This window comes from Caldimonas brevitalea (assembly GCF_001017435.1).
Classification (GTDB): Bacteria; Pseudomonadota; Gammaproteobacteria; order Burkholderiales; family Burkholderiaceae_C; genus Caldimonas; species Caldimonas brevitalea.
On record NZ_CP011371.1, the window covers coordinates 1,137,708 to 1,365,860 of the forward strand.

General features: G+C 68.2%; 200 protein-coding genes, 2 tRNA genes, 1 other RNA gene and 1 pseudogene (1 of these 204 cut by a window edge). 111 read left to right on the forward strand and 93 right to left on the reverse strand.

From position 1 onward, the window contains the following. The 3 genes in view from AAW51_RS05025 to AAW51_RS05035 are tightly spaced (at most 58 nt apart) and all read left to right on the forward strand, a layout consistent with a single transcriptional unit that may run on beyond the window. Positions 1-50, forward strand: partial view of a TRAP transporter substrate-binding protein gene (locus AAW51_RS05025; RefSeq protein ID WP_053013353.1) — the end only. Its footprint begins 994 nt before the window's first position; the window shows 50 of its 1,044 coding nt (coding positions 995-1,044); its start codon lies off the left edge, out of view; the stop codon is at positions 48-50. 37 nt (positions 51-87) lie between these two features. Further along, entirely contained in the window at positions 88-567 is a 480-nt protein-coding gene (locus AAW51_RS05030; RefSeq protein ID WP_238947764.1) for a TRAP transporter small permease, read from the forward strand. Positions 568-625: 58 nt separating this feature from the next. Continuing rightward, entirely contained in the window at positions 626-1,948 is a 1,323-nt protein-coding gene (locus tag AAW51_RS05035) for a TRAP transporter large permease (RefSeq protein WP_047193723.1), read from the forward strand. A gap of 39 nt (positions 1,949-1,987) precedes the next feature. Here the strand turns inward: AAW51_RS05035 and AAW51_RS05040 are convergent, their stop codons facing one another. Both AAW51_RS05040 and AAW51_RS05045 read right to left on the reverse strand, forming a co-directional pair. Then, complete coding sequence (locus tag AAW51_RS05040) at positions 1,988-2,185, reverse strand: heavy-metal-associated domain-containing protein (RefSeq protein WP_047193724.1); 198 nt, start codon at positions 2,183-2,185, stop codon at positions 1,988-1,990. An 84-nt stretch (positions 2,186-2,269) separates the two neighbouring features. Next, on the reverse strand, positions 2,270-2,743 hold the full coding sequence (locus AAW51_RS05045) for an Lrp/AsnC family transcriptional regulator (protein ID WP_083438088.1): 474 nt from the start codon (positions 2,741-2,743) through the stop codon (positions 2,270-2,272). A 127-nt stretch (positions 2,744-2,870) separates the two neighbouring features. On the opposite strand from AAW51_RS05045, the gene rocD reads away from it, so the two are divergent. Next, on the forward strand, positions 2,871-4,115 hold the full coding sequence (gene rocD / locus AAW51_RS05050) for an ornithine--oxo-acid transaminase (RefSeq protein WP_047193725.1): 1,245 nt from the start codon (positions 2,871-2,873) through the stop codon (positions 4,113-4,115). 51 nt (positions 4,116-4,166) lie between these two features. On the opposite strand, the gene AAW51_RS05055 is transcribed toward rocD, so the two are convergent. Continuing rightward, positions 4,167-5,876: a SulP family inorganic anion transporter gene (locus AAW51_RS05055; RefSeq protein ID WP_083438655.1), complete on the reverse strand. Its 1,710-nt coding sequence runs from the start codon at positions 5,874-5,876 to the stop codon at positions 4,167-4,169. 197 nt (positions 5,877-6,073) lie between these two features. Between AAW51_RS05055 and AAW51_RS05060 the strand changes: the two genes are divergently transcribed. From AAW51_RS05060 to AAW51_RS05075, 4 genes are all read left to right on the forward strand, one after another. Next, entirely contained in the window at positions 6,074-7,069 is a 996-nt protein-coding gene (locus AAW51_RS05060; RefSeq protein ID WP_238947765.1) for a 2-dehydropantoate 2-reductase, read from the forward strand. A gap of 26 nt (positions 7,070-7,095) precedes the next feature. Next, positions 7,096-7,764, forward strand: a complete 669-nt coding sequence (locus AAW51_RS05065) for a hypothetical protein (protein WP_157359621.1) — start codon at positions 7,096-7,098, stop codon at positions 7,762-7,764. Positions 7,765-8,094: 330 nt separating this feature from the next. Further along, positions 8,095-9,237, forward strand: coding sequence for an MFS transporter (locus tag AAW51_RS05070; protein WP_169787983.1), 1,143 nt, complete (start codon positions 8,095-8,097; stop codon positions 9,235-9,237). Further along, complete coding sequence (locus AAW51_RS05075) at positions 9,234-10,028, forward strand: DeoR/GlpR family DNA-binding transcription regulator (protein WP_047193728.1); 795 nt, start codon at positions 9,234-9,236, stop codon at positions 10,026-10,028. Before AAW51_RS05070 ends, AAW51_RS05075 begins: the two co-directional genes overlap by 4 nt. A gap of 68 nt (positions 10,029-10,096) precedes the next feature. Here AAW51_RS05075 and AAW51_RS05080 read toward each other — a convergent pair whose 3' ends face one another. Then, positions 10,097-14,218: a chemotaxis protein CheB gene (locus AAW51_RS05080; protein WP_047193729.1), complete on the reverse strand. Its 4,122-nt coding sequence runs from the start codon at positions 14,216-14,218 to the stop codon at positions 10,097-10,099. A 371-nt stretch (positions 14,219-14,589) separates the two neighbouring features. Between AAW51_RS05080 and AAW51_RS30395 the strand changes: the two genes are divergently transcribed. After that, the gene (locus AAW51_RS30395) at positions 14,590-15,054 is read left to right on the forward strand and encodes a response regulator (protein ID WP_053013355.1); all 465 of its coding nucleotides are present in this window, start codon (positions 14,590-14,592) and stop codon (positions 15,052-15,054) included. Between the two features lie 72 nt (positions 15,055-15,126). Here AAW51_RS30395 and AAW51_RS27860 read toward each other — a convergent pair whose 3' ends face one another. The 3 genes from AAW51_RS27860 to hrcA all read right to left on the reverse strand — a co-directional run bounded on the left by AAW51_RS27860 (position 15,127) and on the right by hrcA (position 17,841). Continuing rightward, positions 15,127-16,227, reverse strand: coding sequence for a CE1 family esterase (locus AAW51_RS27860; RefSeq protein WP_053013356.1), 1,101 nt, complete (start codon positions 16,225-16,227; stop codon positions 15,127-15,129). A gap of 438 nt (positions 16,228-16,665) precedes the next feature. After that, a tRNA-Ile gene (locus AAW51_RS05095) sits at positions 16,666-16,742 on the reverse strand. A gap of 76 nt (positions 16,743-16,818) precedes the next feature. Beyond that, positions 16,819-17,841 carry a heat-inducible transcriptional repressor HrcA gene (gene hrcA, locus AAW51_RS05100; RefSeq protein ID WP_047193730.1) on the reverse strand — a complete coding sequence of 341 codons (1,023 nt, stop codon included), beginning with the start codon at positions 17,839-17,841 and terminating at the stop codon, positions 16,819-16,821. A 150-nt stretch (positions 17,842-17,991) separates the two neighbouring features. On the opposite strand from hrcA, the gene AAW51_RS05105 reads away from it, so the two are divergent. The 4 genes from AAW51_RS05105 to AAW51_RS05120 are packed head-to-tail and all read left to right on the forward strand — an operon-like array spanning position 17,992 to position 22,106. Then, a complete protein-coding gene (locus AAW51_RS05105) occupies positions 17,992-18,870 on the forward strand; it encodes an NAD kinase (RefSeq protein WP_047193731.1) in 879 nt (292 codons plus the stop codon). Position 18,871: 1 nt separating this feature from the next. Beyond that, a complete protein-coding gene (gene recN, locus AAW51_RS05110; RefSeq protein WP_047193732.1) occupies positions 18,872-20,587 on the forward strand; it encodes a DNA repair protein RecN in 1,716 nt (571 codons plus the stop codon). After that, complete coding sequence (gene rapZ, locus AAW51_RS05115; RefSeq protein WP_047193733.1) at positions 20,584-21,486, forward strand: RNase adapter RapZ; 903 nt, start codon at positions 20,584-20,586, stop codon at positions 21,484-21,486. Before recN ends, rapZ begins: the two co-directional genes overlap by 4 nt. Beyond that, the gene (locus tag AAW51_RS05120; RefSeq protein WP_047193734.1) at positions 21,483-22,106 is read left to right on the forward strand and encodes an LON peptidase substrate-binding domain-containing protein; all 624 of its coding nucleotides are present in this window, start codon (positions 21,483-21,485) and stop codon (positions 22,104-22,106) included. The genes rapZ and AAW51_RS05120 overlap by 4 nt, the downstream gene beginning before the upstream one ends. 44 nt (positions 22,107-22,150) lie before the next feature. Here the strand turns inward: AAW51_RS05120 and mutY are convergent, their stop codons facing one another. From mutY to mutM, 3 genes are all read right to left on the reverse strand, one after another. After that, on the reverse strand, positions 22,151-23,215 hold the full coding sequence (mutY, locus tag AAW51_RS05125; RefSeq protein ID WP_047197441.1) for an A/G-specific adenine glycosylase: 1,065 nt from the start codon (positions 23,213-23,215) through the stop codon (positions 22,151-22,153). Positions 23,216-23,263: 48 nt separating this feature from the next. After that, positions 23,264-25,252: a dynamin family protein gene (locus AAW51_RS05130; RefSeq protein ID WP_047193735.1), complete on the reverse strand. Its 1,989-nt coding sequence runs from the start codon at positions 25,250-25,252 to the stop codon at positions 23,264-23,266. 178 nt (positions 25,253-25,430) lie between these two features. Then, a complete protein-coding gene (gene mutM / locus AAW51_RS05135; RefSeq protein WP_047193736.1) occupies positions 25,431-26,246 on the reverse strand; it encodes a bifunctional DNA-formamidopyrimidine glycosylase/DNA-(apurinic or apyrimidinic site) lyase in 816 nt (271 codons plus the stop codon). An 81-nt stretch (positions 26,247-26,327) separates the two neighbouring features. On the opposite strand from mutM, the gene AAW51_RS05140 reads away from it, so the two are divergent. From AAW51_RS05140 to AAW51_RS27865, 8 genes are all read left to right on the forward strand, one after another. Then, positions 26,328-28,172, forward strand: coding sequence for a tetratricopeptide repeat protein (locus tag AAW51_RS05140; RefSeq protein ID WP_047193737.1), 1,845 nt, complete (start codon positions 26,328-26,330; stop codon positions 28,170-28,172). A 116-nt stretch (positions 28,173-28,288) separates the two neighbouring features. After that, positions 28,289-28,744, forward strand: coding sequence for an outer membrane lipoprotein LolB (locus AAW51_RS05145; protein WP_083438656.1), 456 nt, complete (start codon positions 28,289-28,291; stop codon positions 28,742-28,744). A 15-nt stretch (positions 28,745-28,759) separates the two neighbouring features. Continuing rightward, complete coding sequence (gene ispE / locus AAW51_RS05150) at positions 28,760-29,761, forward strand: 4-(cytidine 5'-diphospho)-2-C-methyl-D-erythritol kinase (RefSeq protein ID WP_047197442.1); 1,002 nt, start codon at positions 28,760-28,762, stop codon at positions 29,759-29,761. 72 nt (positions 29,762-29,833) lie between these two features. Then, positions 29,834-29,910, forward strand: a tRNA-Gln gene (locus AAW51_RS05155). Between the two features lie 189 nt (positions 29,911-30,099). Then, a complete protein-coding gene (locus tag AAW51_RS05160) occupies positions 30,100-31,062 on the forward strand; it encodes a ribose-phosphate pyrophosphokinase (RefSeq protein WP_047193739.1) in 963 nt (320 codons plus the stop codon). A 118-nt stretch (positions 31,063-31,180) separates the two neighbouring features. After that, positions 31,181-31,807, forward strand: coding sequence for a 50S ribosomal protein L25/general stress protein Ctc (locus tag AAW51_RS05165; RefSeq protein ID WP_047193740.1), 627 nt, complete (start codon positions 31,181-31,183; stop codon positions 31,805-31,807). A 131-nt stretch (positions 31,808-31,938) separates the two neighbouring features. Beyond that, positions 31,939-32,565, forward strand: a complete 627-nt coding sequence (pth, locus tag AAW51_RS05170; RefSeq protein WP_047193741.1) for an aminoacyl-tRNA hydrolase — start codon at positions 31,939-31,941, stop codon at positions 32,563-32,565. Then, on the forward strand, positions 32,562-33,005 hold the full coding sequence (locus AAW51_RS27865) for a hypothetical protein (RefSeq protein WP_157359622.1): 444 nt from the start codon (positions 32,562-32,564) through the stop codon (positions 33,003-33,005). Before pth ends, AAW51_RS27865 begins: the two co-directional genes overlap by 4 nt. A gap of 45 nt (positions 33,006-33,050) precedes the next feature. Here the strand turns inward: AAW51_RS27865 and AAW51_RS05180 are convergent, their stop codons facing one another. From AAW51_RS05180 to rsmD, 4 genes are all read right to left on the reverse strand, one after another. Then, positions 33,051-34,346 (reverse strand): hypothetical protein, encoded by a 1,296-nt coding sequence (locus AAW51_RS05180; RefSeq protein WP_047193742.1) that lies wholly within the window; start codon positions 34,344-34,346, stop codon positions 33,051-33,053. A gap of 535 nt (positions 34,347-34,881) precedes the next feature. After that, complete coding sequence (locus AAW51_RS05185; RefSeq protein WP_047193743.1) at positions 34,882-35,211, reverse strand: YfhL family 4Fe-4S dicluster ferredoxin; 330 nt, start codon at positions 35,209-35,211, stop codon at positions 34,882-34,884. Positions 35,212-35,223: 12 nt separating this feature from the next. Continuing rightward, positions 35,224-35,733 (reverse strand): pantetheine-phosphate adenylyltransferase, encoded by a 510-nt coding sequence (gene coaD / locus AAW51_RS05190; protein ID WP_047193744.1) that lies wholly within the window; start codon positions 35,731-35,733, stop codon positions 35,224-35,226. Positions 35,734-35,770: 37 nt separating this feature from the next. Further along, on the reverse strand, positions 35,771-36,352 hold the full coding sequence (gene rsmD, locus AAW51_RS05195; RefSeq protein WP_047193745.1) for a 16S rRNA (guanine(966)-N(2))-methyltransferase RsmD: 582 nt from the start codon (positions 36,350-36,352) through the stop codon (positions 35,771-35,773). 115 nt (positions 36,353-36,467) lie between these two features. Here rsmD and ftsY point away from each other — a divergent pair, with 115 nt between their 5' ends. Next, complete coding sequence (gene ftsY / locus AAW51_RS05200) at positions 36,468-37,829, forward strand: signal recognition particle-docking protein FtsY (RefSeq protein ID WP_083438091.1); 1,362 nt, start codon at positions 36,468-36,470, stop codon at positions 37,827-37,829. Between the two features lie 180 nt (positions 37,830-38,009). Here the strand turns inward: ftsY and AAW51_RS05205 are convergent, their stop codons facing one another. Next, the gene (locus tag AAW51_RS05205) at positions 38,010-38,756 is read right to left on the reverse strand and encodes a DUF2726 domain-containing protein (RefSeq protein ID WP_083438092.1); all 747 of its coding nucleotides are present in this window, start codon (positions 38,754-38,756) and stop codon (positions 38,010-38,012) included. A 130-nt stretch (positions 38,757-38,886) separates the two neighbouring features. Next, positions 38,887-40,251 (reverse strand): signal recognition particle protein, encoded by a 1,365-nt coding sequence (gene ffh, locus AAW51_RS05210; protein ID WP_047193748.1) that lies wholly within the window; start codon positions 40,249-40,251, stop codon positions 38,887-38,889. A gap of 59 nt (positions 40,252-40,310) precedes the next feature. Here ffh and AAW51_RS05215 point away from each other — a divergent pair, with 59 nt between their 5' ends. The 9 genes from AAW51_RS05215 to AAW51_RS05255 all read left to right on the forward strand — a co-directional run bounded on the left by AAW51_RS05215 (position 40,311) and on the right by AAW51_RS05255 (position 51,682). Further along, positions 40,311-41,150 (forward strand): cytochrome C assembly family protein, encoded by an 840-nt coding sequence (locus tag AAW51_RS05215; RefSeq protein WP_047193749.1) that lies wholly within the window; start codon positions 40,311-40,313, stop codon positions 41,148-41,150. A 17-nt stretch (positions 41,151-41,167) separates the two neighbouring features. Then, positions 41,168-41,431, forward strand: a complete 264-nt coding sequence (locus AAW51_RS05220; protein ID WP_047193750.1) for a PP0621 family protein — start codon at positions 41,168-41,170, stop codon at positions 41,429-41,431. Positions 41,432-41,546: 115 nt separating this feature from the next. After that, positions 41,547-43,463, forward strand: a complete 1,917-nt coding sequence (locus AAW51_RS05225) for a two-component system sensor histidine kinase NtrB (protein ID WP_053013358.1) — start codon at positions 41,547-41,549, stop codon at positions 43,461-43,463. Then, complete coding sequence (locus AAW51_RS05230; protein ID WP_047193751.1) at positions 43,460-45,043, forward strand: sigma-54-dependent transcriptional regulator; 1,584 nt, start codon at positions 43,460-43,462, stop codon at positions 45,041-45,043. Before AAW51_RS05225 ends, AAW51_RS05230 begins: the two co-directional genes overlap by 4 nt. A 48-nt stretch (positions 45,044-45,091) precedes the next feature. Beyond that, the gene (ampD, locus tag AAW51_RS05235) at positions 45,092-45,718 is read left to right on the forward strand and encodes a 1,6-anhydro-N-acetylmuramyl-L-alanine amidase AmpD (RefSeq protein ID WP_047193752.1); all 627 of its coding nucleotides are present in this window, start codon (positions 45,092-45,094) and stop codon (positions 45,716-45,718) included. Positions 45,719-46,145: 427 nt separating this feature from the next. After that, positions 46,146-49,058, forward strand: coding sequence for a ribonucleoside-diphosphate reductase subunit alpha (locus AAW51_RS05240; RefSeq protein ID WP_047193753.1), 2,913 nt, complete (start codon positions 46,146-46,148; stop codon positions 49,056-49,058). Between the two features lie 253 nt (positions 49,059-49,311). Next, positions 49,312-50,547, forward strand: a complete 1,236-nt coding sequence (locus AAW51_RS05245) for a ribonucleotide-diphosphate reductase subunit beta (protein ID WP_047197445.1) — start codon at positions 49,312-49,314, stop codon at positions 50,545-50,547. Between the two features lie 240 nt (positions 50,548-50,787). Continuing rightward, complete coding sequence (locus AAW51_RS05250) at positions 50,788-51,285, forward strand: histone H1-like DNA-binding protein (protein ID WP_047193754.1); 498 nt, start codon at positions 50,788-50,790, stop codon at positions 51,283-51,285. 79 nt (positions 51,286-51,364) lie between these two features. Beyond that, positions 51,365-51,682, forward strand: coding sequence for a DUF167 domain-containing protein (locus AAW51_RS05255; protein WP_047193755.1), 318 nt, complete (start codon positions 51,365-51,367; stop codon positions 51,680-51,682). A 308-nt stretch (positions 51,683-51,990) separates the two neighbouring features. Here AAW51_RS05255 and AAW51_RS05260 read toward each other — a convergent pair whose 3' ends face one another. The 13 genes from AAW51_RS05260 to AAW51_RS05320 all read right to left on the reverse strand — a co-directional run bounded on the left by AAW51_RS05260 (position 51,991) and on the right by AAW51_RS05320 (position 64,124). Next, positions 51,991-52,899: a carbohydrate kinase family protein gene (locus AAW51_RS05260; protein ID WP_047193756.1), complete on the reverse strand. Its 909-nt coding sequence runs from the start codon at positions 52,897-52,899 to the stop codon at positions 51,991-51,993. Between the two features lie 35 nt (positions 52,900-52,934). Next, on the reverse strand, positions 52,935-54,137 hold the full coding sequence (locus tag AAW51_RS30620; protein WP_047193757.1) for a zinc-ribbon and DUF3426 domain-containing protein: 1,203 nt from the start codon (positions 54,135-54,137) through the stop codon (positions 52,935-52,937). 37 nt (positions 54,138-54,174) lie between these two features. After that, a complete protein-coding gene (gene prmA, locus AAW51_RS05270; RefSeq protein ID WP_047193758.1) occupies positions 54,175-55,080 on the reverse strand; it encodes a 50S ribosomal protein L11 methyltransferase in 906 nt (301 codons plus the stop codon). Positions 55,081-55,095: 15 nt separating this feature from the next. Further along, the gene (gene accC / locus AAW51_RS05275) at positions 55,096-56,445 is read right to left on the reverse strand and encodes an acetyl-CoA carboxylase biotin carboxylase subunit (protein WP_047193759.1); all 1,350 of its coding nucleotides are present in this window, start codon (positions 56,443-56,445) and stop codon (positions 55,096-55,098) included. Between the two features lie 138 nt (positions 56,446-56,583). Beyond that, entirely contained in the window at positions 56,584-57,054 is a 471-nt protein-coding gene (gene accB, locus AAW51_RS05280) for an acetyl-CoA carboxylase biotin carboxyl carrier protein (RefSeq protein ID WP_047193760.1), read from the reverse strand. 103 nt (positions 57,055-57,157) lie between these two features. Further along, entirely contained in the window at positions 57,158-57,607 is a 450-nt protein-coding gene (gene aroQ, locus AAW51_RS05285) for a type II 3-dehydroquinate dehydratase (RefSeq protein WP_047193761.1), read from the reverse strand. A 112-nt stretch (positions 57,608-57,719) separates the two neighbouring features. Further along, positions 57,720-58,232 carry a TlpA family protein disulfide reductase gene (locus AAW51_RS05290; protein ID WP_047193762.1) on the reverse strand — a complete coding sequence of 171 codons (513 nt, stop codon included), beginning with the start codon at positions 58,230-58,232 and terminating at the stop codon, positions 57,720-57,722. Further along, entirely contained in the window at positions 58,229-58,840 is a 612-nt protein-coding gene (locus tag AAW51_RS05295; RefSeq protein WP_047193763.1) for a hypothetical protein, read from the reverse strand. Before AAW51_RS05295 ends, AAW51_RS05290 begins: the two co-directional genes overlap by 4 nt. A gap of 107 nt (positions 58,841-58,947) precedes the next feature. Continuing rightward, the gene (locus AAW51_RS05300; RefSeq protein ID WP_047193764.1) at positions 58,948-59,724 is read right to left on the reverse strand and encodes a transglycosylase domain-containing protein; all 777 of its coding nucleotides are present in this window, start codon (positions 59,722-59,724) and stop codon (positions 58,948-58,950) included. Positions 59,725-59,734: 10 nt separating this feature from the next. Beyond that, positions 59,735-60,565 (reverse strand): shikimate dehydrogenase, encoded by an 831-nt coding sequence (gene aroE, locus AAW51_RS05305; protein ID WP_047193765.1) that lies wholly within the window; start codon positions 60,563-60,565, stop codon positions 59,735-59,737. Between the two features lie 5 nt (positions 60,566-60,570). Further along, positions 60,571-61,419 (reverse strand): energy transducer TonB, encoded by an 849-nt coding sequence (locus AAW51_RS05310; protein WP_047193766.1) that lies wholly within the window; start codon positions 61,417-61,419, stop codon positions 60,571-60,573. A 6-nt stretch (positions 61,420-61,425) separates the two neighbouring features. Continuing rightward, complete coding sequence (locus AAW51_RS05315; RefSeq protein ID WP_047193767.1) at positions 61,426-63,486, reverse strand: ribonuclease catalytic domain-containing protein; 2,061 nt, start codon at positions 63,484-63,486, stop codon at positions 61,426-61,428. Positions 63,487-63,533: 47 nt separating this feature from the next. Continuing rightward, entirely contained in the window at positions 63,534-64,124 is a 591-nt protein-coding gene (locus AAW51_RS05320; protein WP_047193768.1) for a YqiA/YcfP family alpha/beta fold hydrolase, read from the reverse strand. A gap of 242 nt (positions 64,125-64,366) precedes the next feature. Here AAW51_RS05320 and AAW51_RS05325 point away from each other — a divergent pair, with 242 nt between their 5' ends. After that, positions 64,367-67,042, forward strand: a complete 2,676-nt coding sequence (locus AAW51_RS05325; RefSeq protein ID WP_157359623.1) for a zinc-dependent metalloprotease — start codon at positions 64,367-64,369, stop codon at positions 67,040-67,042. An 87-nt stretch (positions 67,043-67,129) separates the two neighbouring features. Here the strand turns inward: AAW51_RS05325 and mpl are convergent, their stop codons facing one another. Next, positions 67,130-68,482: a UDP-N-acetylmuramate:L-alanyl-gamma-D-glutamyl-meso-diaminopimelate ligase gene (mpl, locus tag AAW51_RS05330; protein ID WP_047193770.1), complete on the reverse strand. Its 1,353-nt coding sequence runs from the start codon at positions 68,480-68,482 to the stop codon at positions 67,130-67,132. 273 nt (positions 68,483-68,755) lie between these two features. Between mpl and AAW51_RS05335 the strand changes: the two genes are divergently transcribed. Continuing rightward, positions 68,756-70,171, forward strand: coding sequence for a GH1 family beta-glucosidase (locus tag AAW51_RS05335; protein WP_047193771.1), 1,416 nt, complete (start codon positions 68,756-68,758; stop codon positions 70,169-70,171). Positions 70,172-70,265: 94 nt separating this feature from the next. Here AAW51_RS05335 and hemL read toward each other — a convergent pair whose 3' ends face one another. Continuing rightward, the gene (gene hemL / locus AAW51_RS05340; RefSeq protein ID WP_047193772.1) at positions 70,266-71,555 is read right to left on the reverse strand and encodes a glutamate-1-semialdehyde 2,1-aminomutase; all 1,290 of its coding nucleotides are present in this window, start codon (positions 71,553-71,555) and stop codon (positions 70,266-70,268) included. Beyond that, entirely contained in the window at positions 71,545-72,468 is a 924-nt protein-coding gene (gene thiD, locus AAW51_RS05345) for a bifunctional hydroxymethylpyrimidine kinase/phosphomethylpyrimidine kinase (RefSeq protein ID WP_047193773.1), read from the reverse strand. The genes hemL and thiD overlap by 11 nt, the downstream gene beginning before the upstream one ends. Positions 72,469-72,624: 156 nt before the next feature. Between thiD and AAW51_RS05350 the strand changes: the two genes are divergently transcribed. From AAW51_RS05350 to AAW51_RS05380, 7 genes are all read left to right on the forward strand, one after another. After that, positions 72,625-72,777, forward strand: a complete 153-nt coding sequence (locus AAW51_RS05350) for a rubredoxin (RefSeq protein ID WP_047193774.1) — start codon at positions 72,625-72,627, stop codon at positions 72,775-72,777. Between the two features lie 55 nt (positions 72,778-72,832). Further along, positions 72,833-73,216, forward strand: a complete 384-nt coding sequence (locus AAW51_RS05355) for a response regulator (RefSeq protein ID WP_047193775.1) — start codon at positions 72,833-72,835, stop codon at positions 73,214-73,216. A gap of 112 nt (positions 73,217-73,328) precedes the next feature. Continuing rightward, positions 73,329-73,694, forward strand: coding sequence for a response regulator (locus AAW51_RS05360; RefSeq protein ID WP_047193776.1), 366 nt, complete (start codon positions 73,329-73,331; stop codon positions 73,692-73,694). Positions 73,695-73,761: 67 nt separating this feature from the next. After that, complete coding sequence (locus AAW51_RS05365; RefSeq protein ID WP_047193777.1) at positions 73,762-74,301, forward strand: chemotaxis protein CheW; 540 nt, start codon at positions 73,762-73,764, stop codon at positions 74,299-74,301. A 29-nt stretch (positions 74,302-74,330) separates the two neighbouring features. Further along, entirely contained in the window at positions 74,331-76,652 is a 2,322-nt protein-coding gene (locus AAW51_RS05370; protein ID WP_047193778.1) for a methyl-accepting chemotaxis protein, read from the forward strand. Positions 76,653-76,750: 98 nt separating this feature from the next. Next, complete coding sequence (locus AAW51_RS05375; protein WP_047193779.1) at positions 76,751-83,146, forward strand: hybrid sensor histidine kinase/response regulator; 6,396 nt, start codon at positions 76,751-76,753, stop codon at positions 83,144-83,146. 198 nt (positions 83,147-83,344) lie between these two features. After that, positions 83,345-84,373 carry a GGDEF domain-containing protein gene (locus tag AAW51_RS05380; protein WP_047193780.1) on the forward strand — a complete coding sequence of 343 codons (1,029 nt, stop codon included), beginning with the start codon at positions 83,345-83,347 and terminating at the stop codon, positions 84,371-84,373. Positions 84,374-84,431: 58 nt separating this feature from the next. Here AAW51_RS05380 and AAW51_RS05385 read toward each other — a convergent pair whose 3' ends face one another. Further along, on the reverse strand, positions 84,432-85,904 hold the full coding sequence (locus tag AAW51_RS05385) for a cryptochrome/photolyase family protein (RefSeq protein ID WP_047197446.1): 1,473 nt from the start codon (positions 85,902-85,904) through the stop codon (positions 84,432-84,434). A 34-nt stretch (positions 85,905-85,938) separates the two neighbouring features. Here AAW51_RS05385 and AAW51_RS05390 point away from each other — a divergent pair, with 34 nt between their 5' ends. The 6 genes from AAW51_RS05390 to AAW51_RS05415 all read left to right on the forward strand — a co-directional run bounded on the left by AAW51_RS05390 (position 85,939) and on the right by AAW51_RS05415 (position 90,574). After that, entirely contained in the window at positions 85,939-86,514 is a 576-nt protein-coding gene (locus AAW51_RS05390; protein ID WP_047193781.1) for a YqgE/AlgH family protein, read from the forward strand. 73 nt (positions 86,515-86,587) lie between these two features. Continuing rightward, a complete protein-coding gene (gene ruvX, locus AAW51_RS05395) occupies positions 86,588-87,010 on the forward strand; it encodes a Holliday junction resolvase RuvX (protein WP_047193782.1) in 423 nt (140 codons plus the stop codon). After that, the gene (gene pyrR / locus AAW51_RS05400) at positions 87,007-87,513 is read left to right on the forward strand and encodes a bifunctional pyr operon transcriptional regulator/uracil phosphoribosyltransferase PyrR (RefSeq protein WP_047193783.1); all 507 of its coding nucleotides are present in this window, start codon (positions 87,007-87,009) and stop codon (positions 87,511-87,513) included. The genes ruvX and pyrR overlap by 4 nt, the downstream gene beginning before the upstream one ends. Positions 87,514-87,523: 10 nt before the next feature. Beyond that, on the forward strand, positions 87,524-88,486 hold the full coding sequence (locus AAW51_RS05405; protein ID WP_047193784.1) for an aspartate carbamoyltransferase catalytic subunit: 963 nt from the start codon (positions 87,524-87,526) through the stop codon (positions 88,484-88,486). Between the two features lie 25 nt (positions 88,487-88,511). Continuing rightward, positions 88,512-89,822, forward strand: a complete 1,311-nt coding sequence (locus AAW51_RS05410) for a dihydroorotase (protein ID WP_047193785.1) — start codon at positions 88,512-88,514, stop codon at positions 89,820-89,822. Then, the gene (locus AAW51_RS05415) at positions 89,819-90,574 is read left to right on the forward strand and encodes a lysophospholipid acyltransferase family protein (protein WP_083438093.1); all 756 of its coding nucleotides are present in this window, start codon (positions 89,819-89,821) and stop codon (positions 90,572-90,574) included. The genes AAW51_RS05410 and AAW51_RS05415 overlap by 4 nt, the downstream gene beginning before the upstream one ends. Positions 90,575-90,620: 46 nt before the next feature. Here the strand turns inward: AAW51_RS05415 and gpmA are convergent, their stop codons facing one another. Then, on the reverse strand, positions 90,621-91,364 hold the full coding sequence (gene gpmA, locus AAW51_RS05420; RefSeq protein ID WP_047193786.1) for a 2,3-diphosphoglycerate-dependent phosphoglycerate mutase: 744 nt from the start codon (positions 91,362-91,364) through the stop codon (positions 90,621-90,623). A gap of 119 nt (positions 91,365-91,483) precedes the next feature. Between gpmA and AAW51_RS05425 the strand changes: the two genes are divergently transcribed. The 5 genes from AAW51_RS05425 to AAW51_RS05445 all read left to right on the forward strand — a co-directional run bounded on the left by AAW51_RS05425 (position 91,484) and on the right by AAW51_RS05445 (position 94,813). Then, the gene (locus tag AAW51_RS05425) at positions 91,484-91,900 is read left to right on the forward strand and encodes a rhodanese-like domain-containing protein (RefSeq protein WP_047193787.1); all 417 of its coding nucleotides are present in this window, start codon (positions 91,484-91,486) and stop codon (positions 91,898-91,900) included. 52 nt (positions 91,901-91,952) lie between these two features. Then, positions 91,953-92,225, forward strand: a complete 273-nt coding sequence (grxC, locus tag AAW51_RS05430) for a glutaredoxin 3 (RefSeq protein WP_047193788.1) — start codon at positions 91,953-91,955, stop codon at positions 92,223-92,225. A 99-nt stretch (positions 92,226-92,324) separates the two neighbouring features. Next, complete coding sequence (gene secB / locus AAW51_RS05435; protein WP_047193789.1) at positions 92,325-92,801, forward strand: protein-export chaperone SecB; 477 nt, start codon at positions 92,325-92,327, stop codon at positions 92,799-92,801. A 17-nt stretch (positions 92,802-92,818) separates the two neighbouring features. Beyond that, positions 92,819-93,799: an NAD(P)H-dependent glycerol-3-phosphate dehydrogenase gene (locus AAW51_RS05440; protein WP_047193790.1), complete on the forward strand. Its 981-nt coding sequence runs from the start codon at positions 92,819-92,821 to the stop codon at positions 93,797-93,799. Positions 93,800-93,832: 33 nt separating this feature from the next. Beyond that, complete coding sequence (locus AAW51_RS05445; RefSeq protein ID WP_417903614.1) at positions 93,833-94,813, forward strand: Bug family tripartite tricarboxylate transporter substrate binding protein; 981 nt, start codon at positions 93,833-93,835, stop codon at positions 94,811-94,813. 16 nt (positions 94,814-94,829) lie between these two features. Here the strand turns inward: AAW51_RS05445 and trmL are convergent, their stop codons facing one another. Then, a complete protein-coding gene (gene trmL, locus AAW51_RS05450) occupies positions 94,830-95,300 on the reverse strand; it encodes a tRNA (uridine(34)/cytosine(34)/5-carboxymethylaminomethyluridine(34)-2'-O)-methyltransferase TrmL (RefSeq protein ID WP_047193792.1) in 471 nt (156 codons plus the stop codon). Next, positions 95,246-96,037: a ComF family protein gene (locus tag AAW51_RS05455; RefSeq protein WP_238947766.1), complete on the reverse strand. Its 792-nt coding sequence runs from the start codon at positions 96,035-96,037 to the stop codon at positions 95,246-95,248. The genes trmL and AAW51_RS05455 overlap by 55 nt, the downstream gene beginning before the upstream one ends. Before the next feature lie 23 nt (positions 96,038-96,060). Between AAW51_RS05455 and AAW51_RS05460 the strand changes: the two genes are divergently transcribed. From AAW51_RS05460 to AAW51_RS05490, 8 genes are all read left to right on the forward strand, one after another. Next, positions 96,061-96,963: a methyltransferase domain-containing protein gene (locus AAW51_RS05460; protein ID WP_047193793.1), complete on the forward strand. Its 903-nt coding sequence runs from the start codon at positions 96,061-96,063 to the stop codon at positions 96,961-96,963. Positions 96,964-97,455: 492 nt separating this feature from the next. After that, positions 97,456-97,956, forward strand: coding sequence for a DUF2244 domain-containing protein (locus AAW51_RS05465; RefSeq protein WP_047193794.1), 501 nt, complete (start codon positions 97,456-97,458; stop codon positions 97,954-97,956). A gap of 68 nt (positions 97,957-98,024) precedes the next feature. Further along, entirely contained in the window at positions 98,025-99,188 is a 1,164-nt protein-coding gene (gene coxB, locus AAW51_RS05470) for a cytochrome c oxidase subunit II (RefSeq protein WP_047197449.1), read from the forward strand. Positions 99,189-99,250: 62 nt separating this feature from the next. Further along, positions 99,251-100,918 (forward strand): cytochrome c oxidase subunit I, encoded by a 1,668-nt coding sequence (gene ctaD / locus AAW51_RS05475; RefSeq protein ID WP_047193795.1) that lies wholly within the window; start codon positions 99,251-99,253, stop codon positions 100,916-100,918. A gap of 4 nt (positions 100,919-100,922) precedes the next feature. Then, positions 100,923-101,036: a cytochrome oxidase small assembly protein gene (locus tag AAW51_RS30625; protein ID WP_238947767.1), complete on the forward strand. Its 114-nt coding sequence runs from the start codon at positions 100,923-100,925 to the stop codon at positions 101,034-101,036. Between the two features lie 34 nt (positions 101,037-101,070). Beyond that, a complete protein-coding gene (locus AAW51_RS05480) occupies positions 101,071-101,703 on the forward strand; it encodes a cytochrome c oxidase assembly protein (protein WP_238947768.1) in 633 nt (210 codons plus the stop codon). Beyond that, positions 101,700-101,951, forward strand: coding sequence for a DUF2970 domain-containing protein (locus AAW51_RS05485; protein ID WP_047193797.1), 252 nt, complete (start codon positions 101,700-101,702; stop codon positions 101,949-101,951). Before AAW51_RS05480 ends, AAW51_RS05485 begins: the two co-directional genes overlap by 4 nt. A gap of 91 nt (positions 101,952-102,042) precedes the next feature. Further along, positions 102,043-102,930, forward strand: a complete 888-nt coding sequence (locus AAW51_RS05490) for a cytochrome c oxidase subunit 3 (protein ID WP_047193798.1) — start codon at positions 102,043-102,045, stop codon at positions 102,928-102,930. A gap of 148 nt (positions 102,931-103,078) precedes the next feature. Here the strand turns inward: AAW51_RS05490 and AAW51_RS05495 are convergent, their stop codons facing one another. Beyond that, a complete protein-coding gene (locus tag AAW51_RS05495; protein WP_047193799.1) occupies positions 103,079-103,300 on the reverse strand; it encodes a twin transmembrane helix small protein in 222 nt (73 codons plus the stop codon). Between the two features lie 50 nt (positions 103,301-103,350). Between AAW51_RS05495 and AAW51_RS05500 the strand changes: the two genes are divergently transcribed. Genes AAW51_RS05500 through AAW51_RS05520 form a run of 5 tightly spaced genes read left to right on the forward strand, consistent with a single transcriptional unit; the run spans position 103,351 to position 107,488 of the window. Continuing rightward, a complete protein-coding gene (locus AAW51_RS05500; protein ID WP_047193800.1) occupies positions 103,351-104,097 on the forward strand; it encodes an SURF1 family protein in 747 nt (248 codons plus the stop codon). Then, positions 104,051-104,758 (forward strand): SCO family protein, encoded by a 708-nt coding sequence (locus AAW51_RS05505; protein ID WP_169787984.1) that lies wholly within the window; start codon positions 104,051-104,053, stop codon positions 104,756-104,758. Before AAW51_RS05500 ends, AAW51_RS05505 begins: the two co-directional genes overlap by 47 nt. An 11-nt stretch (positions 104,759-104,769) precedes the next feature. After that, on the forward strand, positions 104,770-105,921 hold the full coding sequence (locus tag AAW51_RS05510) for a COX15/CtaA family protein (RefSeq protein ID WP_047193801.1): 1,152 nt from the start codon (positions 104,770-104,772) through the stop codon (positions 105,919-105,921). 8 nt (positions 105,922-105,929) lie between these two features. Next, complete coding sequence (gene cyoE, locus AAW51_RS05515; RefSeq protein ID WP_047193802.1) at positions 105,930-106,835, forward strand: heme o synthase; 906 nt, start codon at positions 105,930-105,932, stop codon at positions 106,833-106,835. Continuing rightward, a complete protein-coding gene (locus AAW51_RS05520; protein WP_417903597.1) occupies positions 106,826-107,488 on the forward strand; it encodes an SCO family protein in 663 nt (220 codons plus the stop codon). Before cyoE ends, AAW51_RS05520 begins: the two co-directional genes overlap by 10 nt. Positions 107,489-107,646: 158 nt before the next feature. On the opposite strand, the gene rpoH is transcribed toward AAW51_RS05520, so the two are convergent. The 8 genes from rpoH to AAW51_RS05560 all read right to left on the reverse strand — a co-directional run bounded on the left by rpoH (position 107,647) and on the right by AAW51_RS05560 (position 117,047). Continuing rightward, on the reverse strand, positions 107,647-108,585 hold the full coding sequence (gene rpoH, locus AAW51_RS05525; protein ID WP_047193803.1) for an RNA polymerase sigma factor RpoH: 939 nt from the start codon (positions 108,583-108,585) through the stop codon (positions 107,647-107,649). Between the two features lie 269 nt (positions 108,586-108,854). Next, positions 108,855-109,502 carry a hypothetical protein gene (locus AAW51_RS05530; protein ID WP_047193804.1) on the reverse strand — a complete coding sequence of 216 codons (648 nt, stop codon included), beginning with the start codon at positions 109,500-109,502 and terminating at the stop codon, positions 108,855-108,857. 25 nt (positions 109,503-109,527) lie between these two features. Beyond that, positions 109,528-110,664, reverse strand: a complete 1,137-nt coding sequence (locus tag AAW51_RS05535; RefSeq protein WP_157359624.1) for a ParM/StbA family protein — start codon at positions 110,662-110,664, stop codon at positions 109,528-109,530. A gap of 294 nt (positions 110,665-110,958) precedes the next feature. Then, positions 110,959-112,017: a TAXI family TRAP transporter solute-binding subunit gene (locus AAW51_RS05540; RefSeq protein WP_047193806.1), complete on the reverse strand. Its 1,059-nt coding sequence runs from the start codon at positions 112,015-112,017 to the stop codon at positions 110,959-110,961. A gap of 21 nt (positions 112,018-112,038) precedes the next feature. Continuing rightward, entirely contained in the window at positions 112,039-112,827 is a 789-nt protein-coding gene (locus tag AAW51_RS05545; RefSeq protein ID WP_047193807.1) for a hypothetical protein, read from the reverse strand. Beyond that, positions 112,824-115,190: a SulP family inorganic anion transporter gene (locus tag AAW51_RS05550; protein ID WP_157359625.1), complete on the reverse strand. Its 2,367-nt coding sequence runs from the start codon at positions 115,188-115,190 to the stop codon at positions 112,824-112,826. Before AAW51_RS05550 ends, AAW51_RS05545 begins: the two co-directional genes overlap by 4 nt. A gap of 5 nt (positions 115,191-115,195) precedes the next feature. After that, positions 115,196-116,122, reverse strand: coding sequence for a Tll0287-like domain-containing protein (locus tag AAW51_RS05555; protein WP_047197452.1), 927 nt, complete (start codon positions 116,120-116,122; stop codon positions 115,196-115,198). Positions 116,123-116,213: 91 nt separating this feature from the next. Next, positions 116,214-117,047 carry a response regulator transcription factor gene (locus AAW51_RS05560; RefSeq protein ID WP_047193809.1) on the reverse strand — a complete coding sequence of 278 codons (834 nt, stop codon included), beginning with the start codon at positions 117,045-117,047 and terminating at the stop codon, positions 116,214-116,216. 527 nt (positions 117,048-117,574) lie between these two features. On the opposite strand from AAW51_RS05560, the gene fhuE reads away from it, so the two are divergent. Further along, on the forward strand, positions 117,575-119,758 hold the full coding sequence (fhuE, locus tag AAW51_RS05565) for a ferric-rhodotorulic acid/ferric-coprogen receptor FhuE (protein ID WP_047193810.1): 2,184 nt from the start codon (positions 117,575-117,577) through the stop codon (positions 119,756-119,758). Between the two features lie 8 nt (positions 119,759-119,766). Further along, on the forward strand, positions 119,767-120,915 hold the full coding sequence (locus AAW51_RS05570) for a PepSY-associated TM helix domain-containing protein (protein ID WP_047193811.1): 1,149 nt from the start codon (positions 119,767-119,769) through the stop codon (positions 120,913-120,915). A gap of 207 nt (positions 120,916-121,122) precedes the next feature. On the opposite strand, the gene AAW51_RS05575 is transcribed toward AAW51_RS05570, so the two are convergent. The 10 genes from AAW51_RS05575 to sctU form a co-directional block, all read right to left on the reverse strand. Further along, positions 121,123-122,553, reverse strand: a complete 1,431-nt coding sequence (locus tag AAW51_RS05575; protein ID WP_083438097.1) for a sigma-54-dependent transcriptional regulator — start codon at positions 122,551-122,553, stop codon at positions 121,123-121,125. Between the two features lie 308 nt (positions 122,554-122,861). Further along, on the reverse strand, positions 122,862-124,727 hold the full coding sequence (locus AAW51_RS27870) for an ATP-binding protein (protein ID WP_053013359.1): 1,866 nt from the start codon (positions 124,725-124,727) through the stop codon (positions 122,862-122,864). A gap of 160 nt (positions 124,728-124,887) precedes the next feature. Further along, positions 124,888-125,343 carry a CesT family type III secretion system chaperone gene (locus tag AAW51_RS05585; RefSeq protein ID WP_047193813.1) on the reverse strand — a complete coding sequence of 152 codons (456 nt, stop codon included), beginning with the start codon at positions 125,341-125,343 and terminating at the stop codon, positions 124,888-124,890. Positions 125,344-125,405: 62 nt separating this feature from the next. Further along, complete coding sequence (locus AAW51_RS05590) at positions 125,406-126,263, reverse strand: hypothetical protein (RefSeq protein ID WP_047193814.1); 858 nt, start codon at positions 126,261-126,263, stop codon at positions 125,406-125,408. A gap of 75 nt (positions 126,264-126,338) precedes the next feature. Further along, the gene (gene sctS / locus AAW51_RS05595) at positions 126,339-126,599 is read right to left on the reverse strand and encodes a type III secretion system export apparatus subunit SctS (RefSeq protein ID WP_047193815.1); all 261 of its coding nucleotides are present in this window, start codon (positions 126,597-126,599) and stop codon (positions 126,339-126,341) included. A gap of 13 nt (positions 126,600-126,612) precedes the next feature. Next, entirely contained in the window at positions 126,613-127,272 is a 660-nt protein-coding gene (gene sctR / locus AAW51_RS05600) for a type III secretion system export apparatus subunit SctR (protein WP_047193816.1), read from the reverse strand. Next, entirely contained in the window at positions 127,247-128,332 is a 1,086-nt protein-coding gene (sctQ, locus tag AAW51_RS05605; protein WP_047193817.1) for a type III secretion system cytoplasmic ring protein SctQ, read from the reverse strand. The genes sctR and sctQ overlap by 26 nt, the downstream gene beginning before the upstream one ends. 18 nt (positions 128,333-128,350) lie before the next feature. Then, positions 128,351-129,046 (reverse strand): type III secretion system protein SctP, encoded by a 696-nt coding sequence (sctP, locus tag AAW51_RS05610; protein WP_047193818.1) that lies wholly within the window; start codon positions 129,044-129,046, stop codon positions 128,351-128,353. A 29-nt stretch (positions 129,047-129,075) separates the two neighbouring features. Continuing rightward, the gene (gene sctV / locus AAW51_RS05615) at positions 129,076-131,115 is read right to left on the reverse strand and encodes a type III secretion system export apparatus subunit SctV (RefSeq protein WP_047193819.1); all 2,040 of its coding nucleotides are present in this window, start codon (positions 131,113-131,115) and stop codon (positions 129,076-129,078) included. A gap of 16 nt (positions 131,116-131,131) precedes the next feature. After that, positions 131,132-132,193, reverse strand: a complete 1,062-nt coding sequence (sctU, locus tag AAW51_RS05620; RefSeq protein ID WP_047193820.1) for a type III secretion system export apparatus subunit SctU — start codon at positions 132,191-132,193, stop codon at positions 131,132-131,134. A gap of 193 nt (positions 132,194-132,386) precedes the next feature. Here sctU and AAW51_RS05625 point away from each other — a divergent pair, with 193 nt between their 5' ends. Then, on the forward strand, positions 132,387-134,114 hold the full coding sequence (locus AAW51_RS05625; protein ID WP_047193821.1) for a sensor histidine kinase: 1,728 nt from the start codon (positions 132,387-132,389) through the stop codon (positions 134,112-134,114). A 16-nt stretch (positions 134,115-134,130) separates the two neighbouring features. On the opposite strand, the gene AAW51_RS30630 is transcribed toward AAW51_RS05625, so the two are convergent. The 16 genes from AAW51_RS30630 to sctC form a co-directional block, all read right to left on the reverse strand. Continuing rightward, a complete protein-coding gene (locus tag AAW51_RS30630) occupies positions 134,131-135,006 on the reverse strand; it encodes a lytic transglycosylase domain-containing protein (RefSeq protein WP_238947769.1) in 876 nt (291 codons plus the stop codon). Positions 135,007-135,090: 84 nt separating this feature from the next. Continuing rightward, positions 135,091-136,548, reverse strand: a complete 1,458-nt coding sequence (locus AAW51_RS05635) for a helix-turn-helix domain-containing protein (protein ID WP_047193822.1) — start codon at positions 136,546-136,548, stop codon at positions 135,091-135,093. Between the two features lie 327 nt (positions 136,549-136,875). Beyond that, positions 136,876-137,694, reverse strand: coding sequence for a type III secretion system export apparatus subunit SctT (gene sctT / locus AAW51_RS05640; RefSeq protein ID WP_047193823.1), 819 nt, complete (start codon positions 137,692-137,694; stop codon positions 136,876-136,878). 57 nt (positions 137,695-137,751) lie between these two features. Then, on the reverse strand, positions 137,752-138,264 hold the full coding sequence (locus AAW51_RS05645; protein WP_047193824.1) for a hypothetical protein: 513 nt from the start codon (positions 138,262-138,264) through the stop codon (positions 137,752-137,754). Positions 138,265-138,338: 74 nt separating this feature from the next. Further along, positions 138,339-139,664: a type III secretion system ATPase SctN gene (sctN, locus tag AAW51_RS05650; RefSeq protein WP_047193825.1), complete on the reverse strand. Its 1,326-nt coding sequence runs from the start codon at positions 139,662-139,664 to the stop codon at positions 138,339-138,341. Between the two features lie 45 nt (positions 139,665-139,709). Next, complete coding sequence (sctL, locus tag AAW51_RS05655; RefSeq protein WP_169787985.1) at positions 139,710-140,471, reverse strand: type III secretion system stator protein SctL; 762 nt, start codon at positions 140,469-140,471, stop codon at positions 139,710-139,712. A gap of 11 nt (positions 140,472-140,482) precedes the next feature. Further along, positions 140,483-141,169 (reverse strand): type III secretion protein HrpB4, encoded by a 687-nt coding sequence (locus AAW51_RS05660; protein ID WP_047193827.1) that lies wholly within the window; start codon positions 141,167-141,169, stop codon positions 140,483-140,485. Next, positions 141,166-141,957: a type III secretion system inner membrane ring lipoprotein SctJ gene (gene sctJ / locus AAW51_RS05665; RefSeq protein WP_047193828.1), complete on the reverse strand. Its 792-nt coding sequence runs from the start codon at positions 141,955-141,957 to the stop codon at positions 141,166-141,168. The genes AAW51_RS05660 and sctJ overlap by 4 nt, the downstream gene beginning before the upstream one ends. 16 nt (positions 141,958-141,973) lie before the next feature. Beyond that, positions 141,974-142,366 carry a hypothetical protein gene (locus AAW51_RS05670; RefSeq protein WP_047193829.1) on the reverse strand — a complete coding sequence of 131 codons (393 nt, stop codon included), beginning with the start codon at positions 142,364-142,366 and terminating at the stop codon, positions 141,974-141,976. A 31-nt stretch (positions 142,367-142,397) separates the two neighbouring features. Continuing rightward, positions 142,398-142,841: an HrpB1 family type III secretion system apparatus protein gene (locus AAW51_RS05675; protein WP_047193830.1), complete on the reverse strand. Its 444-nt coding sequence runs from the start codon at positions 142,839-142,841 to the stop codon at positions 142,398-142,400. A 109-nt stretch (positions 142,842-142,950) separates the two neighbouring features. After that, positions 142,951-143,298: a hypothetical protein gene (locus tag AAW51_RS05680; protein ID WP_157359628.1), complete on the reverse strand. Its 348-nt coding sequence runs from the start codon at positions 143,296-143,298 to the stop codon at positions 142,951-142,953. A 103-nt stretch (positions 143,299-143,401) separates the two neighbouring features. Next, complete coding sequence (locus AAW51_RS05685; RefSeq protein ID WP_047193832.1) at positions 143,402-143,608, reverse strand: hypothetical protein; 207 nt, start codon at positions 143,606-143,608, stop codon at positions 143,402-143,404. 96 nt (positions 143,609-143,704) lie between these two features. Continuing rightward, complete coding sequence (locus AAW51_RS05690; RefSeq protein ID WP_047193833.1) at positions 143,705-144,160, reverse strand: hypothetical protein; 456 nt, start codon at positions 144,158-144,160, stop codon at positions 143,705-143,707. A gap of 32 nt (positions 144,161-144,192) precedes the next feature. After that, positions 144,193-144,465, reverse strand: a complete 273-nt coding sequence (locus AAW51_RS05695; RefSeq protein ID WP_047193834.1) for a hypothetical protein — start codon at positions 144,463-144,465, stop codon at positions 144,193-144,195. Between the two features lie 32 nt (positions 144,466-144,497). Next, on the reverse strand, positions 144,498-145,553 hold the full coding sequence (locus tag AAW51_RS05700) for a hypothetical protein (protein WP_047193835.1): 1,056 nt from the start codon (positions 145,551-145,553) through the stop codon (positions 144,498-144,500). A gap of 21 nt (positions 145,554-145,574) precedes the next feature. Further along, positions 145,575-147,458 carry a type III secretion system outer membrane ring subunit SctC gene (gene sctC, locus AAW51_RS05705; RefSeq protein WP_053013361.1) on the reverse strand — a complete coding sequence of 628 codons (1,884 nt, stop codon included), beginning with the start codon at positions 147,456-147,458 and terminating at the stop codon, positions 145,575-145,577. Positions 147,459-147,878: 420 nt separating this feature from the next. On the opposite strand from sctC, the gene AAW51_RS05710 reads away from it, so the two are divergent. The 4 genes from AAW51_RS05710 (at position 147,879) to AAW51_RS05725 (ending at position 154,887) form a co-directional block, all read left to right on the forward strand. Next, positions 147,879-149,279: a serine/threonine-protein kinase gene (locus AAW51_RS05710; protein ID WP_047193836.1), complete on the forward strand. Its 1,401-nt coding sequence runs from the start codon at positions 147,879-147,881 to the stop codon at positions 149,277-149,279. A gap of 168 nt (positions 149,280-149,447) precedes the next feature. Beyond that, on the forward strand, positions 149,448-150,362 hold the full coding sequence (gene imuA, locus AAW51_RS05715) for a translesion DNA synthesis-associated protein ImuA (RefSeq protein ID WP_157359629.1): 915 nt from the start codon (positions 149,448-149,450) through the stop codon (positions 150,360-150,362). After that, on the forward strand, positions 150,313-151,692 hold the full coding sequence (locus tag AAW51_RS05720; protein WP_238947770.1) for a Y-family DNA polymerase: 1,380 nt from the start codon (positions 150,313-150,315) through the stop codon (positions 151,690-151,692). Before imuA ends, AAW51_RS05720 begins: the two co-directional genes overlap by 50 nt. Before the next feature lie 9 nt (positions 151,693-151,701). Then, a complete protein-coding gene (locus AAW51_RS05725; RefSeq protein WP_047193837.1) occupies positions 151,702-154,887 on the forward strand; it encodes an error-prone DNA polymerase in 3,186 nt (1,061 codons plus the stop codon). 29 nt (positions 154,888-154,916) lie between these two features. Here AAW51_RS05725 and AAW51_RS05730 read toward each other — a convergent pair whose 3' ends face one another. Next, on the reverse strand, positions 154,917-155,369 hold the full coding sequence (locus AAW51_RS05730; protein ID WP_047193838.1) for a VOC family protein: 453 nt from the start codon (positions 155,367-155,369) through the stop codon (positions 154,917-154,919). A 136-nt stretch (positions 155,370-155,505) separates the two neighbouring features. Here AAW51_RS05730 and pyrC point away from each other — a divergent pair, with 136 nt between their 5' ends. The 5 genes from pyrC to AAW51_RS05750 all read left to right on the forward strand — a co-directional run bounded on the left by pyrC (position 155,506) and on the right by AAW51_RS05750 (position 161,614). Further along, positions 155,506-156,555, forward strand: a complete 1,050-nt coding sequence (pyrC, locus tag AAW51_RS05735) for a dihydroorotase (protein WP_047193839.1) — start codon at positions 155,506-155,508, stop codon at positions 156,553-156,555. 22 nt (positions 156,556-156,577) lie between these two features. After that, positions 156,578-157,390, forward strand: coding sequence for a DUF3025 domain-containing protein (locus AAW51_RS05740; protein WP_047193840.1), 813 nt, complete (start codon positions 156,578-156,580; stop codon positions 157,388-157,390). Further along, positions 157,389-157,720, forward strand: an RNA gene (gene rnpB / locus AAW51_RS28680) — RNase P RNA component class A. The genes AAW51_RS05740 and rnpB overlap by 2 nt, the downstream gene beginning before the upstream one ends. Positions 157,721-157,777: 57 nt before the next feature. After that, positions 157,778-159,019, forward strand: a complete 1,242-nt coding sequence (locus AAW51_RS05745) for a multidrug effflux MFS transporter (RefSeq protein ID WP_047193841.1) — start codon at positions 157,778-157,780, stop codon at positions 159,017-159,019. 108 nt (positions 159,020-159,127) lie between these two features. Next, positions 159,128-161,614 carry a PAS domain S-box protein gene (locus AAW51_RS05750; protein ID WP_169787986.1) on the forward strand — a complete coding sequence of 829 codons (2,487 nt, stop codon included), beginning with the start codon at positions 159,128-159,130 and terminating at the stop codon, positions 161,612-161,614. A gap of 58 nt (positions 161,615-161,672) precedes the next feature. Here the strand turns inward: AAW51_RS05750 and AAW51_RS05755 are convergent, their stop codons facing one another. Together AAW51_RS05755 and AAW51_RS05760 are read right to left on the reverse strand one after the other, a co-directional pair. Next, entirely contained in the window at positions 161,673-162,137 is a 465-nt protein-coding gene (locus tag AAW51_RS05755) for a DUF2269 family protein (protein ID WP_047193843.1), read from the reverse strand. After that, positions 162,137-163,417: an SDR family oxidoreductase gene (locus tag AAW51_RS05760; RefSeq protein WP_047193844.1), complete on the reverse strand. Its 1,281-nt coding sequence runs from the start codon at positions 163,415-163,417 to the stop codon at positions 162,137-162,139. The genes AAW51_RS05755 and AAW51_RS05760 overlap by 1 nt, the downstream gene beginning before the upstream one ends. 119 nt (positions 163,418-163,536) lie before the next feature. Between AAW51_RS05760 and AAW51_RS05765 the strand changes: the two genes are divergently transcribed. From AAW51_RS05765 to AAW51_RS05815, 11 genes are all read left to right on the forward strand, one after another. Further along, positions 163,537-164,013, forward strand: a complete 477-nt coding sequence (locus AAW51_RS05765; RefSeq protein ID WP_047193845.1) for a hypothetical protein — start codon at positions 163,537-163,539, stop codon at positions 164,011-164,013. Between the two features lie 93 nt (positions 164,014-164,106). Beyond that, a complete protein-coding gene (locus AAW51_RS05770; RefSeq protein ID WP_083438103.1) occupies positions 164,107-166,041 on the forward strand; it encodes a TOL_0244 family TonB-dependent receptor in 1,935 nt (644 codons plus the stop codon). Next, on the forward strand, positions 166,029-166,649 hold the full coding sequence (locus tag AAW51_RS05775) for a TOL_0243 family YfiR-like periplasmic protein (RefSeq protein WP_047193846.1): 621 nt from the start codon (positions 166,029-166,031) through the stop codon (positions 166,647-166,649). Before AAW51_RS05770 ends, AAW51_RS05775 begins: the two co-directional genes overlap by 13 nt. Beyond that, positions 166,649-168,571, forward strand: a complete 1,923-nt coding sequence (locus tag AAW51_RS27880) for a sensor histidine kinase, YfiR-like protein-associated (RefSeq protein ID WP_053013366.1) — start codon at positions 166,649-166,651, stop codon at positions 168,569-168,571. The genes AAW51_RS05775 and AAW51_RS27880 overlap by 1 nt, the downstream gene beginning before the upstream one ends. A gap of 113 nt (positions 168,572-168,684) precedes the next feature. Then, on the forward strand, positions 168,685-169,209 hold the full coding sequence (locus tag AAW51_RS05785) for a hypothetical protein (protein ID WP_047193847.1): 525 nt from the start codon (positions 168,685-168,687) through the stop codon (positions 169,207-169,209). A gap of 16 nt (positions 169,210-169,225) precedes the next feature. Next, entirely contained in the window at positions 169,226-169,723 is a 498-nt protein-coding gene (locus AAW51_RS05790; RefSeq protein WP_047193848.1) for a DUF421 domain-containing protein, read from the forward strand. 50 nt (positions 169,724-169,773) lie between these two features. Further along, a complete protein-coding gene (locus AAW51_RS05795) occupies positions 169,774-170,790 on the forward strand; it encodes an SDR family oxidoreductase (protein WP_047193849.1) in 1,017 nt (338 codons plus the stop codon). Between the two features lie 67 nt (positions 170,791-170,857). Beyond that, the gene (locus tag AAW51_RS05800) at positions 170,858-171,778 is read left to right on the forward strand and encodes an isoaspartyl peptidase/L-asparaginase (RefSeq protein WP_047193850.1); all 921 of its coding nucleotides are present in this window, start codon (positions 170,858-170,860) and stop codon (positions 171,776-171,778) included. A 71-nt stretch (positions 171,779-171,849) separates the two neighbouring features. Further along, positions 171,850-172,773, forward strand: coding sequence for a cyanophycinase (locus AAW51_RS05805; RefSeq protein ID WP_083438105.1), 924 nt, complete (start codon positions 171,850-171,852; stop codon positions 172,771-172,773). After that, positions 172,770-175,466, forward strand: coding sequence for a cyanophycin synthetase (gene cphA, locus AAW51_RS05810; RefSeq protein WP_047193851.1), 2,697 nt, complete (start codon positions 172,770-172,772; stop codon positions 175,464-175,466). Before AAW51_RS05805 ends, cphA begins: the two co-directional genes overlap by 4 nt. A 10-nt stretch (positions 175,467-175,476) precedes the next feature. Continuing rightward, positions 175,477-176,280: an SIR2 family NAD-dependent protein deacylase gene (locus AAW51_RS05815; protein WP_047193852.1), complete on the forward strand. Its 804-nt coding sequence runs from the start codon at positions 175,477-175,479 to the stop codon at positions 176,278-176,280. 7 nt (positions 176,281-176,287) lie between these two features. Here the strand turns inward: AAW51_RS05815 and AAW51_RS05820 are convergent, their stop codons facing one another. The 3 genes from AAW51_RS05820 to AAW51_RS27885 all read right to left on the reverse strand — a co-directional run bounded on the left by AAW51_RS05820 (position 176,288) and on the right by AAW51_RS27885 (position 181,491). Beyond that, positions 176,288-178,051 carry a RecQ family ATP-dependent DNA helicase gene (locus tag AAW51_RS05820; RefSeq protein WP_047193853.1) on the reverse strand — a complete coding sequence of 588 codons (1,764 nt, stop codon included), beginning with the start codon at positions 178,049-178,051 and terminating at the stop codon, positions 176,288-176,290. Between the two features lie 73 nt (positions 178,052-178,124). Further along, entirely contained in the window at positions 178,125-179,219 is a 1,095-nt protein-coding gene (locus AAW51_RS05825; protein WP_047193854.1) for a patatin-like phospholipase family protein, read from the reverse strand. 133 nt (positions 179,220-179,352) lie between these two features. Next, entirely contained in the window at positions 179,353-181,491 is a 2,139-nt protein-coding gene (locus AAW51_RS27885; protein ID WP_083438106.1) for a hybrid sensor histidine kinase/response regulator, read from the reverse strand. A gap of 493 nt (positions 181,492-181,984) precedes the next feature. Here AAW51_RS27885 and mraZ point away from each other — a divergent pair, with 493 nt between their 5' ends. The 18 genes from mraZ (at position 181,985) to AAW51_RS05920 (ending at position 202,041) form a co-directional block, all read left to right on the forward strand. Continuing rightward, entirely contained in the window at positions 181,985-182,413 is a 429-nt protein-coding gene (mraZ, locus tag AAW51_RS05835; RefSeq protein WP_047197462.1) for a division/cell wall cluster transcriptional repressor MraZ, read from the forward strand. A 5-nt stretch (positions 182,414-182,418) separates the two neighbouring features. Beyond that, on the forward strand, positions 182,419-183,354 hold the full coding sequence (gene rsmH / locus AAW51_RS05840; RefSeq protein ID WP_047193855.1) for a 16S rRNA (cytosine(1402)-N(4))-methyltransferase RsmH: 936 nt from the start codon (positions 182,419-182,421) through the stop codon (positions 183,352-183,354). Further along, a complete protein-coding gene (ftsL, locus tag AAW51_RS05845; protein ID WP_047193856.1) occupies positions 183,354-183,692 on the forward strand; it encodes a cell division protein FtsL in 339 nt (112 codons plus the stop codon). Before rsmH ends, ftsL begins: the two co-directional genes overlap by 1 nt. Further along, entirely contained in the window at positions 183,689-185,500 is a 1,812-nt protein-coding gene (locus tag AAW51_RS05850) for a peptidoglycan D,D-transpeptidase FtsI family protein (RefSeq protein ID WP_083438107.1), read from the forward strand. Before ftsL ends, AAW51_RS05850 begins: the two co-directional genes overlap by 4 nt. Continuing rightward, the gene (locus AAW51_RS05855) at positions 185,500-187,014 is read left to right on the forward strand and encodes a UDP-N-acetylmuramoyl-L-alanyl-D-glutamate--2,6-diaminopimelate ligase (protein ID WP_047193857.1); all 1,515 of its coding nucleotides are present in this window, start codon (positions 185,500-185,502) and stop codon (positions 187,012-187,014) included. Before AAW51_RS05850 ends, AAW51_RS05855 begins: the two co-directional genes overlap by 1 nt. Further along, positions 187,011-188,426 (forward strand): UDP-N-acetylmuramoyl-tripeptide--D-alanyl-D-alanine ligase, encoded by a 1,416-nt coding sequence (locus AAW51_RS05860; protein WP_047193858.1) that lies wholly within the window; start codon positions 187,011-187,013, stop codon positions 188,424-188,426. The genes AAW51_RS05855 and AAW51_RS05860 overlap by 4 nt, the downstream gene beginning before the upstream one ends. Beyond that, complete coding sequence (mraY, locus tag AAW51_RS05865) at positions 188,420-189,598, forward strand: phospho-N-acetylmuramoyl-pentapeptide-transferase (protein WP_047193859.1); 1,179 nt, start codon at positions 188,420-188,422, stop codon at positions 189,596-189,598. Before AAW51_RS05860 ends, mraY begins: the two co-directional genes overlap by 7 nt. 25 nt (positions 189,599-189,623) lie before the next feature. Beyond that, on the forward strand, positions 189,624-191,660 hold the full coding sequence (locus AAW51_RS05870; RefSeq protein ID WP_047193860.1) for a Mur ligase family protein: 2,037 nt from the start codon (positions 189,624-189,626) through the stop codon (positions 191,658-191,660). After that, a complete protein-coding gene (gene ftsW / locus AAW51_RS05875; RefSeq protein WP_047193861.1) occupies positions 191,660-192,925 on the forward strand; it encodes a putative lipid II flippase FtsW in 1,266 nt (421 codons plus the stop codon). Before AAW51_RS05870 ends, ftsW begins: the two co-directional genes overlap by 1 nt. A 121-nt stretch (positions 192,926-193,046) precedes the next feature. Continuing rightward, entirely contained in the window at positions 193,047-194,150 is a 1,104-nt protein-coding gene (gene murG / locus AAW51_RS05880; RefSeq protein ID WP_047193862.1) for an undecaprenyldiphospho-muramoylpentapeptide beta-N-acetylglucosaminyltransferase, read from the forward strand. After that, positions 194,147-195,562 (forward strand): UDP-N-acetylmuramate--L-alanine ligase, encoded by a 1,416-nt coding sequence (gene murC, locus AAW51_RS05885; protein WP_047193863.1) that lies wholly within the window; start codon positions 194,147-194,149, stop codon positions 195,560-195,562. The genes murG and murC overlap by 4 nt, the downstream gene beginning before the upstream one ends. Continuing rightward, a complete protein-coding gene (locus AAW51_RS05890) occupies positions 195,559-196,515 on the forward strand; it encodes a D-alanine--D-alanine ligase (RefSeq protein WP_047193864.1) in 957 nt (318 codons plus the stop codon). Before murC ends, AAW51_RS05890 begins: the two co-directional genes overlap by 4 nt. Positions 196,516-196,541: 26 nt before the next feature. Beyond that, the gene (locus AAW51_RS05895; RefSeq protein WP_047193865.1) at positions 196,542-197,342 is read left to right on the forward strand and encodes a cell division protein FtsQ/DivIB; all 801 of its coding nucleotides are present in this window, start codon (positions 196,542-196,544) and stop codon (positions 197,340-197,342) included. A 7-nt stretch (positions 197,343-197,349) separates the two neighbouring features. Continuing rightward, positions 197,350-198,579 carry a cell division protein FtsA gene (ftsA, locus tag AAW51_RS05900; protein WP_047193866.1) on the forward strand — a complete coding sequence of 410 codons (1,230 nt, stop codon included), beginning with the start codon at positions 197,350-197,352 and terminating at the stop codon, positions 198,577-198,579. Between the two features lie 106 nt (positions 198,580-198,685). Further along, a complete protein-coding gene (gene ftsZ / locus AAW51_RS05905) occupies positions 198,686-199,903 on the forward strand; it encodes a cell division protein FtsZ (RefSeq protein ID WP_047193867.1) in 1,218 nt (405 codons plus the stop codon). 228 nt (positions 199,904-200,131) lie between these two features. Continuing rightward, complete coding sequence (lpxC, locus tag AAW51_RS05910) at positions 200,132-201,067, forward strand: UDP-3-O-acyl-N-acetylglucosamine deacetylase (RefSeq protein ID WP_047193868.1); 936 nt, start codon at positions 200,132-200,134, stop codon at positions 201,065-201,067. A gap of 19 nt (positions 201,068-201,086) precedes the next feature. Then, a complete protein-coding gene (locus AAW51_RS05915; RefSeq protein WP_047193869.1) occupies positions 201,087-201,275 on the forward strand; it encodes a hypothetical protein in 189 nt (62 codons plus the stop codon). Positions 201,276-201,459: 184 nt separating this feature from the next. Next, a complete protein-coding gene (locus AAW51_RS05920; RefSeq protein ID WP_047193870.1) occupies positions 201,460-202,041 on the forward strand; it encodes a Uma2 family endonuclease in 582 nt (193 codons plus the stop codon). A 111-nt stretch (positions 202,042-202,152) separates the two neighbouring features. On the opposite strand, the gene AAW51_RS05925 is transcribed toward AAW51_RS05920, so the two are convergent. The 3 genes from AAW51_RS05925 to AAW51_RS05935 all read right to left on the reverse strand — a co-directional run bounded on the left by AAW51_RS05925 (position 202,153) and on the right by AAW51_RS05935 (position 205,595). After that, positions 202,153-203,670, reverse strand: a complete 1,518-nt coding sequence (locus AAW51_RS05925; RefSeq protein ID WP_047193871.1) for a protein adenylyltransferase SelO — start codon at positions 203,668-203,670, stop codon at positions 202,153-202,155. Between the two features lie 209 nt (positions 203,671-203,879). Continuing rightward, entirely contained in the window at positions 203,880-204,197 is a 318-nt protein-coding gene (locus AAW51_RS05930; protein ID WP_169787987.1) for a DUF4148 domain-containing protein, read from the reverse strand. 312 nt (positions 204,198-204,509) lie between these two features. Further along, complete coding sequence (locus AAW51_RS05935; protein ID WP_047193873.1) at positions 204,510-205,595, reverse strand: AAA family ATPase; 1,086 nt, start codon at positions 205,593-205,595, stop codon at positions 204,510-204,512. Between the two features lie 516 nt (positions 205,596-206,111). Here AAW51_RS05935 and AAW51_RS30635 point away from each other — a divergent pair. Continuing rightward, positions 206,112-206,201, forward strand: a pseudogene (locus AAW51_RS30635) (HD domain-containing protein); the annotation flags it as partial. Positions 206,202-206,230: 29 nt separating this feature from the next. Further along, on the forward strand, positions 206,231-207,526 hold the full coding sequence (locus AAW51_RS05940) for a condensation domain-containing protein (protein WP_169787988.1): 1,296 nt from the start codon (positions 206,231-206,233) through the stop codon (positions 207,524-207,526). A 158-nt stretch (positions 207,527-207,684) separates the two neighbouring features. Here AAW51_RS05940 and ruvC read toward each other — a convergent pair whose 3' ends face one another. From ruvC to AAW51_RS05975, 7 genes are all read right to left on the reverse strand, one after another. After that, positions 207,685-208,236: a crossover junction endodeoxyribonuclease RuvC gene (gene ruvC / locus AAW51_RS05945; RefSeq protein WP_047193875.1), complete on the reverse strand. Its 552-nt coding sequence runs from the start codon at positions 208,234-208,236 to the stop codon at positions 207,685-207,687. After that, entirely contained in the window at positions 208,233-209,216 is a 984-nt protein-coding gene (locus AAW51_RS05950; protein WP_047193876.1) for a phosphatidate cytidylyltransferase, read from the reverse strand. Before AAW51_RS05950 ends, ruvC begins: the two co-directional genes overlap by 4 nt. Then, entirely contained in the window at positions 209,216-209,842 is a 627-nt protein-coding gene (locus tag AAW51_RS05955; protein WP_047193877.1) for a lysophospholipid acyltransferase family protein, read from the reverse strand. Before AAW51_RS05955 ends, AAW51_RS05950 begins: the two co-directional genes overlap by 1 nt. Positions 209,843-209,917: 75 nt before the next feature. Beyond that, positions 209,918-211,486, reverse strand: coding sequence for a bifunctional phosphoribosylaminoimidazolecarboxamide formyltransferase/IMP cyclohydrolase (purH, locus tag AAW51_RS05960; protein ID WP_047193878.1), 1,569 nt, complete (start codon positions 211,484-211,486; stop codon positions 209,918-209,920). Positions 211,487-211,535: 49 nt separating this feature from the next. After that, positions 211,536-211,772 carry a Fis family transcriptional regulator gene (locus AAW51_RS05965; protein ID WP_047193879.1) on the reverse strand — a complete coding sequence of 79 codons (237 nt, stop codon included), beginning with the start codon at positions 211,770-211,772 and terminating at the stop codon, positions 211,536-211,538. Beyond that, positions 211,769-212,821 carry a tRNA dihydrouridine synthase DusB gene (dusB, locus tag AAW51_RS05970; protein WP_047193880.1) on the reverse strand — a complete coding sequence of 351 codons (1,053 nt, stop codon included), beginning with the start codon at positions 212,819-212,821 and terminating at the stop codon, positions 211,769-211,771. Before dusB ends, AAW51_RS05965 begins: the two co-directional genes overlap by 4 nt. Positions 212,822-213,031: 210 nt before the next feature. After that, positions 213,032-214,885, reverse strand: coding sequence for a sensor domain-containing diguanylate cyclase (locus tag AAW51_RS05975; protein WP_169787989.1), 1,854 nt, complete (start codon positions 214,883-214,885; stop codon positions 213,032-213,034). A 521-nt stretch (positions 214,886-215,406) separates the two neighbouring features. Here AAW51_RS05975 and AAW51_RS05980 point away from each other — a divergent pair. Continuing rightward, on the forward strand, positions 215,407-215,676 hold the full coding sequence (locus tag AAW51_RS05980; RefSeq protein WP_047193882.1) for a hypothetical protein: 270 nt from the start codon (positions 215,407-215,409) through the stop codon (positions 215,674-215,676). A 91-nt stretch (positions 215,677-215,767) separates the two neighbouring features. Beyond that, on the forward strand, positions 215,768-216,238 hold the full coding sequence (locus AAW51_RS05985) for a YqaA family protein (RefSeq protein ID WP_047193883.1): 471 nt from the start codon (positions 215,768-215,770) through the stop codon (positions 216,236-216,238). A gap of 155 nt (positions 216,239-216,393) precedes the next feature. On the opposite strand, the gene ugpQ is transcribed toward AAW51_RS05985, so the two are convergent. The 5 genes from ugpQ to ugpB are packed head-to-tail and all read right to left on the reverse strand — an operon-like array spanning position 216,394 to position 221,441. Then, the gene (ugpQ, locus tag AAW51_RS05990; RefSeq protein ID WP_047193884.1) at positions 216,394-217,161 is read right to left on the reverse strand and encodes a glycerophosphodiester phosphodiesterase; all 768 of its coding nucleotides are present in this window, start codon (positions 217,159-217,161) and stop codon (positions 216,394-216,396) included. 26 nt (positions 217,162-217,187) lie between these two features. Beyond that, entirely contained in the window at positions 217,188-218,267 is a 1,080-nt protein-coding gene (locus tag AAW51_RS05995) for a sn-glycerol-3-phosphate import ATP-binding protein UgpC (RefSeq protein ID WP_047193885.1), read from the reverse strand. A gap of 43 nt (positions 218,268-218,310) precedes the next feature. After that, a complete protein-coding gene (gene ugpE, locus AAW51_RS06000) occupies positions 218,311-219,165 on the reverse strand; it encodes a sn-glycerol-3-phosphate ABC transporter permease UgpE (RefSeq protein ID WP_047193886.1) in 855 nt (284 codons plus the stop codon). Between the two features lie 21 nt (positions 219,166-219,186). Then, positions 219,187-220,068 (reverse strand): sn-glycerol-3-phosphate ABC transporter permease UgpA, encoded by an 882-nt coding sequence (gene ugpA, locus AAW51_RS06005; RefSeq protein ID WP_047193887.1) that lies wholly within the window; start codon positions 220,066-220,068, stop codon positions 219,187-219,189. Between the two features lie 59 nt (positions 220,069-220,127). Beyond that, positions 220,128-221,441 (reverse strand): sn-glycerol-3-phosphate ABC transporter substrate-binding protein UgpB, encoded by a 1,314-nt coding sequence (gene ugpB / locus AAW51_RS06010; RefSeq protein WP_047193888.1) that lies wholly within the window; start codon positions 221,439-221,441, stop codon positions 220,128-220,130. A gap of 309 nt (positions 221,442-221,750) precedes the next feature. Between ugpB and AAW51_RS06015 the strand changes: the two genes are divergently transcribed. Further along, on the forward strand, positions 221,751-225,641 hold the full coding sequence (locus tag AAW51_RS06015) for a DUF3683 domain-containing protein (RefSeq protein ID WP_047193889.1): 3,891 nt from the start codon (positions 221,751-221,753) through the stop codon (positions 225,639-225,641). Positions 225,642-225,690: 49 nt separating this feature from the next. Here the strand turns inward: AAW51_RS06015 and AAW51_RS27890 are convergent, their stop codons facing one another. Next, a complete protein-coding gene (locus AAW51_RS27890) occupies positions 225,691-227,376 on the reverse strand; it encodes an O-linked N-acetylglucosamine transferase, SPINDLY family protein (RefSeq protein WP_053013368.1) in 1,686 nt (561 codons plus the stop codon). A 141-nt stretch (positions 227,377-227,517) separates the two neighbouring features. On the opposite strand from AAW51_RS27890, the gene AAW51_RS06025 reads away from it, so the two are divergent. Next, positions 227,518-228,006, forward strand: a complete 489-nt coding sequence (locus AAW51_RS06025; RefSeq protein WP_047197465.1) for an HIT family protein — start codon at positions 227,518-227,520, stop codon at positions 228,004-228,006. The last annotated feature ends 147 nt before the right edge of the window (positions 228,007-228,153 follow it).

Here is a 228,153-nt window from a genome sequence, read left to right on the forward strand (position 1 = left end):
AGCAGATGCTGCAGGACGCGCGCGATCTGCTGGCGAAGTACAAGAAGTGACGGGTGGGCTGAACCGGGCAGGGCGATGGCGGCCTTGATGCACCGCACGGCCCTGGTGTTCGCACTCGCCGGTGGTGGGGCCGCTTGCGCGGTGGCCTTGCTCACCACGGCGAGCATCGTCGGGCGGGTGGGGTGGTCGGCGCCGATCGCCGGCGACGTCGAGCTGACGCAGTTCGGCACCGCGCTGTGCATCTCGTTGTGCCTGCCGTGGTGCCAGCTGCGTAGTGCCAACATCATCGTCGACTTCTTCACCGCGCGCGCCAGCTCACGGGTGCAACGGCGTCTCGACGCCCTCGGGGCGCTGCTGCTGTCGGTCATGATGGCCCTGCTCGCGTGGCGCACGGCGGCGGGTGCGGTCGCGGTGCGGGAGGCCCACGAGACCTCGATGATCCTCGGCCTGCCGATGTGGGCCGTCTATGCCGTGCTCGCACCTGGCTTCGCGCTCACCGTGGTGGTGGCGTTGCGGCAGGCGTGGGCGGCGTGGCGGGGGCAGACGTGGCCCGAGGTGAGCGCATGAGCCGCCGCCCGGCCGCCCGAAGGGGCTCGCACCGCAGTGCGCAGCACGGAGGTTGTTGATGAGTGGCGGTGCGATCGGTGTTGTCATGTTGGCCGCCATGCTCGCCCTGATGGCGCTGCGCGTGCCGATCGCCGCGGCGATGTTCATCCCCGGTGCGGCGGGGTATTGGGCGATGACCAGCGACCTCGCGCTGCTCAACATGCTCAAAGGCTCCGCCGTCGCGCGGCTGACCGTGTACGACCTGTCGGTGATCCCGCTGTTTCTGCTGATGGGGCAGTTCGCCACTCAGGGCGGTCTGTCGCGCGCCTTGTTCGACGCGGCGGCGGCCTGGGTCGGCCACATCCGCGGCGGTCTGGCGATGGCGGCCATCCTCGCGGCCACCGCCTTCGGGGCCGTCTGCGGTTCGTCGGTGGCCACCTCGGCGACGATCGCGCAGGTGGCCTATCCCGAGATGAAGGCGCACGGTTATGCGGGCCGACTGTCCACGGGTGTGCTGGCCACCGGCGGGTCGCTGGGCATCCTGATTCCGCCGTCGGTGCCGCTGGTGGTGTATGCCATCCTGACCGAGCAGAACATCGCCAAGCTGTTCGCCGCGGCGCTGGTGCCCGGGCTGATCGCCGCGTTCGGCTACCTGGGCGTGATCGCGGTGTACTGCCGCGTACGCCCCGGGCTGGCGCCCCCGTCGGCACCGCTGCCGTGGGCGCAACGGTGGCGCGCGCTGGTCCACGTGTGGCCGATCGCCGGGGTGTTCGCCGTCGTGTTCGGCGGCATCTACGGTGGCTGGTTCACGCCCACCGAGGGTGCGTCGATCGGCGCCTTCGCGACCTTGGGTGTCGGCATCGCCCGGCGTGAGCTGGGCTGGCGAGGCCTGCGGCGGGCCTTCCTCGGTACCGCCGAAACGTCGGCGATGGTCTTCATGATCTTCCTCGGCGCCGACATGATGAACACCGCGCTGGCGCTGACGCAGATGCCGGCCGAACTGGCAGCCTGGGTGGCGGCGCTGCCGGTGGCGCCGCTCGTCATCGTGGCCTGCGTGCTGGCGTTCTACGTCGCGCTGGGCAGCGTGATGGACGAGCTGTCGATGGTGCTGCTGACCATCCCGGTGCTGTTTCCCGCCGTGATGGGGTTGGAGCTGTGGGGGCTCGGCCCGCAGGACAAGGCGATCTGGTTCGGCATCCTGGTGTTGACGGTGGTGCAGATCGGGTTGGTCGCGCCCCCGGTCGGGCTCAACGTCTATGTCGTCAACAGCGTCTGCCAGGACGTGCCGATGGGCGAGACCTACCGCGGTGTGCTGCCCTTCATCGCCAGCGACCTGGCGCGCGTGACGCTGCTGCTGTTCGTGCCCGCACTGAGCCTGGGCCTGGTCGGGTGGTGGTTCTGACGCAAGGGCCCTGGTGTCAGGCCCTGCCGGGGCGCGGGGTCAAGGCGCGACGCGAAAACCCTCGTCGACGATGGCCCGTGTCAAGGTGTCGCGCGACTGTGTGCTGTCGACCTCGACCTTACCTTGCGCCAGATCGACCTGGACGCGGGCCTCGGGGTCGACCTGTTTCAGGGCTTGCGTGACAACCCGCACGCAGTGGTCGCAGCTCATGCCGCTGACCTGGAAGCTCTGGTTCATTGTGTCTCCTTCACATCTTCGTGAACGCAGTATCGCGACGCGCGACTCGCATCGCTCGGGGCCCTGAGAAGGCCCCGCGCTGCGCTAGACATCCACCGGCAACGGCGCCGGCGGCTTGATCTCTTCCATGCAGATCATCGAGCGCACGTCGTCCACGCCGGGCACCTGCATCAGCCGGTCGGTCAGGAACTGCGACAGCGACTTGAGGTCGCGCGCGACCACCTTCATCAGGTAGTCGTGGTCGCCCGAGACGCAGTGGCATTCGATGATCTCGGGGAAAGAGCGCAGCACCTGCTCCAACTCGCGCACGCGGCCGAAGTGCTCGCGGTCGATGTTGAGGTTGACGTAGGCCATCACCGCGTAGCCGAGCGACTCGCGGGTGACCTGCGCGGTGTAGCCGCGGATCACACCCCGTTCCTCCAGCGCGCGCACCCGCCGTAAACACTGGGGCGGCGACAGGTGCACCCGCTGCGACAGGTCGACGTTGGAGGCCCGGCCGTCCTGCTGCAGCACTTGCAGGATGCGGCGGTCCAGCGCGTCCAGATGCATTTCGGTCATCGCGTTTCCTTCGTCAAGATGCAAGATTATTTCGTTAAGAGCTGATCTTGCAAAACAAGTGGAAGCCAAATTTCGTCCGGGTGCGCCTACAGTGTGTCGATTCCCACAAACTCAGTAGAGGGCACCGATGAGCCACACGACCCCCGTCTGCGCCTCGGGCGCGATCGCGCTGGAAGACCGCTATGGCGCACACAACTACCACCCGCTGCCGGTGGTGCTGGTGCGCGGCGAAGGTGTCCATCTCTGGGACGAGCAGGGCCGGCGCTATCTGGACATGATGTCGGCCTATTCCGCCGTCAGCTTCGGCCACAGCCGGCCCGAGCTGGTGCAGGTGCTGGTCGAACAGGCACAGCGGCTCGCGATCACCTCGCGCGCCTATCACACCGACCGGCTCGGCCCGTTTCTCGAAAAGCTGTGCCAGCTGACCGGGCTCGACCGGGCGCTGCCGATGAACACCGGCGCCGAGGCGGTCGAAACCGCGATCAAGGCGGTGCGCAAATGGGGCTACAAGGTCAAGGGTGTGGCCGAAGGGCAGGCGCAGATCATCGTGCCGGCCGGCAACTTCGCCGGCCGCACCACCACCATCGTCGGCTTCTCGAGCGAAGCGCAGTACCGCGACGGCTTCGGCCCGTTCGCGCCGGGCTTCGTGCAGGTCCCCTATGGCGACATCGCCGCGCTCGAGCACGCCATCACGCCGCAGACGGTGGCGTTTTTCGTCGAGCCCATCCAGGGGGAGGCCGGCATCATCGTGCCGCCGGCCGGTTATCTGCGCGCGGCGCGCGAGCTGTGTGACCGCCACCGCGTGCTGCTGGTGTGCGACGAAGTGCAGACCGGCCTTGGGCGCACCGGCCGCATCCTCGCCTGCCATCACGAAGGTGTGCAGCCCGATGCGGTGACGCTCGGTAAGGCACTGGGCGGCGGCTTGCTGCCGGTGTCGGCCTTCGTCGCGCGGGCCGACGTGATGGCCCAGTTCACCCCGGGCGACCATGGCAGCACCTTCGGCGGCAACCCGCTCAGCGCGGCGGTGGGTCTGGCGGCCTTGCAGCTGCTGGAACGCGAGCGGCTGTCGGAGCAGGCCGAACGGCAGGGGCAGTATCTGCGCGAGCGGCTGCTGGCGCTGGGCCATCCGGCCATCACCGATGTGCGCGGCAAGGGCCTGCTGGTCGGCGTCGAGATCGACCGCCGCTATGCCAGTGCGCGGGCGGTCTGCGAAGCGCTGATGCACGAAGGTGTGTTGAGCAAGGACACCCACGACACCGTGGTGCGCCTGGCGCCACCGCTGGTGGTGACGGCCGCGCAGATCGACGAGGCGGTCGAGGCACTGCAGCGCGCCTTGCGTTCGGTCGAGCCCGAGCGGCGCCTGGCGGCCTGAGGGGCGCCTTCGCGCGGCGGCTTCCCTTGCTGCACGCGCGTGGCGCCGGTGTCAGGCGTCGGGCTCCTTCGCCGGCGGCGCCGGCTCGAACGGCGCCGTCTCGCATTCCCAGAACACCCGCGCTCGGCACGCCGCGCAGACGCGCGGATCGAGCTGTTGGAAGATGGCGGCGATGGCCGAGCGCTTGTCGGGGAAGATGTGGTCGCGCCCGAGCTGCTCGATGAAGCCGGTGCGCTCCCACATCTGCACCACCGCCGGGCGCGGCCGGTGGAAATAGAGGTCGCCGCCGGCGGCCCGGCGTGCCCTCAGCTCGGTCTCCCACACCTCGGCGCCGGCCACGTCGATGAAGTTCATGCTCTTGCTCATCACCAGCAGATGGCGCGGCGCGTCGGGCTGCGCGCGCAAGCCGTGCAAGGTGTCGGCCACGTGCTGCGCCGCGCCGAAATAGACCGAGCCCTCCATGCGCAGCAACTTCAGTTGCGGACACTCGGGCAGCGCGTCGGGGTTGCCGTCGACCACCGCGAAATGCCGCTCGGGCGCCATTGTGTCGAAGCCCATCGTGCGCATCGCCGGCTTGGAGGTGCGGTACAGGTAGCTGACCAGCGACAAGATGGTGCCGAACAGGATCGCGGTTTCCAGCCGCACCGTCAGTGTCGCGACGAAGGTGGCGAGCGCGATGTAGAACTCGGTGCGGTCGGTGCTTGCCAGGCGTTGCCAGCGGCCGAGGTCGAGCAGGCTCCAGGCCACCAGCAGCAGCAGGCCGCCGATGCCGGCGAGCGGGATGTAGGCCACCAGCGGCGCGGCCACCGCCAGCAGGCCCAGCAGCAGCACCGCCGAGAACACCGACGCGAGCGGTGTGCGGGCACCGGCCTCGAGATTGGGCAGCGAGCGGTTCAGCGACCCGCACGCGACGTACGACGAAAACAAGCCGCCCACCAGATTGGCCAGCCCCTGACCCAGGAACTCGCGGTTGGGGTCGAGCCGTTGCCCCGAGCGGGCCGCAACGAATTTGGCGATCGAGATCGATTGGCCCAGGGCCACGATGGTCAGCGCGAAGGCCAGGCCCACCAGTTCGGGCAGCAGCTGCCAGTCGACGTCGGGCACGTGGAAGGGCGGCCAGGCCGAGCTGAGACGGCCCACCGACTGCACCCGCCAGGGACCGCCTTGGTGGTTCAACAGCGCGGCGAGCAGCGTCGCGCACGCCAGGCCGATCAGCATCGCCGGCCAGCGCGGCCGCAGCCGTCGCACCGCCAACGTCGCCGCGACGCAGACGGCACCGACCGACAGCGCCCCGAGATGGGTGTCGTCCCAGTGGCGTGCCAGGTAGGCCAGCACGGCGGCCGCCTGGCTCCCGGCGTCGCGGCCCATGCCGAGCATGTCCTTGAGCGCGTGCACGGCGATCAACATCCCGGCGCCCGCGGTGAAGCCCAGCAAGGCGGCCGGCGAGATGAAGTTGGCGATGGCCCCGAGCCGCAGCACGGCGATCGACGTTTGCAGCAGGCCGACCAGCAAGGTCATCGCGAGGGCCAGCTCGATGTAGCGGGCACTGCCGGGCACGGCCAGCGGCGACAACATCGCGAACAGGGCCAGCGAGATGGCGTTGGTGGGGCCCGTGGCGACATGCCAGCTGGAACCGAACAAGGCCGCCACCGCGCACGGCAGGATGGCGGCGTACAGACCATATTGCGGCGGCAGCCCGGCCAGCGTCGCGAAGGCCACGCCCTGGGGCAGCACCAGCAGTGCGCCGAGCAGTCCGGCCATCGCGTCGGCGCGCAGCGTCGCGGGACTCACCTGGCGCACCCACTCGCCCCACCACCGGGTTGGCAGGGACGGGGCGGAAACGGGGGTGGCAGGCAAGGTGGTGGTGGGAGCAGAAACGAACGGCAGTCGATGATAGCGGCGGCCCGCTGCAGTAAGCTGCCCGCCTTCGGGCACTGCGAGCGAGACACGAGATGGCGATGAACGGTGTGAAGGTCTGCGTCTATGGCGCGGGGGCGATCGGCGGCTTTATCGGTGCCCGGTTGGCCGCACGTGGCGCGGCGGTCAGTGCCATCGCGCGGGGCGCCAATGCCGAAGCCTTGCGACAGCATGGTTGGCGGTTGCAGACGGCCGCCGGCCTCGAGCAGGCGCCGGTGCAGGCGGTGGCCGAAGACGCGGCGCAACTCGGGCCGCAAGACCTGGTCGTGGTGGCCGTCAAAGGCCATGCCTTGGCGAGCGTGGCGCGCGGCATCGCCCCATTGCTCGCCGCACACACCGTGGTGCTGATGGCGATGAACGGCGTGCCCTGGTGGTTCTTCGACCACTTCGGCGGGCCTTGCGCCGGCGTGCGGCTGGAGGCTGTCGACCCGGGCGGCCACATCCGCGCGGCCCTGCCCACCGAACACGTGATCGGCTGCGTGGTGCACGCCACGTGCTCGATGCCGGCGCCCGGCCTGGTGCACCACGGCTTCGGGCAGCGGTTGATCGTCGGCGAGCCGGCCGGCGGCATCAGCGCACGGCTGGAGGCGCTGGCGGGCCTGCTGCGCAATGCCGGCTTCGAGGTCGAGGTGTCGAGCTGCATCCAGCAGGACATTTGGTACAAGCTGTGGGGCAACATGACGATGAACCCCATCTCGGCCCTGACCGGTGCGACCTGCGACCTGATCCTCGGCGACGCGCTGGTGCGGCGCTACTGCCTCGAGATGATGGCCGAAGCGCGGCGTGTGGGGGAGCGCATCGGCTGCCGCATCGAGCAAAGCGGGGAAGACCGCCTTGCGGTGGCTGGCAAGCTGGGGGCCTTCAAGACCTCGATGCTGCAGGATGTGGAAGCCGGCCGCCCGATCGAACTCGACCCGCTGCTCACGGTGGTGCACGAGATCGCCGCCCGGCTCGGCGAGCCCACGCCGCAACTCGACGCCCTGCTCGGGCTGGTGCGCTTGCAGGCGCGTGTGCGAGGCTTGTACCCGCCCTCGTGAAGAGGCGTGCCGCAGGTGCGCACCCGTTGCAACTGCCGCCCTTGTTTCCCCCACCGCACGCTCTGGAACACGGGTTGCTGCCCATCCAGCAAGAGGGTTCGCTGGGCAACGATCTGATGATGAAAGGACGTGCGATGAACGAGCAAGGATGGACTTCCTCACAAGGGCGGGGCCAGCCGCAAACGGGTGGCATGCACGACGGCCGCCACGACCGCAGGATGGACCAAGACGCCGAGCGCCAGCCGCAGAGCAGCTTCGGGCAAGGCGGCATGGAGGCCTCGTGGATGGCCACCTCGTCGCCACCGGGGGCCGGCCCCGGACCGATGACCGACGAGGCGGGGGCAGTGGGCCACTATGGGCCCGGCTACAGCGACCCGCGCCGCCACTTCGGCGGTGGCTCCGTGACCGAGCAGCACCACGATCATTACGACCCCGATTACCACCAGTGGCGCAACGAGCAGATGCGGTTGCTGGACGACGACTACCAGGCATGGCGCCGAGAGCGCGACCAGCGTCACTTCAGTGAGTTCGACGAGTGGCGCCGGGCCCGCCGCGCAGGCATGACCGGCGGCGACGCGGCCGGCGAGCGCCCCCGCCCCGAAGGTGCGATCGGCCCGCGGGGCGGCGGCGTTTCGATCACCGGCGAGGGCATGAGCCCGAGCCAGTCGGGCAGCGCCGACCTCAGCAGCAACTGAGGCCTCGCCACCTTGCGCCCCGGCGTCCGAAGGGCCGGCCAGGCCCGCCCTTCGGACAACGGGCCGCCGCAGGCGCATCGATCATGCGCCGTGCCCTGACCCTGGTCGCGGCGAGCGGCAGCGGGGTCTTCCAGGCCCTGCGTCCGTCGGCCGCGCCTCTCCCACATGTCCTTCACGGCGTCGCAGACCCGCTGATGCTTGCAGGCAGTAGCGCTTCCTGTTCAAATCGGTTTATTGCAGGTTTTTGCAAGATTATGCGGGGTTGTTATGTCGACCGGTCCGTTGGAATGTCAGCGCGATGCGGCTTTGTGCGTCCACACGCAACGGCAGGTGTTGTGGAGCCAGGCGCAGTTCCTGGCCTTGGGCCTGCTGATGGGCTGCTGGGCGTGCAGCCTGCCGGCGCTCAAGCAGCGCTTCGGCTATGACGCGCAGCAGCTGAGCCTGGTGCTGTTGTCGCTCGCCGCCGGTTCGGTGCTCGCCTTTCTGGGCTGCGCGCGCGTCTTGCAAGCGGTCGGCACGGCCGTGTTCACCCGCACCACGGGCGTCCTGGCCGCCTATGCCCTGGTGGGCACGCAACTGGTGAGCGAGTCGGAGTCGTTGGCGCTGGTGGCCTTCGTGTTCGGCTGGGCCAGCGCCGGCTTCGACGTCGCGATCAATGCCACCGCGGTGGCCATCGAGCGCAAGGCCGGCCGCGCGGTGATGTCGAAGTTGCACGCGATGTTCAGCAGCGGCGGTGTGGTTGCGGCCGGCGTCGCGGCGCCGCTGCTGCAGCAGCACCTGGACCCGCTCTGGCTGGCTGTGCCCGCCGCGCTGTTGCTGTCTGCGTTGGCGCTCGCCGGGCCCGCGGATGCCGCTGGCGACCCGGTGCCAGCCCCCGCTCTCGGTGCCGTGGCCGGCACCGACACGCGTGTCCCTCGCAGCCGTCTGGTCTGGCGCCTCGGCGCCGCGGCGCTGCTGTGTCTGCTGTGCGAAGGCACGATGTACGACTGGTCGGCGGTCTACATGACACACGTCTTTGCGGCCTCGCCCGCGCTGGCGGTGGCGGGCTTCGGGCTGTTTTCGGCAGCGATGGCGTTCGGGCGTTTCACGGGCGACACGCTGCGCGACCGTCGCGGTGGTGCCGCCGTCCTGGGGCCAGGCTGTTGGCTCGCCGCCGCCGGCGCCGGCCTGGCCGTGCTCGCGCCGCATGGGGGCTGGGCGCTGCTCGGTTTCGTGCTGGTGGGCCTGGGCCTCTCCAATGTCATTCCCATCGTGTTCGCGATGGCGGGGCGCGCCGGGCCGGGCACGGCGGAGGGGGCGATTGCCTTCGTCTCCGGCATCGGGTTTGTCGGTTTTCTGGTGGGCCCGCCGCTGGTGGGCCTGTGGGCCAGCGTGTTCTCGTTCGACACGGCGCTGCTGATCGTGCTGGCCGCCTGCGTCGGGGTCGCAGGGCTGGTGGCGCCGGCGCGCGCGCACCGCGGAGCCGGGCGATGAGCGGCCACGCGCGGGAGGAGTGGCTGGCCGACGAGCGGCGCGGCCGCATCCGTGAGCTGCTGGCCTTGCAGGGCAAGGTGCGGGCGCAGCACCTGGTTCAGCTGTTCGGCGTGTCGGAGGACACCATCCGCCGCGACCTCACCGACATGGCCGAGCAGGGCTTGCTGCGGCGGGTGCATGGCGGCGCGCTGCCGCTGACGGCGGCCAGCGTGGGGGGCAGCTGGCAGGAGCGGGTCGGACGCGACGCCGCAGAGAAGCAGGCGCTGGTGGCGGCGGTGCTGCGCGAGTTGCGCGGCGGCGAACGCATCTTTCTCGACAGCGGCACCACCAACGCCCTGTTGGCGCGACAGCTGCCACGCGCGCTGCCGTTCACCGTGGTCACCACCAGCCCCGAGGCGGCCCTGGCCTTGTGCGACCACGAACGCTGCGACGTCATCGTGCCCGGAGGTCGGTTGCACCGGCGCACCGCGTCGTTCTGCGGTGCCGAGGCGGTGCGGATGGTCGAAGCGATGTATGCCGATGTGTGCCTGTTGGGCGTGTGCGCCGTGAGCGCCGATGGGGGCCTGACGTGCGAGGAGTTCGACGAGATGGCCGTCAAACAGGCCATGTTGCGGCGTGCCGAGCGCCGCCTCGCGCTTGTGAGCACCGGCAAGCTGGGGGCGCGGTTGCCGTGGCAGGTGGCGGATGTCGGTGTCATCACCCGGCTGTTCACCACCGCGGACGAAACCGAGCCGGCGCTGCAGGCGATCGGCCGCCTCGGCGTGCCGGTCAGCTGCGTCGAGATGGGCTGACAGATGGGCTGACAGATGGGCTGACAGATGGGCTGACAGCGGGCCGCCCACCCGGCGGCAGGGGGCCGTCAGTCGTCGGTGCGGCCGCCGGTCAGCAGGTGTCGCAGCTTGGTCAGCAGCACGTTGACGGTGACCGGCTTGCCGAGATGGGCGTCGAAGCCGGCCCGCAAGGCGCGGTTGACGTCGGCCGGGCGACCGAAACCACTCACCGCGATGATGCAGCTGCCGCCGTAGCGCGCCGACGCACGCAGCCGCTGCACCAGCTGGTAGCCGTCCATGTCGGGCATCGCGATGTCGGAGACGATCGCGTCGAAGTGCTCGCGCTCGCAGAGGTCGAGCGCTTCGGCCGCGCTGCCGGCCGTGTGTACCCTCAGCCCCTCCAGTGTCAGCAACTGCCGCAGCGCCTGGGCGGCCGCGCGTTCGTCGTCCACCAGCAGCACCTGCAAGCCGTGTAGCTGGTGCGCCGCGTCGCTGGCGGTGGCGGCCGTGACGGCGCGGTCGTCGTCGTGCAGTGGGAAGTGCACGACAAATCGGGCGCCTTTACCGGGGCCTTCAGAGTGAGCGGCGACGCTGCCGCCATGCAGGCCGACCAGGTGCTTGACCAGGGCGAGGCCGATGCCCAGCCCGCCTTCGCGCCGTATGCTGCGCGATTCAGCCTGCTGGAACATGTCGAACACCTTGGGCAGGAACTCGGCCTCGATGCCCTTGCCGGTGTCGGTCACCTCCAGCTTGGCCTGACCTTCTTCGGTCTCGAGGCGCAGTGTGACCGTGCCGCCGCGCGGCGTGAACTTGATGGCATTGCTGGCCAGATTCCAGACCACTTGCTCGACCCGCACCGGGTCGGCATGCAGCACCACCGGCTCGTCGGGCAACTCGAGTCGCAGGTCGAGCTTCTTGCGTGCGGCATCGGCTTCCACCGCCTTGCCGATACGCCGCACGATGGCGACGCAATCGACCCGGCTCAGCCGAAGGGTGAGCTTGCCGGTGTTCAAACGCGACAGGTCGAGCAGGTCGTCGATGATCTGCGCCTGGCTCAGCACGGTGCGATGGATGGTCTCGGCGGCCTGCACCACGCTGGGCACGGCCCGGGCCTCCGGCAGCCGCGTCAGCAGCTCGGCATTCATCTGGATCAGGTTCAGCGGGTTCTTCAGCTCGTGCGACATGATGGCCAGGAACTCGTCCTTCGACTCGCTCTCGGCCTGGGCGCGGGCGCGGCCCTCGCTCTCGTTGCGCAGCTGCGTGGCGTGCCGGCTCTCCTGGCGCTTGGTGCCGGTCGTGTCGCGCGCGATCTTGCCGTAGCCCCGCAGGATGCCGTCGGTGTACAGCGGGCTGGTGATGCCGCTGCAGAAGACGCGGGTACCGTCGCGGCGCAAATGCCAGCGGTCGTCCTCGGCGCGGCCGTCGTCCCGGGCGCGCTGCATCTCGTCGTGGAGCATTTCTTCCTGGCGCTCCTCGGGGATGTAGAGAAAGCCCGCCTTGCGCCCGAGGACCTGGGTATCGGTGTAGCCGAAGATGCGCTCCGCGCCGGCATTCCAGGTCATGACCTTGCCTTCGAGGTCGAGCGTGATGATGGCGTAGTCCTTGGTGCTCTCGGTGAGCAAACGGATGCGCTCTTCGGCGAGGCGGCGTGTGGTGATGTCGATGAAGGTCAGCACCGCACCGTCGATGCGATCTTCTATCGTCCGGTAGGGCAGGACGCGGGCCAGGTACCACTTGCCCTCGTCGCTCGACACTTCACGCTCGATCAGCCGCAACGACTGGAAGGCTTCGGCGGCATCGTCGGCCAGGGTTTCGTAGCGCAAGCGGTGGCGGATGTCGAGCAGCGAGCGGCCGACGTCGGCCGGGATCAGGCTGAAGATCTCGGAGGCCCGCGGCGTGAAGCGCTTGATCAGCATGGCCCGGTCGATGAAGACGGTGGCGATGTCGGTGGAGCTGATCAGGTTCTGCAGGTCGTCGTTGATCTTGCTGGTTTCCTCGACCTTGGTCTTGAGCTCGAGGTTGACCGTCGTCAGCTCTTCGTTGATCGACTGCAGCTCTTCCTTGCTGGTTTCGAGTTCCTCGGTGGTGGAGCGTAGCTCCTCGTTGATGGCCTGCAACTCCTCGTTCGACGCCTTCAACTCTTCGGTGGAGGTCTCCGATTGCTCGATGGTGTTCTGCAGCTGCTGCTTGGTGTGCTTCAGCTCCTCTTCGAGCTGTACCACCAGCGGGTCGCGGCCGTCTCCTTCGGGCCGCGGCTCGGTCCCCATCGTGTCTTCGACCTCGGCGAACAACACCAGCACCAGCTGCACGGCGAAGTCGGGCTCGTGCACCGGCCGCACCGTCATGTTGACGTAGCGGTGCTTGTCGTCTTGGTCGATCTTGACGCGTCGGGCTTCGACGCTCTTGCCCGATTGCAGTGCCTGGTACAGGGCCGTGCGCAATTCGAGTCGGAGTTCGGGGCGCACCAGCGTCAGCAGCTGGTGCGATGGCGCCCCGCCGGTGTGCCGCAGAAAACGCCCGGCTTGTTCGGACAGGTGCACGATGTTGCCCTCGGCGTCGATCAACACGCTGGGCGGCGCGTGCTGTTCCGCGAGCCGTTGGTGCACCTCGGCGTAGCTGACTTTGCGCTTTTCGGCCGTGCCGCCGTGGCTGGTCAGCGGCTTGGCTTCGAAGGCGGTGAGGGGCAGGCTGCTGCTGTAGTGCGAGGTGTGGGGGACAGCGAGGGCACGGTAGATGCGGTTCTTCTTGTCCACGGGCGTGAACAGTTGCGGCGCTGCGTCCGCCGATTCAGAACTGCCGAGAAACAAAAAACCGCCGGGACGCAGGGCGAAATGAAACATCTCCAGGATCTGCGGATGCGTCTCGCGGTCCAGGTAGATCAGCAGGTTGCGGCAGCTGATGAAATCGAGCTTGGAGAACGGCGGGTCGCGCAAGATGTTGTGCACCGCGAACAACACCTTCTCGCGGACCTCCTTGCGGATGCGGTACTGGTTGCCTTCCTTGAGGAAGAACTGCCGCAACCGGGTCGGCGACACATCGGTGGCGATGGCGTCGGAATAGGCGGCCGCGCGGGCCACCGCGATGGCGTTTTCGTCGATGTCGGTGGCGAACAGCTGGATGTCGGGCGCGTTGGCGATCGCCGTAGCCTGCTCGTACATCAGCATCGCGAGCGAATAGGCTTCTTCGCCGGTCGAGCATCCGGCCACCCACGCCCGTATCGGCGAGGACGGGGTGCGCGCCGAGAACAGCGCCGGCAGCACCTCGCGTTCGATCGAGTCGAAGGCGTCGCGGTCGCGGAAGAAGTTGGTGACGCCGATCAGCAGGTCTTTGAGCAGCGCCCGCGCCTCGTCCGGCTGGCTCTGCAGATAGCCGCGGTAGGCGGGCAGGTCTGGCAGGGCATTCACCTGCAGCCGCCGCTCGAGGCGGCGCAGCAAGGTCGCGCGCTTGTAGTGGCGGAAATCGTGACCGGTGCGTGACCGCACCATCAACATCACGTCCCGCAGTGCCGCTTCGGCCTCTTTCAGTGCGTCGAGCGTGGCTGGGGGTTGCACCCGGATCTCGTCCTGCTCGGTGACGGGCAGGCGGATGTTGCGCGCATTGCGCCAGATGTCGAGCAGCTTGGCGGGGAGTTCGGCCACCGGCAACACCCAATCCACCGCGCCGGTGGCGATCGCCGAGCGGGGCATGCCGTCGAACTCGGCCTCTTCGGGCTGCTGCGCGAGAGTCACGCCGCCTTGCTCCTTCAAGCGCGCCACGCCGCCCGCGCCATCCGAGCCGCTGCCGGACAGCACGACGCCAAAGGAGCGATCGCCGTGTGCGGCTGCCAGGCTGCGGAAGAACAGGTCGATCGAGATCTGGCGCCCGCGCGGCCGTTGGAGGTCGGTGACGCGCAGGTAGCTGCCGTTCATCGCCAGCTGTTTGCTGGGCGGGATGACGTACACATGGTTGCGCTCGATGCTGCGGGGCTCCTCGACGCACACCACGGTCATCTGCGTGACCTGGCGCAGCACCTCCTGGAGGTGGCTCTCGTGGTCCGGCGACAGGTGCAAGATGACGACGAAGGCCATCCCCGCGTCCGAGGGCATGTGTTCGAAGAATTGCCGCAGCGCCGTCAGGCCGCCGGCGGAGGCGCCGAGGCCGACAACCGGGAAGTCGATGGGACTGCGGGTCGGCTCCGACGGTTCGCGTTCACGCTGGGATGCAAGATTCATGTGGCGTCTGGGAGGCTCCGGGCCGCCCTCGCCGTCGTCCCGCAAGGTCGAGCGGGCACGCTGAGCGAGTTGGGCACGGAACGTGGTGGGGCGCGGTATATGGACGAAGCTCCTGTCGCCTTTGCACGGCCCCCCCGCTGCGCGCGGCTGTTATTTTCGATGGCTTCAAAGTAGTTCGCAGTGTAAGGCGGCCGACGACGGGTGGCGACCTCGGCGCCGCAGCTTGTTCTCACGCGGCCGACAGGGCCTTGCGCACGCCTGCCCGCAGAGGCAGGATGGGGGAACAGCAGCACAGGCCATCGGGGCTCGGCTGCGAAGAATCACAACACAGCGTGTGCTGCCGGCCTGCAGCCCCGTTGTGTGGAGGCAAGATGCGTATCTTGGTGGTCGACGATTGCGAAGAAGGCGCCGCGATGCTCGCGACGCTGCTGGGGCTGTTTGCCCATCAGGTCGAGACGGCGGGCGACGCCGAAGCGGCGTTGCGCGTGGCGGCCGACTTCGACCCCGATTGTGTGGTGCTCGACCTGGCCTTGCCCGGGCTCAGCGGTCTCGACCTGGCGCGGCAGCTGCGCACCGAGGGGGCGCCCGGGCGGCCGGTGCTCATCGCGCTGTCGGGGTGGTCGAGCCCGGAAGACGTGGCCGCATCGGCGGCGGCTGGCTGCCACCACCATCTTGCCAAGCCGCTGGATTTCGAGCTGTTGTGCGAGCTGCTGCGGCGGGCCGACCCGCTCGGCGCCGATGCGCCGGCGGCGCGGCCCATCGCTGCAGTGGCGCAGGGCGGGGCGCCCCCTTCCGCGCCCCGACGCGCCTTCCGTGCGCCGCCCGCGCGGCATTGAGCGCCGGTACAGCGGCGTGTCTTTCCAGCGGGCAGATGCCAGAGCCCCTGCCCGCCGTGGCTGTCGACCGCGCTACGGCAGGCGGTGCTCCTTCACGCTGTCCCAGGTGATCTGAGCGATGTCGAGTCGGTCGCGGTTGCGATAGACCAGATGTCCGCCACGGACCGAATACAGCGCCACCTTGGCCCCGCCGGCGCAGCTGGCGTATTCGTCTTTGAAGCTGCTGCGCGTCAATTCGGTCCGGACGGGAGCGCCGGTGCAGCCGTTCAGGCGCGCCCAACGCTCCAGGTTGCCCTGCGCACCGACCCAGTCGCGGCTGGCGCTGTAGCGCACGATCAGGTCGGACAGGCCATGGATTTCGGTGACGCTGATGGGGCGCGGCAGGGCGCCGGTGTCCGTCAACAGGTACAACGAGGAGCAGCCCACCGCCGCGATCGCGTCGCTCGCTTCGGCCGCCAGCCGTTGGGCCATCGCGCAGCCATTGGAAATGCCGCTGGCGTAGATGCGGCGCGGGTCGACGACGGGGTGGTCGACCTGCAGCCGCGCGATCAGCGCGCGGATGAAGCCGACGTCATCGACCGCCTCGTCGAGGGCCCGGCCGCAGCAGCTGCCAAACCGGCCCGCGCCGGCGTTCCAGGCGTTGTAGAGGCCGTCGGGGTAGACGGTGACGACGCCCTGGTCTTGCCCGACACGATCCAGTCCCGAGACCGCGCGTTCGTCCTGGCCGTTGGAGGTGTAGCCGTGCAGGCCGATCACCACCGGGCAGTCGCGCACGCAGGTGGCGGGCTGCACCACGTCATAGCGGCGGAGCGTGCCGTTGTGCATCAGGGTATAGCTGACGGCCGGGGTGGCGGCCTGCCTCTCGGCCCGCTCGGGTGAGCCGGCGTCGGCCGAAGTGTCGAGCCGGATTTGCGGCTGGTCGGCGTGGGGTGCGGTGGACGATTGTTGGGGTGCCACCGGCGCTGTGGCCGGGCCCACGTCGCTCCCGCCGCCTCCGCAGGCGGCCACCATCAGGACGGTGAGGGTGCAGGTCGCGCTGATGGGGTAACCGCGGCGCTGCGCATTTCGGTGCGATCCCCTTCGGGCGGCCGAGCGGCGGCTCATGGCCGTGGTGCTGAGTCTTCTGCTGGTGTGGGTCGTAAGCCGCGGCCAGCCTTCGTCTTCGGCTTTCATGTGCATGTCTCCTACCGGGTCTGCCTGGCTTGTGGGCATCCCCGCGGCCTCCGCCGGACCAGGCATCCGGGGGAAGCCGCACGCCGCGACCCTGGGCAGGGCCCAGGCGCGAACAGGGATGCGACAGGTCTGGGCCCAGCTTGGTCGGCATGTTGGGAGGAGGGTGTCGCGTGGGTGACACGGGTCGGTGCTTCCTGGAGGTGCGTGGTGACGCGGTCGCAGCCGACGGGGATGTGCTGACCGGTTCCGGCGAGGCGCCGCGGACGAGAAAGCAGGGGAGGGTGGGATCGCGAGATGGCCGGGCGGACCGGCGCTCACCGGTTGCGGCCTTGTGTTCTCATCACGGGCCGGTGCTTGGCCAGCAAGAAGTCATCGACGACTGGAGTTGTCGAGGAACGCGGCACTTTGGTGCGCCGACCGCCAACCCGCATGAAGACTTGGTAGGCCGTGCAGGGCTCGAACCTGCGACCAAAGGATTATGAGTCCTCTGCTCTAACCGACTGAGCTAACGGCCCTTCGCCTGCAGACCGCGCCGGCCCATGGATGAGCGGCCGCCTTGCAGCAAACGCGTGATTGTAGGCGGTCCTACTGCTACTTCTGGCTGAGCGCGTTGGAGACAAGCCGGGCCGTGATGTCGACGATCTGGATCATCCGGTCGTAGGCCATGCGCGTCGGCCCGATCACGCCCAGCGTGCCGACCACCTCGCCGTTGACCTCGTACGGCGCCGACACCACCGACAGCTCCTCGAACGGCACGAACTGGCTCTCGCCGCCGATGTAGATGCGCACGCCTTCGGCGCGGCTGGACACCTCGAGCAAGCGCATCAGCTGCGTCTTCTGCTCGAACAGGTCGAACAGCTTGCGCAGCGAGCTGAGGTCGTTGGAGAAATCCTGCACCTGCAACAGGTTGCGCTCGCCGGACACCACCACCTGTTCGGTGTTCTCGGCCATCGCATCGGAGCCGGCCTGCACCGCCGCCTGCATCAGCGCGGCGATCTCGGCACGCAGGTCGTCGACCTCGGTCTTCAGGCGCTGGCGCACCTCTTCCAGCGTCAGCCCGGCGTAGTGGGTGTTGAGGAAGTTGGTGGCTTCGATCAGCTGCGACTGGGTGTAGTCGTGCTCGGTGAAGATCACCCGGTTCTGCACGTCACCGTCGGGCGACACCAAAATCACCAACACACGCCGGTCGGACAGGCGCAAGAACTCGATGTGGCGGAACACCGACGGCTGGCGTGGCGAGGTCACCACGCCGACGAATTGCGACAGATTGGACAGCAGCTGCGCCGCGTTGGCGATCACCCGCTTGGGCTGGTCGGGCTGCAGCGGCTCGGCGACCTCCAGCGGGGCGCCGGCGTGCAGTTCGCGCGAGCGGGCCGTCAGCATCGTGTCGACGAACAGGCGGTAACCCCTGGGGGTGGGCACACGGCCGGCCGAGGTGTGAGGGCTGGCGATCAGGCCCAGCTCTTCGAGGTCGGCCATCACGTTGCGGATCGTCGCGGGCGAAAGTTCCAGGCCCGAGGCCTTGGACAACGTGCGGGAACCCACCGGCTGGCCGTCCGCGATATAGCGTTCGACCAGCGTCTTCAGCAGCATCCTCGATCGATCGTCCAGCATGCGAACGATTGTAGGCGGGTGGGCTCCAGGCAGACTAGGTGCATTCCTCACGGCGCCACCGCAGCGGCAGGCCCGCGACCCCTTGCCACAGGCGGTGGACCTCGGGCCGCCAGACACGGGAAATAAGAACTGCTGTGGTGTAATCCCGCCATGCAGTCGCGCTTCCGTCACGTCGCCCTGATCGGCAAGTACCAGGCTCACGGCATCGAACCCGTGCTGGAAGAGATCGCGCACTACATCTCGCGCCAGGGTGCCGAAGTGACGCTGGACCGCGACACTGCGCAGAACACCGGCATGACGCTCTACCCGACGCTCGACGTCGCCGGTATCGGCAAAGCCTGTGACCTCGCGGTGGTGGTCGGCGGCGACGGCACCATGCTGCACATCGCACGTGAACTCGCCCGTTACGGCGTCCCGCTGATCGGCATCAACCAGGGGCGGCTCGGCTTCATCACCGATGTCCCGGTGCACCAGGTGTGCGAGGCGCTCGGGCCGATGCTGCAAGGCGACTACGAAGAAGAGCACCGCACCATGCTGGAAGGCCAGGTGGTGCGCGACGGCGAAGTCATCTTCGACAGCATCGCGATGAACGACGTTGTGGTCAGCCGCGGCGCGACCGCCAGCATGGTCGAGTTGCGCATCGACGTGGGCGACCAGTTCGTCGCCAACTTCCGGGCTGATGGTCTGATCCTCGCGTCGCCCACGGGCTCGACCGCCTACGCCTTGTCGGCCGGCGGGCCCATCCTGCACCCGGGTATCAAGGGCTGGGTGCTGGTGCCGATCGCACCGCACACGCTGTCGAACCGGCCCATCGTGCTGCCCGACGCCGGCCAGGTGACGATCGAGATCGTCGCCGGACGCGACGCGAGTGCCAATTTCGATATGCAGAGCCTGGCCAGCCTGTGGCATGGCGACCGCATCCGCGTCGGCCGGTCGGCCTATCAAGTGCGCTTCCTGCACCCGCGCGGTTGGAGTTATTACGCGACCTTGCGCAAAAAATTGCACTGGAACGAAGGGGTGGGGGGCTGACATGCTGCGGCGTATCGCCTTGCGTGATTTCGTCATCGTGACCGAGCTCGACGTCGAACTCGGCGCCGGCTTTTCGGTGCTGACCGGCGAAACCGGCGCCGGCAAGTCCATCCTGATCGACGCCTTGCAGCTGGCGCTGGGCAGCCGGGGGGACGCCGGTGTCGTGCGCGAAGGCGCGCAGCGCGCGGACATCACCGCCGCCTTCGACCCGCCGGCCAGCCTGGCTGCCTGGCTCGAGGAAGCCGGCTTCGACGCCGGCGACGAGCTGCTGTTGCGCCGGACCATCGACGTGCAGGGCAAGAGCCGCGCGTGGATCAACGGCAGCCCGGCCACCATCGCCCAGCTCAAGGCGGCCGGCGAGCACCTGGTCGACATCCACGGCCAGCACGCGTGGCAGAGCCTGACGCGCAGCGACGCGGTGCGCGCGCTGCTCGATGCCTATGCCGGCATCGACCTCAAGCCGCTGGCGGCCGCCTGGCAGGCCTGGCGCGACGCCCAGCAGCGGCTCGACGACGCGCGCACCGGCCAGGCCGACCTGGAGCGTGAGCGCGAACGGCTGAGCTGGCAGATCGGCGAGGTCGACAAGCTGGCCCCCGGCGCCGACGAGTGGGACGAGTTGAACGCCGAGCACAAGCGCTTGAGCCATGCCCAGGCCCTGCTCGACGCCGTGCAGGGCGCGCTCGAGGCCGTCAGCGAAGCCGAGGGCAGCGCCGACGAACTGACCGGCCGGGCGGTCGAGAAGCTGCAGACGGTGTCCGAGTACGACACCACGCTGCATGGCGTGGTCGAGGTCCTGCAAAGCGCCCAGGCGCAGCTGCAAGACGCCTCGCACAGCCTGCACGGCTATTTGCGCCATGCCGAGCTCGACCCGCAGCGATTGCAAGAGCTGGACGAGCGGCTGGCGGCCTGGATCGGCTTGTCGCGGCGCTACCGGCGACTGCCGGAAGAGCTGCCGGCGGTGCTCGAGGGCTGGCGCGACGAATTGGGCCGGCTCGACGCCGCCAGCGACCTCGACGGCCTGGAACGCGCTGAAGCCGCGGCCCGCAAACAGTACGACGAGGCGGCGCGGGTCGTCTCGGCGGCGCGGCGTGGCGCAGCGCCGCGACTGTCGACCGCGGTGACCCAGGCGATGCAGTCGCTGGGCATGGCGGGCGGCCGCTTCGAGGTGGGGCTGGCGCCCTTGCCGGCGCCGCAGTCGTTCGGGCGCGAAGCGGTCGAGTTCCTGGTGGCCGGCCATGAGGGCAGTACACCGCGGCCGCTCGGCAAGGTGGCGTCCGGTGGCGAGTTGTCGCGCATTTCGCTGGCGATTGCGGTCACCACCAGCCGGCTCGGCGAGGCCGGCACGCTGATCTTCGACGAGATCGACACCGGTGTCGGCGGCGCGGTCGCCGAGACCGTGGGCCGCTTGATGAAACAGCTGGGCCGCGACCGTCAGGTGCTGGCCGTGACCCATTTGCCCCAGGTGGCGGCGTGCGCCGACCAGCATCTGCTGGTCAGCAAGGCCACCAGCGGCGGCGTGACCACCAGCGGCGTGGTGCCCGTCACCGGCGAGCAGCGCGTGGCCGAAGTGGCCCGCATGCTCGGCGGCCAGCAGCTGTCAGGCACCAGCTTCGCGCACGCACAAGAACTGATCGACGTGGCCACCGCGGCCGCGGCGGTTGCCCCGCCACCGGCAGCGGCCGGGGCGCCGGTGGGTCGTGGGAGGAAGCGCTCATGAGCGCCGCACCCGGAGCTTCCTGGCGTGAAGTCGTACTGATCACCGGCATCTCGGGCTCAGGCAAGTCGGTCGCGCTGCATGCGCTGGAAGACGCCGGCTATTTCTGCGTCGACAACCTGCCGCCCGAGCTGATCGAGAGTTTCGTGGCGCTGCAGCATTCCCGCTCGACGGCTCGCCTGGCCATCGCGGCCGATGTGCGCAGCGCCCGCTCGCTGCCGCATTTGCTGCCGGCGATGGAAAAGCTGCGGGAGGCGGGCGTCACGGTGCGTGCGGTGTTCCTCGATGCCTCCACCGACACGCTGGTGCGACGCTTTTCCGAAACGCGCCGTCGCCACCCGCTGTCGGACGCCGAGATGGCCGAGGGCGACGCGCACCGCGCGCTGATCGAGGCGATCGAGCTGGAGCGCGAGCTGCTGTCCGATCTGCGCATCACCTCGAGCGTGGTCGACACCAGCGAGTTGCGCGCCGCGCAGCTGCGCAGCTGGATCAAGAACCTGGTGCAGGCACCGGCCGCCAAGCTGACCCTGGTGTTCGAATCGTTCGCGTTCAAGCATGGGGTGCCCCTCGACGCGGACTATGTGTTCGACGTGCGGGTGCTGCCCAATCCCTATTACGTACGCGAGCTGCGCCCGCAAACCGGCCGCGACACCGACGTGATCGGCTACCTCGAAGCCCAGCCCGAGGTGCCCGAGATGGTGGCGCAGATCGAGGCCTTCATCCGCCGCTGGCTGCCGGCCTTCGAACAGGATCAGCGCAACTACCTGACGGTTGCCATCGGTTGCACCGGGGGGCAGCATCGTTCGGTCTACTGTGTCGAACAACTCGCCCAGCGCTTCCAGGCCCGCGGCACCACCCTGATACGCCATCGTGAACTCGATGCACGCGACGCCGCTGCATGACTGACCCCACCACCACCTTCTCGCTGCCCTTGTTTCCGCTGCAGTCGGTGCTGTTCCCCGACGGCCTGCTCGGACTGAAGGTGTTCGAGGCCCGGTATCTCGACATGCTGAGCGCCTGCCTGCGTGAACAGCGCCCGTTCGGCGTGGTCTTGCTCAAGCGCGGGCACGAGGTCAAGCAGGGCGGCGAGGCGGTCGAGTTCGAATCGGTGGGCTGCATGGCCGAGCTGATCGAGGTCGACAGCGCGCAGCCGGGCATCCTGCACGCGCGCTGCCGCGGCACCCAGCGGTTCATCTCGCACGAGGTGCAGCAGAACGCCGACGGGCTCTGGACGGCCCAGGTCGAGCCGATCGACGGCGATGCGGCGCTGCTGCCGGCCGAGGAGCTGGTCGGCACGGCCGCGGCGCTGGCGCGTGTGATCCAGACCATGAAACAAAAGGGCCCGGTGCCTTTTCTCGAGCCCTACCGCTTCGAAGACGCGGGCTGGATCGCCAACCGCTGGTGCGAGATCCTGCCGATCCCGCTGGCGGCGCGGCAGAAGTTGATGGAGCTGCAGGACCCGCTGGTGCGGCTGCAACTGGTCGACCAGTTCCTGCGGCAAAAGCGCATCCTCGACACCTGAGTGGGCGGGTGCCCCCGGGAAGTTCGGGCGGGCAGGGCCTGCCTCTAACACCCTGCGGCCAGCAGCTTGCGCAGCGGTGCCGGCAGTCCCAGGTCGGGCAGGCGCGCATACGGCACCCATTGCCCGCCCTCCCAGCCCGGCCGCTGCGCCACCCGGATCTGCACCGGGTGCAGCACCCAATCGAAGTGCGTCAGCGTGTGCTCGATGGTGGGCCGTGGTGTGGCTGCCCCTTCCAGCGCGGCGGTCGCCTCGTGCAAGGCCGCCAGGCTCGGGTACTCGGGCAGGCTGTACAGCCCCGCCCAGACGCCGGTGGCCGGCCGCTGCGTCAGCCAGACGCTGTCTTCGTGTTGCAGCCACAGCCACCAGTTTTCACGACGGCTGCGCTTGAGCTTGCGCGTCTTCACCGGATAGACCTCCGGCTGCCCCTGCGCGCGAGCCTGGCACAGCGCGTGTGCCGGGCACAGCAAACAGCTGGGGGAGCGGGCCAGGCAGACCGTTGCGCCGAGGTCCATCAGGCCCTGTGTGTAGGGGCCCATGTCGTCGCCGTCGGGCAGCAGCTGTTCGGCCATCGACCACAGTTCGCGCTCGTGTCGCGGCACCGCCAGGTCGGCGCCGTAGGCCAGCACCCGGGTCAGCACCCGCTTGACGTTGCCGTCGAGGATGGCGGCGCGCTCGTCGAAACAGAAGGCGGCGATGGCCGCGGCCGTCGAGCGGCCGATGCCGGGGAGTTCGACCAGTTCCACCGCACGCTGCGGAAAGCGGCCGCCGTGCTGGTCGCGCACCACCTGCGCGCAGCGGTGCAGGTTGCGCGCGCGGCTGTAGTAGCCGAGGCCGCTCCAGGCGGCCAGCACGTCGTCGAGCGAGGCGTTGGCCAGCGCCACCACATCCGGGAAGCGCTGCAGGAAGCGGTCGTAGTAGCCGAGCACCGTGCTCACCTGCGTCTGCTGCAGCATGATTTCGGACAGCCAGACCCGATAGGGGTCGCGGGTCTGTTGCCAGGGCAGGCGGTGCCGGCCGTGCTGCCGCTGCCAGGCTACCAGCCGGGTCGCGAACTCGGCGCGTGTCGTCTCGAACTCAAGCACGGATGAATCGGTATCAGGAAGGGGCATCGGCATGGAGGGGGCCGCCGCGGGGGCGGCGCACCGTGGAGGCGACGCTCAACGCCCGCCGGTGGCGCCCGCGAGGGGGCGATCGGCGGCGATGTCGGCGGGCAGCTCGGAGACCGGCAGCGGGCCCTTGGCGACCGCCTCGATGCTGTGTAGCAACTGCGCCAGCCGGCTTTGCAGTTCGCGCAGCCGTTCTTCCTGGGCCTCGACTTCCTGGATGCGCAGTTCCAGCTCGTTGCTGGCCGTCTGCACACGTTCCAGCGACTCGCGGCGGCGCTTGAAATTGCGGCGCCGGTCGCGCAGCTGCGAGTCGATCTGCGCCGACGCAGTCTTGTTCCACAGTTCGAGCTCGCCGCTGGCGCCTTCGAACACCACCCGCAGCTTGGACACCAGCATGCGGCGGAACTGCTCCATGAAGCGGTTCTGGGACAGCCGCAACGCATGCGTCAGGCCCAGGTACTGCATGTAGTTGCGCTCGATCAGGTCGAGGTCGCGCACGAAGCGCGCGAGGTCGGGCGGCTTGGGTGCGGCCAGGCCGAAGCCGAACTCGGTGTTGAGTTTGTCGAACGACGCGCTCAGCATGTCGTGGATCTCGCCACCCTTGGCCTGCGCGTCGTTGAGCCGCCGGCGCAAGGCGGCGCACATGTCGGCGAAGGCGCGCTTGGCGCCGAGGTTGAGGATGGCGCTGCGCAGCTTGTCCTGCAGCACCTCGGTCGACTCTCGCACCACGTCGCTGCTGATCGTCAGCAGCGCTTCTTTCAGCATGCGGGTGTGCACCGAGCGCATCGCCTGCACACGGCCGATGCACTGCTCGAACTCGGCGCTTTCGTTGCCCACCCGCTTGAGCATCACGCCGACCATGTTGCTGTTTTTGCCGCGCAGGCCGCGCAGCTCGAGCAACTGCTCGGACATCTGGCGGCGGCGGTCCGACAAACGTCGTCCGACCTGGCTCTCGATCTGGCCGGCGCCGTCGAGCGCCGCCTGCATCAACACCTCGCGCCGCTGCGGCAGCAACTGGTGGCCCAACGCGTCTTCGAGCGCCAGGATGCGGCTGGCGCGCAGGTCGTCGGCGTCGCCCGCGACGCGCCCGGTCAGCGCCAGCTTGGCCGAGATCGGGAACACGCGGGTTTCAGGGATCTCCAGCGTCTGGGCGGTTTGCGCGCGCTGGCGTGCGATGTGGATTTCAGTTTCGGCGTGCGGGCTGAGCGCGTCGCTGAGCGTGTCGATCTTGTTCAGCGCCACATAGCGCGCCAGCGCCTGGCCGCACAGGTGATCGCGCCAGATCGCCAGATCGGACTTGGTGACGCCGGTGTCGGCCGCGAGGATGAACACCGTCGCGTGGGCCGACGGCAGCAGGCTGACGGTCAGCTCGGGTTCCGCGCCGATCGCGTTCAGCCCCGGCGTGTCGAGCACCACCAGGCCCCGCTTCAGCAGCGGGTGGGGGTAGTTGATGATGGCGTGGCGCCAGGCTGGCACATCGACCAGGCCGTCCGCGTCGCGCGGCGGGTTGTCCTGTGGGCGGGCGTCGTCCCAGAAGCCGAGCGCACGGGCCTGCTCGACCGGCACCTTTTTGGTCTGCATCACCTGCAGCAGCTCCTCGGCCAGCAGGTCGGGGCGCTTGACGTTGAGCGTCACCTGTTTCCAGGCCTGCGCGTGCCCGCGCAATTCGCCCAGCGACTGGTTGTGCAGCCGGGTGTCGATGTCGAGCAACCGCAGGGACGGTGTTTCGTCCTCGTCGTAGCTCAGCTCCACCGGGCACATCGTCGTGCGCCCCGGGGTGGCGGGCAGGATGCGGCGGCCGGTGTCGGCGAAAAAGATCGCGTTGATCAGCTCGGACTTGCCGCGCGAGAACTCGGCCACGAACGCCACCACCAGCTTTTCGCCGGCCAGACGCTGGGTCAGACCGTCCAGCAGTTCGGACGCCGGCTGGTCGAGCAGGTCGTGGTCGAACAGAAAACGTGACAGTTCGCGCAGCCGCGACTCAAGGCTGGTGCGCCACGCGCTCAGCGCGTCGAGCTTGTTCGCAAAAGACGGGGCCATGGGAAGACGCTCGACAAGGAAGGAGCCACAACAAGGAAACCCGAGGATGGTAGCCCAAGGGGCCTCGGTCAAGGCGGGGCGCCCCGGGTGTGGCCCCCGCGCCGCGTTTCTATTGCGCAAGTCCCGCGGGTGTTACTCGCTGTCACCCGTGGCGCCGGCGACTTGTGCACAGCGTCGTTCAGCGCTTCTGACAGTGGGGGCAAAAGAAGGTCGACCGCTGCCCCTGCTGGATGCGGCGCACCGGCGTGGCGCAGACCCGGCAGGGCTGGCCCTCGCGGTCGTAGACCTGCGCTTCCAGCTGGAAGGCGCCATTGTGGCCGTGCGCATCGCGGAAATCGCGCAGCGTCGACCCGCCGGCCTGCAAGGCGCGCTGCAGTGTGCTGCGCACCGCGACCACCAGCCGCTCGCAGCGCCCCGGCCCGACGCGCCCGGCCGGGGTGCGGGGGTCGATGCCGGCGCGGAACAACGCCTCCGACGCATAGATGTTGCCGACCCCCACCACGATGTCGCCCGCCAGCAGGGCCTGCTTGACCGGCACCCGCCGGCCTTGCAGCCGGGCGTGCAGGTGGGCGGCCGTGAAGGCCGGGTCGAAGGGTTCGACGCCGAGGGTGCTCAACAGCTTGCGCGCCGGATCGGCCAGCAGCGACGGCGACCAGACCACCGCACCGAAGCGGCGCGGGTCGTGCAGCCGCAGCACGCCGCGGTCGGTGCCGAGGTCGAAGTGGTCGTGCACGCCGGGCGCGTCGGCCGGGACGCCAAAGCTCAGCGAGCCCGACATGCCCAGGTGCAGCAGCAGCCCGCCCTGGTCGAGCGGCAGCCACAGGTATTTGCCGCGTCGGCTGACCTCGCCGACGGTCTGGCCGACCAGGCTTCCAGGTTCACAGCCGAGCGGCCAGCGCAGCGGTTTGCCCAGGCGAACCGACTCGACCGTGGCCCCCAAGATGCGCCCGGCGAAACTTTGCCGGGTGACTTCAACTTCCGGTAACTCAGGCATCGGGGAATTATCCGGCCCTTCGTAGAATCAGATGGCCGTAGGCGCCGCCTTACGCGTCCGGTCTCCAGGAGTTGTCAGATCATGCCGCTTGCCGTTCCCTCGTTTCGCCTGCTGTCGGTGACGGCGTGTCTTGCCGGTGCGCTGACCGGCTACACCCTGCCAGCCGGCGCCGCCGAACAGGCCTCAGCCGTTGCGCCGTCCGGCCCGGCCCAGACCATGTCGCGCCTGACGGCGCCGCTGCTCGAGCAGCTGCTGGTCGGCGAAATGGAGCTGCGCTCGGGCAACGCCGGCGCGGCCTATGAGATCCTGCTGGACGCCGCCCGCAAGACCGGCGAGGAGCGCTTGTTCCGCCGGGTCGTCGAAATCGCCTTGCAGGGGCGCGCCGGCGACCAGGCCCTGGCGGCCGCGCAGGCGTGGCGCACTGCGGTGCCGAAGTCGATCGAAGCGCATCGTTTTGCCGCCCAGCTGCTGGTCGGCCTGAACCGCACCGCGGAGGCGCTGGATCCGCTGCGCGCGCTGCTCGCCAACACCCCGGCGGCGGACCGACCGGCCACCATCGTGCTGCTGCCACGCTTGTTCGCACGCGCCTCCGACACCGCGACGCTGGCCGGCGTGATGGAGCAGGCGCTGCAACCGTATGCCAGCATTCCCGAGACGCGCGGCGCGGTGCTGGTCGCCAACGGCCGCATGCGGCTGTTGGCCAATGACCCGCAGCGGGCCCGCGCGCTGGCAGAGGAGGCCCACCGGCTCGACCCGACGGCCGAAGCGCCGGCCATCCTGGCGCTGGAACTGCTGCAGACGCAGCCGGCCGCCGAACCCCTGTTGCTCAGCCACTTCAAGGCCAAGCCGCAAAGCGGTGCCTTGCGGCTGGCCTATGTGCGCTCGCTCGTGAACCAGCAGCGCTATGCCGAAGCGGTGACACAGCTCGAGCAGGCCACCCAGGCCCAGCCGGCCCTGGCACCGGCCTGGCTCAGCCTGGGCGCCTTGCGCCTCGAACTGAAGCAGCCGCGGGACGCCGAGGTGGCCTTGCGCCGCTATGTCGAGCTGAGCGCGCCGCAGGCCGCCGCCGCCAAGCAGGCAGCGGCCAGCCAGCCGGGCGCCGATACGGACGACGACAGCGACGAGGGTGAGGCGCAGGTCACGCTGGTGTCGCCCGCCGAGGGGTTGACGCAGGCCTATCTGCTGTTGGCCCAGGCGGCCGAAGACCAGCGCGACTACCTGCAGGCCGAGCTGTGGCTGGCCAAGATCGACAGCACGCAGAACGCGCTCAGCGTGCAGGCCCGGCGTGCCGCCCTGCTGGCCAAGCAGGGCCGCCAGCGCGAGGCACGCGAAATGATCCGCGCCACGCCGGAGCGCACGCCCGAGGAAGGGCGGGCCAAGCTGCTGGCCGAGTCGCAACTGCTGCGGGACCTCAAAAACTGGCAGGACTCGTACCAGGTGCTGGCCACCGCCAACGAGCGTTTTCCCGACGACGCCGACCTGCTGTACGAGCAGGCCATGATGGCCGAGAAGCTGCAACGCCTCGACGAGATGGAGCGTTTGCTGCGGCGCGTGATCGCCTTGAAGCCCGATCACTTCCACGCCTACAACGCGCTGGGCTATACGCTGGCCGATCGCAACGTGCGGCTGACCGAGGCGCGCGAGCTGGTGCGCAAGGCGCTCGAGCTGGCCCCGAACGAGCCGTTCATCATCGACAGCCTCGGGTGGATCGAATACCGGCTGGGGCGTCGCGAGGAGGCTTTGCAGCATTTGCAGCGCGCCTATCAGGCCCGCCCCGACACCGAGATCGCCGCCCATCTGGGTGAAGTGCTGTGGGCGCTGGGGCGTCGCGACGAGGCGCGCAAGGTCTGGCGGGAAGGGCGCGAGCGCGACGGCGCCAACGACGTGTTGAAAGAAACGCTGGCGCGTCTGAGGGTCAGCCTGTGACGCGCTGGCCTGCCGGCGCGGCCGCTGCGTGGCGGGGACGTCTCGGCAGTGTGCTGGCGAGTGCGCTGCTGGTGGCCGGTTGCGCGACTCGTCAGCCCAGCGCAGAACATGACGGGATGTCCGTGGCGGCGTCGGGCCGGCTCGCGGTGCGTGTCGAAGGTGCGGCGCCCGGTGGTCGGCCACGCGCGTCGAACGCCGTGTTCGAGTTGATCGGCGACGCCCGGCGCGGCGAGCTGCGACTGTCGAGCCCCCTGGGCAGTTTGCTGGCGGTCGCGCATTGGAGCCCCGATGAGGCGGTGTTGCGCGCCGAGGGCCAGACCCGGCGTTATGCGTCGCTCGACGACCTGACGCGCGAGATGGTCGGTGAGGCGCTGCCGGTGGCCGCGCTGTTCGACTGGCTGCGCGGCCAGCCCTGGAAAGAGGCGGGCAGCGAGCCGTTGCCCAACGGCGATCCCGGCTTCGTGCAACTCGGCTGGCAGGTGCAGTTGCGCCAGGCCGGCGAGGGCCTCATCACGGCGGTCAAGACCGAGCCGCCGGTGGTGACGGTGCGTGCCAAGCTCGACCCGTCCTGACCGGAGCCGCCCTTGCTGAAGGTGTTGTACGACGTGCCGGCGCCGGCCAAGCTGAATTTGTTCCTGCACATCGTGGGCCGGCGAGACGACGGCTACCACCTGCTGCAGTCGGTGTTCGTGCCGATCGACTGGTGCGACCAACTGCATTTCGAACGGCGTGACGACGGCCGCATCGCACGCCACGACCTGGGGCCGGCCTTACCCGAGGAGGATCTCTGCATACGGGCCGCGCGCGCCTTGCAGGCCGCCAGCGGCACCAGCCTTGGTGTCGACATTTCGATACGCAAGGAAGTGCCGTGGGGTGCCGGAATGGGCGGCGGCAGCTCCGATGCGGCGAGCACGCTGCTGGCGCTCAACCGGCTGTGGGGCTTGCACTGGCCGCGCTCGCAGCTGATGCCGCTGGCGGTCCGCCTGGGGGCGGACGTGCCGTTCTTCCTGGGCGACGGGCCGGCCTGGGTCGAGGGCATCGGCGAACGGCTGACGCCGCTGCAACTGACCCCCGAGCGCTACTACGTCGTGAAACCTTCCACGAGCCTGCCGACACAGTCGATATTTGCGAGTGACCTCTTGGTACGCGACACAAAAGCTGCTATAGTTGCGGACTTTCTTGCACAGCACAGAGCTGAACAAGGCAAGTACTTGATGAACCTGAGCAAGGGCGCCGGAGATGGCAGCTCGGCAGGTGGTTCAGGGGCCCCGGGTTTTGGGGCCAACGACATGCAAGCAGCGGCACAAGCGCTGTGCAGCGAGGTCGGTCAAGCTTGTCAGCTGCTGGAGCGGGCTTACGGCAACAGCCGGATGACGGGTTCGGGCAGCGCGGTGTTCGCGCGCCTGGGGCCGGTGTCAGGGAGTTTGTCGGCCCACCGCGGATCGGGTGATGTCAGTGCGAGAATGAGTGTTCAGGCCGGCGTCGACGCGGGCCACCCGCCAGAAGCCTTGGTGCTTCCGAAGGGTTGGCAAGGTCGGATGTGCCGCAGTCTCGAGGCTCACCCGCTGAAGGGGTGGGCGGCGGACTGAAAACGGCAAGTGGATTGAACACGGCAAGTTAAAGGCTGGCGCCGCGGTATCTGCCGCAGCGAGGGCCGGTGTAGGGGAGTCGCCAAGTCGGTTAAGGCATCGGATTTTGATTCCGACATTCGAGGGTTCGAATCCTTCCTCCCCTGCCAAACCATCCCGGAACCTCTGGAGTGCACCCTGTGCAGGGTGAGGCTCCAGAGGTTCCCTAGTTTCCGGCGATGCCCGTGCCGCTGTGGGTTCCGTCTCGAGCGTGACGGCCCGCAAGAAGAACTGCGGGAACGCCACGCTCGCTGCACTGTCGTCACTGCACTATCTTTTGGGGCCTGACGGAGAGGAAGATGCTGTCTGATACCTTGCTGTTCACCGGCAACGCCAACCCTTCGCTCTCGCAAGAGATCGCGAACCACCTCGGGCTCACGCTAGGTCAGGCCGCCGTCGGTCGCTTCTCCGATGGCGAGGTGACGGTCGAGATCCAGCAGAACGTGCGCGGTCGCGACGTCTTCGTGGTGCAGCCCACCTGCGCACCGACCAACGAGCACCTGATGGAGTTGTGCATCATGACCGACGCGCTCAAGCGTGCGTCGGCTCGCCGCATCACCGCCGTCATCCCCTATTTCGGCTACGCCCGCCAGGACCGCCGTCCGCGTTCGACGCGGGTGCCGATCAGCGCGAAGGTGGTGGCCAACATGCTCGAAGTGGTTGGCACCAACCGGGTGCTGACGATGGACCTGCACGCCGACCAGATCCAGGGCTTCTTCGACATTCCCGTCGACAACATCTACGCCTCGCCGGTGCTGCTGTCCGACCTGAAGTCGCGCAACTATGACGACCTGGTCGTCGTGTCGCCCGACGTGGGCGGCGTGGTGCGCGCCCGGGCACTGGCCAAGCAGCTCGGCTGCGACCTGGCCATCATCGACAAGCGGCGCCCCAAGGCCAACGTGTCCGAAGTGATGCACGTGATCGGCGAAATCGAAGGCCGCAACTGCGTGATCATGGACGACATGATCGACACCGCCGGTACGCTGGTGAAGGCGGCCGAAGTGCTCAAGGAGCGCGGCGCCAAGTCGGTCTACGCCTATTGCACCCACCCGGTGTTCTCCGGCCCGGCGCTCGAGCGCATCAAGAGCTCGCAGCTCGACGAGGTGGTGATCACCAACACGATTCCGCTGTCCGAGGCCGCCAAGCCGATCGGCAAGATCCGCCAGCTCTCGGTTGCTTTCCTGTTCGCCGAAACCATCCGTCGCATTTCGGACGGCGAGTCGGTGACGTCTTTGTTCTCGGAGCAGAACAACAACTTCTGAGCCGGGAACAAAACGGACGGCTGCGGCCGTCCGGCTGTGGGCCGCCGGTGCCGCGAGGCACGCCAGGGCGGCCCGTTTCGCGTCTGGTCGCGGACGCTTACGTTGATTGGAGAGATGAATGAAATTCGTCGCATTTGAGCGCCAACTGCAGGGGACCGGAGCGAGCCGCCGCCTGCGTCGCGCTGACAAGGTGCCCGGTATCGTCTACGGCGCCGGCGAGCCCAAGCTCATCGAGCTGGACCACAACGCGCTGTTCCACGCGCTGAAGAAGGAAGCCTTCCACTCGTCCATCCTCGAGATGGAACTGAGCGGCAACGTCGAGAAGGTGTTGCTGCGCGACGTGCAGATGCACGCCTGGAAGCAGCAAGTCCTGCACGTTGACTTCCAGCGGATCGACCCGAAGACGAAGATCGTCAAGAAGGTGCCGCTGCACTTCATCAACGAAGAGAATTCCCCGGCCGTCAAGACCGACAAGTGCTTGATCAGCCACGTCGCCACCGAACTGGAAATCCAGTGCCTGGCCTCCCAGCTGCCCGAGTTCCTCGAAGTCGACCTGGGCAACATGGCCAAGGGCCAATCGCTGCACGTCAACGACCTGAAGCTGCCCAAGGGCGTCAAGGTGGTGACGCACGGCCGTCCCAACCCCGCCATCGCGAGCGTCGTGGTGCCGGTCGAAGAGACGGTGGCCGAGGTGGCTGCGCCCGCGCCGGCACCGGCACCCGCCAAGGGCAAGGGCAAGAAGTAATTCGGCCCGCCTGTCTGCCGCACGAAGCCCCGCCATGCGGGGCTTTTTTATTGCTTCTTCCCCCAAATGCGGGGCTGTGGGATCCGGAGGCCTGGCGGCCGCCGGCCGCAGGCCCCCCTGATAATCGCCCCATGATTCGATTGTTCGTGGGCCTCGGCAATCCCGGGCCCGAATATGAAGCGACGCGGCACAACGCCGGGTTCTGGTGGATCGATGCCGTTGCCCGCAAGCTCGGTGCGACGCTGCATGCCGACCGCAGCTACCACGGGCTGGTGGCGCGGGTGAACCGGCCGATGCCCGGCGTCGAGGGCCCGGTGTGGCTGCTCGAGCCGCAGACCTACATGAACCGCTCCGGCAAGTCGGTGGCCGCTCTCGCCCGGTTCTTCAAGATCGCGTCGCAGGAGATCCTGGTCGCGCACGACGAACTCGACCTGCCGCCAGGCGAGACGAAGATCAAGCTGGGCGGGGGGCACGCCGGCCACAACGGTTTGAAAGACATCCACGCCCATCTCGGTAGCGCCGACTACTGGCGTTTGCGATTGGGCATCGGGCACCCGGGCGTGAAGGCCGAGGTGCCGGACTATGTGTTGCGCAAGCCGTCGCCGGAACACCGCGAGGCGCTCGAAAAAGCCATCGACCGCACCGTGCCGGCGCTGGACGCCTTGTTGCGCGGCGAGATGGAAAGCGCGTTGCGGCAGATCCACGCGAAGCCGCCTCGCCCCAAGCCCCCCAAACCCGACCCGCTGCCGCCCTCATGACCCTCAGGCCCCTGCCGCCGCTGCCATTGCTGCTGCCGATCCTGCTGTGGTTCCCCCTTGCGGCCCCGGCCGCCGGTACCACCGTCTACCGCTGCGGCAACAGCTACTCGGAGCAGCCTTGCGAGCAGGGGCGGGTGGTGCCGCTGGTGGAAGGGCCCAGCGAGGCCCAGCGGGCGCAAGCTCAGCAGAACGGGGAGCGCGACGCGCAGCTGGCTGAGGAACTGCAGCGGCGGCGCCTGCACCATGAGGCCCAGCCGGTGGCCTCCGGTGGCATCCGCTTTGTGCCGCGCACGGAAGAGGCCTCGAGCGGCGACGGTAAGCCGTCGGACAAGCAGAAGCGTAAACAAAAGCGCGGCAAGCGCCGGGAAGCTGCCGGTAGACAGAGCGATGACGACTTCGAGGCCATCGTGCCGGGCGCGGCGGGCAAGACGCGACATTGAGGTGCGCGGCACCTCGTCAAGCCGGCTGCGGAGCCCGCCGGCGCTTCAGTCCAGCACCACGGCCATCAGGTAGTGCTTGTTTCCCTCGCAGTTGCTGCGGGTGTTGGCGCAGAAGTGCAGCACGGGATAGGTGACCAGCAGCGTGCCGCTAGACGACAGCGCCAGGTTGTCGGCACTGAGGCCCGAATGTCCGGCATCCACCGAGATCCGTTTTTCTGGGCTCCAGCCGCGCCCGGGGGTATAGACGATGGCCGCCCGCTCCGAGGTGGCGTAGCGGACGTAGGCCACCGCCAAATGCCCGCCCGACCCCTCTTTCACGGCCATGTCCGGCACCAGGGAGCCTCGCTCAGGGCTGTCGACGGACACCGGCTCTCCGTTCACGCTCAGGGGCTGTGCGGCGCTCCAGGCCCATGGTTGATCCTTGACGGCGGGCAGCGTCGCCGAGCTGACCCACAGGCGGGGTTCTTCATGCTGATACCACAGCACTTGCAACTCGCCTCCGGCGCCGACGCTGGCCCACGCCTTGCGCACGTCCGGCCCGGCCGGATTGAGCACCGCGTCCTGCAGCCGCGTCGACCCATAGCGCGAGTCGATCACACGGACGTGCAAACCGCATCGCGCGGCCGCGTTTTTCTGGCCCCACAGCACCAGGCTCACCCGGCCCTTCTTGTAGACCGCCGGGGCGACCGGGCAGTCGTTCGTGGCCGCGCCGACCGGCTGGCTGCCGAACGCCATCCGGTCCGTCAGTGACAGGTCTGCCGTCTGCATTTCATAAGGCCAGGACGTGCTGGCGCCGAAGCGCCCCCACCACACCATCGTCATTTCGTCGGTGGTGCTGGCGCTGAAATAGGGGGTGTCGGCCGCGCCCTGTTCGTCTCGCAAGACGACCGGCGTGTCCGCTTGGCCATCGGTGCCGAAGCGGGCGACCGTGAGCTGCCAACCCGCCAAGGGGGTGCGGGGCGCTACACGCGCGATGTATTGCGTTCCCTCGGCGTCGATCACCGACAGGCTACGGTTCAAGCTGATGCCCGGCAGCTCGTAGGTGGGTGCGGCCTGCAGCGCGGTGCCGATCTGCGGCCCCATCGGGCGGGCCGACTTGAACTTCCGGTTGGTGCCCGACACTTCGGCCACCGCTGCCACCCAGCCTTGTGGATTGGCGTACCAGCGCCCGCCCCCCACCGCTTCGTTGAACTGCTCTGGCGCCAGCCACTCGCCGTTCCCGGTGCGAGAGACCACAAAGTCGTACCGACTCGCGCCGGTGCTTCGATCGTAGGCATTGACACCTCGGCGTACCACCGCCCGCCCGTCGTCTGCAAGAAAAGCTTGCAGATCGACCGGCATCGGGTCCGCGCCTCCCAGTGTCGCCTGATCGATCGTCGCAATCTGAACGGTGCCGGGTGCTGTCCATACGACCCAAGGGCCACTCTTGGTGAGCCCTACCTGTTCCGAGGGGCCGGGGGCCACCGGCTGTGGCGATCCACCGCCATCCCCGCCTCCGCCCCCGCCACAGCCGGCGAGTGCAACGACGGCAAACAGGGCGGCGAGTCGCGTCGAAGAACGGGAAGACATCGGGTGAGCCAAGACAGCAAGCATGTGAATCTCGTTGGGGGTCAATGGAGGGCGAGGTGTTGCCGGGGCGGCAATGTAGCAACAAGCATTACCGCGCGTATTCACCCGTGTTGGGGATTGCCCCGCTTGTCGCGCTCGAGCCGTGAGGCTCAGCGACCGAGGGTGGGCGCCCGGGGGGCGACGCCGCGCACGGCCGGGCAGGCGCACATCGCCGGTGAAGGCAACCGTGCAAGAAGAGTTCGGGGGGGAGGGGCAGCGAGCGCCTGCCTGTAGAAGAAGGCGGCGCGGGCCCGGGCAGCGGTCCTGCCTAGCGGGCGCTCGAGTTCAAGGCGGTTGTGTCCGTGGTGGCGGCTGCGGCCTGCCCCTCGGCCGGGGCGGCGCTGCCGCCGGCGCGCCCCTGCAGCCGTTCATACTTCATCATCAGCTGCTCGCGGGTCTCGATGTGCTCGGGATGGATCGGAATGCAGCTCACCGGGCAGACCTGCACGCACTGCGGCTCGTCGAAGTGGCCGACACACTCGGTACAGCGCTTGGGATCGATGACGTAGAACTCCGCGCCCATCGAGATGGCCTGATTCGGGCACTCGGGCTCGCACACATCGCAATTGATGCATTCGTCAGTGATCATCAAGGCCATGGCGGCACGTCCTCAGGCGCCCTGTTTCACGCGATCTTGCAGGCGCCGAAGTACGGAGGGTGCCACGAACTTGGAGACATCGCCGCCGAGCATGGCAATCTCGCGCACAAAAGTGCCGGAAACGAACTGGTACTGGTCGGACGGCGTCAGGAAGACCGTTTCGACGTCGGGCATCAGCTGCCGGTTCATGCCGGCCATCTGGAACTCGTACTCGAAGTCGCTGACCGCCCTCAGCCCCCGCACCACGACGCGGCCTTGCTGTCCCACGACGAAATCGCGCAACAGGCCGCTGAACGCCATCACCTCGACGTTCGGATAGGGCCGGGCTTCCTCGCGGGCGATCTCCAGCCGCTCTTCGAGCGAAAACATGGTGCGCTTGTGGTGCCCCGCTGCGACGGCGACGATAAGCCGGTCGAACAGCGTGCTGCCCCGCCGCATCAGGTCTTCGTGGCCAAGCGTCATCGGGTCGAACGTGCCGGGGTAGACGGCGGTGCGCGGGCTGCTGCTGCTGCTGCTGGTCATGCGAGTCCTCCTCCTGAACCCATGTTGGGCTGTCAGTTTAGCCAGTGGCGCGGACCTGCAGCAAACTGAAATGCACGGCGCCGGCGCGCGCATGCCGGTAAAGCGTCAGTCCGAGCGGCTCGAAACGCGCAGGGTCGGGGGCCGCATCGGCTTCCAGGTAGAGCCAGCCTTCCGGGCGCACCAGCCGCACGGCTGCCTGCCGTGCGGCCTCGAACACCTGCGCCGAGAACGGCGGGTCGAGCAGCACCAGATCGAAACGCGCCGGCGCGGCGCTGCGCATCCACCGCAAGGCGTCGGCCGTTTCCACCCGCACGGTGTCGGCCTTCAGCCGCGCCTGCACGTCCTTCAGGCGCCGCACCAGCTCGGGGTCGCTGTCGAGCAGCACCACCTCCGCCGCACCGCGTGAGGCCGCTTCGAAACCGAGTGCGCCGGTGCCGGCAAAGGCGTCCAGGCAGCGCCATCCGGTCAGGTCCTGGCCGAGCCAGTTGAACAAGGTCTCGCGCACCCGGTCCAGTGTCGGCCGCAAGCCCGGTTTGTCGAGCACGGCCAGCTTGGTGCGCTTCCATTGCCCGCCGATGATGCGGACTTCGCGGGGCAGGGGCGGGCGGGCGGGGGGCATGGCGGAGGTGCTGGGTGGCGAGGGCGCTGCATTGTAGGCGGGCCCCGGCGCGACCTTGTCTCGGGGAGGCCCATGGCACGCTTCCTTAGAATCGGGCGCCACATTCCGAGCGCCTATGTTCAGTTTCTTCAAGAAAAAGCCTGCTCCCACCCCTGCGCCGTCCGCGGAGCCAACGCCTGCCGCCCCGGCCGCCGAAGTACCGCCCCCAGCAACTGCCCCCGAGCCTGCGCCTGCTCCGGCTTCGTCGTCCTTCTTCGGCTTTTTCAAGCGTTCTGCGCCGGCGCCCGCGCCCGTCGAGGCGCCCGTGGCGCCACCGGCCCCCCCTGCGCTGGCGCCCGCCGAAGCACCGGCGCCCGCACCTCTGGCGACACCTGCGCCTGTCATTGCCCCTGTACCCGCCCCTGTACCCGCCCCTGCGCCTGTACCAGCGCCCGTACCTGTGGCCGAGCGCAGCAGGCCGCAAGCGCCCCTCACCCCCCCGGCTGCGGCTGCGCCGGTTCCAGCCCCTGTCCCAGCGCCGGTGGTTCCCGAACCCTCCCCCGAGGAGGCGGCCGAAGCCGAGGCCCCGTCGGCCGAGTCGCGCCGATCATGGCTGGACAAGCTCAAGGCCGGGCTGCGCAAGACCGGCAGCAGCATCACGCAGGTGTTCACCGGCACGCAGATCGACGACGCCCTTTACGAAGAGCTGGAAGAAGCGCTGCTGTTGGCCGACACCGGCGTGAAGGCGACCGAGTTCTTGCTGAAGGACCTGAAACGGCGCGTCAAGGACGCGAAGGCGACCGAACCCGCCGTGGTCAAGACCCTGCTCGCGGATGCCATCGCCGAGCTGCTCGCGCCGCTCGAAAAACCGCTGGTGGTCGGGGAGCACACGCCGACCGTGATGATGGTCGTGGGCGTCAATGGCGCCGGCAAGACCACCAGCATCGGCAAGCTGACCCGCCATCTCGCCGAGGCGCAGCAGAAGGTGTTGCTCGCCGCGGCCGACACCTTCCGTGCCGCAGCGCGCGAGCAGCTGGCCATCTGGGCCGACCGCAACCAGGTGGAGATCGTCAGCCAGGAAGGCGGCGACCCGGCCGCCGTCACCTTCGACGCCGTCAGTGCGGGCAAGGCACGCGAGTGCGACGTCGTGATCGCCGACACCGCCGGCCGGCTGCCGACGCAGCTGCACCTGATGGAAGAGTTGCGCAAGATCCGTCGGGTGATCGCCAAGGCCGACAGCACCGCCCCGCACGAGGTGCTGCTGGTGGTCGACGGCAACACCGGGCAGAACGCCCTGGCCCAGGTGAAGGCTTTCGATGAGACGTTGCAGCTCACCGGGCTGATCGTCACCAAGCTGGACGGCACGGCCAAGGGCGGTGTGCTGGCGGCGATTGCGCGCGAGCGCCCGATCCCGGTGTACTTCATCGGCGTCGGCGAGAAGCTCGAAGATCTGCAGACCTTCGACGCACGCGAGTTCGCCCAGGCGCTGCTGGCCTGAGCCGGGCGGGAACCCGGCGGGCGCCCGACGGCCTGAAAGCAGGCCGTCGCATGGCGCTTGCGTGACGGACCTCGGGCCGCAGCACGCCCTGCAACGGGAGCACCGCAGCAGGACACCGCGGCGTGTGGCTGCTGGCCAAAGAAGCGGCTCAGCGTCTCTGGCAGGAAGATCGGAAGCGGCTCAGCGCCGCGGAGGCGGTGCTTTGGCACCGCTGGAGCCGAGCGGCATGGGGGCCGAATCGAGGTCGTCGAACCAGGTCGAACTGGGCGGCTCTTCGAAGTCGATTGCGTCGTACGCAGCGTCGCGTGCGGCCAGATCGTCCGCCGCGCGCTCGTGTGCGGCCACCACGTCGGCAGGTGGCCGGCTCGTGCCGGTGGCCGACGACGCTTGCGGCAGCAGGCCCAATGCCGCCTCGCCGTGCAGCAACTCGTCGCGCGCCGCGGTGCTCGACGGAATCTTGTTCTCGAACCAGACGTGCAAGGGGATACCCGCTGCGTCGAGCACCCGGTCCATGCGGGCGTGGCGCTTGCGGGTGCGTTCGCTTTCAAGCTCGGTGGGCTGCCTCACTTCGACGATCGCCACCACTTGCGAATCACCGTCGCACACCACCAGGTCGGCGCACAACTGGCCCACCCGTCGCAACCATTCGGCATACGAGTGCCGCGTCGGCACTTTCAGGAAGCGCGCCAGCGGCACCTGCGCGAACACCAGGTGGTCGGGCAAGGCCTTGCGCACCACACCGTAGGCTTGGCGCTCGGCAGCGGTGAGGATGCGGGTGGGCTGCGGTGTCCACGCCATCAAAGTGTCCAACGCCTCGGTGCGGCGGGGCTTGCCGCGTGGGGCCGCAGGCTGAGGGCGATGGGTCCACCACCAGGTGAACAGGGCCACCGCGGCCAGGGCCAGGACGATAAGGACAGCTTGTTGCATCGTCGGTGTGTGTGAGCTTGGCGTCGGACCTTACCGGCGCCGCGGCCGCCGGTCAACCGAGGCGCTCGCCAGGGGGGCGCAGCGCCGGTGCGGCCGGCGTGGTGGCGGAAGCGGCGGGTCAGCAGGCGGTTCAGCGCCCGAGGGGCGGCATGCCTTTCATGCCCCCCATGCGCTTCATCATCTTCATCAGTCCGCCGCCCTTCATCTTTTTCATCATGCCCTGCATCTGCTCGAACTGGTTGAGCAGCCGGTTCACTTCCTGCACCTGCACGCCGGCCCCCGCGGCGATGCGGCGCTTGCGGCTGGCCTTGATCAGTTCGGGCTTGCGCCGCTCCAGCGCGGTCATCGAATTGATGATGCCCTCCATGCGCCGCACCTCACGCTCGGCGCGGTCCATGTCGGCCTGGCCGGCCTTCGCGGCGATCTGGCTGGGCAGCTTGTCGAGCAGGCCCGACAGGCCGCCCATCTTCTTCATCTGGGAAATCTGCGAGAGGAAGTCGTTCAAGTCGAAGCCTTCGCCCGACTTGACCTTCTGCGCCAGCTTTTCGGCGGCCTGAAGGTCGACCCCCTTCTGCACCTCCTCGACCAGCGCGACGATGTCGCCCATGCCCAGCACACGGCCGGCATGGCGGTCGGCATCGAACACCTCCAGCCCGTCGATTTTCTCAGACACGCCGGCGAACTTGATCGGCGCGCCCGTGATCTGCTTCACGGAAAGTGCCGCGCCACCGCGGGAGTCGCCGTCGAGCTTGGTCAGCACGATGCCGGTCAGGGGCAGCGCTTCCTTGAAGGCGCGCGCGGTGTTGATCGCGTCCTGGCCCTGCATCGCGTCGACGACGAACAGCGTTTCGATCGGCTTGAGCGTTGCGTGCAAGTCGCGGATCTCGGCCATCATCGCCTCGTCGATGGCGAGCCGGCCGGCCGTGTCGACCAGCAGCACATCCATATAGTGGCGGCGTGCGTGATCCACGGCGGCGCGGGCGATGTCGAGCGGCTTGTCGGTCGGGCTCGACGGGAACCATTCCGCGCCAGCCGCCTTGGTCACCGTCTTCAGCTGCTCGATGGCGGCCGGGCGGTAGACGTCGGCCGACACCGTGAGCACCTTCTTGCGGCGTTTTTCGACCAGGTGCTTGGCCAGCTTCGCGGTCGTGGTGGTCTTGCCGGCGCCCTGCAGGCCTGCCATCAGGATCACCGCCGGTGGCTGGGTGGCGAGGTCGAGGTCGCTGACGCCTTCGCCCATCGTCGCGGCGAGTTCGCGATGGACCACGCCCACCAGCGCCTGCCCGGGCGACAACGAGCCCACCACTTCCTGGCCCAGGGCCTTGTCCTTGACGCGGGCGATGAAGTCACGCACGACGGGTAGCGCAACGTCGGCTTCGAGCAGCGCCATGCGAACTTCGCGCAGCATGTCCTGCACATTGCTTTCGGTGATGCGGGCTTGGCCGCGCATCTGTTTCACCAGCCGGGACAGGCGGTCGGAAAGGGTAGAGGCCATGAGGTGTGCGAGGCTGGAGCGGGCTCCAGAACGAAGCGCCGCGAAAGTACACTGTGCGGATGATTCTAGCTTCCGGGCCATGGGGCACCCTGTTGACCCAGTCCTTGTTCACCATCGCCGCCAGCGTGGCCGCCTTGCTCGCCTATGGCGTGGCGGCCGCCCAGGGCGGGCGTGCGGGTGAGCGCCGGCATTTCGCCCTGGTGCTCGGCTGGCTGGTGCATGGCCTGGCGATCGTGCTCGACACCTCCAATTTCGGCATCGCCGAAACGGGCGCTCGCTTCGGGTTCGCACCCGCCTTGTCGACCATGTCGTGGCTGGTGCTTGCGGTCTATGCGATCGAGAGCCGCTTCGTGCCCTTGCCCGGGGTGCGCCGCGCCCTCGCGCTGGTGGGCCTGACCTCGGTGGCGCTGGCGCTGTTCTTCCCTGGCGAGGTGAAGGCCCATGTCACTTCACCCTGGATACCTTTGCACTGGGTGCTGGGCATCGCGTCGTACGGCTTGTTCGGGGCGGCCGTGCTGCACGCCACGCTGCTGTCCAACGCCGAACGCCAGATGCGGGCCAAGCGCGCAGTGGATCAACCCACACCGCTGGGCATGCCGCTGCTGCGGCTCGAGAAGCTGACCTTCCGCTTCGTCGCGGCGGGTTTTGCCGTGCTGTCCGCAGCGCTGTTGCTCGGTTGGTGGTCGGCCGAGCCGTGGCGCTGGGACCACAAGAGCGTGTTCTCGGTGCTCGGGTGGGCGGTGTTCGCGGCACTGCTCGTGGGCCGCAGAGCCTTCGGCTGGCGCGGCCGTATGGCCACACGCTGGCTCTATACCGGTGCCGGGCTGCTGCTGCTCGCCTATGTCGGCTCGCGCTTCGTGCTCGAAGTGCTGCTGTCGAGGCCTCCCGCGGCGGCCTGAGCGAGGGGTCCTGGCACATGAAATACCTCGTCCTGTTGCTCGTCATCGTGGTCGTGCTGTGGCTGGCCCGCACGGCCCGGCCGCCGAAGCCGCGGCAGGGTTCGAACGCCTCGCAGCAACCGCCGCAGTCCACGTCTTCGCCTGCCCCTCGGCCGATCGTCGCGTGTCGGCACTGCGGCGTGCACCTGCCGATCGACGAAGCACTGCCCGGCCCGGCGGGGCACTACTGTTGCGAGGCGCATCGCCAGGCGGGCGCCAGCACATCCGACCGGGCGGCGTGATGGGCTACCAACGCCCGGCGGTTGCGCACCGTCCTCACCTGGGCTTCGCCCCGACCGGCAAGACCTCGATGCAGCGTGTGCCGAACCGCACGGGTGGCGCGCGCAAGGAGGACCGATGAGCCGCCGTCCGACCAAGGCACGCAAGACCGACAACCGCCGCACGGCGCATCCCTCCGAGGGCAATGCCCAGGCGGCCGAATCGTGGTTCGCCGCGCTCGGCGTGGCGCCGGACACCGGCTTCGGCGACGACCGCGGCGAAGGCAAGGAGTCACGCTACACCGGCTGGACGCCGCCGAGCGGCAGCGATTCGCGCTTTCTGTCGCGCCAGGCCCGGCGGCTGCTGGGCGCCACACTGCCGTCGTTCCAGCGCATCTACCGCACCTTTCTCGGCGCCCGGGCCGCCGTCGGCCTGCTGCTGCTGGCCACCCAGTTCGCGTCGCTGTTGAGCAGCAACAGCGGGCGGGCGGTCTGGCCGGTGGCGATCTACATCGGCTATGCCGTCGCCGCGTTCGCAACCTGGTGGCTGGCGCGCTCGCGCCCGGAGGTCGACGAGACGCTGCCGTCCAACCGTTTGCTGCGCCGCCAGTGGATGGCGAGCATCGGCGCCGACCTGATCGTGTTCGGCACGCTGCACCTGCTGACCTCGAACGCCAACATCAACTTCGTGCCCTTGCTGGTCCTGCCGGTGCTGATGGCGGGCGTGCTGACGCCACGCCTGTCGGCCCTTGCCGTGGCAGCGGCGGTGACCTTGCTGCTGCTCGGCGAGGCGTGGCTCAACGCGCTGCACGGCGGCCAGGTGACCGTGCTGATGACGCAGGCCGGGCTGGTCGGCACCGGCTTTTTCGTCGTCACCATCCTGGCCGGGGAACTGGCCGGACGGCTGGCCCGCGAAGAGCTGGCGGCGCGCGGCAGCATGGAGCTGGCGCGGCAGCAGGCGCAGCTGAACCGGCTGGTGATCGAGGAGATGCAAGACGGTGTGCTGGTGGTGGACCGGCGCGGCCGGGTGCGCGCCGCCAACCCTGCGGCACGGCGCCTGATCGCCGATGAAGGGCTGGTGCGGCCGGCGCCTTTCCATCTGCACAGCCACCCCGTCTGGGCCCCCTTGGCCCAGGCCGCCCAGCGTGCCTTCGTCGAAGCCAAGTGGCCGGCCGCCGGCCGCGAGCTGACCTTGCAGTTCGCCTCCGGGCAGAACCGTGCGTTGCGCGTGCGCATGCGCTTCACCAAGCGGCGCCAGCCCGATCATTCCGAGGAGCTGTGCGTGATCCTGCTCGAAGACCTGCGCGACGTGCAGGCGCGCATGCGGCAGGAGAAGCTGGCCGCGATGGGCCGCATTTCGGCCGGCATCGCGCATGAGATTCGCAACCCGCTGTCGGCCATCGCCCAGGCCAACGGGCTGATGTCGGAGGACGCCACCACACCGGCGCAGCGGCAGCTGACGCAAATGGTGGCTGACAACGTCGAGCGCCTGAAGCGCATCATCGACGACGTGATGGAAGTGGCTCCCGGCGGCCCGCCGACACAGGCCGACGTGGTCGACATCACCGAGCTGGTCGGCGCCACCTGCGCCGAATGGGCTCGCACCGCGCGCCTCGCGCTCGACGAGCGCAGCGCCTTGCGCCTGATGCTGCCCAGCCAGCCGCTCGGCGCAGCCTTCGACCCCGAGCATCTGCGCCGCGTGCTGGTCAACCTGCTGGACAATGGCTACCGGCATGCGTCGGGCACCCCGGGGTGTGTCGAGGTGCGACTGACCGCCGAGAGCCAGATCCTGACCTTGTCGGTGGCGAGCGACGGGGCGCCGATACCGCCCGATGTCGAGCGTTACCTGTTCGAGCCCTTCTTCTCGACGCGCAGCCGCGGCACCGGCCTGGGCTTGTATATTTGCAAGGAGTTGTGCGAGCGCTACGGCGCCACCATCGACTACCGCCTGCGGGGCACGCAGCACGTCGCGCGCAACGAGTTCTTCGTGGTGATGCGCCTCGAGCCGCTTCGCGCCGCCGAAGCCCCCCTTGCCAGCCTCAACCTCGCCCGATGATGTCCGCCTCCCACTACAGCCTGCTGGTCGTCGACGACGAACCCGATCTGCGCACCCTGTACGAGCTGACGCTGCTGCGCGAAGGCTACGACGTCGAAACGGCCGCCACCGTCGAGGACGCCTGGTCGCGCTTGCGCGACCGCACCTACAGCGCGGTGATCACCGACATGCGTCTGCCCGACGGCACCGGGCTCGACCTGCTGCGCCGCCTGGAAGAGAGCGGGCGGCGCGAAAAGACCGTGATGATCACGGCCTTCGGCTCGCCCGAAAACGCGGTCGAGGCGCTCAAGGCCGGTGCCTACGACTACCTCACCAAACCAGTCGACCTGAAGCAGTTCCGCGCCGTCATCGCCTCCGCCCTTGGGCGCCCGAGTGCGGCGCCCCAGCCGGGGGGCGCGGCCAGCTCGGCGGTGCCGGTGCCGGCGCCGGCGGCGACCCGCGGCAGCGTGCGGTCGGCTGCACCGGCGGTGGTGGTGACGGGGGGCTCGGGCACCATCGACCGCATGGCGGGCAGCTCCGCCGCGATCCAGTACGTGCGCGGCATGATCGAGAAGGTGGCGCGCAGCATGGCGCCGGTGCTGGTGCAGGGCGAGTCCGGTACCGGCAAGGAACTGGTGGCCCGCTCGATCCACGAAGTGAGCGGGCGTCGCGCACAACCCTTCATCGCGGTCAACTGCGGTGCCATCCCGGAGCAACTGCTCGAGGCCGAGTTCTTCGGCTACCGCAAGGGCGCCTTCACCGGTGCCAACGAGGACCGCGAAGGTTTCTTCCAGGCCGCGCGGGGCGGCACGCTGTTCCTCGACGAGATCGGCGACCTGCCGCTGTCGATGCAATCCAAGCTGCTGCGGGTGATTCAGGAGCGCGCGGTGCGCCCGGTGGGTGCGGTGGCCGAGACGCCGGTGGACGTGCGCATCGTCAGCGCCACCCACAAGGACCTGGCGACCGAGGTGCAGGGCGGGCGCTTCCGGCAAGACTTGTTCTACCGTCTGAACGTGATCCAGATCCGCGTACCGGCGCTGCGAGAGCGGCTGGACGACCTGCCGCAAATCTGCGAGCGCCTGCTGGATCGGATCGCGCAGGACGCCGATGTCTGGCCGCCGCCGCGCTTGACGCCGGCCGCGCTGATGCACCTGACCCGTTACGCCTTTCCGGGCAACGTTCGCGAACTCGAGAACCTGCTGCACCGCGCGGTGGCCTTGTCCGGCGGTGAGTGGATCGACCAGGCCGACCTGGCGCTCCCGGACACCGTGTTCGCCGACACGGCCGTGTCGGACGCCGACCTCACGCTGTTGCCGGTCGGCTCTGCGCCGGCCGATACACCGGCGCTGGCCCCGGTGCCCGCCGCGGTGCCCGAGGCCCCCGCCGCCCCGGCGGCCGTGCCCTTGCCGAACGACCTGGCGGCCTACCTCGATGCCGTCGAGCGCGACATCCTGATCCGCGCACTGGAGCGCCACCGCTTCAACCGCACGGCAGCCGGCGCCAGCCTGGGCCTGTCGCTGCGCCAGATGCGCTACCGCATGGCGCGGCTCGGCGTGCTGGTCGCCGAGCACGGCGTTGCGGTGGAGCCCGACGAGAGCTGAGGCGGCACCGCCGCGCGCACCGTGACCCACCCGACGAGTCCTGCTGCCATGCCGCAGCCTGGCGACTGGCAACAGGGCTGGTGGCGCCACGCGCGCCGGGTCGCCTCACCGAACTTTGGTCCGCGCCCTCTCGCGGCGGCGATCGACCTCGTGGTGATCCACTCGATCAGCCTGCCCCCCGGGCGATACGGTGGGCCCGAGATCGAGCAGTTGTTCACGAACCGGCTCGATTGGAACGCCCATCCGTACTTCGAGCAGATCCGCGGCATCGAGGTGTCGTCTCACTTCGTGATCCGGCGAGACGGAGAACTGATCCAGTTCGTTTCCTGCGACGACCGTGCCTGGCATGCCGGGCGTTCGACGTTTCAGGGGCGTGAGAACTGCAACGACTACTCCATCGGCGTCGAACTCGAAGGGCTCGAGGACCATCCCTTCACCGGCCCGCAGTACGTGGCCCTGGTGTCCTTGCTGACCGCCTTGCGCGACCACTATCCGATCGAACACGTGGCAGGTCATGAGCACATCGCACCGGGCCGCAAACGCGACCCCGGCAGCGCCTTCGACTGGTCAGCGCTGGTGCTGTCGCTGGCCTGGCCGACACGTTGTTTTCCCTTCCTGCCGCAGACCGATGGCGACAGGGGCATCGATACCGAGCAAGCGCCTCCCCGGGGCTGAGCCGACCCAACCGTGATGCGGTGCTGCGGCCTCTTTCGGCCCGCAGCACCAGTGCTGCCGCGGGTCAGCTCTGCCAACACAAGCAGTGGTGCGGGTTGCGGCGGCAAGGCGCTGCTGCACGGTATCTCGCATACCAAAAACGGCGCCTGCGTCAATAGTTGCAATCCGCACGTGTACGCTATTACTAGCGGACTACAGTGTCTGGGGCCACTAGATGTAGTGTTGGTGTTATGCTCGCGGCCTCGAACACAAGCCTGCACAAAAGCCTGCACACAGGCGTGCACACAAGACGCGACACGCGGTGTGTGCACGTAGGCAGCGCAAGCATCCACACACATACGGCCCTCGAACGCACCGCCGGCGTCCATCGCCCGCGTCGCGTCTCGACGTTCCCGCCATCGTTTGAGTCAGTACAGAAGGGGTATTCATGCAGACCATCACCACCAGCGCCGATCCACAGCTTGCAACCCATACCGCCGGCAGCCCCCGTCCTGCGACGGCGGGCGCGAGTGCCTACGCGGGCTATCAGATCATTCGTCGCAATGGCGCGGTGGTGTCCTTCGAACCCAACAAGATCGCCGTCGCACTGATGAAGGCGTTTCTGGCGGTGCACGGCACGCAAGGTGCTGCGTCGGCGAGCGTGCGCGAAACCGTCGACGGCCTGACCGAAGCGGTGGTGCGCGCCTTGCTACGCTCCCGCCCGGGTGGTGGCACCTTCCATATTGAAGATGTTCAAGACCACGTCGAGCTGGCGCTGATGCGCGGTGGCCACCACGAGATCGCGCGTGCCTACGTGCTGTACCGGGAGCGTCGGTCGCAGGAGCGCGCGAAGCAGGGCGAGCAGCAGCGCGCGGTCGCTGCCGAGCCCACGCTGACCGTGCTCGACAACGGCCACCGCGTGCCGCTCGACATCGCCCGTCTGCAGGCCCTGATCGAATCGGCCTGTGCCGAGCTCGGCGCCGACGTCAAGCCCGACCCGATCTTTTCCGAGACCAAGCGCAACCTCTACGACGGCGTGCCGATGGAAGAGGTGCACAAGGCGTCCATCCTGGCCGCCCGCACGCTGATCGAGAAAGACCCGGGCTATACCCATGCCACCGCACGTCTGCTGCTGCACACGATCCGCAAGGAGATCCTCGGCGAGGAGGTGATGCACGCCGAGATGCACCAGCGTTACGCGGAGTATTTCCCCACTTTTGTGAAGCAGGGCGTCGACGCCGAACTGCTCGACGAGAAGCTGCTGCAGTTCGACCTGAAGAAGCTCGGCGGCGCGCTCAAGGCCGACCGCGACCTGCAGTTCGACTACCTCGGCCTGCAGACGCTGTACGACCGCTACTTCCTGCACATCGACGGCCACCGCATCGAGCTGCCGCAGGCATTTTTCATGCGCGTCGCGATGGGCCTGGCGCTCAACGAGATCGACCGTGAAGCCCGCGCGATCGAGTTCTATGAAGTGCTGTCGAGCTTCGATTTCATGTCGAGCACGCCGACGCTGTTCAATGCCGGCACCCGCCGCTCGCAGCTGTCGAGCTGCTACCTGACCACCGTGCCCGACGACCTCGACGGCATCTACGAGGCCATCAAGGAAAACGCGCTGCTGTCGAAGTTCGCCGGCGGCCTGGGCAACGACTGGACCCGTGTGCGCGCGCTGGGCTCGCACATCAAGGGCACCAACGGCAAGAGCCAGGGTGTGGTGCCGTTCCTGAAGGTGGTCAACGACACCGCGGTGGCGGTCAACCAGGGCGGCAAGCGCAAGGGCGCGGTGTGCGCCTATCTGGAAAGCTGGCACCTCGACGTCGAGGAGTTCCTGGAGCTGCGCAAGAACACCGGTGACGACCGCCGGCGCACCCACGACATGAACACGGCCAACTGGATCCCCGACCTGTTCATGCGCCGCGTGATGGAAAACGGCGAGTGGACGCTGTTCTCGCCCGCCACCTGCCCGGACCTGCACGACAAGTTCGGCCGCGACTTCGAAGCCGCCTATACCCGCTACGAAGAGAAGGTCGCGCGCGGCGAGCTGAAGCTGTTCAAGAAGGTGCGCGCGGTCGACCTGTGGCGCCGCATGCTGTCGATGCTGTTCGAAACCGGCCACCCCTGGATCACCTTCAAGGACGCCTGCAACGTGCGCTCGCCCCAGCAGCACGTGGGCGTGGTGCACTCGTCCAACCTGTGCACCGAGATCACGCTGAACACCAACGACCAAGAGATCGCGGTGTGCAACCTCGGCTCGGTGAACCTGGCGCGCCATCTGAAGGACGGCGGCGTCGACCACGAGAAGCTGAAGAAGACGGTGGCGACGGCGATGCGCATGCTCGACAACGTCATCGACATCAACTATTACGCGGTCAAGAAGGCGCGCGACTCCAACATGCGCCACCGCCCGGTGGGCCTCGGCGTGATGGCCTTCCAGGACAGCCTCTACCAACTGCGCATCCCCTACGCCAGCCAGGAGGCGGTCGAGTTCGCCGACCGCTCGATGGAAGCGCTGTGCTACTACGCCTACTGGGCCTCGACCGAGCTGGCTGCCGAGCGCGGCCGCTACTCGAGCTACAAGGGGTCGCTGTGGGACCGCGGCATCCTGCCGATCGACTCGCTCGACCTGCTCGCCGAGCAGCGTGGCGGGTACGTCGAGGTCGACCGCAGCAAGACGATGGACTGGGACGCGCTGCGCGAGCGCATCGGCCAGTACGGCATGCGCAATTCCAACTGCGTCGCGATCGCGCCGACCGCCACGATTTCCAACATCGTCGGCGTCGACGCGTCGATCGAGCCCTGCTTCGGCAACCTGTCGGTCAAGTCCAACCTGTCGGGCGAGTTCACGGTCATCAACGAGTACCTGGTGCGTGACCTGAAGCGCCTGGGGCTGTGGGACGACGTGATGGTGATGGACCTGAAGCACTTCGACGGTTCGCTGCGCCGCATCGACCGCGTGCCCGAGGAGCTGAAGCGGCTCTACTCGACCGCGTTCGAGGTCGAGCCGGTGTGGCTGGTCGAGGCCGCCGCGCGCCGCCAGAAGTGGATCGACCAGGCCCAGTCGCTCAACATCTACATGGCCGGTGCCTCGGGCAAGAAGCTCGACGAAACCTACAAGCTGGCGTGGACGCGCGGCCTGAAGACCACCTACTACCTGCGCACCGTCGGCGCGACGCACGCCGAGAAATCGACCGTCAAGGCGGGGCAGCTGAACTCGGTGCCGACGCAAGGCGGCGGTGGCCTGTCGGCCCTCGACACCGCGGCTGCTGCAGCCCACTCGCAAGTGGCCGCGGCGAGCAGCGAGCCCGCGACCGACGTGAAGTTCTGCGCGATCGACGACCCGACTTGCGAGGCCTGCCAATGAGCTGCTGATGGGTCAGGGCCGCGGGGGCAACCCTGCGGCCCATGCACCTGCGATGCCACCGAGAGTGCATGCAACGCAGGTCACCGACTCATCCGAGCGCTCGACGACAAGCACGGGTCGTCATGCACATCGTGGCTCGACACACAGCACTCGAAGCGATGCACGACCGCAACAGGTTCGTCGCTCGAATGTCAAGAAGTGCTTGGTGTTTGAACACAACACTCTCATAATTCACCGCTACAGGATGTCCACCATGTTGGTCTGGGAAGAAGAAGTCACTCCCTCGAGAAATCAGTCGACGAGCACCGCGCAAAATCTTTCCAGTGCAGCGCGGGCCATGCCCCCGTCACCCCAACATTCGGTGTCCTCTCCCATCCCCTCCCTCTCTACCGGTGTTGCCACCCACATCGGCAACAGCACCTCCACGGCGCATGTCCCGGCAGCGGCCAGCTCGGTGCAGTCCACCAGCGTGCGGCGCGTCAACGTCGCCGACAAGCGCATCATCAACGGCCAGACCGACGTCAACCAGCTGGTGCCGTTCAAGTACAAGTGGGCGTGGGAGAAGTACCTCGCCACGTGCGCCAACCACTGGATGCCGCAAGAGGTGAACATGTCGCGCGACATCGCGACCTGGAAGGACCCCAACGGCCTGACCGAAGACGAGCGCCGCATCATCAAGCGCAACCTCGGCTTCTTCGTCACCGCCGACTCGCTCGCCGCCAACAACATCGTGCTGGGCACCTACCGGCACGTGACCGCTCCCGAGTGCCGCCAGTTCCTGCTGCGCCAGGCCTTCGAAGAGGCGATCCACACGCACGCCTACCAGTACATCGTCGAGTCGCTCGGGCTGGACGAGAGCGAGATCTTCAACGCCTACCATGAGGTGGCGTCGATCCGGGACAAGGACGAGTTCCTGATCCCGTTCATCGACCAGATCATGGACCCGCACTTCCACACCGGCACGCCCGAAAACGACCAGAAGCTGCTGAAGTCGTTGATCGTTTTTGCATGCCTGATGGAAGGCCTGTTCTTCTACGTCGGCTTCACGCAGATCCTCGCGCTCGGCCGGCAGAACAAGATGACCGGGGCGGCCGAGCAGTACCAGTACATCCTCCGTGACGAGTCGATGCACTGCAACTTCGGTATCGACCTGATCAACCAGATCAAGCTCGAGAACCCGCACCTGTGGACGCCCGAGCTCCGGGCCGAGATCAAGGGCCTGTTCCTGAAGGCGGTCGAGCTGGAGTACCGCTATGCCGAGGACACCATGCCTCGCGGCGTGCTCGGCCTGAATGCTTCGATGTTCAAGGGCTATCTGCGCTACATCGCGAATCGGCGCGCAACGCAGATCGGCCTCGAGGAGCTCTTCCCGAACGAGGAAAACCCGTTCCCGTGGATGAGCGAAATGATCGACCTGAAGAAAGAGCGCAATTTCTTCGAGACGCGCGTCATCGAGTACCAGTCCGGTGGCGCGCTCTCTTGGGATTGAAGCCCGGGCACGAACGCTGCTCTCCAGGTCATGATGAAGAGATCAAGATTCGCAGTCAGTGAACAGCGGACTCCGGCTGCCGCCAAGCGGCAGTCGCTGGGCCCCAAGAAGCCGCAGGCACTGGCTGCCACCCCATTCACCGTACCAGGGCGTCTCTCCAAGACAGTCCAACGGGCGGTGAATCGCTGCGCTGTATCGAGCGGCGCAGTGCTCTTTGCAACTTGATCAAGGAGAATCGATATGGCAACTGCAAAGAAAGCCGCCGCGAAGAAGGCGGCTCCCGCGAAGAAAGCTGCTGCGAAGAAGGCAGCGCCGGCCAAGAAGGCGGCACCGGCGAAGAAGGCCGCACCCGCCAAGAAGGCGGCCGTGAAGAAGGTGGCAGCCAAGAAGGCAGCACCGGCCAAGAAGGTTGCTGCGAAGAAGGCAGCGCCGGCCAAGAAGGCGGCACCGGCCAAGAAGGTTGCAGCGAAGAAGGCCGCACCGGCCAAGAAGGCTGCCGCCAAGAAGGCTGCGCCGGCCAAGAAGGCCGCCAGCAAGACGACGGCCAAGAAGGCTGTCGCCAAGAAGCCGGCTGCGAAGAAGGCTGCTGCCAAGAAAGCCGCGAAGAAGCCTGCTGCGAAGAAGGCGGCTGCTGCCGCACCTGCTGCTGCGCCTGCTGCGAAACCGGCGGCTCCCGCCGCGAAGACGACTCTCAGCCCGCAGGCGGCTTGGCCTTTCCCGACGGGCGCGAAGCCCTGAGTCGCCTTCGAGGCTGTACTCCAAGCCCGGCCTCGGCCGGGTTTTTTCTTTTGGGCCACGGCCCCGTCAAGAGCGTGTGATGGACCCCGTCCTGCCTGCCTATCTGCGCCGCTCGCGCCGCGGCCTGGAGATCGACGTCAGCGTGGTGCCCAATGCGAGCCGCACCCAATGTGTCGGGCTGCACGACGGCGCCTTGAGGGTCCGGCTGCAGGCTCCGCCGGTGGACGGCAAGGCCAACGAAGCGCTGCTGCGCTGGGTCGCCGAGCGCCTGGGCCTGCCGCGGGGCCAGGTCGAACTGCTGAGGGGGCAGACGAGCCGGCGCAAGACAGTGCTGGCCTGCTGCCCCGATGACGAGGCGCTGGCCAACGCGATGCAGCGGCTCGCACCCGAGGGGTAGTGGTGCCTTGTCGGCGCGCCGTGGGTCCACACGGGCCTGCGGCGACGTGGCGGTGTGGACGTGGCGGTCGGTGTGGCGGTCGGCGTGGCTGGGGGGCGGCACTTTTGGCCCGAGCACCCCCTCGAAGCCCTCGCTCTATTTATATATATACATATATAGAGAAGGGCGTGGGCCCGCGGTCGCGCGCGGCCATCGGCGGTGACGATCCGCCGGCGTGATGGATCAGCGGCAGCGGGCTCCACGTGATCGATCGGCGATCGATCGCGGGCGCGCGGCAGGGACAGCAGGCGGCGCCGCCGGCACCCCCATCAGGTCAGGCCCAGTGCGGCGAGGTCCAGCGTGTGGTTCTGCGGCCCGTTGCTCGCGATCTTGATTGCCCCGACCCGGTTGCCCAGCTCGGCGCAACGTGCCAGGTCCCAGCCTCGTTCCAGACCATAGAGCAGCGCCCCGCGGAAGGCGTCGCCGCAGCCGGTGGGATCGACCACCGAAGTGGCCGGCACGCCCGGCACACGCTGCGACTGGCCCTGCGTCCACACGTCGCAGCCTTCGGCCCCCAGCGTCACGATGATGCCCTTCAGATGCGAGCGCGACAGCTCTTGCAGGCTCTGGCCGGTGCGCTCGCACAGCAGCTTGCCTTCGTAGTCGTTGACGGTGACCCAGGTGGCGAGCGAGACGAAGCGGCGCAGCTCGTCGCCGTTGAACATCGGCAGCCCCTGGCCAGGGTCGAAGATGAAGGGGATGCGCGCATCCGCGAGTTGCTCGGCGTGCTGCAGCATCGCATCGCGCCCGTCGGGCGCGACGATGGCGACCTGGATGTCGGGCCGGGGCTGTACCAGTGTCTCGTGCGCGTACTGCATCGCGCCGGGGTGGAAGGCGGTGATCTGGTTGTTTTCGGCGTCGGTCATGATGATGGCCTGGGCCGTGTAGGTGTGGCTGACGGTGCGCACGAACTCGGTCGACAGGCCCAGGCCGCGCAGCCGTTCCAGGTAGTCGTGCCCGTCGGCCCCGAGCGCGGCCATCACCAGCGGCTCGCCGCCGAGCAGCTTCAGCGTGTAGGCGATGTTGCCCGCACAGCCCCCGAACTCGCGCCGCAAGGTGGGCACCAGGAACGACACGTTCAGGATGTGGATCTGCTCCGGCAGGATCTGCTCCCGGAAGCGGCCGTGGAAGGCGGTGATGGTGTCGAATGCGAGCGAACCGCAGATCAAAGCCGACATGGATGCTCCTTGGGGCAGTGGTTGTTGCCCGTGCGTCAGGGGTAGAAGGCTTCGACCGTGAACCCGGCGACGCGATGCCCCGGGGTCGAGAGGTCGAGCGTGAGCGTGACTTCGGCCCCGGCGTCGATGCTGTCGCCGACGCCGAAGTCGCGCGGAGCCAAGGCGCGGCGGGCGACGAGGTCGCCGTTGCCGTCGCTGAGGGTGAGGTCGATGTGAGGCAGTGCCAGCGCCACCGGTCCACGGTTGCGCAGCAGCACGCTGAGGCGGTAGGCGTCGGGGCCGCTACCGCGGGCCAGGCTGCTGCTGTCGACCACCACGTCGTCGATGCGGCGCAGCGGTCCGACCGTGCAACCGGCGACACGGCACAACTGCACCAGCGTCGGCCGCAGGGCCGGGCGGTACACCGCCAGCCAGTCGCGCCACTGCAGCGCGATTTGCAGCACCAGCGTGAGGCCGAGCAGCAGCGCAAACAGCGACAGCCCGAGGCGCATGCGCGGGGACTGCCAATGCGCCTCGCGTTCGGCTTTGCGCAGGAACTCGGGTGCGTTCGGGTCCTCCGGCGGGCGTCGCGCGGCAGCCGCCTTTTTGGATCGGGCCGGCTTGTGCGACTTCTTCCGCGCGTTGCCGAGGGTCTTGGGCTGCCAGGCGGGGGCGCCGGCAGCCACCGCTTCCGACTCGAGCTCGAGCGCTTCGTGCGTGCTGTCGAAGCGGGCGTCCGCAAAGCCATCGTCGAGGTCGCCGGGTTGCACCGAGCCATAGGTGCTGCGGTCGAGGAAGCTGGAGTCGAGCACCTCGTAGGCGGTCGGTGCGACGTTGTCGTCGATCTCGGCGGCGATCTCGGCCGGCGACGGTGCGTTGCGCGCGAATGCGGCTGCGGCTGCAGCGGCTGCCGCGACCGGGGCGGTTGGGGCGGTCGGGCCGGGCGGGGGCGGCAGGGGGGCCGGCGCCGTCGGCGGCGCCTCCTGTGCGATCTCGAGCGGCTCCGGCACCACGGACGGGGGCGGTTCGCTGAGGGTGCTCTGGAAGGCCGGGTACTCGCTGTCGACCGCCTCCGGCCGCCCGGGCAGCGGCATCGGCTGCGACGGCGTGCCTTCACGATCGAGGTCGAACAGCCCCTCGATGGCGTTGAAGACTTCGTTGCAGCGGCCACAGCGGACCCAACCCTCGGACACCTTGAGCTGGTCTTGCACCACCCGGAAGGTGGTGTTGCAGGCGGGGCAGCGGGTGGCCAGGCTCATCGCGCGAATGATGCCATCAGCATGGGCACCGCCCGCGTCACACCGTGTCGCCCAGGCGTGCCGTCATCAGGATCCAGCCGTCCTCGCGGTCGCTCACCTCGAGCCGGCACATCGCGGCATAGGCCTGCTGCAATTCCTCGGCCTGCCGCTCGAGGATGCCGGCCAGCACCAGATGTCCTGCGGGCGCGACGTGGCCGGTCAGGAGCGGCGCGAGCAGCTTCAGCGGCGACGCCAGGATGTTGGCCAGCACCAGCGGATAGCGGCCGGTGGCCCGGTCGGGCAGCCCGGCGTTCAGTTGCACGCCGTTGGCCGCGGCGTTGGCAAGCGTGGACTCGACCGCAGCCGGGTCGATGTCGACCGCATCGATGTCGCGGGCCCCGTGCAGCGCGGCGCCGATGGCCAGGATGCCCGAGCCGCAGCCGTAGTCGAGCACCCGCTGCCATTGCGCCTGCGTGCTGGCCGGCTGGCGCGCGATCCAGCGCAAGCACATCCGGGTGGTCGGATGGGTGCCGGTGCCGAAGGCGAGGCCGGGGTCGAGGCGGATCACGCGGGTCGCCTGCGCGGGCGGCTGGTGCCAGCTCGGCACGATCCAGAACTCGGGCGTGATCTCGACCGGCGCGAACTGCGATTGTGTCAATCGCACCCAGTCCTGCTCTTCGACGGCCTGGATGGCCACCACGTGGACGTCGCCCGCCCACTCCTGCGCGAGCAGCAGCGTGGCGGCTTCGGTGGCGGCGGGTTCGTCGGGGAACAAGGCCTTCAGCGTCGAGCGGTCCCAACCGCCGCGTGGTGCCGGCATGCCGGGCTCGCCGAACAGTGCATGTTCGGCCTCGGTGTCCGCATCGGCGTCCTCCACCGACACCGACAAGGCTTCCAGCTCCATCAAGGCGTCGGAGACGGTGTCGACATCGGCCTCGCGGGCCAGCAGGACGAGTTCGAACATGACGGCGGGCTCCGGTCAGCGCTTGTGCTGGCTCATCCAGCCTTCCAGATAGTGGATGCTGGTGCCACCCTCGACAAACTTGGCGTCGACCACCAGTTCGCGGTGCAACGGGATGTTGGTCAGGATGCCCTCGACCAGCGTCTCTGACAGTGCGATGCTCATGCGCGCCAGCGCCTGTTCCCGCGTGTCGCCGTGCACGATGATCTTGCCGATCATCGAGTCGTAGTTGGGCGGCACGAAGTAGTTGGTGTAGACGTGCGAATCGACGCGCACGCCGGGGCCGCCCGGCGCGTGCCACATCGTGATGCGGCCCGGCGAGGGCGTGAACTTGTACGGGTCCTCGGCGTTGATGCGGCACTCGATGGCGTGGCCCTTCATCGTGATGTGGCGCTGTGCGAACGGCAGCTTCTCGCCGGCCGCCACACGGATCTGCATCTGCACGATGTCGATGCCGGTCACCAGCTCCGTCACCGGGTGTTCGACCTGCACCCGGGTGTTCATCTCGATGAAATAAAACTCGCCGTTTTCGTACAGGAACTCGAAGGTGCCGGCACCGCGGTAGCCGATCTTCTTGCAGGCGTCCGCACAGCGTGCGCCGATGCGTTCGATGATGCGCCTGGGAATGCCCGGCGCCGGCGCTTCCTCGATGATCTTCTGGTGGCGGCGCTGCATCGAGCAGTCGCGCTCGCCCAGGTAGACCGCATTGCGGTGCTGGTCGGCCAGCACCTGGATCTCGACGTGGCGCGGGTTCTCGAGGAACTTCTCCATGTAGACCGACGGATTGCCGAAGGCCGCCCCGGCCTCGGCGCGCGTGGTCTGCACCGCGTGGATCAGCGCGGCCTCGGTGTGCACCACCCGCATGCCGCGGCCACCGCCGCCGCCGGCGGCCTTGATGATGACCGGGTAGCCGACGGCGCGCGCGATCTTGATGATCTCTTTCGGGTCCTCCGGCAGGGCGCCTTCGGAGCCCGGCACGCAGGGCACGCCGGCCTTGATCATCGCGTTCTTGGCCGACACCTTGTCGCCCATCAGTCGGATCGATTCGGGCGACGGGCCGATGAAGGCGAAGCCGCTCTTCTCGACACGCTCGGCGAAGTCGGCGTTTTCCGACAGGAAGCCGTAGCCGGGGTGGATCGCCTCGGCGTCGGTCACCTCGGCGGCCGAGATGATGGCCGGCATGTTGAGGTAGCTCTGTGCCGACGGCGCGGGGCCGATGCACACCGCTTCGTCGGCCAGCTTCACATACTTGGCGTCGCGGTCGGCCTCGGAATAGACCACCACGGATTTGATGCCCATCTCACGGCAGGCGCGCTGGATGCGCAGCGCGATCTCGCCCCGGTTGGCTATGAGTATCTTTTTAAACATCGTGCTCGGCTCGATCGCCGCGCGCAGGGCGCGCGGCGCATTTCGCGGTGGCCAGCGGGCGCGCGTCGTCGCGCATCCGGGCCTCGTGTCGCCGCCGCGGGTGGCAGCGACGGGAGGTCGTGACGGCTGGGAACGATCTCACTCGATCACGAACAGCGGCTGCCCGTACTCCACCGCCTGCCCGTTCTCGCACAGGATCTTGGTGACCGTGCCCGACTTGTCGGCTTCGATCTCGTTCATGATCTTCATCGCTTCGATGATGCAGATGGCCTCGCCTTCCTTGACCTGCTGGCCGAGCTCCGCGAAGGGCTTGGCGCCCGGGCTGGAGGCACGGTAGAAAGTGCCGACCATCGGCGACTTGACCACATGGCCGCTGAATTCCGCCGGCGCGGGTGCAGGCGCCGCAGCGGCACCGGCGACAGCCGGAGCGGGCGCCGGCGCGGGCTGCACTGGCGCCTGCGCCACCGGCGCGGCGGCCACTGGGCCGGCCGCAGCGTGGCCATCCGACTTCACGATGCGCACCTTGCCGTCGGCTTCGGTGATCTCCAGCTCCGAGATGTTCGACTCGGACACCAGGTCGATCAGTGTTTTCAGCTTGCGTAGGTCCATGGTGCTCTCCAACGCGGCGCAGGCCGCTGTTTTTCAGGTGGAACACGTCCCGAGGGCCGGTTCCTCTTTCTTTATGTGTGTCTACGGCGGGAAGTGGACGGGATTATCCTTGGCCCGGTGGGGCCAGGCGCTCGAGCGCGTAGAGCAGCGCCAGCCGGTAGCCGGTGGCCCCCAGGCCGCAGATCACGCCGTCGGCAAGTTCCGAGAAATAGGAGTGGCGGCGAAAGTCCTCACGCTTGTGAACGTTGGACAAATGCACCTCGACGAAGGGCAGCGCCACCGCCGCCAGGGCGTCCCGCAACGCCACGCTGGTATGCGTGTAGCCGCCCGGGTTGATGACGATGTAGCGGGTGCCATCGTCGCGCGCGGCTTGCACGCGGTCGATCAGGGCGCCTTCGTGATTGCTCTGGAAGCTGTTCAGCTTGACGCCTCGATCTGCAGCGATCTTCATCAGATCTGCATCGATTTCTGCCAGCGTGGTCGAACCATAGACCTCCGGCTCGCGGGTGCCGAGCAGGTTGAGGTTCGGGCCATGCAGGACAAGAATGGTCATCGGCGTTGAGGGTTGAACGGCACCCTCGAATTGAGAAGCCGTGACTTTACGCGCAAATCGGAGCAAATGTCGAGAAATTGTTTCCGGACCGTCGCGCTGGCGTGGCGCCCGGTCAACTCCCTCTTGCCCAGCCGGCCAACTCGTCGTAATGGGTCTCGCCGAGCTTGCGGTGGGCCACGTCGCCGTCCACGCCGAAGGCAACCGTGAAGGGCAAGCCCCCTTGGGCGTTGCCCAGCGAGCGCGACCAGGTCACGCCGGCGTACCCGGCGATCGCCACCGGAAAACTCACCTGCACACGCCGCGCCAGAAACTCGCGTACCTGCGGGGCGTTGTCAACCGCCATGCCGACGACCTGCCACCCGCGGGCGCGGAATTCGCGGAAGAAGCGGTCGACTTGCGGCATCTCGCGCACGCAGGGGGCGCACCAGGTGGCCCAAAAGTTGAGCAGCAGCGGGCCGCCCCGGTAGTCGGCGAGCGACAGAAACTCGCCCTCGGGTGTCTCGAAGCGCGCGTCCCACAGACCGTCGTGGGGTTGCGCCCGCCCCGCCAGCTGCCACCACGCGAGCCCGGCCCCGGCGGCCGCCGCGGCCGCGCCTGCGCTCACCAGCAGAGCCCGGCGTTTCACGGCGTTTCCTCGAGCAAGGCGCGCACGGCCGCCGTGCTGCCGCGCTCGGCGCGCCCGCGTGCGTCGGCCTTGACCGCGCCGCGCAGGTCATCGCGGTCGTAGATCACCAGGTGCACCAACACGCGCATGCCCAGTTCGGGGCTCGCCTCCGACATCGTCAGCACATCGACCGTGTCGCCGCGGAAGCCGACCACGCTGCCGGCGTCGTAGTCGACCCGCTTGCCGATCAGCAGGATCTCGGCCGATTTCGGGTCGTCGCAGAAGAGGTTGAGCCAGACGTCGTTGAGCCGCGTCGCGGTGCCGTTCCACACCGCACCGGTCAGATGGGGCTGGAACTCGGCCAGGCGCTCCATCCAGCGCAAGGCGATCCGCCGCAGCGCCGCCAGCTCGCCCGGCTGCGTGTCGCCGCAAAAGATCTCGATGTATGCGCGCACTTCTTCCTCGACCAGCTCATTGCTGGGCAGGTCCAGGTTGCCGAGGCCGCGCTTGTTGAGGACTTTGACAGCCTTGCGCTTGGCCGGGCCGTACTCCATGCCTTCCTCGACGATCAGCCGGGCGGCGGTGGCGGCAATCTCGGACGCGAGCGCGGAAGCGGAGTTGGAGGCCATGAGGGTAAAAGGAAGCAGAGGGCCCGTCGGGCCCGAACAGGCCATTCTAGGAGTGCCGGGACCGCCTTGCGGCGCAGCCCGCCCTGGAGCGCTGCCGGCGCAAGGGCTCAGGGCAGCTGCACGGCGCGCATGCGGGCGAGCACGGTGGCGGCGCGTCCGCGCACGTAGGCCGAGCCGGGCCGCTTCTCGAAGCGTTTCGGCGCCGGCAACATCACCGCGAGCCGCGCCGCCTGGGCCGGCGACAGCTCCGCCGCGCCGATCCTGAAATAGTGCCGCGCCGCTGCCTCGGCGCCGAACACACCCTCGCCCCACTCGACGTGGTTGAGGTAGATCTCGAGGATGCGCTGCTTGCCGAGCAATGCTTCGAGCATGAAAGTGATCACGAACTCCTGCCCCTTGCGCAGAAAACTGCGGTCGGACGACAGAAACAGGTTCTTGGCCAACTGCTGGGTGATGGTGGAGCCGCCCACCACACGCGCCTGCCGCATCTTCACCGGCCGGTCGGGCGTGCGCGCGGCGCGCTGCAAAAGCCGTTGGTTGTACTTGTCGGCGCGCTCCTGCGCCTTCAGGTTGCGCTCCCACGCCTTCTCGAGCGCCTCCCACTCGACCCCTTCATGGTCGGCGAAGCCGGCATCTTCGGAGGCGATCACCGCGCGTTTCAGGTGGTCCGAGATCTGGTCGTAGTCGCGCCATTCCTGGCGCCACGGCAGCCGGTGCTGCACCTTCATGATGCGCCAGGCTTCCGAGCGTTCGAAGGTGGTCGACTGCGGGTCGACCACCGCCATCAAGGCGACGCGCGCCAGGAAGTAGAGCTGCAGCGCGATCGCCGACAGCAGACACAACGTCAGCCAGCGGCCGACCAGACGGAGCAAACGCTTTCCCATCGCGGGCCGCTCAGACCTCGCCACGCCGCAGCGCGGCCAGCACTTCGGTGGTCTCGGGGCGCACGCCGCGCCACAGCGCGAAGGCGTCGGCCGCCTGTTCAACCAGCATGCCCAGCCCATCGCGCCCGCTGGCACCGTGTTCGGCCGCCCACTCGAGGAAACCGGCGGCCGCCGGGCCATACATCATGTCGTAGGCGAGTGCGCCGGGGCCGAGCACGCGCCCCGCCACCGGCACGCCGCCGCCTTGCAGGCTGCTCGCGGTCGCGTTCAGCACCAGTGCGTAGCCGCTGCCGCAGTCCTCGAGCCCACTCGCCTGCAGCGTCACGTCGCGTTCGGCCGCCCAGGCGGCATGGGTTTGCACCAGCGCCTGCGCCTTGTGCAGCGTGCGGTTGGCGACCACGACACGGCGCGGCCGCAGGTCGATCAGCGGTGCCAACACGCCGGCGGCCGCGCCGCCCGCGCCGATCAGCAGCAGGTCGCGCCCCGCCAGGTCGACGCCGGCGTTGTGCCGCAGGTCGGCCACCAGGCCGCTGCCGTCGGTGTTGTCGGCGAACCAGCCGCCCTGCGGCTCGAAACACAACACGTTGGCCGCCTGCGCCAGACGTGCGCGTTCGCTGACCCGGTGGGCCGCGCGGCAGGCCTCGAACTTGAACGGCACTGTCACGTTGCAACCCTTGGCACCGCTGGCCGCGAAGGCGCGCAGCGTGGTCTCGAAGCGGTCGAGGGGCACCAGCAAGCGCTCGTAGGTCAGCGCCTGGCCGGTCTGTGCCGCGAAGCGGGCGTGGATGTCGGGCGACTTGCTGTGTTCGACCGGATTCCCGGCCACGGCATAGCGGTCCATCGTGTTCAGTTGGTGGTCAGCGTGGTCTCGAGCGCAGCGTCACGCGTGAAACGAAAGCGCGACACGACGACGATCTGGTCGGCCTTGGCGCGCATCGCTGGCGAGAAGGCGCCGAACGGGCCGGCGGCCTCGACGATCGCGATCGCCCGTCGGTCGAGCACCGGCGAGTCGGAGTGCTGCACGATCTCGGTGTCGACCACCTGGCCGTGGGCGTCCACGGTCACGATCATCGTCAACTCGCCATACAGCTTCTTGCCCTGGTGTTCCGGGAAATTGCGTGTGCCGCGGTCTTCGATCTTGCGACGCAGCTGGTCGTAATAGATCGCGTAGACCTCTTCACGCGTGCTGGGGCTGATGTAGCGGCGCTTGGGGCGCGCGTTTTCTTCGTTGATGCGCTTTTCGATCTCGGCCAGCATGCGCAGCAGCTGACGGCGGCGCTCTTCCTGGGCTTTGTGCTCGGGCGTGCCCTGGTCCCGTTGCGGGTCGGGCGGCGGCAGGGCGGCCAGCTCGCGCTTGAGCTGTGTCAGCAGCCGGTTCTGCTGCTCCTGCAAGGCCTCGACCTGCTTGCGCGCGTCTTCCATCGCATCGCCGGTGGCGGTCAACGCGGACGGCGGCAGGGGCGACGTGGCGCGGCCTTTTTCGGCCTCGCCGCCGCCGGCCAGATTGGCCTGCGCGATCGCCTGCGCCTTCACCGGGGCCTCGTTCGACCGGGCATTGACCAGCACCACCTCGAGCGGTGTGTCCTCGAACATCCGGTTGAAGCCCTCCGGGTCGACGAAGCGAGCCGTCAGCAACACGGCATGCACGCTGATCGAAATCGCCAGCGCGATCTGCAGGGTGGAGAACTTCTTCATCAAGGGTCAGGCAGCCGAGGGGGGGGTGTTGTCGCCGGCGGTATTGTCGCCTTGTTGCGCGTCGCCGTCGTTCACGTCGATGGCCAGCGCCAGCGGGCCGGCGGCGGGTTCCAGCTCTTCGGTTTCATCCTCGGCCGCCGGCGCCGCGGCGGCGCTGGTGTCGTCGAGGCGTTCGATGACGCTGGCGTAGACGTCCAGCGTCAGCTCGTCGACCGAGGCGATGCGCACCTTGACACGGGCACCGCGTGCCAGCTTTTCGGCGCCCACAGCACGGAACACCAGCGGCAGCGTCTCGGCGCGCACCAGCCCCTCCTTGAGCACCGCGGCGGTGAGTTCGGTGACGCTGTTCTGCTCCAGGTAGCGCAAGGTCCAGTAGCGCTCGATGCCCGACTGGAAGTCGTTGTAGGCCGTATAGGCAGCATCGAAGCCCGAGATCACAGAGAACAGCTCGGCGTCCTTGGGCTTGAAGGGCGCCACCAACGCGGCCGTACGGCCATGGCGTGCGCAAGCGATGATCTGCCACTGGTTGACCAGGTCGACATAACGCCGCAACGGCGAGGTGGCCCAGGTGTATTGCTTCACGCCCATGCCGGCATGCGGCATCGGCTTGGTGCTCATGCGCACCTTGACCCCCGGCAGCAAACTGGCCTGGCCGCGGTAGATGCCCGGCACGCCCATCTCCGCGATCCAGCCGCCCCAGGTGCTGTTGGCGAGGATCATCGCCTCGGCGACGATCAGGTCGAGCGGCTCGCCGCGCTTGCGCACGCCGATCAGCACGGTCTCGTGGCCGCTCGGCTCCTGGTCGTCGTTGCCGACCAGCTTGAAGCTGTAGTCGGGCCGGGTGAACACCTCGGGCTTGCCGCGCACCACTTCGCGCTGCGCCTTCAGATGCTTGGCCAGGCGGTAGGCAAACCGCAGCTCGTCTGCGAACGGGAAGGCCGCGTCGGCCTCGCCGGCCAGCGCCGCTTCGGTGACGATGCCGTCGAGCTTGTCGTGCCGCAGGTTGGCAGCGATCGGCACCCGCTCGAGCCGCGTCTCGCTCGCCTTGATCTCGAGCGTGGCCTCGTCCATCGTCACGTAGAGCGAAACCGCCGGGCATTCGCGGCCTTCTTGCAGCGTGTAGGCCTGCACCACCTCGTCCGGCAACATGGTGATCTTGTAGCCGGGCATGTAGACGGTGGAGTAGCGCGAGCGGGCCAGCTGGTCGAGCGGCGTGCCGGGCGTGATGGCGAGGCCAGGTGCGGCAATGTGGATGCCGAACACGATGGTGCCCGAGCCCAAGCCTTGTACCGACAGCGCGTCGTCGATTTCGGTCGTCGCCGAGTCGTCGATGCTGAAGGCCGACACCGTGGCGAGCGGCAGCTCGTCCTTGACCGGCGGGGCGCTGAACGCCGGGAAGGCGTAACCCTTGGGGAAGTGCTCGAACAAAAAGCGCCGCCAGTGGAACTGGTAGGGGCTGTCGATCGCGCCGGCCTTGGTCAACAGATCCAGCGGCGCGGTCTGCGACTGCTTGGCGGCTTCGACCACCGCCTTGTACTCGAGCGCGTTCTTGTCGGGCTTGAACAGGATGCGGTAGAGCTGCTCGCGGATCGGCGGCGGGCACTGGCCGTCCACCAGTTCACCGGCCCAGGCTTCGATCTGGGCCTGCTGCTGCTTTTTGCGCTCGATGCCCAGCAAGGCGGCCTTGACGATCTCTTCGGGCGCCTTCTTGAAGCGGCCCTTGCCGACGCGCCGGAAATAGTGCGGTGCCTCGAACAGCCGCACCAAGGTGGCGACCTGGTGCACCACGCCGGCCTTGGCGTCGAAATAGTCGCGGGCGATGTCGGCGAAGCCGAATTCCTCGGCCGGCGCGAACTCCCACGCCAGGTCGAGGTCGATCTCGGCGGCCAACGGTTGGGCCTGCGCCAGCAGCTGGGCCGGCTGCGGCTGCTCGAATTTCAGCAGCACGTTGGCGGTTTTGACTTTGACGCGCTTGCCGGAATCCAGCTCGATCTGCACCGAACTGTCGGTCTCGGACATCACGCGGCCGGCGAGAAATTTTCCGGCTTCTTCGAAGAGGGCGAACATGCCCGGATTGTCGCCGGAGTTCGGGTGGGGCGGTCGCCGCCGCCGCGTCAGACGATCCGGAGGAAGCGCAACACCGTGTCCAGATGGGACGGAAAGTCCGACAGCGCGTGGTCGCCGCCTTCCAGCACCTGCAGCTGCGCCCCTTGGTAGCGGGCCGCCATCTCGCGCCAGTCGAGCACTTCGTCGCCTTTGGCGATCAGCGCGAAATAGCGATCGAGCCGGGTCAGGCGCGCCGGCGTCAAGACCTGCAATTCCTTCACATATTCCGGTTTGAAGTAGAAGCGCTCGCTGCTGTGCCAGGCTTGCTGCTCGCCGATGTGGCGGGTGAGATCACGGGCCGGATCGACGGCCGGATTCAACAGCACGGCCGGGCAGCCGAGCCGCTCGGCCAGCACGGTCGCGTAGAAGCCGCCGAGCGAGCTGCCGACGATGGCCGTGCCCTCGATGGGCCAGCCGACCAGCCCGGCGAGCAGCTCGTCGATGGCCTGGGCCGGCGAGGGCGGCAATTGGGGGCACCACCAGTGCAGCGGCTGGCCCTGGACTTGCAAGCTGTGCACACGCTCGGCCATCAGACGTGCCTTGGTCGACAAGGGCGACGAGCGGAAGCCGTGCAGATAGAGCAAATGGGTGGTGGTCAAAGTGCGCAATGAGGGTTGACGAGGGCCCCCGAAGTAGGGGGAAACGAGGGGGCCCCGCGGATCGGGGGAACAAAGGGGGGAAAGCGGCAGTCTAGCGGGCTTGCGGATCGTGTCGTACCGCACGGGGTCGCGAGGCAAGCGAGAGTAGGGGGTCGGCGACATGCGCCACGGCGCCATGCCGTTCCTATACTGCCCCGCAATGGTGGTGCTTGGGTCACCGCCTCAGCGAGAGGGATCATTCCGTGAACGAGTTTCTGATGCGCCGGCCCGCAATTTGGGGCCTGTCGGCCCTGCTGACCCTGTCCGGGTGCGCCACCATCGTGACGCCGCCCGCCGCCGCACCGGCTCCCGTTCATCCGCCCGCGCCGACCGACGCCCCCGCGGGGCCGCGACCGGCGCCGGCACCTCTGAGCCGCACCGACAGTTCGGGCTTGCGCCCGTTCACCGATGTGGTTCGCGGCGCGACGCCCAGCGAGGGATATTTCACGCTCTGGCGCAAGGACGAGAGGGTCTGGCTGGAGGTGCCCGAGGCCCAGTTCGACAAGCCGTTCCTGCTGTCGATCAACGTGCACAGTTCGGTCGGCGAACGGGGTCTCTACGCAAGCCAGATGGGCAACAGCTGGGTCGCCGCCTTCCGGCGCATCGGCAACCAGATGCAGCTGGTGGCGCGTAACGTCGGCTTCCGCGGCGACGGCAACGTGGCGATCGAACGGGCACTGGCGCAGGGCTTCTCCGACAGCCTGCTGGGCTCGACGCCGGTGGTCAGTGCCGAGCATCCGGAGCGCAAGTCGGTGCTGGTCGACGCGAGCTTTCTGCTGGGCGACATCTCCGGCTATTCGAGCCAGATCGAGGCGGCTTTCCGGTTGCCCTACAGTTTCGATCGCAACAACTCGTTCTTCGAACGCAGCTGGGCCAGCGATGGCATGACCACCTTGAACGTGCGCATGCATTTCTCGACGCCGCGCATGCCCGGCGGCGGGGCCACGCCGCCCACCACGACGCCCGACCCGCGCAGCTTCTTCGTCGGTTTCGTCTACAACTTCATGCGCCTGCCCGAAGAGCCGATGCGCCCGCGGCGCGCCGACCCGCGGCTGGGCCATTTCACCGACGCCTACACCGATCTCTCGACCGACCTGAAGTCGAACCCGCGCGTTCACCATGTGAACCGCTGGCGGCTCGAGAAGAAAGACCCGGCGGCCGCGCTGTCGGAGCCCAAGGCGCCGATCGTGTTCTGGCTCGACAAGAACATTCCGACCCGCTACCGCGCCGCGGTCGAAGCCGGCGTGCTGGAGTGGAACAAGGCGTTCGAGCGCATCGGCTTCCTGAACGCCATCGTCGTGCGTCAGCAGCCTGACAACGCCGATTGGGACACGCTGGATTCGCGCCATGCGTCGATCCGCTGGTACGTGGGTGCCGACGCCGGTTATGCCCGTGGCCCGCACCATTCGGACCCGCGCACCGGTGAGATCCTCGACGCCGACATCTCGATGGCCGACGTGTTCAGCCGCAGCGCCAGGCGCTTCTTCATCGAAGAGAAGGCGCTGACCCGCGAGCGCCCGGCGGAGACCCATGCGACGCACCCGCACTCTCACGACCGTCACGAGGACTGCAGCTACGCCTTCGAGAGCGCCGCCGAAATGGACTTCGTGCTCGACACGCTCGAGGCGCGCGGCGAACTGTCGCCCGACAGCCCCGAGGCCGAAGCCTTCGTGCAGTCGGTCATCAAGGACACGATCATGCACGAGGTCGGTCACACGCTGGGCCTCAAGCACAACTTCAAGGCCTCGACGGCGATGAAGCGCGAGTTGCTGAGCGACCATCAGTACACCCGGTCCAACGGCGTGTCGGGCTCGGTGATGGACTACAACGCCTTCAACCTCGCGCTCAAGGGTGAGCAGCAAGGGGCCTACAACAACAGCACGCTGGGCCCTTACGACTACTGGGCCATCGAGTACGCCTACAAGCCGGTGGTGGCCGACCAGGAGTCGGCCGAGCTGGGCCGCATCGCGGCGCGCAGCACGGAACCGGCGCTGGTGTATGCCGATGACTACGATGCCGGCGGCTTCGGCGGCTTCGAAGGTATCGACCCGCTGGCCAATCGCTTCGACCTGGGCGACGACCCGCTGGCCTACGCCGAGAAGCGCTTGAAGCTGTCGCAGGAGTTGTGGCAGCGCACGCAGAGCGGCGTGCCTCAGTACGAGGACGATCCGCTGCGCCAGCGCCGTCTGCTGATGACCGGCTTCCGCCAGGTCAACCGCAGCGCCGAGCTGGCCAGCAAGTACATCGGTGGCATGGTGCAGTTGCGCGACCTGCCGGGCACGACCAAGCGGCGCACCTACACGCCGGTCGATCCCGCCAAGCAGCGCCAGGCCCTGCAACTGCTGGCCCGCGGCATCTTCAGCGCCGACAGCTTCCGCTTCCGGCCCGAGTTCCTGAGCAGCTTGCCGCCCGACTATCTCGACCGTGAGAGTGTCGGCCCGGTGAGCGTGCCGAACGCGGTGCTCAATGTGCAGAGCGCGGCACTCGACCGACTGCTGAGCGCGGGCGTGGCGACACGTTTGCTGGACCTGCCCAACTACTTGGGCGCCGCGGCGAAACAGGCGATCTCCCTGCAGGAGGTCTACCGCACGCTGCAAGAGGCCGTGTGGAGCGAGACGCGTCAGAACACCGAGATCGATCGGGTGCGCCGCAACCTGCAGCGCGAGCATCTGAAGCGTGTCGTCGGTCTGCTGACGCGCGGCGCGGCCGGCCTGCCGGCGGACGCCCTCAGCCTGATGCGCTTCAACGCCGTGCAGTTGCAGGAGCAACTGCGCCAGGCCGCCGGCAACCGCAATCTGTCGGTCGAGACGCAGGCCCACCTGCAAGACAGCCTGGCGATGTTGAGTGAGGCACTGCGCGCCTCGATGTCGCGCGGCTGATCGGGTTCTTCACTAGGCGCATACGCGCCTAGTGTTTGTTTCCGGCGCGTAAGCGCGGGCGGGTCTGCCCGCCGCGCCCACAACACCTCAGCCGGCGGTGCGTTGCCGCAGGGCCTGCAGCAGCTTGTCGTGCACGCCGCCGAAGCTGCCGTTGCTCATGCACAGCACATGGTCGCCGGCACGCGCGGCCCCGACCACCCGTTGCACCAGCGCGTCGATGCTGTCGTCGACAGTCACGCGTGCCCCCATCGGCGCCAGCGCTTCGGCCGCATCCCAGCCGAGCCCACCACTGTGGCAGAAGGCCAGGTCGGCCTGTTCGAGCGACCATGGCAGCTGCGACTTCATCGTGCCCAGCTTCATCGTGTTGGACCGCGGCTCGAACACGGCCAGGATGCGAGCGGTGCCCACCTTGCGGCGCAAGCCGTCGACGGTGGTGCGGATGGCGGTCGGGTGGTGGGCGAAATCGTCGTAGACCTTCACGCCCGCGGCTTCACCGCGCAACTCGAGCCGCCGCTTGACGTTGCCGAACGACGCCAGTGCGCGGGCCGCCACGTCGGGCGCCACGCCCACATGCTCCGCCGCCGCGATCGCGGCCAAGGCGTTGAGCAGGTTGTGTTCGCCCAGCAGGTCCCAGCTCACGTGCGCCACTCGCTGGCCAGCCTTGTGCACTTCGAAGTCGTGCGGCTCACCGACCGCGCTCCACCCCGCCGGCACACCGAACGCCACCGTCTCGCTCCAGCAGCCGCGCGCCAGCACACGCTGCAGGCTTTCTTCGCGGCCGTTCACGACCAGCCGCCCGCTGGCCGGCACGGTGCGCACCAGGTGGTGGAACTGTTTTTCGATCGACGCGAGGTCCTCGAAGATGTCGGCGTGGTCGAACTCGAGGTTGTTGAGGATGGCGGTGCGCGGCCGGTAGTGCACGAACTTGCTGCGCTTGTCGAAGAAGGCCGTGTCGTATTCGTCGGCTTCGATCACGAAGGGGGCGCCGCGCCCCAGGCGGGCCGAGACGCCGAAGTTCTGCGGCACGCCGCCGACCAGGAAGCCGGGCTGCAGGCCGGCTTGCTCGACCACCCAGGCGAGCATTGAGGTGGTGGTGGTCTTGCCGTGGGTGCCCGCCACCGCCATCACATGGCGGCCTTGCAGCACATGTTCGGCCAGCCATTGCGGCCCGCTGGTGTAGGGCACGCCGGCTTCGAGCAAGGCTTCCATCAACGCATTGCCGCGCGACACGACGTTGCCCACCACCCAGATGTCGGGTTTCAGCTTCAGCTGGTCGGGGTCGTAGCCTTCGATCAGGTCGATGCCGAGCGCGCGCAACTGGTCGCTCATCGGAGGGTAGACACCGGCGTCGCAGCCGGTGACACGATGGCCCGCCTCGCGGGCGAGTGCGGCCAGCCCTCCCATGAAGGTGCCGCAGATGCCGAGGATGTGGATGTGCATCGGGGGATTCTAGAAGCGGAGCAGGCCCCTGCCTGGCAAAGCCGCCAGGCGCGGCCGTCGCAGAAGCCGTTGTGCCTGTGCGTTGCGGTCGTGGCACTCCTGCACAACGGCGGGCGGTCGACGTAGCGGTGCGAGGTGAAGGGGGTCGCTCGAGGCGCGGGGGCGGGTGCTGACAGTGCAAGGCGGCTACGCCCCGGGTTTCTCCTCGGGTTTGGGTATTTGAAAGCGCTTTCACGACTGCTATCCTGCGACCTTCTTTCGCAAGTCAAACAAATGTCGCTGCTCAAATTCCCATCCGGCTTCCTGTGGGGAGCCGCCACGTCCTCGTATCAGGTCGAGGGCGCCCACGACGAGGACGGGCGCAGCCCGTCGATCTGGGACACGTTCTCCCGCCAGCCCGGCCGCGTGCGCGAAGCGCACAACGGCGATGTGGCCTGCGACTCCTATCACCGCATCGACGAGGACGTGGCCCTGCTCAAGGCGCTGGGCGCCAAGACCTACCGTTTCTCGGTGGCCTGGCCGCGGGTGGTGCCGACCGGCCGCGGGGCGGTCAATGAAAAGGGGCTCGATTACTACCGCCGGCTCGTCGACGCGCTCATCGCCGCGGACATCGAGCCCATGCTCACGCTGTACCACTGGGATCTGCCGCAGTGTTTGCAGGACCAGGGGGGCTGGCAGGTGCGCCAGACGGCACACGACTTCGTCGCCTATGCCGAGGCGGTGTTCAAGGCGCTGGCGGGGCGGGTGCGCTTGTGGATCACGATGAACGAGCCGTGGTGTATCGCCAACCTGTCGCACCAGATGGGCGAGCACGCGCCGGGGCTGCGCGATCACCAGGCGGCGGTGTCGGCCGCGCACCACGTGTTGCTGGCCCATGGCCTCGCGGTGCGCAAGTTCCGCGAACTGGGGCTGCCGGGCGAGATCGGCATGGCCCCTAACGTCGATTGGCGCGAGCCGTACTCGCAGCGCCAGGAAGACCTGGACGCCTGCCGTCGCGGGCTCGAATGGTTCAACAACTGGTATCTCGACCCGATCTACCGGGGCCACTATCCCGAGGAGATGCTGCAGCGCTATGCCGCGCTCGGCGTCGAACCGCCGGTGGAGTCGGGCGACATGGAGATCATCTCCAGCAAAACCGACTTCCTCGGCATCAACTACTACACCGGCAGCTACACCCGGGCCCACGACACGCCCACCCCGCTACAGCGCACGGGCGATGTCACCCAGGAGCTGGCGGCCTTGCTCAACGTCGGCTCGGTCGACGTCACCGGCTTCAAGCACACCGATATCGGTTGGGCCCACTTTCCCGAAGGTTTTTATCGGGTGTTGTTGTGGCTGCGCGATCGCTACGGCAACCCACCGGTCTACATCACCGAAAACGGCGCCTGCTACAACGACGAGCCGGACGCCGACGGCCGGGTGCGCGACGGACGGCGCATCGCCTACTACGAGCACCACCTGATCGCGCTGCACCGCGCGATCCGTTCGGGTTGCAACCTGAAGGGCTACACGGCCTGGTCGCTGCTCGACAACTTCGAGTGGGCCTGGGGCTACACGATGCGGTTCGGCCTCGTTCACGTCGATTTCAAGACCTTGAAACGCACACCCAAGGACAGCTTCCACTGGCTCAAACAGGTCTATGAAGCCAACGCGTTGAGGCCGGGGGAGGCGGGCCGGCTGGCGCACTGAGGGCGCTCCGGCTCGACATGGACGGCAAAACGGGGCCTGAAGGCCCCGCGCTGGATCGGTTTCTGCGGCGCGGTCGCGCTTGTGCCGTGGCGCCTCAGGCCGCCCAGGCCTTGCGCGCCGCCGCCACGGTGGCGTCGAGGTCGGCGCGGCTGTGCGCTGCGCTGACGAAGCCGGCCTCGTAGAGGGCCGGGGCGAGGTAGACGCCTTGCTCGAGCATCGCGTGAAAGAAGCGGTTGAAGCGCTCCTTGTCGGTGCTCATCACCTGGCTGTAGTGCTGCGGCAGATCGGATGCGAAGAAGAAGCCGAACATGCCGCCCTCGCTGTCGCCCACGAAGGGCACACGGGCGTCCCGTGCCGCCGCCGCCAGCCCCTCGACCAGCGAGCGGGTGTTGGCGGTCAGGGCGTCGAAAAAGCCCGGCTTCTGGATTTCGCGCAGCGTCGCCAGGCCACAGGCCGTCGCCACCGGGTTGCCCGACAAGGTGCCCGCCTGGTAGACCGCGCCGACCGGTGCCAGCTGCTGCATGATGTCGCGCGGCCCGCCGAAGGCCGCCAGGGGCATGCCGCCGCCGATGACCTTGCCGAACACGCTCAGGTCCGGCACGAAACCGGGCAGCGCGACGGCATACAAGCCCTGGGCGCTGCGCAGGCCGACGCGGAAGCCAGTCATCACTTCGTCGAACACCAACAAGGCGCCGTGCTGTGTGCACAGCTCGCGCAGCCGCCGCATGAAGGGCAGGCTGGCGCGCACGAAGTTCATGTTGCCGGCGATCGGCTCGATCATTGCGCAGGCCAGCCGCGCGCCGTGCTGCGCGAAAGCTGCTTCGAGCTGCTCGAGGTTGTTGTACTCGAGCACCAGCGTGTGCTGCACCACCTCCGGCGGCACGCCGGCGCTGGTCGGGTTGCCGAAGGTGGCGAGCCCCGACCCGGCCTTGACCAGCAGGGCGTCGGCGTGGCCGTGGTAGCAGCCCTCGAACTTGATCAGCATCGGCCGGCCGGTGGCGCCGCGCGCGAGGCGGATCGCGCTCATCGCCGCTTCGGTGCCGGAGCTGACCAGCCGCACCTGCTGCATCGAGGGCACCAGCTTGAGGATTTCTTCGGCGAGTTCGATCTCGCGCTCGGTCGGTGCCCCGAACGACAGGCCTTCGGTGACGGCGCGCTGCACCGCTTCGAGCACGGCCGGGTGGCCGTGGCCGAGAATCATCGGGCCCCAGGAGCCGATGTAGTCGATGTAGCGCCGGCCCTCGGCGTCGTACAGGTAGGCACCTTCGGCGCGCGTGATGAAACGCGGCGTGCCGCCGACCGCCCGGAAGGCGCGCACGGGCGAGTTCACGCCGCCCGGGATGACGCGCTGCGCGCGTTCGAACAGGGCGGCGTTAGTGGACATGTCGCGGGTCGTGGGAGGTCTCGAGATCGGAGCCGGCCGGCAGTTCTTCGCCCTCTTCGGCGGGCGGCTGCGCCCAGAAGAAGCGGTCGGGAACCACCGAGCCCATGCCGGGGCGGAAGCCGGCGTCAAGTGTCTGGTCGAGGAAGGCCAGCGCCTCCGCGGTGGCCATGTGCAATTCGGCGCCGTTGGCCAGCATCGCCGCCAGGGCGGCCGCCAGCGTGTCGCCGGCGCCGACGAAGGAGGTGTCGAAGCGCTCGAACTTCTCGCCGGTGATCGGGCCCTCGGCCGAGGCGAGCACGTTGTCGACGTACTGGTCGGGCAGTTGCACGCCGGTCACGAGCACGAAGCGGGCGCCGTGCTCGGCGGCGGCGCCGGCGAGTTCACGGGCCGACGCCGGGCGGTCGGCCTCCCAGTCGGGCAGCAGGAAATCGGTCAGCGTCTTGTGGTTGCCCACCAGCACCTCGGTCTGGGGCAGCACCAGTTCCCGGAACGCCTCGTGGTAGGCCTCGTGGTCGGCTTCTTCCATCCACGACAGGTTGGGCAGGTAGGACACCAGCGGGACGTCAGGGTAGTCGCTCAGCACCTCTGCAACAGCACTGACCCCCTCGGCACTCCCGAGAAACCCCACTTTCCAGGCCGAAATCGCGGCATCTTCGAGGATGCTGCGGGCTTGTTCGACGATCGCGTCTTCATCGATGGCCTGGTGGTCGAACACCTCGGCGGTGTCACGCAGCAGCACCGCGGTGACGACCGGCAGCGCATGGGCGCCCATTGCCGAGATCGTTGCGACGTCGCCGCCCAGCCCTCCGGCGCCGCTCGGATCGTTTGCGTTGAAGGTCATCACGCAGGCCGGCCCTGTCATGTCCTGCGGGTCGTCTTGGGTGATATCGGGAGAGTTGGGATCGGTGGTCATGAGCAGCCGGTTCGGCGGGTGGCGCGGTTACAAAGTCTACGTGAACAATCACGTGTAAGTTCGCACAGACCCTCGTAGTTTGGTGTCTTCGGAAGGCTACAATGACTCGCATCATTGTAGTGAAACTGATACAAAGTGAGTGTGTCTCGAACTTGGATGTGCCTGATCTGCGGATGGATCTACGACGAGGCCGCAGGCGACCCGGAACATGGTATCGCGCCGGGGACTGCCTGGGCAGATGTCCCAATGAATTGGACCTGCCCTGAGTGCGGCGCCCGCAAGGAAGACTTCGAGATGGTGCAGATTTAATCGTAATTGAGCTACGAAAAGTCGTTGAGGAGAGGGCTGAGTGAGCGACAACGCTATGCAGGTGGATGCCGCCACCAAGGTACTGGTCATCGATGACAGCAACACCATCCGCCGCAGCGCGGAAATCTTCCTGAAGCAGGGGGGCTACGAGGTGGTGCTGGCTGAAGATGGCTTCGATGCCCTTGCCAAGGTCAACGACCATGAGCCGCAGCTGATCTTTTGCGATATTTTGATGCCCCGTCTCGACGGCTACCAGACCTGCGCCATCATCAAGCGCAATCCCAAGTTCGCGCAAGTGCCGGTGATCATGCTGTCCTCGAAGGACGGCCTGTTCGACAAGGCACGCGGCCGCATGGTGGGCTCCGAAGACTACCTGACCAAGCCGTTCACGAAAGACCAGCTGCTCCAGGCCGTGGAGCAGTACAGCCGGGTGGCTTGAGCACCGGGCGCCAAGGGCGCCCCGTACTCCCAGATTCCGCACGCAGCCTGCGTGCGCACACGTTGAAGTTCATGAGAGGCCGCCGGCGGCGGCACCGAGCGAGGAAAGCGCCATGCCAGTCAAGAAGATCCTGTTGGTCGATGACTCCAAGACCGAACTGCACCACCTGTCCGAATTGCTGACCAAGAAGGGTTACAGCGTTCGCACCGCCGAGAACGGCGAGGAGGCGATGCGCCGGTTGGGAGAAGAGAAGCCCGACCTGATCCTGATGGACGTCGTGATGCCGGGCCAAAACGGCTTCCAGCTCACCCGCGCGATCACCCGCGATCCGAACTTTGCCGACGTTCCCGTCATCATGTGCACCAGCAAGAACCAGGAAACCGACAAGGTCTGGGGCATGCGTCAAGGCGCGCGCGATTACGTCGTGAAGCCGGTCGACGCGGATGAACTGATCTCCAAGATCCGCGCGTTCGACTGACCGGGCCCACGCGAGGCGCACCACCGCGTCTCCGGCGCGAGATCACACAGGCACACAGGCGAGAAGAATGGCGAAAAAAGAGGCGCTACGGGAGTTGCAAAGCCGGCTGGCAGAACGTCTGCAGGCAGCCCGCACCGAAGCGCGTACCGCGAACTGGCTGGCGGTCGAGGCGGCCGGGCACGGCTTCCTGCTGCCGCTGTCGGACGCAGGCGAGATCTTTCCCTTCGGGGCTTACATCGGGGTGCCGCACACGGCGCCGTGGTTCATCGGCGTTGCCAATCTGCGCGGTGGACTGCACGGCGTGGTCGATCTGGCCGGTTTCCTCGGCTTTCGCAATACCGCCGCCGGTGTTGCCCCCAGCGACAGCGTGAGGGATCAGGCCCGTCTGGTGGCCTTCAACCCGATGCTCGAAGTCAATTGCGCACTGCTCGTCGAGCGTTTGTCGGGGCTGCGCAGCAAGGAACAACTGCAGCCCGACACTGACGAGCTGCATGGCAAGCCCGCGTTCGTCGGCGGTCGTTACCGCGACGCACAAGGGCGCAAATGGCAGGAACTGAGCCTGGGCGCGCTGGCCGCGGACGAGGCCTTTTTGAAGATTGTGGGCTGAGGCCCAGGGACGAGAAGCTAGAGGGAAATATGGGGTTCATCAACAAGTTTAAAGGTTCGGGCAGGAAGTCCTCGGCGGGCCACTCGGCCGACGCTTACGATGAGGTCTCCCCCCGGCTCGACGATCTGCCGTTGCCGGGGCCGGATGGCGCCATCGCCATCGACCGGGGCGCCGCATCGACCGTGACGCAGCAGGATTCCTCGATCATCTCGGAGGCGGCGCCTTCGGAGATGCCCGGCGAGTTCGCCGAGACGCGCATGCAGGCTGGCGGCGACCTCGGTCCGCGCGTGTCGGTGCCGCTGATCGGGCATTTGCCACTGGGTCAGCAGCAGCGTCTGCTGGGCGGTATGACCGTGACCGGTCTGGTCGGCCTGGTGCTGGTGACGGTGTTGTCGCAGAACGCGGCCAACAAGGTGGCCGACCAGGTGCGAGCCTCCGGTCAGGCGCTGATGCAGTCGCAGCGGCTGGCGAAGTCGGTGTCGCAGGCGCTGGTGGGCAGCCCGCAGGCCTTCCCCGAAGTGAAGGAAAGCACCTCGGTGCTGGTGCGCGACGTGCTCGGCCTGAATGGCGAGGGCCAAGGCGAAACCGCGCACCTGGCCGCTTCGACCGACGTGCGCACGGCCCTCGAGCCGTTGATGCCGATCGTCAAGCGCGCTGAGAAGAACGCCAACACGGTGATGTCGCAGCAGCAGATCCTGACCCAGGTGGGACAGGCGCTGCGCGCAATCAACCGTCAGTCGTCCGACCTGCTCGAAATCGCCGAGACGATCGCCTCCCTCAAGCTGCAGCAGAACGCCACGCCGGCCGAAATCTCGGCTGCCGGTCAGCTGGTGATGTTGACGCAGCGTATCGGTAAGTCGGCCAACGAATTCCTGACGATGGAAGGCGTGAGCCCCGAGGCGGTGTTCCTGCTGGGCAAGGACTTGAACTCCTTCCGCGAGATCGCGCAAGGCCTGTCCGAAGGCAGCCCCGAGCTGCGCCTGCCGGGCACCAAGGACGAACAGACCAAGGAACGCCTGACCGCGCTGCTGGAGCTCTATGAGCAGACCCGCACGCAAGCCGGCGCCATCCTGGGCAATCTGCAGGGCCTGGTGTCGGCCCGTGAAGCGCAGGCCGCCATCATTGCCGACAGCGAGCCGCTGCGTAAGGGCCTCGAAGACGTGCAGGAGCGCCTGTCCAACGAGGCCGGTTTCGGGGGACTGAGCATCGCCTTGCTGGTGGCGTCGATCGCGCTGGCCCTGTTGGGCATCGGTGGTCTCGCCTACGTCTACCTGCAAGACCAGCGTCAGCGTGCGTTGACCGCCGAACAGCAGCGTCTGGAAGCCGAACGTCAGGAACAGGAAGCCAAGCGCGTCAACGACGCCAACCAGGCCGCTATTCTTCGTCTGATGAACGAACTGCAGACGGTGGCCGAGGGCGATTTGACGCAGCAAGCAACCGTGACCGAGGACATCACCGGCGCCATCGCCGACTCGGTGAACTACACGGTGGAAGAGCTGCGCACGCTGGTGTCGCAGGTGCAGGGCACGGTGTCGCGCGTGACCGAAACCACGCAGCAGGTCGAGGCTACCTCGACCGAACTGCTGGCCGCGTCGACCGAGCAGCTGCGCGAGATCCGCGACACCGGCGAGTCGGTGCTGCAGATGGCGAGCCGAATCAACGACGTGTCGAACCAAGCGCAACAATCGGCGCAGGTGGCGCGCCAGTCGCTGGACGCTGCGGAATCGGGTCTGGAAGCGGTGCAGAACGCCATCGGCGGTATGAACGCGATCCGCGACCAGATTCAGGAAACCTCCAAGCGGATCAAGCGTCTGGGCGAGTCGTCGCAGGAGATCGGTGAGATCACCGAGCTGATTTCCGACATTACCGAACAGACCAACGTGCTGGCCCTGAACGCCGCCATCCAGGCCGCGTCCGCCGGTGAAGCAGGTCGTGGCTTCTCGGTGGTGGCCGAGGAAGTGCAGCGTCTGGCTGAACGCTCCGCTGACGCGACGCGCCAGATCGCCGCACTCGTGAAGACCATTCAGACCGACACGCAAGACGCGGTGGCCGCTATGGAGCGCTCCACGCAGGGTGTGGTCGAAGGGGCGAAGCTGTCCGATGCGGCCGGTACCGCGCTGGGTGAGATCGACAAGGTGTCGCGCCAGCTGGCAGACCTGATTGGACAGATTTCGACGCAAGCGTCCCGCGAGGCCGAATCGGCCAGCGTGGTGGCTGGCAACATCCAGCACATCTTCGCGGTGACCGAGCAGACCGGTGAGGGCACGCGTTCGACAGCGCAGTTGGTGCGCGAGTTGTCGAAGAGCGCGGAAGAACTCAAACAGTCGGTGTCTCGATTCAAGATCGGCTGAGGCCGCGAACGGACGAAGGGGCGGCACTGCCGCCCCTGCTTGCAATTGGACAACGTATTTCGGGTTGTACTTCCCGATGAATCCGGACGGGGCACTGGATGGACAGTAACCGCGACACGATGACGAGCGATGACCTGAGCGCCCTGGCATGGGTGCAGGAAGAGCTGCGCAAGTCGCTCGAAGCAGCGCACAAGGCGCTGCGTCGATTTCTCAAAGAGTCGGAGGGCGTCGTGGGCTCCGACGTCGACGACGTCGACCCGGCCGTGCTGCGCACCGCGCGGCAGCAGCTGCACCAGGGTGTCGGCGCGCTCGAACTGGTCGGCATGCCGGCCGCCGCCACGGTGCTGCGCGCGTCGGAAGCCGCGGTGCAGCGCTTTGTTCAGAAGCCCCAGAAGCTGAACGGTGCCGCGGTCGAAACCATAGAGAAGGCCTCGTTCGCGCTGCTCGACTACCTCGCGCGCGTGCTGGCGGGTCGCCAGGTGTCCGCAGTGGCCCTGTTCCCGCAGTACCGCGCCGTGCAAGAGCTGGTGGGTGCTGACCGGGTGCATCCGGCCGACCTGTGGACCGTCGATTGGCAATGGCTCGAGCTGCCCTCCGCGCCCGATGTGGCGGCCCGCGAGCCCGACCAGGGCACTCGCGCCGAGCTGGAGCGCATGCTGCTGAACGTGATGCGCAGCCCGGCCCCCGGCCCGGCAGCCGCGCGGCTGAGCGACCTGTGCGGCGGGTTGGGCGCGAGCGCGACCAATCCGCAGGTGTCGACCTTCTGGAAACTCGCTTCCGCGTTCTTCCAGGGGCAGGCCAAGGGCCTGCTGAAGCCCGATGTCTACAGCAAGCGCGTGGCGTCGCGCATCCTGGCGCAGTTCAGCATGCTCGAGCGCGGCGAATCGGCGGTGTCCGAGCGGCTGGCGCAGGACCTGCTGTTTTTCTGCGCCCAGTGCAACCTGCCCGATGCCTCGGTGGCGCCGCGGCTTGCGTCGGTGCGCGCCGCGTACGGCCTCGGTGGCGACCAGGCGATCAACTACGAGGTCGCTCAACTGGGCCGCTTCGACCCGGGGCTGCTGGTGCAGGCACGCAAGCGTGTCGCCGCGGCCAAGGACTCCTGGTCGGCCGTGGCAGGTGGCGAGATGCACCGCCTGCCCAGCCTGAACGAGCAGTTCAGCCTGGTGGGCGACTCGCTGCGCAAGATCTACCCAGCCGGCGAAGCGCTGGCCGACGCACTGCAACACGCGGTGCAACAAACGGTCGAGAGCAACGCGAGCCCGGTGCCGCCGCTGGCGATGGAAGTCGCCACCAGCGTGCTCTACCTCGAAGCCTCGCTGGAAGACGTCGACTTCGACCATCCCGAGCAAGAGGCGCGCACCAGCCGCCTGGCCCAGCGTATCGACGCGGTGCGCAGCGGCCAGCCGCCCGAGCCCCTCGAGCCCTGGATGGAAGACCTGTACCGCCGGGTCTCCGACCGCCAGACCATGGGCAGCGTGGTGCAGGAACTGCGCAGCTCTTTGACGGACGCCGAAAAGAACATCGACCTGTTCTTCCGCAATCCCACCGACCGCAGCCTGCTGCTCAGCGTGCCCAACCAACTCGCCGCGATGCGCGGCGTGTTGTCGGTGCTGGGCCTCGACCAGGCCTCGCAAGCGGTGCTGAAGATGCGCGAAGTGGTCGACGACCTGATCGCCACCGAAGCCGACCCGGCGCGTGCCGCCGAGGCCGGCACCTTCGACAAGCTGGCCGGCAACCTGGGGGCGCTCGGCTTTTTGATCGACATGCTCAGCTACCAGCCGCAGATGGCCAAGCAGCTGTTCGTGTTCGACGCCCAGCGCAACGAGCTGAAGCCCGTCATGGGCCGCACCGGCACCACCGCGCCGGCTGCCGAGGTCGAAGAGGCCCCGGCCGGCCTGACGCTGCTCGAGCCGCGTTTGATCGAGCAGGCCCAGACGCTGGCCGAAGTGGCGGTGCGCGAGGACGTCCCGCTCGAGGCCGTGTCGGCCGAACTCACCAAGCTGTCGCAGGAAGCCATCGTGGCCGACCAGCCCGCCCTGGTGGCGTCGCTGTCGTCCGCGCAAGAGGCGGTGCAGCAAGTCGAACTGGGCCAGGCCGACGCGCAGGACGCGCGCGAGCAGGTGGCGCAGGCGATGGCCGACTTCGTCTCGACCGCCTCCGAAGCGATCACGCTGGCGCCGCCCGAGCCTGCGTCGGCGGCAGCGCCTGCGCCGCGCCTCGACACCACCCCTGCGACCAGCTCCGGTCTCGAGGAAGACGACGAGATGCGCAGCATCTTCCTGGAGGAAGCCCAGGAGGTGATGACCCACGCCGGCGAGGCGCTCGACCGCCTGGTCGAGTCGCCCGACGACATCGAGCAGCTCACCGTGGTGCGCCGCTCCTTCCACACGCTCAAGGGCAGCTCGCGGATGGTCGGGCTGAACGACTTCGGCGAAGCCGGTTGGGCCTGCGAGCAGCTCTACAACATGTGGCTGGCCGAGCAACGCCCGGCCAACGACGATCTGCGCGAGCTGACCGGCGAGGTGCTGCAATACCTGGCCGATTGGGTCGGTGAAATTGCCGAGCGCATTCCGCCCAGCCACCACAGCGGGCCAGTGCGCGCCGTGGCCGATGCCCTGCGCATCGAAGGCCGCCGTATTCCGCTGGATGCTGCAGCACCGCCCGCCGCGGTGGTCTCCGCACCCCCGGTGGCCGAACCGGCCGCGCCGGCAGCGATCGCTGCCGAGGCCGCCGCCGAGCCGGCTGCAACGGAAGAGACCCCGGCGCTGCCTGAAATCAGCGACCTCGAGCTCGACCTGGCTGCCTTCGAAGGCGGCGCGGCCTTGGTGCCGCCGAGCGAAGGCCAGAGCGCCCCGGTGGACGCCCGCGAACTGCCGGCCGACGTGCCGGCTGCGGAGGTCGAAGAGCTGTCGCTCGACGCCTTCGAGGGCTTCGAGTCCGCACCTGCCGAGGCGCCGCAAGACCTCGCCCAGCCCACTGTGGCCGATGCGAACCTGGGCGAACTGCCGGCACTCGACATCGATTTCGATCTCGAACTCGACCTTCCGGGCGCCGAAGAACCGGCGGTCGAAGCCGCCGGCGGCGAGCCGGCCGAGGAAGACGTCGCCGCCACGGCCGAAAACGTCGTGGCGCTGCCTTTCGCCGCTGCCCCCGCCGAAGAGCAGGCCGCGCAGGAGCCGGTCAACGACCAGGTCAAGGTGGTCGGCCCGCTGCGCATCAGCATTCCGCTGTTCAACATCTACCTGACCGAAGCCGACGAACTGTCGCGCCGTCTGACCACCGAAGTGGCCGAATGGGCGATGGAGCTGCACCGTCCGGTCGGCGAAACGCCGGTGGCACTGGCGCACTCGCTGGCCGGCAGTTCCGCCACCGTCGGCTTCACCGACCTGTCCCAGCTCGCCCGCCGGCTGGAGCACGCGCTGATGCGCTCGCAAGCGCTCGGCAGCGGCTCGACCGACGAGGCGCGCCTGTTCGTCGATGTGGCCGAGGAAATCCGCCACCTGCTGCACCAGTTCGCCGCCGGCTTCCTGAAAGAGCCGACCCCGGCTTTGCTCGAACGCCTCGCTGCGCACGAGATCGAGTCGGCCCGGTTGCTCGAGGAAATGAACGCGCGGCTCGACGGTGACACCGCGACCACCAGCGGCGACTTCGAAGAGACGCCGGTCGTCGCCGAGCCGGTCGAGGCCGAAGCGCCGGCCCAGCCCGACCTCGAACCCCAGCACGACGACGCGCCGCTGGCAGCCGAAACCATCGAGCCGGCGCCCGCACAGCCCGAGGCGGTCGAGGTCGAGATCGACCTCGCCGCGACACCGGTGGCCGAGGGAACCCCGGCCGAGCCCGCGCCGGTGCTCGAGGCCCGCGAGCCCGAGCCGATGCCGCCTGTGGTGCCCGAGACGCTGCCTGCGATGGCTGACCTCGGCCTGGGCCGTACCGAATTGAAGGAGCTCTCGAGCCTCGACGCCGCCGCGCCGACGCCGACCCACGTCACCGGCCTGCCCGGCGGGCTCGACATCGACGACGACATCGACCAAGTCGACGCGGTCGACGCAGACCTGTTCCCGATCTTCGAAGAGGAAGCCCAGGAACTGCTGCCCCAGCTCGCCAACGAGATGCGTGATTGGCTGCGCCAGCCCGAGGAGCTGAAGCACGCCAACGCCTGCATGCGCACGCTGCACACCTTCAAGGGTGGCGCCCGCCTGGCGGGTGCGATGCGTCTGGGCGAAATGGCGCACCGTCTCGAAACCGGGATCGAGCGCCTGCTGGTCAGCGGCGACGTGAGCGTGGCCGACATCGAGCCGCTGGAAGCACGGGTCGACGCCTTGTCGGCGGTGTTCGACGCACTGCGTGCGAACGACGCGCAGGCCTACGCCGATGCCACCGCCAACGTGCAGGATCGCCTGCATGCCGCGGCTGCCGCTGCCCCGACGCCCGCGCCGATCGAAGCCCCCGCGGCACCGGCGCTCGAGTCGGTGCCGCCGGCCCGGCCGCCTGAGGCTGCCGAGGCGCCGCGCCCGGCCGCAACACCGGCCGCCCTGAGCAGCGCCGGGGCCGAGATCGACTGGTCGCGCTTTGCGGCCACTTCCTCGGTCCGCAACGCCCCGGCAGCGCGCGCGGCAGGCACGACCGGCCAAGCGGCCGTGCGCGTGCGCGCCCAGTTGCTCGACCGTATGGTGAACCAGGCCGGCGAGGTGAGCATCACCCGCGCGCGCCTCGAGTCGGAAGTGGCGCAGATCAAGGGCTCGCTCGGCGATCTGACCGACAACCTGGAGCGCTTGCGCCAGCAGTTGCGCGACATCGAGCTGCAGGCCGAGACCCAGATGGCGTCGCGCATGGAGGCCGCCAAGGCCGAAGGCAACAGTTTCGACCCGCTCGAATTCGACCGTTTCACCCGCTTCCAGGAACTGACCCGGATGATGGCCGAGTCGGTCAACGACGTGGCGACCGTGCAGCGCACGCTCCAGCGCACGCTCGAGACCGCGGAAGACGAACTCGCCGCCCAGGCCCGCCTGACCCGGGAACTGCAGGACGACCTGCTGCGCACCCGCATGGTGGAGTTCGAGGGGTTGTCGGAGCGTCTGTACCGCGTCGTGCGCATGGCTGCCAAAGAAACCGGCAAGCAGGTGCGCCTCGACATCGTCGGCGGCTCGATCGAAGTCGACCGCGGTGTGCTGGAGCGGATGACCGGCGCCTTCGAACACCTGCTGCGCAACTGCATCACGCACGGCATCGAAGCACCGCAGGTGCGCACCGAAGCCGGCAAGGAGCCGGTGGGCAACATCGTCGTGGCCGTCCACCAGGAAGGCAACGAGGTGTCGATCGAGTTCCGCGACGACGGCGCCGGCCTGAATCTCGACAAGATCCGGCAACGGGCGGTCGCGATGGGCCTGCAGGCGGCCGATGCGCAGCCGAGCGATGCCGATCTGGCCAACCTGATCTTCACCCCCGGCTTCTCGACCGCCGAAACGGTCACCGAGCTGGCAGGGCGGGGCGTCGGCATGGACGTGGTGCGTTCCGACGTCAACGCGATGGGCGGTCGCATCGAGACGGCCACCAGCGCCGGTCAGGGCACCAGTTTCAAGCTGGTGCTGCCGCTGACCACCGCGGTGACGCAGATCGTGATGCTGCGCGTCGGCACGCTGACCGTCGGGGTGCCGTCCAACCTGGTCGAGATCGTCCGCCGCAGCCCGGCCGACGAAGTGCACCGCAGCTACGAGTCCGGCGTCTACACGATGGCCGGCCAGCCGATGCCGTTCTTCTGGCTCGGCGCCTTGCTGCAGTCCAGTGGCCGCGGCACCGACTTCGGCCGCACGGCCGCGATCGTGGTGGTGCGCAGCGCGCAACAACGGGTGGCGCTGCACGTGGACGAAGTGCTCGGCAACCATGAAGTGGTGGTCAAGAACCTCGGCCCGCAGCTGTCTCGCCTGCCCGGCCTCGCCGGCATGACCTTGCTGGCCTCCGGTGCCGTGTCGCTGATCTACAACCCGGTTGCGCTCGCCACGGTGTATGGCGACGCGGCGCGAGCGCTCACTCACTCGGCACTGCGTGCCGGGGAAAGCGGGCAGCCCGCGCTGCCGGTCCAGCCGCTGCAGCCGGAGGTGCCGGTCACGCCGCTGGTGCTGGTGGTCGACGACTCCCTCACGGTGCGCCGGGTCACGCAGCGTCTGCTGTCGCGCGAAGGCTATCGGGTGTCGCTGGCGAAGGACGGTCTGGAAGCGCTCGAGCGCCTCGCGGAAGAGCGCCCGGCCGTGGTCCTCAGCGACATCGAAATGCCTCGCATGGACGGTTTCGACCTGGCCCGCAATATCCGTGGCGACGCGCGCCTGGCCCACCTGCCGGTGATCATGATCACCTCGCGGATCGCCCAGAAACACCGCGACTATGCGGCGGAATTGGGGGTGAACCACTATTTGGGCAAGCCTTACAGCGAAGAGGAACTGCTGGGACTGATCGCTCGGTACACTGCCGACATGGCGACCGCCGACGCGAACACTTGACGACCGGCTCGCCGGTACGCTGGCGAGCACCCGCCGCCCCGATCCAGGCCGAGGCCGCGCGCCGCCGTTGAACGGCGAGCGTCGCGCCCCGGCCGCAGCGCCGCCGCGGCGATGCCGAGGTCCCTCGGCATCGCCGGTGGCCGGCCTGCCGTGTCCGTGCTAAGGTCGCCTCGACATGTCGAACGCCAGACATTGCCTATGCCCAACGCCATTGATCACCTCGCCGCACTGACGGGCTACCGTGACCGGGATCTCCTCGATGTGACCCTGGCTCATGCCCTGATGGACCTGCTCCAGCCCTGCGGCGTGTCCGTGCACAAGTTGGTCGGCGAAACCGGGCAACAGCGCTGGCTTCTACGGGCCCGGCTCGACGAAGGGCAGGTGACCGCGGTGTCCGACCCCCCCTGGGTGGCGTTCGAAGACCTGCCGGCCAAGGCCAGCGTGGCGCTGCGCTGCGAATGTATCGATACGCAAAATATTGTGGTCGGAGCCGGCGCCGACGGCCGCACCTTGACGCTGTTTCCGATGCTCGCCGAGGGCGACGCCATCGGCGTGGTCGAGGTCGACAGCGCCGAGGCGCTGCCCGAGGCCAACCAGCGCATGGTCAACAGCATCCTGCGCATCTACCGCAACTTCCACGGCTTGCTCGATTACAGCGAGCGAGACACGCTGACCGGCTTGCTCAACCGCAAGACCTTCGACGAGGCCTTTCTCAAGACGGCACATGCCCAGGGCGCGCCGTCCGGGGAAGGCGAGCGGCGCAACGAACCGGTGCGCAGCACGCACTGGCTGGGCGTGGTTGACATCGACCACTTCAAGCAGGTCAACGACCGCTTCGGTCACTTGATCGGCGACGAGGTGCTGCTGCTGGTGGCGCGCATCCTGCGCAGCACCTTCCGCTTCCAGGACCGGCTCTACCGCTTCGGCGGTGAGGAGTTCGTGGTGTTGCTGCGCTGCTCCAACGAAGCCGACGCTGAAAACGCATTCGAGCGCTTGCGCCTGAACATGGAAAGCTATGGCTTTCCGCAGGTCGGCACCGTGACGGCCAGCATCGGCTTCACCGAGGTGCTGCCAGGCGATGGGCCCAGCGCGGCCTTCGAACGTGCCGACCAGGCCGTCTATTACGCCAAGCAGCACGGCCGCAACCAGGTGTGCGGGCACGGCGACCTGGTGCGCCGGGGCCTGCTCAAGGACTCGACCAAGGTCGGCGACATCGAGCTGTTCTGAGGCTGCCACGCCGCCTAGCTGCGGCGCAACACAGGGCCACCCGGGGTGCTCGCCCACCTCACTTGCTGACCGACTTCACCCCGGCATACCGCTGCAGCGTGCGCTGCCGCGCGTCTTCGTGCGAAACGATGGGCTCCGGATAGTCCTGCCCTAAGGTCACGCCCGCCGCGGCGAGCTCGACCGGCCGCGCCAGCCACGGGGCATGGATGGCCGCATCGGGCAGCTTGGCGAGTTGCGGCAGGTAGCGGCGGATGAACTTGCCCTCGGCATCGAACTTCTGGCTCTGGCTGACCGGGTTGAAGATGCGGAAATAGGGCTGCGCATCGCAGCCCGTGGACGCGGCCCACTGCCACCCGCCGTTGTTGGCCGCCAGGTCGTAGTCGTTCAGTTGCAGCGCGAAATAGCGCTCGCCGCGCCGCCAGTCCACGCCGAGGTCCTTGCAGAGGAAGCTGGCGGTCACCATGCGCAGCCGGTTGTGCATGTAGCCCGTCTGGTTCAACTGCGCCATCGCGGCGTCCACCAGCGGATAGCCGGTGCGTCCCTCACACCAGGCCGCGAACAGCTTGTCGGCGTGTTTGCCGTGCTCCCAGCGGATGGCGTCGTACTCCGGCTTGAAGCTGTGCGTCACGACCCGCGGGTGATGGTGCAGCACCTGGTGATAGAAGTCGCGCCAGACCAGCTCCGACAGCCACACCTCGGCTCCCCGCGAGCCGGCGCGCGCACGGTCCCAAGCCAGCCGGGCCAGGTGACGCACCGACGCCGTGCCGAAGCGCAGATGCACCGAAAGGTAACTGGGGCCTTTCAGCGCCGGGAAGTTGCGGCTGTCCTCGTAGCGATCGATGCGGTCGAGGAAGTCGTCCAGCAAGGCCTCGGCGCCCTGCGCGCCTGGGGGCATTTGCAGTTCATGCAGGTTGGTGGGCGCAAAGCCCAGCTCGGCGAGCATGGGCACCGGCCGTTGCAACTCGGGCGGACGCGGCGCGAGTGCGTCGGCATAGCGTTCGGTCGGGTAGGCCCGCAGGTAGTAGCCGTCGAGCTTGCGCAGCCAGGCGGTCTTGTAGGGTGTGAAGACGCTGTAGCTGCCGCCCGCCGCGGTCAGCACCTCGTCAGCCTCGAACACCACCTGATCCTTGGACGTGTGCAGCATGATGCCGAGGTCGGCCAGGCGTCCCAACACCTGCGCGTCGCGCGCCTTGGCGGCGGGCTCGTAGTCGTGGTTGGCATAGACCGCCTGCACGTGCAAGGTGTCGGCCAGCGCGGGCAGCACGTCGACCGCGCGGCCGTGCAGCACGATCAGGCCGCCGCCCGGTTGCGCGGTGGTGGCGCGCAGCGTCGCATCGAGCTCGACCAAGGCATCTCGGATGAACTCGACACGCCGGTCGGCGCGCGGCAGCGGGTCGAGGATCTCGGTGTCGAAGACAAACACGCACCAGACGCGGCGTGCGGCCTTCAAGGCATGGTAAAGGGCCGCGTGATCGTGCAGCCGCAGGTCCCGTCGGAACCACACCAAGGCCGAGTCAAGGACTTTCTCCATCGGGCCGATCTTCTCAGAGGAATAGAATCGCTGCATGGCCGCCGATCCCGCCAGCATCAACCTCACCAACCAGTTCCTGATCGCCATGCCCGGCATGGCCGACGACACCTTCTCGGGTGCCGTCGTCTATCTGTGCGAGCACACGGAGCGTGGGGCGCTGGGGTTGGTCATCAACAAGCCCATCGACATCAAGTTGCGCAACCTGTTCGAGAAGGTCGACCTGACGCTCGACCGGGCCGACCTGGCCGATGCCCCGGTCTTCTTCGGAGGGCCGGTGCAGACCGAGCGTGGCTTCGTGCTGCACGAGACTGTCGGCGAGCACTACAACTCCTCGCTGCCCATCCCCGGTGGCCTCGAGATGACGACCAGCAAGGACGTGCTCGAGGCCCTGGCCAACGGTGCCGGCCCCAAGCGCGTGCTGGTCACGCTCGGCTACAGCGGGTGGACCGCCGGCCAACTCGAAGACGAGATCGCGCGCAACGGCTGGATCACCGTCGCCGCCGAGCCCCATGTCATTTTCGATACCCCCGTCGAACACCGCTATGAGCGCGCCCTGTCGCTGCTGGGCATCCATCCCAGCATGTTGACGCAGGAGGCCGGACACGCATGAGCGCGGCGCTGGGCCGCCCCGAGCGCGCGTCGCCTCTTGGCGGGGCCGCCCGTCACCGTCCTAGGGTGCGGCAATGAGCGCCTCGCCCGAGGCTGCCACCCCCCTTCGCCATTTCGTCTATCTCGCTTTCGACTTCGGCCTCAAGCGGGTCGGCGCAGCGGCGGGCAACAGTTTCACGCGCAACCCGCAACCGCTGCGCACCATCGCGGCCGAGGGCGACGCCCGCTTCACGGCGATCGGCAAGCTGATCGCCGAGTGGCAACCCGATGCCCTCGTGATCGGCGTGCCATTCCACCCCGACGGCGCGGCCCACGAGAACACCGTGCGCGCCCGTCGGTTCGGCCGGCAACTGCATGGGCGCTTCCGGCTGCCGGTGCACGAGGTCGACGAGCGCTACACGACCACCGAGGCGAAATCGATGGGGGCGCGCGACGCCGACGCCGCGTCGGCCTGCTTGATCCTTGAACAATTCCTCCGGGAGAACCCGTCGCCATGACGACATTGCACCTCGATGCCGAAGCGCTCTACCTCGACCTGCAGGCCGGCGTGCGCCCGCTGCTGCGCCACGACGCTGCTCTGGTCGGCATCTGGTCGGGTGGCGCGTGGCTGGCCGAGCGCCTGCAGCGCGACCTCGGGCTGCCCGGCGAACACGGCGTGATCTCCAGCGCCTTGCATCGCGACGACTTCGAGTCGCGCGGCCTGGCCGGCGGCGGCGACCACACCCGGCTGCCGTTCGACGTGCGCGACCGTCACGTCCTGCTGATCGACGACGTGCTCTACACCGGGCGCACCACCCGCGCGGTGATCAACGAGCTGTTCGACTTCGGCCGCCCGGCGAGCGTCACGCTCGCGGTGCTGGTCGACCGCGGCGGCCGCGAGCTGCCGATCCAACCTTCGTTCTCGGCGGCGCGCGTGTCGCTGCCGCACACCCAGCGGCTGTCGCTGGTCCGCGACGAGCAGGGCCGCTTCAGCTTTGACATCAAGTCCGTCCAGCCCTGAAGAGGACGCCATGCTGTACAAGCGCAACCCCCAGCTCAACCAGCACGGCGAGCTGATCCACCTGCTGTCGATCGAAGGGCTGCCCCGCGCGGTGCTCCATCACATCCTCGACACCGCCGAAACCTTTCTGAGCGTCAACGATCGCGAAGTGAAGAAGGTGCCGCTGCTGCGCGGCAAGAGCGTGTTCAACCTGTTCTTCGAGAACAGCACCCGCACCCGCACCACCTTCGAAATCGCCGCCAAGCGGCTCAGCGCCGACGTCATCAACCTCGACATCGCCCGCTCGTCCACCGCCAAGGGCGAAAGCCTGCTCGACACCATCGCCAACCTGAGCGCGATGCATGCCGACATGTTCGTGGTGCGGCACAGCGAATCGGGCGCGCCCTACCTGATCGCCCAGCATTGCGCGCCGCATGTGCACGTGGTCAACGCCGGCGACGGCCGCCATGCGCATCCGACGCAAGGCCTGCTGGACATGTACACGATCCGGCACTACAAGCGCGACTTCACCAATCTCACCGTGGCCATCGTCGGCGACATCGTGCACTCGCGCGTGGCCCGCTCCGACATCCATGCACTGACCACGCTGGGCGTGCCCGAGGTGCGGGTGGTCGGCCCCAAGACGCTGGTGCCTGGCGACCTGAAAGAGATGGGCGTGCGGGTGTGCCACGACATGAAGGAAGGCATCCGCGATGCCGACGTCGTGATCATGCTGCGGCTGCAGAACGAGCGCATGAGCGGCGCCTTGCTGCCGTCGGCCGGCGAGTTCTTCAAGAACTTCGGCCTCACGCCCGAGAAGCTCGCCCTGGCCAAGCCCGACGCCATCGTGATGCACCCCGGCCCGATCAACCGCGGCGTCGAGATCGACTCTGCCGTGGCGGACGGCAAGCAGAGCGTGATCCTGCCTCAGGTGACCTTCGGCATCGCGGTGCGCATGGCCGTGATGTCCATCATCGCCGGCAACGAGGCTTGAGGACGGGAAAGAGACAGCACTCATCATGAAGATCCTGATCCAGAATGGCCGCCTGGTCGACCCCGCCAGCCGCAGCGACACCCTGGCCGACGTGGCGATCGCCGCCGGCCGCATCGTGACCATCGGCAGCGTCAGCCCCGACTTTCAGCCGGATCGCACGCTCGACGCCACCGGGCTGGTGGTCGCCCCCGGCCTGGTCGACCTGGCCGCCCGGCTGCGCGAGCCCGGCTACGAGCACGAAGGCATGCTCGAAAGCGAGATGGCCGCGGCGGTGGCCGGCGGTGTCACCAGCCTGGTCTGCCCGCCGGACACCGACCCCGCGCTCGACGAACCGGGCCTGGTGGAGATGCTCAAGTTCCGCGCGCGCAACCTCAACCAGTCGCGCCTCTATCCGCTCGGTGCCCTGACGCGTGGACTGAAGGGCGAGGTGCTGACCGAGATGGCCGAGTTGACCGAAGCCGGCTGCGTCGGCTTTTCGCAGGCCGAGATCGCGCTCGAGAACACCCAGATCCTGATGCGCGCACTGCAGTACGCGGCCACCTTCGGCTACACCGTCTGGCTGCGCCCGCAGGACCCGCATTTGGGCAAGGGCGTCGCCGCGAGCGGTGCTGTGGCGACCCGGCTGGGTCTGTCCGGCGTGCCGGTCAGCGCCGAGACCATCGCCTTGCACACCATCTTCGAGCTGGTGCGCACCACCGGTGCCCGCGTCCATCTGTGCCGGCTCAGCAGTGCCGCCGGGCTGGCCCTGGTGCGCGCCGCCAAGGCCGAAGGCCTGCCGATCACCTGCGACGTCAGCATCAACCATCTGCACCTGACCGATGTCGACATCGGCTATTTCAATGCCGACATGCGGCTGACGCCGCCGCTGCGCCAGCAGCGCGACCGTGACGCGATCCGCGCCGGCCTGGCGGACGGCACCATCGACGCGCTGGTGAGCGACCACACCCCGGTCGACGACGACGCCAAGACCTTGCCGTTCGGTGAAGCCGAGCCCGGGGCGACCGGCCTCGAGCTGCTGCTCAAGCTGGCGCTGAAGTGGGGCGAGGAGAGCCGCGTCGATCTGCTGCGCACGCTCGCCGTCATCACGCACGAGCCGGTGCGTGTGATCGGTGACGCGCTCGGCTCGCTGGCGTCCAGCACCGGCCGGCTGGTCGAAGGCGGGGTTGCCGACGTCTGCGTGTTCGACCCCGGTGCGCGCTGGAAGGTCGAGGCCGCGGCCTTGCGCAGCCAGGGCCGCCACACGCCCTTCACCGGCTACGAGCTGCCCGGGCGGGTGCGCTATACGGTGGTGGCCGGGCAGGTCGCCTTCGACGCTCCCGAGCCGGGCGCCGCTTGAAGCCGTTGCGTGTGGTGGGGCAGGCGGCGCTGGTCGCCTGGCGGCTGGGGCGCGTGATCGTGCACGCCGGCCGGGGGCTGCGCATCGTCAGCGTCGGCTGGCGCCACCTTGACGTCGACCAACGGCGTGAACGTATCGCGACATGGTCGCAGCAGTTGCTGCGGCTGGCGGGTGTGCAGCTGCACATCGAGGGCCATCCGCTGCCCGGCGCCAAGCTGTACGTCGCCAACCATGTCTCTTGGCTCGACATCGTGGCCATCAACGCCGTGTCACCGGCCCAGTTCGTCTCCAAGGCCGAAGTCAAACACTGGCCGCTGCTGAACCGCCTCGTGTCCGCAGCCGACACGCTGTACCTGGAGCGAGAGCGCCGCCGCGACGCCTTGCGCGTGGTCCACCAAGTGGCAGAGGCGCTGCAGGCCGGCGGCACAGTGGCCGTGTTTCCCGAGGGCACGACCAGCGACGGACGCGGCCTGCTGCCCTTCCATGCCAACTTGCTGCAGGCCGCCATCGTCACTGGCACGCCGGTGCAGCCCATCGCGCTGCGCTACAGCGACGCACGCCACCCGGTCAGTCCGGCGGCCGCTTATATCGGCAACATGACCTTGCTGGTGTCGTTGTGGCGGGTGTTGACGGCCGAGCGGCTGAACGTGCGCGTCAGCCTGCTGTCGCCCGAGCCGAGTCAGGGGGCCGACCGGCGCGCGCTCGGCGAGCGCGTGCGTCAGCAGATCCTGCAACGGCTCGAAGCAGGCTGAACCTCATCAAGGCAGTTCAGCCTGGCGAGCCGCGGGTCCCTCAGCCTCAGGCCTTGCCCTGGTTGGCCACGGCGGCCGCGGCCTTCGCGGCGGCTTCGGCGTCACCCAGGTAGTAGTGCTTGATCGGCTTCAGGTTGGCGTCCAGTTCGTAGACGAGCGGAATGCCGTTGGGAATGTTGACGCCGACGATCTCGTTGTCGGAGATGTTGTCGAGGTACTTCACCAGTGCACGGATGCTGTTGCCGTGCGCTGCGATCACGATGCGCTTGCCGGCCTTCAGCGCCGGCGCGATCGAGTCGTTCCAGAACGGCATCACGCGCTCGACCGTGTCTTTCAGGCATTCGGTCAGCGGAATGTCTTCGGGCTTCAGCTTGGCGTAGCGCACGTCCTGGCGCTGGCCGCGCGGGTCGTTCGCGTCCAGCGCGGGCGGCGGCGTGTCGTAGCTGCGGCGCCAGATCAGCACCTGCTCGTCGCCGTACTGCTTGGCCATGTCGGCCTTGTTCAGGCCTTGCAGCGCGCCGTAGTGGCGCTCGTTCAAACGCCACGAGTGCACCACCGGCAGCCAGGTGCGGTCCATCTGGTCCAGCGTGTGCCACAGGGTCCAGATGGCGCGCTTCAGCACCGAGGTGTAGGCGACGTCGAAGTCGTAGCCTTCGGCCTTCAACAAACGGCCGGCCTGTTTGGCCTGCTCGACGCCGGTGGGCGTCAGATCGACATCGGTCCAACCGGTGAAGCGGTTCTCGAGATTCCAGGTGGATTCACCGTGACGAATGAGCACGAGCTTGTACATGCGGGCAGCCTCCAGGCAAGCGAGTGTGTATGGTCTTGGATGCGCCCGGCGGGACGCAAAGCCCGCAATTCTATAATCCGCGCCCGTTACAGACCTCCTCCAACCGAGGGCCACCTCAAGTGAAATTCCTGATCGACAACTGGTACCTCCTCCTCGCGGCCTTCGTGTCCGGCGGGCTGCTCGTCTGGCCGATGGTCACGCGCGGTGCGCGCGGTGGCGGTGTCAGCCCTGCCCAGGCGGTGCACATGATCAACCGTGAAAAGGCGGTCGTGATCGACATCAGCGAGCCCAAGGAATACGCCGCCGGCCATGTCGCCGGGGCCCGCAACGTGCCGCTCGGCAGCCTCGCCGCCGGTGCCAAGGACCTGCCGTCCAACAAATCCCTGCCGCTGATCCTGGTTTGCTCGAACGGCGCACGCGCTGGCAAGGCTGTCGCTACGCTGCAGAAACTGGGCTATCAGACGGTCGTGCCGCTCGCAGGCGGTCTGGCCGCGTGGCGCGAGGCCAACCTCCCGATCCAGAAATCGGCGTCGTGACGCCCGCTGCTGGCGCTGCTGGTGGCCCCATCTCTCAGTTGAAGGACCGTGCATGCAACCCGTGAAGATGTACACGACCCTGGTGTGTCCGTACTGCCAGCGTGCCAAGATGCTGCTCAAGCAACGCGGCGTCGGCGAGATCGATGAGATCCGTGTCGACCTGCATCCGGCCGAGCGCGACAAGATGATCGAAATCACCGGTCGCCGCACCGTGCCGCAGATCTTCATCGGCGACACCCACGTCGGCGGTTGCGATGACCTGATCGCACTCGACCAGCGCGGCGGCCTGATGCCGCTGTTGAACGGTAACGCCGCTTCGGCCTGATACAACCCGCAGCGAGCCGCGAAGCGGCTCGTAGATAATGCGTGATGCAGCCCGCACCACTTTCGGTTGCGGGCTTTTCGTTTGAGGAAGACGACTATCATGGCCGACCAAGACAAAACCCCGGTGTTCCAGATCCAGCGCATCTACGTCAAGGATCTGTCGCTCGAGCAGCCCAATTCGCCGCAGATCCTGCTCGAGCAAGAGCAGCCCCAGGTGGACATCAACCTGGGCCTCGAAGCCCAACCGATCACCGACGGGATCTTCGAAGTCGCGGTGGTCGCCACCGTGCACACCAAGCTCAAGGACAAGACGCTGTTCCTGGTCGAGGCCAAGCAGGCCGGCATCTTCGAGATCCGCAACATTCCCGAAGAGCAGCTCAACCCCATCATCGGCATCGCCTGCCCGCAGATCGTCTATCCGTACCTGCGTGCCGTGGTGGCCGACATGATCTCGCGCGCCGGCTTCCCGCCCGTGCACCTGGCCGAAGTGAACTTCCAGGCCATGTACGAAGCGCAGCAACAGCAGCAACAGGCCCAGGGCGCCAACGGCGGCTCGCCCATCATCACCAAGGCCTGAGGACCGTCGCCGTCCCGATGAACATCACCGTTCTGGGGGCCGGCGCCTGGGGCACGGCGCTCGCACTCAGCGCAGCGCCGCGCCACCCGACGCTGCTGTGGGCGCGCGATGCCGTGCAGGCCGAGCGCATGCGCGCCGAGCGCCGCAACACCCGCTACCTGCCCGAGGTCGCGTTGCCGGCCTCGCTGCAGGTCGGCAGCGATCTGCAGGCCGCGCTGGCTCATGCGCGCGACGGTCTCATCGTCGTGGCGACACCGATGGCTGCATTGCGGTCCACCTTGTCACAGCTGCCCGACCGCGCCCGCATCTGTTGGCTCTGCAAGGGTTTCGAGGCGGGCACCGGACTGCTCGGACACGAGGTCGCACGTGAAGTGCGGCCCGAAGCCCATGTGGGCGTGCTGTCCGGCCCCAGCTTCGCGCTCGAGGTCGCGCGCGGGCAGCCCACCGCACTGGTGGCGGCCAGCGTCGAGGCCGGGCTGCGGCAGGCGGCGGTCGACGCCTTCCACAGCGACACCTTGCGCATCTACACCTCCACCGACCCGGTCGGCGTGGAGGTGGGAGGTGCGGTCAAGAACGTGCTGGCCATCGCCACCGGCATCGCCGATGGCATGGAGGCCGGCTTGAACGGACGCGCCGCCTTGATCACCCGCGGCCTGGCCGAAATCACCCGCTTGGGCGTCGCGCTCGACGCCCGCGCCGAAACCTTCATGGGCCTGAGCGGGCTCGGCGATCTGGTGCTCACCGCCACCGGTGCGTTGTCGCGCAACCGGCAGGTTGGGTTGAAGCTGGCCGAGGGCAAAGCTTTGCCGGACATCCTGCACGAACTGGGGCATGTGGCCGAGGGCGTCTACAGCGCCGCCACGGTGCTGCAGCGCGCCCAGGCGCGCGGCGTCGAGATGCCGATCACCGAGGCGGTGGTGGGGGTCATCGAGGGCCGTTGGTCGCCGCGTCAGGCACTCGAACAACTGATGGGCCGGAACGCGCGCGCCGAATGGTGAGCCGGCCCCGGCCATCGTAGCAGTACCACGATCATCATGAAACGTCGCGAGATCCTGAAGGGCGCCGCTGCCGTCGGCGCTGGCTTGCCCCTGTGCGGCCCGGCTGCAGCGCAGGCGTGGCCCGCCCGGCCGATCAAGCTGGTGGTGCCGTTTCCGCCCGGCAGCTCTCCCGACCTGATCGCGCGGCTGATCGCGGAACCTCTGGCCGCTGCACTCGGCCAGCCAGTGCTGGTCGACAACCGCGCCGGTGCCGGCGGCAACCTTGGCACCGGCGCGGTGGCCAGGGCGACACCCGACGGCTACACGCTGTTGTTCACCATCCAGGGCCCGCTCGTCACGGCGCCCTTGCTGAACCCGCGGCTGCCTTACGACCCCTACACCCAGCTCGCGCCGGTCAGCCTGGTGGCCACCAGCCCGAATGTGCTGGTGGTGACGCCCGAGCTGGGCAGTGCGACGCTGGCGGACTTCGTGCGCCTGGCCAAGGAGCGCCGCGGCGCACTGAACTATGGATCGGTCGGCAATGGCAGCGCCTCGCATCTGGCGATGGAATCGTTCAAGGCGCGCGCCGGCATCGACCTGCGCCATGTGCCGTTCCAGGGCTTTCCGCAGATCGTCAATGCGATGCTGTCCGGCGAAGTGCAGGCTGCGTTCATGGTGCCGGGCATCGCGATGGGGCAGGTGCGCGCCGGCAAACTGAAGGCGCTGGGCGTGACCACGCTCGGACGCAGCAGTGCGCTGCCGGAAATGCCCACCTTCGTCGAGCAAGGTTATGCCGGCTTCGAAGCGGTGTCGTGGCAGGCGGTGCTGGCGCCGGCCGGTACGCCGCCGGCGATCCTCCAGCGGGTCAGCGCCGAGCTGGTGCGCATCGTCAAGAGCAACGAGGTGCGCAGCAAGATCCTCGGCCACTACTTCAGTGCCGTGGGCACTGCGCCCGAGGCGCTCGTGACGCTGATGAAGGCCGAGCGCGACCGCTGGGGCAAGGTGATCAAGGCCGCGGGCGTGCAGCCCGAGTGAAGGGCCGTACGGCCTCTCAGGCGCCGCCGGCGTAGCCGTTCTGGCGCCAGGCCTCGAACACCGCCACCGCGACCGTGTTGGACAAGTTCAGGCTGCGCTGACCGGCGCGCATCGGCAGGCGCACCCGCTGCGGCGCCGGGAAGCTGTCGCGCAGCTCGCTCGCCAGGCCGCGCGTTTCCGAGCCGAACACCAGCCAGTCGCCGGGCTGCCACGCCACCTCGGCGAACGGCCGGCTGCCGCGGGTCGTGAAGGCGAAGATCCGCGCCGGATCGGGCGCTTGGGTTTGCAAAAAACGCTGCCAGTCGGCGTGCCGCTGCACCGATGCGTACTCGTGGTAGTCGAGCCCGGCGCGGCGCATCAGCCGGTCCTCCATCGAGAACCCGAGCGGCTCGATCAGGTGCAGCTCGCAGCCGGTGTTGGCCGCCAGCCGGATCACGTTGCCGGTGTTGGGGGGGATTTCGGGTTCGACCAGGACGATGCGGAACATGCGTCGCGATTATGGTCGAGCGGCGTGCGGCTCAGCACCCACACCTGCACGCCCGCTGCGCCAGCCTCGAGCAGGGTGTGTGCCATCTCGCGTGCCGTGGCGCCGGTCGTCATCACGTCGTCGACCAGGGCCACGTGGCGGCCGTGCAGCCTGGCTCGCCCGTGCGAGCCAACGTGGAACGCGCGCCTGACGTTGGCGGTGCGTTCGGACGGCGACAGCAGCAACTGGGACGCCGTGTCGCGCCGGCGCAGCAGCAGGTCGGGCCGCGCCGGCACGCCGAGCCTGGGGGCCAGCCAGCGCGCCACCTCCCACGCCTGGTTGTAGCCGCGCTGCCTCAGCCGCTGCTGTGACAGCGGGGTCGGCACGATGAGGTCGGCCGTCGGGCGCGGCGCCGCAGCCGGCCTCTGCAACGCGTCCAGCAGTCGCAGCCCGAGCGGGGCGACGAGGTCGAGGGCCGCGTCGAACTTGAGGGCCGCCACCAGGTGTTGCCAGGGGTAGCGATGCTCGAACGCCGTGACCGTGTGGGCGTAGGGCGGCGGTGCCTTCAGGCAGGCGCCGCAGAGCAGGCCCGCGTCCGGCACCTGCACTGCACAGCGGCAGCAGCGCGGCCGCGGCTGCCCATAGCGTGCAATGCATGCGGTGCAGATGCGCTCGGTCTGCCAGCTGCGGCAGACGGCGCACGAGGTCGGCCAGCGGTCGAGCCAGCGGCGCAGGGCGTGGGGCAGGCAAGCGGGCATGGCCGGTTTATATACTGCTCGACATGCCTGCCCCGTCTGCCCCAGCCCCCCTCGCGATCGACGCTGCGGCCGTCTCGGCCTGGCACCGCATCGCGCCGTCCAGCCCGGCGTGGCTGCACGGCGAGGTGGCGCGGCGCATGGCCGACCGCCTCGCCATCGTCCGCAAACAGCCGCAGCAGGTGCTCGACTGGTGGAGCGGTCAGGGCGCCTCGATCGAGTTGCTGCGCGCGCAATATCCGCAGGCCAGCATCGTCGCCGTCGAGCCGACCGCCGCCCGTGCCGCATCGCTGTCGCAAGCGCGTCGTGCGCCATGGTGGTCGCTGGCACGTTGGAGCGGCGCAGCGGCTGCCGTGGTCGACGAGGCAGGCCTCGACCCGGCCCGGCCAGCCGACCTGCTGTGGGCCAACATGATGTTGCACTGGGCCGTGGACCCGGTCGAACAGATGCAGCGCTGGCAGCGGGCACTCGGCGCGGACGGCTTCCTGATGTTCTCGTGCTTCGGCCCGGACACTTTGCGCGAACTGCGCGCGCTGTATGCCGAGCGCGGCTGGGGCCCGCCCAATACCGCCTTCACCGACATGCACGACCTGGGCGACATGCTGGTACACGCCGGCTTTGCCGATCCGGTGATGGACATGGAGTACCTGACGCTCAGCTGGGAGTCGCCGGCGGCGATGCTCGGCGAGTTGCGCACCCTCGGGCGCAACGCCCACCCGGCACGTTATCCCGGCTTGCGCACGCCGGCCTGGAAGGCCGAACTGCTGCGGGCCTTGCAGGCCGGGTCAGAAGAGCGCCCCGCGATGCGTTTCGAAATCATCTATGGCCACGCCTTCAAGGCCCCGCCGCGCGCCAAGGTCGGTGAAGAAACGCGGGTCTCGCTGGCCGACATGCGCAGCATGGTGCGCAGCGGCAAGGCCCGCGACTGATCGTCGGGCTCGGTGTCGCGCCGGTGCCCGTGCGTCGCGGCGGCCGGCCGTTGTAGCCCCTTGCCGCGACGCCGGGTTGATCTGGATCACTTCGGTTGTGACCGTTCTTTGCGCTGAGCTAAAATCCGTGGGTTTGGTTGGGTAGGTTCCGCGGCCGTGGCGGCGGCAGCCCTCCCGGCGCGCCTTTCGGGCGCTTACATGGTCGGATTTGTCGGTCGAGTCGGCCTGCACCGCGCGCAACACCGCGTCGCCCTGCAGATCCGTCGCGATCGACGGCTCCCGGCGGGCGGCAACGCCCGAGGGCGCTACGGCGATGGAGCGTCCCGAGCGGGCGGGCGGGTCGGCAGCACGGCGCGACGGGCTGGAGCGCAACAAGGTCGAGGCCGTGTGCAGGTGTAGAGCAACTGACAAGTTGCGGCGCAACTGGCAAGGCCTCGGCCTCGGTCCCGGTGACAGGATCCAGTAGCAACCATGGCGATCGCCGCTCCCCCCATGTCCCTGCCCCGCCCGCGACGGCTGGGCAAAGTGGTGTGTCGCGGTGACGCCTGGGGCGTGGAGTGGGTGCTCAAGCGCAACTGCTCGCTCTCGCCGGCGCAGTTGGGGCTCGTGTACGCCTCGCTGTGTGTGCTGTCCCTCGTCATTGCTTCGTGCTTCTGGGCATTGGGCGCCAGGTGGGTGATGCCTTTTGCCTGGGTCGAGTTGATCGGGCTCGGGGCGGCGCTGCTGGCCTATGCGCGCCATGCCGGCGACAGCGAACGGATCGCGCTGCAGGACGGCCGCCTGCGGGTGGAGCGCCACGATGGCAGCCGCGAGGTCTGCGTCGAGTTCCAGCAGGCGTGGGTGCGGGTCGAGCCGCAGCGGGGCGACGACGCGCTGGTCTTGCTGTCAGGGCAGGGGCGGCAGGTCGAAGTGGGTCGGCATCTGCGGCCCGAGTTGCGGCGGAACCTGGCTGAAGAATTGCGCACCGCGTTGTGCGGCAGGGCCCTGGCATGACGGGGCTCGGACGCCGGTACGGCGATGGTGATCGAGAGTTTGAAACTGAAGTGACCACGATGAAGACCATGAAAGCTCTTTGGCACAAAGTGGGGCAGGCGAGCCTCGGTGTGGGCGCGGCACTGGCCACGACGTGCGCGATGGCGGTCAGCGATCTGCCCGGCGGTCCGGCCGTGCGTCAGTTGGACATGCATCCGCCGGTCACGCGGATCGCCGAGGAGCAGCAGTTCCTGCACTACATGATGCTGTGGATCTGCGGCGCCATCTTCATCGTGGTGTTCGGCGTGATGTTCTATTCGGTGCTGAAGCACCGCAAGTCCAAGGGCGCCAAGTCGGCCAACTTCCACGAGAGCGTGAAGGTCGAAATCGCCTGGACCATCGTGCCCTTCGTCATCGTGATCCTGATGGCGCTGCCCGCCACCAAGGCCGTGGTGGCGATGAAAGACACCACCAACGCCGACGTGACCATCAAGGCCACCGGCTACCAGTGGAAATGGGGCTACGACTACCTCAAGGGTGAAGGCGAAGGCATTTCCTTCCTGGCCACCCTCGACGGCGCGCAGCGCGAGGCTTCGGACGCCGGCAAGCCGGTCGGCGACGACTACCTGCTGAAGGTCGACAACCCGGTGGTGGTGCCGGTCAACAAGAAGATCCGCATCGTGACCACCGCCAACGACGTCATCCACGCCTGGATGATCCCGGCCTTCGGCGTCAAGCAGGACGCGATCCCCGGCTTCGTGCGCGACACCTGGTTCCGTGCCGACAAGGTGGGCGATTACTACGGCCAGTGCGCCGAGCTGTGCGGCAAGGAGCACGCCTACATGCCCATCCACGTCAAGGTGGTCACCGACCAGGAGTACGCCGCCTGGGTCGACACCAAGAAGAAGGAAATGGCCGCCAAGCAGGACGACCCGGCCAAGGTCTGGACGCTGCCCGACCTGGTGGCCCGCGGCGAGAAGGTCTACAACGCCAACTGCGCGGCCTGCCACAAGGCCGACGGTACCGGCGCCGGCCCGATCAAGGCCCTGGCCGGCTCGCCCGTGGTGCAGGACGCCGACAAGTCCAAGCAGATCCATATCGTGTTGAACGGCGCTGCCAACGGTGCGATGCCTGCCTGGAAGCAGCTGTCCGACACCGAAATCGCCGCCGTGGTGACCTACACCAAGAACGCGTGGACCAACAAGACCGGACAGCTGGTGCAGCCGTCCGAGATCGTGGCCGCCCGCCAGTGACGCTGCGCGACTGACACCTCGCAGACAAGACGCGCAAGCAGTATTCGAAAGGAAGAACTTACATGAGTGCAGTTCTCGATCCCCACGGTCACGCTGCGGGCGACCATGGCCACGATCACGCACACGACCATCCGCACGGCTGGCGCCGGTGGGTGTTCGCCACCAACCACAAAGACATCGGCACCCTCTACCTGCTGTTCAGCTTCACGATGCTGATGGTGGGCGGCATCCTGGCGTTGCTGATCCGCGCTGAGCTGTTCCAGCCCGGCCTGCAGATCGTCAACCCCGAGCTGTTCAACCAGTTCACGACCATGCACGGTCTGATCATGGTGTTCGGCGCGATCATGCCGGCCTTCGTCGGCTTCGCGAACTGGATGATCCCGCTGCAGATCGGCGCGTCCGACATGGCGTTCGCGCGCATGAACAACTTCAGCTTCTGGCTGATGATTCCGGCGGCGATCATGCTGGTGGCGTCGTTCTTCATGCCCGGCGGCGCACCGGCTGCCGGCTGGACGCTGTATGCGCCACTGACGCTGCAGATGGGCCCGTCGATGGACGCCGGCATCTTCGCGATGCACATCCTCGGCGCCAGCTCGATCATGGGCTCGATCAACATCATCGTGACCATCCTCAACATGCGCGCCCCCGGGATGACGCTGATGAAGATGCCGATGTTCTGCTGGACCTGGCTGATCACCGCCTACCTGCTGATCGCGGTGATGCCGGTGCTCGCCGGCGCCATCACGATGACGCTGACCGACCGCCATTTCGAGACCAGCTTCTTCAACCCGGCCGGCGGCGGCGACCCGATCATGTACCAGCACATCTTCTGGTTCTTCGGGCACCCCGAGGTCTACATCATGATCCTGCCGGCCTTCGGCATCATCAGCCACATCGTGCCGGCCTTCGCGCGCAAGCGTCTGTTCGGCTACACCTCGATGGTGTATGCGACCGGCTCGATCGCGATCCTGTCGTTCATCGTCTGGGCGCACCATATGTTCGCCACCGGCATGCCGGTGACGGGCCAGCTGTTCTTCATGTACGCCACGATGCTGATCGCGGTGCCCACCGGCGTGAAGATCTTCAACTGGATCGCGACGATGTGGCGCGGATCGATGACCTTCGAAACCCCGATGCTGTTCGCGGTGGGCTTCATCTTCGTGTTCACGATGGGTGGCTTCACCGGGCTGATCCTGTCGGTCGCGCCGATCGACATCCAGCTGCAGGACACCTACTACGTGGTGGCGCACTTCCACTACGTGCTGGTGGCGGGCTCGCTCTATGCGCTGTTTGCCGGCTTCTACTACTGGGCGCCCAAGTGGACCGGCGTGATGTATTCCGAGACGCGCGGCAAGATCCATTTCTGGGGCTCGCTGATCACCTTTAACATCACCTTCTTCCCGATGCACTTCCTGGGTCTGGCCGGCATGCCGCGTCGTTATGCCGACTACCCGATGCAGTTCGCTGACTTCAACGCGCTGGCGACGGTGGGCGCCTTCGGCTTCGGTCTGATGCAGGTGTACTTCTTCGTCTTCGTGGTGCTGCCTGCGATGGCCGGCAAGGGCCAGAAGGCCCCGACCCAGCCGTGGGAAGGCGCCGAGGGGCTGGAGTGGGAAGTGCCGTCGCCAGCGCCGTTCCACACCTTCGAAACGCCGCCGCAGCTCAATGCCAGCGCCACCAAGGTGATCAACCTGGGCAAGCAGCTCAACCTGCACAAGGCGGCGGAGTGACACGATGACACCCGAGCAACAGAAGAAGCAGAACCTGCGACTGGCGCTGATCCTGGCGACCATCGTGGCGGCCTTCTTCATCGGGTTCATCGTGCGGATGGTCTATTTCGGCGGTTGAGCCAGCAGCAGCATCAAGCAGGGCGCTCCAGCGGATGAACTCGTCCACCCCCTCGTCCCGCCAGGCACGCATGCGCCGCGACAACCGGCGCATGGTCGGCAAGCTGGTGGTGGTCACGGCGCTGATGTTCGGCTTCGGTTATGCGCTGGTGCCGATGTACAAGGCGATCTGCGACGCGCTGGGCATCAACGTGCTTTCGCTCAGCGAGCGTTTGCTGCCCGGCATGTCGCACAAGGCCTCGCCCAACACGCAGGTCGACGTCTCGCGCAGCATCACGGTCGAGTTCGACACCAACGTGCGTGGCCCGTGGGACTTCAAGCCCGCGGTGCGCTCGCTGACGGTGCACCCGGGCCAGATGACCACGGTGATGTACGAGTTCAAGAACGTGCAGAACCGGGCCATGGCGGCCCAGGCCATCCCGAGCTACGCGCCCAAGCAAGCGATGGCGCACTTCAACAAGCTGGAGTGCTTCTGCTTCAACGAATACCTGCTAAAGCCGGGTGAGTCGAAACAGTGGCCGGTGGTCTTCGTGATCGACCCCAAGCTGCCCAAGGACGTCACCACCATCACCTTGTCCTACACCTTCTTCGAGGTGGGCGGCAAGGTGCCGCCGGCGCCGGGCGGCCACGCGTCGACGGTGCGCCAGGCGGTGGAGCCAGCGGTATGAACGAGCCGCGACGTCCCGAAGGTGACCTGCGCGCTGCGGTGCGGCGCAAGGGCAGTTTCTGGCAGTCGATGCGGGCGGTGGCGTGGTCGTTCTTCGGGGTGCGCAAGTCGTCGGAGCATGAAAAAGACCTCGGTCAGCTCAATCCGGTCCATGTGATCGTCGCCGGGCTGGTGGCCGCAGCGCTGTTCGTGATCGCCCTGGTGCTGCTGGTGCGCTGGGTGATCGGCAGCGGCGTGGCGGCCGGATGAGCGACCACAGCGAACGAGTGAACGGCAGGGCAGGCCCGCTTCGGACAACAACAGCAATCAGGACAGCAGAGTCAGGTTCATAGGAGAAAACATGTCGGCAGCGACGCATCACGGCACCACGGCGCCTCACTACTTCGTGCCCGGGCCTTCCCGGCACCCGGCCATGGCCGCTTTCGGCCTGTTCTTCGTGATCCTCGGCGCAGGCCAGTGGGTCAACGGGCAGCAGTGGGGCGCCTACGCCCTGCTGTTCGGCCTGCTGTGGTGGGCCACCATCTTGTTCCAATGGTTCCGCGACTCCATCCGGGAGAGCGAGGGCGGCCTCTACAGCGACCGCATCGACGTGTCCTACCGCTGGAGCATGGCCTGGTTCATCTTTTCGGAGGTGATGTTCTTCGGCGCCTTCTTCGGCGCGTTGTTCTGGGCTCGCACCTTCACGCTGCCGTCCCTGGGCGACATCGAGCACCAGATCCTGTGGCCCGACTTCAAGGCCCTGTGGCCCACCCAGATGCCCGGCGTGACCGCCTCGCCGGCCGGCATCGTCGAGCCCTTCCAGACCATCGGCCCGTGGCCCATCCCCACCATCAACACGGCCCTGCTGCTCACCTCGGGCGTCACGCTGACCGCCGCCCACCATGCGCTGCGCGAAAACCACCGCGGCCGCGCCATCTTCTTCATGTGGTTCACGGTGCTGTTGGGCATCGTGTTCCTCGGCTTCCAGGGTTACGAGTACGCGCACGCCTATCAGGACCTGAACCTGAAGCTCAGCTCGGGGATCTTCGGCTCGACCTTCTTCATGCTCACCGGCTTCCACGGCTTCCACGTGTTCGTCGGCATGCTGATGCTGCTGTTCATCACGCTGCGGCTGATGAAGGGCCATTTCACGCCGGAGCGTCACTTCGGCTTCGAGGGCGCCGCCTGGTACTGGCACTTCGTCGACGTGGTGTGGCTGGGCCTGTACGTCGTGGTCTACTGGATCTGACGGGACTGATGCGGGGGCCGCGTCTGCGCGCGCCGGCCCTGCCGCATCACCACCATCACCACCACCACCACCGTCTCTCCAAAACAAAAACGCCGCTCGACGCGGCGTTTTTGTTTCGATGTGCGCAATCAGCGCCGCCGGCCTGTCGTCACCGGATCACCGGCAGCCCCGTCGGCTGTATCCACCCCATCTTGTAGCTGATCAGGATGCAGACGAACAGCACGATGGAGAATCCGACCCGCAGCGCTAGCGCTCGCACCATGTTGTTGGTCTTGGGCTTGCCGTCGCGGCCATCGCGCATCATGAACACCAGGGCCGAGACGAGGCTGCCGATGATGAACAGGAAGGCAATGCCGATCAGGATTTTCATGGCGCTCATTATCCACGCCACCCCCGGCGTGCCGGCGTGTGGCTGAAGTGATGACATCACCGCGCCCATGGCGGGCCTGGGTCGTGCTGGGCGCCACGCTGGTCGGCATGGCGGTCACGGCCTCGCTCGGCCGCTGGCAGCTCGACCGCGCGGCCCAGAAAGAGGCGCTGAAGGCGGCGCACGAGCGCCAGGCGCACCTCGGCCCGCTGGGGTTGAACGACCGGCAGCCCGGCGAACTGGCCGACGGGGTGGAACATTACCGCCCAGCCGTCGCCCGGGGGCACTGGTTGGCCGACCGTACCGTGTTCCTCGACAACCGGCAGATGGGCGGACGCCCCGGCTTCTATGTGGTCACGCCGCTGCGGCTGAGCGGGCGCCCCGATGCGGTGCTGGTGCAACGCGGCTGGGTGGCGCGTGACCTGGTGGACCGCACGCGCTTGCCGGCGGTGCCGACGCCGCCCGGCGAGGTGGAAGTGCGAGGCCACATCGCCCCGCCCCCTGCCAAGCTATATGAGTTTTCGGCGGTCGGTGGCGGCGCCATTCGGCAGAATCTCGACTTGCGCGCATTCCAACAAGAAATCGGCGTGCCGCTGTGGCCGATCTCCCTCGTCCAGGCGGCATCCGCCGCAAACGGCACCGTGCCCGACGACGGGCTGCTGCGCGACTGGCCCCGTCCCGCCGTGGACGTTCACAAGCACTATGGTTATGCGTTCCAGTGGTTCGCCCTGTGTGCGCTGATGGCAGGTCTGTATGTCTGGTTCCAACTCCTCCGTCCCCGTCTCCGCCGCGTCCGCTGAGCGCCTGGCCGCGGAGCCGGTGAGCTTCACCGTGCACAGCGTGCCGACGCCGCGACTCGATGACGACGCCCGGCGCACCCGCACCGGCCGCATCAAGATGCTGCTGGTGCTGCTGGTGTGCGCGGCGCCCGTCATCGCGTCCTACTTCACCTATTACGTGATCCGGCCACAGGGCCGCATCAACTACGGCGAGCTGATCGAACCGCAGCGCACGCTGCCGGCGCTGGCCTTGCGCACGCTCGATGGCGCCCCCGTGGACGCTCAAACGCTGAAGCACCAGTGGCTGCTGGTGGTGGTCGCGCCCGCGGGTTGCGACGCCGGCTGCGAACGCCGCCTCTACCTGCAGCGCCAACTGCGCGAGACGCTGGGACGCGACCGCGACCGGCTCGACAAGCTGTGGTTCGTGACCGACCAGGCGGCGGTGCGGCCCGAACTGTTGCGGGGCATCGAAGGCGCGCAGGTGCTGCGGGTCGGGCGCGATGCGCTGACCGGCTGGCTGGCGCCGGCCCCGGGTCATGCCCTCGAAGACCACCTCTATCTGGTCGACCCGATGGGCAATTGGATGATGCGCTTCCCCGCCGAGGCCGACCCCGCGAAGATCAAGCGCGACCTGACCAAGCTGCTGCGCGCGTCGCAGAGCTGGGACCAGGCCGGGCGCTGAGGGCCGAGGCGATGGAGACTCAGCCGCTTTACAACCTGTCGCCCGTGCTGCGCATGGCCTTGCTGGGCATCGTGCTGGCGCTCGGCCCGCTGGCCTGGGTGTGGCTGCGCCACCGCGGCACCCGGGCCGGCCAGCGGCTCGCGGCGCTGACGCTGTTGACGTTGTTCCTCACCTTCGACCTGGTGTTGTTCGGCGCCTTCACCCGCTTGACCGACTCGGGCCTGGGCTGCCCCGACTGGCCGGGCTGCTACGGCGAGGCCAGCCCATTCGGGGCGCAAGCGCACATCAGCGCCGCGGAGGCCCAGATGCCCACCGGCCCGGTCACCCACCGCAAGGCCTGGATCGAGATGGTGCACCGCTACCTCGCCACCGGCGTGGGCGTGCTGATCACCGTGCTCGCGATCGTCAGCTGGCGCGAGCGGCAGCGGCAATCGCTGTCGCCCTGGTGGGCCACCGCAACCTTCGTCTGGGTCTGTGTGCAAGGGGCCTTTGGCGCACTGACCGTCACCTGGAAGCTCTACCCGGCCATCGTCACCGCGCATCTGCTGGGCGGGCTGGTCCTGCTCGCCTTGCTGGCGGCCCAGGCGCAGATCTACCGCGGGCAGCCGCTACAGCTGCCCGGGGCACTGCACCGCGCGGTGTGGGCCGTGTTCGCGCTGGTGTGGCTGCAGATCGCGCTGGGCGGCTGGGTCAGCACCAACTATGCGGTGCTCGCCTGCGCCGACTTCCCGACCTGCCAGGGCAGCTGGTGGCCGCCAATGGACTTCGAGCACGGCTTTGCCGTCGTCCGCGAGCTGGGGGCCGGCAAGCAGGGCGGCTATCTACCCTTCGCGGCGCTCACCGCCATCCACTACACCCACCGCCTGGTCGCCTACGCCGTGTTGGTGGCACTGTGCCTGCTGGCGTGGCGGCTGTCGCGCGAGGCCGAGGCGCGCCGCCTGGCGGCGCTGCTCGTCGGCGCTGCGCTGTGGCAGGCCATCACCGGGGTCAGCAACGTCGTGCTGGGCTGGCCGCTGCTGGCGGCGGTTTCGCACACCGCGGGCGCCGCCGCGCTGGTCGGTGTGCTCACCGTCGTGCTGGCCCGTTCCCACCTGGCCCGGAGCCCGCGCGGACGTTCCGCGACGACGGTGCCCGCCCGGGTCCTAGAATCCATGCCATCGTGACGACTGCCATGCCTGCTTCGATCGCCAGTCCTTCCCACTCCCCGCCGTCGCGGGTGGCGCAGTTCTATGCGCTGACCAAGCCGCGTGTCGTGAAGCTCATCGTGTTCTGCGCGGTGATCGGCATGTTGCTGGCGGTGCCCGGCCTGCCCGCATGGCAGCCCGCCATCGCCGCGACCCTCGGCATCTGGCTGGTCGCCAGTGCGGCCGCGGCCTTCAATTGCCTGGTCGAGCAACACATCGACGCCAAGATGCAGCGTACCGCCTGGCGGCCCACGGCCAAGGGCGAGCTCACCAACACCCAAACCCTGCTGTTCTCGGCGGTGCTGTGTGGTCTCGGCATGGCCTTGCTCTACCTCTGGGTGAATTCGCTGACGATGTGGCTGACCTTCGCCACCTTCGTCGGCTACGCCGTGATCTACACGGTGGTGCTGAAGCCGATGACCCCGCAGAACATCGTCATCGGCGGCGCGTCGGGCGCGATGCCCCCGGTGCTCGGCTGGGCCGCGTTGCGCGGCGAGGTCGGACCCGAGGCCCTGATGATGTGCCTGATCATCTTCCTGTGGACCCCGCCGCATTTCTGGGCGCTGGCGCTCTACCGCGCCGAGGACTACCGCCAGGCCGGCCTGCCGATGCTCCCGGTGACCCACGGTGCCGAGTTCACCCGGCTCAATGTGCTGCTCTACACGCTGGTGTTGTTCGCCGCCACGCTGCTGCCCTTCATCTACGGCATGAGCGGCTGGTTCTATCTCGCCAGCGCCGTCGTGCTGGGCGGCTGGTTCATCGCCTACGCCTGGCGCTTGTGGCGCCGCTATTCCGATGCGCTGGCACGCCGCACGTTCCGCTTTTCCATCCTGCACCTGGCGCTGCTGTTCGCAGCGCTGCTGGTGGACCACTACACGAGGCAATGGCTCTGATGACGATGCATCCCGACAACCTGCGGCGCCGCTCGCTCCTGGTGCTGGGCACCGCCGCCGTGCTGCCGCTGGTGGTGGGCTGTGACCGTGGGGGCAGCGGCGGCGCAGGCGGGCCGGCAGCCGATGCGGCGAAGTTCAACAACATCGACATCAGCGGCGCCGAATACGCCCGCGATTTCACGCTCACCGACCACCACGGGCAACCCCGTCGGATGGCCGATTTCAAGGGCAAGCTGGTCGCGATCTTCTTCGGCTACACCCAGTGCCCCGACGTCTGCCCGACCTCGATGGCTGAGCTGGCCGAAGTCAAGAAGGCGCTGGGCGCCGACGGCGACAAGCTGCAGGGTTTGTTCATCACGGTGGACCCCGAGCGCGACACGCCCGAACTGCTCAAGGCCTACATGAGCGGCTTCGACCCCAGTTTCCTGGCGCTGCGCGGCACACCCGAGCAGACGGCAGCGGTGGCCAAGGAGTTCAAGGTCTTCTTCGCCAAGGTACCGGGCAAGGCCGCCGACAGCTACACGATGGACCACACCGCCGGTGTGTATGTGTTCGACACCGCCGGCCGCATCCGCTTGTTCGCCCGCCATGGTGGCGGGCCGGCGGCGCTGGCGGCGGACATGAAGCAGCTGCTGCAAGCGCCGACGGCCTGAGCGCGCCGCGCCGCGCGCTCGGGCATTCGAGGCGCGCCGTCGAGCCGCCACCGGCTGTCGCTCGCCTGTCGCCCCAGCGGCGGGTTCCCCGCCACGACACCCAACAAAAAGAAAGCCGCCCGAAGGCGGCTTGCGGCAGCGGCGCAGCGCGCGCAGTGTCAGGACGCGTACTCGCCCAGCGACTTGCGCATCTTCTTCATCGCCGCCACTTCGATCTGGCGGATGCGCTCGGCGCTGACGCCGTATTCCGATGCCAGCTCGTGCAGCGTCATGCCGCCCGAGCCGTCGTCGTTGACCTTCAGCCAGCGCTCCTCGACGATGCGGCGGCTGCGATCGTCCAGCGCGTTCAAGGCGCTGGTGATGCCGTCGGTCGCGAGCACGTCGCGGCGCTGCGTCTCCATCACCCGGGTCGGCTCGCTCGATTCGTCGGCCAGGTAGGCGATCGGCGCGTAGCTTTCCTCACCGTCGTCGACGCTCGGCTCCAGCGCCACGTCGCCGCCGGACAGCCGCGTTTCCATCTCCATCACCTCTTCGCGCTTGACGTTCAGCTCGCGCGCCACGGCGTCGACTTCGCGGTCGGTCAAGGTGCTGCGGTGCACCTCAGCGTCGGCGGCGCCGTCTTTGAGGTTTTGCTTCATCGAGCGCAGGTTGAAGAACAGCTTGCGCTGCGCCTTGGTCGTCGCGACCTTGACCATGCGCCAGTTCTTCAGGATGTATTCGTGGATCTCGGCCTTGATCCAGTGCAGCGCGTAGCTGACGAGGCGCACGCCCTGGCCCGGGTCGAAACGCTTGACGGCCTTCATCAGGCCCACGTTGCCTTCCTGGATCAGGTCGCCGTGCGGCAGGCCGTAGCCGAGATACTGGCGCGACACCGACACCACCAGGCGCAGGTGCGACAGCACCAGCTTTCCGGCCGCTTGCAGGTCGTTGTGCTCCCGGAAGCGGCGCGCGTAGGTCTGCTCTTCTTCGGCCGTCAGCATCGGCAGCCGGTTGACCGCGGAGATGTAGGCATCCAGGTTGCCCAGTGAGGGCACCAGGGCCCACGGGTCGCGGATGGCGAGTGCGTTGTGTGCAGTCGAGGCGTTCATAGAAGCCATAGACATCCCAGAACCTCCTTTTGTTCCGCGAAATGTTAGCACTCCGGTAAAGAGAGTGCTAAGGGTGTCGGTCAGAATTGCAACGAAGAGTGCGATTCAAAAAACCTATCAAAGTTCCCTGTGGCGTGTCGAGGGGGTGCAGCGAAGTGCGTCGCTACTTCTAAATATCGCAAACGCTGTGCCCGCCGCCAGCCGTTGGACAGGCGGTAGATCGCCCTGCGCCGCCCCGACACGCCGTCCCCGGACGCCGCGCTGACGGGCTGCCGCCGTCAGCCGTTCTTGAACAGTCCCCGGTCCGCCATCCGCTTCAGCCGGGCGGAACGTGGCGCGGGCCGCTGCTGGATGCCGGTGTCCAGCGGCGGTGGGTAAGGGTCGGCCGCTGCATCGTCCGCCGCGCGGGGCGGCTCGGGCGCCGCCTTCGCTCCACCGTCGGGCGCCGCGGCCGGCCCTCCTGCTGTCGTTTCGTCCACGACGTCGAGCAACACCGGCACGCCCTGCGGGCCGGGCGGCCGCAGGTGGGGGACGGTGGCGGGCGCGGTGACGTCGTCAAGCACCAGGTCGAGTGCCTCGGGCGCCGGCGGCACGGCCCGGCGGCGGCCGGAGGCGCCCGGCAGTTCTGGGGCCGGGGTCCGGCTCCTGGTGACACCGGCCGGTGCCGTCGCTGCCCTCACCTCCGGCTCGGGGGCTGCGAGGCCTTGCGCGGGGCGGCTCGATCCTTTCTTCACGGGCACCGCTGCGCCCGGTGCAGTCACCACAGCCGGGCCACGCATCCGCACCGCTTCCCAAACCAGGCCCGACGCTGCCAACTGGCGCAGCCGCTCCTCCTGGGTGGACGAGCGCGCAATGGCGGCCAGCCCGGCGTACAGCTCGGGGTAGACGTCGCTGTCGATCTCCACCTGCAGACGGATGACCGCCATCACCTGCTCCCGCCGGCTGCGCGGCTCATCCGTTCTCCGCCAGCGCCTCGCCGATCATCTGGAAGCCGCGCACGTTGGCCGCCATCGACTCCGGCATCACGAACACCGGGATCGAGGGGAAGCGCCGGCTGAGCACGTCGCGGTAGCGCGACGGGTGGCCGCCGACCAGCACGATCAGATCGATGATCTCGTGCGCGTCGCGCAGGCCGTCGATCATCCGGTTCAGCGAGTCCTCGATCACGCTCATGATCTGCGGTTCGTACTTGCTCAGGTCGTGGGCCACGCCGGTCAGCTTGACCGGCTGCTTCTGGCGCAGCGCCTCGTTGATGCGCGGCGCCACCGCCGGGCCGAGCGGGCGGCCGATGTCGGTCGCGAGCGACTCCTGCACCGCCCGCACCACGCGGTGGCGGCCGGCGTCGGAGGCCGCGCCGCTGGCGCGCGGGTTGATGCTGCCTTGCTGGATCAGCAGCCAGTCCAGCGTGTGCTCACCGGGATCGACCACCAGCACCGCCAGTTCGTCGAGTTCGTCCACCGACGCCAGTGGCTGCAGCGCGCCGCCGGTCTCGCGGATCACCTGGTTCAGCTCCTCCAGGTGTTCTTCCACCGCGGCATATCCGCCCATCGGCTGGGCCTGCACGATCACGCGGCGCACCTCGATCGTCTTGCCGTCTCCGACCTCGACCGCGCGTTCATAGGTCTGGCGCAGGTAATCCCGGCGCTTGGCGTCGTTGTACTGGTTCACCGGCAGGCCCAGCACCAGCACGTCGATGGCGCTGTCGCCCGCTTCGGCCATGTAGCGCAGCGCGCCCTTGGTGAGGGCTTCGTAGATCGCACCCTTGTAGAACTCGTCCGTCACGTCGCGGCCGAAGCTGCCGCCGGCCTGGGCCAGGCCCACGTCCCGGCCCACTTCGTACTGCGCGCCGTTGACGGGCACGTCGAAGGTGTCGCGCCGGCGGGTGCTGAGGGTGCGCACGGCGCTCGCATCGGCCGGGATGGCCATCGACGGGAACGACGAGAAGGTGATGCCGCCCTCGGCCGGGAGGCTGAATTTCACCAGTCCGAAGCCGACGTCGATGGCACGTACCATCGGGCCGGAGGCCGGCGTGCTGTCTTGCTGCTCGCTGGGAACTTGGCGCAGTTTGGGAGAGTGGGATGGAGCCATGGTCACCTCGTTTTGGGTTACGCAGGGGTGTCGCGTCCTGCTGAACACTGGTGCTCCATTGCCAGCAACCGAGATGCCGTGGGGGTTTCATCGGTGCGCAGGCCGCGCCAGCCCTGCTGGCGCGGCCTGCGCCGTTCTGCCCGGTGAAAACCGCGTAGGCCTCGGCATCGATGTCGGCAAGATGTCCCCGCCATCAACCGGTGGCCCCGCGGCTCAGCATCCCCTGTCTATCACGGCCGTCGATCTGATCGCCACCGTTTTCCCAAAGGCCGGGTGCCATCGAAGCGTCGAGCGTCAGCGCCGGCACAGCCCCAGCACCACCTTGTCTTGCGGACACGATGCTGCCGTGCGGGCCGGCGCCCCGTCCAGCTTGGGGCTGCTTTGCAAGGCCGAGCAATTGCCGAGGATGCGCTCGGTGGGGCCGTAGTAGCTCCACCCGGCGCCGAGCGGGGGCAGCGTCAGGCTGACCTCCTGCCACTTGGCGTGGCCCTCGGCGCGCAGCTGGTCGAAGTTGCGGCACATCGACAGCGCGAAGCGGGTCAGCAGCTGTTGCAGGTCCGGTGTCCGATAGTTGTACGTGACGAGCAGCGCCTTGGTGCTCAGCGTGGCGACGTCGTCCTGCAGCCAGTTCGGGTAGCTGGCCGAGCGGATCGCCGAGTGGTTGTAGATCGAGGTGGCGGCCTGGCTTTCGCTCGCTTGCGGGTCGAGCTTCAGCAGCTTCACGTACTGCCGCGCCTCCTGCTTCATGTCGGCGAACAGTTTGGCCGGCTGGCCGGCGACGACGACGGCCACGTCGATCGAACGATCGGTCGCCAGCTTCAGCAAGGCCTCCTCGTTCGACAGGAACGACATGTTCCTGTCGGCGATCGGCGTACCGAACATCAGCCGGTACAGCGTGGTGGCGGTCAGCGCGGTGCCACTGCCGACCGGGCCGAGGTTGATGCGCTTGTCCTTGATCTCGTGGATGTAGGTCAGCGGCGAGTCGGCGCGGGTGACGAAATAGATCTCCTCGTCATAGAGCGGCAACACCACGCGCAGCGGCTTGATCAGCTGGGCGGCGTCCGCATCGCCCGCCTTGGCCTCGTTGACGAAGGCCTGGTAGACGTCGGACTGCACCATCGCCAGGCGCACGCCCTGCTCGGCGCGCAGGCGCCGCACGTTCTCGGTGGAGCCCTTGGACGGCGCGACATCCAGGTCGATGCCGGCCGGCTTGGCCACCAGCTTGGACAGGTCGCGCGCCACCTGGACGTAGGTGCCGCGCTCGGGGCCGGCCACCAGGCGGTCGGGCGCGGCGTGCGCCGCGAGCGTGGTGCACACGCCGAGGACGAGGGTCATCAAAGCGGACTTGATCATGATGGGGAGCTCCTGGGCAAATCAAGGGGAGAGGGCAGAACACAAACCGAGGGCATCGGCGGCAGCTGCGCAGCCCGGGGCACGGGCCGGCGGCGGGCTGGGCGCCGAGGCAGCCGCCGCGACGGGTGCCGATGCGGCCGTCGTCGTCGCCGGCGGCGCCGGGTCTTGCGCCGCGGCGACGGCTGGCTCCGGCGTCACGGTCGGGGGCGTCGGCGTGGGAACGGATGCGGCCGCTGCCGGCTCGGCAGCACGGGGACGGGGCGCGGGCGGCGTGTCGGCCTCGATGAGCGCGGGCGCCGCTGCGGCGAGGGGTCGTGATGGCTTGCCGCTCAGGAACTGAGCTGCGACCGGCACCGCCACCGCGGCGGCGGCCAACAGGGCCGCCGCGACCGGTCGCTGCCCGAGGCCGTGCAGCAGCCGGTCCACCGCTGCCGCCCCGCCGATGGTGGGGGGAGCGGACGTTGCGGGACCGCGGGGCGGTTTCGTCGCGGTCGGCCGCGCGGCAGCCGACGTCGCAGTGGTGCGGACCCGCTCAGTCGCAGGCCCACCGCGGCTGCCGCCGGTCGGCTGGGCGGGCACCCCTCCCTGAACCTCGTCCGGCGCACCGGCCGGCACCTTGTCGCGCGAGGCGGGCCCGGCCGTCCTGGTCCCGGACCCGGGGGTGGGCGGCAGGCCCGCCAGCCCTTGGTCGAGTTGTTGGTCGAGCCGCGCCAGCATGTCGTGGAAGGCGATGCGCGCCGCGGGCGACGGCCGCTCCGCGTTCGCGTCGCCGGGCTTGCCGTCGTCGTCGCCGGGTTGCGAGCGGTTCATGGGAGGGGCACTCCGGAGTCGCCGACGGCGAAGCCGGCACGCGCCAGGAAACGCCGTTGCAGCGCCGGGTTGTCCAGCTGGCGTGACAGCAGTTGATAGAAATGGCGCTGGTTGCGCGCATGGCGCTGCGAGCGGCGCACCAGCACCTTGGCGATCGGCCCCAGCTGCGCGGTCAGCTCCCGCTCGGCTTCGTCGACCAGCTCGACGTTCAGCACCGCCCGCTGCGGCAGTTGGGGCGCGGCGGGCGGGGTCGCCGGCACGCCGTTGAACAGCAGCTCGGCTTCGGTCACGAAACGTTCGCGCAGCACCGGGTCGGCAATCTCGACTGCGATCGCGCGGCACAAGGCGCCCGGCGTGCGGGCGCCCCGCATCGCGCGGCGCAGCATCACCGATCCCAGGGGGCCCACAAGGTGCAGCAGGCATTGCTCCAGTGCCTGGAGCACGCGAGGCTCGACCACCAGGCCGGCTGAGGCTGGGCGCGCCGGTGCTGCTGCCGGGGGCGGCGGCAGCGGCGCTGCCACCGGCCGAGGGGTGATCGGTGCGGGCTCGGGGACACCACCGACCCAGCCGGTCCAGTCTTCGCACACCACGGTGTCGGGGCCCTGGTCGGAGCAGCGGTCGTCGTCGTCCTGCCCATGCGAGGGCACGACCGCGATCTCGGGCACGCTGCGCGAGGCGCAATAGTGCAGCGCCTGGTCGACCGTGTCGAACACCGGGCACGGCCGCAGCGCCGCATCGAAGCCCGCGCTGTAGGCGGTGCGGACCACCAGCAGTTGCTGGCCCGACTGGTTGAGCGCACAACAGGCACGCGACAGCGTGCGTGCCGCGGTGGCGTCGAGCACCGCCACCCGGCTCAGGTCGATGATGGCAAAGCGCGTCGAGCGGGCCATCCGCTCGATCACGCGGACCGCGGTCTCGACGGTTGCGAAGAACAAGGGCTGACCGAGTTCGATCACCTGGATGTGGCGGCCCGCCGCCGGCCCGATCAGCGAACGCAGCTGGGTCGGCATCTCGGCCGCATTGGCGTCGTACTGGCGCCGCACCAGGCTGTCGCGCATGTGGAAAAAGGCCAGCGCGGTCGCCAGCAGCACACCGCCGGTCAAGGCCGTCAGCATGTCGGCCCACAACAGCAGCACACCGACCAGCACGGCCACCGGCAACTCGCCCGGGTTGCGCTTGCCGTCGGCGCCGCGTTGCCGCCATTGCTGCGACAACTCGCGCGCCGGCGCGAGCGCCATGTCGAAGGCCACGCCGAGCAGCACCGCTGCCACCACCGCCAGCGGCACGCTGTCGATCCAGCGGCTGAAGCCCAGCGAGAGCAGGGCCACCACGGCGGCGCCGATCAACGGGCAGGCCCGGGTGCGCCCGCCGGCCTGCACCGCGGCGGCCGACGCACTGCCGGCCACCGGCAGTCCGCCGATGCACACCGAGGCGAGCGACCCGAGCCCACCGGCCAGCAGCGCACGGTTGGGATCGAAACGTTGTGTGCCGAGCTGTTCGAGGGCCAGCGCCGAGGTCAGCGTTTCCATCGAATTCATTAGCGCGATCAGGAAGGCGAACGCCACCAGGTTGGGCAGCATGTGCTGCAGCGCCGCGGTGGTGCCGGCGCCGAGTTGCGCCGCCAGCGTCGCGGGGGACAGCAGCGACCCCACCTGCCAGTCGACCGACGGCAGGTGGCGGCCGGTGTCCAGCCCGGCGGCCTGCAGCAGCCCGGTGGCGGCCAGGCCGGCGCAGACGCCGAGGATGATGGCGTTGCGCCCCCGCCCGGTCGCATACGCGACGGCGATCGCGGCGATGCCCGCGAGCCCGGTCGCCAGCGGCGCATGCCGGGCCAGGCCGTCGCCGGCGCCCAACGCGAACAGGTGCGGCCCTTGTGACCAGGCCAGCTTGACCGCGATCGCGATCGTGAGCCCGGCCGTCACGGCATGGGGGATCAAGCGGATCAGGGCGCCGAGCCGGAGCACGCTGAAGGCCACCTGCAGCAGGGCTGCCAACAGCAGACAGGCGGTCAGGGCGGCGACCGTGGTGCTCAAGGACGGGTTGGGCAAGGCGCCCACCTGCGTGTTCAAGGTGGTGGCCGCGGTGGCGATCACGACCGCCACCGACGCGCGCGGCGAGAACACCTGCACCGGCACCGAGCCGAGCACGCCGGCGACCGCTCCACCGACGGTGGCCGCCAGCAGCCCAGACAGCACGGCTGCCGCTGCCATGTCGGGGCCCAGCGGGGCCCCGGCCACGGCCGCGTACGAGACCGAGGTGATCAGGGTCAGCACGCCGGCCGTCAGGCCTCCGCGCAGTTCGCCTTTCCACTGCGGCAGTCGGCGCAGCCCGGCGGCCATGGCGAGAGTGGGGTGGGGCAGCATGGGGTTCACCGGTGCTGCGCAGAGGTGCTGACGCGGGCCGACGCGGCCGACGGGACCGGCTCGCCTTCCAGCATCACCATGGCCTTTTCCAGGCTGGCCCGCATGCGCGTGATGGCGCGCGCCAGGCCGCCGATCTCGTCCTGCGTCGACGATTGAAACTTGGGCACGTTCTCTTCACCGAGGCTGACACGCTCGGCGCTGGCCGACAGCCGCGTGACCGGCCGGATCACCAGCACGCCCAGCATCACGTTGAGCGTGACGAACACCAGCGCGAACACGAGTGCGATCGACCCCATGAAGCCGAGCATCGTGGCGCGCGTCTGCTTCTCGTGCATCGCGGTGGGCACCGAGACGATCTGCGCACCGATGGTCTCGTTGAGCTTCCAGCCGAAGCCGTTGGCCGGGCCATACGCATCGACCATCGTCTTGGGGGCCATCTCCGGCGTGGTGTGGCAGGTCAGGCAGTTCGCATCGACGATCTTGATCGGCCGCGCCAGGTAGAGCGAGCGGCCGGTGGCCGTCTCGCGCTCGCCGACGATCTCGCCGCGGTTGGGGTCGTTGCGGAACTGCGAAACGATGTCGGCTTCCCAGTCCGTCACCCGGTCGCGTGGGTTGGTCGGGTTGAGCGCCGCTTCCTTGTAGCCGTATTCGGGCATGGTGCGGCGCAGCGCATTGAAGGCTTCGGTGGCCGCGAACGAGGGCACCGACTCCGGCAGGAAGGTGTACTTCATTTGCGTTTGCAGCAGCTTGTGGATGCGCTCGCTGGTGTAGGTGCGCATGCCCTGGGCCGCTTCCAGCATCAGCCGCGCGTTGTGCAGCGTCTCGGCGCGCGCCTTGTCTTCCAGCATGCGGTGGGTCACGCCCGCGGTCGCCGCCAGGCCGAGCACGCTGGCGGCGAGTAGCACGGCATTGAATTTCACGATGAGCTTCATGATCGAGTCCTTGATCTGGCTGACGGACGAACGAGCGAACGGACGATCGAACGAACGAAGGTGTTCGGGTCGGACGAGGCGAGGGTGCGCGTCAGGCCGACAGCAAATCGGAGGCAGCTGCCGCTGGCGAGAGCAGGGTCGGGGCGGCACGCTTCGGCAGCGGGGGCGGTGCCGACGGGGGCACCGCGCTGTTGTTGCGCGCACTCGCCGGGCCGGCGCCGGTGGAGGTCGTCGTCGGCACCGCGTCGAGGCGATAGCCGCAGCCATACACACCACGCAAGGCGACCGCTTCGCCGATGCAGCGCTTGAGCTTGCGGCGCAGCTGGTAGATGTGTTGTTCGATCGAACGGCCGATCAGTTCGCAGTCGCAGCCCCACACGTGCCGGGCCAGCCGCTGCCGCGTCACCACTTCGCCGGCGCTTTCGAACAACAACTGCGCCACCGCCATCTCGCGTGCCGTCAACTCGACCCGGCCCCGCGATGACTGCAGGCTGCAGCTGTTGCGGTCCACCAGGCACCCGGCGAGGCCCAGCGGTTGGGCCTCCGGACGTGCCGCCGCGCGACGCCGAGCGGCTTGCAAACGCGCCAGCAGCTCCGGCCCGCGCACCGGCTTTGCGACGAAGTCATCGGCGCCGGCGTCGAGCGCTTGCGCGACGCCACTGCTGGCGTCGGTGCCGCTGCCCAGCAGGATCACGACGACCCCTGGGTTGAGCCAGTTGCGGCGCCAGTCGAGCACCTCGCCGGCCTGCGCCGCCGGGTGATCCATGTCGACCACCACCACCGCGTGATCGTCGCGCTTGAGGCCGCGCAGCAAGGCGGCTGTCGAGGTGAAGTCGGTGCAGTGATAACCGGCGCATTCGAGCGCGGTGCTGACGATCAGATGGGATTGCTTTTCTTCGATGACGAGGGCTGCTGCTGGGTTCATGGTGCCTCCGCGTGCAACGGGTTGCGACTGCTACTGCAGGTCTGCGAATGGGGGCGGCGTGGCGTCTTCGATCAAGACGTTGGCGCCGACAAGTGCAGCGGTTAGCGCAAGGGTTGTGCCAGTGCTTGTGGTCGCAGCCAAGTGGTTGATATGTATGGGGAGGGGGGCTGGCGCGGGGGCGATGGGAGCGCAGGAGGACGCTGATCCGTAGCGGGGGTGAGAAGCGGAGAGCAGGGGGATTTGCAGTTTCGAGAGAGGGGTGGGGACAGGGGCGATGGCGGGGCGAGGGTTAACCCGGTGAGAGAGGGTCGGGTCGCTTGTTTGGGTGCTGCCGTTGTGCTCGCCCCTTTGGGGTTAGCCCCGCGGGAGCGGGCGTGGCGCCGGGAAGACGCCAGCCATACGGTTCACTTGTGCATCAGTAATAAGAATCGTTATTCTTTGCATTTGTCGTGAGCGCTGACGGTGATGTGTGGAGGTTGAACTCCTGCGCGGCGGCGACCGAATCGAGTCAACAGGAGTCAAAAACAATGCACAGCAGGGTCTGCAACAGGAGTGTTCACCTACTCACGCCCATCAGCGTCGCGGTGCTGTGGGCCGTCCAAGGCCCCGCATGGGCCCAGGCCGGCGCAGCATCCGACGCCGCCCTCCCGGCTTACACGGTGAAGGCGCAGGCGCCGAAAGCCACCACCGAAGGGACCCGCTCGTACACCACCGGGCAAGCCGGGACCGCCACACCGCTGGGCTTGTCGCTGCGCGACACGCCGCAGTCCGTGTCGGTGGTGACGCAGCAGCGTATCGAAGATCAAGGGCTGCGCAGCGTGCTCGACGTGATCGACAACGGCGTGGGCGTCTCGGTGCACCGCTTCGAAACCAACCGGGTCGACTTCATCTCGCGTGGATTCAAGATCACGAATTTGATGATCGACGGCGTGCCCACCACGTGGGACTCGACCTGGAGCGCGGGAGAGGCCGTGAGCAGCCTGGCGCTCTACGACCGCGTCGAGATCGTCCGCGGGGCCACCGGCCTGACCAGCGGCACGGGCGATCCGTCGGCCGCCGTCAACCTGGTGCGCAAGCGCGCCACGAGCAAGACCTTCACCGGCACCGGCGACCTGGGCGTGGGCAGCCGAAACCAGCGACGCGGCATGGTGGACCTGTCCGCCCCGCTCAACGAGAGCGGCTCCGTGCGCGCCCGGATGGTCGGCGAGTTCGAGCGTGCCGACAGTTGGGTCGATCTGAAGCAGGACGAGACCAAGACGCTGTACGGGACCCTCACCGCCGATCTGACACCGCAGACGCAGCTTTCGGTCGGCATCAGCCGGCAGGACAACGACAGCGACAGCCCGATGTGGGGCGGACTGCCGTACTGGTATGCCGACGGCACGACAGCTGACTGGCCGCGTTCCAAGACCACCTCGGCCCGCTGGGCGCGCTGGGATTCCGAGTACGAGAACGCGTTCGCCGAGCTGGAGCACCGATTCGACAACGGTTGGAAGGCGCGTGCCAGCGTCAGCCACGGCGACCGCCGCAGCGACACCCCGCTGCTGTACATGTATGGGGCCCCCGACCGCACCACCGGACTGGGCCTGGCCACCTGGCCCGGCTGGTACGGCACCCGGAGCGAGCAGGACGACGTGGGCCTGAGCGCGACCGGTCCGTGGCGACTGGCCGGCCGGGTGCACGAGGCCGCCTTCGGCTATGCCTATTCCAAGAACCGCTTCAGGGCCGACAGCCGCACCGCCGACCTCGGCCTGGCCGGCAACTTCAACACCTGGGACGGCTCCTACCCCGAGCCCGCCTGGAGCCCGTGGACCTTCTACCAAAAGGACCACACCGAGCAGCAGGCGGTGTATGGGGTGGTGCGGCTGAACCTCGCCGATCCGCTGCGTGTCATCCTCGGCGCACGCGTCACGAACTATGAGAAGACGGGCTTCGACGCCAACGGCAACACGCTCTTCCAAATGGAGGTCGACCGCGAGTTCACGCCCTACCTCGGCCTGATCTACGACCTGAACGACACCTACACCGCTTACGCGAGCTACACCGACATCTTCCAGCCGCAGCAGCTGCGCGACATCCACAGCCGCTACCTCGACCCGGTCCTGGGCAAGAGCACCGAGGCCGGGATCAAAGGCGAGTTCCTCGGCGGCCGTTTGAACGCCGCGCTCTCGGTATTCCAGATCAAGCAGGACAAGCTCGGCCAGGCCACGGACGAGAACGTCCCCGGCAGTGCACCGCCGGAGGCAGCCTACGAGGAATCGGAGGGTGCCACCAGCAAGGGCTTCGAGATCGAGATCTCGGGCGAACTGCAGCCGGGTTGGAGCGTGAGCGCCGGCTACACGCAGTTTCGTCTCAAGGACGCCGACGGGGAGGATGTGAACACCATCTATCCGCGCAAGCTGCTGCGCCTGTTCACCGCCTACCGGCTGCCGGGCGAGTGGAGTGCGTTGACGGTCGGCGGTGGTGTCAACTGGCAATCGCGCACCTGGACCGAGACGACGAACCCGGCCGGCGCCCCCGCCCGCATCGAGCAAAAGGCCTACGCACTGGTCGACCTGATGGCGCGCTATGACATCGGCAAGCAATGGTCCGCACAGGTCAACGTCAGCAACCTGTTCGACAAGAAGTTCTACGGGCTGTCCGACGCGTTCGACCAGATCACCTATGGCGAGCCGCGCACCGTCACGGCGAGCGTTCGCTACAAGTTCTGAGCCACACCATGCAAAGCTCGACCCTCAAACGCTGGTCCTGGGTGCACAAGTGGAGCAGCATCGTCTGCACCGCGTTCATGCTGCTGCTGTGTGTCACCGGGCTGCCGCTGATCTTCCACCACGAGATCGGGCACTTGCTCGGCACGGAAGTCGAAGCGCCGCCCATGCCGAACAGCACGCAGAGGGTCAGCTTGGACCGGGTGCTCGAGGTGGCGCATGCGCAGCACCCGGACCGGGTCGTGCAGTTCGCCTCCCAGCCCGAGGACAGCACCGACTTGTGGTTCGTCACGCTGACGCCCACGCTCGACCCCACCGACGACTTCCGCTCGGTGGCCGTCGACGCACGCACCGGCGAGGTGCTGGCGCAGCCGCGCTTCGACGAGGGTTTCATCTGGGTGATGTTCAAGCTCCATGTCGATCTCTTCGCCGGGCTGCCGGGCAAGCTGTTCCTCGGGCTGATGGGCCTGTTGCTGCTGGTGGCCATCGTCAGCGGCGTGGTGCTCTACGGCCCCTTCATGCGCAAGCTCGAGTTCGGCACCGTGCGGCGCGGACGGCAGCCGCGGCTGAAGTGGCTGGACCTGCACAACGTGTTGGGCGTCGTCACGCTGATGTGGCTGTTCGTGGTCGGCGCCACCGGCATGATCAACACCTGGGCCGATCTGCTGATCAAGTACTGGCAGCACGATCAGCTCACCACTTTGCTGGCACCGTACCAAGGCCAGCCGGTGGTGCCCCACGCCGAGCGAGCACCGGTGCAGCGGGCGCTGGAGGCAGCGTCGCGACAGGCACCCGGCATGAACTTGTCTTTCATCGCGTTTGCCGGCACGGCGTTCTCGAGCCCGCACCACACCACGTTTTTCATGCGCGGCAACCAGCCGCTCACCTCTCGCTTGCTGCAACCGGTGCTGGTCGATGTCCGCACCGCAGAGGTCACCGCGGCACCGCCTCTGCCCTGGTACCTGGCCGCCCTGCAGTTGTCGCAGCCCTTGCACTTCGGCGACTACGGCGGACGGCCGATGCAAATCCTGTGGGCCTTGCTGGACATCGTCTCGATCGTCGTGCTCGGCAGCGGCCTGTACCTGTGGTTGCGCAAGGGGCAACCCGCAGCGGTCACCGAAGACAGTGCAGCGGTGCAAGAGGCGAGGGCGATTTCATGAGCGGCACACCACCACCTCGTTCCGCCTGGTCATGGGCGATCTGGCGGTGGCCCGTCGTTCTGGCGGTGTTGACCGGTGTCGGGCTGGTGTCCGGCTTGTTCAGCGACGGCGGTCTCGGCGATGCCATCGCGGGGATGAGCCTGGCAGTGCCTGTGGCGGCGTCAATCTGGTTCGGATGGCGCCGGCCCTGACGGACGCCAGCCTCCCTCACGCCGTCTCGTCCTCCGCCCCCGACTGCTTGTAAGCCGCCGGATCCACCCCCAACGCCTTCAACTTCCGGTACATCGTCGCCAAGGTCAGCTTCAGCTCCGCGCAGGCCGGCTTCACCGACCCGCCATGCCGGCGCAGCGCTTCCTCCAGCAAGCTGCGCTCGATTATCGCCACCGACTCGTCGAAGGACCGTGTGGCCGCAGCCGAGGACGCCTTGCCGTCGACGAAGATGGGTAACCCCAGCAACATACGTTCGGCACAGCTCTTCAACTCGCGCACATTGCCCGGCCAACGTGAGGCCAACAAGGCCTGGTGCTGCTCCGGGGTGAGCGGCGGCGCGGGCATCTGGTAGCGCAGGCTGGCCTGCTGTAGGAAACCTTGGAACAAGGTCAGGATGTCGCCGATGCGGTCGCGCAAGGGCGGCACCTGCAGCGACACCACGTTGAGCCGGTAAAACAAATCGGGACGGAACTGGCCTTTGTGGCTCAGTTCTTCCAGGCTCACCTTGGTCGCGGCCACCACGCGGAAGTTGACCGGGATCGGCTTGTTGTTGCCCAGGCGCTCGACTTCGCGCTCCTGCAGCACCCGCAGCACCTTGGCTTGCAGCGACAGTGGCATGGCCTCGATCTCGTCGAGGAACAAGGTGCCGTTTTTCGCATGTTCGATCTTGCCGATGCGCTGTTTGCCGGCGCCGGTGAAGGCGCCGGCCTCGTGACCAAACAGCTCGCTTTCGAACAAATTCTCGGGAATGGCAGCGCAATTGACCGCGACAAAGTTTCCCGAGCGGTGCCCGAAGTCGTGCAGGCAGCGCGCCACCAACTCCTTGCCCGTGCCGGTCTCACCGTTGATCAGCACATCCGCGGGTGTCGGCGCCAGCCGCAGGATCAGGTCACGCAGTTCGCGGATCGGCGCGCTGTCGCCGATCACGATCTTGTCGATGCCCGCCGATTCGGCCAGGCGGTTGCGCAACTGGCGGTTCTCCAGCACCAGGCGGTACTGGTCGGAGGCGCGCGCGACCACGGCCAGCAGCCTTTCGCGGCTGAACGGTTTTTCGAGAAAGTCGTAGGCGCCGGCGCGGATCGCCTGGATGGCGGTGGGAATGTCGCCATGGCCGGTCATCAGCACCACCGGCATTTCCCGGTCCTTCTGCCGGGCGATCTCGAGCACCGACAACCCGTCGGAGCGGGGCAGGCGCAGGTCGGTCAACACCATCGCGGCGACGTTACCCGACAGATACCGGGTCGCCGACTCGGCGTCTTCGAAGCTCGCCACGTCGTAGCCCGCCATCTGCAGCGAGCGCTCCACGCCGGCACGGAACGCCTCGTCGTCCTCGACGACCACCACACGCTTGCCGCTCGGCTCGTGGGGTGCCGGCTGAGATGACGATGACGACGACGACGAAGAAGATGATGATGAAGATGCGAGCATTCATCCGTCCTGTTGATTGTTTTGCTGCCATCGATCGGGCCGCGGCTCCTGGCCGGCCGGCTGCGATGGACAAGGGCCCTGCACCTACTGCAAGCTGCGGGCCAGACGAGGGGAGGCCTCCCTCGGAACGCATTTCACACCCGCCCGACCGCCTGGCAGCCCTCGCCGGCTTGGCAAATCCCTGGCGCCTTGGCGTGGGAGCCGTCGGCGCCGACCGGCGGCATCTTCTCAAACTTGCGCCGGGCCCTGCGACCGCATTTGCAAAAATGAGAACATCGCGACGCTGGTGCGAGCGAGGCAGGGCGCCGTCAGCCGGTCGCGCCGGGGCCTTTGGCGCCAGCGTGATGCCGCGGCAGGCGGATCTCGAACACCGCCCCTCCGTGCGGCGCGTTGCGGGCCGTCAGCTCACCCCCCATCTCGCGCACCGCGTCGCGGGACAGCGCCAGGCCGAGGCCCAGGCCGCGCCCGGCGGTCTTGGTCGAGAAAAAGGGCTGGAACAAGCGCTCCAGCACGGGCTCCGAGAGGCCTGGGCCGCTGTCGACGACCGTCAAGGTCACGTCGGTGTCGCTGGCGGTGCAGGACACCGAGATGCGCCGGTGCGCGCGGCCCTCCAGCACGTCGAGTGCATTGTTGAGCAGGTTGGCGATCACGCGCACCAGACGACCCTCCTGGGCCCGCACCGACAGCGGCGGCAGCTCGACGACGATCTCGCACGGCGTTTGCGTCAGCCGCGAGCGCAGGTTGCCCATGGCCTCCGAGACGGCGCTGGCCAGGTCGACCGGCTCCGGATGGCAGGCCGACGGCACTGGAAAGGCGGCCAGCTTGAAGGTCAGGTCACGCAAATGGGTGCTGAGCTTGAGCATCGACTCGATGCTGCGGCGCACTTCTTCGTGTTCGCCGCGCTCGATCAGCTCGATCGTCATTTCCGCCAGCAAGCGGATCGAGGCCATCGGCTGGTTCAATTCGTGGTTCACGCCGGCGACGAGATGGCCGACGTTGGAGAGCCGCTGCGCATAGGCCAAGGTCTGCTCGGAGCGCCGCAATTCCTGCTCGGCTTCGAGGTCGAGCGACAGCAAGGCCGCGCGCAGCGAGATGGCCTCGCGCTGCTGTTCCGACTCGACCCGTGTCGCCTCCCGATAGGCCTCGTAGGCGCCCTGCAGGTCGCCCACCTGTTCGAGGAGGTCGGCCAGCAAGCGCAGCGCCGCCGGCAGATTGGACTCCATCGGCACCCCGGTGAGGTAGGCCACCGCGCGCCGTGCACAGGCGATCGACGAGCCCTGCCGGCCCAGGCGGTCGCGAAACTCGGCGAAGCGCAGCCACGCCAGCCCGCGCTCCATCGGGCTGTCCCAACGGCGGGCCCAGGTGGCCAGCTTGGCGAGTGCGAGCCGGGTGGTGCGAGCGTCGCCGTTGATCATCGCGACGCTCGCAATGGTGCCCAGCACGTCGGCGCCGGCCGGGTCCCAGCGACCGACGTCGAATGTGTGTATGTCGGGCAGGGCCGCGGCGGCGCGGGCGTATTCCTCGCGGGCGGCTGCCGGGTTGCCGAGGTCCGCCTGCTGCCGGCCGAGCTGATAGTGGAAAAAGGCCTGGTTGTGGCGCAGGCGGATCTCCAGCAACGGGTTCTCGGAACTGGGCAGCGTCACCACTGCGCGCTCGGCCGAGCGCACCGCCTGCTCCAGTTCGCCGGCCAGGCAGTGGGCCAGGGCCAGCAGGTTGTAGGAGCGCGCCAGTTCGGTGCGGTTGTCCATCGACTCGAAACGCAGCGCCGCCTCGGTCAGCAGCGTGCGGGCGCGCTCATGCTCGTTCACCGCCAGACAGCAGCGGCCGCGCAGCATCAACACCTTGGTGGCGCGCCACCGGTCGTCCAGCCGTTCCAGCATCGGCTGCGCCTCCAGGCACAGCACATAGGCACGGTCGGGTCGGCGCAGATGGTGCATCACACTCGCGCCGCGGTAGAGCGTGCGGGCGAGCACACTCGGGTCACCGCCGGCACGGGCGAGCAGCACCGCTTCTTCCACCAGCGACGACGCGCGGTCGCGGTCGGCGAACACGCTTTCGTGCGATTGCTGCAGCCGTCGCTCGATGTCGGCCGGCAACGTCCGCTCTGCCGGCGTGTGCGGCCAGAGGGTGGGACGGTCTTCCAGAAACAGATAGGGCTCGTGCTGTTCGGCCATGACGGTGTCGGGTACGGGCAGGCGGTGCGGAGGCCGGAGGCCGCGCGGACCGGCGCGGTCGCGCGTACGCAACCTTATCAGTTCGGCATTCCGTCAGGCGTAGCAGATGGTGCACAACGAGGTGCACGACGATGCGGCGTCGCACCGGCCGCGCCGCCGCTCACCCCCTGATCCACATGTACTGGCCCGCTCCGAGGCCTTCGAACATTTCGTCGGATGACTTGAGCAGGTGGTCGCGCCAATAGCGGCCGTGTTCGGTGTAGTGCACCAGCAGTTCGGCCAACCAGCTGCCGTCGATCTCGTAGGACAGCGGCACGCGCACGATCAGCAGCACGTTGCCGGTGTCCGGGTTCAGGCCCAGCTGGGCCTGGTCTTGCGCGTACACCAGCAGGTTGGACTCGAGCATCAGGCGGAACACCACCAGGGTCCGCCCCGCGGTCACGGTGCCGAAGTCGAACTGCAGGTACATCGCGTCGGGATCGTTCTCGACGTGGTCCAGCACCACGGTGAAACCTTCGACTTCCAGTGTGCGCGTCTGCAGCACGGTCTCGGGATCACCCAGACCGGTGACGAGACACAGCTCTTGCAAGAGTTCGGCGTAACGTTCGGCTCCCATGGGTCGCTCCGCAGCTTTCTACGTGGGGAATGATGGGGATGATGATGTGGCGGCACCGGACGTCAGTCTCGGTGCCCGGCCAGGACCTGCAGGCGGGCCAGCATGGCGTCGAGTTCAGACTCGACACGTCGACGTTGCAGGTGCACCAGCATCAACGGCAGGATCCGGTACAACGAGCGGGCCGCATGGGCGTCGGCGGCCAGGGGCTTCGGGTCCGGGCCGACCGCATTCAGCAGCCGCTCGCGCACGTCACCGAGGCCGTTCTTGCCCAGGTCCACGGTGCCGCGCGCCAGCATCAGCGCCGCGACCTCCCGCAGCAGCTGCCCGCGCATGCCGGGGGCAGCTCCTGACGCACCGCCGTGACGCCGAGCGTCGACGGCGGCCAGCGCGAGCGTCACGAACGATGCCAGCGTGGCCAGGCGCGGCGTGTGCCCCGGCCCCGTGCGCAAGGCAGCAGCGGCCCCCGCATCGGGGCCGCCTTCGGCCGCCGCGCCCTGCCGGTTGCGGGACTTGGCGCCGGCGTTGCGGGTCGCACGCCGTTCGCGGGCCTGCCCGTTCTCGTCGCCGCGCTCGTCGCGGTCTTGCTTGCCACCCCGTGACGACACCGACGTTGGCGCATCACCGCCGGCTTGCGACTCTCCGCTCCCGCCCGGGCGGTCGTCGGCTTCCGGAAGGTTGGCGTCTGGCGACGGCCCGGCATTCTTGCTGCGCGGGCTGGGGCGGCGCTGGCTCTGCGGCGGCATGCGTTGCGCGGGGCGACCGTGCCGGAACACTGCGTTGCCGAACTGGCCCAGTCGGTGTCCGCCTTCGTTGCGCTGGCCCTGAGGCTGGGCGGTCGCGTGTGCGGCGCCCGTGTCGTGGGGGTGGCGCAACGCGACGTGGGGCAGCGGGGGGAGGTGGGTGGTTTTGTGAGCGCTCATCCGGGTGCTCCTGGTCGACAGCCCCTGGTCGGGCAGGGGCGTGCAGCGTGCAGTGGTACAGCCATGAACCCGTGCTCAGGCCACAGCGGTCTTGAAGACACTCTGGGCGAACTCGAACACCGCCGCCGCGCCCCAGGGCGCGGCCAGCAGCAAGGTGACGGTCACCGCGATCAGCTTGGCGGCCTGGCCGATGGTGGCGTCCTGCAGCGAGGTGATGGCCTGCACGAAGGACACCAGCAGGCCGACCCCGGCGGCCACCAGAACCACCGGCAGGGACACCAACAGACACAGCAGCATGGCCTGAGAGGTCAGCTGGATGACGTTTTCGTAGTCCATGATGTACGTGTCCTCAGCGATAGGTGAGCACCAGCCCGTGCATCAATGTCGACCAACCATCCAGCACCACGAACAGCAACAGCTTGAACGGGATGGAGAGCTGCGTCGGACTCACCTGCGACAGGCCGAGTGCCAGCAGCACGTTCGCGATGATCAGGTCGACGACGACAAAGGCGATATACAGCAGGAAGCCGATCTTGAACGCCTCGGTCAGCTCCGACAGCGTGAAGGCGGGGGCGAGCACGATCAGGTCGTCCTTCTTCAGCTCCTTGGCGCGCTCGGCGGGCCAGACGGCGCCGGCAGACTTGAGGAAAAACGCCTTCTCGCGCTCGTGCGCATGTTTGTCGAGAAACTTGCGCACCGGCTCCCGCGCAACGTTGAAGACCTGACCGACCTGCTGGCTGGCGCTGCTGCCGATGCCTTGCCTCAGCATCTGGTCGTACGAGTCCATTGCCAGCGGCGCCATGATGTAGCCCGAGATGATCAGGGCCAGCCCGTTGATCACCATGTTGGGCGGCACCTGTTGCACGCCCAGCGCGTTGCGCAACAGGCCGAGCACGACGACGATCTTGGTATAGGACGTCACCATCATCGCGGTGAAGGGCAACAGCCCCACCGCGAAGGCGATGACGATCAGCGGCAGGACTTCAATGGGCTGTGCTGTCGGGTTCATCCTGGACCACCATGCGTGTGATGCGTGCACCGAGGCGGTCGCCGACCGCCACCATCTCGGCATGCGCGATGAGTTGCCCGTACGCCGTCAGCCGCAACGGAGCCGCCGTCACCGATGCGGCCAGCTCGACGACATAACCCGGGCGCAAGGCCTCCAGTTCGGCCAGCGGGACCGGCACGGTGTCGACTTCGAAGCGCACCGGGATGTCGAGTTGATCCAGCGGGCCCGACATGGCCGCCGGTTGGCCGGCCTCGTCCTCTATGGCGTCGGTGTAGGGGGCGTGCGGCTCGTCGGCCATGTTCGGTTCTCCTTCGATCGTCAGTGAATCGGTGTCGAGGCGGGCGCTTGCGTAGAGCTGCTGGGCCGTCCCGGTCCTCCAGCGCAGCCAGCAGGGAGCGCCCGGAAGGCCGGCGCCGGGCTCGGGCAACAGCAACACATCGCCTGGCGACAGGCTGCGCAGCAGCGCGACCGACGCAGGTCGTTCTCCCAGCACGGCGGCCGCCGGCATCGCCAACCGGCGTCTCAGCGTCTCGCAACGTGTCGGCGTGCGACGGGCCAGCTCGCCCACCCGCTCGGCCAGCGGGCGCGGCAGCGTCTCGAATGCCAGCCACAGCTCGGTGCCCTGGGCGCCGCGCACGACGCTCCACACCCCCGCCGCATCCGGGGCGGAGGTGGGCTCCACGGCGTGCAAGGCGACCGGCCGCGTCGCCCCCAGGCCCCACGCGGCCAGCGTTTGCAGCAGCGGGCCGATCAGGGCTTCGGCGGCGAGCGCGCGCAGCGGCTCGGACAGGTCGGCCGCACCGGCGACCGCCAGACCGGCCAAATGACGCGAGGCGAGCCGGAGTTCGACCGGCCCCGCGTCGGACGCGATGCGCAGCCGGTACTGCGGTCCGGTGGGCGCTGCGCGGCAAGCCATGGGGGGTGCTGCGGCGCCCAGCTCGCGCCACCAGGGCGCCAGGCGAGCGTCGTGTAGCAGCCGTGCGGCGCGCGCAGCCGTCGGGGTGACCGTCGGCAAGCAGGCTTCGAGCGACTTGATGGCGAGTGGGCTGCCGGGATGCATGGTGGTGCGTGTGGGGCGTCAGCTGAAGGTGATTGAGATGTCGCGGCGCCGGTCGAGTGCGGCTTCGAGCCGCTCGACCAGTTGCTCGCGATGTGAGAAGACTAGGGCCAGGGCCTGCTCGTCGTGGATGTCGAAGCGAAGCAGCAACCAGTGCGGCGAAAGCCCCAGATGCAGCACCGTCTCGGGCAGCACGTCCGGCCGCAGCTTCATGCTGACCTGCCAGCCGTCGCTGTTGGCGACGGCGCGGTCGTTGCAAAAGCGCGCCACGGTGTCGACGACATAGGCGACACGGCGTTCGTCTGCACGGCTCCACTGCACCGCGGTGGCCGCCCCCACCTCGCCGGAGGCCGCGCGGTCCGCCGCCGACGACGACTCGACGGGCGCGAGCTCCTGCAGGGCCAGCTCCGCAGACAGCTCCTGTTCGTCGGGTCTTCCGTGGTCGTCGGAGCTGTCCGAGCCGCTGCCGTCGGAGTCGGTCAGCGCGTCGAGCCCGGGCCGGTCTTCGTCGAGCGACGCTCCGGCGCTCGCCTCGCCGGCCGCCTCAAGCGACCCCGATGCCGGCGGCAGCGGTGGGCTCGCGGTGCTGCGGCGTTGACGCAGCAGGTCGGCAAAGGTCAGTCGCTTGTCGTGCCCTGCCGGCGGCGGGCGGGCGGCACCAGCGTCCTGCGGCACCTGGAGCTTGTGCGACTTGATCGGCACGCGCGAGTGGGTCAAGGTTCACCTCCCGTCCGATGGCCTGGGTCTTACAAGCTCACCCGCCCGAGCGGCTCCAGCCGCACCTGCGCGCCCAGCTCCTGGAAGGAATAGACCGACAACCAGCGCAGCTCCGACTCGACGATACGGCGCACGTAGCGCCGGATGTCCATCGACGTGACGACGGCCAGCCCGCTGCGGGGATCTGCGCCCGAGACGGCACGGATGCCCTGGGCGATGGCGGCCATGTGGTCGGGCGGGAGGGCCAGGTAGTTGCCGGCGGGGGTGGGCCGGATCGCTTCGCGGATCATTTTTTCGACCTGCGGGTCCAGCAGCACCGCCTGGAGCGCGCCGGCACCGCCGGTCGCACGGTGGCTCAGGTAGCGGCCCAGGTCGCCCCGCACGTACTCGGTCAGCATCAGCACGTCCTTCTCCTTCGGGCCCCAGACGATCAGGCTTTCGAGGATGGCGCGCATGTTGCGGATCGGCAGCTGCTCCTCGAGCAGGCGCCGCAGCACTTCCGAAATACGTTGCAGCGGCAGCACCTTCTGCACCTCGGCGACCAGGCCGGGGTAGTCGGCGCCGACGCGTTCCAGCACCCACTGAACCTCCTGGATGCCCAGGAACTGGTGGGCCTGTTCGTGCAGTGCCCGGATCGCATGGCGGGCGATCACCTCTTCGTGATCCAGCAGCATCAGCTGGGCCTGGCCGGCCGCGTCGGCGGGCGCGATCCACAGCGTTTCGGCATCACCACCGGCTGGGCCGCCGGCTTCGCACCGCGCCACCAGCTCGGGCGGCGCGCCGAGCACCATACGCTTGCCGGGCTTCACTTCGCCTCGGCCGCTGGGCACGTCGTGCAGCAGCAGCTCGTAGACGTTCTCTTGGTGCGACGCGCGGGTCCACATGCGGATGCCCGGGAACGGCAGGCCCAACTCTTCCTGCAGCGAGATCCGCTCCCGTTCGAAGGCCGCGTTCAGCCGTTCCGGGCGCAGCTCGATGCCTAGCCGTGGCGACAGCGTGACGGCCACCGGACAGCTGAACGGCGTGGCCTTGTCTTCGATGCCGGGGCCGTCGCCCTTGGCCCCCTCGCGCTTCAGGCTCTTCATCGGGGCACGCGCGCCACCACCCTCCTTGCCCTTCGACAGCTTGCGGGCCACCACCACCAGAGCGCCGGCCAGCGCCAGGAACACGAACCACGGAAAGCCCGGCACCGCGGCGAAGCCACACAGCAAGGCCGCGGCGAGATACAGGGCGCGCGGGCTGGCCCCGAGCTGCCCGACGACCTCTTCACCCAGCGACCTCGGCTTGGCTTCCTCGTCACCGACCCGCGTGATCATCACGCCGGCCGCCACCGAGATCAGCAGCGACGGGATCTGCGACACCATCGCGTCACCGATCGACAGGATCGAGAAGCGATTGGCCGCCTCCGCCGCCGGCATGCCGTGGAACATGACGCCGATCGCGATGCCCGCCAGGATGTTGATGACCGTGATCACCAGCGCCGCGATGGCGTCGCCCTTGACGAACTTCATCGCGCCATCCATGCCGCCGTGCAACTGGCTCTCCATGGCGAGCAGCCCGCGCTTGTGGCGCGCCTCCTCGCCGGTCAGGTGCCCGGCCCGCAAGTCGGCGTCGATGCTCATCTGCTTGCCTGGCATCGCGTCGAGCGTGAAGCGGGCGCCGACCTCGGCCACCCGCTCGGACCCCTTGGCGATCACGATGAACTGCACCACCGTGATGATCAGGAAGACCACGATGCCGACCACCAGGTTGCCGCCCACCACGAGGTTGCCGAAGGCCTCGATGATGTGACCGGCGTCGGCGTACAGCAGGATCAGTTTGGTCGAGGCGATGTTCAGCGACAGCCGCAACAGGGTCGTGAACAGCAGCAGCGCCGGGAACACGGTCAGCGAGACCGCGCTCGGGATGTACATCGTCACCATCAACAGCACGACGCTGATGGCGATGTTGATGCCCAGCACGATGTCGATCAGCCAGGTCGGCAGCGGGAACACCATGAGCGACAAGATGGCGACGATCATCGCCACCATGCCGAGGTCGCCCCCGAACCAAGACTTCAGATTTTTCATTTCACCTCTCCCTTCATCAGGCCTGCTGGTGATCGGCGGCACGACGGCCGACCTCGTCGACCCACCGCAGCACGGCCGCCACCGGCTCGAACAGCTCTTCGGGCACGCTGCTGGCCAGCGGCACCTTGTGCAGAGCGCGTGCCAGCGGCGGGTTCGCAAAGATGGGCACGCCGGCCTCTTCGGCGTAGCGGCGGATGCGCAGTGCTTCTTCGTCCACCCCCTTGGCCACCACGATCGGCAGGCCCACCTCGTCGGGCCGGTATCGCACCGCCACCGCGTAGTGCGTCGGGTTCACCAGCACCGCGTTCGCAGAAGCGACGTTGTCGCGCGGGCTGGAGTTGGCGATCTCGTGGGCGAGCTGCTTGCGCTGGCCCTTCACATGCGGGTCGCCTTCCTGCTCCTTGAATTCGCGCTTGATGTCGTCCTTCGACATGCGCTGCCCCTTGATGAACTGCCATTTCTGGATGCCGTAGTCAAAGGGGCCCAGCACGATGAACAGGCCCAGCGCGATGGTGAGCACCTTGCTGACCGCGCCCCACGCGATGGTGGCGATGCTGTTCGTCGACTGATAGGCGGCCCCGGCGATCATGGGCAACAGCCCGACGATGACCTGCCACAGCACGATGCCCAGCACGAGGGCCTTGAACACCATCTGCAAGAAGGTGATCAGCGACTTCATCGAGAAGATGCGCTTCACGCCGGCGGCCGGGTCGAGGTTCTCGAACTTCGGCGACACCGCCTTCATCGCCACCAGCACACCGACGTGGCTGAGCAGCCCGATCGCCGCGCCCAGGGCCGCCACGATGGAAATCGGGCCGATGACGATCAGGGCCTCCAGCGCCATCGCGCCCATGCGCTTGTAGATCTCGATCATCGGCAGGTCGCCGTTGCCGAAGTCCAACCCGGTGCGCACCACCCGGCGTATCCGGTCCGTCGCGGATTCCGCCAGTGCGAACAGCGTCACCACGACGGCCAGCATCGATCCCGCAATGGCCAGGTCCTGGCTCTTGGCGACCTGGCCTTCCTCGCGCGCCTTGCGCAGTTTCTGGTCGGTTGGTTCTTCGGTCTTCTCGGACATGGCGTTGGGAGGGCGCTGCAGGAGGCTGGGACGGCCAGGCAACACGGGCCCGGCCGGACTGTGGCAAGACTAGGGCGCAAGGTGTCGGCGCGTGGCCGGGAATGCGAAGCGGAGGGCGAGAAGGCGACGCGGGGTGCCCGTCCGCGATGCGCCGGCGACGCGACGGCGAGGGGGACCCCGCATAATCAGAACCATGCCCCAAGACCTCCATCGCGCATTGCCCGACTTGCTCCAGGCGACCGAAGCGGCCTTACGGCGCAAGGATTTGTCACAGGCGGCGGCGTGGTCGCGCGAGGCCGTGCACGTCGCGCGCAGCCAGCACGCCGGGGACGTGGCGCTCGGCACCGCCTGCCTCACCGCGGCGCGCGTCCGCTACGCCAGCTTCGATTACGCCGAAAGCTACGGGCTGGCGCTCGAAGCGAGCAAACTGCTCGGGCGCTCCGGCAAGATCCGGCTCGAGGTCCAGGCGATGCACATCTGCTGTGTCATCTGCATCGAAACCGGCGAGCTGGTCACCGCGATGGACCATGCGCGGCGTGCCTTGCAGCAGGCCCGTGCGGTCGGCGACCACGGCAGCCAGGCCGTGTTGCTGCACAAGCAGGCGGTGGTGTTCGAGCTGATGGAGGAGCAGGAGGCGGCGATGCGCTGCCTGGTCGAGGCGGTCGAGCTGTTCCAGCGGCCACCGCGGCGGCCGGCCGACGAGTTCTTCGCCCGCACCCATCTTGCCGCGGCCTGCCTCGCGCACGCCGAGAAGCTGTCGTTGCAGGGGGACGAGGCCCAGGCCGGCGCCGAGCGCGAGCGGGCGGTGGCGGTGCTGCCTGCGGTCGATTACAACGCCGACCTTGCCGCCATCAGCGCCTGGATCGTGGTCAAGGCCAAGCTCGGCGAGCTCGAGTCGGCACGCCGCGGCGCGCTCGGCTACCTGAAGCTGATCCGGCGCTCCGGCAGCACGCGGCACCACCTGGCACATGCGCTGCTGACGCTGGGCGAGTACCACATTCACAACGGCCGGCCCGACAAGGGTGTGAAGCGGTTGCAACGGGCCATCGGCAAGTTGCGGCTCGGCAGCAATCGCTCCCAGCTCGCGCTGACCGAGCAACGGCTGACCACGGTGTACGCCGCCGCGGGCCAGTATGCGCAAGCCCTCACCTGGCTGCGTCAGGCCCGTCGCGACCGCTCCCGCATGGAGACCGAGCAGAACAAGCTGCGGGGCCGCATGGCCGCGCTCGAGCGAGAGGTGGAACGCCGCCGCGCCGAGCAGCAGGAGACGCTGATGCACACGCAGCGCCTGGCGGTGGTGGGCCGGCTGATGGCCGACATCTACAACGCGCTGGCGGGGCCGATCACCGATGTGCACCACGCGCTGGAGACCTGCGCGCGCGAGGTGGGCAATGAGCGCAACTCGCCACGGCTGACGGCCACGCTGGGGCGGGTCATCCAACGTGTCGACGAGGCCTCGGGCCTCGCGCGGCAACTCAAGATGTTTTCCTATCGTGCCGCGCCGCAGTCGATGGTGGTCGAGCTCAACGAGGCGCTGCGCGAGGCGTGGCAAGGCGTGGCCCTGTGGCGCCGCGGCGCCGAGCGCCGGCTGGTCGTGTGCGGTGACCTGAGGGCGCAGGTGCGGGTCGATGTGCAGCGCCTGGCGGTGTTGCTCCGCATCCTCCTGATCGAGGCAGACAAGGTGGCCCGCACCGATGCCGTGTCGGTCTGCCTGACCGCGGGCGCTGACACCACGCGGCTGCAGCTGGTGGTCGAGGCGCCGTCCGGCGCGGCGGCCGAAGCCGGCGTCGGCGTGACCCTGTGCGAAGAGATCGCCCAGGAGATGGGGGGCCGGCTGTGCCGCGCCCCGCTGGCCTCCGGCGGCGTCGATTTCCATCTCGAGTTTCCGTCGATAGCGGCCGACGCCGCCGTCGACTGGTAAGGCCGCCCGCGCCGCGTCAGAAACCGCCCCGGTACTCGCGGTAGAGCGCGAGCACCTTGCGCACGTAGGCCTGGGTTTCGGGGTAGGGAGGGATCTCCCGCTTGTATCGCAACACCGCACCTTCGCCGGCGTTGTATGCGGCAATGGCCAGCTCGGCCCGTTCGGGGAACATGTTCATCAACAAGCGCAGATAACGGGCGCCGGCCTGCAGGTTCGCCTCGGGCTCGAACAGCGCCCGCTGCGGCTGCTGAACACCCATGCGTAAGGCCGTGGCCGGCATCACCTGCATCAACCCGATGGCCCCCTTGGGCGACACCGCCCTCGGGTTGAAGGCCGATTCGACATGGATGATGGCCTTGAGCAGGGCGGCTTCATGACCGTAGGCGCGCGCCGTGCCTTCGATCAGGCTCGACAGCGTGCCGGGCATCGTGGCGTAGGCGGTCACGCCGGGTGGCTCGGTGGCCCGTGCCAGCGCGGCCCTGCTGCCGGACTGCCGTTCCTCGATCAGCCGCAACTGCCCCGTACCCGCGGTTGGACGGGGCGCGGGCAAACCGAACGCCGCCAGCACCTGCTGGGCCGACGGTGACAAGGAGGCGGTGTCGGACGCCGCCTCGCGTGGTGTGGCCGCGTCGGTCTCGCCGTCGCCGACAGGGTGACAGGTGATGCCGGCCACTTCCGAGGCGAGCGAGGAGGGCGCCAGATACTGGCGGCCCCACGCGTCGGTGCAACGGAAGGCGGCCGAGCAGTGACCGCCGGCCGCCAGCGCGGCGGCGGCCAGCGTCAGTTGTGCCGCCGTGCCGAGGGGGCGACGTGGGGCACCGGCAGGGTGTTTCCCGGTCTCGCCTCGCAGCGCGCAGACGAGTCGGTCACGAATGCGTAGCGGCGAACTCATGCGCAGCTCCATGATGAACGGCGAAGGGCCGAAGGTCGTGGTGGGTCAAAGTTGGGCGGGCATGTGCCGCGGGCGCAGTGTGTTTCATGCGCCGGCGCTGCGTGCCAGCGTTTCGGCCGGCGTTTCCTTGAAGTACTTGCGGTAGGACGACAGCAGCGTCGACCGGTTGCGGATGCCCCAGCGGGCCGCGGCTTCGATCACCGTCACCCCGGGGGCTGCGGGGCTGACCAGGTCGCGCCGGATGCGCTCCACGCGGCAGCGCCGCAGCACTTCGATCGGGGTCATGCCGAGATGGGTACGAAAGGCCGATTGCAAGGCCCGCTCGGTGACGCCGACGTGCTCGGCGATCTCGCGAATGCTCAGATCGGCGGAATCCAGATGCTCCAGCAGGTAGCGATAGGCGCGCCGGTACTTGGCCGGCAGGCTCATCTCGACATCGTCCTTGACGGCGGTGGCTGCTGCCGAGGTCGGGGTGTGCGACGACACATGCTCCGCCGGCGTCTCGACCCGCACGCACTGCACCGACTCGAGGGCATAACGTTGGTAGTGCTGCATGGCCTCGTCGACACGACCGGTCAGCTCGCAGACCTTGGCGAGACAGTAGGAGAGCTCGAAGTTCCAGCGCTGCGATGAGGCGTCCCGCAGGCCACGCCCGCACAGCGGTTCGAGCATGCCGCGCGCCATGTCGGCATTGCGGACGACGATGCAGACCAGGGCCGTGTCGATCCGGCTTTGCCGCTCGCCGGTGACGATGCCGGAGCGACGCAGCCAGGCCACGTCCTGCTCGAGGCTCTTGACCGCGGCGGCATCGCCGCAGCTGGCCATCAGCAATGAGCGAAGGTGGCCCAGGCGTTGGGCGACGAGCGGGTGCTTGCCGTGTGTGAGCAAACAGGCATTGAGCGCAGTCAACGGTTCGATCTGGGTGCGCTGGCGCGAAGAGGTGGGCGGCAGCTGCCAGAACACATGGTCGCGCAGCGACCCGTGGGCGCGGATCTCCTGCTGCACCAGCAGCTCCACACGCACCATGCCGACCAGCAGCGCGAGGTGGGAAGAGGCCGCCTCTGCCGCCTGCTCAGCGGCCTCGTCGAGCGCCTCCAGGGCCTGCAGCGTCTGGCCCATGCCGTGGTGGGCGAGTGCCAGTGCGCAAAGGGCTTCGGTGCGTTGGGCTGTCAGGGCTGCCTCGTCGTCGATGACACGGCGGAAGCAGGCGGCAGCGGTGCCGAAGCGGTGCTGGTAGAGGCTCAGGAAGCCGGTGTTGCGGCAGGACACGACACGCACCTGGCCGCGGGGGGCGGAGGCCGCGGCCTTGACGGCCTGGCGGTAGCACTCCTCGGCCTCTTCATCGTGGCCTTGCGCCAGCATCAGGTCACCGGCGAGCACCTGAAGTTCGCACAGGCCCTGCGACGCGGGCGTCTCGGCGTGTGCCTCGATCAGGGCCAGGGTGCGCGCGGTGGCGTCCTGGATCTGTCCTTCGAGGAGGGTGGACAGCACGGCATCGGATGAGAGGGTGCGGGCGAGGGCAGTGAGCACGTAGAGGGTCATCGATCTCTCCTGGATTGAATCCCGGCACAAGGGCCGTTTGATGGAGTCAATGCTAGGAATCGGGGTCGAGAGCATGTTCATGAAGAGTCAGGCAGGACCCGTTACCGCACATCTGCGAGACGGGGACGGCGCGGTTCTCATGTGCGAGAACGACGAAGCCGCGTTTCTCGTGTTCGAGAAACCTTCGCGCCCCTGTTTCGCAGTGTTGATCGAGGGCGCGGCGCGCTGCGTCGCGCATGCGCAACGAGGCCGGGTAATACGAAGGGGAAACGAAGGGGCACGAAGGGGCTAAGGGTGCGTAGCCAAGGCGCCAACGTGACGCAAAGCTCAAGAGGTCGGCAGCAGCGCCTGCAATTGCTGGATCAATTGGGTGGGCAGCAAGGCCGAGCGCACCTGCGTGATGAACACGCCGCACAGCAGCGAGAGCAGCAGCATGGTCACGGCGCCCTTGACCGGCTGGCTGAGGCTGGTCGGCTCCAGCTTGTCGGCGGCGCGGGTGACGAGGCCGAAGCCCAGGTCGATCAGGACCAGCACCAGCAGCAAAGGTGCGGCGAACTTCACCACCGAGGTCATCAGCGTGTCGAGCGGCCCGACCAGCAGCACGTCGGACACCCCGCCCAACGAGGGCAGGGGTGACAGCAAGGGCCAGACCTTGAACGATTCGAACAGGGCGCCGACGAACACCAGCATGCCGCCCAGCACATAGAACACCGTCAGCACCAGTTGCAACAACATGCCCGAGACCGGCGTGCTCTGCTCGCCGCTGAGCGGGTTGGTCAGCTGCACGTTGTTGTAGCCGACTTGCGTGTCGACCAGCGCGCCGACGCACTCGGCGGTCCAGAACACGGTCGAGGCGGCCATGCCCATCAGCACACCGATCAGGACTTCCTTGAGCACGTGTCCGAACCACTGGATCGGGGTCAGGGCGTCGAGCGCCTCGACGGGCACGCCGAACGAGATGTAGGTCCCGATCATGACCACCAGTCCGGCGCGCGTGAGGCCTTGCAGAAAGCGCTGACCGGTCGCGGGCAGCACGTTGAACGCGGCAAACAGACGGATGCTGGAAAGGGCGACGCCGAGAAACAGGTCTTCCACCGCCTCCGCCATCAGGCGGAAGTCCTCGAAGCTGCCCAGTCCCTCGATCATCCAGTCACCTCCGTGCTTCGCACTGTGGGCTGAGCGCCTGCGGACGACCGCACACGCTCATGCCTCTGCCTGTTCTCGATTTCGCCGCCGCATGCAGAGTTTCGCGACCGCGGTTTCCTCGGTTTCTTCCTCGGCCAGCTCTTCTGCCGCCTGCTCGCGCAGACTGCGCAAGACCGCGATGCGGTTCTCGAAGCCTTCGATGCGCTGGTTGTTGCGTCGGATCGCAGCTTGCACCGCGTCGACTTGCTCGCGCTGCCGATTCACCTGCGCATCTTGCTGCTGCAGGGCCTGTGCCGCCTGCACGATGGCCGAAGCGAGGTCTTGAATTCTGAAGTCTTGCGCCCGCAACGCGGCCGGCGTGAAGACGCCGCTGGTCAATGCCAGACGGTCCTGTTCGGCCTCCTGGTGGCGCTGGACACAGGTCTCGCGGTGTTCCTCGGCCTGTGCACGCGCGGCCTCCGCGTCGGCGAGTGCCTGGCGCTGCGCCTTCAGCGCCTCCTCGAGACGCTCGCCCTGGCGCTTGCGCACCATCACCAGGGTGCGCAAGGCCTTGATTTCAGTGTTGCTCATGCGGGTCTCCCGGCCACGGGCCGGCTAGGGCGCCTGCGGGCAGCACCGGGCTGCCGCGGCATGGCGACGCGGTGTCAGGCCTGCACCAAGGCGCCCAGCTCGCCGACGATCTGCTCGAATGGCAGCAGCTCGGTGGTCTTCTGGTTGAGGAACTGGCGGATGTACTGGATGCGCTGCACCGCCTTGTCGGCCACCGCGTCGTTGCCGGCCTTGAACTCGCCCACCTGCAGCAGCATCTCGACCTCGTCGTACTTGGCCATCAGGTTGCGCAGTTCGCCGGCCGCGGCCACATGTTCGCGCGGCACGATCTGCGTCATCACCCGGCTCAGGCTGCCCAGCACGTCGATCGCGGGGTACTGGTTCTTGGCGGCGATGCGGCGCGACAAAATCATGTGGCCGTCGAGAATGCCTCGCACTTCCTCGGCGATCGGGTCGCCGCCGCTTTCGTCTTCGGCCAGCACGGTGTACAGCGCGGTGATCGAGCCCCGGGCGCCCATGCCGGTGCGTTCCAGCAAGCGCGGCAACTCGGCGAACACCGACGGCGGGAAGCCCCGGCGCGCCGGCGGCTCCCCTGCGGCCAGGCCGATCTCGCGCTGGGCACGCGCAAAGCGCGTCAGCGAATCCATCATCAGCAAGACGCGCTGGCCCTGGTCGCGGAAATGCTCGGCCACCGCGGTGGCCACGTGAGCGGCCTTGGCCCGTTCGATCGACGACCGGTCCGAGGTGGCGCAGACGACGACGGAGCGGGCCATGCCCTCCTCGCCGAGGATGAATTCGATGAACTCGCGCACCTCGCGGCCGCGTTCGCCGATCAGGGCGATCACCGTGACGTCGCACTGTGCGCCGCGCGCCAGCATGCCCATCAAGGTGCTCTTGCCGACGCCAGCCGGCGCAAAAATGCCCATCCGCTGGCCTTCGCCGAGCGTCATCAGGGCATCGATGATCTTGACACCGGTCGGCAGCGGGTGCTCGACCATGGCCCGGCTCATCGGGTCCGGCGGGTCGGCGATCACCGGGCGTTCGGCATCGCACCGCAGCGGCCCTTTGCCGTCGATCGGATCGCCCAGGCCGCTGATGACACGCCCGAGCAACTCCGGCCCCACCTTGACCGAGAGCTGGCGGCCCGTGCCCACCACGCGGGTCGATTCATTGACGCCGGCCAGCGTGCCGAAGGGCGACAAGATGGCGCCGGTGCGGCCGAAGCCGACCACTTCGGCACGTTGCAAGGCGCGCCCGCGGGCATCACGCAGCTCGCACAGCTCGCCCACCATCGCGTCCAGCCCGCTGGCGCGGATCAAGGTGCCGACGACCTCGAACACCTTGCCACTGCGCACCATCACCGGCTCGTGCTGCAGCTCGTTCTCCAGCGCCTCGGCGAAACGCAGCAGGTTGTCCTTCATGCTTCAAGACCTTCTCGGTTGTCAGACAGACGCTCGGCGCTCGGTTCAGGTCGCCTCGAGCAACTCGTGTCGCTGCGACTCGGGGGCGGCGGGGTCATCGTGCAATGCCGGCATGTCGATCGCCTCGTCGTGTGCGTCCGTCGTCTCGTCCGTGGCTTCACCCTCGCTCAGGGACGCCAGGGCGACCTGATGGGCGGCCCGTGAAACGGCGCGCTTGATCGCGGCCAACTGCGTGTCCAGACCCGCGTCGATCACGCCCTGGTCCGACTCGAACAAACAGCTGCCCGGCGCCAGCGCCGCGTCCGACACCACCTCGACCGGCAACTCGGCGCTCAGTTCGCGCAGCACCGCATCGATGCCGCTGCGGGCGCTGCCCTGATCGTCTGCGGGCACCCGCAGCGTCAGCATCGGCACGTCCTTCAGGAGTTTGGAGACGGTACGGAACGCGCGCCGGTACAAGGCCGACCGGTCCTCGATCTCGATCACCCGCTCGACCGCCAAAGAGACAATCTGGCTCAGGCGTTCGGTCTGGCGCTCGAGCGAGCGGCGGTTCGACGCGGCAGCCCGGACGGCCTGTTCAGCCCATTGGGCGGCAGCGTCTTCCCATCCGCGTTCGAGGCCCTCCTGATGGGCCTGCTGTTGTTGCCGACGGGCGTCTTCCAGCAGCGCCTCGGCCTCCGCGCGCGCTTGCGCGAGCAGCTCCTGCGCCTCGGCCTGCGCCTGGTCGACGATGCGGCGGTGCTCTGCTTCGACCGTCTGTGCCGCGGACAACAATGTGGTGAGGGTCGCGAACTCCGCGGCCCTCACCACACCATCGTTTACGCCGACAGTGCACGATCCATGTCTGAACCAAACAACCATGCGTGCTCCGGGAAGTAATGAGGGAGGTGGTCGAAAAACGAGTCGAGGTCGGGCCGGCCGGAGGGAAGCGGCGTCACATGCTCGCCGTCGAGTGCCGCGGGTGCCAGGCTGAGCCGCGCGATGGCCAGGGCCTGCCGGCTGTGCCACGCCCCTTGCTCGCACAACAGCCGATAGCCGGCCGTGGACAGCCGGTCTTCGTGCAGTTCGGCAGCTTCCAGCGGCTGGGCGTCGAGCCCGCCTTGCCCGGGGCGTGCCAGCAGCTCGCGGTAGGCCACTTCGCCGACCCGCTCGACCAGCAGGCGCCGCAGGTCACGCCCGATGCAGCGCCGCATGCTGTCGCGCCGCGCATGCAAGGCCGCGGTCGACAGCACACGCACCACGTCGGCGCGGCCCAGCACGACCAGGCGATGGACCCGGTGCGCCAGCGTCGGCAGGGCCGGCCATCGGATGCCGTAGACCTCGCCGATCAGCCGCGAGAGGGTCGGGCTCGGCTTGTCGCCGGTGAGCGCGGATGCGAGCGGCCCCAGCTGCTGCGACGCGAGTGCCAGCCAGGCCGGGTGCAAATGGCTCGCCAGTTCGGCGGCCTTGGCTTCGATGGCCTGCAGCAGCCGGGTGACGGCGAGCACCGGCGCTGCGGTGCTCACGGCGTCGACCCTGTGGCGACGGCCGGCTGCGCTGCGCCGCGGCGCAGGCCTGCAGGCAACCAAGCGGGGCGCAGCTTGAAGACCGCCAACGCCGCACCGCCGAGCGCCGCGAGCAGGCCGGCGACGAGGGCGCCGAGCATCCACCCTGCGGGACGCTGTGCATCGCCACCTGCGGGCGTCAGCAGTCGGGGCGGTGCCGCATTGGCGGCGACCATCGTCACGTTCACGTTTTCGTAGCTGAGGCCTTCGACGCTGCGCAGCACCAGGTTCTTGACGGCCGGCACCAGGGTGCCGACGTTGGCATCGACACGATGCTTGATGAAAACCGAGGCGCTCGAGGGTTTGACTTGTTCGGCCAGCGGGTCGTTGTTGGGCAGCACCACGTGCACGCGAGCGGTCACCACACCGTCGATGTTCGACAGCGTTTCGGCCAGCTCCTGCGACACGCCGTGGATGAAACGGACGCGCTCTTCGGTGGGGGTCGAGATCAGGCCGTCCTTCTTGAACATCTCGCCCAGGTTGGCGTGCTGTTGGCTGGGCAGGCCGTGCGAGCGCAACACGCTCAGCGCGCCGCCCAGGCTGTCCTTCTCGACCGCGATGTTCCAGGTCTTGCCATCCGGGCTGCTCTTTTCGGCGTCGATGCCGGCCTCGAGCAACACGGCGAGCATGTCGTTGGCGTCGCGTTCGGTTAGTTTGGAGTGCACCTCCTGCTTGCAGCCGACCAGCGCCGCTGCCATGACGAGCACGGCGACGGCCTGGTGAGCGTAGCGTCGGTTCGGTCGGTTCATGGCCAGCTCCGGGGGGTCATTGGTTTTTCAGCAGTGACTGCAAGCTCTTGTTGCTGCCCTGTGCAATCGCGGTGGAGGCCTGCATCTTGAAGCCGCTGGCCGTGATGCTGCGACTGATCTCGAGGGTTGCCAGGTTGAGCTCGGCAATGCTCATGTTCGGCGCGTTGGTCGCCAGGTTGCGCAAGGCCTGCTCGTCGCTGCGCATCAACGCTTCCTGGCGTTCCATGACCTTGCCCAGGGCATTGGGGCCGTCGGTGCTGCCCACGTCGGGGCCACTGCGGTCGCCGGAACCCATCAGGGCCTGGAACTTCTCGGTCATCGCCGCGTCGGGCAGGGGGCCGCCGGCACCGGTTCCGGTCTTGACGGTCTCCAGGACTCCCTCAATGGGAGGAATGGCGGGAATGCTCATGTCATCGATCTCCTGCAAGGGAAGAAGGGGCTCAGCACCGCATGCCGATCCCGGGGTCCGGCGCGGCGATGCTCTCCACCGGCACTGGAGGAGCCACCTTGCCGTCCAGCTTGTCGATGGCGGCCAGCAGGTCGAGCGTTTCGGCATCGGCGGGCAGGGCACGCGCTTCGTCGGCATACCCTTGCCACAGCGAGTCCTGCTCCGCATAGAGGCAGGTGGCCAGCATCGCCTTGACCATCGCGTCCGGCGGTCCGGTGCGGTCGGCGTCTTCGAGCAGGCGTCGCGCCGAGGCGTAGTCTTGGGCGTGGATGAATTGCCATGCTTCCATGACGGCCAGTTCCTGGAGCTTGGGCCGCACCTTGCGGATCAGCCGCAGAACGGCCAGGGTGTCCTCGGATGCCGACAGTTCATTGCCCAGTACGAGGATGTCGGCCAGAAGGTCGACCAGAGGCTTGGGGAGCTGCGGGGTGAACATGAAGGTTCTCCAAATGGGTCTCGACCCGAACGTCGAGGGTGGGGAAAGGGCTCACGCCCCGCGCAGGGGCGCGGCGTGAGCGTTCGAGGCCATCGAAGGCGGGTGGGGCTCAGCCCCGGCCGCCGCCCATCATGCCGGTCAGCGCCTGCATGATGGAGGCGAGGCCTTGCATCAAGGCTTGGAGGGGATTGCCGCCTTGTTCGCCGCCCTCGCCGCCGCCCACGCCGCCGCCGCCCTCGGCGCCGCCCGCCTTTTTGCCGCCGCCGTCCAGGCCGAGCAGCTTCATCAGCAGGTCATCGCCCTTTCCGGGAAGTTGCAAGCCCGGCAGGCCGCCCATGCCGCCCATCGACTTCTGGGCGCTCTGCATGGCTTCGCCGAACTCCTTCATGGCGCCCGGCAGGTCGCCTTTCAGGAGCTTGCCCATGGCTTCGCAGCCGTTCTTGATGGTGTCCAGCATGCCTTTCAGCATGCCGCCGGGGCCACCGCCCAGCATCATGCCGAGCGGAGCGATTAGTGGAAGCATTTCGATCTCCTGTAATCGAGACTAATGAGTCGAGGCGTTATTGCGCCGCGGACTTGATCAGTTCGCCACCCTTCTTCAGACGCGAGTTGGCCGCGGCTTGCAGGGAGTCCTTGAAGTCTTCTTCGGCCATCTCTTTACTCATTTCGCGGTTGGCAGAGCCGAGGGCCTTGTTCTGCAGCGTGCTTGCGCCGCCGCTAGCGATGTTGCCGAGAGTGCTTCCGAGTCCGCTGAGTGCACCAAGCATGATGTTTCCTTTAAGTGAGTTGAGTTGAAGTTGAAGTCAGTGGCCTTGAGAACCGCCGGCGGGATGCCGTCGGACCGGAGCCGGCCACAAAAGCTCCTAGAGTTGGGGTGAATCCGGGTTGAGGATCTGGTGTCCGAAGCGTCGGGCGACCGGGTCGACACTGACCGCCAGCGTCTGCTCGACGACTTCCTGCCATTCGGGAGCCCCACCCATCTTCAGCGCGAGGGCGACCGACATGCGCGCCACTTCCGGCTGCGGCCAGTCGTCCAGTCCTTCCGCGAGCAGCGTGCGGGCCGGTGCCAGGTCGCCGCCGACAGCGCTGGCGAAGGCCAGGCTGATGCGCAGTTCGCGGCCATCGCCGAGCAGGCGCGATGCAGCCTTGAAGATGAGGTCGGCCTCCTCGTGCAGGCCGTACATCTGGCCCAACATCATCGAGGCGACGAGGTGGCGGACGACGCCGAGTCGGTGGGCCGCGTGGGCTTGCAGATCGTCACGCCCGGAGGTGACTGCCGGCTGAGCGAACGGATGCGCTGAATACAAGACGGTGCTCATGGGGTTCTCTCCGTTGGCACGTGGACCGAGGTTCAGACCGTCAGTTCGCTGCCATGGGCCTTGGCCCAAGCGGCGAGGACGATGCGCCGTGAGGCACCGAACGCGTCGCTGACCAGGCGTGCGAACTCTTTTTCTTCGAAGTCGCTGCTGTGCAGCTGCATCTCCAGGCTCTTGGTCTCGGCTTGGCGGAAGTACTCGGCCAGGCTGCGGGTTTTCTCGCCCGAGGGGTCTTCAAAGATCGTCATCTGCAGCGCCTGGAAGTCGCTGACCAGGTTCACGGGGGGGTTCAGGCTGTCGGTGTCCATGCATAGCTCCTGTCAAATTGGCTCGAGGCCGGTTAATGGATGGACAGCGCGTCTCGCGCCATCAACTCCGGTTCCACCGGGTTGACGACCACGTGCTTGACGCCGTCGCGGGTGTGGACGACCGAGAGGCCGTCGGTCGTGAGAGTCGAGAGGTAATCGACCTTCACAGGCTTGCCCTTGGTTTGCTCGAGCGTCGCGTCGATGCGCCGCACGGCGGGTCCCAGGTCGGCGGCGACACGCGATATCGCGGCGCGTACCGCCTGGGGATCGGGTGCCTCTCCGATGAAGGCAAACACGCCGGCACCGGTGTGACTGACCTGTGCGTCGGCCAAACCGACGCTGCTGCGGATCGCCTCGGCCACCTCGCTGGCGACCGCAAATCGCTGCACCACCGGAAAGGGCAGGGCGGCGGTCTCCACGGCGGCGCGGACCGTCGCGGCCTCTTGCGGTGTTTCCACCAGGCCCGACACCACCAGCGTCGATTGCTCCAACGTCACCTGCAGCCGTCCCGGCACCGAGCTCTCGAGCGTGCGACTCAGCGCAGCGCGGGCCAGCTCGGCCGTCATCTTGGGGGCCGGTGGTTGCTGCGGATGCCACCATTTGGCACCGCCGACCACACCCGCGCCGACGATCAGCATGGCTGCCCCCGCGAACAACGCTGCCCGGCGGGCGCGAAGCTTCGCACCGGCCCAACGGGCGATCCGCTCGGGAGTCGGCTCGAAGACCGCAGCGAGCAGCTCGACGTCCGACGGCCAAGGGCGATCGATCGGGCCAACGCACGCCACGATTTCGGCAAAGGCGCGCGGTTGAAGGTCGAGCAGCGCTTCACGTCGTTCGACCCGGGCAGCTGTTGCCTGGCGATACGTCGCGTCGGCCGGCTGGTCGCCGTCGGCTGCGTCGTCGCCGGCAGGCGCCAGGTAGTGGACGCTGGCCTTGCCGTCGGCGTCGATCTGCAGACGAACGGGCGCCAGGGTCCAGTCCGTGATCGTGAGGTCGCAGTCATCGCCGGGTCCTATGAGGTAAGTGCCTGGGGTCAAATCTAGGGCTGCGCCGATGTGGCGGCCGGTCAGGATGCGAAGGCGCTTCATGATTTGCGAAGGGCCGTGGGTTCAACGTGCGCCACGAGCGCTGGTGGCGCAGGCGGCGGTGGACAGCCCGAGGGCGGCTGCGGGACAGTCCGCAGTGGCGCGCTGGGTGGCTGCGACGGGGATCACCGGTGCCGGGACGGGCTGCTGCACGGGCTCGGACAGCGCAAGCCGGGCGGCCGGCTTGGCGGCGCCATAGGCCTGAGGCGCTGGGGTGGCCCCGGCAGGCGGTTCGATGCTCGGCACCGGAGCCGGCTTGGCCGGCTGGGCCACGCTGATCACCTTGGGCGTCAACAGGAACAGTCGTTCGCTGCGCGTCTTGACGTTTTCGTCGTGCCGGAAGGCGGCCCCGATCAGCGGGATGCGTGACAGTCCGGGCAGGCCGGTGCGACCCTTGCTGTCCGACTCCACCGAGATGCCGCCGACCAGCAGGCTTTCGCCTTCGCGGATGGTGGCCTCGGTACGGATTTCAGTGCGCTTGATGATGGGAACCTGATCCACCACGGCCCCCTCGAAGCTGCCGTCCTCGATGAACAAGGACAGCCGCACTTCACGGCGATCGGGCTGCATGACGATTTGCGGCAGCACCTCGAGCGAGGTGCCGGCCTCGATGGTGAACAGGTTGGCGTCGAGGTTGCCGGCGACGCGCACCGAGGCCACCCGCTTGTCGACCATGCTCGCCATGCGATTGGCCGCGCCGAGCACCTTGGGGCGGGCGAGGATGCGAGCCTTGCCGTTGCCTTCGAGGGCCTTGATGCGGGTCAACAGGGCACGGCCCGCGTCGCCGACGACGGTGGTGATGTTCGCCCCGCCGAGCGCGGTGCTCGTGCCTTGACCGTTGGACGCGGGAGCCCCCGGTGACACGGTGATGCGGCCGCGCCCTTCACGGGTGAAGTCCCATTCGATGCCGAGCGACTCGAACTCGTCGGTGCTGACATCAATGATGGTGGCTTCGATTTCCACCAGATCCTGCGCCACGTCAAGCTGCTGGATCAACGTCTCGTACTGCTTCATGCGCTCGGGCATGGCACGGACGATGATGGAGTTGGTCGCCTCGTCGGCCTGGAAGAACGGCCGTTCGGGGTCGGCGTTGCCGCTGCCGCCCGACGACGGGTCGGTTTTGGCCGCCGGATTCGCCGAAGCGGACGGCGACGCTGCGGGGTAGTCCGGCGGCCTGATGCCGAACAGCTCTTCAGCCGAGCGCCGCTTGTCCACCGGGCTGGCGACAGGGGCGGCCACACCGCGACCCTTGCTCTCGCTGAGCCCGCTGCCAGAGCGCTCGTTGCCGCTGAAGATATTGTTAAGAGTGCTGGCGAGGCCGGGTATCCGGGTCGACCCGGACATGCGGTCGGCGGCATAGGCGTACTTCAGCGGGAACACCTGGATGGCCTTGCCGATGCGGTCGCGGCTGCTGCGCTCGAGCGTGTCGATCACCGTGCTCACCAGTTCGATGTGCCGCGGCGGCCCATAGGCCAGCAAGGTCTGCTCGGCTTCATTGAAGCGCAGCGGGAAACGGGCGTCGCCCAGGCCCAGCGACTTCAGCATCTCGCGCACTTGGGCGCGGTCGTAACCCCGCATGCGGAAGACTCGGCTGGACATCGCCTTTGACGGATAGATGAACAAGGTGGTGCCGTCGAAGTACCAGATCACGCCGTATGTCCGGGACATCGCATTCAGGAACTCCTCGGGCTTGGCGTTGAACTCGGCGTTCACCGTGCCGGCCACGCCGTCGTCGATCACGAGCGGCAACGACTGGCTTGCGGCGAAGTCCTGAAACACTTCGTTGAGCTTCTTGCCGTCAGCCCGGTAGACGAAGCGCTTGTTTGAGAAGGCCGTCTCGCCGAAAGCTGGCGGGAGCGCTGCCGTGGCGAGCAAACAGCTTGCAATCAGCTTGGCGAGAAGTCGCATGACGTCTTATGTCCTGGTTAGATCGGGGGTGCCGGGTGTTGCAAAAGGCACCGAACCCATGGACGTAAGAGTAGGTCTGGCGAGCGTCTCGCCCGGTGTGAAAGGCGAAGCGGACAGCGGACGGGCGAAGTGCCGTTCGGCCCATTTCGGCGACCGCGCTTCGGTCCGTTGGAACCAGTTTCATTGCGGTCACGGATTCGGGTGTACGCTCATGCAACTTCTTGGACGGTTGAGATTTGGGATGCCTCACACCACTTCGACGCTGCCACCCTGGTCGGTGCCTGTTGATCTGCTGTATCGGTTCGTGGCCCTCATCGGCACACGAGGTGCGGATGACCTGCGCGGCTCCGTTCGGGCTGTGACGTCGGGCCGGTGGCGCAAGGCTTCTGTCCATCCGATGGTTGTGTTGCGAGACCTGCGATGAGCCATCCACAGCAGCTCGGCAAATACCTGATCACGGGGCTCGTGGGCGAGGGCGCGATGGGCATCGTCTATCGCGGACTCGATCCGGTGATCAAGCGCACGGTCGCGATCAAGATGCTGCGGCAGCGCCTGATCGAACAGGGCGCCGCCGGCGCGTCGCTCGCCGCGCGCTTCCGCAACGAGGCCCAGGCCGCGGGGCGCTTGATGCACTCCGGCATCGTCGCGGTGCACGACTATGGTGAAGATGCTCTCGGACCGTATATCGTGATGGAGTACGTCGAAGGAGCGACGCTGCGCGACCATCTGCGACAGCAGCGGCGCTTCGACGATGCCGAGATCGTCGGGCTGATGGGACAGTTGCTCGACGCCTTGCACTACGCCCACGAACAGGGCGTGTGGCACCGCGACATCAAGCCGGCCAATCTGATCCTCACGCCCGCCGGGCGGTTGAAGGTGGCCGACTTCGGGATTGCCCGCATCGAGACGGTCGGCCTGACGCAGGTGAGTTCGTCGATCGGCACGCCCGGGCACATGGCGCCCGAGCAGTACACCGGCGACCAGGTGGACCGTCGTGCCGATATCTTCGCCTGCGGTGTCCTGCTCTATCAGTTGTTGACCGCGCGCTCGCCCTTCGGCGGCAGCAACGAGAACGTGATGTTCCAGACCCTCAACAGCGATCCGATGCCGCCGTCGAGGGTCAGCAGTGCCGAGCGACCGGGTTGGTTCGATGCGCTGGTCGCGACGGCGATGGCCAAGCGGCCCGAGGACCGCTATCCCACCGCGCTGCTGTTCAAGCAAGCCTTGCTCAGCCGTGGGCGCGCCGTGCTCGACATCGAGATGCCGGTGACGCAGGTGCCGCCACCGCCGCCCCGCTTTGTCGCGACGCCTGCGAATGAAACGGCGGAGCCCGGCAGTGCACACCCGAGCAGCGCGTCCGGCAGCCGCTGGAACCCCGACACCCTGTCGCGTTTCGAGAGCGAGCTGGCCTTGATGCTGGGCCCGCTGGCGCGCGTGCTGGTGCGGCGCGCCGCCAAGGAGTCGACCGACGTGGCGTCGCTGCGCACGCGGCTGGCCGCTGAACTGACCACCGCAGGTGAACGTGACAGCTTCTTGCGCCGCACCGAAGGCACGCCGGTGGCGGCGGGCGGCACCTTCGGCAGTCAAGGCAGTGGCGGCGCGACGCGGCGTCACGACGACACCCTGATCGGCGAAAACGTGGTGCGGCGTGCGGAGCGGGCGCTTGCGCACCATGTCGGCCCGATCGCCCGGGTGCTGACGGCGCAGGCCGCGGCCCAAGCCCAGTCGCGCCAGGACTTCTTCGCGCGCCTGCTGGATCACGTCGAAACGGATGCGGGCCGCCATCAGTTGCGACAGGCGCTGCAGCAACTGGGGTCCTGAGGCCGGGTAAGGGCGTGCCGGTCGGCCGGCCGTCGCCCTGCAGGTGCCGGCGCCTGCGCGGCCGTGCTCGCCGCTGTCCCCGACGACCATCTGCCTGAACGGCGCAGGGATACCGTGCGCCGCCGGCGAACCTGCTTCTATACTGTATATATATACAGTTCGTATGCCATGTTCGCCTTCGCCCACCGTCCATCGCCGCCGTCTTCTTCTTCTGGTGCTGCACCTGCAGTGCCGGCGGCGCCTGCGCAGCCGCGGTTGTCGATCGAGGCCTTGCAGGACCAGTTGGGCCCGGCGATGTGGCGCGGCGACCACCTGGCCGGCAGCGGTGAGCCGACGCTGCCGACCGGCCACGCCGCGCTGGACCGGGAACTGCCGGGCGGCGGATGGCCGAGCCGGTCGTTGACGGAAGTGCTGATCACACCCGGGGCGGCCTGCGAATGGCGGCTGCTCGGGCCGGGTCTGCCGGCCTGGCTGCACCCGGGTCGCGTCCTGGTGCTGGTCGGTGCGCCCGCCGTCCCCCGTCTGCAGCCTTTTGCCGCCGGCCTGCAAGCGACCGGGCTCGACAGCCGCCAGCTGCTGTGGCTGCGCGAGCTGGCACCGACCGAAGCTTTGTGGGCCGCCGAGCAGGCGCTGCATTGCCGCGATAGCGCAGCCGTGCTGGCCTGGCTGCCTGTGGCGCGCCCCGAAGCACTGCGCCGGCTGCACGCGCACGCCCAGCTCGCCCAGGTGCCCTTGTTCGTGTTCCGCCCCGCGCGCGCGCAGCAGCAGGCTTCGGCGGCACCGCTGCGCTTGCGGGTCGAACCGGCAACGTCGCCGTGCACGTTGTCGGTGCGCTTGCTGAAGCGGCGCGGGCCGTCGCGGCCGGACCCGATCGAGCTGCCGGCCCTGCCGCCCGGGTTGGCACCGGTGGTGGCGGTCAAGCTGCGCGCCGCGCTGTCCCGGCGCATGCCGCCCGTCGTGGCCGCGGTCGGCCCCGCGGGGGGCGCCAGCCCGCCGGCCCACTCCCCCGCACCGTCCCGTGAGGTGTCGTCCGATGCCGTATTGGTTGGCCCTCGTTTGCCCGCCGTCAGCGAGCCGGCCTGAGCCGCTGCCGCCGGGCTCCGCACCGCTTGGGCGTGGCCTTGGCGAGTCGCAGCAGCAGGCGCTCGGGTGGTGGGCGCTGCAGTTCACACCGCGCGTGTGCCACGTCGATGAGGCGGTGTTGATGGAGGTGCAGTCAAGCCTGCGCCTGTTCGGTGGGGCGCGCGCCTTGTGCGAGCGTGTCATGCGCGAAGCGGTCGAGCTCGGTGCGAGCCAGGTGGGGCGGGGGCCGACCGCGCTCGCGGCATTGGCCTTCGCCCGCACGGTGCCGGGGACCCGCCCCACGCGGGGGCCAGCGGCGCACAGTTGGGCCGAACGCCTGGACACCTTGCCGCTCGGTGCCTTGACCGCCGCGGCCTTGCACGAGCCGCTGCTCGCACGTCTGGGCTGTCGCACGCTGGGCCAGCTGCGCGCCTTGCCGCGTACCGGGCTGGCGCGCCGTTGCGGCGCGGCGCTGCTGGAAGCGCTCGACCAGGCCTATGGCGTGCGACCCGAGCGCTGGGACTGGCTGCGGCTGCCCGAGGTGTTCGACACCCGGTTGGAACTGCCCGGGCGCGTCGAAGAGGCGGGCGCACTGATGTTCGGCGCGCGCCGTCTGGTGCTGCAGATGTGCGGCTGGCTCGCGGCCCGGCATGCTGGCGTGCGGCATTTCGTGCTGGGCTGGCGTCACGACTTCCATCGGCCGGGCACGGACGACGCCGGCGAGCTGGTGGTGCGCACCGCCGAGATCACGCGCCAGCCCGAGCACTTGTGCCGCCTGCTCGGCGAACTGTTGTCGCGGGTGCAGCTCGACGGGCCGGTCGGCGAATTGAGTTTGCGCGCGGACACGGTCGAGCCGCTGGCACCGCACAGCGCGGCGCTGGCGCTCGAGGCCGGTGCCGCGGCGCCGCGCGACGGGGAGTCGCTGGCGCAACTGGTCGAGCGGCTGACGGCGCGCCTTGGGGCCGAGCGGGTGGTGCGGCCGCAGCTCGTGTCCGACCACCGGCCGGAGTCGATGCAGCACTGGCGCGCTGCGGCCACTGGCGAGGCGCCGCGACCGCTGCCCGCAGGCGCGCTGCCGTCGCCTTTGCCGGGCTGGCTGCTGTGTTGCCCCGAGCCGCTGGCCGTGCGGCGCGATCTGCCGCAGCACGGCGGCGCGCTGCAGCTGCTGGCCGGTCCCCATCGTGTCGACGCCGGCTGGTGGGAGGTCGAGGCTGGGCCGGGCGCCGTGGCGCGCGACTACTACATTGCGGCTGATCAGCGCGGCAGCCTGCTGTGGATCTACCGCGAGCGCGTTTCGGCCGCAGCCGATGCGGGCGCCGCGGGCTGGTTTCTGCACGGCGTGTTCGGGTGAGGGCGGCACATGCGAGAGTCGCACCTGTTGCCGCGCTACGCCGAGCTGCACTGTCTCAGCAACTTCAGCTTCCAGCGTGGCGCCTCGCATCCGGGCGAGCTGGTCGAGCGGGCAGCGGCGCTCGGATACGACGCGCTGGCGCTGACCGATGAATGCTCGTTGGCCGGGGTCGTGCGCGCCTACCAGAGCCTGCTCGACCTGCAGCGCGAAGCGCGCGAACAAGGCCGTCCGCCGCCGACGCTGCAATTGCTCACCGGCAGCGAGTTCGCCGTGTCGGGCGACTCGCCTTTTCGCCTGGTGGTGCTGGCCTGCAACCGCAACGGCTACGGCAACCTGAGCGAGTTCATCACGCGCTTGCGGCGCGCGAGCCCGAAGGGGCACTACAAGCTGGAGTGGTCGCAACTGCTGCCCTCGCGGTTGCACGACACGGTGGTGCTGCTGGTGCCCGAGCGCAGCGCCAGCTTCGACACGGTCCACGCGCAGGCGCGCTGGTTCCAGCGGCAATTCGACGGCCGCGCCTGGCTCGCCGTCGAGCTGCTGCTGCAGGCCGACGACACCGCCTGGTTGCACAAGCTGCGCGAGGTGAGCCGCCTCACCGGCCTGCCGCTGGTGGCGGCGGGCGACGTGCACCTGCATGTGCGCTCACGCAAGCCGTTGCAGGACGTGCTGACCGCGATACGCCTCGGGCGGCCGGTGCGCGAGTGCGGCACGGCGCTGCAGCCCAATGCCGAGCGGCATCTGCGCACGCGGCTGCGGCTGGCACAGGTTTACCCGCCAGATTTGCTGGCCGCCACGCAAGACGTCGCGGCGCGCTGCAGCTTCAGCCTCGGAGAACTGCGCTACGAATACCCCGAGGAGGTGGTACCGCCCGGGCAGACGGCCGCATCGTACTTGCGGCAGGTGACGGACGAGGGGGTGCGCCGACGCTTTCCGGACGGCCTGCCCGACAAGGTGCGGGCCGCGATCGAGAAAGAGCTGGCGCTGATCGGCGAGAAGGGCTACGAGAAATACTTCCTGACGGTCTACGACATCGTCAACCATGCGCGCTCGCAAGGCATCCTGTGCCAGGGGCGCGGCTCGGCGGCTAATTCGGCGGTGTGCTACTGCCTGGGCATCACCGAGATCGACCCGGCCCGCAACGAACTGCTGTTCGAACGCTTCATCAGCCGCGAACGCGACGAGCCGCCCGACATCGACGTCGACTTCGAGCACCAGCGGCGCGAGGAGGTGATCCAGTACCTCTATCGCAAATACGGGCGCGAACGCACGGCGCTCACCGCGACCGTCATCTGCTACCGCTCGCGCAGCGCGATACGCGATGTCGGCAAGGCGCTCGGCTTCGACGAGGCCCACATCGACCGGCTGGCCAAGGACCACCACTGGTGGGACAGCCCCGACGTGATGGCCGAACGGCTGGCTGTGCTGGGCCTGTCGCCGGACGACCGGCGGGTGCAACAGTGGATCGCGCTGACGCGCCAGCTCAAGGGCTTCCCGCGCCACCTGAGCCAGCACACCGGCGGCTTCGTGATCGCACGCGGCAAGTTGAGCCGGATCGTGCCGATCGAAAACGCCGCGATGGCCGACCGCTCGGTGATCGAATGGGACAAGGACGACCTCGACACGCTGGGCCTGATGAAGGTGGACGTGCTGGCTTTGGGCATGTTGAGCGTGCTGCGTCGCGCGCTCGACTTCATCGGGCAACGGCGCGGTGCGCTGTTCCGCCTGCAGGACATCCCCGATCACGACGCGCCGACCTACGAGATGATTTGCCGCGCCGACACGGTAGGCGTGTTCCAGATCGAGAGCCGCGCCCAGCAGAGCATGCTGCCGCGCTTGAAGCCGCGCGAGTTCTACGACCTGGTGGTGGAAGTCGCGATCGTCCGCCCCGGCCCGATCCAGGGCGGCATGGTGCACCCCTATTTGAAGCGGCGCGAGAAAGACGAACAACGGCGGCGCGCCGGACTGCCGCGGCCCCCATTGGAGTCGGCGCAACTGGAAGAGGCGCTCGGCCGCACGCTGGGCGTGCCGATCTTCCAGGAGCAGGTGATGCAGCTGTGCATCTTGTGCGCCGGCTTCACGCCCGGCGAAGCCGACCGGCTGCGCCGCGCGATGGCGGCCTGGAAGCGGCACGGCGACGTGATGCCGTTCCAGGACAAGATCCTGAACGGCATGACCGAACGCGGCTACAAGCGCGAGTTCGCGGAGCAGATCTTCGAGCAGATCAAGGGGTTCGGCGAATACGGCTTTCCCGAGAGCCACGCCGCCTCGTTTGCGCTGCTGGCCTATGCGAGCAGCTGGATCAAATGCCATGAGCCCGCGGCCTTTCTCGCGGCCCTGCTCAACTCACAACCGATGGGGTTTTACTCGGCGAGCCAGCTGGTGCAGGACGCGCGTCGGCATGACGTGCAGGTGCTGCCGGTCGACGTGCAGCACAGCGACCACGATTGCACGCTCGAAGGGCTGCAGGGCGGCCCGGCGCCGTCGCCGCTCGGGCCGGTGCGCCTGGGCCTGCGGCTGGTGGGTGGCTTGTCGGAGGCCGCGGCGCGACGCATCGAGCAGGCACGCCGACAAGCACCCTTCGAAGATGTGCAGGACCTGGCCCGGCGCGCCTCGCTCGACCCGCACGAGCTGAAGCGGCTGGCCGGTGCCGACGCGCTGGCCAGCCTCGCCGGCCATCGGCGCCAACAGGTCTGGCAGGCGGCGGCCTGGTTGCCCGCACCGGCCTTGCTCGACGACGCGCCGGTGGTCGAAGCGCCGCTGGCGCTGTCGGCCGCGCCCGAAGGCGAAGAAATCGTGTTCGACCATGCCGCGCTCAAGCTCAGCCTGCGGCGCCATCCGCTCGCCTTGCTGCGTCCGGCGCTGGCGTCGCGCCGGCTGATGAGCGCGGCCCAGCTGCAGGCGCTGGCCGACCGGCGGCTCGCGCGCGCCTGCGGCATCGTCACGATGCGCCAGCAGCCCGGCACCGCCAACGGCACGGTGTTCGTCTCACTCGAAGACGAAACCGGGTCGGTCAACGTGATCGTCTGGCCGCGGCTGCGCGAGCGTTATCGCACGGCGCTGCTGCACGCGCGTTTGCTCGCGGTGTACGGCGTGTGGCAGCAGCAGGACGCCGTCACGCACCTGATCGCGCAGCACCTCGAAGACCTGACGCCACTGCTGGGCCGGCTCGCGACCGAGAGTCGCGATTTCCATTGAGAGGGGTGCGCGGGTAGGCCGCGGCCGGGTCAGCTCGGCTGACCGCTCGACGGCTGGTCCCAGGGATCGTAGGTGCCGACGTTCCAGAGCCGGCCTTCGAGGTCGCGGCAGGTGAAGCCGCGCCCGCCGTATTCCTCGTCCTTGATCTCGACGACGATCTGGGCGCCGGCCGCTTTGGCCCGCTGATAGACCTGGTCGGCATCGGCGACGACGAGGTAGGGGCTCTGCGTCTCGACGCCGCCGACCTGGTCGGGCATGTTGACCAGGTCGCCGTACTCCGATTCGTTGTCCGCCGACGCCAGCATGATCATGCCGTTGCCGAAGACCAGTTGCGCATGGGCGATGTCGCCCGTTTCGTTCGGCACCACCAGCAGGCGTTCGAAGCCGAACGCCTCGCAGAGCCAGTCGATCGCGGCCGGCGCATTGCGGTAGCGCAGGCAGGGGATGATGGTGGCCCGGGTGTTCTTGGCTGTCTCGTTCATGTGCGTTGTCCTAAGTGAAACCGTCGTGCTCGCACGCTGCCGTGGAAACGAAGGACAGCAGCATAAAAGCTCGTCCGTCGCCGCGGAAGTCGAAGTGTTGCAGAGTGATGGGGAAAGCAGTGGGACAATGCCCCTCATGACGTCCATGCTCACCCTAGTCCGCCCCGACGACTGGCATTTGCACGTGCGTGACGGCGCACCGATGGCGGCCGTGGTCGCCGACACGGCGCGCCAGTTCGGTCGCGCCATCATCATGCCCAATCTGCGCCCGCCGGTCACCACCGCGGCGCAGGCGGTGGCCTACCGCGACCGCATCCTGGCGGCGCTGCCGCCGGGCAGCGAGTTCCAGCCGCTGATGACGCTGTACCTGACCGACAACCTGCCGCCCGACGAGATCGAGCGTGCCAAACAGGCGGGCGTGGTGGCTGTCAAGCTCTACCCGGCGGGCGCCACCACCAACAGCGACGCCGGCGTGACCGATCTGCGCAAGACCTACCGCACGCTCGAGGCCTTGCAGCGCCACGGCCTGCCGCTGCTGGTGCACGGCGAGGTGACCGACCCGCAGATCGACGTGTTCGACCGCGAGCAGGTCTTCATCGACACCCAGCTGGCGCCACTGCGGCGCGACTTCCCGGGCCTGAAAATCGTCTTCGAGCACATCACCACCAAGGAAGCGGCGCAGTACGTGCAGGAAGCCGATGCGGGGCTGGGCGCGACCATCACCGCGCACCATCTGCTCTACAACCGCAACGCCATCTTCACCGGTGGCATCCGCCCGCACTACTACTGCTTGCCAGTGCTCAAGCGCGAAGAACACCGCCTTGCGCTGGTGGCGGCCGCCACCTCGGGCAATCCGAAGTTCTTCCTCGGCACCGACAGCGCGCCGCACCCGTCGCATCTGAAGGAGCACGCGAGCGGCTGTGCCGGTTGCTACACCGCGCATGCCGCCCTCGAGTTGTACGCCGAGGCCTTCGAGGCGGCCGGCGCGCTCGACAAGCTGGAGGGTTTCGCCAGCTTCCATGGCGCCGACTTCTACGGCCTGCCGCGCAACCAGGGTCACGTCACCTTGCGCCGGGAAAGCTGGACCGTGCCCGAAACGCTGCCGTTCGGCGAGGCGCAACTCAAGCCGCTGCGGGCGGGCGAGAGCCTGGCGTGGCGGGTGGTCACGCCGCAAGCGCAGGCCTGAGCACCGCTGGCGTCGAAGGCGCATGCGCGCAACCGTCGCGCCACCGCTGAGCAGGGCGGGGCTCCACGACGCCCTGGCCGCGATCGACTGGTCGCGACCCTGGCTCGATCCTTACCGAGTGCGCGGCCAGCGGGTGGCCGGACGCATCCAGGCGGGTGCGAGCGTCGCAAAAGCGCTCAACGCCGAAGCGCTCCACGGCCCGGTGCCGAGCTTGGCTGCCGGCCCGCTTCAGTTCGTGCCTCAGGCCGACCTGCCGGCGGGCATCCCCTACGAGGCCCACATCGCCGCCACCGCGCGCGTGCCGACGCGCGACAACCTGCACGACTTCTTCAACGGTCTGGTGTGGTGGAGCGAGCCGGGCCTGAAGCGGCGCCTGAATGAACTGCAGGCCGCGCAGATCGCGCGCGCAGGTGGCGTCGGCGCTCACCGTGGTGCGGTGCGTGATGCGCTGACGCTGTTCGACGAGAACGCTGCGCTGATGAGCGCCCCGGCCGACGTGTGCGAACTGCTGCGGCAGCGGCGCTGGCACCCACTGTTCGTCGAGCGTCGTGACGTGTGGCGTCGGGTGCGGCTGCGCTTGTTCGGCCACGCGCTGCTGGAGAAGCTGGTGACGCCACGCAAGGCGATCACCGCACATGTGTTCCTGTCGCCGCCCGACACCTCGCCCCACCTCGACGCCGAGTTGCTGGCGGCCAAACCGTTCTGGCCGCTGCCGGTGTTGGGGGTGCCGGGCTGGTGGCCCGACAACGAAACGGCCGGCTTCTATGACGACCCTCAGGTCTTTCGGCCACTGCCCGAGCAAAGCCTTGCGACTGACCGGATAATTGCCATGTGAAGCAAGCCAGACCGCCGCTGGCGCAAGAGCCGAAAGGCTGCGCTGGAGGAAGGTCCGGACTGCACAGGGCAGCGTAGCAGGTAACACCTGTCCGCCGTGAGGCGAGGATCAGAGCAACAGAGACGAGTCGGTCCTGGGGGCAACTCCAGAGGCCGGGTGAAACGGGCAATCTCTACGCGCAGCAACACCAAATAGGCACACGTCGATCCGGCCCGGGGAGTGTGCGGGTAGGTGGCATCGAGCCGCATCCGCGAGGGGCGGCCCAGAGGAATGGCGGTCACGTCGGGGCGACCCGATGCACAGAATCCGGCCTATCGGTTTGCTTCACTCTTATGACGTCCGCAGCGCACTGCGCGCTGCGGCCACAACAAGAGCGAGACGCATGGCATGAACCCCGACGCGCACAAGATCTGGCAAGCCCCGCGTTGGGCCTTGGCCGTGTTGCTGGCCGCATTGGGCATGCTCGGGCCGTTCTCGATCGACACGTATTTGCCGGCCTTCGCCGGCATTGCCCGCTCGCTCGATGCGACGCCGGTGCAGATGCAGCAGACGCTGTCGGCCTATCTGTTCGGCTTCGCTTTCATGAACCTTTTCCACGGCGCGTTGGCCGACAGCTTCGGCCGGCGGCCCGTGGTGCTCACCGGGGTGGCCGTGTTCACCCTGGCGTCGGCCGGTTGCGCCCTGTCGGGCAGCATCGCCTCGCTGGTGTTCTTTCGTGCGCTGCAGGGCCTGTCCGCCGGCGCGGGCATCGTGGTGTCGCGTGCGGTGATCCGCGACATGTTCCCGCCCGCCGAGGCGCAACGGGTGATGGCGCAAGTGACCATCTACTTCGGTGTCGCGCCGGCGGTGGCGCCGATCGTCGGCGGGTGGTTGTTCGTGCACGCCGACTGGCACGCCATCTTCTGGTTCCTGACCGCGGTCGGCGTGGTGCTGTTCGCGGCCAACTACCGTTTGCTGCCCGAAACGCTGCACGTCACGCACCGCCAGCCGTTCAACGCCCGCAACCTGATGCGCGGCTATGCGCAGCTCGGTTCCGACCCGCGCTTCTTGCTGCTGGCGCTCGCCAGCGGTGTGCCGTTCAACGGCATGTTCTTGTATGTGTTGTCGGCGCCGGCCTTCTTGGGCGACCACCTGCGGCTCGCGCCCACCGAGTTCTTCTGGTTTTTCGTCATCGCCATCGGCGGCATCATGGCCGGCGCCTGGGCCAGCGGCCGGCTGGCCGGCAAGATCGAGCCCAGGCGTCAGATCCGCCACGGTTTCGTGATCATGACGGTGGTGTCGATCGGCAACGTGGTGGCGAACCTGCTGTTCGAGCCCCATGTCGCGTGGTCGATTCTGCCCATCGGCTTGTTCAGCTTCGGCTGGGCGCTGATGGTGCCGGTGGTGACGCTGATGGTGCTCGACCTGTTTCCCGAGCGGCGCGGGCTGGCGTCGTCTTTGCAGGCGGTGGTCGGTTCGGTGGCCAACGGTGTGGTGGCCGGCGTCGTCGCACCGTTGGTGATGCACTCGACCCAGGCGTTGGCGTTCGCATCGCTGCTCATGATGAGCGTCGGCCTGCTGGCCTGGATCTGTCTGCGCAAGCGCTGGCCGCAGACAGTGGGCGCAACACCGGCAAGCGCCGCCGCGTGAAAAGCTTGGCATTTCGCCGAGCCGTACCGGCTGACACCGACGTAGACTCTCGGCTCGCGCGTCGTCAGCGCGCCTGAGATGTTGCGCGGGCTCGACAGCCGTACCTCCATGAGCCTCTCCACTTACAACGACAGCCTGCTTGCTCAACCCCCATTGTCCGGACGGTGGCTGGCTTACGCCCGTGTGGCGGGTGTCGTCGGCGTGCTGATCTGCGCAGGCGCGTTGTTCGGCTGGCTGGCCGGCTGGCCGTGGCAGGTGTACACCGGGAAAGGCCTGCAGTCGCTGCGGCCGACCGCCGCGCTGTGTTTCGGATTGGTGTCGCTCGGGGTGGTGTGGCGCGCCTTTCGCTGCCAGGGCCCGGCGGGGCTGTGGTTGCCACTTTCGGCCGTGCTGCTCGCGGGCGTCACCATCGTCGAGCACCTCATCGGTGCGGAGACGGGTTTGCACCGCCTGCTCGTGCAGGACCGCTATGACGGGCATGGGCTGAACTTGCGCATGCCCATACACAGTGCCGTGGGGGTCGCCTTGCTGGGGCTCAGCCTCGTGGCTGGCGCCGCTCGCAGCGACGGGTCCCATCCCTGGTGGAGTCGCTTGGCTGCAGCGCTGGCGGTGGCGGCCGTGGCGATGGCCTACATCACCTCGGTCGGCATGCTGCTCGACACCCGCTGGGAAGGCTCGCCGCTGTCGGACTTCGCCAGCCTCTCGCTGCCCGCGGCGACGCTGATCGTGCTGCTGGGCATTGCGTCGATTGCGTTGCGCGCCGAGCGTACGCCGCTGCTGGCGGCGTTCGCGCCGTCCAGTGCGGCGAGCCGGTTTTTCCGTGCCGTGCTGCCCCTGGCCTTGCTGTTTCCGGTGCTGACCGGCTGGCTCCGGCTCGCCGGACAGCGCGCCGGCTGGTATGGCGACGAACTCGGTGCCGCGTGGATGGTGCTGATGTCGACGCTGCTGTTCGTCGGCGTGGCCTTCGTCAGCACACGCTGGATCTCGCGCTTCGAATCGGCGCTCAAGGCCAGCCATGCCACGCTCGAACAACGGGTCGAGGAGCGGACGGCGCAACTGGCCGAGGCGATGGAGCGGGTGCGCGAGAGCGAAGAGCGCTTCCGCTTCATGGCCGAAGCGGCGCCCGCGTTGATCTGGATGACCGATGCCGACGGTGATTGCAGCTACGTCAACAGCACCTGGCTGCAGTACACCGGGCATGCCTTGGCCGAGGAACTGGGGCAAGGCTGGATGGACAACAACGTGCACCCGGCCGACCGCGAGCGGGTGCTGCGGACGTGGTTGCAATCGACCGAGGCGCGCCGCACCTTCCGGCTCGAATACCGCTTGCGCCGACACGACGGGCAATATCGCTGGATCGTGTCCCACGGCACGCCGCGAATCGAGGGTGCGGGTCGTTTCGCCGGCTATGTGGGCACGTGCGCCGACATCCACGACGCCAAATCGACGGCGCTGGCTTTGCAGGCCAGCCGCGAACAGCTCGCGTCCATCGTCGATTCGGCCACCATCGCGATCATCTCGCTCGACGCCAGCCACCGCATCGTGCTGTTCAATGCTGCGGCCGAGAAAATCTTCCAGGTCAGTGCCGCCCGTATGCTGAGCCGCACCCTGGACGTGCTGCTGCCGGAGCGTTTCCGCACCGGCGACGAGGCCGTGCTGCAGGCGTTCGAGCGCAGCGCCGCCAATGCCGGGCAGAAAGAAGGCGCACCGCAGTTGTGGGGGCTGCGGGCCAACGGCGAGGAGTTCCCGCTCGAGGTGTCGATCTCGCGCGTCGACTCCGACGGGGTGCGGTTGGTCACCGTCGTGTTGCGCGACATGAGCGAGGTGTACGCACTGGAGGCCGAGCGGCGCGCACGTGCGGCGGCCGAAGAGGCGAGCCGGGCCAAGTCCTTGTTCCTGTCTCACCTGAGTCACGAGCTGCGCACGCCGCTGAACGCGGTGATCGGTTTTTCGCAATTGCTGCTCGCTACTGCACCTCAGAACAATCCGAAGTCGAACCAGCACCAGTACGCCGGCTACATCCTGCAGGCCGGGCAGCACCTGCTGGCGATGATCAACGACCTGCTCGATTTGAGCCGCATCGAGGCCGGGCAGACGCAATTGCAGATGCGCGCGGTCGACCTCGGCGCCTCGGTGCAGCACAGCCTGCAGCTGGTGGCACCGCAGGCCCAGTCCGCCGGTGTCACGGTGCAGGTGTCCAGCCGCGACGACGCGGGCACGCCGCTGGTGCTGGCCGACGAGGCGAGGCTGCGCCAGGTGCTGGTCAACCTGTTGAGCAACGCGATCAAGTACAACCGTCCGCACGGCCATGTCGAAGTCGACGTCAGCCGCTACGACGAGGACGACCTGGCCGTCGAAGTGCGCGACACCGGTTTTGGCATGAGCCCGGAGCAGCTCGACAACCTGTTCACGCCGTTCAGCCGGCTCGGCCGCGAGCACAGCGACATCGAAGGCACCGGCATCGGCCTGTCGCTGTCCAAGCGCCTGATCGAGATGATGGGCGGGCGCATCGAAGTCCGCAGCACGCCCGAGCAGGGCAGCACCTTCACCGCGGTGCTCAAGGCGGCGCCTGCGTCGCCTGACGCAGCCGGGTGAGCCGAAGCGGGCTGGCACCGCCGTGCGCAGCACGGAGGTTGTTCAATCGCCCGGCCGCTCACATCGGCTTGACCACCATCAAATAGAACACCGCGACGAAGGCGAAAAAGGCCGGGATGCCCAGCAGCACCCAGATCTTGAAATAGCGGAAATACAGCGGCGGCAGCGCCTGGCCGCCGTCCGCCGCCTGTTGCGCCAGGTCGCGCAGCCGCATCTGCAGCCACACCACCGGCAGCCAGCAGGCCGTGGCCAGGGCATACAGCACGATGGAATCGCGCAGCCACGGGCTGCTGGCCGGCATGCCGGCCAGCTTCATCATGTAGTAGCCGCTGAGCGGTTGGAACACGATGGTGGTGGCCGTGAACAGCCAGTCGGCCCGCACCACCCAGCGGGAGACGACCGCGACCGCGCGCACGTCCCGGCTCAAGGTGGCAAACAGCAGATACCAGGCAGAGCCGATGCCGGTGCCGAACAAGAAGGTCGATGACAGCACATGCAGCCACTTCACCAGCAGGTAGTCCATCAGCGGTCCTCCATCTCGAGCAGCAGCCAGATGACCGCCAGCATCGGCAGGTTCTTCAGGATAGGCCCGTAGGGGTGCAGCCAGAACTCGGGCAGCTTGAAGGTGATCACGACCGTATAGAACAGGATCAGGCCGATCTGCGCCCGCCATAACCAGCGGCGCCGCGGCAGGGCCAGCGTTGCGACGCCGAGCACGAGGTCGAAAGCCGCAGCGCCGTACAACATCAGCGGCTGCAACGAGGGCGGCACGCCGGCCCCCGCCAGCAGCGCATAACTGTCCTGCACCGGGTAGAGGCCGAGCGAGACGATGCCGGTGACGATCCACACCAGCGCCACGCTGACCCGCAGCATCGGCAGCAGCCAGGCGAGCTTGGCGGCCGTGCGTGTCGTGGGCACCTCGGCGGGGTCGACGAATTTCTCCGCGCCGCGTGCCTCGCGCCCGAGCAGGGCCTGGGTGAGATGGGCATCGGCCGTGTTGCCGCGCTGCAGCATGCTCCAGGTGTCGCGGTCCAGCAGGGCCCCGGGGAGACGACCGCCGACGCGCGCCGCCAGGCCGACCCAGCTGGCCGGGATGGAGACGAAGCGGGCCCGCCCCAGCCCCAGGCCTTGCCGCACGGCGGCCAAAAAGTCGCGCAGCGCCAGCGGCTTGGGCCCCACCAGCGGGATCTTGCCCCGCAATTCCGGGTTTTCGACCAGCGCCACGATGGCGCGCACTGCATCGTCGACGTGGATGGGTTGCACCTGTTGGCGTCCGCCGGCCGGCAGCGGGATCAGCGGCAGGCTGGCCAGCGTCGTGAACAGCCGCGCGCTGGTGCCGCCGGGCCCATAGACGAGCGAGGGCTGCACCACCGCGACCGAGTGCAGCGGCAAGCCCAGCAGGTAGTCGTCGGCCGCCTTTTTGCTCAGGTGGTAGCCGGTGGTGGCGGCCTCGTCGGCCCCGAGCGCCGAGATTTGCACCACGCGGCTGACGCCGGCGGCGGCACAAGCGGCAAACAGGGCGCACGGGCCGCGCACGTGCAGGGTCTCGAAACGCTGGCCCGGCGTCTCCCGCAGGATGCCCGCCGCGTTGACCACCGCGTCGACGCCGGCCAGCCGTGGCAGCCAGTCGGCCACTTCGACGTCACGCTCGAAATCCGCGGTGAAATAGCGCACCGGCTGGCCCGGGGCGGGACTTTCGGGCGGGTGGCGCATCGCGCAGACGACATGGTGTCCCGCCTCGAGCAAGGCTTTGCAGATGCGGCTTCCGATGAAGCCGCTGGCGCCGGTCAGCAGGATGATCACGCGGGTTCCTGGGCAAGCAAGGGGTGTGGGCCCGAGCGTCGGGCGAGCAAGAGGGAATGTTGTTTGCCGGGGATCAGCAAACGCCGTTCCTCGCGGACGGCAATCCTACTGGAGCAGATATGAACCGTTCGCCTGGCCCGCTGGTGCGTGCCGCCCTGACAGGAAGTGTGGCCAGCGTGGTGTCCGGGGTGGCGCTGGCGCTGTGCGGCCGCGCCGAAGGGGAGGCACCGCTCGCCCCCGTCAACGCCCCAAGCCACTGGGTCTGGGGCGACGAAGCGCTCAGGCACGATGGAGCGAGCGCTCGCTACACCGCCACCGGCTACCTCATCCACCACTTGTCGTCGGTGTGGTGGGCGGCTGCCTACGAACGGTGGGCGCCCAGCCGGCGCAGCCCGACGGCATCGAGCGCCGTCGCGCTGCGGGACGCCGCCGCTGTGGCGGCCTTGGCGGCCTGGGTCGATCTGCGCGTGGCACCACGACGCTTCACGCCCGGGTTCGAACGCCGGTTGTCTGCCCCCAGCCTGTGGCTGGTGTATGGCAGCTTCGCCGCCGGCCTGCTGCTGGCGGCGAAGCTGATGGGCCCGCGTCCTCGCTGAAGCGTGCCGTGGCCGGGGCAAGCCGTCTTGCAGGGTCGGCCACGCCGCTGACGCAAAGGCTCGATACCATCGCAAGATCTGTTGTACCTTCCCATGCTCGCTCACCGTCACCCCCGTCTGATGAAGATGTCGAGCCGACTGCGCAGCGCGGCGGTGTCACTGGCCTGCACGGTCCTCTGCAATCCCGTGCTGGCGCGCGCCAGCGACCTGGCCGACCTGTCGCTCGAACAGCTGGCCCAGGTGGTCGTGACCTCCGCGTCACGGCGCCAGGAGCCGCTCGCCGGCGTCAGTGCATCGATGTTCGTCATCACGGCCGACGACATCCGCCGCTCGGGCGCCACCAGTCTGCCGGAAGTGTTGCGGCTGGCGCCCAATCTCGACGTCGCGCGCCACGACAGCAGCCAGTACGCCATCAGCGCACGCGGCTTCAACAACCTGCTGGCCAACCGCATGCTGGTGATGATCGACGGGCGCACGCTGTACACGCCCTTGTTCTCGGGGGTGTTGTGGGAGGCCCAGGACCTGATGATCGAAGACATCGAGCGCATCGAGGTCATGAGCGGACCCAGCGCGGCGCAGTGGGGGACCAACGCGGTCAACGGCGTGATCCACATCCTCACGCGCAATGCACGCGAGACCCAGGGCCAGCTCGCCACCGCCTATGCGGGGCACCAGGGTAGCGGCGTCGCGGCACGCCACGGCGGCCAGTGGCACGAGAACGGCTGGTACCGCGTCTATGCCAAGGCCTACGAGCGGGCCGACAGTGAGGTCGACGGCGGCGCCCGCGCGCACGATGCCGCACAAGGTGTGCAGGCCGGCTTTCGTGCCACCTGGGAGGACGGTGCGCGCACCATGACGCTCCAGGGTGATGCGTACCGCGCGTCACTCGACCAGCAGCCCGGCTCGCGCGAGATTTCTGGCGCCCACCTGCTGGGCCGGTGGCGGCTCGGGCTGGGGGACGGCTCGCACTTGCTGGCGCGCCTTTATCTCGAGCGCACACAGCGTGACCAGCCGGTGCTGTCCCCGCTGCCCGACGATGCCTTCGAAGAAACGCTCGACACCGTCGATGCGGTGGTGCAGTACGCGTTGCGGCCGGCCGGTGCGCACGAGCTGCTGTTCGGCGGCGGCCTGCGGCATGTACGCGACCAGGTCGACAACCCCACCACCTTCGCGTTCGTGCCTACCGCCCGCAACATGACGTGGAGCCGCTTCTTCGCACAAGACCAGATCACGCTGGCACCGGCGCTCACGCTGACGCTGGCGGCCAGTGTCGAGCGCAACCCCTATGACGGCACCGACCTGTTGCCGAGCGCCCGGCTGGCCTGGCGCACCAGCGACCGCACGCTGTGGTGGGCTGCCTTGTCGCGCGCGGCGCGCGCGCCCTCGCGCATCGACCGCGACTACCGCCAGCCGGCGCAGCCGCCTTACCGCTTTCTGGGCGGGCCCGAGTTCCGCTCCGAGCTCTCCGACAGCCTGGAACTGGGCCGGCGCGCGCAGGTCGGCCGCGATATCGGCTATTCGGTGACGGGCTTCGTCCATCGGCACCAACGGCTGCGCAGCATCACCCCGACCCCGGTCGGCGCGCTACTCGAGAACCACCTCGAAGGCTACACGCGGGGGGCCGAAGCTTGGGCTCATTGGCAGGCCGCGCGCGGCTGGAAGGTGAGCGGCGGCGGTGTCGTGCTACGCCAGCGGCTGCGGGTCAGCGAAGGCGCCACCGACCAGGGCGGCCTGGCGGCACTCGGCAATGATCCGCGGCACTGGTGGTCGCTGCGCTCCTCGTACGACCTGCGGCGCGACCTGTATTGGGAGGTGGCGTTGCGGCGCACCGGCGCACGCCCCCAACCGGCTGTGTCGGCCTATACCGCGCTGGACACGAGGCTGGCCTGGCGGCCAGCGGCGGGTGTCGAAGTGGGCCTGTCGGTGCTCAACCTGTTGGGAGCCGAACACGTCGAGTGGCGGTCCTCGAGCGGCGCGGCCAACGAGTGGGACCGCGCCGCGACGCTGATGGTCCGATGGCAGTTGTGAACCGCCCCCGCATCGACCTCGCGCCGCACGGCAGCGCCCGGGGGGCCCGGGCGTGCCCGCGCCGCCGCCGGGTCTTGCATCTCGCGGCACTGACTTTGATCGCCGGCGCCGCGGCCGGGCGGGCGCGGGCGCAAGAGGCGGCGCTGCCGGTCAGCGTGAAGGCCGCCTATCTCTACAAGTTCCTCAGCTATGTCGAATGGCCGCCGGCGGCCTTCGAGGGCGCCGACAGCCCGATCGTGATCGGCGTGCACGGGGCCGACGACGTGCTGGCCGAACTGCGCCAGGTGCTCGCCGGCCGCACCGCGCAGGGGCGACCGCTGGTCAGCCGCCGCGTCGCGCAAGGCGACACGCTGGCCGGCGTGCACGTGCTGTTCCTCGGGCAGGCCAACCCGGCCGATGTCGAGAGCTGGCTGGCACCGTGGCGTGAGCGGCCCATCTTGCTCGTCACGGACAGCGGCCGCGGTCTGGGCCAGGGCAGCATGATCAATTTCGTCCTGGTCGGCGGGCGCTTGCGTTTCGAGGTGTCGTTGCCGGCCGCCGAGCGGTCAGGCCTGAAGCTGAGTTCGCGCATGCTGCAGGTGGCCGAGCGTGTGGTGGGAGTCCGCTGATGCCCGCCAGCACTTCGCTGCGACGCAAGATGCTGCTGGTGGTGCTGACCACCACCTGCGCCGCCTTGCTGCTGAGCGCCACGGCGCTGTTGATCTACGAGCTGCGCAGCTTCCGCACCGCCTGGATCGACGACCTCACCACGCAGGCCGACCTGATCTCACGCTCCAGCGCCCCCGCACTGGCCTTCGACGACATCAAGGCCGCCAGCGAGAACGTCGCGATGCTCAAGCACCGGCCGCAGATCCGCGCCGCGGCCGTCTATGCCCCGGACGGCGACCTGTTCGCCACCTATGCTTCGGTCGCCGACGTGCCGCCGAGCTTCCCGGCCGCGCCGGGCCCGGAAGGGCCGCGCTTCGTCGGCGACCAGATCGAAATCTTCCAGCGCATCGAGCAAAACGGCGAGCTGCTGGGCACCGTGTACCTGCGCGCGCATTACGACGTGACCACCCGGCTGTGGGACTACATGGCCATCCTGGCGGCGGTCACCGGGGCCAGCCTGCTGGTGGCGGCGCTGATCTTCAGCCGCCTCCAGCATGCCGTGACGATGCCGATCCTGGCGGTCGCGGCCGCGGCACGCCGCGTGATGGAAACGCGCGACTACTCGCTGCGGGTGCCCAAGCAAAGTCAGGATGAGGTGGGCGTGCTGGTCGACGCCTTCAACGACATGCTGACCGAGGTGGGCCGTCGCACCCAGGCACTCGAGCGCAGCAACCGCGAGCTGTCGATCGAGATGGAGGAGCGCCAGAAGGCGGAAGCGGCACTGCTGTCGGCTGACCGTCGCAAGGACGAGTTCCTCGCCACGCTCGCGCACGAGCTGCGCAATCCGCTGGCGCCGCTCAGCAACGGCCTCGAGATCCTCAAGCTGGCCGACGCCGACCCGGCCTCGCGGGCGCGGGTGCGCGCCATCATGGAACGACAGCTCAAGCAGATGGTGCGGCTGATCGACGACTTGCTGGAGGTGTCGCGCATCACCACCGGCAAGCTGGCGCTGCGCCGTGAGCGCCTCGATCTGGTCGCGGTGCTGCGCAGCGCCATCGAGATCGTCGAGCCCGCGATGCGGGAGCGGGGCCACGAGCTGAGCACCGCCTTGCCCGACACGCCGGCCTGGGTCGACGGCGATGCGACGCGTTTGTCGCAGGTGTTCGCCAATCTGCTCAACAACGCTGTCAAGTACACAGACCCCGGCGGGCACATCGAGGTGAGCCTGGGGTTGGACGCCGGCCGGGCCACCTTGCGCGTCAGCGACAACGGCATCGGCATCGAGCCCGAGATGCAGGCCGCCATCTTCGAGATGTTCATGCAGGTGGACAAGTCGCTCGAGCGTGGACGGGCCGGGTTGGGCGTCGGCCTGACGCTCGCGCAGCAACTGGTCGAGTTGCACGGCGGCTCGATCTCGGTCCACAGCGCCGGTGTCGGTCATGGCTCCGAATTCATCGTCACCTTGCCGTTGTGTGAGGCACCGGCCCTTCCGGTGCGGCCACCCGGCCCGGTGGAGAGCACCGTAGTCCCGCCCGTCTCGGTGCCGCTGCGGGTGCTGGTCGCCGACGACAACGCCGACTTCGCCAGCAGCCTGGGCAGCATGCTGCAGTCGCTCGGCCATCGTGTCAGCGTCGTGCACGACGGCCGGGCCGCCTTGCATGCGGCGCTGTCGGACCCGCCCGATGTCTGCTTCTTCGACATCGGCATGCCGGGCCTCAACGGCTATGACCTGGCGGCCCGGCTGCGCGCCCACGAGGCGACCCGGACGCTGGTGCTGGTGGCCGTGACCGGCTGGGGCCAGGAGAGCGACCGTGAACAGGCACGCCGGGCGGGTTTCGACCACCACCTCGTGAAACCGATCGAACTCGCGCAGGTGGTGCCGGTGCTGGAGGCGGCGCGTCAATCGGCACCTCGCTTGGCCCGCTCTCAGGCCGAGTTGTAGCGCCGGGCGAGGCGAGGTCGCACGCTATTTGCTGGCGCTCGGGCAGGTTGCCCCACAGCGCTGTGCATCCTCGTGGCGGCTGGCAGGGGGCACCGAACAGCGAAAGGGACGCCATGACCCCACCCTCCACGGCCACACAGGCCGAACCGCCCGCGCCACCGCCGTTCGACCGGCGTCTGGAACTCGACCGTCTGCAATGGATCGCCTTGCTCGTGCTGTGGCTGCTGCCGATCGCCGGCCTCACCGGCGTGCTGAGCCCGGCCACCCGGTCGGCTGACAGCACGGCCGGCCCGCTGGCGCTGCAGGTGGAATACCCGCACCGCCTGCGCCACAAGACCGCGCTGGCGATGCGCATCACCGTGAAGAACACCGGCAGCGCCGAGCTGGCGCGTGTCACGCTGCGTGTCGACCAAAGCTATCTGCGCGAGTTTTCGGCGGCCCGCTTCGAACCTCAAGCGCAACGCATCGCCGACGACCGCTACGAGCTGGAACTGCAGGCGCTGCGCCCCGGCGAAACCCGCCATTGGGTGGTCGAGTTCGAAGGCGACGACTGGGGACGCTACAGCGGCCATGTCAGTGCCGCCGGGCCCGCTGGCGAGGCCGCCGAGGTCGGCGTGTCGACACTGGTCTTGCCGTGACGCCACAGGAGCTCGCATGGACACGATTTTTCGCGTTGCCGTCATCTATCTGTTCGTGCTGGTCGGGCTGCGGCTGCTCGGCAAGCGCGAGTTCGGCCAGCTGTCGCCGCTCGAGTTGGTGACCTTGCTGATGATTCCCGAAATCGTCTCGCAGGCACTCACCGGCGACGACCATTCGCTCACCAATGCCCTGGTGGGGGCTTCCAGCCTGCTGGCGCTGGTGCTCGTGACCTCGCTGCTGAAGCACCGCTTCCAGCGCCTGGAAGTGGCCATCGAAGGCGAGCCTGCCGTCCTGGTCGCGCAAGGCCGCTTGCGCGAGCGCGCCCTCAACCTGAACCGGGTCTCGCCGGACGAGGTCTACAGCGAGATGCACAAATCGGGGCTGGAGCGGCTGGAACAGGTGCGCTGGGCCATCCTCGAATGCGACGGCCGCATCTCGGTGGTCCCCACCGACGATGCGCGAGCGAAGGTCGGCCTCGAGTCGAACGAGAAGGACCAGAACGCGCTCGGTTGAGCCGCCCGTGTTGCCGCCGCAGCCCTTTCCATCCGAACAGGAGTGCCACGATGGCCCCGTACCTCAAGCCCCTGCCACAGCAGACCCTCGTGATCACCGGCGCCTCCAGCGGCATCGGCCTGGCCACCGCGCGCCGCGCCGCCTTCCTGGGCGCCCGGGTGGTGATCGTCTCGCGCAACCTGCCGGCACTGGAAGATATCGCCCTCGAACTCGATCCGAGCGGGCAACGTGTGCTGCCGGTCGCCGCCGATGTCGGCATCCGGGAAGACGTTGAACGGGTGGCGCAGGCGGCGATCGCGCGTTTCGGGTCTTACGACACCTGGGTCAACAACGCCGGCGTCGCGATCTGGGGCCGCCTCACGGCCGGCAGCGAGGCCGACTACCGACGCTTGTTCGACACCAATTTCTGGGGCACGGTGCACGGCAGCCTCATCGCGGCGCAGCATCTCGCACGCCATGGCGGCGCGTTGATCAACGTCGGCAGCATCACCGGCGACCGCGCCTGGCCGCTGCAGGGCATGTACTGCGCAAGCAAACACGCGATCCAGGGCTTCACCGACTGCCTGCGGATGGAGCTGGAAGAAGCGCGCGCGCCGGTCTCGGTCACGCTGATCAAGCCTGCCGCCGTCGGCACCCCGCTGCTGCGCCACGCCCACAACTACACCGGACGGCCGCCGCAACTGCCGCCGCCGATCTATGCCCCGGAAGAGGTGGCCCATGCGATCCTGCATGCCGCCCAACACCGCGTGCGCGACATCTACGTCGGCGGCGCCGGCCGCATCGCCAGCAGCGTCGGCCACCATGCACCGCGCCTGACGGACTGGATCAGCGAGGCGGCGCTGTTCTCGGCCCAGATGGGCAGCGGCCCTGCCTCGGTCGAGGACAGCAATCTCTACCGCCCGGGCTCGGCAGGAGAGGTAAGGGGCGACCACGGCCGGCGCGAGATGCAAACAAGCTATTACACCCGCGCCAATTTGCGGCCTGCGCTGCCCGACCTGGCGCGCCGCGCGGCCGACTCGGCCGCCACGGCCCTGGCCGAGCGCTGGCGCGGCGGCGGGTCTCGCTGAACGCGGCGCTGGGCACGTCGATTGCAGCACAGGTTTCGCTGATACCGAGAACAGTGGAGACCTTGCGATGCAAGAGAAGAACGGGGTGGCCGTGGTCACGCATGGCGGCTCAGGCAGCCCGAAAGACTGGAGCGACGGCTGCCGCGCAGCGGCGCAGCGAGCACAAGCGCGTGTGACGGGCGGGGGATCAGCATTGGAGGCCGCGGTCGAAGCGGTCGTCGCACTTGAAGACGACGGCCGCTACAACGCCGGCAGCGGCTCCATCCTGTGTCTGGACGGCCAGACCGTGGAGATGGACGCGGGGCTGATGGACAACCGTGGCGCACTGGGTGCGGTGGCTTGTCTGAAGGGCTACAAGAACCCGGTACGAGTCGCGCAGGCCGTCGCCGACACGCCGCACTGGCTGCTGGCGGGAGAAGGCGCCGAGCGGTTCGCCCGCACCTGCGGTTTCGAGACCTACCACGGTGTCAGCCAACGTTCGCGCGACTACCACGCCCAGCTCGTCAAGGCCTTTGCCGACCCGGCCAGCGCCGACCCCGACGACCGCGAAGGCGCCGAGAAGGCCGACACCTTCAAGCGCTTCTGGAACTATGCGATGCCCTGGGATCAAGCGATGAAGGCGCATGGCACCGGCACCGTGGGCGCCGTGGTGCGCGGGCCCGACGACCACTTCGCCGTCGCCACGTCGACGGGCGGCTCGGCTCCTTCGCTGCTCGGGCGGGTGGGCGACACGCCGGTGATCGGCTGCGGTTTCTATGCGGGTGAACACGGCGCCATCGCGGCCACCGGCGTCGGCGAATACATCGTGCGGCAGATGCTGGCGCGCACCGTCTACGAATGGGTCGCGCAGGGCACGCCGCTGCAGCAGGCGCTCGAGCGGGGCATCGGCCTGTTCAGCCGCGACGTCAGCGTGGGCCTGATTGGCGTGACCCGTACCGAAGCGGCCGCGAGCAGCAACCGCAACATGGCGGCCCACGTGCTCAGTTGAGGGCTCCGGCCGGTTCGTCCCAGAGGCGTCACCGGGTTGCCGCAGCAGTACCGACTCCACACCCATCCGTCATGCTCCAAGCAAGTTCCCAGGCCCTTCGGCTGAGCGATGCGGATCTGCCGCGCAGCGCCGCCGGCCACCTGGTCATCATCGGCGGCAACGAAGACAAGGTGCACGACAAGCTGGTGCTGCGCCGCTTCGTCGAGCTGACCGCCCGCCGCGAGCCGAAGATCGTCGTGTTGACCGCGGCGAGCAACTACCACGAGGAGATCTCGGCGGTCTACGACCGCGCCTTCGGCGACCTCGGGGTGACCCAGCGTAAGGCGCTCGCCATCCATTCGCGCGAGGACGCCAACCACCCCGCCGTGGTCGAAGACATCCTCAGCGCCGACGGCATCTTCATGACCGGCGGCGACCAGCGGCGCCTGCTGGCGCTGATCGGCGGCACCGCCGCCTACACCGCGATGCACCGCGCCTTCATCGAGCGGGGCAGCTGCGTGGCCGGCACCAGTGCCGGCGCGTCCGCCATGTCGGCCCACATGATTGCCGAGGGCCAGGGCGACATCCACCCGGAGAAGGGTGTGGTGAGCTTTGCGGTCGGGCTCGGTTTCCTGCAGCGCGCGGTGGTCGACCAGCATTTCTCGGAGCGCCGCCGGCTCGGCCGGCTGATGGCGGTGGTCGCGCAAAACCCCAGCCTGCTGGGCATCGGCATCGACGAGGACACCGCGCTGGTGGTCGAGCGCGGCTCCGGCTTCGAGGTGATCGGCGACGGCGCGGTGACGCTGGTCGATGGCCGCCAGATGTCGTCGAACTTCCTCGACATCGGCGAGCGCGAGCTGATCGAGCTGATCAACGTCCGGCTGCATCTGCTGCCGGCGGGCGCGAGTTACGTCCACCGCGCCGGCACCTGCAGCGACGCGCAGGGCGGCCGCGAGATCAACCCCACGCTGCACGAGATCGTGGACATCCTCTCCAGCAACGAGACCGTCTCATGAAGATCATCGAATGCCGTGTCCTTCGCGGCCCCAACCTGCACGCACGCAAGCCCTGCCTGGAAGCCGTGCTCGATCTCGAAGAGCTCGACGAGGTCGATTCCAACACGCTGCCCGGCTTCGTCGAGCGGCTGGTCGACTGGCTGCCCGGCCTGCACCAGCACCATTGCTCGCCCGGCCACGCCGGCGGCTTCATCGAGCGGCTGCACGAGGGCACCTGGCTGGGTCACGTCACCGAGCATGTGCAGCTCGAGCTGCAGTCGATGGTGGGCCCCGAGGTGCGCTTCGGCCGCACCCGCATGATCCCGGGGCGGCCGCGCTGCTACCGCGTCGTCTGCGCCTACAAGATCGAAGCGGTCGCGGTGCGGGCGCTGCACCATGCGGTGGCGCTGGTGCAGGCGGCCGTCGACGGGCGGGCGTTCGACCTCGAGGCGGCGCAAAGCGAACTGCGGCGCCTGGCGTCGCGGCACGGACCTGGGCCGAGCACCAGTGCCGTCATCGAGGCCGCCGCAGGGCGCGGCATCCCGGTGCTGCCGCTGTCGGACGACGGCGCGCTCTATCAGCTGGGGTGGGGCGCCTTGCAGCGCCGCATCGACGCCACGCTGACCAGCGAGACGCGCCAGGTGTCGGTCGACATCGCCTGCGACAAGGAGCAGACCAAACAGCTGCTCGCGATCGCCGGCATCCCGGTGCCGCGCGGGCGCACCGTCGACACGCTGGAGGCCGCGCTCGAGGCGGCGCGCGAGATCGGCGGCACGGTCACGCTCAAGCCGCTGGGCGGCAACCAGGGCAAGGGCGTGTCGACGCAGGTGAGCACGCCGGAGCAGGTCGCGGTGGCCTTCGAGCGCGCGCAGCACTATGACGGCGACGTCATCGTCGAGCAGACCGTCAGCGGCTACGACCACCGGGTGCTGGTGGTCGGGCGCCGGGTGGTGGCGGTGGCACGTCGGCGCCCGCCGACGGTCGTGGGGGATGGACGCGCGAATATCCGCGAGCTGGTCGACCGCCTCAACGCCGATCCGCGTCGCGGAGAAGGTCACGACAGCGCCTTGACCCTGGTGCCGCTCGACGACAGCGCACGCGACACGCTGGCCACGCAAGGCCTGACCCTGGACAGCGTGCCGCCGGCCGGCACCGAGGTGCGGCTGCGCGGCAACGCCAACCTGTCCACCGGCGGCGTCGCAGAGGACGTGACCGACATCGTGCATCCGTCCACCGCGGCCTTGTGCGTGCGTGCCGCACGCCGCATCGGGCTCGACGTGGCCGGCATCGACGTGGTGTGCGAGGACATCACCCGGCCGCTGGACGAGCAGGGCGGCGCGCTGATCGAGGTCAACGCGGCGCCCGGCATCCGCATGCACGAGTGGCCCTACCGGGGCGAGCCGCGGGCGGCCGGGCGTGCCATCGTCGACTCGCTGTTCGCCCCGCACGAAGACGGCCGCATCCCGCTGGTCGCCGTGACTGGCACCAACGGCAAGACCACGACGGTGCTGGCCATCGACCATGTGTTGCGCGCCACTGGCCGCCGCACCGGCTGCGCCACCACCGAAGGCGTGTTCATCGATGGCCAGCCCATCATGGCCGGCGACTGCTCGGGCTACTGGTCGGCCCAGGCCGTGCTGACCGACCCCGACGTCGAGGCGGCCGTGCTGGAGACCGCGCGCGGCGGCATCCTCAAGCGCGGCCTGGGGTTCGACCGCTGCGACGTCGCGGTGGTGCTGAACATCGCGGCCGACCACCTCGGCCAGGACGGCATCGACACGCTCGAGGACCTGGCGCGTGTCAAGAGTGTGGTGGCCGATGCGGCGACCGGCGCGGTGGTGTTGAACGCCGACGATCCGCATTGCGTCGCGATGACCGAGACGGTGCGGCCCGGCGCCGAAATCCTCTATTTCTCGATGGACCCGCACAACCTCGTGCTGGCCCGTCACCTGCGCGGCGACGGCCGCGCCGTGGTGCTGCGCCAGGGTGTGATCTGGCTGCAGGGCCGCGGCTGGGGGCACCCGGTCATCGAGACCGCGGGCCTGCCGTTCACGTTCGGCGGCAAGGCGCCGCACAACGTCGCCAACGCGCTCGCGGCCGTGGCGGCGCTGGTCGCGCTGCGGCTGCATCCCGACGACATCGCCCGGGCCCTCGCGCGCTTCTCGTGCTCAGCTGAGAGCAACCCGCTGCGCATGAACGTGTTCGAGGTGCGGGGGGTGCGGGTGGTGGTCGACTATGCGCACAACCCGGCCGCCTTCGAGGCCTTGCTCGAGACGGTGCGGCTGTGGCGTGCACCCCGGGTGGTCGGTGTGGTGTCGGCGCCGGGCGACCGGCGCGATGCCGAGCTCGAGGAGGTGGGCGGCATCTGCGCGCGCCACCTCGACGAGATGGTGGTGTTCGAGCTCGACGAGGACCGCGGGCGGCGCCGCGGCGAGACGGCCGAGGTGATCCTGCGCGGCGCCGAGGGTGCGGGTGCGGACCACCAGCCGCGCGAGGCGGTGCTGCCGGTGCGAGAGGCGCTGGCGCGTGCGTTGCAGCGCTGCCGGCCGGGGGACGTGCTGGTCTACGGCTGTGCCGTCGAACTCGACGACCTGTATGCGGCCGCGGCCGGCAGCCAGGTCGAAGAGCTGCCCCCCACCGTTTTTAGCGAGCCGGCCGCGCTGCTGCCGCCCGCGGTGCCGCGTGGCCAGGGGGCGGGTGCGATGGCCCTGTGAGGCGACGGACGTGTCAGGCAAGCTCGAGCAACTGCGCGCTGCCTATCAACAGGGTGAGGTGATCCTGTTCGTCGGCGCGGGGGTTTCGCTGGCGCTCGGCCTGCCGCCGTGGAGCGATCTGATCGATCACATGGCCACGGAACTGGGCTTCGAGCCGGAGGAGTTCCGGCAGTACGGCAGCTATCTGGCGCTGGCCGAGTACTTCCGGCTGCAACACGGCAGCATCGGCCCGCTGCGCAGCTGGATGGACCGCGAGTGGCACGCCCAGCAGATCCGCGTGAAGGACTCCAAGGTGCACGAGATGATTGTCCATGGCGGCTTCGACATCATCTACACCACCAACTACGACCGCTGGATCGAGAACGCCTTCGACCACTACGGCAAGGACTACGTCAAGATCGTCAGCGTGGCCGACCTCGCGCGCATCCGCACGGACGTGCCGCAGATCGTCAAGTTCCACGGCGATTTCGAGAACGACGAGTCGATCGTGCTCGACGAGACCAGCTATTTCCGCCGGCTCGAATTCGAGTCGCCACTCGACATCAAGCTGCGCGCCGACGTGTTGGGCCGCTCGGTGCTGTTCATCGGCTACAGCCTGGCCGACATCAACATCCGCTACCTGTTCTACAAGCTGGCCCAGCTGTGGAAAGCCTCGGTGCCCGGTTTGCCGCAGCCGAAGTCCTACATCTTCTCGCCGCAGCCCAACCCCGTGCAGGAGGCAGTCCTGGCGCAATGGGGCATCGAGATGCTGACGATCGACGGCAAGGAGCCGTCGAAGGCGCTGCAGCAGTTTCTCGAATCAGTGATGGGCTGACGGGCCCCTAGACCTCGGCCGCCGGCTCGACGTATTCCGCCACAAAGCTGCGAGTGCGGCCATCGGGAAAGGCGATGCTGACGCTCTCGGCATTGGCGTCGACCACCTCGCCATCGCCGTAGCGCGGCACGCGCACTGCATCGCCGGGCCGGAACGCGGCCTTCGGCGAATCGCCTGGTGGCGGTGGTGGTGACGCGGCGACATCCGCAGCGCCCTCGCGCTCGGCTTGCTCGACCTGTTCGGCGTGCTGCTGAGCCCGCAGGCAGTTGTCGCAATGCCCGCAGGTCGGCTCGAACGGCATCTCTTCCTCGAAGTGCTCGAGCAACAGCTTCCAGCGGCAATAGCCGCTGCGCGCGTAGAACACCATACGTTCGAGCATTTCGCGGTCGTGTTCGGCTTTGTCGCGGTAGGTGTCGATCAGCTCCATCACCGTGCGCTCGTCGACCGTGCCACGCAGCTGCAACTCACGCTTGCGGTTCTGCATCACGATGCCGGCGTCGCGCAGCAGCTTCAGCGCCACCTGCAGCTTGTTGCGGGCGAGCTCGCTGCGCTCCTGAAGTTCTTTCAAGGTGCGCGCTGGGTGGTCGCCGCTGAGCGCGGTGTAGACCGCATTGACCTCGTCCATGCCCGGGTAGCGCCCCGCCATCAGGAACTGCTGCACGGCCTTGTCGCGCTGGTAGTAGAGCAGGGTGCAGGTGGCCGGCTGCCCGTCGCGGCCGGCGCGGCCCGACTCCTGGTAGTAGGCGTCCAGTCCGCCGGGCATCTGGTAGTGCACGACAAACCGCGTGTCGCGCTTGTCGATGCCGAGCCCGAAAGCGTTGGTCGCCACCATCACCCGAGCCTCCTTGCGCATGAAGGCATCCTGCTGCTCGCGCCGCTCCTTCGCATTGAGCCGGCCGTGGTAGCGCGCGGTCGGCACACCGGCCTCGCGCAGCGACTCGTAAAGGGCATCCACCGCCTTGACGGTGGCGGTGTAGACGATGCCGGTGCCTTCCTGCTCCTGCACCAGGGCCAGCAGGCGCGCGTACTTGGCGTCTTCGCTGGTCAGCTGCTCCACGCGGTAATAGAGGTTGGGACGGTAAGCGCCGGCGTTGAGGATCTCCATGCCCGGCACACGCAGCTGCCCCACGATGTCCTCGGCCACCGAAGGCGTGGCGGTGGCGGTGAGGGCCAGCACCGGTGGGTGCCCGAGCGCAGCCCAGCCGGTCGCGATTTCGAGGAAGGCCGGGCGGAAATCATGCCCCCACTGCGACACGCAATGGGCCTCGTCGATCACCAGCAGGCTGACCGGGTGGCGCTGCACCAGTTCGAGAAAGGCCGCGTCGGCCAGCCGTTCGGGCGTCGTGAAGATCAGCTTGGCCTCGCCGCCGGTGACGCCCGCCTCGGCGTCGTTGGTCTCGCCCGCATTCAGCGCGCTGTGCATCTGCACCGCAGCGACACCGCGCGCCCGCATCTTGTCGCACTGGTCTTTCATCAGCGAGATCAGCGGCGACACCACGACGGTGCGCCCGGGCAGCAGCAGCGCCGGCAGCTGGTAGCACAGGGACTTGCCGGCGCCGGTGGGCATGATGGCCAGCGTCGAGCGGCCCTTCATCACGCGCTCGATCACCGCCTCCTGCGCGTCGCGCAGGCGCGGCAGGCGGAAGGTGTCCTTGAGCAGGGCCGCGGCCTCGCGCCGCCAGCCGCGGCGCGCATGGTCCGCCCCGGCCGTGGTACGCACACGCTTGGCCGGCGCGGCGCGGCTCTCGTCCTGGCTGTCGCTGTTGGTCATTGCATCACCTCCGTGCTGGGCACTGCAGTGCGCGCCCCTTCGGGCGGCCGGACCAGGCTCATGTCTGTCCCTCTCATCGCGCCCGGGGCGCCGCCCGGCTGCCGGTCTTGCGCGCCCGGCTGGCGGCGGGCAGCGGCGGCGCCGGCTCTGCATGGACCGCGGTGCTGGCGGCGTGTGCCTGCCAGGCCTCCCAGGCTTGCCGTTCGCCTTCGGCGATCAGTTCGTCCACCCGTTCCGGCGAGTAGTCGAAGTGGCCCGACACGCCGTCATGCGGCAGGGGCTCGCGACGGATGCGCAGGACTTGGTGCCGCAGCGACCCGGTTTCGCGGTCGCCGACGAACTTGTCGACCTGCAGCAGCTCCAGCATGCGCGTCGCCAGCTCCAGCCCCGCCACCGGAGGGGCGCCGGATTGGCGTGGCATTTGTTCGACGCTGACCACCAGCGTCTCCTCGTCGTCGTCCCGCCAACGGCCGGTCTCGCGCAGCCGCTGCAGCATGAGGGGCACGAGCGAGGCGCGCGTCATGTCGCCGTCCCAATAGAGGCGGCCGTCGATCTCGACCGGCGCGAACATCACCGGAATCGCACTGCTGGCGGCAAGGTGCAGAGGCAGGATCGGCTGCTGGTCGCTGTCGAACAACCTCAGCATGCCGTCCATCACGTCCACCGCCGCCACGCCCAGCAGCGGACCACCGCCCGGCGCGCTGCCGTAACTGCCCAGCACCTGTTCGAGCGTGTCCATCATGCGACTGCGGTCCAGCAAGGGCATCTTGGCCCGGTAGAAGGCCGCATAGGGCAGCCAATGCGCTGGCACGCTCTGGTACAGGCCGCGGTTGCCGATCAGCAAGCCGGTGAGCACGCCGTTCCAGCTGCGCAACGAGGCGCTGGGAACCGCGGCGGCCCAGGGCCCCACGTCGAGCGCGGGGCCCAGAAACGGAAACGATGGTGTCGCCAGGCGGTCGCGCCAGAGCGATTCCAGCGCGCCGGCACCCAGATCGGGCTGGTGGTGATGGCGCGCGATCACGGCCGCATTGATGCTGCCGATCGAGGACCCTGCGACGCCCTGAAGCACGGCTTGGCGCTGCTGCAGCAGGCTGGACAAGGCTTTCCAGACGCCGCAGGCGAACGCACCCAGCGATCCGCCGCCTTGCAGCAAGACGATGACTTTCATAGGCTGAACTCCCACACGCCGGTGCTCCCTGCGCCGGCCTCTTGTGCTGGCAGCAAGAAGCGCTCCCCTGGTGGGTGCCGGCGACCGTGACGGGCAGGCGCCGGCGTGTGACGGCCTCGGTCGCTCCGGTCGGTCAGTCCCGCGCGTCGCGGCGCTCCGCCAGCAACTGCTCGACGGTTTGCAGCAGGCGTTGCGGCTCGACCGGCTTGACCAGGTGGGCGTGGAAACCGGCCTGGCGCGCGTGCTCGCGGTCGGGCTCGCGGCCGTAGCCGGTCAGGGCGACCAGCCGCAGATCGGCGAGGCCGGGCAGCGCGAGCAGTCGGCGCGCCAGGGCGTAGCCGTCCATGCCGGGCAGGCCGATGTCGAGCACCGCGAGGTCGGGTTTGAACTCCGCGACGGCGGCCAATGCTGCCTGCGCGTCGCCGGCGCCGCGCACCTGATGGCCGGCCAGCGACAACAGTTGCTCCAACATGTCGGCGGCGTCTTCGTTGTCGTCGACGATCAGCAGGCGGCCGCTCAGCCCGGCGCCGACAACCTCCCCGCCCAGCGCGAGCGTGGCCGGCGGCGCCTGCGGCGGCGCGAGCGGCAACTCGACCCGAAAACGGCTGCCCCGCCCCGGCCCGTCACTGGCGGCGCACAACTGACCGCCGTGCAGGCGCACGAGGCTGCGCGCGATGGCGAGGCCCAGGCCCAGCCCGCCTTCCATCCGGTCCAGCCGCTGCGGGCCCTGCACGAACAGGTCGAAGACATGTGGCAGCAGGGCGGCCGAAATGCCCGCGCCGTTGTCGCTGACGGTGATGACCACATGCTGATCGGCCGGCTCGACGGTGAGTTCGATCCGGCCGTGCGCCGGGGTGTACTTGGCGGCATTCGCGAGCAGGTTGACGAACACCTGCGCCAGCCGGCTCGCGTCGCCCTGCACGACGACCGGCTGCAGCGGCAGGTGCGCATCGAACTGCAGCCCCCGCTTGTCGAGCGCCGGCCAGACCTGCTCGACCGCCTTGCGCAGCACGCCGGCGATGTCCAGCCGCTCCAGCGTCAGTTCGATCTGGCCCTGCGTGATGCGCGAGACGTCGAGCAGGTCGTCGACCAAACGGGACAGATGGGCCACCTGCCGCGAGATCAGGGCGTGCTCGGGCCGCAGCGGCTCGCCGCGCATCTCCATCAGCCGCAGCGCGGTCACGATGGGCGCCAGCGGGTTGCGCAACTCGTGCCCCAGCATCGCAAGAAACTCGTCTTTGGCGCGGCTGGCGGCCTCCGCGTCACGTCGCGCCGCCTCGGCGTCGGCGCGTGCGCACCGTTCGGCGGCCAGCAGCTCGACCCGCTCGGTCGCGTCGTGTGTCGCGCCGACCACCCGCAGCGGGCGCCCGGCGCCGTCCCGGTGCACCGAGGCCTGGCTGGCGAGCCAGCGCACCCGGCCGTCGGGCTGCACGACGCGGAACTCGGCCGCGAACATGGCGCGGCCCTGCAGCGCGACCTCGGCCTGGCGCTTCACCTGGTCGACGTCGTCCGGATGCAGCAGGGCCAGGAAGTCGTCGAAGCGACCGCCGAAGGTGCCTGGCGCGACACCGAGCCAGTCGGCAATCCGTGCCGAACCGCGGAGGCGGTCCTGTACCACGTCCCAATCCCAGATGCCCAGGCGCCCGGCGTCCACCGCCAGGCGCAGCCGTTCCTCGCTCTCGCGCAGGGCCGATTCGGCCTGACGCTGCGTCTCCTGCAGCCGGGCGCTGACCCAGGCGGGCGCGAGCAGGGCGGCCAGCGTCTGGGCGAAATCGAGGTCGTCGGCGCCGTGCCGGCGTGCGCCCGCGCGGCGGAACAGCGTCAATGCGCCGACCAACTCGCCGCCGTGGTGCAGGGGCACGGTGATCATCGACGTCAGCGCGAGCTGCCGCAGCCGGGCCAGGTGATGTTCGCCGCGCGCCATCGCGCGCAGGCAGGCGTCGCCGAGGTCGACATGCAGCGCTGCCCGGCCGCTCGACAGCGCGCACACGTTCGGCTCGCGGCACGGGGGCTGCGACCACTCGTGGCCCAGCAGCGCCGCCGCGTGCGTGGCTGCCTCACCGCGGCCGCAACGGACGCGGCGCACCTGCTGGCCGACGACGAGGTCGACGTGCCCGAACTCGCCCAGGGTCGGTAAACAGCTCTCGACCCCTTTGCCCAGCACATCTTCGAATGGCTTCGAGGCGGCCAGCAGCCCGGCGACCCGGCCGAGCAGGCGCAGCCGTTCCTCTGCGCGGCCCGCTTGCGCGGGCGTGTCAGCACCCATCTTCATCAAAGAAGCTCCCCCGTGCGAGGCGTTCGGATGTCCCGCTTGTTGTCAGCTCGCAGACCCAGCTCGCAGGCCCGAGCTCGCAGGCCCGAGCTCGCAGGCCCGAGCTCGCAGGCCCGAGCTCGCAGGCCCGAGCTCGCAGGCCCGGTCGGGCCCCTGGGCGTCGCGCTCGCGCGACACAGCCCCGGCCGGGAAGTGTGGTGCGCCAGAAGGAGAATGGGCGATTCGCCTCCCCACTCGTTTCTTTTACTTACTGCATTTCCGCGGATTTCTACCGTTTTCAACGCTCACCTGTCGACACCTACAGCTCAGCAAAAACTTTCACACCAATCTGCAAGTCCTTATTTTTGAACGCTTTTCCCGACGGGCCTCGCTTCAGATTCCTTTGTAAGTGCTTGATTTAATTGGACATTTCTTGCGTTTCACCTTGACCCGCCTCAGCCGCGGGGGTAAAGTGGGAGAAAGTGCAGATTAGTGGGTGTTTGTGTCCAACTTCGTGTTCCAAGGGGCTTCAGCGTTGGCGCTGGATGCGAAGGGGCGGTTATCCGTCCCGGCGCGCCATCGCGACGTCCTGACGGCTATTGCGAACGGGCAGTTGACCGTTACCAAACATCCCGAGGGCTGCCTGATGGTCTTTCCTCGTCCTGCCTGGGAGGCCTTCCGCGACAAGATCGCGGCTTTACCTATGTCCGCCAGCGGCTGGAAGCGCATCTTTTTGGGCAACGCGATGGACGTCGAAATCGACTCAGCCTCGCGGGTGCTAATTTCGCCCGAGCTGCGTGCCGCCGCCGGGCTGAGCAAGGACGTGATGCTGCTCGGCATGGGCAGCCACTTCGAGTTGTGGGATGCCCAGCGTTACGCGGCCCACGAGGCCGAGGTGATGCAGCAGGGCATGCCCGACGTCCTGAAGGACTTCAGCTTCTGACCACCATGAACGCGCAGGGCAGCGACTTGCAGCACCGCAGCGTCTTGTTGCACGAGGCGGTGGACGCGCTCGTCCATTCGCCGCAGGGCACCTACCTCGACGGCACGTTCGGCCGGGGAGGCCACTCCAGCCTGCTGCTGACGCGGCTCGCACCCGAAGGCCGGTTACTGGCCTTCGACAAGGATCCAGAGGCGATAGCAGCAAGCACGCGGGTCCAAGACCCGCGTTTTTCCATCGAGCACGACAGCTTCGCCCGCATGGGCGAGGCGTGCGCGGCGCGCGGCATCACAGAGGTCGCTGGCGTGCTGCTCGACCTCGGCGTTTCGTCGCCGCAGATCGACAACCCCGAGCGCGGGTTCAGCTTCCGCTTCGACGGTCCGCTGGACATGCGCATGGACCCGACGAGGGGCGAAAGCGCTGCTGACTTTCTGGCGCGAGCCGACGAAAGGCAGATCGCGGAGGTGATACGCCACTATGGAGAAGAACGGTTTGCTGTGTCGATTGCAAAGGCGCTTGTGGCTCGCCGGGCGGGCGGCAACCCTGTTCGCACCACGGGGCAACTGTCCGAAGTCGTGGCTCGTGCGGTCAAGACCCGCGAACCAGGCCAGGACCCTGCGACGCGCACCTTTCAGGCTCTTCGGATTTTCGTCAACGCCGAACTTGAGGAACTCGAGCAAGGGTTGAACGCCGCGTTGGAACTGCTCGCGCCGGGCGGCCGCCTGGTCGTGATCAGCTTCCATTCGCTCGAAGACCGCATCGTCAAGCAGTTCATCGTGCGCCACAGCCGGCACGAGGTGGATCGGCGCGCGCCGTTTGCGCCGGTGCCCGAGTCGAAGCTGAAGGCCCTCGCGCGCATCAAGCCCGGCGACGCCGAGGTGGCCGCCAATCCGCGCGCTCGTTCGGCGGTGCTGCGGGTGGCCGAACGCACGGAGGCACGCTGATGGCCACCCGCTTGAACATCGTGTTGTTCATCGCGCTGGTGCTCAGCGGGCTGTACCTCGTGCGCATCTCTTATGAGGCACGGCGGGTGTTCGTCGAAGTCGAGCGCAGCCAGGCCGAGGAGCGCACGCTGCAAACCCAGTTCGAACAGCTCGAACTGGAAAAGCGCGCCCAGGCCACGCCGCTGCGGGTCGAGAAGGTGGCACGCGAAAAGCTGCAGATGCGCACGGCCTCGGCCGCCGTCACGCACTACGTCACCTTGCCTGCCGGCGCCGCGTCGGCGTCGTCTGCCGCAGCGCCTGTGCCGGCCCCGTCCGCGGCCGACGGAGGTCAGCGATGAAACAATGGTTGTCACGGCTGAATCGCAAGGGCCGCGGCGCCGACAAGGCGCCGCGGCCACACGCCGTGCGCACGGTGATGTATGCGACCAGCCCGCTGCTCGCGTCCAAGACGCCGCCCTGGCGGTCGAAGTTCCTGGTGGCCTGCATCGGCCTCGGTTTCTGCCTGCTGGTCGGGCGCGCCGCCTACATCCAGATCATCGGCACCGACTTCTATCAGCGGCAGGGCGAAAGCCGTTATGCGCGCACGCTCGAGCTGCCCGCCAACCGCGGCCGCATCATCGACCGCAACGGGCTGATCCTGGCGTCGAGCGTGCCGGCGCCGTCGATCTGGGCCATCCCGAAGGACCTCGACGCCGGGCCCACCGAGCGTCGCAAGCTGGCCAAGCTGCTGGGCATGACGACGGCCGAGCTGAACAAGCGCCTCGAAGACAACCCCAACTTCGTCTGGCTGCGCCGCCAGGTCGACGACAGCGTCGCCGAGCAGGTCAAGGCGCTGGGGTTGAAGGGTGTGCACCAGGTCAAGGAATACAAGCGCCGCTATCCCGAGGGTGAGGCGGCCGCTCACGTGGTCGGCTTCACCAACGTCGAGAACCAGGGCCAGGAAGGCATCGAGCTGGCCTTCCAGCGCGACCTGTCCGGCCGCGACGGCACACGTCGTGTCATCAAGGACCGGCTCGGCAACGTGGTCGAAGACCTGGGTGACCGGGTGCACCCGCTGGATGGTCGCGACATCGAGCTGTCGATTGACTCCAAGGTGCAGTTCTTCGCCTACCAACGCATCCGCGACGCGGTGGCCGAGCACAAGGCCAAGGCCGGCTCGGTGGTGGTGCTCGACGTGCAGACCGGCGAGGTGCTGGCGCTCGCCAATTTCCCGAGCTACACGCCCGGCGACCGCCAGAACCTCGGCGGCTCGCAGCTGCGCAACCGCGCCGTGACCGACACCTTCGAGCCCGGCTCGACGATGAAGCCCTTCATCGCGGCGCTCGCGCTCGAGCGCGGCCAGGTCAAGCCCGACACGGCCATCCACACGGCGCCCGGCTGGTTCATGCTCACCGGCTCGACCATCCGCGACGCGCACCCGCACGACATCCTGACCGTCTCGGAGGTGATCCAGAAGTCGAGCAACGTCGGCACCGTCAAGATGGCGATGCAGATGCCGGCTCGCGAGATGTGGGAGACCTTCACCGCGGTCGGCCTGGGGCAACGGCCGCAGGTGCCGTTCCCCGGTGTGGTGTCGGGGCGTTTGCGGCCCTACAAGACATGGCGGCCGATCGAGCAGGCGACGATGAGCTACGGCTATGGCCTGTCGGTCTCGTTGTTCCAGCTGGCACGCGCCTATACGGCCTTCGCCCGCGATGGCGAGGTGATCCCGGTGTCGCTGCTCAAGACCGAGGAGCCGGCCGCCGGCATCCGCGTGTTCTCGCCCGAGACCGCCCAGGCGGTACGCAAGATGCTGCAGATGGCAGCAGGCCCCGGTGGCACCGCACCCAAGGCGCAGACCATCGGTTATTCGGTCGGCGGCAAGAGCGGCACCGCGCACAAGCAGGAAGGCAAGGGCTACGCAGACCGCAAATACCGCTCGTGGTTCGTCGGGCTGGCGCCGATGGACAAGCCGCGCATCGTCGTCGCGGTGATGGTCGACGAGCCGAACAACGGCAAATACTTCGGCGGCGACGTGGCCGCGCCAGTGTTCAGCGAGGTGGTGCAGCAGAGCCTGCGCATGATGGGCGTGCAGCCGGACATCGCGGTGCAGCCCCAGATCATGGCGCAACAGCGCCAGGCGCCGGCCGTCGAGGAGAGCTTCTGATGTCGCTGCCGGTCTTTCCCACCCCCGAGTCGGCGGCCGAATGGCTGCGCCAGCAGGTGCAGGGGCGTTTGCGAACCGACAGCCGCCAGGTTGGCGCCGGCGACGGTTTCATCGCCTGGCCGGGCTATGCCGTCGACGGCCGCCGTTTCGTGGGCGCCGCGTTGCAAGCTGGTGCCACGGCCTGCCTCGTCGAGGCGGACGGCGTGGAGGCGTTCGGCTTCGACACGTCGGAACAGCGTGGCCGCGTCGCGGCGGTGGCCGGGCTGAAGGCCGCCAGCGGCCGCATCGCCGACGTCTATTACGGCGAGCCGTCGCGCCGCCTGCGGGTGGTGGCCAGCACCGGCACCAATGGCAAGACGTCGACCGCCTGGTGGACGGCCCAGGCCCTCAGCCTGCTCGGCAAGCGCTGCGGCGTGATCGGCACACTGGGGGTCGGCGAGCCGCCTTCGCGCGTGGCCCCGGAGGCCGAGGTGATCGCCACCGGCCTCACCACGCCCGACCCGGTGACCTTGCATGGGTCGCTGCGGCGCTTCGCCGACACCGGTTACGCCGCTTGCGCCATCGAGGCGTCGTCGATCGGCATCGTCGAGCACCGGCTCGACGCCTTGCGGATCGAAGTCGCCCTGTTCACCAATTTCACGCGCGACCACCTCGACTACCACGGCGACATGGACGCCTATTGGGAGGCCAAGGCCCAGTTGTTCGACTGGCCGGGCCTGCGAGCGGCGGTGCTGAACCTCGACGATCCCCGCGGCGTCGCGGTGGCCGAGCGGCTGCGCCGCGAGGGACGCCTGCAGGTGTGGGGCTACACCCGCGGTGCGACGGGCGAACTGCGCGCCGCCGACGTGGGCTACCAGGGCGGCGGGCTGGGCTTCACGCTGATCGAAGGCACGCGCGCGGTGCCGGTGCGCACCCGTTTGATCGGCGACTACAACGTCGCCAACCTGCTCGCGGTGATCGGCGGCCTGCGCGCGCTCGACGTGCCGCTGGCCGATGCCGCCGCCTTGTGCGCCGAGCTGACGCCGGTGCCCGGGCGCATGCAGCGTGTCGGCGGCGATCGCGGCCCGCTCGCGGTGGTCGATTACGCCCACACGCCCGACGCGCTCGAGCAGGCGCTGCGCGCCTTGCAGCCGCTGGCGCGGGAGCGTGGCGGCCGGCTCTGGTGCGTGTTCGGCTGCGGCGGCGACCGCGACGCGACCAAGCGGCCGCTGATGGGCGCGATTGCCGAACGCCTCGCCGACCTGACGGTGGTCACCAGCGACAACCCGCGCAGCGAGTCTCCCGAGGCGATCCTCGAACAGATCGTCGCCGGCATGCAGCAGCGCGAGCAGGCCGCGGTGGAGGTCGACCGCCGGGTCGCCATCGCCGGCGCGCTGGTCGCCGCCGAGCCGCGCGACGTCGTGCTGATCGCCGGCAAGGGCCACGAGGACTACCAGGACATCGCCGGCGTGAAGTCGCATTTCTCCGACGTCGAGGAAGCCCTCGACGCCTTGTCCAGGAGGGCAAACGCATGATGACGCTCGAACTGGCCCAGACCCTGCTGCCGGGCGCCACCCGGGTCGGCGCTGCCGACGTGCAGGTCCGGCGGGTCCATACCGACACGCGCACGCTGCAGGCGGGCGATCTGTTCGTCGCGATCAAGGGCGAGCGCTTCGACGCGCACGACTTCCTCGCGCAGGCACAAGCCGCCGGTGCGGTGGCCGCCATCGCCGAACGCGGGTTGGCCGAAGCCGGACTGCCCGGGCTGCTGGTGGCCGACACGCGTGCCGCGCTCGGCGAACTGGCCGCCGGCTGGCGCCGCCGTTTCGAGCTGCCGCTGGTAGCGGTCACCGGCAGCAACGGCAAGACCACCGTGACGCAGATGATCGCCGCGATCCTGCGCGCCTGGCTGGGGGATGCCGCCTTCTCGACGCAGGGCAACTTCAACAACGACATCGGCCTGCCGCTGACACTGCTGCGCCTGCGCGCCGAGCATGGCGCGGGTGTGGTCGAGCTCGGCATGAACCACCCGGGCGAGATCGCCTACCTGTCGCGCATCGCGGCCCCCACGGTGGCGCTGGTCAACAACGCGCAGCGCGAGCACCAGGAGTTCATGGCCAGTGTCGAAGCGGTGGCGCGCGAGAACGGCAGCGTGATCGAGGCGTTGGGGCACGACGGCGTCGCGGTGTTCCCGGCCGACGAAGAACACACCCCGCTGTGGCGCGAGCTGGCCGGCACCCGCCGCGTCTTGACGTTTGCACGCGCGACCGACGCCGACGTCAGCGGCGACGCACAGTGGCAGGGCGATCATTGGCAGCTGGCGTTGCACACGCCGCTGGGCGACGCGACTGCCGAGCTGCGCATCGCCGGAGCCCACAACATCAAGAATGCGCTGGCGGCCACGGCCTGTGCGGTTGCCGCCGGCGTGCCGCTCGAGGCGATCGCGCGCGGGCTGTCGGCCTTCGAGCCGGTCAAGGGCCGTTCACAGGTGAAGCAATTCAGCCGAGGCGGCCGGACCGTCACGCTGGTCGACGACACCTACAACGCCAACCCCGATTCGATGCGCGCGGCGGTCGATGTGGTGGCCGAGATGCCCGGCCCGCGCTGGCTGGTGCTGGGCGACATGGGCGAGGTGGGCGACCAGGGCCCGGCCTTCCACACCGAGGTGGGCGACTACGCACGCGAGCGCGGCATCGATGCGGTCTGGACGGCGGGTGAACAGATGGCGCATGCGGCCCGGGCGTATGGCAGCGCACGCCATTTCGACGGCGTGCCCGAACTGGTGGCGGCCCTCGGTGAACAGCCGGCGGCCGCCTGCGTGCTGGTCAAGGGCTCGCGCTTCATGAAGATGGAACGGGTGGTGGAAGCCCTGCTGAGCAGTGGCGGCGCACCCGACGACAACAAGAACGCGCCGGCAGGTTCCGGCGCCCAGGAGCCCCGATGCTGATCGCCCTTGCCGAGTGGCTGCAGACCGTGCAGCCCGACTGGACCTTTTTGCGGGTGTTCCAGTACCTGACCTTCCGCGCCGTGATGTCGGCCCTGACCGCCTTGCTGATCGGCCTGGTGCTCGGGCCGTGGGTGATCCGCCGCCTGGCCGAGCTGAAAATCGGCCAGCCGATCCGCGAGTACGGCGTGCAAACCCACTTGGCCAAGAGCGGCACGCCCACGATGGGCGGTGTGCTGATCCTGCTGAGCATCGCCTTGTCGACGCTGCTGTGGTTCGACTGGACCAACCGTTTCGTCTGGATCGTGCTGCTGGTCACGCTGGGCATGGGCGCGATCGGCTGGGTCGACGACTGGCGCAAGGTGGTGCAGAAGAACCCCGAGGGCATGCGCTCGCGCGAGAAGTACTTCTGGCAGTCGGTGATCGGCCTGCTGGCGGCCATCTACCTCGCCTTCAGCGTCTCGGAAACGTCGAACCTGCGGGTGTTGGAGCTGTTCGTGCGCTGGGTGCAATCGGGCTTCTCGAACCCGTTGCCACCGAATGCCGACCTGTTCGTGCCGTTCTTCAAGACCATCAGCTACCCGCTGGGGGTCTACGGCTTCATGATCCTCACCTATCTGGTGATCGTCGGCGCCAGCAATGCGGTCAACCTGACCGACGGGCTGGACGGGCTGGCGATCATGCCGGTCGTGATGGTGGGGTCGGCGCTGGGCGTGTTCGCCTATGTGGCGGGCAGTTCGGTGTTCTCGAAATACCTGATCTTTCCCTACATCCCCGGCGCCGGCGAACTGCTGATCTTCTGTGCCGCGATGGCCGGGTCGGGCCTCGCCTTCCTGTGGTTCAACACGCATCCGGCGCAGGTGTTCATGGGCGACGTCGGCGCGCTGGCGCTGGGTGGCGCGCTCGGCACCATCGCCGTCATCACGCGGCAGGAGATCCTGCTGGCGGTGATGGGCGGCATCTTCGTCGTCGAGGCGCTGTCGGTGATGTTGCAGGTCAGCTATTTCAAGTTCACCAAGAAGCGGTATGGCGAAGGCCGTCGCATCCTGAAGATGGCGCCGCTGCACCATCACTTCGAAAAGTCCGGCTGGAAAGAGACGCAGGTGGTGGTCCGCTTCTGGATCATCACGATGCTGCTGTGCCTGGTCGGCCTGTCGTCGTTGAAGCTGCGTTGAGGGCCCTGAAAAGAGCATTGTTGCGATGAAGGACTTGCAAGGCATCACCGTCCTCGTGTTGGGCCTCGGCGACTCGGGTCTCGCCATGGCGCGCTGGTGTGCGCGCTTCGGCGCCGACGTGCGCGTGTGGGACTCGCGCGAAGCGCCGCCGCAGGCCGAGGCGTTGCGCCAGCATGTGCCCCAAGCTCAGCTGCTGACCGGTGAATTGCCGATGAGCGCGCTCGACGGCGTGCGCCGTGTGCTCAAGAGCCCGGGCCTGTCGCCGCGCGACGAACGCCTGGCGCCGGTACTCGACGAGGCCGCCGAGCGCGGCGTGCTGGTGCAAGGCGAGCTGGAACTGTTCGCCCGCGCGCTGGCCGACCTGAAGGCCGAGCGCCGCTACACGCCGCGTGTGGTCGCCATCACGGGCACCAACGGCAAGACCACCACCACCTCGATGACCGCCTTGCTGATCGAACGGACGGGCAGGCGGGTCGGCGTCGCAGGCAACATCGGCCCGACGCTGCTGCAGACGCTGGCCGATGCGCTGGACCTGGAGCCCGCACCGGCCGACGAGACCGCGGGCGAGGGGCTGGAGGTGGCGCCGCCCGAAGCCGCTGCGACGCCGGCCGACACGACACCCGAGGCTGACCAGGCGCCGTCCACGCCGGCGGCGCTGGCCGCTGAACAACGCGGCGCTGCGGTGTCGTCGGTGCCGGTTGGTGTTGACCCGCTGCCCGAAGAGAGCGCCGCGGTGACGCCCGAGAGCGACGCGCCCGACGAGACTCCCAGCCCCGAAGAGTTGGCTGACCTGCGCACGCTGGACGGTGCCGCCGAGGACGCGCAGCCGGGCGCAGACATCGACACAGAAGCGGACGCCCTGGCCGAGGCCACCGCGGGCCCTGTCGGCGTCGCTGATGAAACTGCTGGCGTCGCCGACGACGAGGCCCTGGCCGCCGTGCCGCCGCTGGCCGATGACGACAGCGCCGTGCTGCAACTCGCCCCGCCGCCGCCGGCCGAGCCGGTGTTCGAACACCTGCCCGAGGTCTGGGTGCTGGAGCTGTCGAGCTTCCAGCTCGACAGCGCACTCGGCTTCGAGCCCAGCGCGGCCACCGTGCTCAACGTCACCGAAGACCACCTCGACTGGCACGGCGACCTCGCCAGTTATGCCGCGGCCAAGGCGCGCATCTTCGGCAAGCAGGCGGTGATGGTGGTCAATCGCGAAGACCCGATGGTCGAGGCGATGATCCCGCCGCCCGAGGTGATCAAGTCCACCGGGCGGGGCAAGCCGGCGCGGGTGATCGAGCGCGCCGTGGTGCGCTTCGGGCTCGACGCGCCGCGCCGCCCGGGCGACTTCGGCCTCGTGACCGAGAACGGCATGGCCTGGCTGGTGCGTGCGCGCGAAGCCGACGAGACCGTGGCGAGCGGCCGCGGCCGGCGCCGTGCTGCGGGCGACGAACCGCAAGAGGAAGAAGAACTGCAGCTGCAGCGCCTGATGCCCGCGGACGCCTTGCGTGTGCGCGGGCGCCACAACGCCGCCAATGCGCTGGCCGCGCTGGCGCTCGCCACCGCCATCGGCTGCCCGCTCGCGCCGATGCTGCATGGCCTGCGTGAATATGCCGGCGAGCCGCATCGCGTCGAGTTCGTGGCCACCGTCAACGGCGTCGACTTCTTCGACGACAGCAAGGGCACCAACGTCGGCGCCACCGTGGCCGCCTTGAACGGCCTCGGCCTGGACCGGGCGCCGGCGCGTTTGCTGGTGATCCTCGGCGGCGACGGCAAGGGCCAGGACTTCGCACCGCTGGCCGCGCCGCTGGCGCGCCACGCGCGTTTTGTCGCGCTGATCGGTCGCGACGCGGCCCGCATTGAGACCGCCCTCGAAGGCAGCGGCGTGCCGGCGGCGCACTTCGAGACGCTGCAGGCCGCCACTCGCGCCTGTGCCGAACGCGCGCACACCGGTGACGCCGTGCTGCTGAGCCCGGCCTGCGCCAGCCTCGACATGTTCCGCAACTATGCCCATCGTGCGGAGGTGTTCGTGGCCGAGGTGCAGGCCCTCGCGGGTGACCAGGGGGAGGTGGCGTGATGAGCGCAACACCGCAAGCCCGTTTCGGTTGGCAGGCCCTGCGTGCGCGCCTGAGCGCCGGCATCGGCGGCCTGCGCCGCGGCAGCGAACTGCCGGTGCGCGACTGGGTGTCGACCGGGCAGCCCGGCCGGCCGCAAGGTTTCGACCAGCCATTGGTGTGGGTGGTGGTGGCCTTGCTGGCGCTGGGCATGGTGATGGTCTATTCGGCCTCGATCGCGCTGCCCGACAGCCCGCGCTTCGCCAACTACGCGAATGGCCATTTCCTGATGCGCCACGCCTTGTTCCTCGGCATCGCCTTCGTCGCCTCGCTGGTGACGGTGCAGGTACCGATGCAGGTGTGGGAGAAATACGCGCCGTGGCTGTTCGTGCTGTCGCTGCTGCTGCTGGTCGCGGTGCTGATGCCCTTCATCGGCAAGAGCGTCAACGGTGCGCGGCGCTGGATACCGCTGGGCGTCATGGCGTTCCAGCCGTCGGAGCTGGCCAAGCTGGCGATCGCGCTCTACGCGTCCGACTACATGGTGCGCAAGATGGAAGTGAAGCAGCGCTTCTTCCGCGCGGTGATGCCGATGGCGGTGGCGGTCGCAGTGGTCGGGTTGCTGTTGCTGGCCGAACCCGACATGGGTGCCTTCATGGTGATCGCCACGATCGCGATGGGCATTTTGTTCCTCGGCGGTGTCAACGGCCGCATGTTCTTCCTGATCACGGCGGTGCTGATCGGCGCCTTCGTGCTGATGATCAGCTTCAGCGAATGGCGGCGCGAGCGCATCTTCGCCTACCTGAATCCGTGGGACGAGAAATACGCGCTCGGCAAGGCGTATCAGCTGTCGCACTCGCTGATCGCGTTCGGCCGGGGTGAGGTGTTCGGCCAGGGGCTCGGGTCCAGTGTCGAGAAGCTGCACTACCTGCCCGAGGCCCACACCGACTTTTTGCTCGCCGTGATCGGCGAGGAGCTCGGCTTTGCCGGCGTGGCCGCGGTGATCTTTGCGTTCTTCTGGCTGTCGCGCCGCATCTTCCACATAGGCCGCCAGGCCATTGCGCTCGACCGGGTTTTCTCCGGGCTCGTCGCGCAAGGCATCGGCATCTGGATGGGCGGCCAGGCCTTCATCAACATGGGTGTGAATTTGGGCGTGCTGCCCACCAAGGGCCTGACGCTGCCGCTGATGAGCTATGGCGGCTCGGCGATCTTGCTCAACTGCGTCGCGCTGGCGATCGTGCTGCGGGTCGACATGGAAAACCGTCAGTTGATGCGGGGAGGGCGGGCATGAGCGCCGCACGGCCGCCCGAAGGCGCTCGCACCGCAGTGCGGAGCACGGAGGTTGTCCTCATGAGCGCCGCACGGCCGCCCGAAGGCGCTCGCACCGCAGTGCGGAGCACGGAGGCTCCCCAATGAGCCGTCATCTTGTGATCGTCGCAGCCGGCACGGGCGGCCACATCATCCCCGGCCTCGCGGTCGCTCAGGAGATGCAGCGCCGTGGCTGGACCGTCAGCTGGCTCGGCACCACGCAGGGCATGGAAAACCGGCTGGTGCCCGCAGCGGGGATCCCGCTCGACACCATCGGCTTCAGCGGGCTGCGCGGCAAGGGCTTGCTGCACACGATGACCGGCGGTCTTCGGCTGCTCGGTGCCTTCGCCTCGTGCTGGCGCATTCTGCGTGAGCGCAAGGCGACCGCCGTGCTCGGCATGGGCGGATATGTCTGTTTTCCCGGCGGCCTGATGGCAGCCGCGCGTTTCCTGCCGCTGGTGCTGGTGAATGCCGATGCGGCGCTGCTCATGAGCAACCGGGCGCTGCTACCGGTGGCCGACATGGTCGCGTTCGGCTTCGATGGCGCTGCAGCCACGGTCAACAAGCGCGCCACGGTCACCGGCAACCCAGTGCGGCCCGAGATCGAGGAGATCGCCCCGCCCGCCGAGCGTTTCGCCGGGCGGACTGGCCCGCTGCGCGTGCTGGTCGTCGGTGGCAGCCTGGGCGCGCGCGTGCTCAACGAGACGCTGCCGAAGGCGCTGGCGCTGCTGTCGCCCGAGCAGCGGCCCCAGGTGACCCACCAGACCGGTCAGCTCAACCGCGACGGCGTCAAGGCGCTGTATGCCGCGCAGGGCATCGACCCCGACCGCGAGGTCGAGGTGCTGCCCTTCATCGACAACATGGCCGAGCGCCTGGCCGCGTGCGACCTGATCGTCTGCCGCGCCGGCGCGGTGACCGTCAGCGAGCTGTGCGCCGCCGGCGTCGCCAGCGTGCTGGTGCCGCTGATCGTCAGCACCACCTCGCACCAGCGCGACAACGCGCAGTACATGGCGCAGTACGGCGCGGCCATCCACCTGCCGCAGGCCGAGCTGACGCCGGAGCGGCTGGCCGAGACGCTGCGCACGGCCGACCGGGCCGCGCTGCAGGCTATGGCCGAGAAGGCGCGCACGCTGGCCCGCCCGCGGGCCGCGGCCAAGGTGGCCGACGAGATCGAGAAGCTGGTGCAACAAAAGGGAGGCGCGGCGTGAAGCACGCGGTCAAGCACATCCATTTCGTCGGCATCGGTGGTGCCGGCATGAGCGGCATCGCCGAGGTGCTGTTCAACCTTGGCTACACGGTGTCGGGCTCGGACCAGAACGACAGCGCCACCGCGCGCCGGCTGGCCTCGCTCGGCATCGAGGTGAAGATCGGCCATGACGCGGGGCACATCGCCGGCGCCGACGCCATCGTCACGTCGACCGCGGTGCGCGGCGACAACCCGGAGGTGATCGCGGCGCGCAGCAAGCGTGTGCCGGTGGTGCCGCGTGCGGTGATGCTGGCCGAGTTGATGCGGCTCAAGCAAGGCATCGCGATTGCGGGCACCCACGGCAAGACCACCACCACCAGCCTGGTGGCCTCGGCGCTGGCCGAGGCCGGCGCCGACCCGACCTTCGTGATCGGCGGCCGGCTCAACAGCGCCGGGACCAACTCGCGCCTGGGCACGGGCGACTACATTGTGGTCGAGGCCGACGAGTCGGATGCCTCGTTCCTCAACCTGATGCCCATCGTCTCGGTCGTCACCAACATCGACGCTGACCACATGGACACCTACGGCCACGACTATGCGCGGCTGAAGGCCGCCTTCGTCGATTTCCTGCACCGCATGCCGTTCTATGGCGCGGCCATCCTGTGCAGCGACGATCCGGGCGTGCGCTCGATCATCCCGATGGTGTCGCGGCCGGTCATCACCTATGGGTTCGGTGAGGACGCCCAGGTGCGCGCCGTCGACGTGCAGGCGCGCGACGGCCAGATGTTCTTCACCTGCAAGCGACGCAACGGTGTCACGATGCCCGACCTGCAGGTGACGCTGAACCTGCCCGGCGAGCACAACGTGCTCAACGCGCTGTCGGTGATCGCGCTCACCACCGAGCTCGAACTGCCCGACGCGCCGGTGCTGAAGGCGCTGGCCGAGTTCAAGGGCGTGGGCCGGCGCTTCCAGCGGTATGGCGAGCTGCCGGCGCAAGGCGGCGGCAGCTTCACGCTGGTCGACGACTACGGGCACCACCCGGTCGAGATGGCCGCGACGCTGGCCGCAGCGCGCGGGGCCTTCCCGGGGCGGCGGCTGGTGCTGGCCTTCCAGCCGCACCGCTACACCCGCACGCGCGACTGCTTCGAAGATTTCGTCAAGGTCATCGGCCACGCCGACGCGGTGCTGCTGACCGAGGTGTATGCCGCTGGTGAGCCCCCCATCGTGGCGGCCGACGGCCGGTCGCTGACCCGCGCACTGCGGGTGGCCGGCAAGGTCGACCCGGTGTTCGTCGACGACGTGGCGACGCTGCCGCAGGCGATCGTCGACCACGCCCGCGACGGTGACGTCGTCATCACGATGGGCGCCGGCTCGATCGGCGGGGTGCCGGCCCAACTCACCGAACGGCTCCACAGGAAAGGACCCGACGCATGAAGATCGATCTGTCTGCCATCGACGTGAAGGCCCTCGGCAAGGTGGCGGTGCTGATGGGCGGCGATTCCGCCGAACGCGAGGTGTCGATCATGTCCGGCACCGGCGTGCTGAACGCGCTCAAGTCGCAAGGGGTCGACGCCTATGCCTTCGACCCGCACGACCGCGACCTGAGCGAGCTCAAGCGCGACGGCTATGCCCGCTGTTTCATCGCGCTGCACGGTCGCTACGGCGAAGACGGCACGGTGCAAGGTGCGCTGGAGTTGCTGCGCCTGCCCTACACCGGTTCCGGCGTGATGGCCTCGAGCATCGCGATGGACAAGATCATGACCAAGCGCATCTGGCGCTTCGAGGGCCTGCCCACGCCCGACTGGCGCATCGTGACGAGCGCCGACGAGACGCGCGAGGCCTTTGCTGCACTGGGCTCGCCGATGATCGTCAAGCCGGCCCGCGAAGGCTCGACCATCGGCCTGACCAAGGTCGAAAGCGTCGAGCAGTGCGAGGCCGCCTACGCGCTGGCGGCCGGTTGCGACCCCGAGGTGCTGTGCGAGGAGTTCATCGACGGTGACGAGACCACCTGCCCGGTGCTGGGCGAAGGCGCCGGCGCGGAAGCCTTGCCGGTGATCCGCATCGTCGCGCCCCAGGGCAATTACGACTACCAGAACAAATACTTCACCGACGTCACCCAGTACCACTGCCCGAGCGGCTTGCCGCAGGACGAGGAAGCCGAGATCCAGCGCCTGGTGGTGCAGGCCTTCCGCACGCTCGGCTGCCGCGGCTGGGCACGCGCCGACGTGATGATCCGTGCCGCCGACCGCAAGCCCTTCCTGCTCGAGATCAACACCTCGCCCGGCATGACCGGACATTCGCTGGTGCCGATGTCGGCCCGGGCCGCGGGCATCAGCTATGAGCAGCTGTGCCTGTGGCTGGTGACGCAGGCCTCGCTGAACCTCTGAGGCGAGGGCCCGCCACGACCGAGACCATGCAATCCACGACACCTCTGGACATCCGACTGATGAACGCGACCGCCGCCCTGCTCTACACGCTGGCGGCGCTCGGCTTCGTCTGGATGACCGTGTCGTGGGCCGCGCGTTGGCCGTTGTTTTCGATCCGCGCCATCCGCATCGAGGGCGACGTGACACGCAGCAGCGAAACGACCATCCGCGCCAATGCGACGCCCAAGCTGAGCGGCAATTTTTTCAGCATCGACCTGGAACGTACACGCCAGGCCTTCCAGTCGGTGCCCTGGGTGCGACGCGCCACGGTGATGCGGGTCTGGCCCAACCGGTTGCTGGTGCGGCTGGAAGAACACCGCGCCGCCGCCTACTGGGGCGAGAACCGGTTGGTCAACACCTACGGCGAGGTGTTCGAGGCCAACCTCGGCGATGTCGAAGACGACCGCCTGCCGACCTTGTCCGGGCCCGATGGCAGCTCCCGTCAGGTGCTTGAGATGGTGGCACCGGTGCAAACGGCCGTGCGGCGCATGGGCGCCGGCATCGAACGCCTGACGCTGTCGGACCGCGGCTCGTGGAAGGTGGCACTGGACAACGGCGCCGAACTCGAACTCGGCCGCGGCGAGGCCGGCGAGGTGCTGGCACGGCTGGACCGTTTCGTGACCTCGTGGCCCCAAGTGACCGAGCGCTACCCCGGGCCGCTCGAATACGCCGACCTGCGCCACCACAACGGCTATGCGGTGCGCATCGAGGGCATCACGACCGGTATCCCCGGCGGCGCGAAACCCGGCGCAAGACCCGGCTCCCCAGCCGGTGCGAATAGAAACTGAGAGCAAGATGGCCAAGGAATACAAAGATCTCGTTGTCGGCCTCGACATCGGCACGGCCAAGGTGATGGCGGTGGTGGCCGAGGTGTTGCCGAGCGGCGAGCTGCGCGTGGCCGGGCTGGGCGTGGCGCCGTCGCACGGGCTCAAGCGCGGCGTGGTGGTCAACATCGATGCGACGGTGCAGTCGATCCAGCAGGCGCTGAAAGAGGCCGAGATGATGGCCGACTGCAAGATCACGCGGGTCTACACCGGCATCACCGGCAGCCACATCCGCGGGCAGAACTCGACCGGCATGGTGATCGTGCGCGACAAGGAGGTCACGCCGATCGACGTCGCGCGGGTGGTCGAGACCGCCAAGGCCATCAACATCCCCAACGACCAGAAGCTGCTGCTGGTGGAGCCGCAGGAGTTCGTGATCGACGGCCACGAGGTCAAGGAGCCGATCGGCATGAGCGGTGGCCGCCTCGAGGTGAAGGTGCACATCGTCACCGGCGCACAGAGTGCGGCCGAGAACATCGTCAAGTGCGTGCGACGCTGCGGGCTCGAGGTCGAGCAGCTGGTGTTGAACCCCTCTGCGTCCAGCCTGTCGGTGTTGACCGAAGACGAGAAAGACCTGGGCGTGGCGCTGGTCGACATCGGCGCCGGCACCACTGACGTGGCGATCTTTACCGACGGCGCGATCCGCCACACCGCCGTGATTCCGATCGCGGGCGACCTGATCACGAGCGACATCGCGATGGCCTTGCGCACGCCGACCAAGGACGCCGAGGAGATCAAGGTCGATTTCGGCGTCGCCAAACAGCTGCTGGCCGACCCCGACGAACAGGTCGAAGTGCCTGGCCTCGGGGACCGGGCACCCCGCATGCTCTCGCGACAAGCATTGGCCGGCGTGATCGAGCCTCGCGTGGAAGAAATCTTTTCACTTGTGCATCAAGTCATCCGTGAGAGCGGCTACGAAGAGCTGCTGTCGTCCGGCATCGTGCTCGCCGGCGGATCGGCGGTGATGCCGGGGATGGTCGAGCTGGGCGAGGACATTTTTCTAAAACCGGTGCGCAAGGGGATCCCGACTTACTCGGGCGCACTGCACGACATGGTGGCCAACCCGCGCTCGGCCACGGTGATGGGACTCTTGGAGGAGGCGCGCCTTGCGCGTGTGCGCGGTCATCGGGCGGCTCAACAGGCCGGTTCGGTGAAGACGCTCTTTGGCCGGGTCAAGGACTGGTTTATCGGGAACTTCTGAGCGGCCGACCGCCGAGCGACGGGCCATGTACCCGCCGCCCAGGTCGATCCCGTTCATGTTTGATTGATGTGTGTGTAGGCAACTGCTAGTGACGAAGGAGGTCCAAATGCCTATTGAGATGATCGAAGAGTTCAATCTGGGTACCCAGATCAAGGTGATCGGTGTGGGCGGTGGCGGTGGCAACGCCGTGGACCACATGATTGCGCAGGGCGTGCAAGGTGTGGAATTCGTTGTGGCGAATACCGACGCTCAAGCCCTCAACCGTTCGACCGCCCACAAGCTGATCCAGCTGGGCACCACGGGCCTCGGCGCCGGCGCCAAACCCGAAGCCGGCAAGGCTGCGGCGGAAGAAGCCGTGGACCGCATCCGCGACTGCATCTCCGGCGCCAACATGCTGTTCATCACGGCCGGCATGGGCGGCGGCACCGGCACTGGTGCGGCACCGGTGATCGCGCGTGTCGCGAAGGAAATGGGCATCCTGACCGTCGGCGTGGTGACCAAGCCGTTCGAGTTCGAGGGCGGCCGCCGCATGAAGCAGGCCGACACCGGCCTGAACGAGCTGGAAGCGAATGTCGATTCGCTGATCGTGGTGCTCAACGAGAAGCTGCTCGAAGTGCTGGGCGATGATGTCACCCAGGACCAGGCGTTCGCACAGGCCAACGACGTGCTGAAGAACGCCGTGGGCGGCATCAGCGACATCATCCACATCCCCGGCCTCGTCAACGTCGACTTCGAAGACGTCAAGACGGTGATGAGCGAGCCGGGCAAGGCGATGATGGGCACCGCCATCGCGCAAGGCCCGGACCGCGCCCACAAGGCCGCCGAGGCCGCCGTGGCCTGCCCGCTGCTGGAAGGCATCGACCTGTCGGGCGCGCGCGGCGTGCTGGTGCTGATCGCGGCAGCGCGCGGCACCTTCAAGCTGAGCGAAAGCCGCAACGCGATGAACACCATCCGCCGTTATGCCGCCGACGATGCACATGTGATCTACGGCACGGCGTACGACGACAGCCTGGGCGACGCGCTGCGCGTCACGGTGATCGCGACCGGCTTGTCGGCCAACTCGCGCCGTCAGCAGGCCCCGATCAGCGTGGTGCACTCGCAGCCGGCGCTGCGCACCGGCACCGACAACATTCCGGTGTTGAACAGTGCGGTGCATGCCGAGCGGCAGGGCAGCCACCACTCGGGGCATGACTACAGCAGCCTGAACACCCCCAGCGTGTGGCGTTCGGGGCGCACGCAGGCGGCGGCCAAGGTGGATGCGCTGGCGAGCAACGGGATGGACGAAATCGAAATCCCCGCCTTCCTCCGCAAACAAGCCGATTGAGCGGAGTGCTCGGCTGCTGCGCGGGGCGATCTGCGGGCTGTGGTCCTCGCCGTACGGGAGTACGGCTGCGGTCCTCGCCCGCACCTCGCCCCGCTCGCGACGCCGATCACCCCGCTCAATCTCGCTGTCGCGGCCACTTCGTACGGTTTTGCCGGCTGCCCTGCCGGGTAATCGCTGCGATCAAAAGCTTCGACTGCGGGGAAAGTGCTGATTGCCTAAAATGCGGACATGCTTCAACAACGCACTCTCAAATCGCTGACGCGCGCCGTCGGCGTCGGGTTGCACAGTGGCCAGCGTGTGGAACTCACGCTCCGGCCGGCGGCGCCTGACACCGGCATCGTGTTTCGGCGGGTCGATCTGCCGGTGCCTGTCGAGATTCCGGTCTCGGCGGCGGCCGTGAGCGACACCCGGCTCGCGTCGACGCTGTCGGCCGGGGGTGACCCCGGGGCGCCGAAAGTGCACACGGTGGAGCATCTGATGTCTGCCTGCGCAGGCATGGGACTCGACAATCTGTATGTCGACATCACCGCCGAGGAAGTCCCGATCCTGGACGGCTCTGCAGCCTCCTTCGTCTACCTATTGCAGAGCGCCGGGATCGAGCTTCAGAAGGTGCCCAAGCGTTTTTTGCGCATCAAGAAGCCGGTCGAAGTGCGTGAAGGGACGGGCCCGACCCTCAAGTGGGCCCGCCTCGATCCCTTCCACGGCTACAAGCTTTCGTTCGAGATCGATTTTGATCACCCGGCGGTCGACCAGACCGGGCAGCGGGTGGTGTTCGATTTCTCTTCCGGGCGCTATACCCGCGACATCGCACGCGCCCGCACCTTCGGTTTCACCAAAGACGTCGAGATGATGCGCTCGCGCGGCCTCGGGCTGGGCGGCAGCATGGACAACGCGATCGTGGTCGACGACTACCGCGTGCTGAACAGCGACGGTTTGCGCTACGACGACGAGTTCGTCAAGCACAAAATCCTCGACGCGATCGGCGACCTTTACGTGGTCGGCAAACCTCTGCTGGCCGCTTACAGCGCCTACAAGTCGGGCCATGCGCTGAACAACAAGCTGCTGCGCGCGGTGCTGGCCGACGCCAGCGCCTACGAGATCGTCAGCTTCGACGACGAGGCCAAGGCGCCCTCAGGCTTCGCGCAACTCGCGCCGGTCTGGTAGGGCGATAGCGGAGCCTGACATGTTCGCGTTGATCCGCGTGCTGATCGGGCTGCTGCTGATGGGCTCGGTGGTGTGCTTCGGCCTGTACCTGATCACGCGCCAGGCGCGTTACTTCCGCATCGGGCTGGCCATCGTCAAGTGGACGGTGATCGCCGGGCTGGTGTTTTTCGGCGTGTTGATCTTCGAGCACTTCGTGCTGGACAGCTGAGCCTGAGCCGCGGCCGTCCGACCGCCTCGGTCACACGCCGGTGTGGAGGGCAGCGAAGGTCGCGGAAGTTGCGTGGGTGCCGGCCGCCCAGCAGCGACTGGGGCGCTTCGGCTACCGACGGATTCATGACGTCTTGCGAGCCGACTATGATGGTATGCATTGCGCCCTATCAGCAGGCAGCCACATGGGACTCCCCATCTCGACTATGACCCTGGCCGACTTCCTGGCCTGGGAAAGCCAGCAGGACACCCGGCACGAGTTCTTCCGCGGTGAGGTGTTCGCGATGACCGGCGGCTCAGCTCGGCACAACCGCGTGATCCTCAACCTGGCTGCGCACCTCGGCTCGCATCTGGACGGCACACCCTGCCAGGTCTTCGCGGAGTCGATGAAGGTGCAGCTCGCCGACGAGGCCGTCCTGTATCCCGACGTCATGGTGACCTGCGGTAAGGCCCAGGCCGGCGACGAGCAGACCATCACAGACCCCAAGCTCATCATCGAAGTGCTGTCGCCCTCGACAAAGGGCTACGACAAGCGCAACAAGTTCATTCTCTACCGCAGCCTGCCCACGCTGCGCGAGTACGCGCTGATCGACCCGGCTTCACGCGAGGTCGAGGTGTTCACCCTGACGGCAGACGGCTGGCTGCTGTCGGATCAGTCGCGGGCCGCGGACCTGGCCCTTGCCAGCATCGACTGCCGGATGCCGATGGAAGCCGTCTTCAAAGGTGTGGAAGTTGCGCCGTCGGAAGGGAAGGGCGCGGTGGCGTGACCGGTGCAGGAGGACGTTGTCACCTCCGCGTCAACGCAACTGCCGGCCTCTGCGGGCCGACCAACGGTGTCGCTCCCGCTGATCGGGCGGCCTTCGGCATTCGTTACGGAATCAGGTTCCGCAGAAGGTCTGATAGCAAGCGGTCACGTCAGACGGCGCCGGTTCTGCATAAGGCGTGTTTTCCGGCGTTTCCTCATAAGGCCGTCGCAGTGCGGCCAGCAGCTGCTGGAACGGCCCCAGGTCGTCGTCGTGGGTGGCTGCCGCGAGCGCTTCCTCGACACGGTGGTTGCGGGGGATCACCCAAGGGTTGACCCGGCGCATCCGAGCGGCCCGCCCCGTGCCGTCAGGCGCGGCAGCATCCTCGCTCGCACAGCGCTCGCGCCAACGGCCCAGCCAGGGTTCGAGCGCTTGCGGCGCCTGGAACAGCCCGCGCAGCGCCGCTTCGTCTCCCTCGGCGGCATCGGCCAGCCGCCGCCAACCCAGCGTGAAGTCAACGGCCTGCGCGTGCAGCAGCGCCAGCCAGTCCTCGGCCAGCGCGGTGTCGGCAGGGTCGTCGTCGGCTGTCGCGCGCTGCAGACCGAGCTTGGCGCGCTGGCCGGCGAGCAGTGCGCGTGCGTACCAGTCCGGGAAGGCGTCGATCACCTCGGTGGCCTGGCCGAGGGCCTTCTCGATGCCTGCCTCGGTCATGTCCTCGGCAATCAACGGCAGCAGGGCCTCGCCGAGCCGGGCCAGGTTCCAGCGGGCGATCAGCGGCTGGTTGCCGTAGGCGTAGCGGCCGCCGTGGTCGATCGAACTGAACACCGCCTGCGGGTCGTAGGCCTCGATGAAGGCGCAGGGTCCGTAGTCGATGGTCTCGCCGGAGATCGTCATGTTGTCGGTGTTCATCACGCCGTGGATGAAGCCGATGTTCATCCATTGCGCCACCAGCGCCGCCTGCCGCTCGGCCACCCGGCGCAGCAGTGCGACGTAACGATCGGGTGTGCCCACCAGGTCCGGATCGTGGCGTGCGATGGTGTAGTCCGCCAACTGACGCAGCCGCTCGAGGTCATCGCGCGCCGCGAAGAACTCGAAGGTGCCGACGCGCAAGTGGCTGGCGGCGACGCGGGTGAGCACGGCGCCGGGGAGCGGCAACTCGCGCTCGACGGTCTCGCCAGTCGCTGCGACGGCCAGTGCCCGCGTGGTCGGGATGCCGAGCGCGTGCATCGCCTCGCCGATCAGCACTTCACGCAGCATCGGCCCGACTGCCGCCTTGCCGTCACCGCCGCGCGAGAACGGGGTCCGCCCCGAGCCTTTGAGCGCGATGTCGCGGCGCTGGCCGCGCCGGTCGATCACCTCGCCCAGCAACAGGGCCCGACCGTCGCCCAATTGCGGCGAAAACCCGCCGAACTGGTGGCCGGCATAGGCCTGGGCCAGCGGGTCGGCTCCCTCGGGCACCGTGTTGCCGGCGAAAACGCCGGCGCCTTGCGGGCCGTCGAGCGCGGCGCAGTCGAGCTTCAGTTCCTGGGCGAGTTCACGGTTGAAAAAGAGCAGCCGCGGCGACGCGACGGTGGCCGGCTGGCAGCGGACGTAAAAGCCCGGCAGGTCACGGGCATAGGTGTTGTCGAAGGGAAAGGCGGGGGGTGCGGACATGGGGCGGCAGGCGGAGAAAACCACAGTGTGACCGCTGGCATGTCGGGCTGTCCGGGCCAGCCTGAACCTCGGGGAAGTCGGTGGGGGTTTGATCCGTCCCGGCTGCAGGATCGGGCGCGGGGGGGCGGTGACGGCATCACGAAAAAGGCCCGCGGATGCGGGCCTCTGCTTCTGGCGCACGGTGGCAGGCCACGCGCCCGCCTTCGCGCTCAGCCGCCGATGTTGATCGGGGCGGCGCTGCGCTGGGTGCGCAGGAAGCTGACCGTGTCCTGCTTCACGTCCTGACGGCTGCGGGCCAGCGCACCGCCGGTCTGCGGGGGCAGCACGGTGGTTTCGCCGCTGAACACGGCCAGTTGTTCACCTTCGGCGCGGGCCTGGGCCAGTTCGGCCTTCACTTCGGCACGGGTCTTCACCGACGCGGACTGGCGGGTCCAGGTCTGGTCATCGTCGTTCGCTTCGCCGGCAAAGGCGCCTGCGGCGGCAAAAGCGGTCATCACGGCAACGATCACGGTCTTCTTGGCATTCATGTTCAGCTCCATTTACAGCTTGAGTTGGTCCGGGTCGGCGGGATCGGCCCCCGGCCCCTCGGTGAGTCGCAACCGTTGTTCGTTTGTGCTCATCGATGGGATGAACTTTAGAAGTGAACGACTCCGGGAAAAACCAGGCGCGCCGCAAGGAAGCGTTCTCGAAATCGCAACAACGGGCTTGCCGGCACCCGTTGAGTGGGTACTGCCAGCTGTGAAGCGCCCGGCGTCGGCGCTCGGAGTTTTGGGCGGTCCAACCCTATGCGTTCAGCGGCCAGGAGCGGGATCGGTCCTCTCACCCCACCACCTTTGAACTCATTCGCGGTCCGCCTCCCTCAGCCATGCCAATAGCTGCGCATCCACAATCTCGTAGTGGCCCCGCGCCGGGTTCGCAATGACATCGGCGGGCAGGGACGTCAGTGCATGCCGGATGCCGCCAGCGGTGACCGGCGCTCCGAGTTCACGCGCCACACGGTCCATGGTTGCCTTGCTGGCAACCTGGCATGGGCCCTCGGCCAGGAGCGTGAGCACCGTGCGCTGCAGCGGCGTGAAGCGCAGGAAGCGTTCGCGCACGGCTTCGGTTGGATAGCGGGTCTGGAGGAAGACCTGTACGCTGCCCACCACGTCGCGCACTTCGTTGATGGCGAGGAAGGACAAATAGGCAATGAAGTCGGCCGGGCGGTGTTCCATGGCCTGGAACGCGGTGTACAACGTGTCGATCTCGATCGGCTGGCGTCGTTGCTTGTTGAATGCCGCGGCTTTGGCTTCGACGAAGTCCCTGCCCAGCCGCTGAAAGTCCTCGTGGTCAGCCAGCCCGAAGCTGGCACGATGGCGGTCCCCAAACAGCCGCAGCAGGCCTTCGCGGGACGACCCCGTGATCAGCAGCAGCAACTGCCCCTGGAAGGTGTTGAACAGTGCGCGGATCGCCTTCATGGTTCGCTCGCCTTCCTGCTGACGAACCAGTTCCTGGGCCTCGTCGAGCATCAGCAGCAGCTGCACGCCTGGCCTCAACCGATTGAGGGTGGAGAAGGCATTCTGAAGCTGCACGCCGGGATCTGCGCTGACCGGGTCGCTTGGCGCCGGCTCAAGGTCGATCCCGAAGCCAGCCGCCTTGGCCGCTTTGACACGCCGCTTGGACAGTCCCATCCTGGCCTCGTGCACCAACTGGGCGAGACGCGCGTTCAGCAACTCGAGCGCGTTCGAGGACGCCATGAAGTCGACGTACAAGGCGGCAATCCCCTCGCGCTCGGCAAGGGCCGCCAGGTCGTGTTGCAGCAGCGTGGTCTTCCCGACCTGGCGCGGGCCAAACACTGACAGCGCGCGGTTGGGGGAGGTCAGGAGGCGGTCCAGGTAGTGTCGGGCGAGGCCTGGGCGTGGGTAGATGGAGAAGGCGCCGTTCATGGTAGAGAATTATAGCTGAATTCTAAAATTAAAGTGAGCTGCTATAATCAACTCGTATCGATGATGCCGCGCTTGATCCTCACCCGGAAATGGGCATAGGCCAAACAGACCCGTCGGATCTGACGCCATCGTTGCGCACGCGCGGTGTCGAAGGACCGCTTCGAGTCCTCTCGGACAAGCACGTCGCCGCCGAGCTAGAGAGGTCTCGGGCGAATGTGGACCGCCACCTCCAGCGCTTCCTGCGCAAACACTTCGGGTTCACAACAGAGGTCCCAGGGTTCACGCCCTCCAGTCCGTGCGCATGTGGGGCAAAGGACCCGTGTCTACCGACAGCTGACAACTCCTACCTCGATGCAGAGGCTGGCGCTGAGCCGCCCACGGCGCGCGCTCCCTCGCCTGGACAGCACCGGAGGGGCTCGCCTAATGTCAGGCGAACCGTGGGCAGTCTTCAAGTGATGGAGGCGATCTGATGACACAGACAACCCGTGATCCGAACCCACCAAGACCGTCGACTTCATCCTCGAACTGGGTCGATTGAAGGGGGTCTACCGGCAATCGCCGTTGCTCGACGGCAGCCGCCGAGAGAACTCCGCAGAACATTCATGGCAGGCGATCTACAGGTCGCGCAAGGGAGCATGATGAACACGGATGCCTATCTGCTGAATTCCGCTCAGCGGCGCTACGTTCGGCTCGCCCACACCGCCGGAGAGCCGTTGCTCAACAACATCACTGTTTCGTGCTGGGTCGACGCGAAGTTCGACGCGATCGCCGTGCAAAGGGGATTGCAAGCGGTGATGGCCCGGCACCCATTGCTGCGGGCGCGGGTCGCGGTCGAGGCGGCCGGAGTTCAGTTTCTCGCGCAACAGCAGATCTCGAGTCCGTTGACGATGACAACCCTGGGCGACACCGAATCCTTGGTTGAGAAGGTGCGGCAGGTTGCCCAGGAGCTGCACTTGCGGCCCCTCAGCTTCTTCGAGGCGCCCATGTGGCGATTTCACGTTTTCGTCCGTGAGGGGCGGCTTGTCGCCCTGGTGCTCTGCCTCAACCACCTGATCTCCGACGCCAGCTCGCTGCGGCTGATCCTGCAGGACTTCGCGTCCGCCTATGGTGCCGAGACGGATGCTCGCCTTCCAGGGCTTGCACTTGGCGGTCACCCGCCTGACCTTCAGGCCCTGGCCGAGGCCGAATTGTTGCCGTCGGCAGAGGGCCACAGACGCCTCGAGTGGAACCGCTCCTGCTTCCAGGACTTTCTTCTGGGCACCACCTGGGATGCAGGCGCCGCGCAGCCGGATTCGGTAGGCTACGCAGAGGCGCCTTTGGAGTGGCCGCTCTGGCTCCGACTGTGTGCCGCGTCCAAGGCGTGGCGCGTGCGCGTCACAACGCTGGCGATGCTGGCCCTTGCCCGGTCCGAGCGCGTGCTGTTCGGCCGGTGCAACTGTGTCGTGAAAACGATCACTGCCAACCGACAGGTCGAAGGCAGTGCTGCCGTGGTGAACAACATGTTCGGCATCCTCCCTGTACGTGTGCCCGCGGAGGCTCACGAGGGCGCGCTCCGGACGGCGGCAGACGCGCTGGACGCCGCTTACACCGACCATGAACGCAACCGGTTGCCGTACTGGTATCTGGTTCAGCAACTCCGCCCCGAGCTGTATCTGCATCCGTACGGACTCTCCGATTTGGAGGTCAACATTCTTCCTGTCGTGGCGTCTGCCATCGTCGACGAGCAGCAGATCCGGCTGGGCCCGATGCGGGAGGCAACAGTGGGCACTCCGAGCTGGCCGGAATACGCTCGCTGTTTGCTGTTGGTACCGTTCCGCGACGGCTCGGGGAAACTGTTGATGCTCTACGACAGTCACGAGTGCGACCTTGCGACGGCGCAGCGCCAAGCCGCCTTCGTTCGCGAGGAGTTGGACAGGATTGCAGTCGCTTAGGAGTGAACTGTCAAAACGTTGTTCCTTGTGCGCAAAGCCCTGCCATGGGGGCGGCGCTGCGCTGGGTGCGCAGGAAGCTGACCGAAATCGGCTCTGCCGTCAGGATCGGGGGGCGAAGGGAACCTCGCTAGGGGCAGCCGGCCCGACGCGTGCCAGCCTCAGTAGCTGCGCCCGCCCTTGTAGTGCGCGTGCGCACGCCGGGTCAGCGTGCCGCCGGCCTTGGCGATGGCGTCGAACGACCGGCCCGCATGCGCATGGCAGATGGCGATGCCGAGCGCGTCAGCCGCGTCCTTGCTCGGCACCGCAGGCAGCTTGAGCAGCCGGGCGACCATCTCCTGGATCTGCTCCTTGCGGGCCAGACCATGGCCGGTGATGGCCTTTTTCATCTGCAGCGCGGTGTACTCGCTGACGCTCAGCTGGCAGCTGACCAGCCCGGCCAGGGCCGCCCCGCGGGCCTGCCCCAGCAGCAGCGTGGACTGCGGGTTGACGTTGACGAACACGATCTCGACCGAGGCGGTGGTGGGCTGGTAGCGCCGCACCACCTCCTGCACACCGTCGAAGATGATCTTGAGACGCCCTGGCAGGTCGCCCTGGGCCGCGTCGCGGGTCTTGATGGTGCCGCTGGCGACGTAGTGCAGCTGCGCGCCGTCCACATCCACCACGCCGAAGCCGGTGGTCTGCAGGCCGGGGTCGATGCCGAGCACCCTCATAGCCGGAAGTACCAGCGCACCGAATGAAAGAACACCGGCGCGGCGAAGCTGATCGCCGCCACCCGGTCGAGCAGGCCGACGGCGCCGGTCACCAGCCGCCCTTCGTTGCCCCAGTAGTGCACGCCCGCATCCTTTTTCAACGCCTTCATCACAAAATCGCCCAAGGTGCCGGCGGCGCAGGCGATCAAGGCCATGCCGAGGGCCTGGCCCGCCTTGAACGGCGTGATCCAGTAGAGCAGGGCGCCGATCAGGGCGCCGCCGAACACGCCGATCGCGGCAGCCCCCCACGAGAAGGAGCTGCTGATGCGCGGCGCCACCGGCTTGAACGGATAGTGTCGCCCGACATAGTCCTGCAGCAGCATGCAGGATTGCACGACGAAGACGAGAAAGAACACCAGGAAGGCGCCTCGCTCCTCGTAGCCGCGGAAGTCGAGCCGCAACAGCGCCGGCGCATGGCTCAAGCCGTAGACGCACACCATGATGCCCCACTGGATCTTGGCGTTGCGCTCGAGGAACCGCTCCGGGTCGTTGGCCACCGCGCTGATGACCGGGATCGCGAAGAACACGTAGACCGGGATGAAGACCGAGAACAGGTCGAAATAGCGGGCGCCAACCAGTGAATACTGCACCGGCAGCACCACAAAGAAGGCCAGGATCAGGCTGCGGTGGTCGCCCCGGCGCGTGTGCGACAGCGTGATGAATTCGCGCAGCGCAAAGAACGACACCAAGCCGAACAGCAGCAGTGACACGAAGGTGCCGGCGATCCAGGCGATCCAGAACACCGTCACCATCACCCAGGTGGTGCGCAGCTGGCGCTTGAAGCGCTCGGCCCGCAGCGTCCGGGCCTCGTCTTCGGCTCTCACGCTCATGGCCACGCCGATCATCGTGGCAATGCCGAGCAGGCCGAACACGATGATGAAGAGCAGGCCGATCTGCTCGCTGGCGGTCCAGCCGCGCAGCTGCTTCAGGACGTCGCCCATCACGCGCTCCCGCTCAGCTTGCGCAGCGAGGTCACGGCTTCGCGGGCGCGTTCGAGGAAGGTGCGCTTGTCTTCGTCGGGCAACAGCTGCATCGGGGCACCGAAGGTGACCGAACACAGGATCGGCACCGGCACCACCTCTCCCTTGGGCATCACGCGCTGGACGTTGTCGATCCAGGCCGGGATCAGCTGCACCTCGGGGAACTGTTTGGCCAGGTGGTAGAGGCCCGACTTGAAGGGCTGCGGATCGCCGAGGCTGCTGCGCGTGCCTTCGGGGAAGATCACCAGCGAATCACCGTGGCGCAGCGCGTCGACCAGCGGCTCGAGCGGGTCCTGGTCGTCGGTGCGCTGGCGGTTGACGTAGACCGCGTTGAACACCTCGCGGGTGATCCAGTGTTTGAACGGCGTCGCGGTCCAGTAGTCTTTGGCGGCGATGGGCCGTGTGCGCGAGCGCAGCTCACGCGGCAGCGCACACCAGATCAAGACCCAGTCGAGATGGCTTTGGTGGTTGGCGAAGTAGATGCGCTGCTCGGCCTTGGGCACGCAGCCGTACCAATGGCCCTGCGCACCGGTGACCAGGCGCGCGACGGAGGACAGCAGCAGCCCCGCAGTGTCGGGAAGGCTCATGTGCCGATGGTAGCGGACCCGCCGCCCGTGGCGCCGTCACGCCGGCGACGGCGCCAGGGGTGGGCCCGGAGCGGCTCAATGTCGGAAGTGGCGGGTGCCCGTGAACACCATCGCGATGCCGCGCTCGTTGGCCGCCGCGATGACCTCGTCGTCGCGCATGCTGCCGCCCGGCTGGATCACGCAGGTCGCGCCTGCATCGCACACGACGTCGAGGCCGTCACGGAAGGGGAAGAAGGCGTCGCTCGCAACCGCCGAGCCGGCCAGCGTCAGGCCCGCGTTCTCGGCCTTGATCGACGCGATGCGGGCCGAGTCGACGCGGCTCATCTGGCCAGCGCCGACGCCCAGCGTCATGCCGTCGGCACAGAACACGATCGCATTGCTCTTGACGAACTTGGCGACCTTCCAGGCAAACAGCAGGTCTTGCATCTGCTGCGGGGTCGGTTGCTTGGCACTGACCACCCGCAGCTCGCCGGCGCTGACGTTTTTCGCATCGGCCGACTGCAGCAGCACGCCGCCGCCCACACGCTTCAGGTCGAACGGGTTGGCCTCGCGCGCCAGCGGCACCTGCAGCAAGCGCACGTTCTGCTTGGCCTTGAAGATCTCCAGCGCTTCCGGGGTGTAGTCGGGTGCGATCAGCACCTCGACGAACTGCTTGGCCACCAACTCGGCGGCAGCGCGGTCGAGTGTCTGGTTGAACGCGATGATGCCGCCGAATGCCGAGGTCGAATCGGTCTTGAAGGCCTTGGCATAGGCGTCGGCGGCGTTACCGGCCACCGCGACCCCGCAGGGGTTGGCGTGCTTGATGATGACGCAGGCCGGCGCGTCGAAGGTCTTCACACATTCCCACGCCGCGTCGGCGTCGGCAATGTTGTTGTACGACAGTTCCTTGCCCTGCAGCTGGCGGTAGTGCGCCAGGCTGCCGGCCACCGGGCTGGTCTCGCGGTAGAAGGCGGCACCCTGGTGCGGGTTCTCGCCATAGCGCATGTCTTGCGCCTTGTGCAGCTGCAGGTTGAACACCGCGGGGTGATCGAGGCGCTGCGGCACCGCGCCGGTGGCGGCTTCGGCGCCGTCCTGCAGCGACGTCAGGTAGTTGGTGATCATGCCGTCGTAGGCGGCCGTGTGGGCAAACACCTTCTTGGCCAGCCGGAACTTGGTGGCGCGTTCGAGCTGGCCAGCCTTCAGCTCAGCCAGCACCTGGGTGTAGTCGCTCGGGTCGATCACGACCGCGACGTCCTGCCAGTTCTTGGCGGCCGCACGCAGCATCGCCGGGCCGCCGATGTCGATGTTTTCGATCGCATCTTCCAGCGTGCAATCGGGCCGGGCGGTGGCCTGCTTGAACGGGTAGAGGTTGACGATCAGCAGGTCGATGGTGGCGATGCCGTGGCTTTGCAGCGCGGCCATGTGCTCGGGCAGGTCGCGGCGCGCCAGCAGGCCGCCGTGGATGCGCGGGTGCAGCGTCTTGACGCGGCCATCGAGCATCTCGGGGAAGCCGGTCACCTCGGCCACTTCGGTCACCGGCAGGCCCTTCTCGGCCAGCAGCTTGGCCGTGCCTCCGGTGGACAGCAGCTTGACGCCGAGGGCGTGCAGCGCTTGGGCAAATTCGACGATGCCGGTTTTGTCGGATACGGAGAGCAGGGCTTGCATGATCGGGGCAGGGTAGGTCAGGAATGGGGCGGTCGCTGCTCGCGCGTCTTCACTTGAGCAGCTTGTGTTCGACGAGCTTGCGTCGCAGGGTGTTGCGGTTGATGCCCAGCCATTCGGCAGCCCGCGACTGGTTGCCTTCGGCTTGTTGCATCACCGTCTCGAGCAGCGGTTTCTCGACGACCTTGAGGATCATGTCGTACATCGAGTGCGGCTCTTCACCGCGCAGATCCTTGAAGTAGGACTCCAAGCTGCTGCGGATGCATTCTTCTATGTTCTTCTTGCTCATGCGGCTTCCCGGATCGGTAGGTCGGCGTCGTCGTCGGCCAGGGACGCGGCTGCGGTTGGCAGACGCTCGTGCGACAGTGCCAAACGGTGGAAAAAGGTGTCAACGGCGAGCAGTTGCTGCTCGCAGCTTTCTAGGCTGTTCATCTCGGCGCGGAAGGCCTCGCCCCCCGGCAGGGCGCGCACATACCAGCCGATATGCTTGCGCGCGGTGCGCACGCCGGTGTATTCACCATACAGGTCGTAGTGGTCGTGCAGGTGCTCGACCAGCCACTGCCGCACCTCGTGCACGTAGGGCTGCGGCAGGACCTCGCCGGTGGCGAGGTAGTGGGCGATCTCACGGAAGATCCACGGCCGCCCCTGGGCCGCACGGCCGATCATCAACGCGTCGGCCCCGGTGGCCTGTAGCACGGCGCGCGCCTTCTCGGCGCTGGTGATGTCCCCGTTGGCGACGACGGGGATGCGCAGCGCGGCCTTCACCGCGGCAATGGTGTCGTATTCGGCCTCGCCCTTGTAGCCCTGCTCGCGGGTGCGCCCGTGCACGGTCAGCATCGCGATGCCGGCCGACTCGGCCGCACGGGCGATCGTCAACGCGTTCTTGTGCTGCTGGCACCAGCCGGTGCGCATCTTGAGCGTCACCGGCACGCCGTGCGGTGCGCAAGCGGTGACGACGGCCTCGACGATGTGCAGCGCCAGCGTCTCGTCCTGCATCAGCGCGGACCCGGCCCATTTGTTGCACACCTTCTTGGCCGGGCAGCCCATGTTGATGTCGATGATCTGGGCGCCGCGTTCGATGTTGTAGACCGCGGCCTCGGCCATCATGATCGGCTCGGTGCCGGCGATCTGCACGGCGATCGGCGCTGCTTCACCGTCGTGGTTGGCGCGACGCGAGGTCTTCAGGCTGTTCCACAAGTCCTTGCGCGAGGTGACCATCTCGCTGACCGCATAACCTGCACCGAGGCGCTTGCACAGGCGGCGAAAGGGCCGGTCCGTCACACCCGCCATGGGGGCGACGAATAGCGAGTTCGCCAGCTCGTACGGGCCGATGTGCATGGTGGAACGGGAGTGGGTGTGCTGAAAAAGGAGGCAGAGTATAACGGGTGTGACTTTCCGTGTCTGAAACATCCCCCGTGGTGGCGATGCATCCGTTCGTGCATCACGCGTGTTCAGCGGCAAGGGGCGCGTGTAAGCGGGCGCTGACCTTCTCTCGGGCCTGCGCTCGGCCGCGCCGACCCCTCCTGGCGCTGAAGGTCCTGCCGGCTCCTAGGCTTCGACCTCTACCCTATTGCGGCCGTTGCGCTTGGCTTCGTACAGCTGCCGGTCCGCGAGCGCGTACACGGCCTCTGGGTCCAGCGCTTCACCTTGCGAGGCCGAGCCGAGGATGACAAGCCCGAAGCTCGCCGTGAGCTTGCCGAACGGAGACCCTTCATGGGTCACCCCCAAATCCGCGATCGCCTGGCGCAGCCCATCGATGTACCGAGCCACGGTGTCTGCAGGCCTGTCGACGCTCAGCAGCACGCCGAACTCTTCGCCGCCGAGACGAAACAGCCGGTCTCCCTTTCGCCGGAGTCGAGCCCTGACGGTGGCAGCCACCTTGCGCAGCACGGCGTCGCCCGCGGGATGACCATAGCGGTCGTTGTAGGCCTTGAAGAAATCCACGTCGAACATACAGAAGGACAGCACACCTCCTTGCCTGCCGTATCGGGCCAGCTCGGTCTGGAACACTTCCGTGAAGTGGCGCTTGTTGTATGCCCCTGTCAGCTCATCCTTGATCGACAAGTCGGCAAGTTTTGCATTGACCTGCTCGAGTTCCTGGGTGCGCGCCTTCACGAGCGTGTCCAGCTGTTCGACCAGGGCCATCTGGGCGGCCGCGGCGTGACGTTCCGCTTGCAGCTTCTGCTCGCGCAGCGTGTTCATCTGATCGGCGAGCCCAAGGGCCAGCAGGAGCATCTGCAGGGCCGAACCGATCTCGGGGCCGTACTCGGTCATGAAGTTGGGCTGAAGGGCCCCGAGGAGCCGCAGGAGATACATCGTGACGCCCAAAGCGAGCGCGGCGAACGACACGAAAACGATCAGGGCCGGCCGGGAGCGCTTGCGGAGCAAGTACCCGGCACAGGCGTAGGTGATCACCACACCGGCCAGAACCCCGAGGCACGCCAAGAAGAAGGGGCCCGCGTAGCCCCCGAGCAGCGGGCTGAGCAGCGCCAGGGCATTCGCCGCGGTGACGGCCACCAGCACGGGATAGAGCCGGGGAGCGTCGACCCGGACTCTCATGTAGTGCATCAGGAACAGGCTTTGGGTCACGACGCTGAGGCTGATGCTGGCCAGCAGAACATGCTGGTTGAACGCGGGCGATTCGGGCCAGAAGTACTTCAACCCGTAGCCGCGGAAGGTCCAGGCCCAGGTGCCGAATGCCAGCAGGTGCAGAACGTAGTAGGCGAGCGCCCGGTCGCGCGTGGACAGGAAAAGGACGACGTTGTAGAGCAGCAGCGCCAGGATCATGCCGAAGTACAGCGCATGCACCAAGGTGTCGAACTGATCGTGTTGGGACTGCTCTGGCAGCGAACGCAACGCCGGCCTGACGCCAACATGCAGCCCATCTTCGGTGGCGAGCCGCAGATACAGGTCTCTGCTCTCCGCGGTGCCCAGCGAGACGAGGAATCTGAGCGTGCGACCGCCACTCTTCCATCTCGACAGCGGAAGATGGTCGCCCGCCTCATCCTGATGCACGACGTGACCGCTAGGGTCCACCTGCAGAAGCTGCACGTAGTCTTGCAAGGGACTGTTGAGGTCGAGGATGGCTTGCAGGGGGGCGCCGCTCGAATTCGTGACACGCACCCGCATCCACCAGACGCCGTGCGAGTAGCCGCCCGGCACCGCATCGGATGACAACTTACGCCACTGCTGCGACCTTCGCACGGCCTCCAGGTCCATCGTGCCCATGCGATCGTGGAGCACCTCGGACGAGCGACCGAGTGCGACCTCTGCAAAGGTCGAGGTGAGATGAACCTCCGGCACCGGTGTCGCGCCTGCGGACAGCGCGACGAAGCTCATCCATGCCAGCAGCAAGAGCGCTCGGAAGGCGCGATATGCAAGCTCAAAGGCGGGTCGGGTCATGCTCGAAAGCGGCATCGGATGCACTACCGGTCATACGAGGAACGCGCCTCAGTATCCCCGAGCAGCCGGTGCCGAGGTCGTCGGCACATGACTTCACCGCCGGTCCGCCGGAAGTTCTCGTGGACCGCAGGCGGCGGCGGGGGCCAAGGCGGCCCATGCGGGTCGCACGCCTGCGGCAAACCAGGCCCTTCGGTGGCGGTCAAATCGCGGCCTCACGCTGTCCCCCGCAGCGGCGCAGCGCCGGCCCGGCAGGATCTCCGGGCGATTATGACCGCGAGCGCGCCGCACGCATCGAACGGTCCATCCGCCGCCGCGGCGGGTGTGCCCGGCCGTCAGCTGGCCCCGGTCGCCGCGTCGCTCACGGCCGTCGCTATTGGACATTGGTCCCATGGTCTGCGCGGGGGGAGCGCCGATACTGGTTCATGACCGCGTCGCTGAACCCTGTCCTTGCCTGAGCCGGCGCCGTCGGTCGCGTCAGTAGGCATCCGCCGGTCGTCCCTTCTGTCGCAAGGAGTGCTGAGATGAACCCGAAGTACCTGGTCGCCCTCGTCGCCGCGCCGCTTGTCGCTTGCGGCACTGCCTATGACGTGCAGCTCGCCCCCGATCGTCCGGGGGCGGCGACGGGCAACGCCGGCACCGTTCCACCCACCAGCTCCTCGCGCGCACAGCCCTACCCCGCGGGCCGGGGCCATTTCCATCCGCAGTCGTCGGCATCGAATCTGCAAGGACCGGTGGGTGCGGGCGAAGCGACCGATTGGTCGCCAAGCCCGGGCAGCGCATCACGGTTCTAGTGCCGGCGCTCCGAGACGCAATGAAGCCCCCTGGCACCACTGCGACTCATGAAGAGGGCGACGCCGCCGTCGCTCGCCATAATGCGCAGCCATGGAACAGTGGTTGCAGCAATTGCTGTCGATGCTCGCGCTGCCCGAGTACGGGCTCAGCACCTTGTTCGTCGTGTCGCTCGTCTCGGCGACGCTGTTGCCGCTCGGCTCCGAACCGGCCTTGTTCGGGCTGGTCAAGCTGAACCCGCATCTGTTGTGGGCGGGCATCGCGGTGGCGACCGCGGGCAACACCGCCGGCGGCGCCGTCACGTACTGGATGGGCTACGGTGCCGAGAAGGCCTACGAACAACTGACGCACCACCACCCCAAGGCGCGCGTGCTGCAGTGGCTGGCCGGCTTCGGACCTAAGGCGTGCTTGATGTCGTGGCTACCGGTCGTCGGCGATCCGCTGTGCGGTGTGGCCGGGTGGCTACAGATGCCGTTCTGGCCCTGTTTGCTCTACATGGCGATCGGCAAGTTGTTGCGCTATCTGGTGATGACCTTGGCGCTGCTCTGGGTGTTCCCGCATTAGGGCCTGTTAACACTATGGGAGGGCTCGCGTGACTCAGCAAAGCGGCGCCTGCAAGGCGCAAAGCGCAGCCGTAGCGGGGGCTACGGCGAGCATTTGCAACGCAGCAGGCGCCGGCGCGAGTCCCCCCATAGTGTTAACAGGCCCTAGGCCGTTGCTCAACCGGGCGATCGGCCTGCCGGAGCAAAGCGGTCGACGGCATCGGTGATCAAGCCGTCGATACCGGCCTGCAGCAAACGCTCGACTTCGCAAGCGTCGTTGACCGTGTAGCTCAGCACGCGCAGGTCCGCTGCATGCAGCGTCGCGATCGACTCGGCGTCCAGCAGCGCATGGTGGGCCACCACCGCGACGCAGGCCAACGACTGCGCCTCTTCGAGCCAGCCGTCGCGCCAGCGGTCGAGCAGCAGGCCGCGTGGCAGGCCAGGCTGTGCCGCCTGGGCCGCCCGCAGAGCCTCGGGTTGGAACGAGGTCAACAACGGCAGGCTGGCGGGGGCCGGTCGGCTGTCGCGCCACAAGCGGGCGCAGCGGTCCGCGACGGCGGCGCCGGTCGCCGCTTCGGTGCCGGGCGAAGGCTTGATCTCGACGTTCAGGTGGTAGCCGTTGCGCAGCACATAACGCGCGATGGTGTCGAGCGTCGGCAAGGGCTCGCCGGCATAGGTGCGGCTGTGCCAGCTGCCGGCATCGAGGCGGCGCAATTCGGCCCAGGGCCGATCGCCCGCGACACCGGTGCCGTCGCTGGTGCGTTCGAGCCGGGCGTCGTGCAGCAGGAACAACTCGCCGTCGGCGCTCAGCTTCACGTCGCACTCGAACATCCGGTAGCCGAACCCGGCACCGACGCGGAAGGCGGCCAGCGTGTTTTCGGGTGCGAGACGCCCGGCGCCGCGGTGGGCGACCCACAGCGGATAAGGCCATGCGGCGCTGCTCATGCCATCACCTCCGTGCTGTGCATGGCTCACCTGCCGCCGTCTGGAGACAGCCGTTGCCGCGTGTTGGCATCGAACCAGTGCAGCTTGCCCGGGTGCGGGCTCAGCATCAAGCTCGTGCCCGGCGTGGGCCGCATGCTCTGGTCGTCGGTGCGCACGACGGCCAGCGTGTCGCCGAGCGTCACATACAGCAGCCGTTCGGCGCCCAGCACCTCGACCATTTCGACGCGTGCGGGCCAACCCTCGGGGCGGACGCTCAGGTGTTCGGGCCGCACCCCGAGGAGCGCGTCGCCGGCCGGCATGCGGGTGCCCGCCGGCAGGGCCAGCCGCTGGCGGTCGACCACCCAGTCGCTGCCGTCCGGGCGTCCCGGCAGCAGATTCATCGGCGGCGAGCCGATGAATCCGGCGACGAAAGTCGAAGCCGGGGCCGCATACACTTCGTCGGGTGTGCCGATCTGCTCGATGCGACCGGCGTTCATCACGATCATGCGCTGCGCCAGCGTCATCGCCTCCACCTGGTCGTGGGTGACGAACAGCGAGGTGATGCCGAGCTCGCGGTGCAGCTTCTGGATCTCGAGCCGGGTCTGCACGCGCAGCTTGGCGTCGAGGTTGGACAGCGGTTCGTCGAACAGGAACACTTGCGGCTCGCGCACGATGGCACGGCCCATCGCCACCCGCTGCCGCTGGCCGCCCGACAGCTCGCGCGGCTTGCGCTCGAGCAGCGCCGACAGTTCGAGGATGCGCGCCGCCTTCTCGACGCGAGACCGGATGTCGTCCTTGGCAAGGCCCTTGATCTTCAGACCGTAGGCCATGTTGTCGTAGACGCTCATGTGCGGATACAGCGCGTAGTTCTGGAACACCATCGCGATGTCGCGCTCGGACGGCTCGAGCGTGTTGACCACACGAGAGCCGATGGCGATCTCGCCGTCGCTCACCTCTTCCAGCCCCGCCACCATCCGCAGCAGTGTCGACTTGCCGCAGCCCGACGGGCCGACGATCACGATGAACTCGCCGTCGGCGATGTCGGCCGAGACGCCGTGGAGCACCTGCGACGCCTTGGCGCCGTGGCCGTAGCGTTTGACGAGCTTGCGGAGGGACAAAGATGCCATGGGTCGGGTGCGGGTCTCGGAAACTTGGGGGTGGGGGCCGGCGTCACTTCTCGGTGTCGACCAGGCCCTTGACGAACCACTTCTGCATCAGCACCACCACCACGGCCGGCGGCAGCATGGCGAGCAGGGCAGTGGCCATCACGACGTTCCATTCGGTGTAGGCCTCGCCGGCCACCAGGCGCTTGATGCCCATCACGACCGGCGTCATGTCTTCGCTGGTCGTCACCAGCAAGGGCCACAGATACTGGTTCCAGCCGTAGATGAACTGGATCACGAACAAGGCGGCGATCGAGGTGCTGGACAGCGGCAGCAGCACGTCCTTGAAAAAGCGCATCGGGCCGGCGCCGTCGATGCGGGCGGCTTCGGCCAGTTCTTCGGGCACCGTCAGGAAAAACTGTCGGAACAAAAACGTCGCGGTGGCCGAGGCGATCAAGGGCACGGTCAGGCCCGCATAGGTGTTCAGCATGCCGAGCTGGCTGACCACTTCGTAGGTCGGCCCGATGCGCACCTCCACCGGCAGCATCAGCGTCACGAAGATCATCCAGAAGCACAGCTGCCGCAGCGGAAAGCGGAAGTAGACGACCGCAAACGCCGACAGCAGAGAGATGGCGATCTTGCCGAATGCGATCACCAGCGCGCTCACCAGGCTGACCCACATCATGCGGCCCACAGGCGCCTTGACGCCGCCGTAATCGCCCTCGCCGCCGAACAGCGCCCGGGTGTAGGTGGCGACGAACTGGTCGCCGGGCCATAGCGACAGTGGTCGGCTCTGGGCGATCTGCTCGGCGCTGTAGGTCGAGGCGACGAAGGTCACATAGACCGGGAAGGCGACGATCAGCACGCCCAGGATCAGCACCAGGTGCGACAGCAGCGTCAGCGCGGGGCGGCGTTCAACCATGCGGTGGGTGTCCTCGGTCGGTCAATACTGCACCTTACGCTCAACATAGCGGAACTGCACCACAGTGAGCGCGATGACGATCACCATCAGCACCACCGACTGCGCCGCCGAGCCACCCATGTCCATCGCCTTGAAGCCGTCGTAATAGAGCTTGTAGACCAGGATCGCGGTCTCCTTGCCCGGGCCGCCCTGGGTGGCCGCGTCGACGATCGCGAAGGTGTCGAAGAAGGCGTAGACGACGTTGATCACCAGCAGGAAAAACGTGGTCGGCGACAGCAGCGGGAACACGATGGTCCAGAAGCGTCGCCAGGGGCCGGCGCCGTCGATGGCCGCGGCCTCGATCAGCGAGCGCGGGATGGACTGCAGGCCGGCCAGGAAAAACAGGAAGTTGTACGAGATCTGCTTCCAGACCGCGGCAATCACCACCAGCGTCATCGCGTCACCCGCCTGCAGCAGATGGTTCCAGTCGACGCCGATGGTGTGCAGGGCATGGCTGACCACGCCGATCGACGGCGCGAACAGGAACAGCCACAGCACGCCGGCCACGGCCGGTGCGACGGCATAGGGCCAGATCAGCAGCGTGCGGTAGGCGAGGGCGCCGCGCACCACCCGGTTGGCCATGGTCGCCAGCAGCAGCGCGATCGACAGCCCGCAAGCGGCCACCAGCACCGAAAACAGCGCCGTCGTCTTGAACGATGCAAGGTAGCTCTCGTCGTGCCACAGCCGCTCGAAGTTCTGCAGGCCGACAAACTCGACCGACATGCCGAAGGCGTCCTGCGACAGCAGGCTCTGGTAGAGCGCCTGGGCGGCCGGCCAGAAGAAGAACACCAGCACCACCGCCATCTGCGGCGCGATGAGCACCCAGGGCAGCCAGCGGGACCGGAATCGGACGCGTTTTTCCATGCGGCATCACCCCCGGCGTTGCGTCGCCACGCCGGGGCCCGGGCCTGTCACGGGTCGGGTCAACGGCGGTTGGCCTGCTCGAAGCGCTGCAACTGCTCGTTGCCGCGTTTGACGGCCGCGTCGAGCGCCTCCTTCGGCTGCTTCTTGCCGGCCCACAACTGCTCGGTCTCCTCGTCGATGATGGTGCGGATCTGCACGAAGTTGCCGAGGCGGATGCCGCGCGACTTGTCGGTGGTCTTGCGCACCATCTGCGTCACGGCCACGTCGGTGCCCGGGTTCTGCTGGTAGAAGCCGGCCTTCTCGGTCAGCTCGTACGACGCCAGCGTGACCGGCAGATAACCGGTGCGCTGGTGGCTGGCGGCGGCCACCTCGGGCCGCGACAAGAACGCGAAGAACTGCGCCACGCCCTTGTAGTCCGGCGCCTTCTTGCCGGCCATCACCCACAGGCTGGCGCCGCCGATCACGGTGTTTTGCGGTGTGCCGGGCACGTCGGGGTAATAGGGCAGCGGGCCGATGCCGGCCGCGAACTTGGCGTTGCGCTTGATGTTGCCGTAGAGGCCCGACGAGCCGGTCATCATCGCGCACTCGCCGGAGACGAAGGTGGCATCGGCCGCGTTGCCGCGGCCCTTGTAGATGAACAGCCCCTGCTTGGCCATGTTGGCCAGGTTCTCGAAATGCCGCACATGCAGCGGCGAGTTGAACGACAGCCGTGCCGACGGGCCGCCGAAGCCATTGCGCTGGCTGGCGAACTCGACGTTGTGCCAGGTCGAGAAGCTCTCGAGCTGGGTCCAGCTGATCCAGCTGGTGGTGAACGGGCACTTGTGGCCGGCCGCCTTCAGCTGCCCGGCGGCGAGCGCCACCTCGGGCCAGCTCTTGGGCGGCCGGTCGGGGTTCAGGCCGGCGGCCTTGAAGGCGTCCTTGTTGTAGTGGAACACCGTCGTGGAGCTGTTGAACGGGAAGCTCAGCATCTGGCCGTTGGGCGCCGTGTAGTAGCCGCCAATGGCCGGCACATAGGCCTGCGGCTCGAACTTCTGCCCCGCTTCTTTCATGACCTCGGCCACCGGCTTGATGGCGCCCTTGGCCGCCATCATCGTCGCGGTGCCGACCTCGAGCACCTGCAGCACATGCGGCGCGTTGCCGGCGCGGAAGGCGGCCACCGCGGCCGTCATCGTCTCGTCGTAGGTGCCCTTGAAGGTGGGCACGATACGGTAGTCCTTCTGGCTCTCGTTGAACTGGCGCGCCAGGTCGTTGACCCACTCGCCCAGTGCGCCCCCCATCGAATGCCACCAGTGGATCTCGGTTTGCGCGTGTGCGGGCGCCCACGTCATCAGTCCGGCAAGGGCCAGTGCGCCGAGGGGGAAACGAGATTTCATCGATACAACTCCAGGGAACAAAAGGCGCCGCGTCGGGGGCGGCGGCAAACCGCGCATGGTCGTGCCGGTTTGTGACAGCGGCGTTTATGTGTCGGATCGTACAGGCAGAGCAAGGGGGAAAGCCCCACTGGCCGTCGCCCGCATCGGGCCTCTTGAGTGGCGGCCGCCGCTGTCTCGTGTCGCTGCTTCTGTCATGTTTTCCCGGCTTTCCGCTGCCCCGGATGGCCCCGGGCGGAGGCCGAGCGGCGGCGCTGCGGTAGGATTGCCGTTTAAGCGCAGTTACAACCACGCCTCACGCGCCCGGAGCCCATGAACGCACCGCTCCCCCTGAAGGACATCGCCGCCGCCCAGCTGGACGCCGGCCACGCAGCCCCCCGGCTGCGCGAGATCCCTTACAACTACACCTCGTTTTCCGACCGCGAGATCGTCATCCGCATCCTGGGCCCCCGCGCCTGGGAACTGCTGAGCCGGCTGCGTGAGGAGCGCCAGACGGGCCGATCCGCGCGCATGCTGTATGAGGTGCTGGGCGACATCTGGGTGGTGCAGCGCAACCCGTATCTGCAGGACGACCTGCTCGACAACCCGCGCCGCCGCAAGCTGCTGATCGACGCCTTGCACCACCGCTTGCGCGAGGTCGAGAAGCGGCGCACGCCGGGCGACGACCACGGCCGCGATGCCCTGGTGGGCGAGTTGCTGTTGGTGGCCCGCAAGGCCGTGACGAGTTTTGCCGAGCAGTTCGAGGCGGTGGCCCAGCTGCGCCGGCGTGCCGTCAAGGTGCTTGGCCGCCACACCGCGCGCGACAACATCAAGTTCGACGGCCTCAGCCGCGTGTCGCATGTGACCGACGCGACCGACTGGCGCGTCGAATACCCGTTCGTGGTGCTGACGCCCGACACCGAGGCCGAGATGGCCGCGCTGGTGAAGGACTGCATCGAGCTGGGCCTGACCATCATCCCGCGCGGCGGCGGCACCGGCTACACCGGCGGTGCCGTGCCGCTGACGTGGCAGTCGGCCGTCATCAACACCGAAAAGCTCGAGGCGATGACCGAGGTGGAGATGGTGTCGCTGCCCGGCCTCGACCGGCCGGTCGCCACCATCTGGACCGAGGCCGGCGTGGTGACGCAGCGCGTGGCCGACGCGGCCGAACGCGGCGGCCACGTGTTCGCGGTCGACCCGACCTCGGCTGAAGCCTCGTGCATCGGCGGCAACATCGCGATGAACGCCGGTGGCAAGAAGGCTGTGCTGTGGGGCACCGCGCTCGACAACCTGGCCTCCTGGCGCATGGTGACGCCCGAGGCGCAGTGGCTGGAGGTGGTGCGCCTGAACCACAACCTCGGCAAGATCCACGATGTCGAGGTGGCCAGCTTCGAGCTGCGTTATTTCGAGGCCGACGGCAAGACGCCGGTGCGCACCGAGCGGCTCGACATCCCGGGCCGCACCTTCCGCAAGGAGGGCCTGGGCAAGGACGTGACCGACAAATTCCTGGCCGGGCTGCCGGGCGTCCAGAAAGAAGGCTGCGACGGGCTGATCACGTCGGCACGCTGGGTGGTGCACCGCATGCCCGCCCATGTGCGCACGGTCTGCCTCGAGTTCTTCGGCAACGCCAAGGACGCGGTGCCCAGCATCGTCGAGATCAAGGACTACATGTTCGCCGAGGCCAAGCGGGGCGGCGCCATCCTGGCCGGCCTTGAGCACCTGGACGACCGCTACCTGAAGGCGGTGGGCTACGCCACCAAGTCCAAGCGCGGCGTGTTGCCCAAGATGGTGCTGATCGGCGACATCGTCGGCGACGACCCGGACGCGGTGGCGAAAGCAACCTCGGAGGTGGTGCGGCTCGCCAACGGCCGCGCCGGTGAAGGTTTCGTGGCCGTGTCGGCCGACGCCCGCAAGAAGTTCTGGCTCGACCGCAAGCGCACCGCCGCCATCTCGAAGCACACCAACGCCTTCAAGATCAACGAAGACGTGGTGATCCCGCTGCCCCGCATGGGCGAGTACACCGAGGGCATCGAGCGCATCAACATCGAGCTGTCGCTGCGCAACAAGCTTGCGCTGGCCGAGCGGCTCGAGGCCTATTTCATGGCCGGGCAGCTGCCGCTGGGCAAGGGCGACGACGCCAACGACATCCCCAGCGCCGAGCTGCTCGAAGACCGCGTGCAACAGGCCCTGACCGTGATCCGCGACACCGCGGCGCTGTGGCAGCGCTGGCTGCACCAGCTCGACATGGTGCAGCCCGACAGCGGCCGCAGCTTCTTCTCGCAGCTGCAGGACCACAGCCTGCGCGCTTCGTGGAAGACGCAGATCCTGAAGCCGCTGCAAGGCATCTTCGCCGGCGCCGCGTTCGCGCCCATCGTCGACGAGTGCAAGCGGCTGCACAAGGAGGTGCTGCGCGGGCGCGTCTGGGTGGCACTGCACATGCACGCTGGTGACGGCAACGTGCACACCAACATCCCGGTCAACAGCGACAACTACGAGATGCTGCAGACGGCCCACGAGGCGGTCGGCCGCATCATGAAGCTGGCCCGCAGCCTCGACGGCGTGATCTCGGGCGAGCACGGCATCGGCATCACCAAGCTCGAGTTCCTGACCGACGCCGAGATCCGCGAGTTCACGGCCTACAAACGCCGCGTCGACCCGGAAGGCCGCTTCAACAAGGGCAAGCTGATGCGCGAGCCCGGCTTGTTCGCCGACCTGACCAATGCCTACACGCCCAGCTTCGGGCTGATGGGGCATGAGTCGCTGATCATGCAGCAGTCGGACATCGGCGCGATCTCCGAGTCGATCAAGGACTGCTTGCGCTGCGGCAAGTGCAAGCCGGTGTGCGCGACCCACGTGCCGCGCGCCAACCTGCTGTACAGCCCGCGCAACAAGATTTTGGCCACCTCGCTGCTGGTCGAGGCCTTCCTGTACGAAGAGCAGACGCGCCGCGGCGTGTCGATCAAGCACTGGGAGGAGTTCGAGGACGTCGCCGACCACTGCACGGTGTGCCACAAGTGCGCCAACCCTTGCCCGGTGAAGATCGACTTCGGCGACGTGTCGATGAACATGCGCAACCTGCTGCGCAAGATGGGCAAGAAGAGCTTCCGGCCGGGCAACAAGATGGCGATGATGATGCTCAACGCCACCAACCCCGAGACCATCAAGCTGTTGCGCACGGCGACGGTCGATGTCGGTTTCAAGGTCCAGCGCCTGGCCAACAACGTGCTGCGCAGCGTGGCCCGGCGCCAGACGGCGAAGCCGCCGGCCACCGTCGGCACGGCGCCGATCCGCGAGCAGGTGATCCACTTCATCAACAAGAAGATGCCGGGCGGCTTGCCGAAAAAGACCGCGCGCGCGCTGCTGGACATCGAAGACAAGGACTACGTCCCCATCATCCGCAACCCGCAGACCACCAGCGCCGAGACCGAAGCGGTGTTCTATTTCCCCGGCTGCGGCTCGGAGCGCTTGTTCTCGCAGGTGGGCCTGGCGACGCAGGCGATGTTGTGGCATGCCGGCGTGCAGACCGTGCTGCCGCCGGGCTACCTCTGCTGCGGCTATCCGCAGCGCGGTGCTGGCCAGTTCGACAAGGCCGAGAAGATCATCACCGACAACCGGGTGCTGTTCCACCGTGTGGCCAACACGCTGAACTACCTCGACATCAAGACCGTGGTGGTGAGCTGCGGCACCTGCTACGACCAGCTGCAGGGCTACGAGTTCGACAAGATCTTCCCGGGCTGCCGCATCATCGACATCCACGAGTTCTTGCTCGAGAAGGGTCTGAAGATCGAGCCCAAGGGCACCTATCTGTACCACGACCCCTGCCACAGCCCGATGAAGCTGCAAGACCCGATGAAGACGGTCAAGGCGCTGGTCGGCGACAACGTGGTGAAGAACGAGCGCTGCTGCGGTGAGTCGGGCACCCTGGGCGTGACCCGCCCGGACATCTCGACGCAAGTGCGCTTCCGCAAGCAGGAAGAGCTGCGCAAGAGCGAGGCGGCGATGCGCGCCAGCGGCGCCGTCGGCGAGCAGGAGAACCTGAAGATCCTGACCTCGTGCCCCAGCTGCCTGCAGGGCCTGAGCCGCTACGGCAACGACCTGAACAACGGGCTGCTCGAAGCCGATTACATCGTCGTCGAGATGGCGCGCCAGATCCTCGGCGAGGACTGGATGCCGCAGTACGTGGCGCGCGCCAACCAGGGCGGTATCGAGCGCGTGCTGGTCTGACGCGCCGCTGCTGCGGTCGACACGCCCCGCTCGCGGGGCGTGTTCATTTTTATTGCGCCTCGTCGACGATCCGCAACGACGCCGGCGGCAGCCCTTGCAGATGGCGCTGCCAGATGCGCGTGAAGGCCTGTTCCCACCAGCGCGCCTGCCGCGCCGGATCGAGTGCCGGGCTCAGATGGGGGCCGCCCGGCAGGTGCTGCTGCAACTGCTCGCGCCAGCGCCGGCGCAGCGACCCGTCGGCGGCCCAGCGTGCCACCGATTCGACGTACTCCCGCGCGGTCGCGGTGCAGGCGTCGTCCAGCCCGACCGCCTGCAAGATCGCGTGGCCGATGCGGCCGGCCGGCCCGGGGCCGAGCACGGTCACGGCCGGCACACCCTGCGCCAGCGCCTCGAGCAGCGTGGTGTGGCCGCCCATCGGCGTGGCGTCGAGAAACAGGTCGGCGACACCCAGCCGGGCCTGGTGTGCGGCCCAGGAGGTGGCCGGCGCGATCCACTCCCGTTCCGGGCCGATGCCGTGGCGGGCCAGGCCGGCGCGCCAGGCGGCATCGGTGGCGGGCTTGCTTTCGAGTCGCCACAGCACGGCCTGCGGGCAGCGCTGCAACACCGCCGCCCACAGCGCCAGACACTCGGGCGACAGCTTGTAGCTCTGGTGCGTGGCGGCCAGCACCAGGGCGTCGGCTGGCAGGCCGAGCGCGGCCCGGTCGGGCCGGGCGGCGGGGGCACCGGGCATACCGCGGCCGAGCACATAGGGTGTGGCGGGAAATTCGATCAGCGCTTCGTCCCAGTGCGCGTGCGCGGCGGGCGGCACCGTGATCGGGTCGATCACCGCATAGTCGACCAGCCCGCGCCCATGCGGGTAGTAAGACGCGAGCCCGTTGACGATCAGCTGCGCGGGGCGGTGCAGCAGCACCTCGGCGACCGGGCTCTGCTGGAAGCTGCCGAGCGACCAGACGATGTCGTAGCCGTCGGCGCGCATGGCCTGGGCGACCTCGGCCGGGTCTTCGCCGGCCCGGTGTTGCCAGGCGTCGCACAGGCCGCGCAGATCGTCGGTGTAAACATCGACGTCGGGGTCGAGGTAGATGCCGGTCAGGTGCAGCCGGGCGCGGTCGAGCCCGGCGACCACGTCCCGGTGCAGAAAATAGGTCGGGTGGCGCCGGAAGCCGCCGCCCAGCAGCGCGATCCGCAAGCGGCCGTCGGTCCGCGGTGAAGGCGCGCTTGCAGCGGCCGGACGTGCAGCGGGCGACGGCGCATGGTCGTCCGCGAAGCGACGCGTCAACGCGGCGATCAGGCCGTCGTCGCTGCCGAAGGAGAAGGCGTCGAACACCAGCGAGCGGTGCAAGGGCACACCGGCACAACGCTGGGCCAGTGCCTCGAGCGCGGCGACAAAGCCGGGGCGGTACTCCCAGCGGCCCTGCCGCATCGCGTAGGCACACAGCAGGCCCTGCACCTGGTGTGCGTCCCAGCCGACGGCGAGCACGTCGGCGAGCGCCCGGTCGGTGTGCGGATGCTGCAGCAGCGCAAGACGGTCGTCGGGGCCGATGTAGCGGATCGTCTCGGTCGACGCACGCAACTCGCCGAGAGCGGCCAGCGTGCACGCATAGCCGAACCACAAGGCCGGGCGGATCTGCTCGGCCGGCACCGCGCGCAGCACGGCGTCGAAGCACGCCCGGGCCGTGCGGAAGTCGGCGCTGTGGAGCGCCAGCCGGGCCTGCTGCAAGGTCTCGGCGGCCTTCATGCGGTGCCGCGTGCCAGCGCGCTGGGGCGAGCGCCAGAGTGCTGCTGCAACGCTCGATAATGACGCTTCACGCGGGCGGCACATCGACAGCAAGTGCGGCCCGAAACGTCCATGATGCTGTGGCTGTTCGATGGGATCACGATGGCTCGACACACGGAAGAAGAGAACGCCCGGGACCGGGCGGCGGCACTGCATCCCGCCTGCGAATTGTGCCGCTCGCCCGGCGGGATGCTGGTGTTGCAACGGCCGCACTGGCGCCTGGTGCGCGTCGAAGACCAGGACTTCCCGGCCTACTACCGCGTCATCTGGAACGCGCATTGCGCCGAACTGACCGACCTCACGCCCGAGCAACGTCACGAATGCCTGGACGCGGTGGCCGAGGTCGAGGCGGTGTTGCGGCGCCACCTGCGCCCCACCAAGATCAACCTGGCGGCGTTCGGCAACATGGTGCCGCATCTGCACTGGCACATCATCGCCCGCCATGTGTGGGACAGCCACTTTCCGCAGCCGGTATGGGGCCCGCGGCAGCGTGAGGTGCCGGAGGGGGCGCGGGCCCGGCTCGCCGCCACGCCGGCCACGCTCGACCAAGCGATGCGCGAGGCTTTCGGCCCCACATCCGAAGCGAAATGACAGCGGGGGCGGCAGCACCGCCGGGCATCCCTAGTCCGAGGGTTGGCCGTTGCAGCCTTCGGTGATGTAATCCCTGGGCTTTTCGACCCTCCCTCGAGGGCAGGGGCCTGAACAGGCCGCGCGCCGCAAGGGCGCCGTGAGGAAGCG

Coding starts and splice junctions, on each gene's coding strand:
- AAW51_RS05775 (WP_047193846.1), top strand. CDS start 166,029: ATGGCAGTTGTGAACCGCCCCCGCATCGACCTCGCGCCGCACGGCAGC.
- AAW51_RS27890 (WP_053013368.1), bottom strand. CDS start 227,376: ATGAAGGCCGCCGAGACCTTGCAGCAGGCCCGGCTGGCGCTCCACAGC.
- AAW51_RS05550 (WP_157359625.1), bottom strand. CDS start 115,190: ATGCTGCCCCACCCCACTCTCGCCATGGCCGCCGGGCTGCGCCGACTG.
- AAW51_RS05040 (WP_047193724.1), bottom strand. CDS start 2,185: ATGAACCAGAGCTTCCAGGTCAGCGGCATGAGCTGCGACCACTGCGTG.
- AAW51_RS05985 (WP_047193883.1), top strand. CDS start 215,768: ATGGAACAGTGGTTGCAGCAATTGCTGTCGATGCTCGCGCTGCCCGAG.
- AAW51_RS05795 (WP_047193849.1), top strand. CDS start 169,774: ATGGCCCCGTACCTCAAGCCCCTGCCACAGCAGACCCTCGTGATCACC.
- grxC (WP_047193788.1), top strand. CDS start 91,953: ATGCAACCCGTGAAGATGTACACGACCCTGGTGTGTCCGTACTGCCAG.
- AAW51_RS27865 (WP_157359622.1), top strand. CDS start 32,562: ATGACCCTCAGGCCCCTGCCGCCGCTGCCATTGCTGCTGCCGATCCTG.
- rocD (WP_047193725.1), top strand. CDS start 2,871: ATGAGCCACACGACCCCCGTCTGCGCCTCGGGCGCGATCGCGCTGGAA.
- AAW51_RS05390 (WP_047193781.1), top strand. CDS start 85,939: ATGGCCGCCGATCCCGCCAGCATCAACCTCACCAACCAGTTCCTGATC.
- AAW51_RS05585 (WP_047193813.1), bottom strand. CDS start 125,343: ATGGGAGCCGAACGTTACGCCGAACTCTTGCAAGAGCTGTGTCTCGTC.
- AAW51_RS05260 (WP_047193756.1), bottom strand. CDS start 52,899: ATGTCGGCTTTGATCTGCGGTTCGCTCGCATTCGACACCATCACCGCC.
- pyrC (WP_047193839.1), top strand. CDS start 155,506: ATGACGTCCATGCTCACCCTAGTCCGCCCCGACGACTGGCATTTGCAC.
- pth (WP_047193741.1), top strand. CDS start 31,939: ATGATTCGATTGTTCGTGGGCCTCGGCAATCCCGGGCCCGAATATGAA.
- AAW51_RS05670 (WP_047193829.1), bottom strand. CDS start 142,366: ATGAGCATTCCCGCCATTCCTCCCATTGAGGGAGTCCTGGAGACCGTC.
- ctaD (WP_047193795.1), top strand. CDS start 99,251: ATGAGTGCAGTTCTCGATCCCCACGGTCACGCTGCGGGCGACCATGGC.
- AAW51_RS05120 (WP_047193734.1), top strand. CDS start 21,483: ATGACTGACCCCACCACCACCTTCTCGCTGCCCTTGTTTCCGCTGCAG.
- AAW51_RS05750 (WP_169787986.1), top strand. CDS start 159,128: ATGAGCCTCTCCACTTACAACGACAGCCTGCTTGCTCAACCCCCATTG.
- cyoE (WP_047193802.1), top strand. CDS start 105,930: ATGCCTGCTTCGATCGCCAGTCCTTCCCACTCCCCGCCGTCGCGGGTG.
- purH (WP_047193878.1), bottom strand. CDS start 211,486: ATGCAAGCCCTGCTCTCCGTATCCGACAAAACCGGCATCGTCGAATTT.
- mpl (WP_047193770.1), bottom strand. CDS start 68,482: ATGCACATCCACATCCTCGGCATCTGCGGCACCTTCATGGGAGGGCTG.
- AAW51_RS05855 (WP_047193857.1), top strand. CDS start 185,500: ATGTCGCTGCCGGTCTTTCCCACCCCCGAGTCGGCGGCCGAATGGCTG.
- AAW51_RS27870 (WP_053013359.1), bottom strand. CDS start 124,727: ATGGCCGAACAGCACGAGCCCTATCTGTTTCTGGAAGACCGTCCCACC.
- AAW51_RS05720 (WP_238947770.1), top strand. CDS start 150,313: ATGCCGTATTGGTTGGCCCTCGTTTGCCCGCCGTCAGCGAGCCGGCCT.
- AAW51_RS05590 (WP_047193814.1), bottom strand. CDS start 126,263: ATGAGCGCTCACAAAACCACCCACCTCCCCCCGCTGCCCCACGTCGCG.
- AAW51_RS05980 (WP_047193882.1), top strand. CDS start 215,407: ATGAACCCGAAGTACCTGGTCGCCCTCGTCGCCGCGCCGCTTGTCGCT.
- AAW51_RS05220 (WP_047193750.1), top strand. CDS start 41,168: ATGAAATACCTCGTCCTGTTGCTCGTCATCGTGGTCGTGCTGTGGCTG.
- ftsY (WP_083438091.1), top strand. CDS start 36,468: ATGTTCAGTTTCTTCAAGAAAAAGCCTGCTCCCACCCCTGCGCCGTCC.
- AAW51_RS05975 (WP_169787989.1), bottom strand. CDS start 214,885: ATGACCCGACCCGCCTTTGAGCTTGCATATCGCGCCTTCCGAGCGCTC.
- AAW51_RS05965 (WP_047193879.1), bottom strand. CDS start 211,772: ATGAGCAAGAAGAACATAGAAGAATGCATCCGCAGCAGCTTGGAGTCC.
- sctC (WP_053013361.1), bottom strand. CDS start 147,458: ATGCGACTTCTCGCCAAGCTGATTGCAAGCTGTTTGCTCGCCACGGCA.
- AAW51_RS06025 (WP_047197465.1), top strand. CDS start 227,518: ATGGCTCGACACACGGAAGAAGAGAACGCCCGGGACCGGGCGGCGGCA.
- AAW51_RS27860 (WP_053013356.1), bottom strand. CDS start 16,227: ATGAAAGCCGAAGACGAAGGCTGGCCGCGGCTTACGACCCACACCAGC.
- ftsA (WP_047193866.1), top strand. CDS start 197,350: ATGGCCAAGGAATACAAAGATCTCGTTGTCGGCCTCGACATCGGCACG.
- secB (WP_047193789.1), top strand. CDS start 92,325: ATGGCCGACCAAGACAAAACCCCGGTGTTCCAGATCCAGCGCATCTAC.
- AAW51_RS05060 (WP_238947765.1), top strand. CDS start 6,074: ATGAACGGTGTGAAGGTCTGCGTCTATGGCGCGGGGGCGATCGGCGGC.
- AAW51_RS05465 (WP_047193794.1), top strand. CDS start 97,456: ATGTCCCTGCCCCGCCCGCGACGGCTGGGCAAAGTGGTGTGTCGCGGT.
- sctQ (WP_047193817.1), bottom strand. CDS start 128,332: ATGCATCCCGGCAGCCCACTCGCCATCAAGTCGCTCGAAGCCTGCTTG.
- ruvX (WP_047193782.1), top strand. CDS start 86,588: ATGAGCGCCTCGCCCGAGGCTGCCACCCCCCTTCGCCATTTCGTCTAT.
- AAW51_RS05680 (WP_157359628.1), bottom strand. CDS start 143,298: ATGCTGGACACCATCAAGAACGGCTGCGAAGCCATGGGCAAGCTCCTG.
- AAW51_RS05930 (WP_169787987.1), bottom strand. CDS start 204,197: ATGAATGCCAAGAAGACCGTGATCGTTGCCGTGATGACCGCTTTTGCC.
- AAW51_RS05540 (WP_047193806.1), bottom strand. CDS start 112,017: ATGATCAAGTCCGCTTTGATGACCCTCGTCCTCGGCGTGTGCACCACG.
- ugpA (WP_047193887.1), bottom strand. CDS start 220,068: ATGGAAAAACGCGTCCGATTCCGGTCCCGCTGGCTGCCCTGGGTGCTC.
- AAW51_RS05180 (WP_047193742.1), bottom strand. CDS start 34,346: ATGCCGGTCGATCTGCAAGCTTTTCTTGCAGACGACGGGCGGGCGGTG.
- hemL (WP_047193772.1), bottom strand. CDS start 71,555: ATGTCCACTAACGCCGCCCTGTTCGAACGCGCGCAGCGCGTCATCCCG.
- AAW51_RS05805 (WP_083438105.1), top strand. CDS start 171,850: ATGCTCCAAGCAAGTTCCCAGGCCCTTCGGCTGAGCGATGCGGATCTG.
- AAW51_RS05230 (WP_047193751.1), top strand. CDS start 43,460: ATGATGTCCGCCTCCCACTACAGCCTGCTGGTCGTCGACGACGAACCC.
- AAW51_RS05915 (WP_047193869.1), top strand. CDS start 201,087: ATGTTCGCGTTGATCCGCGTGCTGATCGGGCTGCTGCTGATGGGCTCG.
- AAW51_RS05755 (WP_047193843.1), bottom strand. CDS start 162,137: ATGGACTACCTGCTGGTGAAGTGGCTGCATGTGCTGTCATCGACCTTC.
- lpxC (WP_047193868.1), top strand. CDS start 200,132: ATGCTTCAACAACGCACTCTCAAATCGCTGACGCGCGCCGTCGGCGTC.
- AAW51_RS05385 (WP_047197446.1), bottom strand. CDS start 85,904: ATGGAGAAAGTCCTTGACTCGGCCTTGGTGTGGTTCCGACGGGACCTG.
- ampD (WP_047193752.1), top strand. CDS start 45,092: ATGCCGCAGCCTGGCGACTGGCAACAGGGCTGGTGGCGCCACGCGCGC.
- AAW51_RS05410 (WP_047193785.1), top strand. CDS start 88,512: ATGAAGATCCTGATCCAGAATGGCCGCCTGGTCGACCCCGCCAGCCGC.
- AAW51_RS05725 (WP_047193837.1), top strand. CDS start 151,702: ATGCGAGAGTCGCACCTGTTGCCGCGCTACGCCGAGCTGCACTGTCTC.
- AAW51_RS05145 (WP_083438656.1), top strand. CDS start 28,289: ATGTCCGTGGCGGCGTCGGGCCGGCTCGCGGTGCGTGTCGAAGGTGCG.
- ftsZ (WP_047193867.1), top strand. CDS start 198,686: ATGCCTATTGAGATGATCGAAGAGTTCAATCTGGGTACCCAGATCAAG.
- hrcA (WP_047193730.1), bottom strand. CDS start 17,841: ATGCTGGACGATCGATCGAGGATGCTGCTGAAGACGCTGGTCGAACGC.
- AAW51_RS05955 (WP_047193877.1), bottom strand. CDS start 209,842: ATGAGCCTTCCCGACACTGCGGGGCTGCTGCTGTCCTCCGTCGCGCGC.
- AAW51_RS05440 (WP_047193790.1), top strand. CDS start 92,819: ATGAACATCACCGTTCTGGGGGCCGGCGCCTGGGGCACGGCGCTCGCA.
- AAW51_RS05925 (WP_047193871.1), bottom strand. CDS start 203,670: ATGTCCGCACCCCCCGCCTTTCCCTTCGACAACACCTATGCCCGTGAC.
- AAW51_RS05405 (WP_047193784.1), top strand. CDS start 87,524: ATGCTGTACAAGCGCAACCCCCAGCTCAACCAGCACGGCGAGCTGATC.
- AAW51_RS05645 (WP_047193824.1), bottom strand. CDS start 138,264: ATGAGCAACACTGAAATCAAGGCCTTGCGCACCCTGGTGATGGTGCGC.
- AAW51_RS05500 (WP_047193800.1), top strand. CDS start 103,351: ATGACATCACCGCGCCCATGGCGGGCCTGGGTCGTGCTGGGCGCCACG.
- AAW51_RS05535 (WP_157359624.1), bottom strand. CDS start 110,664: ATGGCTCCATCCCACTCTCCCAAACTGCGCCAAGTTCCCAGCGAGCAG.
- AAW51_RS05130 (WP_047193735.1), bottom strand. CDS start 25,252: ATGGCCCCGTCTTTTGCGAACAAGCTCGACGCGCTGAGCGCGTGGCGC.
- AAW51_RS05245 (WP_047197445.1), top strand. CDS start 49,312: ATGTTGGTCTGGGAAGAAGAAGTCACTCCCTCGAGAAATCAGTCGACG.
- aroE (WP_047193765.1), bottom strand. CDS start 60,565: ATGGACCGCTATGCCGTGGCCGGGAATCCGGTCGAACACAGCAAGTCG.
- AAW51_RS05375 (WP_047193779.1), top strand. CDS start 76,751: ATGGACAGTAACCGCGACACGATGACGAGCGATGACCTGAGCGCCCTG.
- AAW51_RS05545 (WP_047193807.1), bottom strand. CDS start 112,827: ATGAACCGCTCGCAACCCGGCGACGACGACGGCAAGCCCGGCGACGCG.
- AAW51_RS05745 (WP_047193841.1), top strand. CDS start 157,778: ATGAACCCCGACGCGCACAAGATCTGGCAAGCCCCGCGTTGGGCCTTG.
- sctT (WP_047193823.1), bottom strand. CDS start 137,694: ATGATCGAGGGACTGGGCAGCTTCGAGGACTTCCGCCTGATGGCGGAG.
- AAW51_RS05250 (WP_047193754.1), top strand. CDS start 50,788: ATGGCAACTGCAAAGAAAGCCGCCGCGAAGAAGGCGGCTCCCGCGAAG.
- AAW51_RS05860 (WP_047193858.1), top strand. CDS start 187,011: ATGATGACGCTCGAACTGGCCCAGACCCTGCTGCCGGGCGCCACCCGG.
- AAW51_RS05765 (WP_047193845.1), top strand. CDS start 163,537: ATGAACCGTTCGCCTGGCCCGCTGGTGCGTGCCGCCCTGACAGGAAGT.
- AAW51_RS05480 (WP_238947768.1), top strand. CDS start 101,071: ATGAACTCGTCCACCCCCTCGTCCCGCCAGGCACGCATGCGCCGCGAC.
- sctJ (WP_047193828.1), bottom strand. CDS start 141,957: ATGAACCGACCGAACCGACGCTACGCTCACCAGGCCGTCGCCGTGCTC.
- AAW51_RS06015 (WP_047193889.1), top strand. CDS start 221,751: ATGAACGCACCGCTCCCCCTGAAGGACATCGCCGCCGCCCAGCTGGAC.
- AAW51_RS05800 (WP_047193850.1), top strand. CDS start 170,858: ATGCAAGAGAAGAACGGGGTGGCCGTGGTCACGCATGGCGGCTCAGGC.
- mutY (WP_047197441.1), bottom strand. CDS start 23,215: ATGCCCCTTCCTGATACCGATTCATCCGTGCTTGAGTTCGAGACGACA.
- pyrR (WP_047193783.1), top strand. CDS start 87,007: ATGACGACATTGCACCTCGATGCCGAAGCGCTCTACCTCGACCTGCAG.
- AAW51_RS05635 (WP_047193822.1), bottom strand. CDS start 136,548: ATGACCCTCTACGTGCTCACTGCCCTCGCCCGCACCCTCTCATCCGAT.
- AAW51_RS05710 (WP_047193836.1), top strand. CDS start 147,879: ATGAGCCATCCACAGCAGCTCGGCAAATACCTGATCACGGGGCTCGTG.
- AAW51_RS05045 (WP_083438088.1), bottom strand. CDS start 2,743: ATGACCGAAATGCATCTGGACGCGCTGGACCGCCGCATCCTGCAAGTG.
- rpoH (WP_047193803.1), bottom strand. CDS start 108,585: ATGGCTTCTATGAACGCCTCGACTGCACACAACGCACTCGCCATCCGC.
- AAW51_RS05460 (WP_047193793.1), top strand. CDS start 96,061: ATGCCTGCCCCGTCTGCCCCAGCCCCCCTCGCGATCGACGCTGCGGCC.
- AAW51_RS05080 (WP_047193729.1), bottom strand. CDS start 14,218: ATGAATCTTGCATCCCAGCGTGAACGCGAACCGTCGGAGCCGACCCGC.
- sctN (WP_047193825.1), bottom strand. CDS start 139,664: ATGAAGGACAACCTGCTGCGTTTCGCCGAGGCGCTGGAGAACGAGCTG.
- AAW51_RS05370 (WP_047193778.1), top strand. CDS start 74,331: ATGGGGTTCATCAACAAGTTTAAAGGTTCGGGCAGGAAGTCCTCGGCG.
- AAW51_RS05575 (WP_083438097.1), bottom strand. CDS start 122,553: ATGCTCGCATCTTCATCATCATCTTCTTCGTCGTCGTCGTCATCGTCA.
- AAW51_RS05240 (WP_047193753.1), top strand. CDS start 46,146: ATGCAGACCATCACCACCAGCGCCGATCCACAGCTTGCAACCCATACC.
- AAW51_RS05455 (WP_238947766.1), bottom strand. CDS start 96,037: ATGCCCGCTTGCCTGCCCCACGCCCTGCGCCGCTGGCTCGACCGCTGG.
- AAW51_RS05225 (WP_053013358.1), top strand. CDS start 41,547: ATGAGCCGCCGTCCGACCAAGGCACGCAAGACCGACAACCGCCGCACG.
- AAW51_RS05360 (WP_047193776.1), top strand. CDS start 73,329: ATGCCAGTCAAGAAGATCCTGTTGGTCGATGACTCCAAGACCGAACTG.
- rsmD (WP_047193745.1), bottom strand. CDS start 36,352: ATGCCCCCCGCCCGCCCGCCCCTGCCCCGCGAAGTCCGCATCATCGGC.
- AAW51_RS05105 (WP_047193731.1), top strand. CDS start 17,992: ATGCAGTCGCGCTTCCGTCACGTCGCCCTGATCGGCAAGTACCAGGCT.
- AAW51_RS05365 (WP_047193777.1), top strand. CDS start 73,762: ATGGCGAAAAAAGAGGCGCTACGGGAGTTGCAAAGCCGGCTGGCAGAA.
- AAW51_RS05770 (WP_083438103.1), top strand. CDS start 164,107: ATGCTCGCTCACCGTCACCCCCGTCTGATGAAGATGTCGAGCCGACTG.
- AAW51_RS05570 (WP_047193811.1), top strand. CDS start 119,767: ATGCAAAGCTCGACCCTCAAACGCTGGTCCTGGGTGCACAAGTGGAGC.
- sctS (WP_047193815.1), bottom strand. CDS start 126,599: ATGGACTACGAAAACGTCATCCAGCTGACCTCTCAGGCCATGCTGCTG.
- dusB (WP_047193880.1), bottom strand. CDS start 212,821: ATGCACATCGGCCCGTACGAGCTGGCGAACTCGCTATTCGTCGCCCCC.
- AAW51_RS05335 (WP_047193771.1), top strand. CDS start 68,756: ATGTCGCTGCTCAAATTCCCATCCGGCTTCCTGTGGGGAGCCGCCACG.
- ugpB (WP_047193888.1), bottom strand. CDS start 221,441: ATGAAATCTCGTTTCCCCCTCGGCGCACTGGCCCTTGCCGGACTGATG.
- AAW51_RS05995 (WP_047193885.1), bottom strand. CDS start 218,267: ATGGCATCTTTGTCCCTCCGCAAGCTCGTCAAACGCTACGGCCACGGC.
- AAW51_RS05160 (WP_047193739.1), top strand. CDS start 30,100: ATGCTGTCTGATACCTTGCTGTTCACCGGCAACGCCAACCCTTCGCTC.
- mutM (WP_047193736.1), bottom strand. CDS start 26,246: ATGCCTGAGTTACCGGAAGTTGAAGTCACCCGGCAAAGTTTCGCCGGG.
- AAW51_RS05695 (WP_047193834.1), bottom strand. CDS start 144,465: ATGGACACCGACAGCCTGAACCCCCCCGTGAACCTGGTCAGCGACTTC.
- accC (WP_047193759.1), bottom strand. CDS start 56,445: ATGTTTAAAAAGATACTCATAGCCAACCGGGGCGAGATCGCGCTGCGC.
- sctU (WP_047193820.1), bottom strand. CDS start 132,193: ATGTCCGAGAAGACCGAAGAACCAACCGACCAGAAACTGCGCAAGGCG.
- AAW51_RS05625 (WP_047193821.1), top strand. CDS start 132,387: ATGCCCCAAGACCTCCATCGCGCATTGCCCGACTTGCTCCAGGCGACC.
- AAW51_RS05560 (WP_047193809.1), bottom strand. CDS start 117,047: ATGAACCCAGCAGCAGCCCTCGTCATCGAAGAAAAGCAATCCCATCTG.
- AAW51_RS05355 (WP_047193775.1), top strand. CDS start 72,833: ATGCAGGTGGATGCCGCCACCAAGGTACTGGTCATCGATGACAGCAAC.
- accB (WP_047193760.1), bottom strand. CDS start 57,054: ATGGACCTACGCAAGCTGAAAACACTGATCGACCTGGTGTCCGAGTCG.
- AAW51_RS05870 (WP_047193860.1), top strand. CDS start 189,624: ATGAAGGACTTGCAAGGCATCACCGTCCTCGTGTTGGGCCTCGGCGAC.
- AAW51_RS05700 (WP_047193835.1), bottom strand. CDS start 145,553: ATGAAGCGCCTTCGCATCCTGACCGGCCGCCACATCGGCGCAGCCCTA.
- AAW51_RS05820 (WP_047193853.1), bottom strand. CDS start 178,051: ATGACCAACAGCGACAGCCAGGACGAGAGCCGCGCCGCGCCGGCCAAG.
- AAW51_RS05380 (WP_047193780.1), top strand. CDS start 83,345: ATGCCCAACGCCATTGATCACCTCGCCGCACTGACGGGCTACCGTGAC.
- trmL (WP_047193792.1), bottom strand. CDS start 95,300: ATGTTCCGCATCGTCCTGGTCGAACCCGAAATCCCCCCCAACACCGGC.
- AAW51_RS05790 (WP_047193848.1), top strand. CDS start 169,226: ATGGACACGATTTTTCGCGTTGCCGTCATCTATCTGTTCGTGCTGGTC.
- rsmH (WP_047193855.1), top strand. CDS start 182,419: ATGAACGCGCAGGGCAGCGACTTGCAGCACCGCAGCGTCTTGTTGCAC.
- ffh (WP_047193748.1), bottom strand. CDS start 40,251: ATGGCCTCTACCCTTTCCGACCGCCTGTCCCGGCTGGTGAAACAGATG.
- AAW51_RS05890 (WP_047193864.1), top strand. CDS start 195,559: ATGAAGATCGATCTGTCTGCCATCGACGTGAAGGCCCTCGGCAAGGTG.
- prmA (WP_047193758.1), bottom strand. CDS start 55,080: ATGTTCGAACTCGTCCTGCTGGCCCGCGAGGCCGATGTCGACACCGTC.
- AAW51_RS27880 (WP_053013366.1), top strand. CDS start 166,649: ATGCCCGCCAGCACTTCGCTGCGACGCAAGATGCTGCTGGTGGTGCTG.
- AAW51_RS05675 (WP_047193830.1), bottom strand. CDS start 142,841: ATGTTCACCCCGCAGCTCCCCAAGCCTCTGGTCGACCTTCTGGCCGAC.
- AAW51_RS05920 (WP_047193870.1), top strand. CDS start 201,460: ATGGGACTCCCCATCTCGACTATGACCCTGGCCGACTTCCTGGCCTGG.
- AAW51_RS05075 (WP_047193728.1), top strand. CDS start 9,234: ATGAGCGGCCACGCGCGGGAGGAGTGGCTGGCCGACGAGCGGCGCGGC.
- AAW51_RS05140 (WP_047193737.1), top strand. CDS start 26,328: ATGCCGCTTGCCGTTCCCTCGTTTCGCCTGCTGTCGGTGACGGCGTGT.
- ftsW (WP_047193861.1), top strand. CDS start 191,660: ATGAGCGCAACACCGCAAGCCCGTTTCGGTTGGCAGGCCCTGCGTGCG.
- AAW51_RS05255 (WP_047193755.1), top strand. CDS start 51,365: ATGGACCCCGTCCTGCCTGCCTATCTGCGCCGCTCGCGCCGCGGCCTG.
- AAW51_RS05510 (WP_047193801.1), top strand. CDS start 104,770: ATGGAGACTCAGCCGCTTTACAACCTGTCGCCCGTGCTGCGCATGGCC.
- AAW51_RS05215 (WP_047193749.1), top strand. CDS start 40,311: ATGATTCTAGCTTCCGGGCCATGGGGCACCCTGTTGACCCAGTCCTTG.
- coaD (WP_047193744.1), bottom strand. CDS start 35,733: ATGACCAGCAGCAGCAGCAGCAGCCCGCGCACCGCCGTCTACCCCGGC.
- AAW51_RS05785 (WP_047193847.1), top strand. CDS start 168,685: ATGACCCCACCCTCCACGGCCACACAGGCCGAACCGCCCGCGCCACCG.
- aroQ (WP_047193761.1), bottom strand. CDS start 57,607: ATGACCATTCTTGTCCTGCATGGCCCGAACCTCAACCTGCTCGGCACC.
- AAW51_RS05035 (WP_047193723.1), top strand. CDS start 626: ATGAGTGGCGGTGCGATCGGTGTTGTCATGTTGGCCGCCATGCTCGCC.
- AAW51_RS05530 (WP_047193804.1), bottom strand. CDS start 109,502: ATGGCGGTCATCCGTCTGCAGGTGGAGATCGACAGCGACGTCTACCCC.
- AAW51_RS05520 (WP_417903597.1), top strand. CDS start 106,826: ATGGCTCTGATGACGATGCATCCCGACAACCTGCGGCGCCGCTCGCTC.
- AAW51_RS05055 (WP_083438655.1), bottom strand. CDS start 5,876: ATGGCCGGACTGCTCGGCGCACTGCTGGTGCTGCCCCAGGGCGTGGCC.
- imuA (WP_157359629.1), top strand. CDS start 149,448: ATGTTCGCCTTCGCCCACCGTCCATCGCCGCCGTCTTCTTCTTCTGGT.
- ruvC (WP_047193875.1), bottom strand. CDS start 208,236: ATGAGGGTGCTCGGCATCGACCCCGGCCTGCAGACCACCGGCTTCGGC.
- sctV (WP_047193819.1), bottom strand. CDS start 131,115: ATGAAAAATCTGAAGTCTTGGTTCGGGGGCGACCTCGGCATGGTGGCG.
- coxB (WP_047197449.1), top strand. CDS start 98,025: ATGAAAGCTCTTTGGCACAAAGTGGGGCAGGCGAGCCTCGGTGTGGGC.
- AAW51_RS05485 (WP_047193797.1), top strand. CDS start 101,700: ATGAACGAGCCGCGACGTCCCGAAGGTGACCTGCGCGCTGCGGTGCGG.
- AAW51_RS05165 (WP_047193740.1), top strand. CDS start 31,181: ATGAAATTCGTCGCATTTGAGCGCCAACTGCAGGGGACCGGAGCGAGC.
- AAW51_RS05895 (WP_047193865.1), top strand. CDS start 196,542: ATGCAATCCACGACACCTCTGGACATCCGACTGATGAACGCGACCGCC.
- AAW51_RS05315 (WP_047193767.1), bottom strand. CDS start 63,486: ATGTTCGCCCTCTTCGAAGAAGCCGGAAAATTTCTCGCCGGCCGCGTG.
- AAW51_RS30630 (WP_238947769.1), bottom strand. CDS start 135,006: ATGAGTTCGCCGCTACGCATTCGTGACCGACTCGTCTGCGCGCTGCGA.
- AAW51_RS30625 (WP_238947767.1), top strand. CDS start 100,923: ATGACACCCGAGCAACAGAAGAAGCAGAACCTGCGACTGGCGCTGATC.
- rapZ (WP_047193733.1), top strand. CDS start 20,584: ATGAGCGCCGCACCCGGAGCTTCCTGGCGTGAAGTCGTACTGATCACC.
- AAW51_RS05850 (WP_083438107.1), top strand. CDS start 183,689: ATGAAACAATGGTTGTCACGGCTGAATCGCAAGGGCCGCGGCGCCGAC.
- fhuE (WP_047193810.1), top strand. CDS start 117,575: ATGCACAGCAGGGTCTGCAACAGGAGTGTTCACCTACTCACGCCCATC.
- AAW51_RS05730 (WP_047193838.1), bottom strand. CDS start 155,369: ATGAACGAGACAGCCAAGAACACCCGGGCCACCATCATCCCCTGCCTG.
- cphA (WP_047193851.1), top strand. CDS start 172,770: ATGAAGATCATCGAATGCCGTGTCCTTCGCGGCCCCAACCTGCACGCA.
- AAW51_RS05350 (WP_047193774.1), top strand. CDS start 72,625: ATGTGCCTGATCTGCGGATGGATCTACGACGAGGCCGCAGGCGACCCG.
- AAW51_RS05505 (WP_169787984.1), top strand. CDS start 104,051: ATGTCTGGTTCCAACTCCTCCGTCCCCGTCTCCGCCGCGTCCGCTGAG.
- sctR (WP_047193816.1), bottom strand. CDS start 127,272: ATGAACCCGACAGCACAGCCCATTGAAGTCCTGCCGCTGATCGTCATC.
- AAW51_RS05310 (WP_047193766.1), bottom strand. CDS start 61,419: ATGAAGAAGTTCTCCACCCTGCAGATCGCGCTGGCGATTTCGATCAGC.
- AAW51_RS05495 (WP_047193799.1), bottom strand. CDS start 103,300: ATGAAAATCCTGATCGGCATTGCCTTCCTGTTCATCATCGGCAGCCTC.
- AAW51_RS05205 (WP_083438092.1), bottom strand. CDS start 38,756: ATGCAACAAGCTGTCCTTATCGTCCTGGCCCTGGCCGCGGTGGCCCTG.
- ugpQ (WP_047193884.1), bottom strand. CDS start 217,161: ATGAGCAGCGCCGCATGGCCTTATCCGCTGTGGGTCGCCCACCGCGGC.
- AAW51_RS05940 (WP_169787988.1), top strand. CDS start 206,231: ATGATGAACACGGATGCCTATCTGCTGAATTCCGCTCAGCGGCGCTAC.
- AAW51_RS05030 (WP_238947764.1), top strand. CDS start 88: ATGCACCGCACGGCCCTGGTGTTCGCACTCGCCGGTGGTGGGGCCGCT.
- AAW51_RS05185 (WP_047193743.1), bottom strand. CDS start 35,211: ATGGCCTTGATGATCACTGACGAATGCATCAATTGCGATGTGTGCGAG.
- AAW51_RS30620 (WP_047193757.1), bottom strand. CDS start 54,137: ATGAGCCTGGCCACCCGCTGCCCCGCCTGCAACACCACCTTCCGGGTG.
- ugpE (WP_047193886.1), bottom strand. CDS start 219,165: ATGGTTGAACGCCGCCCCGCGCTGACGCTGCTGTCGCACCTGGTGCTG.
- AAW51_RS05825 (WP_047193854.1), bottom strand. CDS start 179,219: ATGAAAGTCATCGTCTTGCTGCAAGGCGGCGGATCGCTGGGTGCGTTC.
- AAW51_RS05685 (WP_047193832.1), bottom strand. CDS start 143,608: ATGCTTGGTGCACTCAGCGGACTCGGAAGCACTCTCGGCAACATCGCT.
- AAW51_RS05740 (WP_047193840.1), top strand. CDS start 156,578: ATGCGCGCAACCGTCGCGCCACCGCTGAGCAGGGCGGGGCTCCACGAC.
- AAW51_RS05490 (WP_047193798.1), top strand. CDS start 102,043: ATGTCGGCAGCGACGCATCACGGCACCACGGCGCCTCACTACTTCGTG.
- AAW51_RS05555 (WP_047197452.1), bottom strand. CDS start 116,122: ATGAAGCTCATCGTGAAATTCAATGCCGTGCTACTCGCCGCCAGCGTG.
- mraY (WP_047193859.1), top strand. CDS start 188,420: ATGCTGATCGCCCTTGCCGAGTGGCTGCAGACCGTGCAGCCCGACTGG.
- AAW51_RS05300 (WP_047193764.1), bottom strand. CDS start 59,724: ATGGGAAAGCGTTTGCTCCGTCTGGTCGGCCGCTGGCTGACGTTGTGT.
- AAW51_RS30395 (WP_053013355.1), top strand. CDS start 14,590: ATGCGTATCTTGGTGGTCGACGATTGCGAAGAAGGCGCCGCGATGCTC.
- AAW51_RS27885 (WP_083438106.1), bottom strand. CDS start 181,491: ATGAAGATGGGTGCTGACACGCCCGCGCAAGCGGGCCGCGCAGAGGAA.
- AAW51_RS05950 (WP_047193876.1), bottom strand. CDS start 209,216: ATGGGCGACGTCCTGAAGCAGCTGCGCGGCTGGACCGCCAGCGAGCAG.
- gpmA (WP_047193786.1), bottom strand. CDS start 91,364: ATGTACAAGCTCGTGCTCATTCGTCACGGTGAATCCACCTGGAATCTC.
- AAW51_RS05690 (WP_047193833.1), bottom strand. CDS start 144,160: ATGAGCACCGTCTTGTATTCAGCGCATCCGTTCGCTCAGCCGGCAGTC.
- AAW51_RS05935 (WP_047193873.1), bottom strand. CDS start 205,595: ATGAACGGCGCCTTCTCCATCTACCCACGCCCAGGCCTCGCCCGACAC.
- murG (WP_047193862.1), top strand. CDS start 193,047: ATGAGCCGTCATCTTGTGATCGTCGCAGCCGGCACGGGCGGCCACATC.
- thiD (WP_047193773.1), bottom strand. CDS start 72,468: ATGACCACCGATCCCAACTCTCCCGATATCACCCAAGACGACCCGCAG.
- recN (WP_047193732.1), top strand. CDS start 18,872: ATGCTGCGGCGTATCGCCTTGCGTGATTTCGTCATCGTGACCGAGCTC.
- AAW51_RS05295 (WP_047193763.1), bottom strand. CDS start 58,840: ATGGCCTCCAACTCCGCTTCCGCGCTCGCGTCCGAGATTGCCGCCACC.
- ftsL (WP_047193856.1), top strand. CDS start 183,354: ATGGCCACCCGCTTGAACATCGTGTTGTTCATCGCGCTGGTGCTCAGC.